We start from the raw sequence: 228,017 nt of genomic DNA, 5'->3' as shown, positions 1-228,017 counted from the left end.
AAAGGAAAGGAAAGGTATTCCGCCGGAGGCGGACGCGTCGTTGCGCGTCGGGCGCTGACGCTGGGGCGCCTCAAGACACAGGCAGCGATGGCGTTGACGTGCTGTAGACTGCGGGCGCAGGCTCCAGCCCAACGAACCTGGAGGAATGCCGATGGCCGGCGACGTCGAGTCCCTGACCCAAGAGAAAGCCACGCGCTCGCCCGTCGTCGAGACCGCATGCGGCAAGGTGCAGGGCCTGACGCGGCACGGCGTGCACGTCTTCAAGGGCATTCCCTACGGTGCCTCGACCGCGGGCACCAACCGCTTCCGCCCGGCGCGCAAGCCGGAGCCGTGGAGCGGCGTGCGCGAGGCGATCAACTATGCCGGCCGCTCGCCGCAGGCGGCCGCCGCGCCGCAACGGCCTGAGCTGGCCACGGTGTGGGGACCGGTCGACACGCTGCCAGTGGGCGAAGACTGCCTGACGCTGCATGTCTGGACGCCGGGCTGCGATGACGCCAGGCGGCCGGTCATGGTCTGGCTGCACGGCGGCGCGTTCTCCTACGGCTCGGCCAACTCGCCGCGCTACGACAGCGTCAACCTGGCGCGGCGCCAGGACGTGGTCGTGGTCGCGGTCAACCATCGCCTCAACATCTTCGGCCATCTCGACCTGTCGCAGATCGGCGGCGAGCGCTTCGCGCAATCCGGCAATCTCGGCGTGCTCGATCTCGTCGAGGCGCTGAAATGGGTGCGCGAGCACGCGGCACGTTTCGGTGGCGACCCGGGCAACGTCACCATCTTCGGCCAGTCCGGCGGCGGCGGCAAAGTCAGCGCGCTGCTGGCGATGCCCGACGCCAGGCGCCTGTTCCACAAGGCCATCGTGCAGAGCGGCAGCAGCGTGCGCTTCGCCGAGCGCGAGCGGACCAACCGCCTGGCCGAGGCGGTGCTGAAATCCTTCGCCCTGGGCAAGGACGGCATCGCCGCGCTGCAGTCGACGCCGATCGACAAGATGCTCGACGCGGTCGCCACGGCGCAGCGCAGCCTGCCCAGGCCGCGCTATCCGCTGCTCGACCGCTACAATTTCGGCCCGGTGATCGACGGCACGGTGCTGCCGCAGCACCCGTTCTTCCCCAACGCACCATCGATTTCCGACGACATCCCGCTGATGGTCGGTGACACCAAGGACGAATCGGCGATCTTCCTGGCGCCCGACAACGCGGTGTGGAACCGCGCCATCACCGAGGACGATCTGCGCGAGCGCATCTCGGCCGTCGCCGGCAGCCAGACCGACGCGGTACTGGCCTACTACAAGAAGCGCGATCCCGAGGCGAGCCCGAGCGATCGGCTGATCACGGCGCTGACGGCGTCGAATTTCGGCGTGCGCACCATCATGCAGGCCGAGGCCAAGGCGCTGCGCGGCAAGGCGCCGGTGTGGACCTATCGGCTCGACTGGCAGACGCCGGCCCATGGCGGCAAGCTCAAGGCGCCGCATTCGGTCGACGTGCCGTTCGTCTTCGACACGCTGCACGTCATCGGCGAGCAGCACCACAAGCCGGGCGCCCAGGCGCTGGCCGACAGGGTCTCGAAGACCTGGGCGACCTTCGCGCGCACCGGCAATCCGTCGAACGACTCGATCCCGGCGTGGCCGGCCTACGACACCGGGACGCGCGCGACGATGGTGTTCGACGGCGAATGCCGCGTGGTGAACGATCCCGACGCCGAGGCGCGACCGCTGTGGCGCAAGGCGGCGATCGGCTGACGGCGATGGCGCGGCAGATCCGCCTCAACGCCTTCTCGATGAACACGCCCGGCCATCTGGCGCCGGGCCTGTGGCGTCATCCCGACAACCGCACGGACCGCTACACCGATCTCGAATACTGGACCGGGCTGGCGAAGCTGCTGGAGCGCGGCAGGTTCGACGGCGTCTTCCTGGCCGACGTGCTGGGCGTCTACGACGTCTATGGCGGCACCACCGACCACGCCTTGCGCCATGCCGCGCAGGTGCCGTGCAACGATCCGCTGCTGATCATTCCGCCGATGGCGATGGTCACCGAGCATCTCAGCTTCGGCGTGACCTGCTCGACGGCGTTCGAGCATCCCTATCCCTTCGCGCGGCGCATGAGCACGCTCGATCATCTGACCAAGGGCCGCGCCGGCTGGAACGTGGTGACCTCCTATCTCGAGAGCGGCGCCAAGAACACCGGGCACGCGACGCAGAACGTGCACGACGATCGCTACGACATCGCCGACGAGTACATGGAGGTCTGCTACAAATTGTGGGAGGGCAGCTGGGAAGACGGCGCCAGTGTCCGTGACCGCCGCTCCGGCGTCTACGCCGACCCGGCGAAGGTTCATCCCATTGCCCACGCCGGCCGGCACTACAGCGTGCCCGGCTTCCACATCGCCGAACCCTCGCCGCAGCGCACGCCGGTGATCTACCAGGCCGGCGCCTCGTCGCGCGGCCGGCAGTTCGCGGCGCGGCACGCCGAATGCGTCTTCGTCGGCGCGGCGACGATTCCGATCCTGAAATCCTACACCACGCGCCTGCGCGAGCTGGTGGCGGCGGAAGGCCGCGATCCGCGTGACGTGCTGGTCTTCAACATGCAGACCGTGATCCTGGGCGAGACCGACGCGGAGGCCGAGCGCAAGGCGCAGTCCTACAAGGAGTTCTTCAGCTACGACGGCGCGCTGACCCTGCTGTCGGGCTGGACCGGCATCGACCTCGGCAAGTACCGGCCCGAGGAACCTCTGCGCTACGTCAAGACCAATGCCGGCCAGTCGGCGATCGAGGGCTTCAGCACGGCCGACCCGGCGCGCACCTGGACGATCCGCGAGCTGGCGGAGTGGTGCGCGGTGGGCGGACGCGGACCGGTGCTGGTGGGCTCGCCCGCGACCATCGCCGACCAATTGCAGGCATGGCTCGAGGATGGCGATTGCGACGGCTTCAACCTGTCCTACGCGATCGCGCCGGGCGATTTCGAAGACGTCGTCGAGCTCTTGATTCCCGAGCTGCAGAAGCGCGGCGTCTACAAGCGCGACTACTCAGCCGGAACGATGCGCGAGAAGTTGTTCGGCCAGGGCCCGCGACTGAAGGCGACGCACGTCGGCAGCACGTACCGCGACCTGTCGAAGTTGAACAAAGCGGCGGAATGACCAGGCTGTCATCCCGAGCGCAGCGGGGGATCTGGATGTCTCGCTGCGCTCGACATGACAGGGCAGTGGAGGAAACGTCATGGACTTCAAGGACAAGGTCGCGCTGATCACCGGTGGCGGCAACGGCATCGGCAAGGCCGCGGCGATGGCCTTCGCCGGGCGCGGTGCGAAGGTCGTGGTCGTCGATCGCGACGGTGCGGCGGCCGAGGCGGTGGCCGGCGCGATCCGCCAGCAGGGCGGCGACGCCAGGGCGGTGACCGCCGACGTCACCAGGTCGGCCGACGTGCAGGCCTATGTGAAGGCGACGCTCGACGCCCATGGCAGGATCGACTGCTTCTTCAACAACGCCGGCATCGAGGGCAAGGTCGCGCCGACCGCCGACTACGACGAGGCGATGTTCGACCAGATCATGGGCGTCAACGTGAAGGGCGTCTTCCTCGGCCTGCGCCACGTGCTGCCTGTCATGCTCAAGCAGAAGAGCGGCGCGGTCGTGAACACCGCGTCGGTCGCCGGCATCATCGGAACGCCGGGCATGTCGGCCTATGTCGCCTCCAAGCACGCGGTGATCGGCCTGACCAAGACGGCGTCGGGCGAGGTGGCGCGCGCGGGCGTGCGCATCAACGCGGTGTGCCCGGGCCCGGTCGAGACACGCATGATAGAATCGCTGGCGCAGCAGCTGCGGCCGCACGATCCCGGCAGTGTCGAGAAGACCTACCAGACGGTGATCCCCACGGGGCGCTACACCAGGCCGCAGGAGATCGCCGACGTCGTGCTGTTCCTGTGCTCCGACCTCGCCAGCAACATCACCGGCGCGCAATGGGTGGTTGACGGCGGCCGCACCGCGGTGGGCGGCGCGGTCACGCAGGCGATCTCGAACTGAGCTTCCACGATCATTACCTTCCCCCGGAGGGGGAAGGTGGCGCGGAGCGACGGATGGGGGATGTTGAAGACGGACTCCTGCGTTCGTCTTCAACATCCCCCTTCCGCCCTTCGGGCACCTTCCCCCTCCGGGGGAAGGGAAGTTTACTCCGCCGCCACCGGGCGGCGCGTGCTGGCCGGCTTGTCGGCGTTGAGGTGCTGGATGCGGGGGAAGACCTCGCGCGCGAACAGGCGGATGTTGTCGGCGGTGTCCCTGTGGTCGAGGAAGCCGCCCTGGCCGAAGAACAGCAGATGGCCGACGCCGCCCATGCGTCTGTTGAAGTCGGTGATCTGCTGCACGACGTCGTCGGGCGTGCCGGCGAAGACCGTGTCGGTTTCCATGAACTGCTGCACCGTGGCCTTGGTCGCATCGACCGGATTGCCGGCGCGGTCCTTGACGAAGCCGCCCTTGCCCGGGCCGGCCTTCAGCATGGCGACGTTGGCGCCCAGCGAATTGTAGCCCGGCGGGTTGGTGAACGGCTCGGCCACCACGGGCGCGGTGCGCACGTAGCCCGCGATCAGGTCGGCGCGGCGCAGGCCTTCCTCCCGGGTGTGGCCCACGCCGATGCAGACGGCATAGGCGAAGCGGTCCGGACCGGCGGTCCAGCCCAGCTCCTGCGCGCGCTGGCGATAGGCGTCGTACATCGGCTTGGCGACGCCGCCGCTGAGCAGCGTGCCGACGACATGGCCGCGCTCGGCGGCGAGGCGGCCGGTCTCGACGCTCAAGCCCGTCATCCATACCGGCGGCGTCGGAAGCTGGATCGGTCGCGGCCAGATGTTGACGTTGCGGTAGTGGAAGAACTCGCCCTCCCAGTTGAACGGGCCATCCGTCGTGCTGAGCGCCTTGAGGATCAGGTCGTGCGCTTCCCAGTAGCGCCGCATCAGCCGTGCCGGATTGCTGTTGGCCGGCGCGATCTCGTACGGCGCGCCCTTCACCAGCCCCATCTCAAGCCGGCCGCCCGAGAGCACATCGAGCCACGCCATCTCCTCGGCCACCCGCACCGGGTCGGGCCGGTTGGCGATCGGCGAGCCGAGCGACAGCAGGCGTGCCTTCTTCGTCTCGCGCGCGATCACCGCCAGCGCCATCGGCGCGGAGATGGTCATGCAGGTCGCCGTGCTGTGGTGCTCGTTGATCATGATGTCGAGGCCGACCTCGTCGCACAGCGCGAACTCGTCGAGGTAGCGGTTGAGCAGGCCGTGCGCGATCTGCGGATCGACGTTGCTGCTGGGCAGCACGACGCGCAGCGAGCCGCGCTTCAGGCCCTCGTCCCAGGCCGGATGATAGGCCATCTCCGAGAAGTACCAGACGCGCATGGTGTCCTCCTCTTGGTCAGGCGAAACTGGCGACGCGATCGGCGAAGGCCTGCGGCTGCTCCCAGTGCGGGAAGTGGCCGGCATCGGCGATCGTCTCGAGCTTTGCGCCGGGGACCGCATCGCGCCACCTGGCGCCGGTCTCCGGCTTCACGATGCGGTCCTGGTCGCCCCACAGGATCAACGTCGGGATATCGATGCGGTGCAGCCAGTGCTTGAGCTTGGGATTGTGCATGTAGGGTTTCCAGCCGAACAGCGCGAAGGCCTCGCGGCCGCGCACGATGCCGGCGATCTCGGTTTCCGGCAGCTTCGTGAAATCGACGGCACCACGCGCCGGAGCGGCCCAGGCCAGACCGTCGAGCTCGCTCTTCGCCATGCCGTGCATGTCGGCGATGTCGCGATCGTGCAGCCCGCCGAACTTCACGCCCAGCGGCGCGGCGAGCACCAGCCTGCCGAAGCGCCGCGAGTCGCGCACCGCCATCTCGGCCGCGATCCAGCCGCCGAAGCAATTGCCGACCAGCACCGCGTCCTTCAGGTCGAGCTGCCTGGCGAGATCGAGATAGAGATAGGCGAGATCGTCGACGCTCGACATCCAGTCCGGCAGCGCCGAGCGGCCCCATCCGGGATGCACCGGCGCAATGACGCGAAAGCGCTGCGCCAGCGCGTCGAGCCATGGCCGCTGCGGCCACAGCCCTTCGCCGGCATGCAGGAAGAGCAGCGGCCGTCCCCGGCCGCGCTCCACGATGTCGAGATCGACGCCTGATACGCTCTGCATGCTGGGTACCGACTATCGCGGAACCTCTGTCACCCCGAGCGCAGCGAGGGGTCTTTGAGGCCGCAGGAAGGATTCCCCGCTGCGCTCGGAATGACGGAGGGGCTAGTCGATCACCGCCTGGTAGCTGAGCACGCGCAGCTCGCGGCGGATCGGGTAGGCGGAGGACGGCATCGCCTGCGTCATCAGCAGCACGATCATCTCCTCCGCCGGATCGACCCAGAACGCTGTGCTGGCGGCGCCGCCCCAGGCGTATTCGCCCGGCGTGCCGAGGATCTGCGCCTTGGCCGGATCGAGCATGACCGAGAAGCCCAGGCCGAAGCCGACGCCCTCGTAGCTCGACTCGCTGAAGCGCGGCTGGCCCATGTCGGCCATGTCGCCGCGCAGGTGGTTGGCGGTCATCAGCTCGACCGTCTTGCGGCCCAGCAGGCGCACGCCCTCGAGCTCGCCCTTGTTGAGCATCATCTGGCAGAAGCGCATGTAGTCGGCGGCGGTCGAGCACAGCCCGCCGCCACCCGAGACGATGTCGCGCTTCACCGCGAAGCTGCTCTTCTGCGGATCGTCGATCAGCTTCAGCGAGCCGTCGGCCTCGACGTTGTAGTTCGCGGCCAGCCGGCCGAGCTTGTCCTGCGGTACCCAGAATGCCGTGTCCACCATCCCCAGCGGCTTGATGATGCGCTCGGCCAGGAAGTCGTCGAAGCGCTGGCCGGAGAGCACCTGCACCAGGTAGCCCAGCACGTCGGTGGCGTTGCTGTAATTCCACTCCGCGCCGGGCTGGGCGATCAGCGGAATCTCGGCCAGGCGCGCGCACATCTCCTCGAGGCTGACCTTGGCGGTCTGGAAGTCGATGCCGACCTTGCGATAGACGGCGTCGACCGTGTTGGCCTCCATGAAGCCGTAGGTGATGCCCGAGGTGTGGGTCAGCAGGTCGCGGAAGGTGATCTCGCGATTGGCCGGCACGGTGTCGATCTTGCCGCGCATGCCGCCGGCGGCGACGCGCGGGTTCCTGAACATCGGCGCGTACTTGCTGATCGGGTCGTCGAGCTGGAAGCGGCCTTCCTCGTACAGCATCATGATCGCCACCGAGGTCAGCGGCTTGGTCATCGAGTAGATGCGGAAGATGGTGTCCGCCGCCATCCTGGTGCCGCGCGCGATGTCGCTCAGCCCGGTGACGTGGTGATGGGCGATCTTGCCGCGCCGCGCCACGACCGTGGTCAGGCCGGCGAGCTTCTTGCTCGCCACCAGGGCGTCGGCCCAGCCCTCGATGAGCTTCAGCCGCTTGGCGGAAAGGCCGGTGTCCTCGGGGGCGATGCCGCTGGCGATGTTCATGATGTAGATCCTTTTCGTTCGATCTTTACCTTCCCCCGGAGGGGGAAGGTGGCGCGAAGCGCCGGATGGGGGATGCCTCAACGCACACGGTGTCCGTCTTCGACATCCCCCATCCGCCCTTCGGGCACCTTCCCCCTCCGGGGGAAGGTAGGAGCTGGTCGACCAGCCTAGCGTTCCACGCCCGCCGGCCGGCGTCGAGGCCGCCGGTTCGCAAGGCAGATTTGTGCCGGCCGTGTTTGTTCCGGCTGACGTCGGATGGTTCACTGCCGCCCACGCGCCGAGAGAGCGCACCGGAGGGTCGCCCGCATGCCCATCACCGTCCGCAGGATCCATCCGCTGTTCGGCGCCGAGATCTCCGGCGTCGATATCCGCGAGCCGGTCTCGGCGCGCGATTTCGGCGAGATCCGCGCCGCCTTCGAGGAGCACTCCGTGCTGGTGTTCCGCGACATGCCGATGGACGACGAGAAGCAGATCCGCTTCAGCGAGATGTTCGGCCCGCTGGAGATCGCCGGCAAGGCCAACCCCGGCGTCGGCACGCCTTTCGCGCGCCAGTCCAATCTCGACATCAAGAGCGGCGCGGTGATCCCGCCCGAGGATCGCCGCATGATCTACCAGCTCGCCAACTACTTCTGGCACTCCGACAGCTCCTTCAAGAGCGTTCCCTCGCTGTGCTCGCTGCTGACGGCGCGCATCGTGCCGCCGGAGGGCGGCGACACCGAGTTCTGCAGCATGCGCGCGGCCTACGATTCGCTCTCCGACGAGATGAAGGCGAAGATCGAGCCGCTGGTCGTCGAGCATTCCCTGATCCATTCGCGCGGCCTGGTCGACGACTCGGTGCTGACCGAGGAGATGCGCGCGGAGCTGCCGGGCGCGAAGCAGCGCATGTGGCGCATCAACCCGATCAACGGGCGCAAGGCGCTCTACATCGGCGCGCACGCTTCGCACGTCGTCGGCTGGCCGCTCGAGGAGGGCCGGGCGCTGCTCGACGAGCTGACGCGGACAGCGCTGAAGCCGGAGTTCTGTTTCGCCCACAAATGGCGCGAGGGCGACAGCGTGCTGTGGGACAACCGCGCGGTGGTGCATCGCGCCACGAAGTACGACACGGTGAAGCACAAGCGGCTGATGCAGCGCACGACCATCGGCGGCGATCAGCCGACCGTGCCGCAATAAGCAAGGGAGACAGGACATGGCGAGCCTCGACCGCGACGGCGTGAAGATCCACTACGAGATGCACGGCGCCGGGCCTGCCGTGCTGCTGAGCCACGGCTACAGCGCCACGTCGAGGATGTGGGACGGCCAGGTGGCGGCGCTGAAGGACCGCTACAAGGTCATCGTCTGGGACATGCGCGGGCACGGGCAGAGCGACTATCCCAGCGACGGCGCGAAGTACTCCGAGGCGCTGACGGTGGGCGACATGGCGGCGATCCTGGACGCGGTCGGCGAGAAGAGCGCGGTGATCGCCGGCCTGTCGCTGGGCGGCTACATGTCGCTCGCCTTCCACGCCACGCATCCCGGCATGACGCGCGCGCTGATGCTGTTCGACACCGGGCCCGGCTTCAAGAAGGACGAGGCGCGCGCGGCATGGAACGCCACGGCGCACAAGCGCGCCGCCGATCTCGAGGCGCGTGGCCTCGCGGCGCTGGGCAGCAGCGACGAGGTGCGCCTGAGCCAGCATCGCGACGCCTCGGGTCTGGCCGGCGCGGCGCGCGGCATGCTGGCGCAGCAGAACGACCGCGTGATCAAGTCGCTGGAGGGCGTGAAGGTGCCGACGCTGGTGCTCGTGGGCGCCGACGACAAGAACTTCCTCGCCGCCACCGACTACATGGCGGCCAAGATTCCCGGCGCGTCGAAGGTGGTCATCCCCGCCGCCGGCCATGCCGCCAACCTGCACCAGCCCGCCGCCTTCAACCGCGCCGTCGAATCCTTTCTGTCCTCCCTCTCCCTGCGATAGCGGGGAGAGGGTCGGGGTGAGGGGCCGGATCGAATAGACTGCGGCCGCGGTTTGCCGCACGAACCCCTCATCCCAACCCTCTCCCCGCAGGCGGGGAGAGGGAGCAAGACGAGCTGCAAGCGAACAAGAGGACCGTCATGAGTTTCGATTTCACCGGCCGCCGCGTCGTGGTGTGCGGCGGCAGCCGCGGCATCGGCCGTTCGATCGCGCTGGGCTTCGCCCAGGCGGGCGCCGACGTCTCGATCTGCGCGCGCGAGCCCAAGGCGCTGGAGGAGACGCGCACGGACATCGCCAGGTCGAACCACAAGGCGCATGCCGCCAGCTGCGACCTCGGCGACGCGGCCGCGATCAAGCGTTACATCGAGGACGCCGCCCAGGCGCTGGGCGGCATCGACGTGCTGGTCAACAACGCCTCGGGCTTTGGCTCGACCGACGACGAGGCGGGATGGGCCGCGGGCCTCAATGTCGACGTCATGGCGATGGTGCGCGCCTCGCAGGCGGCGATGCCGTATCTCGAGAAGGCCGGTGCGGCCAACGACGTCAATGGCGGCAAGGCCGGCGCCTCGATCATCAACATGTCGTCGATCTCGGCCATGCGGCCGGCGGCGCGCCAGCCGCCCTACGGCGCGGTGAAGGCGGCGATGATCCACTACACGCTGTCGCAGGCCGCGACTTTGGCGCGCAAGAACATCCGCGTGAACTGCATCGCGCCGGGCTCGATCGAGTTTCCCGGCGGCGTCTGGGATCGCCGCAAGACGGACGCGCCGCAGCTCTACAACGCGATCCACAAGAGCATCCCGTTCGGCCGCCTGGGCCATCCCGAGGAGATCGCGAGCGTAGCGCTGTTCCTCGCCTCGCCCCTGGCCAACTGGGTCACCGGCCAGACGATCTCGGTCGATGGTGGCCAGCTGCTGGGCGCCTGAACGCCATGCGCTTGCTCGTCTACAATCCCAACACGACCCAGGCGGTCACCGACCGCATGGTGGAGCAGGCGCACCGCCACGCGTCGCAAGGCACCGAGATCGTCGGGCTGAGCGCCCCCCGTGGCGTGCCTTATATCAGCCTGCCCGAACAGGCGGCGGCGGCTGAAGCGGTCACGCTGGAGATCGTCGCGCGCGAATGGCCGTCCCATGACGCGATCATCATCGCCGCCTTCGCCGATCCCGGCCTGATGGCGGCGCGTGCGCTGTCGAAGCGGCCGGTGCTGGGCATCGCCGAAAGCGCATTGCTGACGGCGGCGATGATGGGTGAGCGCTTCGCGATCGTGTCGCTCGCCTCGACCCTGCGGCCGGTGTTCGAGACGATGGCGCGTCGCCTTGGCCTGGCCGAGCGGCTGGCGGTCAACTTCTTCCTGGATGCGCCGGTCGCCGACGTGGCCTCGGTGCAGACCGACCACGGCGCGGCGCTGGAAGCGGCGTGCCGGGAGATTGCCGCGCGTGGCGATGTCGCCTCGATCGTGCTGGGAGGCGGACCGCTGGCCGGCCTGGCCGACAGCCTCCGCGCCCGCATCGCCCTGCCGCTGCTCGACGGCGTCGCCTGCGCCGTGCGCCACGCAGAGACGCTGGTGCGGCTGCGCTAGCGCAACGAACGAAATGCGGAATCACGCGTCTTTGGGAGCGCCGGCGTCCCGCCGGCGCTCCCAGGAAGACGGCTGAGTTCGTTTTGACGCTCGGTGCTCTAGGTCGAGCGGCGCAGGCGCAGCGCGTTGGCGATGACGCTGACCGAGCTCAGCGACATCGCCGCGGCGGCGATCACCGGCGACAGCAGCAGACCGAACACCGGATAGAGCACGCCCGCGGCCACCGGAACGCCGGCGGTGTTGTAGGCGAAGGCGAAGAACAGGTTCTGCCTGATGTTGCGCATGGTGGCGCGCGACAGGATGCGCGCGCGGGCGATGCCGCGCAGGTCGCCCTTCACCAGCGTGACGCCGGCGCTTTCGATGGCGATCTCGGTGCCGGTGCCCATGGCGATGCCGACATCGGCCGCCGCCAGAGCCGGCGCGTCGTTGACGCCGTCGCCGGCCATGGCGACGACGCGGCCCTCGGCGCGCAGGCGCTGCACGATCGCCGCCTTGTCCTGCGGCAGGACCTCGGCCTCGACCGCATCGATGCCGAGCTTCGCCGCCACCGCCTCGGCCGAGCGGCGCACGTCGCCGGTCAGCATGACGATGCGCAGGCCGGCGGCCTTCAGCGTCGCCAGCGCGTCGGGCGTCGTGTCCTTGACCTTGTCGCCGACGGCGATCAGCGCGGCGAGCCGGCCATCGTTCGCCAGCATGACGACGGTGGCGCCGTCGGCGCGCAGGGCGTCGGCGCGGCTCTCGCCGGGTGCCGTATCGATGCCGCGCTCCCTGAGGAAGGCGGCATTGCCCAGCACGAGCGCCTTGCCGTCGAGCGTGCCCGACACGCCCTTGCCGATCGGCGAGTCGAAATCCTGCGCGTCAGCCAGCGCCAGCTTGCGCTCGCGCGCGGCGCCCACGATGGCGGTGGCGATCGGATGCTCGCTGCCGCGTTCGAGGCTGGCGGCGAGCCGCAGCGCCTCGTTGTCGTCGCCGCCGTCGAGGGTCTCGACGGCCAGCAGGGTCGGCCGTCCTTCGGTCAGTGTGCCGGTCTTGTCGATCACCAGCGTGTCGACCTTCTCCATGCGCTCCAGCGCCTCGGCGTCGCGGATCAGCACGCCTTCGGTGGCGCCGCGGCCGATGCCGACCATGATCGACATCGGCGTGGCGAGGCCCAGCGCGCAGGGACAGGCGATGATCAGCACCGAGACGGCGGCGACGATGGCGAAGGGCAGGGCCGGCGCCGGTCCCCACAGGCTCCAGGCGGCGAAGCTCAGCACCGCCACCAGCAGCACCGCGGGCACGAACCAGCCCGAGACCTGGTCGGCGAGGCGCTGGATCGGCGCGCGGCTGCGCTGCGCCTGCGACACCATCTGCACGATGCGCGCCAGCATGGTGTCGGCGCCGACGCGCTCGGCGCGCATCACGAAGCTGCCGGTGGTATTGATCGTGCCGCCCGTGAGCTTGTCGCCCTTGCTCTTGCTGACGGGCATCGGCTCGCCGGTGATCATCGACTCGTCGATCGTGCCGCGGCCGATGGCCAGCGCGCCGTCGACCGGCACCTTCGCGCCGGGCTTGACGCGCAGCCGATCGCCGACGACCACGGTCTCCAGCGGCACTTCGCGCTCCTCGCCGTCCTCCCCGACGCGCAGCGCCGTGGCCGGCGCGAGCTTGAGCAGGGCGCGGATCGCGCCACCGGTGCGCTCGCGCGCGCGCAGCTCGAGCACCTGGCCGAGCAGCACCAGCACGACGATCACGGCGGCGGCCTCGAAGTACACCGCCACCGCGCCATGCGCGTCGCGCAGCGCCGCCGGGAAAGCGCCGGGCACGATGGTGGCGGCGATGCTGTAGAGCCAGGCCGCGCCGGTGCCGATGGCGATCAGGGTGAACATGTTGAGCGCGCGGTTGCGGACCGAGGCCACGCCGCGCGCGAAGAACGGCCAGCCGGCCCACAGCACGACGGGCGTGGCGAAGCCGAGCTGCAGCCAGGCCGAGAGGCGCTGATCCACCAGATGATGCAGGTCGAAGAGATGGCTGCCCATCTCCAGTGCCACGACCGGCAAGGTAAGCGCCAAACCGATCCAGAAGCGGCGGGTGAAGTCGACCAGCTCGTGGTTGGGCGGCGCCTCGGCGGTGATGGCCTCGGGCTCCAGCGCCATGCCGCAGATCGGGCAGCTGCCCGGCCCGACCTGGCGGATCTCGGGATGCATCGGGCAGGTGTAGATCGCCGCGGCCTCGGCCGGCGTGGGCGCCGCCGCCGGTCTCGGCTCGAGATAGCGCTGCGGCTCGGCCTGGAACCTGGTCAGGCACTTGGGATTGCAGAAGTAGTAGGTCTGGCCGTGATGCTCGTGGACGTGCCTGGCGCCCTCGATCTTCACCTTCATGCCGCAGACGGGATCGGTCGCCACCGCGTGGTCGTGATGCTGATGCTCGCTCATGGCTTGCCATATATACCCTACGGGGGTATAGTACAAGCATGGACGACAAGGTCAGGAAGTCCAGCCTTGCACGGCTGGCACGCATCGAGGGCCAGGTGCGCGGCGTGGCGCGCATGGTCGAGGCCGACCGCTACTGCATCGACGTGCTGACGCAGATCGGCGCGGTGCGCGCCGCGCTCGACAGGGTCGAGCAGGAGATCCTGCGCGACCATCTCGGGCACTGCGTGGCGCACGCGATGGGCAGCGGCTCGAAGGACGAGCGCCAGCGCACCATCGACGAGCTGATCGCGGTGCTCGACAGCCGCAAGCGGTGAGTCGGGATCTTCCCTTCCCCCGGAGGGGGAAGGTGCCCGAAGGGCGGATGAGGGATGTCGAAGACGGACGGAGGAGGCCGTCTTCGACATCCCCCATCCGTCAGCGCTACGCGCTGCCACCTTCCCCCTCCGGGGGAAGGTAGTTCTACGTGTCTCACCGCAGCGGCGCGTGCTCGCCGGTGAAGCGGTCGAAGTCGGTCCAGAAGCGGGCGCGGACCTTGTCGATCTCCATCATGATCTCGTGGCGCGCGCCCTCGTAGTCGATCACCTTCGCATTGGGCAGCCGCGTGGTCAGCGCCGCGTGGGTGCGGCTGTCGACCAGCAGATCCTGCTTGGCGCTGAGCATCATCAGCGGCAGCGTGATGCGCGCCAGATAGCTCGGCTCGACCAGCTGGCGAATCGACTTCACCGCCTGGCGCAGCCAGCCTATGGTCGGCCCGCCGATCGGCAGGCGCGGGTCGGTGACATACCAGGCCTCGGCGAAGCGGAAGCGGCGCAGATCGTGCGTCACCTTGTTGCCGATGAACTCGCGACCGACCAGGCGGAAGGGCGTGCCGCCGTAGAAATAGCGCTGGTCGATCTTGGCGGTCGGCGGCAGCAGGCTGAGCAGCGCGCGGATGGCCGCCTCGCTGCGCAGCCCCGTCATCGGCGCCGTCATGAACCCGGCCTTGATCGGCCCGTTGCCGTGCTCGGCCAGATAGCGCAGCAAATTGTGCGCGCCCATCGAATGGCTGAGCGTGACGATCGGCCGGGGCGTGTCGCTGGCGGCGACCTTGTCGACGAAGGCGGCGAGATCCGACACGTAGGTCTCGAAGCGGTCGATGTGACCCTTCTGCGAATCGGGCAGCGAGCGCGCCGACAGGCCCTGGCCGCGCCAGTCCATGGTCCAGATGGCGAAGCCGCGGGCGCGCAGCTCGGGGACGATCTCGATGGCGTATTTCTCGATGAACTCGCCGCGGCCGTTGAGCAGCAGGATGGTGCCGCGCGGCCGCTCGGCGCGGGCGCGCCAAAAGGCGTAGCGCAGCCTGGCGCCGTCGGGCGATGTCACGAAGTCGTAGCGGTCGGCGGCGACGTACATCTGCCGCACGAGCTCGGGCACCGCCCGGGGCGCGGCATCGGGATCCGGCTCGTCGGCAACGATGGGGGCGGGTTGGGTCACGGCATCCATGGCGTACAAAGTGAGCGGTAACAACAGTTGCCGCCCGGGACAACGTCCCTGTTGCCGCTCCAGCCGGCAGGTAACTGCGACTTGTTCGCGTTCGCCTTGACCCTAGCGCTGGAATCGGCCATCTACCACTGCGACTTACTCGCGTGTGCGACCCGCTGGGGCGTCGGCCGCGGTGGAGGAGGGTGCAGATGACCGCCAGAGCCTTGATTTTCGCCACTGCCCTGGCCGCCGGGATGGCAGCGGCGCCCACGATGGCGCAGCAGCTCAATCTCTATTCGGCGCGCCACTACCAGACCGACGAGAAGCTCTACGGCGATTTCACCAAGGCCACCGGCATCAAGATCAATCGCATCGATGCCAAGGAAGACGAGATCATCGAGCGCATCCGCCAGGAGGGCGCCAACAGCCCGGCCGACGTGATGCTCACCGTCGACATGGGCCGCATCTGGAAGGCCGAGCAGGCCGGCATCCTGCAGCCGGTGAAGTCGGCGGCGCTGGAAAAGGCGGTGCCGGCCTATCTGCGCGACAAGGACGGCAAGTGGTTCGGCTTCTCCGCCCGCGCCCGGGTGCTGGTGGTCAACAAGGACAAGGTCAAGCCGGGCGAGCTGAAGGACTACGAGGACCTCACCAAGCCCGAGTGGAAGGGCCGCATCTGCGCCCGTTCCGGCAGCCACATCTACAACCTCTCGCTCCTGTCCTCGATGATCGCCACGGTCGGCGAGGAGAAGGCCGAGGCCTGGGCCCGGGGCGTGAAGGAGAACCTCGCGCGTCCGCCGCAGGGCGGCGACACCGACCAGATCAAGGCGGTGGCCGCCGGCCAGTGCGACGTGGCGATCAGCAACAGCTACTACTACGTGCGCCTGCTGAACTCGGCCAAGGACGCCGACAAGGCGGTGGCGGCCAAGACCCAGGTCCTGTTCCCCAACCAGGGCAACCGCGGCACGCATGTCAACGTCTCGGGCGGCGGCATGGCCAAGAACTCGCCCAACCGGGACGCGGCGGTGAAGTTCCTCGAGTACCTCGCCAGCGACTCCGCGCAGCTCTACTTCGCCAACGGCAACAACGAGTGGCCGGTTACCGAAGTGCCGGTCGACAACAAGGGCCTCGCCTCGCTGGGCAACTTCAAGCGCGACCAGGTGAACGTCGCCGAGCTCGGCCGCAACCAGGCCAAGGCGCAGGCGATCATGGACAAGGTCGGCTGGAAGTAGGCCACCGGCCTCCCCGACGCTGCCGACGACGGGCGCCGCTGCGATCGCAGCGGCGCCCGTTTGCGTGTTGACAGCGTCGGTCATTGTGCTGAGCTGGACGCATGTCCGACGAACGCTATGTCGTCTTGCTCGGCGATCGCCGCTACGCGATCCACCGCAAGTGGGCGCGGTTGCCCGCAGGTGAAAGCTTCGGGTTCATCTCTGATCTTGTGGTCGATCGCGAGGGGCGCGTGCATGTCGCGCAGCGTGGAACCGATCGGCCGGTCCTCGTCTTCGAGCGCGACGGACGTCTCGTCGGATCGTGGGGTGAGGGCCAGCTCGCCGAGCCGCACTACATCAGCGCCGCCTCCGGCGGCACGATGCTGGTGGCCGATCGCGACGCGCACCAGGTGCTGCGCTTCGACGCCGACGGCAGGCTCGTGCAGGCGCTCGGCCGCCGCCATCACCCCGCGCTCGACGCGCCGTTCAACCATCCGACGGCGGCGGCCGAGGCGGCAGACGGCGAGATCTACGTCGCCGACGGCTACGGCAATTCCAGCGTCCATCGCTTCGCCGCCGACGGCACGCTGATCCGCAGCTGGGGCGGGCACGGCGATGCGCCGGGCGCCTTCACCACGCCGCACGCCATCTGGGTCGATCGTTTCGACCGGGTGCTGGTCGGCGATCGCGAGAACAACCGTGTGCAGGTCTTCGACCGCGCCGGCAACTTCATCGCCGCCTGGGGCGACTTCTATCATCCGATGCAGATCTGGGTGGACGATCGCGACCGTATCTTCGTCACCGATCAGATCCCGCGCATCAGCCTGCTCTCGCCCGAAGGCAGGCTGATCGGGCGCTGTCGCGGCGCGATCAACGGCGCCCACGGCATCGCGGGCGACGCCGACGGCAACCTCTACCTCGCCGAGCTGCCGCCGCAGGAAGTAACCAAGCTGGAGCGGCTGGACTAGCGATCGTCCAGCCGGAGCACATTCCGATCGCGTAGACTCTTCTGTCATCCCGAGCGCAGCGAGGGATCTAGTCGCAAGCCTGGATCCCTCGCTGCGCTCGGGATGACAGCAATATGTGCTACACGCCCCGACCGGCGTCGCTGCCGAAGCGCGCGCGGCGGCGGCGGATGACGACGAAGGCGGCCAGCGAGAGCGCGATCACCAGGAATGACACGCCCGTGGTCACCGTGCCCAGCGCGTAGAGCACCGGCGTGGTGACGTTGGTCGTCATGCCGTAGATCTCCAGCGGCAGCGTGTTGAAGGTGCCCGACGTGTAGAGGCTGCGCGCGAATTCGTCGTAGCTGAGCGTGAAGCCGAACAGGCCGACGCCGATCAGGCTGGGCAGCACGATCGGCAGCACGACATGGCGGATGGTCTGCCACGGCGACGCGCCGAGATCGCGCGCCGCCTCCTCGTAGCTCGGGCTGAACCGATTGAAGACCGCGAACATGATCAGCAGGCCGAAGGGCAGGGTCCACGACAGGTGCGCGCCGAAGGCCGAGCTGTACCAGGCCGGGTCCCATTCGAGCACGCGAAACAGCAGGCCGATGCCCAGGCTGATCAGGATCGAGGGCACGATCAGGCTGGCGATGGCGAGGTAGAAGACTAGGGTGGCGCCCCTGAAACGCTTGCGGAATGCCAGCCCGGCGGCGAAGGAGACGGCCACGGTCACCAGCATGGTGACAATGCCCAGCAGCATCGAGCGCTGCAGCGAGCCGGCGAAATCGCCGACCATCTGGCGCTCGAAGAGATTGCCGAACCAGTGGAGCGACACGCCGTTCATCGGAAAGGTCAGCCCGCCCGAGGGGCCCTGGAAGGACAGGAGCACGATGGTCGAGGTCGGCCCGTAGAGGAACAGCACGAACAGGCCGAAGAAGCCGGCCAGCAGGTAGAAGGAGAGGGGACGCCGGCGGCCGTCGCGCATCGCCTAGAGCTCCCTGCGGATGTCGACGACGCGGATCATCAGCGCCACGGTCATCAGCACCAGGATCAGCAGCACGACGGCGTTGGCGGCCGCCGCCGGGTACTGCAGCAGCGACATGGCGTTGATCATCATCAGCCCGACCGAGGCGCTCTGGCCGCCGCTCATCAGACGCACGGTGACGAAGTCGCCCATGACGATGGTGACGACGAAGATCGAGCCGATGGCGATGCCGGGCTTGCACAGGGGAATGATCACGTTCCACAGGATCTGCCGGCCCGAGGCGCCGGCGTCGTGCGCCGCCTCGATCAGCGAGCGGTCGATGCGCATCATCGAGTTGAAGATCGGCACCACCATGAACAGCGTGTAGAGGTGGACATAGGCCAGCACGACGGCGAAGTCGGAGAACAGCAGGAACTCGAGCGGCCGGTCGATCACGCCGGCGCCCTGCAGCGCGGTGTTGAGCACGCCGTTGCGGCCGAGGAACGGGATCCACGAGATCATGCGGATGATGTTGGAGGTCCAGAACGGAATCGTGCAGACCAGGAACAGCACCGTCTGCCACGCCGTCGAGCGCACATGGAAGGCGAGGAAATAGGCGACGGTGAAGCCGATCAGCAGCGTGCAGATCCAGGTGATGAGGGCGAATTCCAGGGTCTGCCCGTAGGTGCGCCAGGTGATCGAGGAGCTCAGCAGCTCCTCGTAGTTGGTCAGCACGAAATCCGGCAGCAGCCGCGTGCTGTCGTAGTCGAAGAAGCTGACCACGACGATGGTCAGGATCGGCACGACAAGGAACACCAGGAACACCAGCGACAGCGGCGCTACCTGGAGATAGGGCACCCAGTTCGGGCTGCGGACGGACATCGGGAGAGATTACGCGAAGAACGCCGTCGTCCTGAGCGCCAGCGAAGGACCTCGCGGTAGTGCGAGCGGACACATGCCTTGATGTGACCGCACGACCGCAAGGTCCTTCGCTTCGCTCAGGACGACATCACGCGCCTACGCCGCGATGAAGGAGTTCCACTTCTGGACCATGTAGCGGTCCTCATCCATCACCGCGTTCCAGCACGAGACCGCGCCCATGCGGTCGTAGAACGAGCCGCCGTCGCGCACCGCACCGGGCTTTTCCATCACCACGCCCTTGGGGCTCTTGATCTCGCCCTTGGCCGGCTTGCCTTCCATCCAGTAGCCCCACTCGTCCTCGCTCATGTTGGCCTTGGCGGTCTCGAGCACGGCGGAGTAGTAGCCCTGCCGGTTGAGGAAGGCGCCGACCCAGCCCGACATGTACCAGTTGATGTAGTCATAGGCCGCCGCCAGCTTGTCGCCGCTGAGATGCTTGGCGAGGCCCAGGCCGCCGCCCCAGGCGCGATAGCCTTCCTTGAGCGGCTGGTAGATGCAGGGCACGCCCTTCGACCGCACCGCGGTGACCGCCGGCGACCACATCGACTGGATGATCACCTCGCCCGAGGCCATCAGGTTCACCGACTCGTCGAAGGTCTTCCAGAAGGCGCGGAACTGGCCCTCCTTCTTGGTCTTGATCAGGAAATCGATGGTCTTGTCGATCTCCGCCTTGGTCATGTTGCCCTTGTCGCCGTACTTCACGATGCCCGCCGACTCGCAGATCATCGCGGCGTCCATGATGCCGATCGAGGGAATGTTGAGGATCGAGGTCTTGCCCTTGAACTTCGGGTCGAGCATGTCCTTCCACGAATCGATCTTGCGGCCGACCAGATCCGGACGGATGCCCAGCGTGTCGGCGTTGTAGATCGTCGGGATCATCGTGAACCAGCCGGTCTGGCCCTTGGCGAACTTGGTCGAGCCGGCGCCCTCGACGAAGCCCACCGTGCTCGGCGCCGTACCCTGCGCGACCACGCTGTCGGGCTTGAGCTTGCCCGTGGTGAAGATCGGCACGATCTTGTCGAAGTACTTGATCTTCTTGACGTCCATCGCCTGCAGCACGTTGGCCGGGAAGACCTTCTTGACCATCCAGTACTCGATGTCGGCGATGTCGTAGCTGTTGGGCTGCGTCACCGCGCGCTGCACGACCGCGTCGGAGTCGAGCGCCGTCATCTGCAGCGTGATGCCGAGGTCGGCTTTGCACTTGTCGGCGATCTCGTTGATGTTCGAGACGCCGGTGCCGAACTGGCGCAACGTGATGTTCTTCGTCGTCTGGCCCCAGATGGTCGGGAAGCCGCCGATCGCGCCGCTGCCCAGCGCCGTGCCGGCGAGCGCGGCGGTGCCCTTCAGCATGGTGCGGCGTCCGGGTCCCGCGGTCTTCTTCTCGCTCATGATGCCTCTCCTTCTTCTTCAATGCCCGATGACGTGCATGTCCTCGGGTGCCCAGCCCACCGCCACCGCGTCACCCGGGGCGACCGGCGCGGCGTAGAACTTCGCTTCGGGGACCACGGCCGAGAACGGCTCGAGGCCGGCGATCTCGACGCCGATCTGCACTGATGTGCCGAGATACTCGACCGAGCGCGCCGTGCCGCTCAGCCGCAGGGCGCTGTCGCTCGGCGCGTCGGGCCGGCCGAGCTCGATGCGATCGGCGCGCACCGCGACATGGATATCGCCGCCGGCGTGGCCGTTGGCCGGCACCTTCACGCGCGTGCCGTTGGCGAGGGTCGCGGCGTCGGCGCCGTCGCGCGTCGCCGCCAGCACGTTGTGGCCGCCGATGAATCGCGCGACGAAGGCCGAGGCCGGCCGGTTGAAGATGTCGCGCGGCGGCGCGGCCTGGTCGATGCGGCCCTGGTTCATCACCACGACAAGGTCGGCCAGCGCCATGGCCTCTTCCTGGCCGTGCGTGACGTGGATGAAGGTGATGCCCAGCCGCGTCTGCAGCGCCTTGAGCTCCTCGCGCATCCTCACCCGCAGGAAGGGATCGAGCGCCGACAGCGGCTCGTCGAGCAGCAGCACCGAGGGATCGGTGATCAGCGCCCGGGCCAGGGCCACGCGCTGCTGCTGGCCGCCGGAGAGCTGCGAGGGAAAGCGCTTTGCATAGGGCTCCATCTGCACGCGCTGCAGCAGCTCCAGCGCGCGGCGGCGCCGCTCGGCCTTCTCGACGCCGCGCATCTTGAGGCTGAAGGCGACGTTGTCGACGCAGTCGAGATGGGGGAAGAGCGCGTAGCTCTGGAACATCATCGCCGTGCCGCGTTTGGCCGGCGGCAGGCCGGTGATGTTGTCGCGGCCGAGGATGACGTCGCCCTCGCTCGCCTCCTCGTGGCCGGCGATCATGCGCAGGGTGGAGGTCTTGCCGCAGCCGCTGGGGCCGAGCAGGCAGCAATATGTGCCCGCCGGTATCTTGAGGTTGATGCTGTCGACCGCGAGCGTCTGACCGTAGCGCTTGGTCAGTGCGATCAGTTCGATGTCGGGGGCTCCGACCATCCGCTCGTCTCTCCCGGACGCCTCGGCTTCTGTCCGGGTGCCCGATGCAAGAGCAGTGCCGCGCATCAGCGAGGTGAGCCGATGCCCAAAGGAGCGGCGATCGTCGCGACCGGTCACTGAACAATCCCCCGATGCTGTCTACGGAGTATCCGCCCACAGGCGCGTTTCGGCGATTCCGATTGTGGATTGGGCATATTGCTCGTCGAATGATCACCAATTGTCATCCTGAGCGAAGCGAAGGATCCGGCGGGGGCCCGATCGGGGCCACGATACCGCGAGGTCCTTCGCTGACGCTCAGGACGACGACGTGCGGCTGGCTCGCGTCTTGCGTCTCCGGGACCAGCGGGATCGAGGTGGCGGATGAAGCTGATCGGGGTCGATGTCGGTGGCACCTTCACCGACCTGGTGTTCGCCGACACGGAGGCCGGCAGCACCTTGATCCACAAGGTGCCGACCACCCCCGACGATCCCTCGCGCGGCGTCGTGTCGGGCCTTGTTGCACTGTGCGAGAAATACGGCGTCCCGCGCGAGGCGGTCGACGTGGTGTTCCACGGCACCACCATTGCCACCAACGCCATCCTCGAGCACGACGGCGCGGTCACCGGCATGATCACCTCGGGCGGCTACCGCGACATCCTGCATATCGGCCGCCACCAGCGGCCGCAGCATTACTCGATCATGCAGGACATCCCCTGGCAGGACCGGCCGCTGGTGCGCCGTCGTCATCGCAAGACCGTGCGCGAGCGGCTGATCCCGCCCCGCGGCGAGGTGCTCGACGCGCTCGACGAGGACGGCGTGCGCCTGGCGGTGCGCGAGCTGAAGGAAGCGGGCGTGCAGGCCATCGCCATCTGCTTCCTGTTCTCCTATCTCGATCCGGCGCACGAGGAGCGCGCCCGGCAGATCGTCGCCGAGGAGTACCCTGCCTGCTTCGCGACGACCTCGGCGTCGGTATCGCCGCAGTTCCGCGAGTTCGAGCGTTTCACCACGACGGCGATGAACGCCTTCGTCGGACCCAAGGTGCGCGACTACGTGTCGAAGCTCGAAGGCGACATCGTCGCCTCCGGCTTCGCCGCCGATCTGCGCATCATGGCCTCCAATGGCGGCGTGGCGACGCCGTCCATGGTGTCGGAGCGGCCGGTGCTGACATTGTTGTCGGGACCGGCGGCCGGCGTGATCGGCGGCGACTGGGCCGGTGCGCTGTCGCAACGGCGCAACCTCATCACCTTCGATGTCGGCGGTACCTCGGCCGATATCGGCATCGTCGCTTCGGGCACCTTCGGCGAGGCCACGGCGCGCGACACGTGGATCGCCGGCTTCCCGGTGCTGGTGCCGATGATCGACGTGCACACCATCGGTGCCGGCGGCGGCTCGATCGCCTTCGTCGACAGCGCCGGCGCCTTCAAGGTCGGTCCGCGCTCGGCCGGTGCCGTGCCCGGTCCGGCCGCCTATGGCCGCGGCGGTGCGAAGCCGACGGTGACCGACGCCAACGTCGTGCTCGGACGGCTCGACGCCAGGCATTTCCTCGGCGGCGGCATGGCGCTCGACGAGGTGGCGGCGCGGCGCGTGATCGGCGAGCTGGCGCGCGAGCTCGGCATGGGCGAGCGCGAGGCGGCCGAGGGCGTGATCACCGTGCTCAACGCCAACATGGCCAACGCCATCCGCTCGCGCACGGTGCAGAAGGGCATCGACCCGCGCGACTTCACCCTGGTGGCCTTCGGCGGCGCCGGCCCGCTGCACGGCGCCGAGGTCGCCGCCATGCTGGGCGTGGCAGAAGTGATCGTGCCGCCGCATCCCGGCATCACCTCGGCGGTCGGCCTGCTGATCAGCGATCTGCGCTACGACGCGATCCGCACCGCCTTCCAGGTCTCGACCGCGCCCGATCTGGCGCGGCTGAACGCCGGCTTCGAGTCGATGGCCCGCGAGCTCGAGGCGCGCTTCGCCGCCGACGACATCGACCTCGAGCGGGTAAGCTTCGTCAGGCGCGGCGACCTGCGCTATGTCGGCCAGGGTTACGAGCTGCGTGTCGCCTTCCCCGACGGAACGCTCGACGCGGCGGCGCTGGCCGAGGCCTTCGCGGCCTTCCACGAGGTGCATCGCCGCGAGTACGGCCACCATTTCGCCGACAGCGCGATCGAGATCGTCAACATCCGCCTGGTGGGCGCCGCGGGCGCGGCCGAGATCGCGCGGCCGGCGCCGCCATCAGGTGGCCCGCTGGAGGCCGCGCGCATCCGCACCGGGCTGTGCACCTTCCGCGTCGATGGCGAGCTCACGGACCACGAGACCGCGTTCCTGCTGCGCGACAAGCTGCCGGTCGGCACAGCGATCGACGGCCCGGCCATCGTGCTGCAGATGGACTCCACCACCGTCGTCCCGCCGCGTCACACCGTCACGGCCGACGCGGCCGGCAACCTGATCATCCGCCGTGCGTAGCCGCGCGGCCCACTACCTTCCCCCGGAGGGGGAAGGTGCCCGAAGGGCGGAAGGGGGATGTCGAAGACGAACGCAGGAGTTCGTCTTCGACATCCCCCATCCGGCGCTGCGCGCCACCTTCCCCCTCCGGGGGAAGGTACAGACACTGCCAGGAGCAACACCATGACCAGCGCGACCGCGCGGCAGATCGCCACCAAGCCCGATCGCATCGACCCGATCACCGTCTCTGTGATCCAGGGCGCGCTGGAGAACATCGCCATCGAGATGGGCTACAAGCTCATGCGCATGAGCTACTCCTCGATCATCCGCGAGTCGGAGGACTTCGGCGCGGCGCTGGTCGACGCCGAGGGCAGGGGGCTGGCGGAATCGGCGCAGTCGACGCCGCTGCAATCGGGACCGATCCCGGGCTACGTCAAGGGCGTGCAGCGCATCCTCGCCGAGCGCGGCGAAACGATCCGTCCCGGCGACGTGATCATGCACAACGATGCGTACTCGGGCGCCAGCCACGGACCCGACGTGGCGTTCCTGGTGCCGGTGTTCATCGGCGCGCGGCTGATCGGCTTTGCCGCCACCACGGCGCATCACCTCGACATCGGCGCGCTGTCGCCGGGCTCCTGTGGCATCGTCGAGGCGATCGACGCCTATGCCGAGGGCCTGCAATTCAAGGCGATCAAGGTCTACGACAGGGGCGTGCGCAACGACGCGGTGTGGCAGATCCTGCGCGACAACATCCGCGCCTCGAACCTCGTGGTCGGCGACATGGAGGCGCAGATCGCCGCCGCGCGCATCGGCGCCGAGCGCCTGGTCGAGCTGGTGAACCGCTATGGCCTGGAGCTCTACGAGCAGGCCTGCGAAGCGCTGATGGATCACGCCGAGCGGCTGATGCGGCAGGCGATCGCCCGGCTGCCCGACGGCGTCTATCGCGCCGAGACGGCGATCGACGGCTATCTCGACAGCGACGATCCGGCCAAGAAGGAGCTGCCGATCGTCGTCACCATCACCAAGACCGGCGACGAGATGGTGGTCGACCTCACCGGCACGGCGCCGCAGGTGCCCGACCGGCCGATCAACATGCCGCTGGAGGGCACCGCCGACATCGCCATCTGGCTCACCATCCGCTCGGTGCTGCTCGACACCGCGGTGCACGGCCACATCCCGGTCAATGCCGGCCTGATCCGCCCGATCAGGATCGTGGCGCCCAAGGGCTGCCTCGCCAACCCGAGCTTCCCGGCGCCGACCATCGCGCGCTTCTGCCCCGGCAACCAGCTCGCTGACACCGTGATGAAGGCGCTGGCGCAGGCGGCGCCCTCGAGCGTCTCGGCCGGCATCGGCAATCTCAAGGTGATCGCCTTCTCGGGCCTGAAGGACGACACGCACTGGGTGCACATGGAGATCTTCGAAGGCTCCTATGGCGGCCGCCACGGCAAGGACGGCATGGACGCCGTCGACACGCTCTATGCCAACACCCGCAACAACCCGATCGAGGACATCGAGACCCACCTGCCGCTGCGCGTGCTGCGCTACGAGCTGCGCGAGGACGTCGCCGGCGCCGGACAGTGGCGCGGCGGCCTGGGCTCGGTGCGCGAATTCGCCTTCCTGAGCGACGGCGGCGCCTCGGTCGAGGGCGAGGGCCATCGCTATCGCCCCTGGGGCTTCCAGGGCGGCGGCGAGGGCTTCCCGGCGAAACTCGACCTCGTGCCGCCCTCGGGCGCCGAGCGCGCGCTGCCGTCGAAGGTGCCGCACATGGGCATGAGCACCGGCGGGCGCTTCATCTGCTACGGCCCGGCCGGCGGTGGCTACGGCGACCCGCTCAAGCGCGATCCGCAGGCCGTGCTCGACGACGTGCTCGACGGCTTCATCTCGGTCGAGACGGCGAAGCGCGACTATGGCGTGGTGATCGGCGCCGACATGACGCTCGACGTGGCGGCGACGGCGTCGCGACGTAGCTGAGATCGGACTGACCTCAGCCTGTCACCCTCGCTGCGCTCGGGATGACAGGTGCGCGACCTACGATGCGGCCGGCAGCGTGACGCGGACCCGGGTTCCGCCCGATGCGGCGCTGTCGAAGGCGACGGCGAGGCCCAGCGCCGCCGCGACATCGTCGACAATGGCCAGGCCCAGCCCGCTGCCCGTCGACGCCGGCCCCTTGCGCGCCGGCTGTCGCATCTCGGCCAGCGTCTGCGGCGACATGCCCGGACCGGTGTCGCTCACTTCGACCATCACCGCTGCCGGCGCGATGTCGGCCGAGATCGTCACCGTTCCCGTGGCGGTGTGCTTCACCGCGTTCGACACCAGATTTGAGAACAGGCGCAGCAGCGGCAGGATCGGCTTGTCGAGCAGCGCGTCCACCGGCCGGCAGACGAAGACCAGCCCCTTGGCTTCCGCTTCCTCGCGGAACATCTGCTCCAGCGTGCCCGTCAGCAGCGCGACCGGATAGGGCTCGACCGGCCGATCGGCGACATCGTCCTGCGCGCCGGCTTCGCGGTCGGTCTCCGGATCCGGATCCGACTGGTGCCCCCGCACCAGGTTCTCGAGGTAGTCGAAGGCCTCGGCCAGGCGCTGGCGCGTGGCGGTGTCGTGTCCGGCGCCCTGTCCGGTCACGGCCAGGCGCAACGATGCGAGCGGCTGGCGGATGTCGTGCGAGACGGCGGCGAGCTCGCGCCGACGTGTCGCCGCCAGGTCGCGCGCCCGGGAATAGAGCTTCTCGGTCTCGAACAGCCGGCTGTTGAGCGCGGCGTCGCGCTGGGCGGCGTCGACCTCGCGCAGCAACGCCGCTTCGTGCGCCCGGCGCATCCGCAGCGAGACGCTGGGGACCGTGACGACGATGTCGGCGACGAGGACGATGAAGATCAGGCGGTGCGGGTGGTCCGACAGCCATCCGGGCAGCGCCTCGCCGAGGGCGACGGTGGCGATCGCCCAGACCGCGATCATGGCGGCCGCGACCGCGCCGCCGGCGAACAGCCAGCCCAGCCCCTCGCTCCGCCGGATCAGGCTGGCATGGACCACGGCGTGGGCGGCGATGCCCAGGAGCAGGCCGGCCTCGACCAGATGGATGAGCACGTCCGCCGGCACCACGGCGACAAGCGCGATCGCCGCGAGGAGAAGCCCGGCGAGCCCGTCGCAGGCACGCCGCCAGCGCGGCCAATCCTCGCGCATGCGGCCGGCGACCGGCAGCGCCGCGGCCGCAACCAGCAGCCCCAGCGACAGCGCCGCCAGCGCGTTCCATCCCGGCCAGTCGGGCCAGATGTGCTGGAAGGCGACGCCGTCGATCGCCGCCACCAGCAGCAGCGCCAGCGTGAATAGCCCGGCATAGGACAGCCCCAGCCGGCTGCGGACCGCGAGGCTGAACAACGCGAAGCCGGCAAGCGCGGCGATCGAGGCGCCGTAGAAGAGAGCGGTGCCGGCGGCATCCGATGCCGCGAGGGCGATCATGCGGTGGGCGGGCTCAAGACTCATCGGCAGAGCCCCCGGTCCGGCGGATCGGTGGCGGACGATCAGGCGGGCGCGCTCGCCCGGCGCCAGACGGAAGCCGCCGCTCACCAGAAACCGGGTGGCGACCGGCCGCGCCCCGAAGGTCGTGTCCGGCCCGGTCTCGATCAGCCTCTCGACGCCGCCGCCGGCGCGGGCGAGAAAGACGCTGACATCGGGACGGAAGGGAATGCGGGTCGCGAGATGCCAGGTGTCGGGCCGATCGCCGGTATTGACCAGCTCGATCGAGAGCCAGTGGCGCTCGAGCGGACGGGGCACGACCACGACGGGGCCCGTCAGCGCGACGCCGCCGCCGGCGGCGAAGGCGTCACTTGCCGCCGCGGGCGTCAGCGACGCGGCGGGGTCCGCCAGATCCCGGGTATCGGCGCCGGCGATCGTCCGCCCCTCGCCGGGCAGAAGCTCGATCGCCGGGGCGCGCCCGGACACGATCAGCACGGCCAGCACGGCGAGGAGCGTCGCACGGAGTCGCCATCGCTGCACGATCCGGCGACGCTCGCTCATGGCGGACTCCAACGCCGCGCAGGCGGGGGCAGGGTGATCGCAACCCTGGCCTTGCCTTCCTCCGGAGGGGGAAGGTGGCGCGCGCAGCACGACGGATGGGGGATGTCGCAGCGAGATCGGTGTTCGTCTTCGACATCCCCCATCCACCCTTCGGGCACCGTCCCCCTCCGGGGGAAGGCAAGCCCGGTGTGCGGTGGCCCTGCAGGCGAGGGGAGGCGGCTGTGACGGGCGGGCACGATCCGTTTGCTGTCCGTGTCGTGATCGCCGACGACCATGCGATCGTCCGCTCGGGCCTGCGCGCCGCGCTGGAGGCACCGCGCGCGCTCGCCGGCGTATCGGCGAAGGTCGTCGCCGAGGCCGGCGACGGGCTGGCGGCGATCGCCGCGGTCAAGCGATGGCAGCCCAACCTGCTGCTGCTCGATGTCGCCATGCCGCATGCCGGCGGCATCGAGGTGCTGCTCGAGGTGCGGCGCTGGAGCCCGGCGACGCGCGTCGTGGTCTTCACCGGCATCACCGCCACCGGCCTGGTCGCCGACCTGATCGAGGCCGGCGTCGACGGCCTGTTCTCCAAGGCGGCCGACACCGGCGAGCTGTTCGCGCGCCTGCCGCTGATCCTGCGCGGCGGGCGCTATGTCGCCGGCGCGTTCGTCGAGGCGCTCGAGGCGCCTTCGTCGCGCGGCAGGCTGACCGACCGCGAACGGCAGACGCTGAACATGATCATCGCCGGCCGCTCGAACCGGGAGATCGCCGAGGGCCTGGGCATCAGCATCAAGACGGTCGACAAGCACCGCACCAGCCTGATGCAGAAGCTCGAGGTCTCGTCCGTCGCCCAGCTCGTGGCGCGGGCGCTGAAGGACGGGCTGATCGATCCGGCGCGCGAGCTGTGAGGCGCAAGCCCGTGCCGCGCCAGGCGATGCCGGGCGGATCGTCGTCATGGCGCGCCTCCTGGACGCTCGACGCGGCGTCGGGCGGCTGGAGGCGGTCCGGCGACCGCCTCCAGCCGGCGTTGTCAGACGGTGCGCGCGCAGGTCACCCGGGTCACGTGGTGGCAGTTGTTGAGGATGTTGGTGCAGACCGACTGGTCGCCGATGCGCACCGTCTGGTGCCCGATGCCGGCGACCCGCGACTGGGAGTTCACGGCGCGCTGGAAGCCCTGCTGACGGCAGAAGGTGTCGATCGCCTGGCGCTCGCGGCAGCTGCCCTGGCCGAAGCAGACGTCGAGCCAGCGGCCGCCGACCTGCGGGTTGTTGAACGCCCGCTGCTGCGTCTGGGGCGGTCGCGTCGGACTGCCGCCGGACTGCTCGATGCAGGCCGAGAGCGCGGTGGCGCCGATCAGCGCGATGGCGATGGCGGCGGCGGCGCTCCTGACGCGACGGCTGTGGATGATTCCCGACATGAGCTTTCTCCTCTGTCCCTGACGCCGCACGACGCGGCGTTTCGTTGGCCCGACACTACGGAGGACCGTGTGCCGGTGGCATGGGGTCAACACCCCATTCCGGAGGCGCTCCGTCGGGCACGGGCGCGACGCACCGGTGGCCGGGGACGCGCGATGACTGGTCGATACTCGGGGTTCGTTCAGGCAGTAGTCGATCGGCCCCGGCCGCGCAAGCCGGGATCGCCGAAAGTCGCGGCCCGGGTTTCCGCCGCGCCGCGTTCAACAACGCAATAACGCAAGCCTGACACGCGATGTCGCGATGTGTGCTTCCCCCGGAGGGGGAAGGTGGCGCGCAGCGACGGAAGGGGGATGCCTCAACGCATCAGGTGTCCGTCTTCGACATCCCCCTTGCGCCCTTCGGGCACCTTCCCCCTCCGGGGGAAGGAACACGCTCACCCCAGCCGGTTGATGCCGTCGAAGGCCGCGGTCTTGTAGCACTCCGCCAAGGTTGGGTAGTTGAACACCGTGTTGACGAAGTAGTCGATCGTGCCCTTGTGCGCGAGCACGGCCTGGCCGATGTGGATCAGCTCGCTGGCGCCTTCGCCGATGATGTGTACGCCCAGAAGCTCGCGCGTCTCGAGGTGGAAGATCAGCTTCAGGAGGCCCGAGCTGTCGCCGATGATCTGGCCGCGGGCGATCTCGCGGTAGTTGGCCTTGCCGATCTCGTAGGGGATGCCCTCGTGCGTCAGCTCCTCCTCGGTGCGGCCCACGGTCGAGATCTCGGGGATGGTGTAGATGCCGTAGGGGAACAGCGAGGGCACGCTCTCGGCGACGACGTCGAAGGCATGGCAGGCGGCGCGGCGGCCCTGCTCCATCGAGGTCGAGGCCAGGCTGGGAAAGCCGATCACGTCGCCCACGGCGTAGATGTGCTTCTGGCTGGTCTGGTAGTGCTCGTTGACCTTCAGCCGGCCGCGCTCGTCGGCGTCGACGCCGGCGGCCTTGAGGTCGAGCGTCGCGGTGGCGCCGGTGCGGCCGATGGAATAGAGCGCCGCCTCGCTGACGATCTGCTTGCCCGACACCAGGGTGACACGCACCCGCTCGCCGCGCTCGTCGGCGAAGGGCTCGATGCCCCTGACCTCCTCGCCGAGTCTCAGCGTGACGCGGTGCTCGTGCATCTGGTAGGCCAGCGCGTCGGTGATCTCGCGATCGATGAAGGGCAGCAGCCGGTCGCGCTTGTCGACCAGGGTGACGCGCACGCCCAGCACCGAGAAGATGGTGGCGTACTCGATGCCGATGACGCCGGCGCCGATCACCGTCAGCGTGCGCGGCAGCTTCTTCAAGGTCATCACATCGTCGCTGATCATGATGCGCTGGCCGTCGAAGGGGATGGCGCCGTCGCGCGTCGCCTGCGTGCCCGAGGCGATCACGACGTGCGCGGCGGTGACGTTGCGGATGTTGCGGCCGGGCACGTCCTCGATGCGCACGGTGTGCGGATCGGCGAAGACGGCGTTGCCGATCGCCACCTCGATGCGGTTGCGCTGCAGCTGGTGGCGGGTGACGTCGATCTCGTGGCGGATGACGTGGGCGGTGCGGAAATGCAGGTCCTCGATGGTGATGTTCTGCTTCACCTGGTAGGAGGCGCCGTAGATGCCGCGCTCGCGATGGCCGCTCAGATGCAGCACCGCCTCGCGCAGCGTCTTGGACGGGATGGTGCCGGTGTTGATGCAGACGCCGCCGACCACGTCCTGGCGCTCGACCAGCATCACGCGCTTGCCGATCTTGGCCGCCTGGATCGCGGCGCGCTGGCCGGCCGGCCCCGAGCCGATCACCACCAGGTCGAAATCATGCGCCATCCGTGAACTCCCCCGAAGCCCGTCCACAGTCTATGGGCGCTGATTGTTAAAGCGCGATGCAAATCGTGCTATGCTCACACCCAGCGTCGGAAATGCCGGAGCGTGAGCGCCGATGCGGTAGTTGCCATCCCGCTGGCGATCCCCCTTCCATCCCCTGTCATCCTCTTCCATCCCCCTGCCATCCCCACCTGCCATCCCGGTGTCATCCCGGTGCCATCCCCCTTCCATCCCCCCAGCTCTCCCCACCCCCTAAAGGGGGTGGGGAGAGCTTCAAGGACAAGACGCTGCGCTTTCGCTCCGCGTCTTGCCTTCAGAGCGGCGGCTCGGCGCTGCCGGGCCGGGCGCCGAGGATGGTGCGGGTGAGCACGATCAGCGGCAGCAGGCCGACGGCGACGATGGTCAGCGCCGCGGTCGAGGCCTCGGCCAGGCGCTCGTCGCGGGTCAGGTTCCAGGCCTGCACGGCGAGCGTGTCGAAGTTGAAGGGCCGCAGCATCAGGGTGGCGGGCAGCTCCTTCATCGCGTCGACGAAGACGATCAGACCGGCGGTGGCCAGCGCGCCCCTGAGCATCGGCGCGTGCACGCGGCGCAGGGTCTCGCCCGGCGCGGCACCCAGCGTGCGGGCGGCGCCGTCGAGGTTGGGCGTGACCTTGGCCAGGCCGGCCTCGATCGGCTGCAGGGCGGCGGCGAGGAAGCGCACGACCAGGGCGTAGACCACGCCGGCGACGGTGCCGGTGATCAGCAAGCCGGTCGAGATGCCGAGATGGGCGCGCAGCCAGGCGTCGAGCGCGTTGTCGAAGGCGGCCACCGGCGCCAGCACGCCGACAGCGATGACGATGCCCGGCACGGCGTAGCCCAGACCGGCGAAGCGCGCGACCCAGATCGCGGGGCCGCGGCGCGTGATGCGGGCGGCATAGGCCAGGCCCAGCGCGATCAGCACGGTGAAGATCGCCGCCAGCGCCGCGACGGTGACGCTGTTGAGCGCCAGGCTGACGTAGCGCGCGCCCCATTGCGCATCGCCGGAGAACAGCGAGAAGCGCAGCAGGACCAGGGCCGGGATCACGAAGCCGATGGCCAGCGGCACGGCGCAGGCGAGCGTGGCGGCGATGGCGCGCCAGCCGGTCAGCCGATTCGCCGGCAGCGGGCGGTAGCGCGGCGTGGTGTGGTGGAAGCGGCGATCGGCGCGCGAGCGGCGCTCGATCGCCAGCAGGGCCAGCGCGAAGATCAGCAGCACGCTGGCGAGCTGGGCGGCGGCCACCTTGTCGTTGAAGGTGAACCAGGCGCGGTAGATGCCCGTGGTGAAGGTTCCGACCTCGAAATAGGCGACGGCGCCGAAATCGGCCAGGGTCTCCATCAGCGCCAGCGCCGTGCCGGCGGCGATGGCGGGGCGCGCCAGCGGCAGCGCGACATGCGCGAAGTTGCGCCACGGCCCGTTGCCCAGGATGCGGCCGGCGTCGAGCGCGCAGACCGATTGCTCGATGAAGGCGGTGCGGGCGAGCAGGTAGACATAGGGATAGAGCACGAAGACGAACATCGTCGCGGCACCGCCGACCGAGCGGATCTCGGGGAACCAGTAATCGCGCGCGCCCCAGCCGAAGGCCTCGCGCAGGACGCTCTGCACCGGGCCGGAGAATTGCAGCAGGTCGGTCCAGGTATAGGCCATGACATAGGCCGGCACGGCGAGCGGCAGGGCGAGCGCCCATTCGAACAGCCGCCGGCCGGGGAAGCGGCACATCACCACCAGCCAGGCCGTGGCAGTGCCGATGATCATCGTGCCGAAGGCGACGGCCAGCAGCAGCACCACGGTGTTGAGCAGGAATTCGGGCAGGACGATCCACGCCGTCTCGCGCCACTCGGTGCCGCTGGGCCGCAGCAGATGCACGAGGATGCCCAGCACCGGGATCGCCACCAGCACGCCGATGGCCAGGGCGGCCGCGGACAGCAGGCTCGGCCGGTGGCGGACCGGTACGGCGACGGATGCTTGGATGCTCATCGGCGTAATTTGTCACACATCCTTGACCAAACCTTCGCCGCATTGTCGCAGCGCGGCGCCGGGGTGCCGAAATGATTCCTTATTTCAAGACGTTATGGGCCTTGTCCACAGCCGCGAGGGGCGGTTATAGATTCGCCAGCCGCCCGATCGGCGCCGAAGAGGGTCGGCGTCGAGGAAACAGGCGCAGGGAAGAGCCTCGAAGAGGTCTGGCAGCACGTCGCTGGTGGCAGATCCGACCGGCATCGACGCAACCGCCCTGTCGCCGCCCGCTGCCCGAGCGGGTCCGGTCGCGGCGGGCGGGCAGGTCCCGGTCAGGCCATTGGTGTGAAGCTTGCAGGGCCTTGACCGTCCAGCATGCGACTTTCCGCACTTCTCACCATCGCCGTCACCGTCGCCGCCACCTTCGGCGCGTGGAGCCTGTTCACCCGCACCTATGACGCGCCGCCGATCGAGGGGCTGCTGCACGGCGTGACCTACGCGCCCTTCGCCAAGGACCAGGACGCCGCGCGCGGCGACAAGCCGCGCGTCGAGCAGATGGAGCGCGACATGCGCACGCTCGCCGGGCGCGTGCGCTACATCCGCACCTACACGGCGCTCGACGGCGTCGACCAGGTCGCGCGCATCGCCGACCAGTACGGCATCCGCGTCATCGCCGGCGGCTGGGTCGATCATCGCGTCGAGATCTCGCAGCGCGACGTCGCCGCCCTGATCCGCATGGCCAGCGCCAACGCCAACGTCGATCGCGTGCTGGTCGGCAACGAGACCATCCTGCGCTGGGACGGCAACCCGCTGAAGAACACCGACCTCAGCCCGGCCCAGCTGATCCGCTACATCAGGCACGTGAAGCGCAACGTGAAGGTGCCGGTGTCGACCGCCGAGCCCTGGCACATCTGGCTGAAATACCCCGAGCTGGCGCGCGAGGTCGACTACATCGCCATCCACTCGCTGCCCTACTGGGACGAGAAGTCGAACGAGGAGAACGTCGCCTACCTCAAGCGCCGCATCGAGGAGCTGCGCGCCGTCTACCCGACCAAGAACATCATCGTCACCGAGGTCGGCTGGCCCTCGAACGGCGCCTCGCGCATCAGCCGCGGCGACGGCATGGCCGTCCTGAAGTCGGCCTCGCCGGCGCTGCAGGCCAAGCACGTGCGCGAGGCCATCGACTTCCTGCGCCGCGAGAAGATCGACCATTTCGTCATCGAGGCCTTCGACCAGCCGTGGAAGAGCCACGACCTCGAGGGCATGGCGGGCGGCTACTGGGGCATGTGGGACGCCGAGCGCCAGCCGAAATTCGCCTGGAGCGGGCCCATCGTCGCCTTCCCGGAATGGTGGAAGCTGGCCGCGTGGTCGCTGGCGGTGGCGCTGCCGATCATCCTCGGCTTTCTCGCGCTGTGGCGCGGCATGAGGCCGATCGGCGAGCTCGTCTTCGCCGGGCTGACCGCCGCCGCCGCGTCGGGCATGGTCTACGCCGTCTACGCGGGCTTCGGCATCTACATGACCACCTGGCAGGTTCTCGGCTGGAGCGTGCTGCTCACCTTCCTGCTGGTCAGCCTGGTGATGGTGCTGACGCAGGCGCTGGAGCTGGTCGAGGCGATCTGGACGCGGCGCTGGAAGCGCGAGGTGCCCCTGCCGCCGGTGGCTGCGAACGCCGACCGTCGCTGGCCCAAGGTCTCGCTGCACGTGGCGATCTGCAACGAGCCGCCGGCCATGGTGATGCAGACGCTGGATTCTCTCGCGGCGCTCGACTATCCGAGTCTCGAGGTCATCGTCATCGACAACAACACCCGCGACCCGGCGATCTGGCGGCCGGTCGAGGAATACTGCAAGTCGCTGGGTGAGCGCTTTCGCTTCTTCCATTTCGACGAGATGAAGGGCTTCAAGGCCGGCGCATTGAACTACGTGCTGAGCCAGACCGCGCCCGACGCCGAGATCGTCGCGGTGATCGACAGCGACTACGTCGTGCGCAAGGACTGGCTGCGCTCGCTGGTGCCGCAGTTCGACGATCCGAAGATCGGCTTCGTGCAGGCGCCGCAGGACCACCGCGACTGGCGCGACGACCGCTTCAAGGAGATGCTGAACTGGGAGTACGCCGGCTTCTTCGACATCGGCATGTGCCTGCGCAACGAGTACGACGCCATCATCCAGCACGGCACGATGACGCTGATCCGCCGCAGGCTGATGGACGAGCTGGGCGGCTGGGCGACGTGGTGCATCTGCGAGGACACCGAGCTTGGCCTGCGCATGATGCAGCAGGGCTACGGCGCCACCTACAGCCGCGAGCGCTTCGGCCACGGGCTCACCCCCGACCATTTCGCCGGCTACAAGAAGCAGCGTTTCCGCTGGGCCTACGGCGCGATGCAGATCCTCAAGGGCCATGCGCGCTCGATCCTGTCGAACGGCACGCGGCTGACCTCCTGGCAGAAGTACCATTTCGTCGCCGGCTGGCTGCCGTGGTTCGCCGACGCGCTCAACGTGATCTTCACCGTCACCGGCATCTTCTGGGCGCTGGGCGTGCTGGTCGCGCCGGCCTGGGTGCCGCTGCCGCCCGACGTCTTCCTGATCCCGACGCTCGCGCTGTTCATCTTCAAGCTGGCGTACTCCTTTGCGCTCTACGCCAATCGCGTCGGCTGCACCTTCCGGCAGAGCGTCGGCGCCTCGCTCGCCGGCCTGTCGCTGACCTACACCGTGGGCCGCGCCGTGCTCTACGGCATCTTCACCAGCAAGCTGCCTTTCATGCGCACGCCGAAGATGGATTCGCGCGCCACCATCGGCAAGGCGCTGGCCATGGCGCGCGACGAGGCGGTGCTGGCCGGCCTGCTGTGGTTCGCCGCCGCCGGCATCTGGCTGTCGCTCGGCGGCATCGATCCCGACGCGCGGCTGTGGTCGGCGCTGCTGATGGTGCAGTCGCTGCCCTATGCGGCCGCGGTCTGGGTCTCGCTGGTCAACGCCATGGAGCAGGTGCGCCAGACGCGGCTGCTGCTGGCGCCGGAGCCCGAGGCGCCGGCCCCCGGCGAGCGCCCGCTCATCCAGCCAGCGCAGTAGCATCTCGCCGCGCTCCGAAGCACCTCGCTGTCATCCCGAGCGCAGCGAGGGATCCAGGCTGGCACCGGATCCCGCGCTGCGCTCGGGATGACAGATTGGATCAGAACTCTTCCAGCAGCCTGCCGAAGCCCGGCACCTTGTCGTCGATGCCGTTGGCGCGCAGCGCGTGCCAGTAGGTCGCGGTGTTGATGGCGATCACCGGCTTGCCGAGCCACAACTCGGCCGCCGCGGCGAGGCGCACCATCGAGAGGTTGGTGCCGACCTGCACCAGCGCGTCGACGTCGTCGCCGTCGAGCCTGCGCAGCGCGTCGCGGCATTGCGCCGGCGTCACCTCGGCGATGCCTGTCCACGAGTTGCACTGCAGGGCGACGTCGCGCACGACCTCGACGCCGATGTCGCGGAAGTAGCCTTTGACCTCGGCGTTCATCACCGGCCAGTAGGGCGTCAGCACGGCGATGCGCCTGATGCCGCCATAGGCTTTCAGCGCCGCCGCGGTGGCGTGGCTGCCCACCGTCATCTTCAGGCCGGTGAATTCCTCGATCTTCGTGACAAAGGCATCGGCGCCCTTCAGCCCGCCGAAGAACGACAGCGCGGAGATGCCCATCACCAGGTAGTCGGGCTCGAGCGTCATCGCGCTCCTGACCGCGTCCATGACGTTGTCGCCGATCACCTGGATGCCGGCGCGGAAGCTGTCGTTGGAGAGCGCCTTGTTGTTGGGCGTGAAGATGCGGCTGTAGTGGTTGGTGACGCCGCGCGGGCGCATGTCGTCGAAATCGGGCTGCACGATCGTGTTGGTCGACGGCGCCATGACGGCAAGCTTGCGCCGCCAGCCCAGAACGTCACGCATTGGATTTCTCCTTCCCCCGGAGGGGGAAGGTGGCGCGCGCAGCGCGACGGAAGGGGGATGTCGAAGACGAACTCCTGCGTTCGTCTTCGACATCCCCCTTCCGCCCTTCGGGCACCTTCCCCCTCCGGGGGAAGGTATATCAAACCAGGCGGGCCGCGGCGCGCTTCACCGCTTCGGCGCGTTGCGACTGGCGCGCGCTCGCCATCTCGGTGATGCGCCGGGTGAGCTCCGGTCCGGCACCCTGCGGCGAGCCGGCGTCGAACGGCGGGTGCGGGTCGTACTCGATGCCGAGCTGGATGGCGCGCGCGACGTCCTCGCCGGCGACCTCGGCCGCGACCTTGAGCCCGAAATCGATGCCCGCCGTGACGCCGCCGCCGGTGATGGTGTTGCCGTCGACCACGACGCGCTCGCGCACCGGCGTGGCGCCGAAGGCCGCGAGCATGTCCATCGACATCCAGTGCGTCGCCGCGCGCTTGCCCTTCAGCAGGCCCGCCGCGCCCAGCACCAGCGAGCCGGTGCAGACCGAGGTGACGTAGCGCGCGCCCTTGGCCTGGCGGCGCAGGAACGACAGCGTCTCCTCGTCCTCGAGCAGCGCGTTCATGCCGCTGCCGCCGGGCACGCAGACCAGATCGAGCTGCGGGCACTCGGCAAAAGTCATGTCGGGAACGAGCTTGAGGCCACCGCCGGCGACCACCGGCTCGCGGCTCTTCCAAACCAGGAAGGTCTGCGCATCGGGCAGCTTGCTCAGCACCTCCCACGGCCCGGTCATGTCGAGCTGGGTGATGTCGGGAAACACCAGGAAGCCGATGCGGAAGGGGGCGCCGGTCATGTCGATCTCCCTCGAAGAGCAATGAGGACAGGTTAGCGCGTGACGCCGGATGGCTGGAATGACAATATCCCGTGGATTCCTGCCAAGAGGCTTTCATGCCCGCCGTCGCCCCGCGCACCGTCGTCTTCACGCTCTTCGCCGACTTCCAGCTGCTCGACGTCGCCGGCCCGCTGGAGAGCTTCTCGCTCGCCGAGCGTCTTGGCGGCACGCCGGCCTACGATCTGCGGCTGCTGTCGGTCGACGGCGGCTTGGTGAGAAGTTCCTCCGGTGCGGCGTTGCTCACGGAGAAGCTCGCGACCTTCGCGCGCCGCCGCATCGACACGCTGATCGTGCCCGGCGGCCATGGCGTGCTCGATGCCGCCGACGATGCGCGCCTGGTGCGCTGGGTCGCCCGGCACGCGACGCGCGCGCGGCGCGCCGGCTCGGTATGCTCCGGCACCTTCGTCGTCGCCGAGGCCGGGCTGCTCAAGGGCAGGCGGGCGGCGACGCACTGGAGCCGCTGCGATCAGCTGGCGCGGCGCTTTCCCGATCTCACCGTCGAGCGCGACGCGATCTTCGTGCGCGACGGCGCGATCTTCACCTCGGCCGGCGTGACCGCGGGCATCGATCTCGCCCTGGCGCTGATCGAGGAGGATCTCGGCCGCGACCTCGCCATGCAGGTGGCGCGCCACCTCGTGGTCTTCATGCGCCGGCCCGGCGGCCAGTCGCAGTTCAGCGCGCCCTTCGCCGCGCAGCTGCGCGACAGCGACGGCAGCTTCGACGAGCTGCATCGCTGGATCGCCGGCAACCTCGAGCGTGACCTCTCGGTCGAGGCGCTGGCGGCGCGCGCCGGCATGAGCCCGCGCCACTTCGCGCGCGTCTATCGCGAGCGCACCGGCCAGACGCCGGCCAAGGCCGTCGAGCGCTTCCGTCTCGAAGCCGCGCGCCGCGCGCTGGAGTCCAACGAGGCGCGTCTCGACATCGTGGCGCGCGACACGGGCCTCGGCGGCGCCGACCGCCTGCGCACCCTGTTCCGCCGCCGGCTCGGCGTCGCCCCACGCGCCTACCGCGCGAGCTTCGCGGCCACGGCGGCGTCGCCCTGAGCGCAGCGAAGGACCTCGCGGTGGTGCGAACGGACACCACGGATCCACCTGGCCGCGATACCGCGAGGTCCTTCGCTGCGCCCAGGACGACAGTCAGCGCTCGGCGCGCATGCCTGTCGGGCGTTCGTTGACCGAAAGCGACGGGCCGCTGCGCGCTTCCAGGCGGGCGGCGAGGTCGTCGGCGGGATTGGGCTCGGCCGGCATTGCCTCCTTGTCCGCGGCGCGGCGGCGGAAGGGCAGGCCGATCAGCCACCACAATCCCTTGCCGATCAGCCAGACGACGATGCTGATCTCGGCGAAGAGCAGCATCTTCTCGGCGGCGAAGGCGCGCAGCGCCGCCTCGACCCTGCCGCTGCCGTCGAGCGCGTCGCCCACCGACCTGATCAGCCACAGATTGGCGTCGAAGCCGCTGTTCATGACGCGCGCGTCGAACCACCACAGCGCCAGCAGCGCGGCCAGGGTCAGCAGGTAGCGCGAGGCGCCGATCAGCGGCACCAGCCCGGCGTTGAGGATCGGGTTCTGGATCTTCACGTCAGGCAGTGTAGCCGAGCGAACGGCCATGCTGCCAGAACCGGGAGCGCCGGCAGTTCCGGGCTACTCGAACGCCAGGTCGGCGGGCGAGATCAGCACGCCGAACTGGGCGCACCAGATCACCACGCTGGGAAAGGCCTTGAGGTCGACGCCGTCGGGGATGGCGTATCTCTGGCTGCCCTTGAACGAGCGCAGCCTGCCGAGGTCGACGAACATGGTGTCGCGCACGTCGGCGGTCTGCCGGACCTTCTCCCGGGGCACGAGATAGACATGGAAGGCCGGGCCGGGGCCGACCTCGAAATTGGCGTTCAGGTGCACCACGCGGCGATACACCGTGACATCGCCCCTGCCGTAGTGGACCGGATCGGCGGGATTGGCGTGGATGAAGCGGCCGCGCGCCGTCAGCCCGACGCGGTCCTCGTCGCTGAGCGTGTCCATCGCCGTCGGCGGTGGAAAAACATAGGGATAGGCGAAAAAGCCGACGGCCACGCCGAAGGCCGTGCCCAGCATGCCGCCGATCAGGAAAATCGCGATACCGCGCCACATGGCCGTCGCTCCGAACCGCCCTCGCCGCGCACAGCCTAGCATCCGGGTCGCGGGCCTTGGCATCACGCGTGCTTGTGTTTTCGCCGGCCGGGACTTGTCCGGCGCCCGGCTGATGATACTGTTCCGTTGTCGTGGCCCCCGTACCGGAGTGTTGGGGCCGCTTACCAGGGAGTTGGGGATGGTGAAACATTGGAAGGCGTTGGCCGCCGCCGTGGCGATGGCCGGCGCGATGTCGCTGGCAACTCCGCCGGCGGCACAGGCCCAGCAGACGCTGCGCGTGGTCATGCACTCGGATCTGAAGATCCTCGATCCGATCTGGACCACCGCCTACATCGTGCGCAATCACGGCTATCTCGTCTGGGACACGCTGTTCGCGATGGACGAGAAGTTCGAGGTCAAGCCGCAGATGGTCGACACGTGGAAGGTCAGCGACGACAAGCTGACCTACACCTTCACCCTGCGCGACGGGCTGGAGTGGCATGACGGCAAGCCGGTCACGGCCGAGGACTGCGTCGCCTCGATCAAGCGCTGGGGCGCCAAGGATTCGATGGGCCAGAAGCTCCTGAGCGCCACCAAGGAGCTCAAGGTCGTCGACGCCAAGACCTTCACGCTGACGCTGAAGGAACCCTACGGCCTGGTGCTGCAGTCGCTCGGCAAGCCGTCGTCGAACGTGCCGTTCATGATGCCGGCCAGCGTGGCCGCGACCGATCCCAACAAGCAGATCGAGGCCAGCCAGGTGATCGGCTCGGGCCCGTTCATCTTCCGCGGCAACGAGTGGAAGCCGGGCGAGAAGGTGGTCTACGTCAAGAACCCGAAATACAAGCCGCGCAACGAGCCGCCTTCGGGCCTCGCCGGCGGCAAGGTGGTCAAGATCGACCGCGTCGAATGGATCGTGATGGCCGACGTGCAGACGGCGACCAACGCCTTGATCGCCGGCGAGATCGACATGATCGAATCGCCCGGCCACGACCTGCTGCCGATCCTGGCCAAGGAGAAGAGCATCAAGCTGTTCAGCGCCAACCCGACCGGCAACCAGTACACGTTCCGCTTCAACGTGCTGCACAAGCCGTTCGACAACCCGAAGATCCGCCACGCCGCGCTGGTGGCGATGAGCCAGGAGCCGTTCCTGCAGGCGGTGATCGGCGACGCCAAATGGTACAAGACCTGCAAGGCGATGTTCATCTGCGGCACGCCGCTTGAAAGCATGGCCGGCATGGATGGCGTGCTGAACGGCGACTCGGCCAAGGCCGCCCAGCTGCTGAAGGACGCCGGCTATGACGGAACGCCGGTCGTGCTGATGCAGTCGACCGACCTGCAGGTGCTGACCAACCTGGCGCCGGTCGCCAAGGCGCAGCTCGAGAGGGCCGGCTTCAAGGTCGACATGCAGTCGATGGACTGGCAGACCCTGGTGGCGCGGCGCACCAAGAAGGATCCGCCGAATGCCGGCGGCTGGAACGCCTTCCTGACCTCGTGGGTGGCGGCCGACATCCTCAACCCCGTCATGGCCGGGTTCTTCAACGCCTCCTGCGACAAGGCGATGTTCGGCTGGCCCTGCGACGAGCAGATCGAGAAGCTGCGCGATCAGTTCGCCAAGGAGACCGATCCGGCCAAGCACAAGGCGATCGTCGAGGCGATCCAGAAGCGCTGGACCGAGTACCCGACCCACGTCCACCTCGGTCAGTGGAATCAGCCCTTCGCGCTCAGCACCAAGCTCGAGGGCAACATGGTGGCGCCCGTGACCGTGTTCTGGAACGTTTCGAAGAAGTAGCCGGCGCCTCGCGCGCCAATCGGACGGCGGCCTTCGGGCCGCCGTTCACATTTGGGGCAGGGGCAATCGCGACTGCCTAATCCTTCGGCATTCGCCCTTGTGCTGGATGGCTGCGATGGTAGGTTCTGATCAACCAGGAAGCCGAGGCATCGGCCGGCGGGTGGGCCCGCATGGCGGAGCATCGTAGGCACGATGTTTGCTCTCCAGGCTCCTGGACACGCGATGCGGTCGGATGGGGGCGCCCCCGGGCGCCGGGGACCTGACGCCGCGCACAGGGAGGGGCAGTTCATGATCACGAAATCGACCCGTAGGGCCGTCGTCCTCGGCGCCGCGCTGGTGGCCGGCACCCTGGCGTTCGGCGCCGTGGCCCAGGCCCAGAGCACGCTGCGCGTCGTGCAGCACGGCAACCTCACCATCCTCGATCCGGTGTGGACGACCGCCTACGTCACGCGCAACCACGGCTACCTGATCTACGACACGCTGTTCGCCGCCGACGAGAAATTCGCCATCAAGCCGCAGATGGTCGACAAGCACGAGGTCAGCGCCGACAAGCTCACCTGGACCTTCACCCTGCGCGATGGGCTGGAATGGCACGACGGCCAGCCGGTCAAGGCCGAGGACTGCACCGCCTCGCTCAATCGCTGGTCCAAGCGCGACCCGATGGGCCAGAAGCTGTTCGACTTCGTCAAGGAGCTGAAGGTCATCAACGACAAGACTTTCCAGATCGTGCTGAAGGAGCCGTACGGCCTGGTGCTCGATTCGCTCGGCAAGCCGTCGTCGAACACGCCCTTCATGATGCCCAAGCGCATCGCCGAGACCGACGCCTTCCAGCAGATCAAGGAGTATGTCGGCTCCGGCCCGTTCATCTACCAGACGGCGCAGTCCAAGCCGGGCGAGCGGCATGTCTACCTGAAGAACCCGAAGTACAAGCCGCGCTCGGAGCCCGCCTCGGGCCTGGCCGGCGGCAAGGTGGTCAAGGTCGACCGCGTCGAGCTGATCGAGATGCCCGACACGCAGACCCAGGCCAACGCGCTGCTCGCCGGCGAGATCGACATCGTCGAGGCGCCGCCGCATGACCTGCTGCCCGTGCTGACCAAGGACAAGAGCATCGTGCTCGACGACTGGAACCCGCTGGGCCACGTCTTCGTCATCCGCTTCAACCACGTGGTCAAGCCGTTCGACAATCCCAAGGTCCGCCTGGCGGCGCTCCACGCCATCAACCAGGAAGACTATCTCAAGGCCACGATCGGCGACGCCAAGTACTACAAGGTGTGCGGCGCCGCCTTCATCTGCGGCACGCCCAACGGCACCGAAAAGGGCGGCGAGATCCTGATCAAGTCCAACTTCGAGAAGTCCAGGGAGCTGCTCAAGGAGGCCGGCTACGACGGCACGCCGATCGTGCTGATGCAGTCGACGACACTGCCGGTGCTTACCAACACCGCGCCGGTGACCAAGGCACTGCTCGAGCAGGGCGGCTTCAAGGTCGACATGCAGTCGATGGACTGGCAGACCGTGGTGACGCGGCGTACCAAGAAGGATCCGGCCGACAAGGGTGGCTGGAACGTCTTCCACACCTATTCGGTGTCGGCCGACGCGTTGAATCCGATCTCCAACTCCTACTTCGTCGCCGCCGACGGCAAGCAATGGTTCGGCTGGCCGGTCGATGCCGAGATGGAGAAGCTGCGCGACGCCTATGCGCGCGAGACAGATCCGGTGAAGCAGAAGGATCTCGCCGAGAAGGTCCAGCTGCGCGCGCTGGAAACCGGCCAGTTCGGCTGGATCGGCCAGTGGTACGGCCCGGGCGCGCGCCGCAGCAACGTCACCGGCTGGCTCAAGGCGCCGATTCCCGTATTCTGGAACATCGAGAAGACCGGCAAGTAGCCGGTCTTCGCTTCCATCGGTCCGACATATGTTCGCGTTCATCGCAAGGCGCCTGGTCGCCACGCTTCCCGTTCTGCTCTTCGTGGCGATCTTCGTCTTCATGCTCTTGCGGCTGACGCCGGGTGATCCGGCGGCGGTCATCGCCGGCGACAACGCCACCTCCGACCAGGTTGACGCGATCCGCGCCAAGCTCGGCCTCGAGGAGCCGCTGCACACCCAGTTCTTCATCTGGTCGGGCAAGGTGCTGGCTGGTGATTTCGGCGAGTCGTTCTTCTTCAAGAAGACGGTGGCCGAGCTCATCATCCAGCGCATCGAGCCCACGGCGATGCTGGCGCTGTGCACGCTCCTGCTGGCGGTGTCGATCGCCGTGCCGCTGGGCGTACTGGCGGCGGCGAAGCAGGGCGGCTGGGTCGACCGGCTCGTCATGGGCTTTTCCGTGATGGGCTTCTCGGTGCCGGTGTTCGTCGTCGGCTACCTGCTGATCTATGTCTTCGCCATCCTGCCCTGGGAGATCCCGATCCCGTGGACCGGCACGGTGCTCGATCTCGGCGGCCAGTGGCTGCCGGTGCAGGGCTACAGGCGCATCTCCGAGGGCTTCGGCGACTTCATCATCCGCCTGATCCTGCCCAGCATCACGCTGGCGGTGATCTACATCGCGCTGGTCTCGCGCATCACGCGCGCCAGCGTCATCGAGACGCTGGGGGAGGACTACATCCGCACCGCGCGCGCCAAGGGCCTGCCGGCGCGAACCGTGCTGCTGCGCCACGCGCTGCGCAATGCGGCGGTGCCGATCATCACCGTCATCGGCATCGGCATCGCGCTGCTGATCGGCGGCGTGGTCGTGACCGAAAGCGTCTACAACATTCCCGGGATCGGCCGATTGACGGTCGACGCGGTGCTGGCGCGCGATTTCCCGGTGATCCAGGTCGTGATCCTGATGTTCAGCTTCGTCTATGTGCTGATCAACCTGCTGATCGACATCGCATACAGCTTCTTCGATCCGAGGATCCGCTATTGACCATCGCGCTCGAAAACGAAGTCGACGCAGCAGCAGCACGCGCCGCCGCAGTCGCCCGTCCCAGCGTCTGGGTCCGCCTCCTGCGCAACGTCAGCGTGCGCATCGGCGGCGTGATGGTGCTGATCATGATCGTCATCGGCCTGGCGGCGCCGCTGCTCGGCACCGTCGATCCGGTGCGCATCGATCCGACCTCGCGCAACCGCAAGCCGGGCATGGAGGTCACGACCCGGCTCGACGACGGCACCCAGGTCAAGCGCACCGCCCACATGGGCACCGACAGCCTGGGTCGCGACATCTACAGCCGCGTGATGTACGGCGCACGCGTCTCGCTGATCGTCGGCATCACGGTGGCGGCGCTGAGCATCGCCGTCGGCGTCTTCATCGGCCTGGTGTCCGGCTATATCCGCTGGCTCGACGGCATCGTCATGCGCATCATGGACGGGCTGATGGCGATCCCCGGCATCCTGCTGGCGATCGGCCTGGTGTCGCTGTTCCGCGCCGGCCTGGGCACCGTGATCTTCGCCATCGTCGTGCCCGAGATCCCGCGCGTCGTGCGCCTGGTGCGCTCGGTCGTGCTGTCGGTGCGCGAGGAGCCCTATGTCGAGGCGGCGATCTCGGTGGGCACGCCGCTGCCCAAGATCCTGTGGCGGCACATCCTGCCCAACACCATCGCGCCGGTGATCGTGCAGGGCACCTTCATCTGCGGCGCGGCGATCCTCGCCGAGGCGACGTTGAGCTTCCTCGGGCTGGGCATCCCCACCGACACCCCGACCTGGGGCAACATCATGGCCGAAGGACGCCAGTTCTTCCGCGTCCATCCGCACAACATCCTGTACCCGGCGATCTTCCTCGCCATCACGGTGCTGGCGGTCAACATGCTGGGCGACGGTCTGCGCGACACGCTCGATCCCAAGATGAGCAAGCGGGTCTGAGCGATGAATGCCAGTAGCGTGGGTGAGGGGCGCCCGGTTCTCGACGTGCGCGATCTGTCGATCGCGCTGCCCAAGGGCGGCGACCGCCCCTTCGCCGCCGAGAAGGTGAGCTTCACCGTCAAGACCGGCGAGATCGTCTGCCTGGTGGGTGAGTCGGGTTCGGGCAAATCGGTGATCGCCCAGGGCGTGATGGGCCTGCTGCCCAAGGCGCTGCCGGTGGCCGCCGGGCAGATGCTGCTCGACGGCGAGGACGTGGCGCAGGCGAGCGAGGCGCGGCTGCGCGAGCTGCGCTGCGTGCGCATGGCGATGATCTTCCAGGAGCCGATGACCGCGCTCAACCCGGTCATGACCTGCGGCGACCAGATCGACGAGGTGCTGCGCGAGCACACCCAGATGCCGGCCGAGGAGCGCAAGCGCAAGATCATCCAGATCTTCGAGCAGGTGCGCATGCCCGAGCCGCCGCGCATCTACGCCTCCTATCCGCATCAGCTCTCGGGCGGCCAGCGCCAGCGCGTGATGATCGCCATGGCCCTGGTGCTCGAGCCGGCGCTCTTGATCGCCGACGAGCCGACCACGGCGCTCGACGTCACGACGCAGGCGCAGATCCTGCAGCTGATCAAGGACATCCAGCGCGAGAAGGGCATGGGCGTGCTCTTCATCACGCATGATTTCGGCGTCGTGCGCGAGATCGCCCATCGCGTCGCCGTGCTGCGCCTGGGCGAGCTGGTCGAGATGGGGCCGACCGAGGACATCCTGCTGCGGCCCAAGCACGCCTATTCGCGCATGCTGATCTCCTCGGTGCCCAGCATGCATCCGGCCGACCGGCCGCGCGCCACCGCCGCCAAGCTGGTGCTGCGCACCGAGAACCTGACCAAGATCTACGGCGGCGGCAGCCTGTTCGGCAAAGGCCACTCGGTGAAGGCCGCCGACAAGGTCAACATCGAGATCCGCCAGGGCGAATCGGTCGGCATCGTCGGCGAGTCGGGTTCGGGCAAGTCGACCGTGGCGCGCTGCATCGCCCGCCTGATCGATCCCACCGAGGGTCGCGTGCGGCTGGGCGAGGACGACGTCGCCCTGATGCCGCAGCGCCTGCTGCGCCGCCACCGCCGGCGCATCCAGATCGTCTTCCAGGACCCCTACCGCTCGCTCAACCCCAGGCGCACCGTCGGCGACTCGATCATCGAGGGGCCGATGAATTTCGGCATGGGGCGCCCCGAGGCCTGGGCGCGGGCGCGCAAGCTGATGGAGACGGTGCGGCTCGATCCCGACTCGCTCGACCGCTACCCGCACCAGTTCTCCGGCGGCCAGCGCCAGCGCATCTGCATCGCGCGCGCGCTCGCCATGGAGCCGGAGCTGCTGATCGCCGACGAGGCGGTCTCGGCTCTCGACGTCTCGGTGCAGGCACAGGTGCTCGACCTGCTCGACGAGATCCGCCAGCGGCTCAATCTGGCGATGCTGTTCATCACCCACGATCTGCGCGTCGCGGCGCAGGTCTGCCACGAGGTGGCGGTGATGGAGAAGGGCATCGTCGTCGAGTACGGTCCGGTCGCCGATGTCTTCCTGCGGCCGCAGCACGCCTATACCAAGGCCCTGCTGGCCGCCGCGCCCGGCCGCGACTGGGAGTTCGGCAAGTTCGAGGCGGCGTAGCCGTCCCGCTGTCATCCCGAGCGCAGCGAGGGATCCAGGCAGCTGCCTAGATCCCTCGCTGCGCCACAGGGACCGCGGACGGTCCCGGGGATGACGGGCGAGAGAACGGGTCATGACGCGCAAGATCTTTACTGCCACGCTGGGCACCGAGACCAACACCTTCTCCTCGCTGCCCACCGGGCTGCGCCTGTTCGAGGAGACCTGCCTCTTCCGCAAGGCGAGCTACGGCGAGAAGGTGCCGATGTTCGGCCTGCCGCTCGCGGTCTGGCGCCGGCGTGCCGAGGCGCGCGGCTGGACCATCGTCGAGAGCCTCTGCGCCTTCGCCCAGCCGGCGGGCAAGACGGTGCAGAAGGTCTATGAAGCCTTCCGCGACGAGATCGTCGCCGACCTGAAGGCGGCGCTGCCGGTCGACGCGGTGCTGCTCTCGCTGCACGGCGCGATGGTGGCGGAGGGCTACGACGATGCCGAGGGCGACCTGCTGGCGCATGTGCGCCGCGCCGTCGGCCCCGACGTGCCGATCGGCGTCGAGCTCGACCTGCACGCCAATGTCGGCGCGCTCAAGCTCGACAACGCGAGCTGGATCGTGCTGTTCAAGGAGTATCCGCATATCGACGTCAAGGAGCGCGCCGAGGAGGTCTTCACCATCCTCGAGGCGGTGCTCGACCGCGGCGCGAAGCCCGTCATGGGCTGGTACGACTGCCGCACCGTCGGCGTATTCCACACCACGCGCCAGCCGATGCGGGGCTTCGTCGACCGATGCGCCGCGCTCGAGGGCAAGGACGGCGTGCTGTCGATCTCCGTGATCCACGGCTTCCCCTGGGCCGACGTGCCCGACATGGGCAGCAAGATGCTGGTCGTGACCGATGGCGACAGGGCCAAGGCCCAGCGGCTGGCGGCCGAGCTGGGCCGCGAGTTCCATGCCATGCGCGCCGAGACCCAACCCGCCTACGCCACGCTCGACCAGGCGATGGCGCGCGCCGCCTCGCACAACCTGCCCAAGCCGCTGGTGATCGCCGACGTCTCCGACAATGCCGGCGGCGGCGCCGCAAGCGACTCTACCTTCATCCTGCAGGCGATGCGCGAACGCGGCATCCGGGACGGCGCCATCGCCATGTTCTGGGATCCGATGGCGGTGCGCGTCGCCTTCGAGGTCGGCGAGGGCGCCGAGGTCGACGTGCGGCTGGGCGGCAAGCTGGGGCCCATGTCGGGCCCGGCGCTCGACCTGCGCGCCCGGGTGATCGGGCTGAAGCGCGACGCGACGACACACGGCTTCGGCAATTCGCGCGTGCCGGTGGGCGACATGGCGGCTTTCGAGGTCGATGGCATCGCCATCGTCTGCGGCACGCTGCGCGCGCAATGCAAGAGCGTCGACGCCTTCACCAATGTCGGCGTTGATCCTTCAAGCCGCAAGGTCGTCGTCGTCAAATCGATGCAGCACTTCCACGCGGAGTACGCGCCGGTGGCATCGGAGATCTTGTACGTCGCGGTGCCCGGCGCCGTCGCGCCGGACTTCCGCACCATGCCCTACGCGAAGGCGCCACGCGACCAGTGGCCCTTCGTGCAGGATCCTTTCGCGGGAACCTAGGCGACCGCCGCCTGGCCCAGCGGATCGGGGCCGAACTTGTTCGGGCCCTTGGTGCCTTCGAGGAAGCCGCACTCGATCAGGTACCACAGGCCGCCGATGATCGGCACCAGGGCGATCAGCACCCACCAGCCCGACTTGTCGCGGTCGTGGAAGCGCTTCACGCCGATCGCCAGGGACGGCCAGATCATCGCGATGTAGACGATCAGGATGACGATACCCATGATGCCCATGCCGCCGCTGGCGGCCTGCGGGTTGTTGGGGTCGATCGACATCATCATGCCGCCGCCGCCGATGACCATGAGGATGACGTAGACGACGAACAGCGCCACGGTGCCGAGCCAGAACTTCGCGCGGTTGATCCGCCCGTTGAAGCTGAAGAACAGGTCCATCATTGGATCTTCTCCCCCAAGAGGGTACGCATCGGCCCCACTGCGAGGCCGATCACACCACATATTGTACCAAAAATTGAGCGACAAATCACATATTGATTTGTCCACCGGGGGCGATTGTCGATGAGTCGTAGGCGCTTACTTGATTTCGCTGCAGCGGTAGGTGCCGAAATCGGGTGCGTAGCGCGGCGCAATCGCACCTTCACGGGGCATCGGCGCGCGGCAGACGCGGGCCGAACTGTCCTTCTGGATGAAGATCAGCGGATTGGCCTCGACGGTCTGGACGGCGGTGCGGATCTGGTAGCCGGCGCGAAGGCTGGCGCCGAGCGTCGGGGCATTGGGATCGTCGTGACGCGGCAGGTCGAGCGGCCGGCCGGTTTGGGGCTGGGTTGGCGTCGGTGTGGTCTGGGCGAAGGATGCCGCCGGCTGCAGCAGGGTCGGCAGGGCCACGGCGACGCACATCAGAGGGATCGATCGCATCAGGACGCCTCCTTCTTCAGTTCCTGCAGGCGCAGGACCCGGCCGCCGCCACCCAGGGCCGGATGCCCGCCCTGCCACGCCACCACGCCGTTGCACAAGGTCAGCACGATGCCCTCGGCCGGCTTGATCGGCTCGTCGAACGTGGCGGTGTCGATCACCGTCGCCGGGTCGAAGACGCAGATATCCGCGTAGTGGCCCTCGCGCACCAGCCCACGCTTCGACAGGCCGAAGGTCCTGGCCGACAGCGAGGTCATGCGGCGCACCGCTTCCTCCAGCGGAAACAGGCCCAATTCGCGGCTGTAGTGGCCCAGCACGCGCGGGAAGGTGCCCCAAAGGCGCGGATGCGGGTGCTTGTCGAGCGGCAGGCCGTCGCTGCCGATCATCGCCTGGGGGTGCGACAGCGCCTTGCGCACGTCGTCCTCGCTCATCTGCCAGTAGATCGCGCCGGCTGGCTGCAGGCGGTCGGCCGCTTCGTAGATCGAGCAGCCGAGCTCGGCGGCGACATCCTTCAGGTCGCGCCCGCCGGCCGAGGGCATGGCCTCCGACCATGTCACCATCACCTTGTCGGCGCGGTCCAGCATCTCCTTGCGCAGGATGGTGGAGCCAGCGACGTAGGGATAGACGTCGAAGGCAATCGGCCAGTCCTTCATCGCCTGGTCGAACTTGGGAAGTGTCTCGCGCATGCGGCCGAAATTCTGCCGGCTGGCGCACTTGTGGTGTGAGACCACGACCTGGGCCTTGGCGCGCCGGCCGATCTCGAAGGTCTCGTCCATCGCCTCCAGGATGTCGTTGCCCTCGTCGCGCATATGGGCGGTGTAGACCCCGCCATGCCGGCCCAGCGGCTCGGCGACGCCGGCGACCTCGTCGGTCGTGGCGGCGGCGGCCGGCGGGTAGAACAGCCCGCTCGACATGCCGATGGCGCCGTCGCCCAGCGCGTTGTCCAGCATGTCGCGCATGCGGGTCGTCTCGGCGTCGCTCGCCGGCCGGCCCAGATCATCGCCCAGCACGCTGTAACGCAGGGTCGCATGGCCGATCAGGAAGGCGCCGTTGATCGCCGGCCGCGCGCCTTCGACCAGCTCGGCGAAGGCGGCGAAGCTCTGTGTCAGGTACTTCTCCTGCTTGACGATCAGCGAGAGATTGTGCGGCACCGGCTTCAGCCCGCTGTAGGGCGCGGCGCTGAAGCCGCAATTGCCGCAGACCACGGTCGTCACGCCCTGGCTGGCCTTCATCGCCATGCCGGGATTCTCGATCAGCGCCGTGTCGTCGTGGGTGTGCACGTCGATGAAGCCCGGCGCCACGACCTTGCCGGCGACATCGATCTCGTTGTCGCCCTTCAGGGTGCGCGCGGCACCGATGGCGACGATGCGATCGCCCTTGATGGCGATGTCGGCGGCGCGGCGCGGCTCGCCGCTGCCGTCGATCAGCGTGCCGTTGCGAAGGATGAGGTCATGGGCGGCCATGAAGATGCTCCTGAACGCTCGGTCTCAATCGATTCGCCTCAGGTTTACCGACCGGGGCCGGCGACAGGACTCGTCACGATTGGTCGTCAACTGCATAAGACCGTGCCGCTGAAATCCTGTCCACTGCAGCCGCAGCCTTCGCGCCCAGATCGAGGGGCGACGACTCATCTCCAGCTGGATGAAATCGTGTGTCCGTCGGCCGCGGACACTCCATGTGACCCTGCTGCCCGTCGCCTCGGATTCCGCGGAACCTTCGATCGCGACGCCGTCGACGTTGAGGGTGAACGCGACCATCGGGCAGGGGCCGGTACCGAAATGGTCGGCCGACGATATCCCGGCCCACCGTTCGCCGGCGGCGGCGCCTTCGATCGTCATCAGGAGCAGCAGCGCCGCACCGGGCAATCGCCAGTCCTTCCTCATCACGCCTCGTTGCGGCCAAGCTGGAGATCGGGCTCGAATGGATACATCGGCTTGCGCCGGTTGACATAGGTGAACAGCGACAGGTCGGAACTGGTGCAGCCATCGCCGTCGCACATCACGATGTGCCTGGCGATCGGCTCGAAGCCGGCGCGGAAATGCTGGCGCGACTTGATGATGACGTACCTCTTGCGCCGCGGATCGATGCCGCAATGGGTGAAGACGCCCAGGTCGTAGGGTTCGCTGCGCTTTTCGGAGACGACGATCTGCATCCTCCCCGTGTCGAGGACGGCGGTGCGACCCATGCGCACCTTGGTGCCGGTGGCCATCGGCCCGGTGACGACGAACTCGCCGTCGGTGATGCACTTGACGGTGCCGCTGACCTTCAGCGGCTTGCCCTTGAGGTGCAGCTGCGGCATGTCGACATTGCCGCCGAGATCCAGGCTCACCGTGGCGCCTATGCCGGCCTCGATCATCCTGGCCACCGCGCCGGGATCCCAGATCGGCCCGGCGCAGACATCCTCGAGGCCCTGCTTCTGTGCCTCCTCGACCACGCTCATCACGTCCTGCGTGCCGCCGGAGGCCGTGTTGTCGCCGTGATCGGCCAGGATGATCGGCCCGCCCTCGAGCTTCTTGGCGCCGGCGACCTGCTCGGCGAGCGGCGCGCCCCTGTAGAGAAAGGCCTCGCGCCGGTCCCATGCCATGTCGAGCAGGCGGTTGAGCAGGATCTCGCCCTCCGCCGTGCGCTTGTCGCAGACGATCACGGCAGAACAGGAGAGGTGCGGAATGTCGGCCTGCGGGAAGCCGCCGAACACCGAGGCGTTGAGCACCTGGCCGGAATCCTCGGCCGCATTGGCCATGTCCATGATGTCCTTCATGGGCTGGCGCGAGGGCGTGTGCACCAGCGAGCTGGTCAGCATCGGCCGTACGCCCCACACCATCCGCGGCTCGACCTCGCCGTCGAGCATGCGCACCAGCGTGTTGCCGGCGCGTTCGCCGGTATGGCCCATGTCGATATGCGGGTAGGTACGGTAGCCGGCGATGACGTCGCAATTCTCGACCATCGCGGCCGTGAGCTGGGTGTGGAAATCCAGCCCGACGGCGATCGGCAGGCGGGGCGCCAGGGCGCGGATGCGCCGCAGCAGCTCGCCTTCGCCGTCGTCGAGATGCTCGGCCACCATGGCGCCGTGCAGGGCGAGGAACACCGCGTCGCAGCCCTTGCCGATACCCTCGAGGATGGCCGCGACCATCTGCTCGTAGGCGCCCTCGTCGACGAAGCCCGAGGGATGGGCGCTGGCCGCCAGCGGCACGGCGATCTCCGCGCCGATCCGCCGCGCCACCTTGATGAAGCCGCCGATCGTCGTGTTGGTGCCCTCCGCCTCGGCGATCGCCGCGACACCGGCCAGGGGCCCTGCCGGCCCGAACGAGGCCAGCGGCGTGGGCACCGGCGAGAAGGTGTTGGTCTCGTGCATCATCATGGCGATGACGATTCTGCGGGGCATCCGCGAACTCCTTGATCGGTCGGTGAAATCAACACCGATCGTGCCCGGCGGGGCGGCGCGCGAACAGCCTCATGCCGGCATGGGTCGGATGAGAACCTGCAAGGCTCGCATGTGAAAATCTGCTGCGTTGCAAAATCGACTCGCACCGCCGATTTGGTGAACAAGCGTTTATCTCTTGAAATTAAAGAGCTAATTTTCTCTTGCTACGTCTTCGCAGATGCACCATATTCGGCCTGCGGCAAACGTCGTTTCGACGACCTCTTTGTTTGTCGCAATGCCCGTCTTGGGCGTTTCCTCCCTAAAACTCGGGCGGTGTCTTTGACACCGCCTTTTTTTCGTTCCGAGCGCTGGAAGGCGGGTTGGCTATTCGGCGGCGAAGGCGGCGTGGCCCAACGTGGCGTGGCCGACATCCTCGATGAACTCCGCGAGGTGGCGCGACAGCGGCGCGAAGCCGGCATGCGGGCGCATCGCCGCCTCGTCCATGTAGAGCGCCCGGTTGATCTCGACCTGCAGGACATGGACGCCCTGGATCGGCGCGCCGTAATGCTGGGTGGTGAAGCCGCCGGCATAGGGCTGGTTGCGCACCGCCCGGTAGCCGCGCACCCGCAGCCAGCCCTCGGCCAGCCCGATCAGTGCCGGCGCACAGGCCGCGCCATGGTTGTCGCCGAGCACGAAATCGACCCGGCCGCCCTTGCCGCCCAGGCCGACGGGGGAGTTCGAGGGCATCGAATGGCAATCGACCAGGATGCAGTGGCCGAAACGCTCCAGCGTCTCGTCGAGCAGCTTGCGCAGGGCGGCGTGGTAGGGCCGGTAGTACCAGGCCAGGCGGCGCTCCAGCTCCGCCACCGGCAAGCGGCGGCGGTAGAGCGGCTGGCCGTCGAAGGCGACGCGCGGCAGGCAGCCAAGACCGGCGGCGACCCGCGGCGAGCGGGTATTGGCGCTCCCGGGCAGGGCACCCTCGAACATCGCCGGATCGACCTCGTAGGGCTCGCGGTTGGCATCGACGAAGGAGCGCGGGTAGAGCGCCTTGAGCATCGGCACGCCCGACCTGGCTGCCAGCCCGAACAGGTCGTCGACATAGGCGTCCTCGGCGCGCCGCAGCACGGCCATGTCGAGATGGGTCTGGCGCAGGAAGTCGGCAGGATAGGCGCGTCCGCTGTGCGGCGAAGCCAGGACCACCGGCAGGGTCTGGGCCACCGGGCGGTCGATCTCGATCGGCGGCGATGGCTGCGCGGCGGGACTCGATTCCATGCGTCATGATTAGACCGATTCGGCCCTGCCGTCATCCGCCAGTCGCGCCGGGCGGCTGCGACTTGCCAACAAGGAACCGATGCGTTACAGCACCGCCCGCTTCGGTCCGGCGGGGTGGAGCGGGCCCTTGAGGGCGCGTAGCTCAGCGGGAGAGCACTACCTTGACATGGTAGGGGTCACAGGTTCAATCCCTGTCGCGCCCACCATCGCTCCGCTGCCGGGCCGAAGCACTCCAGCAACTTTATCTATTCATGGACGCGGCATTTTCTTGCGCTGCGCGGCGATGCCGATTCGCGCTTGGCGCGAGACAGCGTGCGCGGGGAGGGCCTAGGATGATGCCCGCGTCTCGTTGGGGCCGGGACGATCCAGCACACAGTGTTGACTTCCTTTCACACGGCTGTCGATGGAGTCATCCCATGTCCGAAGCGACGAAATCCGCGAACAACGGTGTCAACGTCCAGCATCTCCTCGGCGCGAAAGAGGCGCTGACCGCCACGCCCGCGGCGGCCCAGTTCCAGTGGCGCGCGACCTGCGAATGGAAGAACGGCACGCACAGCCATTCGACCGTCGAGAATTTCTTCGGCCTGGGTGCCGAGCAGGCGCGCAAAAAGACCTTCCGCTTCGACGCCGATCATCCCGAAGTGTTCGCCGCCGAGGATCTCGGCGCCACCCCGGTCGAGTACGTGCTGGTGGGCCTGGCGAGCTGCCTCACCGCCGGCATCGCCTCGGTCGCGCAGTACCGCAACATCCAGCTGCGCTCGGTCAAGGCGACGATCGAGGGCGACATGGACCTGCAGGGCATCCTCGGCATCGACGACGAGGTGCGCAACGGCTTCAAGGGCATCAAGGTGACCTACGACATCGATGCCGACGCCAAGCGCGAGGACATCGAGGCGCTGGTCGCCCAGTCGCAGAAGCGCTCGGCGGTTTACGACATCGTCACCAATCCGACCAACGTCACGGTTGCGGTGAAATAGGAGCGGCGACCGTTCGCAAGCCCACGACAGTCATCGTCGGCGCCGGCCACGCCGGCCTGGCGATGAGCCGGTGCCTCGCCGAGCGCGGCATCGACCACGTCCTGCTCGAGCGCGGCACGGTCGCCAATTCCTGGCGCACCGAGCGCTGGGACTCGCTTCGGCTGCTGACGCCCAACTGGCAAAGCCGCCTGCCCGGCTATGGCTACGAAGGCGACGACCCCGACGGCTATCGCACGATGCCCGAGGTGATCGCCTTCCTCGAGCGCTACGCCCAGGTCATCGCCGCACCGGTGCGCACGCACACCGCAGTGACCTCGGTGCGCGAGTCCGATGGCGAATACGTCGTCGAGACGGACAAGGGCCCGTGGCGCGCCCGCACGGTCGTGCTCGCCTCCGGCGCCTGCAACGTCGCGCAGGTGCCCGAAGCGGCTTGCGGCGTGCCGTCTTCGATCACGACCATCACCGCGATGGCCTACCGCAATCCCGACCAGCTACCGCGGGGCGGGGTGCTGGTCGTGGGCGCCTCGGCCACCGGCACGCAGCTCGCCGACGAGATCCACCGGTCCGGCCGTCCCGTGACCATCGCCGTCGGCGAGCACATCCGCGCGCCGCGCGTCTATCGTGGCAAGGACATCCAGTGGTGGATGGACGCCGCGGGCGTGCAGGACATGCGGTACGACGAGGTCGACGACATCACGCGCGCCCGACGCGTGCCGTCGCTGCAACTCGCCGGCTCGATCCCGCGCGCCACGCTCGACCTCAACGCCCTCACCGCGATCGGCGTGGCGCTGGTCGGCCGCCTGCAGGCGATGCGCGACGGCAAGGCGCTGTTCTCCGGCGCGCTGCGCAATCAGTGCGCGCTCTCCGACCTCAAGATGAACCGGCTGCTGAACACGATCGACGAGTGGGCGACCGCCAACGGCCTCGACGATGCGGTGGGGCCGCCGGAGCGGCTGCCGCCTACCGAGGTTCCCGAGGAGCCGCCCCTGATGCTCGACCTTGCCAAGGCGAACATCCACAGCATCGTCTGGGCCACGGGTTACCTGCCCGATCACTCCTGGCTGCACGTGCCGGTTGTCGACCGCAAGGGACGGATCCGCCATGACGGCGGCGTCGTCGAGGCGCCGGGCCTGTACCTGATGGGCATGCAGTTCCTGCGCCGGCGCAAATCGGTGCTGATCGACGGCGCGGGCGACGATGCGCGCGACCTCGCGGATCATCTGGTGCAGTATCTCGCGCGATGACCAGACCCAAGCTCCTTATCGACTGCGACCCCGGCCACGACGATGCCGTGGCGCTGCTCTTCGGCGCGCGGCATTTCGATCTCGTGGGCGTGACCACGACGCACGGCAACAGCTCGCTGGCCAACAGCACGCGCAACGCGCTGGCGGTGCTCGAGCTGGGCGGCATCGACGTTCCCCTCGCCGAAGGCTTCGCCCAGCCGCTGGTCGGCTCGACCGTCGACGCGGCGCATGTCCACGGCAAGAGCGGGCTCGACGGCCACGACCTGCCGACGCCCACGCGCAAGCCGGTCGACACGCATGCCGTCGACTTCATCATCGAGAGCGCGCGGCGGCACCAGGGCGAGCTGATCCTCGCGGTGATCGGACCGCAGACCAATGTCGCGGTCGCGCTCAGGCGCGAACCGAAGCTGCGCACGTGGCTGCGTGAGATCACGATCATGGGCGGCTCGGCCGCCGGCGGCAACGTCACGCCGGCGGCGGAGTTCAACATCTTCTGCGACCCGGAGGCGGCCGCCGTGGTGTTCGGCTGGGGCGCGCCGATCCGCATGGTCGGCCTCGACGTCACGCGCCGCACCGGGTTCGACGACGCCGATATCGCACGGCTGCGCGGCAGCGGGCGGAAGGTCGCCGGCGTGATCGCCGACCTGGTGTCGTTCTACCTGGCGCGCCAGCGCGCGGTCTTCGCCCGCGCCGTGGCCTCGATGCACGACGTCTGCGCCCTGGTGCCCTATGTCGACGAAGCGTTGCTCGAGACCGAAGGCGCCATCGTCCATGTCGAATGCGCCGGCATCCATACCCGCGGGGCAACGGTGTGCGACCTGCGCGGCGCGCGCCGTTTGGCGGTGGCGCCTGTGCGGCTGGCGACCCGATCGCATGCCCGCGCCCTGATCGACCGGGTCATCGACACGCTGCTGACCTATCCCTGAGGCCACAGGCCGTGCGAATTGTCCGGGATTCTGGTACGATACGAAACTGTCACATCGCCGGAGGATCCATGCGCCGTCGCCTTGCGCTCGTCGTACCCCTGCTCGTCGCGATGGCGCCGGAGGCGTTCGCGCAAGGCAGCGCCAAGCCGGCGCCGCCGTCGCCGAGCTCGTCCGACATCGTCGACAGGCTGACGCCGCCGCCGCCCGGCGGGGCGCCGCGTTCCCTGACGCGCGGTCGCGTCACCATCCAGGGACCGCCGACCATCGACATGCGCATCCCGTTCGAGATCGACTCGGCCAGGCTCGATGCGACGGGCATCACCCTGGTCGACAAGCTGGGCGCGGCGCTGGCCGATCCCAGGCTCGCCGGCTATCGCTTCGAGATCGGCGGGCATTCCGACGCCAGCGGCGAGAGCGACTACAATCTGCGTCTGTCGACACAACGCGCCAACACCGTGCGCGACTTCCTGATCGCCAAGTACCGGATCGCGCCCGAGCGGCTGACCGCCACGGGCTACGGCAGCAGCAAGCCGCTCGACCTCGCCAATCCCGCCGACGCCGCCAATCGCCGGGTGCAGATCACCAATCTCGGTCGCTGAGCCGGCAGCGCCGTCCCGTCACTGCTGGCGCACCCAGCGGACCGGGCCGCTGACATCCTGGGTGATGAAGTGGTTGGTGCTGACCCATTGCAGGCGCAGCGAATAGGTCTGACCCATCGGCTCGCTCGGCGGGATGTTTCTGGGCGCATAGTCCTGCGCCTGTGAATGCAGTATCGCGTTCTGCGCGTCGTACTGCCAGACGCCGAAGACGTCGGTCTGGCCGCCGCGCACGATCATGCGCTTCTGGTAGCGACCGTCCGGTGCGAACTGGATGAATATCGAGGCGATGGCCTGGCCTCGCGTGTCATGCAAGGTCGTGCTCCAGACGCCGACCAGCGAGACGTGTACCTGTTGCGGATAGGGCTGCTGGAGATAGGGCTGCCGCGGGTAGGGTTGCTGGGGATGGGGTTGCTGCGGGTAGGGGTGCTGTTGCGGCGAGGGGCCGAACGGCCCCGTGTTGCGGCTGCTGCCCGGCTGCGAGGGGCCGAACTGCGCCAGCGCCACGCTGGCCGCCGTCAGCAGCAGCATCGACGCGATCCAGAACACGGTTGGACGGGCCACGTGGACCTCCCCGATCTCGCCGTCGAGGATGACGCGGCGGGCTTCCCTCGACAAGCGTCGCGGTATCTCCACAATTCATCGTGGTAGCCTGTATCCCGCAAACAAGGGAGAACGGCATGGCCGGCGGCGCGATCTACCCCGACCTCGAAGGGCGCACGGTGCTGGTCACCGGCGGCGGCAGCGGCATCGGTGCGGCGATCGTGCGCGCCTTCGCGCGGCAGAAATCGAAGGTCGGCTTCATCGACATCGCCGACGCACCGGCGCGCGCCCTGGCCGACGAGCTGTCGGGCGGCGATGCGGCGGTGCGCTACGTGCGCGCCGATGTCACCGATACCGACGCGCTGCGCGGCGCCATCGCCGACATCCGCGCCGCCTTCGGGCCGATCACCGTGCTGGTCAACAATGCCGCGCACGACGATCGCCACGCCACCGAGACGGTGACGCCGGAGTATTTCGACCAGCGAATCGCGGTGAACCTCAAGCACCAGTTCTTCGCCGCCCAGGCCGTGCTGCCCGACATGAAGGCGGCGGGCGGCGGCGCGATCGTCAACTACTCCTCGATCTCCTGGATGACCGGGCAGGGCGGCATGGCGATCTACACCGCGGCGAAATCCGCCGTCATCGGGTTGACGCGCTCGCTGGCGCGCGACTACGGCAAGGACAACATCCGCGCCAACGCGATCTCGCCGGGCTGGGTGCGCACGGAGCGCCAGGAGAAGCTGTGGATCACGCCCGAGGCCGGCTCGCGCCAGATGGACCTGCAGTGCCTCAAGCGCTGGCTCGTGCCCGACGACCTGGCGAAGTTCACCGTCTTCCTCGCCAGCGAGGAGGCGGCGGCCTGCACCAGCCAGCTCTATGTCGTGGACGGCGGCAGGGTGTGATGATCCGCAACGAGCCATGGCAGGTCGTGTTCGAGCGCGAGCTTGCGGCGGCGCGCGCGACCGATGACGTCGAGGCCGGGCAGCGCCTGGTGATGATGCAATGGTGGCGCATCGTCGGTGAGCTCGACCGCATCGACAGAGCCTGGTCGAAGGTGATGGCCGGCCCGGACGGCCGCTTCATGTCGGGCACGCCGCGCATCCAGCAGCGGGCGGCGACGCTCGATGAGATGCGCGGCATCCTCCGGCGCATTGCCCAGTGGCCCGAGGCCGCCGTCGGCCTGCTCGATCACCGCGACCTGAAGCAGTGGCGCCCGCTGCTGATCGGCTGCCTGGCCGCCCACCCCGCGCTTCGCCGGGCGATGGTCGAGCGGGCGTTCAAGGTCCGCAGGGTCCGCCGCGGCCGGTTCGAGATCGCCCAGGAGTTCATTGCCGTGGCGTGCGCCGACCGCGATGCCGATCTGTTGCGGGCGACCGAGGCGTTGCTGGCGGATCTGCCGGACGGGATCGAGCCGGTCATCGCCTCGCTGATCGCCGCCTATGCCGTGCTCGGCGATACCGAGCGGATGATGGCGCTGGTGCTGCAGGCGATCCGGGCAGGAAATGCCTGGCCATTCTTCGAGCTGTTGCGTGCCGGCCACGTGCCGTCGATACCGCCGGGCATCGTCGATGCCCTCGCCGGCTCCAAGGCGGACATCGAGCATGTGGCGATGATCGCCGCGCTGCGTCAGGCGGGCCACGGGGCTGCCGCCGCCATCCTGGCCGAGCGCCTCACCGAGCCGATCGACAGGCTGCGCAGCGAGCTCGACCGCGCCCGGCGGCTGGTGCACACGGATACATCCGCGGCGCTCGACATCGCCGATGCCGCCGTGCATCGCGTGCTCGACAGTGGTCGCCTGCCGCCGCGTTGCGACCACGAGCTGGCCGGTTTTCTGCGCCTCGTGCCGTTGACGCCCGCGACGAGCGATCGGGTGCTCGATCTCGCCGGCCTGATCCTCGCGCGTCCGGTGCGCGAGGAGATCGCCGCCAACGTCGCCTGCAACCTGGTGCTCGCCGGGAATTCCGACCGGGCCCGGCGTCTGGTGGCCTCGATGGTCAATGAGACCCAGCGGCGGCGCGTATTGACGCTGCTGGGCGACATCTGAAAGCGGCGTGGCCTATACTGCGCCGCAAGGCGAAACATGGAGGGATGCCATGCCCGACACCTTGACCAAGAGCGACGACGGATTGCGCGCGCGGCTGAAGGATGCGGACCTGTTCCGCGAGCAGGCCTATGTCGCGGGCAAATGGATCGACGCCGATGACGGGCGCACGCACGCCGTGCGCAACCCCGCGACCGGCGCGGCTTTGGGCACCGTGCCGCGCATGGGCGCGGCCGAGACGCGCCGCGCCATCGCCGCCGCCGAAGCGGCGATGAAGGGCTGGGCGGCGATGACCGGCAAGGAGCGCGCCAACATCCTGCGGCGCTGGAACGACCTGATGATGGCCAATGTCGAGGATCTCGGCGTGATCATGACCAGCGAGCAGGGCAAGCCACTGGCCGAGGCCAAGGGCGAGGTCGCCTACGCCGCCTCGTTCATCGAGTGGTTCGCCGAGCAGGCCAAGCGCGTCGACGGCGACGTGCTGCAAAGCCCGGCGCGCGATCGTCGGCTCGTCGTGCTGAAGCAGCCGGTGGGCGTTTGCGCCGCGATCACGCCGTGGAACTTCCCGGCGGCGATGATCACCCGCAAGGCCGGCCCGGCGCTGGCGGCAGGCTGCGGCATGGTGGTGAAGCCGGCCAAGCTGACGCCGTTCTCGGCGCTGGCGATGGCGGTGCTGGCCGAGCGCGCCGGCGTGCCCGCGGGCCTGCTGTCGGTGGTCACCGGCGATGCCGGCGAGATCGGCAACGAGATGACGTCCAATCCAACCGTGCGCAAGCTGACCTTCACCGGCTCGACCGAGATCGGCAAGCAGCTGATGGCGGCCTGCGCCGGCACGGTGAAGAAGATCTCGCTCGAGCTGGGCGGCAACGCGCCGTTCATCGTCTTCGACGACGCCGATCTCGACGCTGCGGTCGAAGGCGCGATCCTCTCGAAGTACCGCAATACCGGCCAGACCTGCGTCTGCGCCAACCGCTTCTTCGTGCAGGCCGGCGTCTACGACGCCTTCGCCGAGAAGCTCGCCGCCGCCGTGCGCAAGCTGAAGGTCGGCGACGGGCTGGAGGCCGGCGTCAACCAGGGCCCGCTGATCGACGATGCCGCCGTCGCCAAGGTCGAGCAGCATGTCGCCGACGCGCTGGGCAAGGGCGCCAAGGTCGTGGTCGGCGGCCATCGCCACGGCAGTGGCGGCACGTTCTTCGAGCCGACCCTGATGACCAACGTCACCGAGGCGATGCTGGTGATGCGCGAGGAGACCTTCGGCCCGGTGGCGCCGCTGGTGAAGTTCGAGACCGAGGCCGACGCCGTGCGGCTGGCCAACGCCACCGAGTTCGGGCTGGCGGCGTATTTCTACAGCCGCGACATCGGCCGCGTCTGGCGCGTCGCCGAGGCGATCGAGAGCGGCATGGTCGGCATCAACACCGGCATCATCTCCAACGAGGTCGGTCCGTTCGGCGGCGTCAAGGAGTCCGGCCTGGGCCGCGAGGGCTCCAAGTACGGCATCGACGAGTACCTCGAGTCGAAGTACCTGTGCATCGGCGGCATGTGATGGAGTTGTCTGTCATCCCGAGCATAGCGAGGGATCTAGATGTCTCGCTGCGCTCGACATGACAGTGAGGATGGATCGAATGCCTGACACCAAACCCGCCTGGCCGTTCACCCCGTGGCCGATGGCGCTGGAGATCGTCGGCGCCGAGGGATGTCATCTGATCACGTCCGACGGTCGGCGCATTCTCGACGCCGGCGGCGGCGCGATGCTGGTCAATATCGGCCATGGCCGTCCCGAACCGGGCGCGGCGATGGCCCGGGCGTCGTCGGCGCTGGCCTATGCGATTCCGCCCTTCGTGACGCCGGAGCGCGCCAAGCTGGTCGAGCGGCTCAAGCGCGACTGGCTGCCCAGGAACCTGACGCGGATCTTCCTCGCCAGCGGCGGCTCGGAAGCGGTCGAGGCCGCGGTCAAGCTGGCCCGGCAGTACCACGTCGCCAAGGGCAACGCCTCGCGCTGGAAGGTGATCGGCCGCAGCTTCTCCTATCACGGCGCGACTGTCGCCACGCTGGAGATCGGCGGCCACACCGCGCGGCGCGCGGCGATCAAGGGCATGGCGCGCGAGACGCCCAAGGCTCCGGCGCATTACTGCCTGCGCTGCCCGCTGGGCAAGACGTATCCGTCCTGCGAGGTCGCCTGCGTCGAGGAGATCGAGGCGATCATCCGGCGCGAGGGCGCCGACACGATCGCCGGCATCATCGCCGAGCCGGTGGTCGGCAGCAGCGGCGGCGCGCTGGTGCCGCCTGGTGGCTACTGGAAGCGGCTGCGCGCGATCTGCGATCGCCACGACATCGTGCTGATCGCCGACGAGGTGATCTCGGGCTTCGGTCGCACCGGGCCGCGCTTCGCGCACGAGGCCGAGGGCATCGAAGTCGACGTCATGGTCTCGGCCAAGGGCATGAGCGGCGGCTATGCGCCGATCGGCGGCCTGTTCGCCTCCGACCGCATCGCCGAGCCGCTGGCGCGCATCGGCGACGCGCCGATGTTCTACACCTACAGCGCCCACCCGGCGGCCTGCGCCGCCGCCGACGAGGTGCTGCGCATCGTGAGCGACGAGGACATGCTGGCCAAAGCCAGGGTCGCCGGCGCCAAGCTCGAGCGTCGCCTGCAGCGACTGAAGCAGCATCCCAATGTCGCGGAAGTGCGTGGTCGCGGCATGCTGTGGGGTATCGAGGTGGTCAAGGATCGCGAGACGCTGGAACCCTTCGCGACGCCCGGCACCGTGACCAACAAGGCGATGAAGCACGCGCTCGACAACAACGTGTGGATCTATCCCGGCGGCATCGGCGTCACCGACCTGCTGATGCTGGGTCCGCCGTTCATATCCGACGACGACGAGATCGAGACGATGTGCGCCGTGCTTGAACGGGCCATCGACCAGGCTGTGGCGTAAGGAGAGAGCAATGCCGCTGGAGATCAAGCGCAGCGTGAAAGAGATGTTCGACGAATCGATGAAGGAGATCGAGACCTTGAACGTCGAGCAGGCCAGGGCGATGCACGGGCAGAAGGGCACCACCTTCATCGACCTGCGCGATCCGCGCGAGATCTGGCGCGACGGCGGCGTGCCGGGCGCGATCAACGTCACGCGCGGCATGCTCGAGTTCTGGATCGATCCCGGCAGCCCGTACCACAAGCCGTTCTTCGCCAATGGCGACAAGTTCGTGTTCTTCTGCGCCGGCGGCGTGCGTTCGGCCCTGGCCGCCAAGACGGCGCAGGACATGGGGCTCACGCCGGTGGCGCATATCGAGGGTGGCTTCGGCGCCTGGAAGAAGGCCGGGGCGCCGGTCGAGACCGTCGAGCCCAAGCTCGCCGGCGGATCGAAGAGCTAGGCGCCTCCGTCATCCCGAGCGCAGCGAGGGATCTATCATCGACGCCAAGATCCCTCGCTGCGCTCGGGATGACAGCGTCAATCAGAGAACCAACGATGTCCGAACCGACGCTCAGCAGCGCCCACCTCTTCACCATCCGCCTCGACGTCGGCGCCGTCGACGACATGGGCGTCACGCCCTATGGCCATCGCCGCGTCGCCACGGTCGCCGGCGGCACCTTCGAGGGCGACGAACTCAAGGGCACCGTGCAGCCGACACCGGCGGGCGACTGGATCACCGTGCGCGCCGACGGCGTGTGGGAGCTCGACGTACGGCTGACGCTGAAGACGCACGACGGGCACCTGATCTACATGAGCTATCGCGGCCTGCGTCACGGCCCGCAATGGGTACTCGACCGCCTGGCCAAAGGCGAGAAGGTCGATCCCTCGGAGTACTATTTCCGCACCGCGCCGCGCTTCGAGACGGCGTCGGAGAAGTACTCGTTCCTCAACCGCATCATCTCGGTCGGCGTCGGCCGCCGCGAGGCGAGCGGGCCGATCTACGAGGTCTTCCAGATTCTGTAGGCTCCGAGCACACCGCCTGTCATCCCGAGCGCAGCGAGGGATCTCGAAAGATTCCTTGCTGCGCTCGGAAAGACGACGTGCGTGCGTCGGGCTAGAGCATCGAGCGGTCAATCGGACCCACCTGTCATCCCGAGCGCAGCAAGGGATCCAGGCAGCTTCCCTGGATCCCTCGCTGCGCTCGGGATGACAGGGCGGCGCCGATTCGGGCTCGTCGCTCTAGATCGCCTCAGAGGCGTGCATCACGCCTTCCTTGCGCGGCTTGGCGACCACCGGTTCATCCCAGAAGTTCATCTCGATCATCACGCCGTCGGGATCGCGGATGAAAACCTGCTGCAGCGGGCGCGCCGGCACCTGGCGCAGCTCGTGCGCCACGCCGTCCTTCTTCAGCAGCTCGAGCGTGTCCTTCAGGCCGTGGCAGCGGAAGGCGATGTGGTCGATGGCGCCGCTGCCGTGATCCTTGCGGCCGCTCTCGGAAACGATGTGCACCACCGCCTGCTCGCCGGCGTAGAGCCAGGCGCCGGGGAAGTTGAAGGGCGGGCGGTCGCCGTCGCGCAGGCCGACGTACTTTTCGTAGAATTTGACCGTCGCGCTGAGGTCCTTGCAGAAGATGTTGTAGTGCTCGAGCAGACTGGCGGCCATGGGTTCCTCCATCGGAGAGCAGCCGTGCGGCAGGGAGCCTAGGCGCCCCGCCGGCCGCTTGTCAAAAGCCCCTCAGGCCCGCCGGGCACGCACCGCCTCGGCGATCCGGCGCACCGCGATCTGGGCCGACAGCACGGCGCCTTCCTGCCAGCCGTTGATATGGCTCATGTGCTCGCCGGCGAACTGCACTGGGCCATCGCCCGCGACCAGCACCGGATAGTGGTCGCGCCGCGCCGTGCGGTCCTCGTCCCACTCCGCCCAGCCGCCCATCGAGAAGGGCACTTTGGCCCAGGCGACGGTCAGGCCCTTGCCGACCATCCTCGAAAAGCCGGGATGCACGGCTTCGGCGTCGGCTGCCGCTGCCGCGACGCGCTGCGCCGGTGTCATCGCCGAGTACTTCGTGCCCGCCTTGTGGTCCCAGATATAGGCGCCGACGATCGCGCCGGTGCGGGCGTGGAAGGCGTTCGACGGATACCAGATCTGCGTGATCTCGCGGCTGGTCCAACTGATGCCGCCATAGATCTGATGGTCGAGCTCCCACCAGCGGCGGCTGGCTTCGTAGGCGACCTTCACCGCCGGGATGTAGACGCCGCTGCCGGCGGCGATGGCGCGGCGCACCGGATCGCTGAAGTCGCTGTCGATGCCCTTCAGCACGGTGAGGGGGATGGTGCAGATCACGTGGTCGGCCTCGATGGTGCTGATCGTGCCGCTGCGGCGGTTGCGCACCACGACCTGCGCCCGGGCACCGCCGCGCGCGATGCGGACCACCTCGCTGTCATAGCTGACCATGCGGCCGACCGAGCGCACGAAGCCGTCGACGATGCGGTCCATGCCGCCGACCGGCTGCATCATGGTCGGCGCCTGTTCCCAGCCGTCGGGAAAATGCATGCCGGTCTCGGTGTTGTCGTCGGCCAGCAGGCGGGCGATCTCCTCGATCGGCAGCGGCTTGAGCTGGATCGCCGATTGATCGCCGGCACCGGGCGCGCGTTCGAAGCCGGCGCGCGGCGAGCCGACATAGCGCATCGCCGAATCGAGATCGCCGAAGCCGCGCAGCAGGCGGCGCAGCGCCGTGGCGTTCGCCGGCAGGCTGCGGGCGGCGAGCGCGGCGATGGCGCCGCGCATGTCGGCCTGGATCCGGCGGCGCGACTGCGGGCGGCCACCGAGGGCGCGGTCGTTGTGGATCAGCCCGCCCCGGTTGTCGTTGATGAAGGGCTCCAGCGCGACGCCGAACTCACGGCAATAGCCGAGGATGCCCTGGTGGTGATGCGGCAACCGCGCAGCGCCGGCGTTGAAGTAGGTGTCGCGATCGGCCTGCCACTCGACGCGCTGGCTCGAGCCGACCTCGTCGAGGCGGTCGCCGCCGCGAAGGGTCCAGACCCGGCCGCCGGCACGCGCGCGCGCCTCGACGATGCGGCAGTCATAGCCGGCCTTGCTGAGCTCGTGCGCTGCAGTCATGCCGGCGATGCCGGCGCCCAGGATGACGACGCGCACGCCGCTGCCCGAGCCCTGGGCCAGCCGCACCTCGGAGCAGGCGACGGCGGGCGCCAGCAGGCCCATCGCGCCGAGGGTATTGCGCACGGCGACGGCGCCGCCAGCGCGGCCGACCAGCCGCACGAGGCCCCGTCGAGAGAGTTCGCCTGTCATGTTTCACCCCCCGATGATCGGCCATGCTAGGGGCCGAGACCGGCGAGCGACAAGCCTACGCCGCCGCGGCCTCCTTCATCGTGCCGGCAAGGACGCCGTAGGCGCTGTTCCACGCCGACTTGACCTCGGGCGTGAAGGCGGCGCCAAGGCCTTGTTCGAGAGTCCACAGCAGTGCGCTGCCGACGGTGTCGTAGTGCTCGGTCTTCACGCCGTAGCCGACGTGCCGCCGCCCCAGCGCCTGCACGGCGGGCACGATGCTGTCGAGCCGGTCGAGCCCGCCCACGGCGGTGCCGATCATGGCCATCAGCTTCAGGCCCTGTTCCTTCATGTCGCCCTTGAAGAGCGGCTTCAGCGACGGGTCGAGCTCGAACAGCCTGCTGTAGAACAGGTCGGCCGCCGTTTCCTTGATCGGCACGACGCTGGCGAAACTCGACCGCACCAAGGCGATCTGCTCCGGTGTCATGAGGCCCCCAATTGGTTCTCGATACCCCCTGCAACATTGGGGCCAAGCCTATAGAGTGTGGCGACGAGCAAGGAAAGAGAATGCGCATGGCGTTGCCGTTGATCCCGACGACTCTGGTCGGCAGCTATCCGCAGCCGGACTGGCTGGTCGACAAGGCCGAGCTGCTCTCGCATGGCCCGCCGCGCACGCGCATGGAGAGCGTCTGGCGTCAGCCACCTGACCTGCGGGAGCAGGCGCAGGACGACGCGGTGCTGCTGGCGATCCGCGACCAGGAGCGCGCCGGCCTCGACATCGTCACCGATGGCGAGGTGCGGCGCGAAAGCTACTTCAACCACTTCGCCAATGCGCTCGACGGCATCGACCTCGATAGGCCTGGCGTCGTGCCGGGCCGCACCGGCAAGCCCACCGAGGTGCCGCGCGTCATCGGCCCGATCCGCCGTCGCGAGCCGGTCGAGCTCGCGGCGGCGCGCTTCCTGCGCGCCAACACCGGGCGCGCCACCAAGATCACGGTGCCCGGCCCGTTCACCATGACCATGCTGGCCAAGGACGAGCATTACGGCGACGATCGCAAGCTCGCCCTGGCCTACGCCGACGCGGTCAACGCCGAGCTCAAGGATCTCAAGGCCGCCGGCATCGACGTGCTGCAGATCGACGAGCCCTACCTGTCGCCCAACGCCGAGAAGGCGCGCGGTTTCGCGCTAGAGGCCATCGAGCGCGCCCTGCACGGCGTCGAGGGCCCGACCGCGATCCATCTGTGCATGGGCTACGCCTATGTCGTGAAGACCAAGGCCCGGCAATACGCCTTCCTGCGCGAGCTCAACGGAACCAGCGCGGCGCAGGTCTCGATCGAGGCGGCCGAGCCCGACCTAGATCTCGCAGTGCTGAAGGATCTGCCGGGCAAGAGCGTGATGGTGGGCGTGCTGAACCTCGGCGACCCCAATGTCGAGACCCCAGAGATGATCGAGAAGCGGCTGACCGCGGCGCTCGAGCACATCGCGCCCGAGCGTCTGATCGCCGCGCCCGATTGTGGGCTCAAGTACCTGCCGCGTGCCACCGCCTACGGCAAGATGGCGGCAATGGTCGAGGGCGCGCGGCGCGTACGGGCGAAGCTGTGAGCCAGAACCAGCTCTTCGCCCTGATCAGCGCGCTGCTGGTGCTGGCCGCCGTGCTGGCGATGTGGCTGCGCGGCAGCCGGCCGCAGGGGTGGCAGACGGTCGCCGGCGGCGTCGTCGTCGCCGCGGTCCTGGTGGTGATCGCGCTGGTGTTCGAGAAGGCGTAGGGCGCGCCTCAGGCGCTGCCCCAGACCTCGTGCGCGACCTCGACGATGTGCGCGAGCTTGCGCTTCTGCTCATCGACGGTGAGGTTGTTGCCGTGATGCGTGCTGGAGAAGCCGCATTGCGGGCTGAGGCAGAGCTGTTCCAGCGGGGCGTACTTCGCCGCCGCCTCGATGCGCCGCTTCAGCGCGTCCTTGCTTTCCAGCTCGGGACGCTTCGACGTCACGATCCCGAGGACCGCCATCTTGCCCTTGGGCAGGAAGCGCAGCGGCGCGAAGTCGCCGGAGCGCTCGTCGTCGTACTCCATGAAGAAGCCGTCGACCGCGACCTGCGACAGGAGCTTCTCGGCGATCGCCTCGTAGCCGCCCTTGGCGACGAACTCGCTGCGGAAGTTGCCGCGGCACATATGCGTCGTCACCACCATGTCGGCCGGCCGGCCGGCGACGGCGGCGTTGAGCGCGCCGATGTAGCGGTCGAGCACGCGGTCGGGATCATCGCCCTGCTGCCTGATGCGCGCGCGCATGTCGGTATCGCACAGCACGCAGGAATTGACGTCGTCGAGCTGGATGTAGCGGCTGCCCATCGCGGCGAAGTCGAGGATGGCCTCGTTGTACGCCTTGCCGAGATCGGCCCAGAACGCGTCGGCGTCGGCATAGACCTGCTCGTTGATCACCTTGGTGCCGGAGCGGTGGCGGAACATGGTCGGCGCCGGCATGGTGAACTTCGCCGTGCGCGTCGTCACCGACTTCAGGAAGCGGAAGTGCTCGCGCATGATGCCGCTGGCGGGATAGCGCACCTTGCCGGTGGCGCGCGCCGCCGGCGCGATGAAGTCCTGGCCGCCCGAGAACGGCACGACGAACTCCTCCTCGCTGGGCTCGACGCCGTCGAAGCCCCACATGAAGTCGAGGTGCCAGTAGTCGCGGCGGAACTCGCCGTCGGTGACGCTCTGCAGCCCGACGCTCTCCTGCAATGCCACCACCTCGCGCACTGCCTCGTCCTCGACGGCGCGCAGCGCCTCGCCGGTGATCTCGCCGCGCTTCCATTTCTGGCGCGCCTCGGCTAGGTGCGCGGGACGCAGCAGGGAGCCGACATGGTCGGCGCGGAACGGCGGGCGGGTCATGAGCGCGTGAACTCCTTCTTGGTGACGCGAAAGCAGCGGGTGGTCGAGCGGACCTTGTCGGCGAACTGGGCCCAGCCGCGCATCGCCTGGAACTGCGGCGTCTCCAGCACGTGCGGGCCGTCGATCTCGTAGATCGTGACGTAGGCCCGGCCATTGTCGCCGGCGCGCGCGTCCATGCCGCGTACCCGCGCCGGTCGCTCGTCCATCAGCCGCAGGCAATTGCGCACGCCGGGGCAGTCCAGCGCGTCCGGCGCGTGCACCGTGTCGTACCAGGCATTCCAATCGGCCTCGATGTCGGCGTCGACATCGGCGGTGACGACCAGGATCCAGTCCGATCCGATCATCGCGTCCTCCCTTTTGCCCTGGTGTAGCGCGTCGGGGGGGCGCGGCGCCAGCCGGCCGTGTACTGGGTGCGCAGGAGCGCCAGCAGCCTGACGGCGGCGGCGCTGAGATAGCCGCCCTTTCGGGTGACGATGAAGACCGGCGTGCCGACGTCCAGACCGCGCACGCCGATCGTGGCGAGCGTGCCGGCGGCCAGCTCCTCCTCGGCGCTGCTGGCGGGGATCAGCGCCACGCCGAAGCCGGCCTCGACCAGGCGCTTCTGCGCCGTGAGGCTGTCGATCGCCATCCAGTCGAGCTCGCCCAGCCCGCGGGCGGCGAAGACGCTGACGATGTGCGAGCCGGGCAGCGCCGGTGGCTGCGAGGCGCGGGGAAAGCCTATCCAGCGCTCGTCGCGCAGGGCGGCGAGCGAGCCGATCATGCGGCCCGCCAGGCGATGCGCGGCGGCGCAGACGACGAGCAGCTTCTCGCTGCCCAGGCTCTCCGCCTCCAGATCGCCCGAGCGGTCGCGGTCGTAGCGCAGGCCGATGGTGACCTCTCCGCGGCGCACCAGGTCGCTGACCTCGCCGCTGCGCGCCGTCTGCAGGACAAGCTCGACGGCGGGATGGTCGCGCGCGAAGCGGCGCAGCACGCCGGTGAGGTCGGTGCCGGCCAGCGTGCCGACGATCGCCATGGTCAGCGGCCCGGCGTTCCCCGTCGCCAGCGCGCGGATCGCGTCCTCGGCGTCGCGCAGGCTGGCGAGCGCCCGCTCGGCGTGGGGCAGCAGCGTTCGGCCGGCCTGGCTGAGCGCGATTGCGCCCGCGGCGCGTTCGAACAGCTTCACGCCCAGCTCCTGTTCCAGCAGCGCGATGCGGCGCGAGATCGCCGGCTGCGTGCGATGCAGGAAGCGGGCGGCGTTCGAGAAGCCCCTCTGGCGATGGACCGCGAGAAACGTGGCCAGAGCCTCGGCATCCATGTCCGTGTCCATAAAAGATCCTGATGAAGTTCAGAAATACTACAAATTGGACGCATGAGCACGATCCAACTAGACAAGCACCATCGCAACGTTTGAGCGGAGAACGGGTCCATGCCCAGCCAGCAGCAGAAGGCGGCCGCCTTCAAAGCCATGCATCGCGCGCCGCGCGGCTTCGTCATGCCCAACGCCTGGGACGCCGGCAGCGCCATCATCCTCGCCGAGGCTGGCGTGGCGGCGATCGCCACGACCAGCGCCGGCATCGCCTTCTCCATGGGCCGGCCCGACTACAACGTGCGCGATGCGCGACTGGCGGTGCCGCGCGCCGCGATGTTCGAGCGCATGCGCGAGATCGTCGAGGCGGTGCCTCTGCCGGTGAACGGCGACCTCGAGGAGGGCTACGGCGATCGTCCCGAGGACGTGGCCGAGACCGTGCGGCTGGCGATCGAAGCCGGCCTCGCCGGCGGCAATATCGAGGATCGCTCGCCGCGGATCGAGGGCTTGTTCGACGAGCAACTCGCGGCCGACCGCATCCGCGCCGCGCGCGCGGCGATCGACGCTGCAGGCAGCGACTTCGTGCTCTGCGGACGCACCGACGCCTTCCAGGTGCCCGGCGAGGACGCGCTGAAGAGCGGCATCCGGCGCGCCAGGCTGTTCCGCGAGGCCGGCGCCGACTGTGTCTATCCGCCCGGCATCGCCGATCTGCTCGCCATCCGCACCTTCGTGAAGGAATGCGGCGCGCCGGTGAACATCGTCACCGGGTTGCGAACGGCGCTGCCGGTCGCCGACCTGCTGGATGCCGGCGTGGCGCGCGTCAGCCTGGGCGGCGCCATCGCCCGCGCCGCGCTGGGCTTCGTGCAGCGCAGCGTGCGCGAGCTCGCCGAGCTGGGCACGCTGGGCTTCGCCGCCGGTCAGCTGCCGGGGCGCGAGCTCAACGCGCTGTTCAGCCGCGCGCGCCAGACCTGACGCTACTCACGAGCGGCTCGCCTTCGCGGTTGAAGGAATGCGCCGAGGGCCACTGGCATCGTCGAGGAGATGGAGGCATTGTGCCGTCGCGCATCAAGGGAGGGTGCCGATGGCATCGGGATCGACCAGTGGCGGCACGGCACGCGTCGCGCCGTTGCCCGCCGACGCGATGGGCGAGGCGCAGGATATCGCGGACCGGGTCGCGGCCGCGGGCGGCTATGTTCCCACCAGCTACCGCATCATGGCGCGCAAGCCCGCGTTGCTGCGTGCCTTCGCCACGCTTGCCAGCGAAGTGCTGCGCGGCCAGGGCGAAGTGCCGCCCACCACGCGCTGGCATGTCGCCCACGCGGTGAGCCTGGCGGCCGGCTGCCGCTACTGCCAGGCGCACACCGCCGCCAATGGTTACAAGAGTGGCGTGGCGGCCGACAAGGTCGATCGCTTCATGACCTACGACAGCGACCCTGCCTTCACGCCGGCCGAACGCGCCGCGATCACGCTCGGCTTCGCCGCCGGGCGAACGCCGAACGAGACGACGGAGGCGCATTTCGTCGAGTTGCGCCGGCATTTCTCGGAAACTGCGATCGTCGAGGTCGTCGCTGTGATCTCGCTGTTCGGCTGGCTCAACCGCTGGAACGACACCATGGCCAGCGACCTGGAGCCGGCGCCGCTCGCCTTCGCGGCCGAGCACCTGGTTGCGCGCGGCTGGTCGGCCGGCAAGCACGCACCGTAGCGGGCGCGTGGCGATCCCGCCCTGACGGATCGTGTCCGCGCCCTAGAGTCGATCGGCGCGGAACTTGCGGCGCAGATTGAGCGTGCGGCCGGCGATCATGAACTCGCCGTCGCCGCGGTAGTGCATGGTTCGCGGCCGCTTCGGAGAGGTCGCGACATGCGCCTTCACGACCTCCCAGACGAACAGCGAGTAGCGCGGGATGAGGCGTGAGTCGGCGAGGCGGCACTCGAAACTGGCGTAGCACTCGCGGATCAGCGGCGCCTCGACCTGCTCAGCCTTCTCCGCCGTCAGGCCGAACCTCTCGAACTTGTCGACCGAGGCGCCGCTGGTGTTGCCGATGCCCACGACCTGGTCGGCGAGGTCGACGGTGGGCACGTTGATCACGCATTGCCGCGAGCGGCGGATCATCTCGAAGCTGTGGTTCCGCTCCCAGATGTAGCAGCCGAACAGCGCCGGCGAGAATTCCATCATCATGTGCCAGCCCATGGTCATGATGTTGGTGCGGCCCTTCCACGCCGAGCTCACCAGCACGATCGGCCCGGTCTCGAGGTGACGCCTGATGTCGACCAGTGGGTAGTCCTTTTTTGCGCGGTGCCTGTTCATGCGACCTCCATCGCGTCGGGTTGCGTTGGTCGGCAGCGATCAACCGGAGATTTACTTGTCCGTGAACACATCGTACCCTGCGGGGGCCATCAGCATGACCAATCGAAACAAGAGGGGAACCTGCCATGGCACGAGCGAGCACCAGGTCCAGAGGTTCCAGCCCTCGACGGGCTGCGTCGCGCGAGGAACCCAAAGTTCACGTCATCCGAAAGGGCGTCCGCTGCGATACCGAGAGCGCCGGCCACAGCGCCCCCAGGGCGCTGTCGCCGCTCGAGATCGTGGTCCACGCGTCGGAGGGCTTCATCCCGCTGTGGGAGAAGGGAACCATCCTTCGCTGGAAGTTCCGCGACGGCTCCTTTGAGTCTCTCGCGGATCCCGACGCCATGAAAGCGAGCGTCACCCGGCTGCTGGGCGAAGCAATGCTCGCCTGGGGGGATGCCGCGCCGGTGAAGTTCGCGCAGCAGGACGATGTGTGGGACTTCGAGATCGTGATGAGGTCGGCCGACGACTGCAACATCAGCGGCTGTGTCCTGGCGAGCGCGTTCTTTCCCGATGCCGGCCGCCACCAGCTGGTGGTCTACCCGAAGATGTTCGAGCAGACCGCCGAGGAGCAGGTCGAGACGCTCATCCACGAGATCGGCCACATCTTCGGATTGCGGCACTTCTTCGCAAAGGTCTCCGAGACCGCATGGCCGTCGGAGATCTTCGGGACGCATCACAAGTTCAGCATCATGAACTACGGAAAGGACAGCAAGCTGACCAAAGCCGACAGAGCCGACCTGAAGAAGTTGTATCGCTCGGCATGGTCAGGTCAGCTGTCCGACATCAACGGCACGCCGATTCAGTTTGTCCGGCCCTATCATGCCGCCGGCGGTCCGACCGCGATGGTCGTGCCGGTCGCCGCCGTCAAGCCTGCGTTCTGACGCGCCCGGAGCTGCTGCCGGGCCGCCCGGCCGCCTTGCCGCGCGGCCAACGGGCGCCGTAGCCTGTCGCTCCATTCAGATGTGGAGAGACAGTGTGGCGGGACTACTCGAAGGGCATATCGCGGCGGTGACCGGCGGCGGATCGGGCATCGGCCAGGGCATCTGCCAGGCCTATGCGCGCGAGGGCGCGCGGGTGATCGTGCTCGACAGCAATCCCGAGGGCGCCAGGCAGACCGTCGATCTCGTCGCGGCGGCAGGCGGCAAGGCCTCGGCGATGACGCTCGACGTGACCGACCGCGATGCCTGCCGGGCGGCGGCCGACGAGATCGCCAGGAGCGGCAGGATCTCGATCCTGGTCAACAACGCCGGCATCAACCGGCGCAATCCGATCACCGGCGACGCGGCCGCGGTGCGCAAGGACTGGGACGACATCCTGTCGATCAATCTCGACGGCGTGTTCAACGTCACGCACGCCTTCCTCGACCAGCTGCGCGCGACCAAGGGGCGGATCGTCAACATCGGCTCGATCCAGTCCTTCGTGCATGTGAGCTGGCCGAACTCGGCGGCCTACACCACCTCCAAGCACGGCGTGCTGGGCTTCACCCGCGCGCTGGCGGCCGAGCTCGGCAAGGACGGCGTGCGCGTCAATGCCATCGGTCCCGGCCTGATCGAGACGAGGATCAACGCCGAGGCGCGCGCGAAGAACCCCGACATGGTGGCCATGGTGATGCGGCATACGCCGCTGAACCGGGCCGGCAAGCCCGAGGACATTGCCGGACCGGCTGTGTTCCTCGCTTCGGACATGTCAGCCTACGTCACGGGCTGCATCATCATGGCCGACGGCGGCTTCCGCACGGTGTGACGCGAATCGAGACACGATGTCATCCCGAGCGCAGCGAGGGATCCAGGGACGCTGCCTGGATCCCTCGCTGCGCTCGGGATGACAGACGGGGCAGGTCGTGCGCAGTCCGCTCCAGGTCTCCTAAGCGGCGCGCACGAGGCTCGGCACGGCGCCTTTGCCCCGCACCTCAGCCTCCTCGAACTCGGCCGCGGCGATGGCGCGGTCGAGCGCGGCGCGCAGCTCCTTGGCCGATTCAAGCGTGAGCTCGACAGCGGCGCGCGCGCCGGCGTCGAGCGTGGTGTTGAAGAAGTCGAGCGTGATGACGTCGCCCAGGGGCGCGTGGCGCGCGTGGTCGTAGGCGACCACGCTTCGCGTCAGCGGGAACCATTCATCGCCGCGCTTGGCCATGCCCTCGGCGCGCGCGATCTCGATGATCGAGGTGCACATGGCGACGCCTCCTACTTCGCGAGATGCTTGCCGAAGAAGGCGAAGACCTTGCTCCAGCCATCCATCGCCTGATCCGGCCGGTAGAGCGGGCGATGCCAGTAGAAGAAGCCGTGGCCGGCGCCGTCGTAGCGGTGGAACTCGTAGTTCTTGCCGTGCTTCTTGAGCTCGGCCTCGTGCTGGTTGACCTCTTCCGGGCTGGGCGCGCGGTCGTCGTTGCCGAACAGGCCGAGCAGCGGGCAGGAGAGCTCCCCGGTCATGTCGATCGGCGCGGTCGGCGTCTTGGTGTTGAGCGATTCCTTGGGCATCACGACGCGGCCGCCCCACAGGTCGATGCAGGCGTCGACGTCCTTCTTCTGGCAGGCGTAGATGTAGGCGTGCCGGCCGCCGGAGCAGGAGCCGAAGACGCCGACCTTGCCGTTGTGATCGGCCTGCGCGCGCATCCACTGCACCGCGGCCGCGGTGTCGCCGACCATCTGCGCGTCGGCGATGCCGCCATCGGCCCGCACCTTGGCGGCGACGTCGTCGGGGTTGCCGTCGCTGCCGCCGCCCTCGCGCTGGTAGAGGTTGGCGCAGATCGCGAGGTAGCCGTGATGCGCGAAGCGGCGCGTGGTCTCGATGTAGAGCTCGCTCCAGCCCGGCAGGTGATGGACCAGCACGACGCCGGGGAAGGGTCCCTTGCCCTCCGGCCTGGCCGTGTACGCGGTGATCGGCGTTCCCTGGTGACCGTTGATGGTCACGTTCTCGCAGCTCAGGCCTCGGTAGAATGACATCGCTCTTCCTCCCACGGTGTCGGCGACAGCGCCGGGAGTATTCGACGATCACATGCGCCGTGCAACAGGCGCCGTCCCGCGGGCCCTCATGTCATCCATGCGCGAAGGACGACGTGCGGCTTCTCAGCCGCGCCGCGCCGCCTCGATCGCAGCGACGTCGATCTTCTTCATGTCCATCATCGCGTCGAACGCGCGCCGGGCTTCGTCGCCGCCGGCTGCCAGCGCCTCGGTCAGCACGCGCGGCGTGATCTGCCACGAGACGCCCCACTTGTCCTTGCACCACCCGCAGGCGCTCTCCTGGCCGCCGTTGCCTACGATGGCGTTCCAGTAGCGATCCGTTTCTTCCTGATCGTCAGTGGCGATCTGGAACGAGAAAGCTTCGTTGTGCTTGAAGACGGGACCGCCGTTGAGGCCGATGCAGGATACGCCGGCGACCGTGAACTCGACCGTCAGCACATCGCCCTGCTTGCCGGACGGGTAGTCGCTGGGTGCGCGAAAGATGGCCCCCACGGCGCTGTCGGGGAAAGTTCGCGCGTAGAAGCGGGCAGCGGCCTCGGCGTCCTTGTCGTACCACAGGCAGATCGTGTTCTTGGCCATGGCCGGTCCTTTCGCTTGGGTTCGCCCTTGTCCGAGATAGGTAGCCCGGCAGCCTTTCTCCACTACGACGACAGACGCGACGGCTTCAGCGCCAGAGCCGCTCGCTGGCGATGGCCGCACCGTCGCGCATCGCCTCGAGCTTGGCCCAGACCACGTCCTCGGAAACCTGGGCGTCGCCGACGATGGTGCCGAAGCCGCAATCGGTTCCGGCCATGACACGCTCGCGTTCGCCGACGGCGCGCACGGCGCGCTCCAGGCGCTCGGCGATCACCATCGGGTGCTCGACGTAATTGTGCGTCGTTTCGACGACGCCGCAGACCAGGGTCATGTGATCGGGCAGTCTCAGTGTCCGGAACGCGTCGACCTCGTGGCTGTGACGCGGGTTGGCGAAGGGCAGGCAGAGCGCGCCGGCCCTGACCTGGAAGCACACCGGCAGCACGTCGGGTGCCGGCACGTCGTGCACATGGGGACTGTCGCGGTTGCCCCAGCAGGCGTGGAAGCGCACCCGCTCGGGCGGGATGTCGGCCAGCGCCTCGTTCAGCGCCGCGACGTGCATCTCCATCGCCTCGATGAACTTCGGCAGCGGCTGGTCCTGGAAATAGCCGGCGCGCTCGATGCCGAGGTCGGGCGAGTCGATCTGCAGGATGTGACCCTGCGCCACGATGAACTGGTATTCCTGCCGAAGCTCGCGGGCGAGCGCGAAGACATAGGCCTCGTGGCTGTCGTAGTGCTGGTTCTCCATCGAGCAGGCGGCGAAGCCGGGCGAGACGGCGGTCACGAAGGTCTCGGCGAAGCCCCGCGTCTGGCGCGCCAGCGCGCGGGCGAAGGCATCGAGCTCGGCCTTCGCGCCGTCCAGGCTCTCGTAGCGCACCGGCCCGATCGCCGCGGGAAAGCCGTAGACGTTGAGCCGGCGCACGCCGCGCGCCTGGAAGTTCTGCCACCACTTGGGAAAGCGCTGCATGTCGAGAACCGGACGGCGATTCGAGCGGCCGCCGAAGCCCGACATGCGCTCGATGATGTAGCCGAAGAAGGTGGATCGCGGCATCTCGCCGTCGTTGCCGACATCGATGCCGCACTCGAGCTGGCGGCGCACGATGTAATCCATTGCCTCGTCGGTCAGGCCGGGGATCCGTGCGGCATCGACCGGCTTGCCTTCGGCCTGGGCTACCAGCAGGTCGGCCAGCATGTCGGGCCGTGGCAGGCTGCCCATGTGCGTGGTCAGGATGCGATCCGTGCTGCGTTTCATGCTCTCGACCTTGAGGCTTGCCGGTCGACCCGGTAGAGGCGCCACCGCTTCGGCACGCCTTTGAGCTGGTGGGCACCGCGATCCTCGAACAGGAACCCGGACTGCGCCATCAGGTCCTTGACCGGGCCCGAGACCAGGACTTCGCCGGCGCGCGCCTTCGCGGCGACCCGCGCGCCGATGTGGAAGGCGAGGCCGACCACGTCGGGCCCGCTCACCTTGTACTCGCCGACGTGCAGCCCCACCCTGATCTCCAGCCCCAGGGTGCGCACCGCCTCGCGCATCGCGGTGGCGCACTGGATCGCCGCCGCCGGCGCGGCGAATGTCGCGAGCAATCCGTCGCCCGTCGTCACGACTTCCTTGCCGCGCGATGTCTTCAGCTCCCTGCGGACGGTGGCGTAGTAGAGGTTCATTACCTGCGTCCAGCGCGAATCGCCCAGCCGTGCGGCCTTCTCCGTGGATCGGACAATGTCGACGACCAGGATGGTGGCACGCACCTGCTCGGATTCGCCGCCGCGATCGGCGGATCGACGCCTGGTGGCGATGCTTCCGGTCAGCGGCTCATAGCGATGGTTGCGCCGCCGCGCGATCGCGCTTCTCACATAGTCCTTGGCGGGCTCCACCGTGCGGTAGCGAATCGTCTTCTCGCGCGGTGGAACTGTCCAGTAGACCTTTCGTCCATCGCCCGCGCCCTCGACCTCGACCGCACCCCACTTCAGGAAAACCGTGGAGCCGACCCGGCGAATCCACCATGCCTTTGACGTGTACCCGGACACGTTCGACTGGTGGACCCCGATGCGAAGGAACTTGGGCATATGCGTGCGACGCGGCTGCTGCGTATGGCCCACCAAGGTGGCCGCGCCGCTCTGCGTTGGCAACAGCCTTCAACCGCAGGTTTCTGGCTACTGCAGCCCCAGGCTCCTGAAGCCGGCATCGGCTTTAAGCCCGATCACGCCTGAGACGCCTTGGCGAATGGCAGGAACATCTGGCGGTACTGGCCCGGCGTCAGCCCGGTGAAGCGTCTGAACAGCAGCCGGAAGAAGGCCGGGTTCTCGTACCCCAGCGTCGCGGATATCTCCTCGAACGGATCCTGTGTCGTCTCGAGCTGCTTCTTGGCTTCCTCGATACGCAGATTCTGCACGTAGGCGATGATGGTCGAGCCGGTGGCTGCCTTGAACCGCCGCTTGAGAGTGCGTTCCGGAACTCCGATGGCCGCCACGACACCCTCCACGGGATTGGGCGCGGGCAGGTTCCGGGACAGCCAGCCTTCCGCCTGACGAACGATCGAGTCTGCGTGGGGCAGTCGACGGACCAGGCTCGTGTAGGGAAGCTGCCCCTCGCTGTGCCACTTCAGAAGGTAAAGCTTGGCGATACGCAGCGCCTCACCCGGGCTGCAATGGCGCGAGATGATGTGGATCGCAAGATCGTGCCAGGAAGTCGTGCCCCCGGCGGTGACGATCCTGCCCGAAGGGTCGGCAAACACCAGGTTGGGCTCCGGCCTGAAGTTCACCTCGGGGAAGCGCATGCGGAACAGATCCTGATAGCCCCAGTGCGACGTGGCCTCCCGGCCATTCAGCAATCCCGACGCGGCCAGCAGCACGGACCCGGAGCAGGCGGAATAGATCGTGGCGCCCGACGCATGGCGGTCGCGAAGCCACGCGATCAGTTCCGGGTAGCGTCCCTTCATGTCGTCGTCGGGCGCCAGCCACAACTCCGGAACGATCACGATGTCGGCCCTGGCCACTTCGTCGATGGCAAGATCGGGGATGACCGGGATGTTGTTGCCGCAACGAAAGGCGTCGCGCGACAGGCTCACGATGCGGGGCTTCAACAGGCTCTGGCCGGTCTCGTAGTCGACGAGCTGCCGCCACAGGGTGCCGGTCGCCGCCAGCACATCGATCATTCCGTACAGCGCCGACCCCGATGTTTCGGGGAGGGCGACCACGTGTACCTCGAGCAGGCGCGATTCGGATTCTGGCACGAACAGACCCATTGCGGCTGAAGCCGATCTGATCGGCGCCCGGGTGTCACTCTACTCTGCACCCATCGCCCGTGGAGACGTCGCCGCACGAGTGTCGTCTTGCAGGCGGACGAGAAGGAGAACGACCATGATACATCAGCACGCCGCCGTCCAGGAACCGACCTTCCTCAACGGGCTCAACGTCCAGGCCGCCCTGGAAACCATCGACGCCGTCAAGGCCGATCCTGTCCTGGCCCGGTTCCAGTTCCGGGCTCGCAATCGCTGGATCACCGGCGGAGAGAACCGCTCGACCATCCGCGATTTCTACGGTGCCCGCCAGGAGGACGCCTCGAGGGCGGACGCTTTCGAGTTCGTCAACGGCGAGCCGCCGATCCTGCTGGGCAACAACGAGGGCGCCAATCCGGTCGAGTTCCTGCTGCACGCGCTGGCGGGCTGCGTGACGACGACGCTGGTGCTCCACGCCATGGCGCGCGGCGTCCGCATCCGCGAGCTGTCGACGATGCTGGAGGGCGACCTGGACATCAGGGGGCTGCTCGCCCTGGACGAGTCGGTGTCGCCGGGATACGAGCAGATCCGCATCCAGCTGGACGTCAAGGCGGACTGCAGCGAGGCCGAGCTCGACGAGCTGATCGCCCATGCCCAGCGGCACTCGCCCGTTTGCAGCACGGTGTGCCGGCCCGTTGAAGTCGTCATCGAGCGCAGGCGCATTCGAGGCGACGGCGGAACGGCGCCGTGAACCGGACAACCGTCCTGGCGCGCGTCGGCGGCTTCGCCCGCGTGCGCCTCGTGGTCGAGGAGTTCTACGACCGGGTCCTCGACTGTCCGTCACTGCAACGGCACTTCGCCGATGTCGACATGGCGCGGCTTGTCGATCACCAGACGAAGCTGATCGCCGGCCTCATGGCCGGCGGCGAAGTCATCGACGACGGCCATCTGCAGCGGGCGCACCAGCGGCTGCGGATCACCGGACCGGAGTTCGACACTCTGCACCAGCTGCTGCGCGATGTCCTGGAGGCGTTCGACTATGAAACGGGCGATGTCGAGTTCATCTGTGGCGAGTTCGCCCAACGACGCCGTCTTGTCGTCTCCGCCCCCTGAGCCGGCAACCCTGCTTGACGCGATCGCGAGCGGCGTCGCCGTGGTCGCGCCACGCTGCTGGTCGGTACTCGTTGCCAATGCGCGCTTCAATTCCTGGTTTCCCGCCGTCGCGGGCGAGGGTTCGCTGACGGCGCGCGTTCCGGAGCTCGATATCGCCCTGGCGACGCGGGAAATCTCCGCCCGGGATCGGCATTCCTTCGCCGTCGAGCGGCGGCTGGCGGGTCGCGCGATCGGGTTCGAGGTTGCGCTGTCGATGATGTCGGGAGGCAACCTGCTGGTCGAGGTCCGCGACGACAGCAGGCGTCGCCGCACCGAGCTCATGCTCGATTCATACTCGAGGCTGGCGGAAAAGAGCCTGCGCGAGCTTCAACAGGAGAAGGCGCGTGCCGAACGGCTCCTTCTGAACCTGATGCCGCGGGCGGTCCTGCAGGAGATGCGCGAGTTTGGCACGGTTTCGCCGCAGCGATTCGACGGAGCTACGGCCCTCATGCTCGATTTCGTCGACTTCTCGGAGATGGCGGTCGCCCGCGATCCGGCGGCCCTGGTGGCCGAGCTGAATGACATCTTTTCCGCCTTGGACCGCATTTCCGAGATGTTCGGCTGCGAACGCATCAAGACGAACGGCGATTCCTATATGGCGGTTTGCGGGCTTCCGGAGCGCAACAGTGACCATGCCGCCAGTGTCGCGCATGCGGCGTTGCGAATGCGCGGCTACATAGACCGCCGCAACCGGGCAAACAGCAATCAATGGCGTTGTCGCATCGGCATCGCGAGCGGTCCGGTCGTCGGCTCGATCGTCGGCGTCAACAAGTATGTCTACGACGTCTTCGGCCCGGCCGTGAATCTTGCCGCCAGGCTCGAGAGGATCGCCGCGCCCATGCAGATCATGCTGGCGAAGGAGACGGCGGCTCTGCTGGGCGGCGCGTTCACCTGCCTGCCGCGCGCCGTTTGCCACCTGAAGGGCTTCGGCGCGCATCAGGTCTACGAATTGCTCGGTGGCGGCGGTGTCGAAGGCCGGCAAGGCTCGGGGTTGGCGCTCTTGCCCGATCCTACAGCAGCCCCAGGCTCCTGAAGCTGGCATTGGCCTTGCGGCCGATCACCAGGTGATCGTGCAGCTCGATGCCGACGGCCTTCAGCGCGGTCTTTACCTCTTTCGTCATCTCGATGTCGGCGCGCGAGGGCGTGGGATCGCCCGAGGGATGGTTGTGCACCATGATGATCGCCGAGGCGTCGAGCTGCAGGGCGCGCTTGGCGACTTCGCGCGGATAGACCGGCGTGTGGTCGACCGTGCCCCTCTGCTGGGTCTCGTCGGCGATCAGCACGTTCTTGCGGTCGAGGAAGAGGATGTTGAAGCGCTCGGTCTTCTCGTGCGCCAGCGCGGCGTGGCAGTAGTCGAGCAGCTTGTCCCAGGACGTGATCACCGGCCGCTCGACCACCTCGCGCCGCGCCAGCCGCGCGCCGGTCTCGCGCAGCGCGCGCAGCAGCACCAGGGTGCGCTGGTCGATGTCGAACTCCTTCAGGAGCTCGGCGTCTGCGGCGAAGACGTCGCCCAGCGTGCCGAAGCGCGCCAGCAGCTTCTTGGCCACCGGCTTGGTGTCGATGCGCTCTATGCCGTAGAACAGCAGCAATTCGAGCAGCTCGTAGTCCTGGAAGCCGTCGAGACCCGAGCCCAGCGCGCGGTCGCGAACGCGCTGGCGATGGCCGTGGTAATGCGGCTTCTCGCCGGCCTCCCTGGAATTGTGGCCGACGGTCGCCGGCCTGGCAGCCAGCGCCAGCGCCACCGTCGCGGTCGGATCCTCGCCGGCGAACTCCCAGACCTGCTCGAGGCGGTTCCACGTGCCGCCGGCCTCGCGCAGCGCGTCGCGGTGCGTCAGCGTGTTGCCGCCGATGCGCCAGATCTCGGAGCCATCCCGCATCCTGGCCTGCCGCAGATGCAGGCCGGCGGCGATCAGGGATAAGAGTGCGGAATCGTCGGATGCGGCCGGCGGTGCCGCGTCATCCCCCAGGCCGTTCTTGCGCCGCGCCATGCCTTTCCCCCCGATCCGCCCGCGCAGGTTGCGTCGGGCAGTGTAAGGGACACTGCGGCAGCAAAAGGGCAGGGGCGGGAAAAAGCCGGCGGAGGCTCAGTAGGGCGGCTTGTGCAGCCCCTGGGGCGAGAGGGTGAAGATCTCGACGCCGGTCTCGGTGACGCCGACCGAGTGCTCGAACTGCGCCGAGAGCGAGCGGTCCTTGGTCACCGCCGTCCAGCCGTCGCCCAGGATCTTCACCTCGTAACGGCCGGCGTTGATCATCGGCTCGATGGTGAAGAACATGCCCGGCTTGAGGACAGGGCCGGTGCCGGCGACGCCGTAATGCAGGATGTTGGGCGCGTCGTGGAAGATGCGGCCCAGGCCATGGCCGCAGAAATCGCGGACCACCGAGAAACGGTTGCTCTCGGCCAGTGTCTGGATGGCGTGGCCGATATCGCCCAGCCGCGCGCCGGGCTTCACGGCGGCGATGCCGCGCATCATGGCCTCGTGCGTGGTGTCGCTCAGGCGGCGCGCCAGCAGCTTGGGCTCGCCGACATAGAACATGCGGCTGGTGTCGCCGTACCAGCCGTCGAGGATCACGGTGATGTCGATGTTCAGCACGTCGCCGTCGACCAGCACCCGATCGCCCGGGATGCCGTGGCAGACCACGTGGTTGATCGAGGTGCAGATCGACTTCGGGTAGCCGCGATAGCCCAGCGGGGCGGGCACGGCGCCGTGGTCGACGATGAAGTCGTGGCAGATCTTGTCGAGCTGCTCCGTGGTGACGCCCGGCTTGACCCGCGGCACCAGCATGTCGAGGACCTCGGCGGCCAGCCGGCCGGCCTTGCGCATGCCCTCGAAATCCTCGGGCGCATGGATCTTGATCTGGCGCTCGTCCTGCCGCCAGTAATCCTCCATCGCCGTCTTCTCCGCCCGGAACATCATGCCGCCCTATTTGGCACCGCCACCCCCGGCAGGCAAGGGGTAGGGGATGCCTTGCCGGCCTGCCTTGGCTATGGTGCCGGCACCCGACGCAATGGCCGCCCGAGTTCCCGCCGATGTCCGAGAAGATCGTCACCGCCTGCATCCTGGTCATCGGCAACGAGATCCTGTCGGGCCGCACCAAGGACGCCAATATCCCGTTCCTCGCCACCGAGCTGGGCAAGCTCGGCGTGCGGGTGATGGAATGCCGGGTGGTGCCCGACATCGAGGCACGCATCGTCGAGACGGTCAACGAGGTGCGCCGCAGGTTCGACTATGTCTTCACCACGGGCGGCATCGGCCCGACGCACGACGACATCACCGCCGACTGCATCGCCAAGGCCTTCGGTGTCGGCATCTCCGAGCATCCCGAGGCGATCGACCGCATGACCCGCTACTACGGCGACGTGGCGCTGTTCACCCCGGCGCGGCGGCGCATGGCGCGCGTGCCGCATGGCGGCGTGCTGGTCGACAACCCGATCTCGGTGGCGCCCGGCTTCCAGATGGGGAACGTGTTCACCTTCGCCGGCATCCCGCGCATCGTCGAGGGCATGTTCGACGCTGTGAAGCACCGCTTGGTCGGCGGTAAGCCGATGCTCAGCCGTACCGTACGCACCAACCAGCCCGAGGGCCTGATCGCCGAGAAGCTCGGCGCCCTGCAGCAGCGCTACGAGGACATCGACATCGGCTCCTACCCCGGCTTCCGCAACGGTCGGCCCAGCGTGCAGCTGGTGCTGCGCGGCACCGACGACCAGCGGCTGGCCAGCGCCTCGATTGAGCTGCAGGCCTTCCTGCGCGAGATGGGCGGCGAGGCCGACGAGTTCGTGCAATAGGGCGGCGGTCGGTAAGGCAGGGCGATCGCATCTTCCCTTCTCCCCGCGAAGGCGGGGAGAAGGTGCCGAGCGCAAGCGAGGCGGATGAGCGGCGCAACTGGCACCGCGTTCGACCATAGCATCGTGAAGCCCCTCATCCGCCCTTCGGGCACCTTCTCCCCGCCTGCGCGGGGAGAAGGGAAGAAAGCCCCATGCGCTCGCCCTGGCCGGTGGGGCGCAATCGCGATCAAGCGGGCCGCCGACGGCGCCGCTAGTCTCGCGGCATGAACCGACCCATCCCGTTCCTCGACGGCTACTGGTACTGCTACGCCAACTCCGCGGCGATGCTGCTGGGCGCCAGCGGCTTCGCCACCAGGCCGGCCGATATCGAAGTCCTCTCCGGCGTGGGCCTCGGCGCCTGCATTCCGGGCGAGCTGCCGTTCTTCAGCGGCGCCGCCGGCCTGCCGGATCGCGGCATCACGCGCGCCCTGGAGATCCTGGGCTTCGACTTCGAGGAGCACGCCCAGGAGGACGGAACCGCGCCGCCCTTCGACTGGCTGGAGTCGCGCCTGGCCTCGGGACCGGTGGTCGTCGGCCCGCTCGACATGAGCCTGCTGCACTACAACCCGGCACGCCCGCCAGGTGGCGGGGTCGATCACTACGTGCTGGTCAGCGCGATCGATGCCGGCCATGTGCGGATCTACGATCCGGCGGGCTATGCGGCGGTCATGCTGTCGCGCGAGCTGCTGGCCGAGTCATGGCGGGCGTCGAGCATCGCCTATCGGCGTGGTGCGTTTCGCGCGTGGTGCGCGCCGCGGCGAGCGCGCACGCCCTCGGACGCCGCCATCCGCCAGGAGGCGGTCGCCTGGTTCAAGAGCCTGTACCGGCAAAGCGAGGTCATCGCCGCCGAGCGCGGCTGGCCCGAGGGCGAGCCGGCGATCCGCAGCCTCGCGAGACTGGCGCGCGATCGTGCCCTCAGCCCGGCGCAAGTGGGTCATCTGCGGTTCTTCGCGCTACCGCTGGGCGCCAAGCGCGCGCTGCATTTCGCGGCGTTCTTCGCCGGCATCGATCCCGCCATCGCGGCGCTGAAGCAGCAGCAGGCCGGGCTGTTCGGCGATTGCCACAGCCGCTTCATGCAGGATGACCGGGCCGGCACCGCCGAGACCTTGGAGGCGCTCGCGAGCTGCGAGGCGCGCTTGCGCGAGGCCATCACAGCGCTCTGAACATCATCGCCGGTCACACAAAGAACTTGCAGCGCGCGGCGGGCAATATGCCTTAACTTCGCCGCAGTTGGGCGACCCTTTGCGCCCAACGTGTCTCGCCATGGCGGCGCGACGGACACCGATAACGAAGGGGGCCGCATGGCAGCCGATCGCCCATTGGGCATCCTGATGCTCGACACGCGCTTCCCGCGCATCGTCGGCGACATCGGCAATGCCGAGACGTTTCCGTTTCCGGTGATCTACCAGACGCTCGAGGGCCTCGGCCCGCATGACGCCGTCGCCGCGGCGCACGATCGGCCGCGCATCCGCGCCGTGCTGGCGGCCAACGCCAAGACGCTGGCCGAGAAGGGGGCTATCGGCATCTCGACGAGCTGCGGGTTCCTGGCGCTGTTCCAGCAGGCGCTGGCGATGGTCTCGCCGGTGCCGGTGGCGACCTCGGCGCTGATGCTGGTGCCGATGATGGCGCGCACCTTGCCAGGCGGCCGCCGTGTCGGCGTGATCACCGCCAGCCGCGAGAACCTCACAGCCGCACACCTCGCCGCCGTCGACGCCTCGCGCGATACGCCGATCGAGGGCATGCCGCCCAACGGCGCCTTCGCCCGCACGTTCCTCGCCAACGGCACCGAGCTCGACCGCGACGAGGTCGAGCGCGAGGCCTTGCTGGCCGGCCGCCGCCTGGTGGCCCGCCACCCCGATGTCGGCGCGGTAGTGCTGGAGTGCACGAACCTTCCGCCCTATGCCGCCGCGCTCCGGCGCGATCTGGGCCTGCCGGTGTACGACATCACCGACCTGCTGCGGCTGTTCCATGCCGGCCTGAAGCGGACCTGACCGCGTCATCGCGCCGTCATTCGTGCGCCTTCAAAGTTTATCCACAGGGTGCTAGACTTCACCGCTTTCCCGGCCCGAGCCGGTACGGAAAGCCAAGAATGTCGTTGTCCGATACGCCTCCCAAAGGCCCCCGCCGTCACATCCGCCTGACCTCGCATCCCCCGGCCGGTGCCGCCCAGCCAGTGCCGCTGAAATGGGGTGCGCCCACCGCCGCCGAGCGCGGGCCGGTGATCGCCACGCTCAGCCAGCCCGGCCGCCGCAACGCCATCGGCGTGCATGCCGGCGCCTACGGCATCTACCGCGCGCTCGCCATCGCCGCGCACACGCTTGACCCCAACCATCGCGCCGACCTCACCAACACCGCCCCGGCGGTGCCGATCGGCCCGTTCCCGCAATGGGGCGATCAGACGAAGATCGTGTCGTTCGACCCGTGGGGCCATCTCGTCGCCGAGGTCTTCGCCGACCGCCTGGCCGAGGGCCTCGACATCCGCCCGACCATCGCCGTGACCAAGGCGCATGTCGGCATGCCCGAGATCAAGGACGCCATCGAGGCCGGCCGGCTGAAGCCTGACGGCGAGGTGCTGCTGGCCTCGGGCGACGTGCGCGTCACCAAGGCGGCGATCGAGCCGGTGTGGTGGCTGCCCGGCGTCGCCCAGCGCTTCGGCATCGCCGAGACCGACCTGCGCCGCGCCCTCTTCGAGCAGACCGGCGGCATGTACCCGGAACTGGTGACGCGCTCCGACATCAAGGTCTTCCTGCCGCCGATCGGCGGCATGACGCTGTATTTCTTCGGCGACGTGACGAAGCTCGGCAAGAAGGAGACGAAGATCGCCTGCCGCGTGCATGACGAGTGCAACGGCTCCGACGTCTTCGGCTCGGACATCTGCACCTGCCGGCCCTATCTCGCGCACGGCATGGAGCTGTGCGTCGAGCAGGCGCAGCGGGGCGGCGTCGGCCTCGTGGTCTACAATCGCAAGGAAGGCCGCGCGCTGGGCGAGGTTACCAAGTTCCTGGTCTACAACGCGCGCAAGCGGCAGGTCGGCGGCGACAGCGCGGCGCAGTATTTCGCGCGCACCGAATGCGTCGCCGGCGTGCAGGACATGCGCTTCCAGCAGCTGATGCCCGACGTCTTCCACTGGCTGGGCATCACGCGCATCGACCGCTTCGCTTCGATGAGCAACATGAAGTCGGGCGCGCTGCGCGAGATGGGCATCGAGATCGGCGAGCAGGTCGAGATCCCGCCCGAGCTGATTCCGCCCGACGCCCAGGTCGAGATGGATGCCAAGAAGGCCGCCGGCTACTTCAGCGTCGCCAAGCCGGACGAGACCGAGCTCGCCAAGCCCAAGGGCAGGGGGCTGACGGAGTGAGTTCCGACATCTCGCCGCTGGCGGGCTCGGCGATCGCCCGCCTGCGCGACCCGGCGACGATCCGCGAGCGCGCCGAGATGGTGCTGCGCCATGTCGAGGATGGCCAGTCGCCGCATTTCGCGCTCGACGCCAACGGGCTGGAAAACGCGGTGCGGCTCACCCTCGCGGTGATCCACGAGCGCTTCCCCGATCCGCGCAAGGTGCCGTTCCACGCGCGCTGGCGGCACTTCGAGGTCGGCGGCCGCGACCGGTGGGCGGCGCTGGCGGGCACGCTGCGCGGCGCCGGCAAGGCCGAGCGCGCGCGCATCCGGGTCGAGCTGGCGATCACCTCGGTGCTGCTCGACGCCGGCGCCGGAGCCGACTGGGGCTATCGCGAGCCCGACGGCGGCGCGCGCTACGCAAGGTCGGAAGGGCTCGCGGTCGCCAGCTTCGATCTCTATCGCCGCGGCGGCTTCTCGAACGATCCGGCCAGCCCGCTGCGCGCCGACGCCGAGGCGCTCAGGCGCTTCGGCGCGCCTGATCTGGCGATGGCCTTCCAGGTCTTTCCGCACAACCCGCTGGTCGGTCTCGCCGGCCGCGCCGAGCTGATCGCGTCGGTCGGCGGGGTCGTCGCCGCGCGGCCCGACCTGTTCGGCGCCGGCGCGCGGCTCGGCAACCTCTTCGACCATCTCGCCAGCCAGGCAAAGGACGGGGCACTGCCGGCGGCCCTGATTTTTGCGACTTTGCTCGATGCCTTCTCGCCGATCTGGCCGTCGCGGCTCGACATCGAGGGCGTGGCGCTGGGCGATGTCTGGAAGCACCCGGCCGCGCGCGCCCGGGACCGCACGGACGGGCTGGTGCCGTTCCACAAGCTCTCGCAGTGGCTGACCTACTCGCTGGTCGAGCCGCTGGAGGAGGCGGGCATCAGGATCGTCGACCTCGACGCGCTGACCGGCCTGCCGGAGTACCGCAACGGCGGATTGCTGATCGACAGCGGCGCGCTGCGCGTGAAGCGGCGCGAGACCCTCGAGCGCGCCTGGGCGCCGGGCGACGAGGTCATTGTCGAATGGCGCGCGTTGACCGTGGCGCTGCTCGATCGCATCGGCGCGCATGTCCGCCTGCATCTCGGGCTCGACGCCCAGACCCTGCCGCTGGTCAAGGTGCTGGAGGGCGGCACGTGGCTCGCGGGCCGCAGGATCGCCGCCGAGCGGCGGCCGGGCGGCGCGCCGCCCATCGCCATCGACAGCGACGGCACGGTATTCTGAGCCCACGTGCTTTCGGGGAGCATCATGGCCAACAACAGCAGCGTCACCGTCGTCGACCATCCGCTGGTGCAGCACAAGCTCAGCATCATGCGCAACAGGGAGACGTCGACGACCAATTTCCGCCGCCTGCTGCGCGAGATCGCGCTGCTGCTGGGCTACGAGGTGACGCGCGACCTGCCGCTCGCGACGCAGCGCATCGACACGCCGCTGGAAGCGATGGACGCGCCGTTCATCGACGGCAAGAAGCTGGTGGTGGTGCCCGTCCTGCGCGCCGGGCTGGGCCTCGCCGACGGCCTGCTCGACCTCGTGCCCGGCGCGCGCGTCGGCCATATCGGCCTGTATCGCGATCCCGAGACCAAGGCCGCCGTCGAGTACTACTTCAAGATGCCCGAGGCGCTGGGCGAGCGCCTGGTGCTGGTCTGCGATCCGATGCTGGCGACCGCCAATTCCGCCATCGCCGCCGTCGACCTGCTCAAGGGCGCCGGCGCGCGCTGGATCAAGCTGCTTTGCGTGCTGGCCGCGCCCGAGGGCGTCAAGGCCTTCACCGAGGCGCATCCCGACGTGCCGCTGACCGTCGCCGCGATCGACCGCGAGCTCAACGACCACGCCTACATCATGCCGGGCCTGGGCGACGCCGGCGACCGGCTGTTCGGGACCAAGTAGCCATGCCGACCATCGCCAAGCTCAACTTCATCGGTCTCGAGCACGTGCTGCCGCCGGACAAGGCCTTCGGCATGGCGCGCGGCATCGGCCATCGACGGCCCGGCGGCATCGTCGAGATCGAGACCAGCGCGGGCGTCACCGGCGTCGGCGAGGTGTTCGGCAATCCCCTGGTCAGCCGCGAATACTTCCGCATGGTCGAGCCGTTCTTCGCCGGCAAAAGCGTCTACGACTTCGACCACATCGAGGCCGAGATCCGCAACCGCATCTATCACCTCGGCGTGCAGAACCAGCTCACCGCCTGCCTGGCCGGCATCAACGTGGCGCTGTTCGACGCCATCGGCCGCGCGACCGGCACGCGGGTCTGCGACCTGATCGGCGGCTGCCGCTCGACGCGCCTGCCGGTCTACGCCTCGACCGGCTTCTTCTCGAAGGACGTCGACCGCCAGCTCGAGCACATGCTGGCCGAGGTCAAGGCGCATCCCTACATCGGCATCAAGATCAAGATCGGCCGCGGCGCCAGGGACGACGTGGCGCGCGTCAAGCAGACCCGCGCGGCGCTGGGCGACGACATCCTGCTGATCGTCGACATCAACGGCAACTACACCGTCGACCTCGCGCTCGAATCGATGCGCGCCATCGAGCCCTTCAACATCCACTGGGTCGAGGAGCCGCTGCCGCCCTCGGACCTGCGCGGCTATGCCGAGCTGCGCGCGCGGGCGCCGCTGCCGATCGCCGCCGGCGAGGCGCATTACGCGGTGCGCGATTTCAAGCAGCTGATCGACGGCCGCTGCATCGACATCGTGCAGCCGGCGATCCCCACTGTGGGCGGCCTGACCGAGGCCAAACGCATCGCCTTCCTGGCGCAGTCCAGCAACCTCAGGATCTCGCCGCATGTCTGGGGCGGCGCGCTGGGCCTGACCGCGGCCTGCCACTTCGTGGCCTCGCTGCCGACCTCGCCGCACACCGACAACATCCCGTACCCGACCCTGATCGAGTACGACATGAGCGCCAACGCGCTGCGCACCGACCTGCTGGCGACGCCGATCAGGCTCGACGCCGGCCACCTGATCCTGCCCGACGGCCCTGGCCTGGGCGTCACGCTCGATCGCGGGCAAGTCGAGCGCTATCGCGTATGCTGACGTGATTGTAGCGCGGAGGGGGGAGATGAAGCGTCGGGCGCTGCTCTTCGGATCGTTGCTGGTCGCGACGCCGAACGCGGTCGATGCGCAACAGGCAAGCCGGCGGCGAATCGGTTTCCTCTACCCGCAATCCGATCTCGGTGTGCGCCATCCGGTCGAGGGAGAGCTTGCGAAGCTTGGCTACGTCGATGGCCAAACCGCAGATTTCGTCAAGCGCTTCGCCGAAGGGAAGTTCAGTCGGTTCTCGGCCTTGGCGGCCGAGCTGCTACGGGCTGATGTCGAGATCATTGTCGCGTCGACCACGTCGGCGGCGGTGGCCGCGAAGAAGGTGACCTCCACGGTGCCGATCGTCGTGCTCTCGAGCGGTGATGCCGTCGGCACCGGTCTGGCGCAAAGCCTGGCGCGGCCGGGCGGCAACGTGACGGGCAATTCATTCTTGGGCACCGAGTTCGCGGCCAAGCAAGTCCAACTTGTGACCGAGCTGGCACCCAAGGCGCGTCGCATCGGATTCATGGCCAACAGTCGCCAGCCGCCCGAGCCCATCTTCTTCGGGCAGATGCAGGTTGCCGCGAAGAGCCTGGAGGTGGAGATCCTCTTCATTGACACGCACAGCCCGGGGGATTTCGACAATTCATTGGCTGAGGCCATAGCGCGGAAGATCGATGCGCTGATCTGTGCACCCGGCGGCTATAGCGATTGGCGCGGCGATCGAGCTGCGCTGCTTGCCGCTCTGGAACGGCGGCCATTCCTCGCGCTGCATTTCCGTCGCGAATTTCCGGAGGAGGGCGGCCTGATTTCACACGGGCCGAGCTGGGCCGCCATGAATCGACAGGCCGCGGCCTACGTCGACCGCATTCTCAAGGGCGCGCGGGCTGGCGATCTGCCGATCGTCCAGCCCACGCACTTCGAGCTCGTGGTCAACATGAAGACGGCGCGGCGCCGGGGAATCGCCATCCCATCGCTGATCCTCGCCCGCGCCGATACTGTGATCGATTAATTCCCCGGTCCGCGCTCCATCGAGTAGGGCTGCCAGCGGATCAGGTCGGTTTTCTCCAGCACCGAGGGATTGACGCAGCTGCGCGGCCAGCGGCCGCCCAGCACGGCGGCGAGCTCGTGGCCGACGCGGCGGCGGCGCGCCGGGTCGAAGCGCGAGGAGGCCGAGGCGACGTGCGCCGTGACGATCACGTTGTCCATCTTGAGGATCGGATTGTCGGGCTTGGGCGGCTCGACCTCGAGCACGTCGAGACCGGCGCCGGCGATCCAGCCCTCCTGCAGGGCGCGGATCATCGCCGCCTCGTCGACCGTGGCGCCGCGGCCGGTGTTGATGAACAGCGCCGTCTTCTTCATGGCGCGGAACTGCTTCTCGCCGAACATCCGGCGGGCGTCGACCGTCGAGGGCGCGTGCATCGAGACGATGTCGGACTGCGCCAGCACCTCGTCGTAGCTGCACGGCTCGACGCCGTACTGGCTCATCACCAGCTCCTCGACATAGGGGTCGTAGGCCAGCATGCGGAAGCCGAAGGCGCGCGCGCGTGTTGCCACGGCGCGCGCGACATGACCGAAGGCGATGAAGCCCAGGGTCTGGCCCATCAGGCGCGGGAACTGGTAGAGCATCGGCCGGCCCTTGGACCAGTTGCCGTCGCGCGCCATGCGGTCCTGCACCACCAGCCGCCGCCAGGTCGCCAGCATCAGGGTCATCGCGTGGTCGGCGACCTCCTCGATGAAGGTGTCGGGCACGTTGGTCACCGGGATGCCCTTCGTCGTCGCCGCCGCGACGTCGACCGAGTCGACGCCGACGCTGCCCAGCGAGATCACCTTGCAGCGCTCCAGCGAATCGATCACCCGCTTCGACAGCGGCCGGCCCTTGGCGTAGATCGCATCGGCGTCGTGCGCGCCGGCGATGAAGGCGTTCTCGCTGTCGGCGGCGACCTCGACGATCTCCGCGCCCATCGACGCCAGCGCCTCCATCTCGAAGGAATGGTCCACCGGCGCAGCCAGCTGCTGCGTCACGATCTTGAACTTCGCCATGTCGTTTCCCCTGTTGTGACTGCCTGATTCGGGTGGCCTCGGTGCGGCGATCATGCCGCCGCTTCACTCCAGCCGGAAGGGTGGAGGCTGGCGGCCGTCGGTGTCGGTGAAGGCGTAGTCGCGCGCCAGCTCGCCCACGGTGAACAGGCGGCCGCTGCGCTCCATGACGTCGGGATCGGCGGCCAGCGCCACCACGGCCCGGCCGGCATAGTCCGGTGATTCCAGCTTCGCCAGCGTCTCGGGATCGTCGGCCAGCGCCCGCGCCACGCGCTCGGTGCGCACGAAGCCCGGCGCCAGCGCCACGCAGGCGACCTCAGCGCCGCCGAGCTCGCGCGCCAGGCCATAGACCATGCGGATCGCGGCGGCCTTGGCGACGTCGTAGTAGAGGTTGCCGAGATACTCGTCGAAGGCCCAGGCCACGGTGTTGACGATCAGGCGCGGCCGGTCGGCGGTCTTCGGCCCGGTCATCAGCGGCAGCGCGTGGCGCGTCGTCAGGAACGTCGCCTTCAGCCCGCCGTCGAACATGCGCGTCCAGTTCTCCGAGGGCTGGCGCAGGAAGGGGGCGGCAAAGGCGGGGCCGGGATGCCGCTCGTAGCCGCCCCAGGCGTTGTTGACGAGGATGTCGATGCGCCCGTGCTCGCGCGCGATGGAAGCCATCAGCGCCTCGACCTGCTTCTCGTCGCGATGATCGCATGGTTTGCCATGGCCGCTGCCGCCGCCGGCCGCCGCGCCCGATGCGCTCACCGCCGCCGCCGCCGCCTCGACCGTGCCCGGCAGGTTCTCGGTCGTCGCCCCCGACGTGCTGCGGCCGGTGACATGCACGACGCAGCCCGCCTCGCCCAGCGCCCGGGCGATACCCAGCCCCAGGCCCCGCGTGGCGCCACTGACCAGCGCCACCGGACGCTCCTGCCCATCGCTCATGCCGACGATCCCCGACTGACGATCCCGATGCCCGGCAAGGCTATAGCACCTGCATGGCCGATGGCTATTTCCGCTCCCGTCATGCTTCGAGACGGAAGATGCGCGGCGTCCATCGAGCGAGGCTGGAGCGTGTCGAGATCAGTGGTGATGGCCCAGCCCGAGGGACGAGGAGGACTGCTATGGTTTGCGATGTCTTCCACCCGGGAGGCGGGCAGCGGATTGCTATGGTTTGCAATGATCTCAGCCGCTGGTGCGGAGCGGGTAAGCCCTTGAGTCGTCTTGCTGTTGCAAGGAAGGCGCCGTTTGGCGCGCCTGCCCACGCGCTGCAGCCGATCCCGGTCGACGGGTACGATCTCGTGAGTGCGGGACATGAGGCGGACTCCAATCGAAAGACTGGAACCGGTGTAACCCGCAACCGGCAAACCGCCTACTTCCACCCCTACGCGTGTCGAAGTTCGCCATAGAGCACTGACAGACAAGGAACTTCCCGCCTGTATCCGCTGCGATCCCTCATGCCTCCTCCCCCTTGTGGGTCGGGAAGACGGAGCAGAGGGTCTACTCCGCGGCGTGGCGCACCGGCGGTTCGGCGGCGGCCGTCGCCAGCCTGGCGCGGCGGCTGCGGAACCAGGCGCCGATATCCTCGAACGCCAGATAGACCGTGGGCGTGATGAACAGCGTCAGCAGCTGCGAGACGGCCAGGCCGCCGACCACTGCGATGCCCAGCGGCTGGCGCAGCTCGGCGCCGGCGCCCAGCGCCATGGCGATGGGCGTGGCACCGAGGATGGCGCACATCGTGGTCATCATGATCGGCCGGAAGCGCAGCACGGCGGCCTGGATCATCGCCTCCCTCGGCTCGATGCCCTGCGCCCGCCGCTCGATGGCGAAGTCGACCATCATGATGGCGTTCTTCTTGACGATGCCGATCAGCATCACCACGCCGATCATGGCGATCACCGACAGGTCCATGCCGGCAAGCTGGAGCATGACCAGCGCGCCGATGCCGGCCGAGGGCAGGCCCGACAGGATGGTCAGCGGGTGGATGAAGCTCTCGTAGAGCACGCCCAGCACGATGTAGATCACCAGCACGGCGGCGAAGAGCAGCAGGCCCTGGTTGGCGACCGCCTGCTGGAAGACCTGGGCGCTGCCCTGGAAGGTGGTGCTGATCGTCGCCGGCATGCCGATCTCGCGCGCCGCCGCCTGCACGGCCGCGACGGCCTGGCCCAGCGAGGTGCCGGGCAGGAGGTTGAACGACACGGTGACCGAGGGCAGCTGCGCCAGATGCGTCACGGTGAGCGCCGTCGGCTTCTCCGACAGGCGCGCCACCGTATCGAGCGGCACGACGCCGCCCGACGGCGTGCGCACCGTCAGTCGCCGCAGCATCTCCGAGGTGTCGGCGTATTTCGGGTCGGCCTCGAGGATCACCTGGTAAGTGTCCTGCGGCGCGTAGATGGTCGAGATCTGTCGCGTGCCGAAGGCCGAGTAGACGACGTTGCGGATCTGGTCGACGGTGAGGTTGAGCCGCGCCGCGGCGTCGCGGTCGATGTCGATGACGGCGGCGCGCGCGCGCATCTGCAGGTCGGAGTTCACGTCGACGATGCCCGGGACCGAGCGCATGCGGCCTTCGATCCTGGGTGCCCAGGTCTGCAGCGCCACGAGGTCGGGCGACTGCATGGTGAACTGGTACTGGGCGCGCGACTGGGTCGTGCCGAGAATGATCGACTGGACCGGCTGGTAGAAGATCGAGATGCCGGGAACCTGCGAGGTGGCGCGGCGCAGCCGGGCGATGACCTCGCCGGCGCCGGCCTTGCGCGCGGGCTTGTCGCGCAGGGCGATGAACAGGCGTCCGGAGTTCTGCGTGTTGGCGGCGTTGCCGCCGCCCACCGTCGACATCACCGACACCACGTCGGGATCGGCGCGCACGATCTCGGCAAGGCGCGTCTGGCGCTCGACCATGGCGGCGAACGAGGCGTCGTCGGGCCCGACCGTCGACGCCGTCAGCAGGCCGATATCCTCCTGCGGGAAGAATCCCTTGGGGATGGTCTGGAAGAGCACGACCGTCAGGACGAAAGTGCCCAGCGTCGTCGCCAGCATCAGCCTGGAATGCGCAACGGTCCAGCGCACCGCGTGGCCGTAGAGGCGCGTGAGCCAGGTGAAGCCGATGTCGAACAGGCGCACCGGCAGGGGCAGGCGGGCGTGATGATCGGGCCGCTTCAGCATGCGCGCGCACAGCATCGGCGTGAGCGTCAGCGAGACGACGCCGGAGATCAGGATCGCCATCGAGATCACCATGCCGAACTCGGCGAACATGCGGCCGACGACGCCGCCCATGAACAGCACCGGGATGAACACCGCGACCAGCGACAGCGTCATCGAGACGATGGTGAAGGCGACTTCCTTGGAGCCGACGAAGGCGGCCTCCCGGGGGTCCATGCCCTGCTCGACATGGCGCATGATGTTCTCGAGCATGACGATGGCGTCGTCGACGACGAAGCCCACCGCCAGGGTGAGCGCCAGCAGCGAGATATTGTTGATCGAGTAGCCCAGCAGGTGCATGCCGGCGAAGGTGCCGATCAGCGAGATCGGCAGCGCCAGGGCCGGGATGATCGTGGCGCGGACGCTGCGCAGGAAGAGGTAGATGACGATGATCACGAGGACGACGGCGATCGCCAGCGTCTCCTGGACGTCGTGAATCGAGTCGCGGATCGAGCGTGAGCGGTCGTTCAGCACCCTGATCTCGATGTCGCGCGGCAACTCGGCCTGGATCTGCGGCAGCATGGCGCGAACGCGATCGACGACCTCGACCGTGTTGGCGCCGGGCTGACGGTAGACGCCCAGCACGATGGCGCGCTCGCCGTCGAGCCAGCTGGCGACGCGGGTGTTCTCGACGCTGTCGATGGCTGTGGCGACATCGGCGATGCGCACCGGCGCGCCGTTCTGCCAGGCCACGACGAGCGGCATGTACTGCGCGGCGCGCGACACCGGGCCGGTGGCGTCGAGGATGGCGTTGCGGCCGCCCTGCGGCACGGTGCCCAGCGGCCGGTTGGAGTTGGCGGTCGCCAGCGCCGCCTGCACGTCGGACAGGCTCAGGCCGCGGGCGGCGAGCTGGTCGAGGTCGGCGCGCACGCGCACGGCGTATTTCTGGCCGCCGAACACCAGTACCTGGGCGACGCCGGGCAGTGTGGAGATGCGCGGCAGGATGCTCGATTGGGCGAAGGCGTCGATGTCGGACAGCCGCGTGTTGGGCGAGCGCAGCGCCAGGAGGATGATGGCGAAGTCGCCCGGGTTGACCTTGCGGAAGCTGGGCGGCGTCGTCATGTCGGCGGGCAGTCGCCGCAGCGCCGTGCCGATCGCCGTCTGCACGTCGAGCGCGGCGCCGTCGATGTCGCGGTTGAGGTCGAACTGCAGGGTGATGGAGGTGTTGTCCAGCGTCGACACCGAGGTCATCGTCGAGACGCCGGAGATGGTCGAGAGCTGGCGCTCGAGGATGCCGGCGACCGAGGAAGCCATGGTCTCGGGGCTGGCGCCGGGCAGGGTGGCCTGCACCTGGATGGTCGGGAAATCGACGCGCGGGATGGCGGCGACCGGCAGCTGGCCGTAGCCGAACATGCCGGCGGCGAGGAACGAGACCATCATCAGGATGGTCATCACCGGCCGCCGGATGCAGACATGCGAAATCATGTCGTCGTCTCCGTGATCATCCTTCCCCCCGCCTTGGCGGCAGGGCGATCGCATGTTGCGCTTTGCTCCCTCTCCCCGCTTGCGGGGAGAGGGTTGGGGTGAGGGGCTGCATCGAGCGGCGCACCACCATCGTGCGCAACCTCAATCGACCCCTCACCCCGACCCTCTCCCCGCAAGCGGGGAGAGGGAGTGACGTCCCTCGCTGAAACGCCCTATGCGACCAAGGATCAATTCCTCGCCTCCGCCGGCTGCTTGCCGGACGCCGGCTTGCCGCTGCCCGGCGGGCGCGGCGTGATGATGCTGACAGCGACGCCGTCGGCCAGGCGCAGCTGGCCGCTGGTGACGACCTGCTCGCCGCCGTTGAGGCCGGAGGCCACCACGACTTCCTCGCCGATGGTGCGCGCCACCTTGATCGGCACGACCACCGCGCGATTGCCGCGCACGACGAAGACGAATGGGCCGGCCTGGCCGATCTGCAGGGCCGAGGCCGGCATGGTCACGGCATTGGCGTCGACGCCCAGCACGATGCGGGCCGGCACGAAGGCGCCCGGCCACAGCCGCTCGGCGGTGTTGGTCATGCTCGCCTTGGCGGTCACCGTGCCGGTGGCGAGATCCATGGCGTTCTCGATGAAGGCGATCTCGCCCACCGACATCGACTCGCCCGTGCCGGCTTCGACGCGCACAGGGCCGCGCTCCAGCACGGCGCGCACCTCGGCCAGCGCCGGGGCGGGCACCGAGAAGGCGATGTAGATCGGGTCCATCTGGTTGACGACGGCGAGGCTTTGCGTGTCGGCCATGCGCACCACAGCGCCGGGCTTGGCGGCGATCGAGCCGATGCGACCGGTCACCGGGGAGCGGATCTCGGTGTAGGTGAGCTGCGCGGCGACGTTGGCCAGCGCCGCCCGGTCGAAGGCGAGCTGCGCCTCGAGCGCCTTCAGCGCCGTGGCCGCGGTGTCGCGCTGCACCGCGCTGGTGACACCCTTGCCGGCGAGATCCTCGGCCCGCGCCAGATCGCGCCTTGCCTGCTCGATCTGCGCCATGTCCTTGGCGATCTGCGCCGTGATCTGCTCGCTCTGGGCGCGCAGCTGGCGCGAGTCCAAGGTGAACAGCAGGTCGCCTTCCTTCACGCGCGCGCCCTCGGCGACGTGGACCCGCATCACCTGGCTGTCGAGCCGCGCCTTGATGGCGATCGAGGCGATCGGCTGCACCGTGCCCACCGCGTCGATCAGCTGCGGCATCGGCTTGCGCGCGACGGTGCCGATCTCGACCGGCACGGCCTGGCCGCCGCGCGGCTGGGCAGCGCCCGGAGCGTTCGCCGCGGCCTTGCCCTGGGAGGCTTTACCCGGCGCCATGCCGATCCAGCCCGGCTTGTAGAGCCAGACCCCGGTGCCGGTGGCGAGCAGCGCCCCGACGACGGCGATGACCACAGCGCGCTTCATCTGGCGCCTCCTCGTGCGCCTGCGGCGTCATTGATGGCGTGCTTGCGGAACATCGGCCGGATTCGCGCCCCGGTCTCGTCGGCCTCGACGAACAGCGTGGTGACGGCGCGCGCCACCGCTTCATCGTCATAGTCGGCGCTGGTCGTGCCGCTCCACACCATGCCGATGATCAGCTTCGCCGCCAGCTTCGGGTCGTCGAGACGCAACGTGCCGGCGGCGCGGGCGCGTCCAAGCACGCCGGCGATGCGCGCCTCGATGCGGCCGCGGCGCTGCCTGAGGATGCGCCGGCGCAGGCGGTCGGCGCCGCTCGCGGCGTCGCTCAGCGCCCTGAGCGAGACGACGTGCTCGCGGAACATGGCGGCGAGGGGACGCAACATTCCGAGCAGCGTCTCGGCGTGGCCGTGGGTGGCCGCCTCGGCGACATCGAGGCGGGCCTCCAGCGTGTCGAGCGCGTCGACGAAGACCGCCTCGAACAAGGCGTCCTTGCCGGCGAAGTAGCGGTACAGGGTGGGCTTTCCGGCACCGGCCTCGCGGGCGATGTCGTCCATCGAGGTCGCCTCGAAGCCACGCGCGGCGAACTGCCTGGCGGCGGCGTCTATCAGCCGACGCCGGCGCAGGCTGCGCCATCGTTCCTCGGATCCAGTCGTCATCACCCCGCCAGCAAACTGGAACTCCCCGGTTCTATTTGGTACGGGCCGGTTTCATTTGGCAAGGGCGGCAGGACGGCATTGCGTAACGCCATGTTACATGGGAGCCATGACCATGCTGACACGACCCATTCCCGCCACCGGCGAGCCCCTGCCGGCGATCGGTTGCGGCACCTGGCGCGGCTTCGACGTCGGTTCGGACCCGGCGGCGCGCGCTTCGCTGGCCGGCGTGCTGCAGGCGCTGTTCGAGGCCGGCGGCTCGGTGGTCGATTCCTCGCCGATGTACGGCCGCGCCGAGGCGGTGAGCGGCGATCTGCTGGCGGCGCAGGGCTGGCGGCCCAGAGCGTTCCTCGCCACCAAGGTCTGGACACGCGGCCGTGAGGCCGGGGTCTGCGAGATGCAGCGCTCGATGGCGCTGATGAAGAGCGGCCCGACCATCGACCTGATCCAGGTGCACAATCTCGTCGACTGGCGCGTGCACCTGGAGACGCTGCGGACATGGAAGGCCGAGGGCCGCGTGCGCTATCTCGGCATCACCCATTACACGCCCTCGGCGCATGACGAGCTCGAGTCGGTGATGCGCGCGGCAGTGCCCGATTTCGTCCAGCTCGACTACGCGCTGGACGACCGCGCCGCCGAGCGCCGGCTGCTGCCGCTGGCGGCGGAACTGGGCATCGCGGTGCTGGTCAACCGGCCGCTGGGCGGCGGCGGGCTGGCGCGCCGCCTGCAGGGCCGCGCCCTGCCCGATTGGGCGGCCGCGATCGGCTGCACGAGCTGGCCGCAGATCCTGCTCAAGTTCGTGCTCGCCCATCCCGCGGTGACCTGCGCCATCCCCGGGACTGCCAATCCCGCGCACATGCGGGACAATGCCCAGGCCGGCACGGGCGCGCTGCCCGACGCGGCGCTGATCCGGCGGATGGTCGAGGCGATCGCATGACGATCCTCGAGCGGCCGCAGGGCGACCTCTACTACGACGTCTGCGACATCGTTCCGCCCTGGGTGACGGCGAAGGAGACGATCCTCTTCCTCAATGGCCTGGCGATCGACTCGGACATCTGGGTGACGTGGCTGCCCGAGCTGGCCGGCCGCTATCGTGTCGTGCGCGTCGATCTGCGCGGCTTCGGTCGTTCCTTCGTGCCGAAGAAGGCCGCGCCGTGGTCGATCGAGCTGATCGTCGGCGATGTCCTCGACGTGATGAAGGCGGTGGACGCCGAACGCGTGCATTTCGTCGGCGAGTCGACCGGCGGCACGGTTGGCATACATATGGCGGCACATCACCCCGAGGCCCTGGCCAGCGTCACCACGGTTTCCGCGGCGCATCGCGGTGGCGCGATCCAGCGTTCCAAGGCTTTGCGTGACGACGTCGAGCGTCTGGGCATGGAAAAGTGGTCCGAGACCCTGATGCCGCTGCGCTTCCGTCCTGGCGGCGTGTCCGAGCCGATGGCGCGCTGGTTTCACGATGTGCAGCGCAAGTCAGCGCCGCACGCCTGCGCCGACCTCGTCGACATGCTGGTCGGCGCCGATCTCACGGCGGCGCTGCCGACCATTCGGGTGCCGATGCTGATCCTGGCGCCCGACGACAGCCCGTTCGTCGCCGTCGAGCAGCAGGTCGAGCGCCTGCGCGCGGTATCGGGCAGCGAGCTTCAGGTGATCGCCGGTGCGCGTCACGGGTTGGCATCGTCGCACGGACCCCAGTGTGCTCGCATATTGCGCGATTTCCTGAGCCGGCGTGTCACGCCGTAGGCGCAGAAATCCGTCGGCCGGCGAGGCCGCGAAATGCGCACGACCATGACAGCGCGCAGGGCACGCAGTGCCCTAGCCTGACCGCCGCATTCGCGGAGGTCGTGTGGCTCGCGCCAGATCAGCTCCTCGCCGCCTCGATATTGGCGCTGCGCAGCGGCACGCCGAACTCGCGCTGGCAGATCTCGGCCAGCTTGGCGACGCCGGCACGGATCGTGTCGTGGTCGGGGTTGGCAAAGCACAGGCGCAGGCGGCATTTCGCGCGTGCCTTGTCGGTCGACCATTCCGGGCCGGGGTTCAGCGCCACGCCCTCGGCCAGCGCCACCTGGCCCAGCTTCACCGTATCGACGGAGTCGGGCAGCTTGATCCACAGGAAGATGCCGCCCGGCGGATCGTCGAACTCCGCCGCGGTGCCGAAACGCTCCGACAGCGATTCCATCAACGTCTCGAGCTTGCCGCGCAACGCCTTGGACAGCGTCGGCACGTGGTCATGGAAATGGTCCTGGCAGAACTCGGCCAGCACCATCTGGTCGAGCGCGCCCGAACCGCCGTCGGTCTTCAGCGCCTGCATGCGCGAGAGCAGGTCGGGACGCGCGACGATGTAGCCGATGCGGAAGGCCGGCGCGATCGACTTGGAGAAAGAGCCGATATGGATGACGTTGTCGGTCTTCGTCATGGCGTAGATCGCCGGCGGCCGCGCGCCGGCCCACACCAGGTCCGAGTAGCATTCATCCTCGAAGATCGGCACGCCATGCGCCTCGGCGATCTTCAGGATCGCCGCGCGCCGTGCCTCGCTCATGACCGCGCCGGTCGGATTCTGCACCGTGGGGATGGTGTAGATGTATTTCGGCTTCACGCCCTTCGCCGCGAGGTCGGCGAGCGCCTTGTCGAGCGCCTCGGGGATCAGGCCCTCCTTGTCGAGCGGCACGCCGACGATGTTGACCTTGAGCCGGTTCAGGCGCGTGAGCGCGCCGCCATAGGTGTCGCGCTCGATCAGCACCGTGTCGCCCGGCGTCAGCAGGATGCCGTTGACCAGGTCGAGGCCCTGCAGCGAGCCGTTGGTGATCAGGATGTCGTCGGGCGAGCAGGCGATGGCGGCGTGGCGCTTCATCTTGGCCGACAGGAACTCGCGCAGCGGCCGGTAGCCGAGCGGGCCGCTCTGCATGCCGTAGGTCGCCAGGGTGCGGCCTTCGCGCCGCAGCACGGCGTTGGCCGCCGCCGTCAATGCGTCGACGGGAATCTGCGCCGGATCGTTGTGGCCGCCGACGAAGTTGTAGCGCGGGAAACCGTTGAACTTCGCCGCCGGCGGCGGTAGGTCGGGGGCCAGCAGCGGCGTGAAATCGAAGGCGGGCATCGCGAGCGCTTCCTCATGTTTGCCGAATGGATTGAACCGATCATGACAGGAAAATCGACCGGTGCAGTCCTGCAATCGGCGGAAAGCTGACGATCACGCGTTGACCGCGACGCGCCGAACTGATGTGATCAGTGTTGGCATGCGTCTTGCCGGGAGACAGGGCGCTGACGGACAACAAATGGATGGACCAGGAGGGTTTCGGTCATGGAAGAGCGTGAACTGCGCGGTTTGATTGACCGCGTCAAGAAGGGCTCGCTGTCGCGACGTTCCTTCGTGCGCAGGATGGCCGCCGTCGGACTGACCGCGCCGCTGGCGACGCAGCTGCTCGCCGCGGGCGGCGTGGCGATGGCGCAGTCGCGGGCCGCCTACAAACCGACCAAGCGCGGCGGCGGCGGCACGCTGAAGGTGCTGTGGTGGCAGGGCCCGACCCTGCTGAACCCGCATTTCGCCGTCGGTACCAAGGACCAGGACGGCTCGCGCATCTTCTACGAGCCGCTCGCGGCATGGGATCCGGAAGGCAATCTCAAGCCCAAGCTGGCGGCGGAAATTCCCAGCCGCGAGAACGGCGGGCTGGCGGCCGACGGCAAGTCGGTGATCTGGAAGCTGAAGCAGGGCGTGAAGTGGCACGACGGCAAGCCGTTCACCGCCGACGACGTGGTGTTCAACTGGCAATACTCCAGCGACCCGGCGACCGCGGCGGTGACCAGCGGCACCTACAAGGACATCAAGGTCGAGAAGGTCGACGACTTCACGGTCAAGGTGATCTTCGACAAGCCGACGCCGTTCTGGGCCGACGCGTTCGTCGGCACGCGCGGCATGATCATCCCCAAGCACCTGTTCGCCGACTATATCGGCAGCAAGTCGCGCGAGGCGCCGACCAACCTCAAGCCGGTCGGCACCGGCCCGTACATGTTCAAGGACTTCAAGCCGGGCGACGCAGTCTCGGGCGTCATCAACCCGAACTACCACCAGCCCAACAAGCCGTACTTCGACGCCATCGAGCTGAAGGGCGGCGGTGACGCGGTCTCAGCGGCGCGCGCCGTGCTGCAGACCGGCGAGTACGACTTCGCCTGGAACCTGCAGGTCGAGGACGAGATCCTCCAGCGCCTGGAGAAGGGCGGCAAGGGCCGGGTCAACATCGCGCCCACCGGCAACATCGAGCACATCCAGGTCAACCAGACCGACCCGTGGACCGAGGTCGACGGCGAGCGCTCGAGCCTGAAGAGCAAGCATCCGACCCTGTCGGACAGGGCCGTCGCCCAGGCGCTCGCCCTGCTGGTCGATCGCGACTCGGTCGAGAAGCACATCTACGGGCGCACCGGCCCGGCGACGGCGAACTTCGTCAACAACCCGGAGCGCTTCCGCTCGAAGAACACGGTGAAGGAATTCAGCATCGAGAAGGCCAACGACATCCTCGAGAAGGCCGGCTGGAAGAAGGGTTCCGACGGCATCCGGGCGAAGGATGGCAAGAAGCTGAAATTCGTCTACCAGACCTCGATCAACCAGCCGCGCCAGAAGACGCAGGCGATCGTCAAGCAGGCCTGCCAGAAGGCCGGCATCGACATCGAGATCAAGGCGGTGACGGCTTCGGTGTACTTCTCGTCGGACGTCGCCAACCCCGACACCTACACCAAGTTCTTCACCGACCTGCAGATGTACACGACGACCATGTCGCAGCCCGACCCCGAGGTCTTCCTGCTGCAGTTCACGTCGTGGGAGGTCGCCACCAAGGAGAACAAGTGGCAGGGCCGCAACATCACGCGCTGGCGCAGCGAGGAGTACGACAAGATCTACAGGCAGGCCCAGGTCGAGCTCGACCCGGTCAAGCGGGCCGGGATGCTGATCGCCTGCCAGGATCTTGCCGTGAAGAACCAGGTCGTCATCCCCGTCGTCTACCGGCCGGGCGTGTCGGGCTCCAGCAACCAGCTGCGCAATGTCATCAGCGGCTGGGACAACAACACCTGGGATCTCTCCGACTGGTACAAGGAAGCCTGAGACCAGCAGCGTGATCCACGTGAGCGATGAGCGGAGGCGCCGGTGTCAAGGCAGTACCTGATCCGGCGCCTCCTGATCGCCATCCCGGCCCTGTTCGGCATCAGCGTGGTGCTGTTCGGGGTGCTGGCGATGGCGCCGGGCGATCCCTTCGAGGAACTGGCGATGAATCCGGCGATCCCGCCGGAGGTTCGCATGGCCTTGCGCGCCAAGTTCGGGCTCGATGACCCGGTCTGGCTGCGTTACATCCACTGGCTGGGGGCGATGCTCCAGGGCGACTGGGGGTTCTCCTTCACCAGCCGCATGGATGTCGATCAGCTGATCCTGCAGCGTCTGCCGACCACCCTGGTGGTGATCGGTTCCTCGCAGATCCTCGCCATCGTCGTCGCCATTCCGATCGGCGTGCTGGCCGCGACGCGGCCGTACTCGCTGTTCGACCAGGTGGCCAACACCTTCGCCTTCATCGGCTTCTCGCTGCCGACCTTCTTCACCGGCCTGCTGCTGATCCTGCTGTTCAGCATCCAGCTCGACTGGCTGCCCTTTGTCTACCGCGCCGACATCCCCGGATCGGGCCTGCCGTGGATCTGGGAGCACATCAAGCAGTCGATCATGCCGGTCGCGGTGCTGGGCCTGTTCCAGGGCGCCTCGCTGGTACGATATGTGCGTTCCGCCGTGCTCGACGTGATCAAGCTCGACTACGTCACCACCGCCCGGTCCAAGGGCATCGGCGAGCGCAAGGTGATCACCAAGCATGTCGTGCGCAACGCGCTGATCCCCGTGGTCACGCTGGTGGCGCTGCAGATGCCCATCGTCTTCGGCGGCGCCATCGTCACCGAGCAGATCTTCCGCGTGCCCGGCATCGGCTCGCTGCTGATCTCGGCCATGCTGTCGAACGACACCCCGGTGGTCATGGGTGTCACCTTCGTGTTCGCCTGCCTCGTCATCCTCTTCAACCTCATCGCAGACATCCTCTATGGCTGGCTCGACCCCCGCATCGCTTTCCGCTGAGGCGCCGGCGGCCGTCGCCGCCGCCCGGCCCGCGCCGCACTTCTCGCCGGCGGCCGACGCCTGGCGTCGCTTCCGCCGTCACCGGCTGGCCGTGGTCAGCCTCGGCGTCCTGCTGCTGATGGTGCTCGCCATCTTGCTCGGACCCCTGGTCTGGCGGCTGCCGATCAACGAGATCGACTTCGGTGCCAAGCTGGAGGGGCCCTCGCTTGCCCATCCGCTGGGCACCGACGATCTCGGCCAGGATTTGCTGGCGCGGCTGCTCTATGGCGGGCGCATCTCGCTCGCCGTCGGTCTGGCGGCGATGGTCGTCGCCGTCTCGGTCGGCATACTGATCGGCGCCATATCGGGCATGTCGAGCGGCCGCGTCGATGCCTTCCTGATGTGGCTGACCGATCTGTTCCTGTCGCTGCCGGCGCTGCCGCTGCTGCTGCTGGTGATCTATCTGTTCCGCGACAAGCTCAAGGCCGTGATGGGCCCCGAGGGCGGAACCTTCGTGCTGATCATCATCGTCATCGGCGGCCTGCGCTGGATGCCGGTGGCGCGGCTGGTGCGGGCCCAGTTCCTGTCCCTGCGCGAGAAGGAGTTCGTCGAGGCCGCGCGCGCGCTGGGTGCATCGAAGGCGCGCATGGTGGTCCGCCATATCCTGCCCAACGCGCTGGGTCCGGTGATCGTCGCCGGGACCATCGACGTGGCCGCCGCGATCATCGCCGAATCGACGCTCAGCTTCCTGGGTCTCGGCTTCCCGCCGGACATCCCGACCTGGGGCCGCGTGCTGTTCGACGCCAAGGACTATCTCGATATCGCGCCGCACTGGGCCCTGTTTCCCGGCACCGCGATCTTCCTGGCCGTGCTCGCCATCAATTTCATCGGCGACGGCCTGCGCGACGCCCTCGATCCGCGCCGGGTGATTGGATGAGCATGACGTTGGCAGATGACGCGGGCGCGGCCGAGACGGAAGCGCCCCTTCTCGACATTCGCGGGCTGAAGACCTGGTTCGCCACCGAGGACGGCATGGTGCGCGCGGTGGACGGCATCAGCCTGCACATCGCCAAGGGCGAGACACTTGCGGTGGTAGGCGAGTCGGGCTGCGGCAAGACGGTGACGGCGCGCACCGTGCTGAAGCTGATCGACATGCCGCCGGGCCGCATCGTCGAGGGCCAGGTGTTGTGGCGCGGCCGCAATCTTGTGCCCCTGGACGCGACCGAGATGGACAAGATCCGCGCCCGCGAGATCGGCATGATCTTCCAGGAGCCGATGACCTCGCTGAACCCGGTCTACACCGTGGGCGACCAGATCGCCGAGTCGCTGCGCCTGCACGAGAAGCTGTCGCGCAAGGCGGCGATGGACGGCGCCGTCGAGATGCTGCGCCTGGTGCAGATCCCCAACGCGGCGCGGCGGGTCAACGACTACCCGCACCAGTTCTCCGGCGGCATGCGCCAGCGCGTGATGATCGCCATGGCGCTGGCCTGCAAGCCGCAGCTGCTGATCGCCGACGAGCCGACCACGGCGCTCGACGTCACCATCCAGGCGCAGATCCTCGAGCTGCTGGCCGACATGAAGGAACGCTTCGGCATGTCGATCATGCTGATCACCCACGCCATGGGCGTGGTCGCCGAGACGGCGCAGCGCGTGGTCGTGATGTACGCCGGCAAGGTGGCCGAGGAAGCGCCGGTCGAGGCACTGTTCGAGAACCCGCGCCACCCCTACACCCAGGGCCTGATCCGCTCGATCCCCCGTGTCGATTCGAGCCAGCGCGGGCACGAGCGGCTGGAGCAGATCCCGGGCACCGTGCCCAGCCTGCTCAATCCGCCGACAGGCTGCCGCTTCGCCGCGCGCTGCAAGTTCGCCCGCGCCCAATGTCTCGAAGGCCAGCCGCCGCTGATCGAGGTCGCGCCCGGCCACCGGGTGGCGTGCATTCTCTACGAAGGCCAGGGGATCGGGAGTATCGCGGCATGAGCGCCGAGCCCTTGCTGAAGGTCAAGGACCTCAAGAAGCACTTCGCCGTGCGTGGCGGCGTGCTCTCGCGCATCGTCGATCATGTGCATGCCGTCGACGGCGTCAGCCTGGAGGTTGCCCAGGGCGAGACGCTGGGCGTCGTCGGCGAGTCCGGCTGCGGCAAGTCGACGACCGGCCGTTGCATCCTGAGGCTGATCGAGCCGACCTCGGGCGAGATCTGGTTCCAGGGCCAGGACGTGCGCCAGATGGGCGGCGAGAAGCTGCGCGCCTTGCGCCGCGACATGCAGATCATCTTCCAGGACCCATATGCCTCGCTCAACCCGCGACTGACGGTGGGCGGCATCATCGGCGAGGCACTGCAGATCCATAACCTCGCGAAGAACAACAAGGAGATCGAGGAGCGCGTCGTCGGGCTGCTGGAGACCGTGGGCCTGCGCCCGGAATACATGCACCGCTACCCGCACGAGTTCTCCGGCGGCCAGCGCCAGCGCATAGGCATCGCGCGTGCGCTCGCCGTCGAGCCCAAGCTGATCGTCTGCGACGAGCCGGTTTCCGCCCTCGACGTGTCGGTGCAGGCGCAGGTCATCAACCTGCTCGAGGATCTGCAGGAGAAGTTCGGCCTCACCTACCTGTTCATCGCCCACGATCTGAGCGTGGTCGAGCACATCAGCGACCGCGTCGCGGTGATGTATCTGGGCCGGGTGGTCGAGGTCGCGACGGCCAAGGATCTCTACGCCAATCCCAAGCACCCCTACACGGAGGCGCTGCTCTCGGCCGTGCCGATCCCCGATCCCAAGGCCAAGCGCAAGCGCATCGTGCTGCAGGGCGACGTGCCCAACCCGATCCGGCCACCCTCAGGGTGCCACTTTCACACGCGCTGTCCGATCGCCGTCGAGCGCTGCTCCAAGGACGTGCCGCACCTCAAGCAGACCGCGCAGGGTCATTGGGTATCCTGTCACCTCAGAAGCTGACGCTCCCACTCCAACTGTCATCCCGAGCGAAAAGCGAGGGATCCAGGACCCGCCCTGGATCCCTCGCTTTTCGCTCGGGATGACGGCGACTGACGGATGACACGTTCAGGAGATCGCCGCGATCCAGACGGCCGCGATCAGCATCAGCAGGCTGCCGATGGCCAGGCCCGCGATGATCAGGTTGCCGATGAGGATGCCGCTCGCCATACGCTGAGCCGGCAAATCACTGTGCATGGGACCTCCTCGCGCAGATGATGTCTCCGCAGATCGGCCCTTCAACGCGGGCCCGAAGGGATTGTTCCGGCCGCCCCGACTCCGCCACATCGTCGCCCCGTCAGTGGCGGCAACCGGCGCTGACGGTGCCACGTTATTCGGGCACGCGTCGATGCGTCCCGGCTTGCCGGGGCGTGAAACGCCTAGCAAGGAGATCTCGCATGATTCGCACGTTGCTGATCGGGTCGGCCGCCGCCGCTCTGCTGGGCGCCTGCGGGCCGGTCGAAACGCGCACCACCTACTATCACGCGCCGGCGCCGGCCTATACGACGACCTACACGGTCACGCCGGTCGTGACGGTGCGCGAGCCGCGCTACTACAACTACTACTCGCCGGGCTATTACGATTCCTACGGAGTCTGGCGCACGGAGCGCACGACGTATTAGCTCGGGCTAGGCTTGGCCGGCTTCAACGCGGGACGGGCGTCGCGGGTGCGGCGCCCGTCGCGCGTCAGGCGGCCTTGCGCTGTCGTTTCGGCGACCGGCGCTTCTTCGGGCGTGGTGCTCTGCGCACACTCTCGCTTCGCCGCGCCGGTCTGGCGCCGATGCTGCGACGCAACGCCTCCATGAGGTCGACGACGTTGCTCTCCTCCGCGTGCGACGGCTTCTCGGCGTGTACCGGCTTCTGGCCCTTGCGCTTGCGCTCGATCAGGGCGCGCACCGCGTCCTCGTAGCGATCGACGAACTGCGCCGGCGCGAAATCGCCCTGCTGCTGCTCGATGATCTTGTCGGCGATGTCGAGCATTGCCCGCCCCGTCCTGGGCACCTTGGGCAGCGCCACGAGTTCGTCGGGGTCGCGCACCTCGTCATGGGCGCGCAGCGTGGTCAGCAGGATCAGATCATCGCGCGGCTCGAGCGCGACGGTGCGTTCGCGCTGACTGAGCACGACACGGCCCAGGCCGACACGCTCCTTCTCACGCATGGCGTCGCGGATCACGGCGAAGGCCTCGATTCCGGTCTTGCCGTCGGGCACGAGGTAGTAGGGCTCGTCCCAGTAGATGCGGTCGATCGCCTGAAGCTCGACGAAGCGCTCGATGTCGATGATCTTGGTCGACTCGACCTTCAATGCATCGATCTCCTCGGGGTCGATCAGCACGTACTCGTCCTTGGCGATGGCGAAACCCTTCACCAGCTCCTTGCGGTCGATCGGCTCGCCGGTCGAGGCGTCGGTCAGCACCTGCTTGACCCTGCTCTTGGTGCGCGGGTTGATCAGGTTGAAGCTGACCCCGGTCCGCGCCTCGGTCGCCTTGTAGAGGGCCACCGGACAGGTCACCAGCGACAGCCGAAGATGTCCCTGCCACGTCGGTCTCGCCGCCATCGCCGCCTCCTGTGGAACGAGCGAGTCAACTCGCGAAAAAGCGAGTCGTTGCAATGGCTTGGCGGCCGCCAGTCGTTGGAGAACGCGCCGTGAACCCAACACAAGATATGGCCGGCGCGCCAGGGCGGCGCACCGGGGGTTGACGGAGTCGGTAGACGCAACGGTGGTGCGGGCGGCCGGACTCGAACCGGCACAACCTTTCGGTCTCGAGATTTTAAGTCTCGTGCGGCTACCAGTTTCGCCACGCCCGCCAGGAGTGCAGATGGCTGGTGATCTAGTAGGACTACGGCTGCATCCGCAAGCGGGTACCTACCACTTGCGCTGAAGGGGATTGCGCCCGCACCGCCGAGATTTGCTCCGAGATGTGCCCTTTGCCGCAACCGCGGAGCGGGGGAAGCTAAGGTGCGGAGAACTCAGTACCCGAACCGGGCGGCCACGGCGGCGGTGAGGCGGCGGATCGTCTGGCGCTCGGCCGCGTCAAGGGAGATGCTGTAGTAGTCGGGCGCGCGCAGGCGCGCGGCGTGCTCGCTGACCCACGCGTCGCTCGCCGGCAGGCCGGCATGGGCCAGCACGTGGTTCAGGGTGGTGGTCGGCTCCGCACAAAGGTCCTCGAACCGGACGACGGCAACCGACCCACGCAGGGCAGAATCGCGGGCCAGTCGATCGGCGATGAAGGCGTGCACGCCGGACCAGTACAGGCTCCAGCCCTCGACCTCCCGGCCCTGGCGCCACAGGCGCTGGATCTCGGCCACCATCGCGCCGTCGCCCAGGTTGAGCGGCCGCCGGTCGAGCCCGAACTCGAAGTGGCCGATCCGCTGCATGTAGCGCAACGCCGCCGGATGGCGTGCCTCGGCGACGCAGAAGCGCGCGTGCTGGCGCACCAGCGAGGCGATGTGGGCGACCGGCTCGCGGACCGGGACGAAGAAGCGCGCATCCGGGAACAGATCGATCAGGGCCTCCAGCCGTGCCGTGTTGTAGTTGCCCTTCGACAGGTAGCGCGATCCGCGGCGCAGCCACAGCAGCTTGCGGATATGATCGCGATAGCGCGCCGCGAAATCCGGCGCCACGCTGCCGCGCCCCAACGAGTTGTCGTGTGCCGGATCGTGGCTGCGCGGATGGAAGGCCATCCACAGCATTTCCTCGATCGCCTCGGGACTGTCGGGTGTCACCGCGATTCCGTCGCCGTGGGCGCGCTCGCGCGCCTCGGTCCGGCCGGCATAGAGCCGCGAAGCGACGTGGTCCCAGAACACCGGTGCCAGAACGCCGGGATAGTCGCGGTAGCGGTGAGTCACCGTATCCGGGTGGGCGGCCAGGGTTTCCAGCAGGATGGTGGTGCCCGACCGTGCCAGGCCGCAGATAAAGATCGGCGCACGGATCGCCACGCCGTCCAGCTCGGGCGCCAACCGGCGCGTTTCGAAGTCGCCGATCCGACGCATCAGGCCGGACCGCCTCGACATCCAGCCGCCGAGCCAGTCGAGCCAGCGATCGACGTGGAAGCCGGCATACGGATCCGTGCCGCCTCTGGCGTGCATTGTCATCGGATGCGGAACGCGAACTTGAGACCGAGCGACACCACCAGCAGGCTCGCCAGGAAAGGCGCCTCCCAGCCGCGCACCCAGTCCGGCCCAACCTCCAGGTAGCGCTTCGGCGGCAGGCCGATCTCGATGCGCTCCGCCGGGCTGTCGTCGTCGAGATAGCCCAGCGGGTTGCCGATCAGGCCGCTCCACCAGAGGCGCTTGTGCACCACCGGCATCGGCACGACCAGCGACACCGACTGCAGTATCTGGTCGATGCCGTCGGTCACTTCGACGCGTGGCGGCGCGGCGCGATCGGCGACCCATCGGACGTGCGCGCCCTCCGGCCGTACGCGGACGACCGGCACCTCATCCGGCGGCGGCAGATCGTAGGCGTGGTGGATCTGCAGCCATACCATCAGGCAGAGCACAGGTATGGCGCCTGCCACGGTCGGCCCGGATGCCAGTCCGATGCGGGCCAGGGCGAGCGACAGTAGCCGGCGCGCCGCGCTCACACCCTCCCGCATCGCCGTATCCTCGCGCCGCAGCGTCGCCTGCAGGCGGTGCGCCTCGTCCGACATGCGGACCAGGCGCGCCTGAGGCGACAGCAGCCGGTACACTCCCATCGAGATGGCGCCGGCGACCACCCCCCAGGCTATGACGCGCATGACCGGCGGCGCGTCGATCGCCGCATCGGCCCACGACAGCACCTCCAGGGGCAGATCGAGCAGGCTCAAGAGCCACCGGACGTCAGGACGAGCCGTCCGGATTCACACGGCCCTGCTCCGTCGCCCGCTCGATGTCGCCGGCGCGGGTGCGCGCCCTGCGGGCACGGCGCATGCGCAAGGGCCACAGCACCAGAAACGCGACCGCGGCCACGATGGCGGACAGCAGTGCAACGAACGCACCCAGCAGGGAGAGGCCGGCGCCGGGCCCGACATAGGCCCAGGCGGGCGTCGCGACCACCAACACAAGCAGCGTCACGGCGGGAAGGCGGATGGTGGCCATCGTTTGATCCTCCTCTACGCATACTGATGCACAATGCGAACGCATGCCGCGGCTTCCGGCCCTTCAGAAGTCATCGCCTCGGCAAAAGGTTGCGCCGTCACTCCAGGGCGAGGCTGTCCCGGAACGCGGGCGCAAGATCGCGCTGCGGATCCAGGCGCTGGACCCAGAAGATGATCGGAATCCGCTCGTTGCCGGCACCGCGGCGCACCGGATTCACGAACTCCCACACGATGTCGCCCGTCCGCGTCACCTCGATCAGGCGGCCGGCCCGGGATTCGACGATCAGCGTGTTGCCGTTGTCCAGCCGGCTCTGGCTCGATCGTGTGGCGCTGTCGAGCGCCTCGCCCGGCCGGTCGCCGTAGCTCCAGTTGACCTTGTGGCTCCCGGGATCGAATTCCAGCACGCGCGACGGGCCAGGCCCGCCGACTGCCCCTTCGTTGTCGAACAACAGGATGCGTCCACCGGGCAGAACCTGCGCGTCGTGCTGCCGCAGCCACGGGCCTGCTGCGGCCCACACGGCTTTCTCGGCGGTCATGTCGATCAGGGCGATGGTGCTGATGTCGCGCATCGATACCAGTGCCTGGCCGGACCCGCTGCCGGCGATGCCCGGCACCGCGTCTTCCAGGATCTGGATGGAGTTGGTGTGCAGGTAGTCGCCGTTCATGACATGCGCCCACCACGAGCTGTAGTGCAGGCGATGGCCGAAGCGGGACTGAGCGAAGACGCCGGTAAGCCACAATTTCTGCAGGACGCGCCCGTCGGGCGCCAGCTTGACGATGAAGTCGTCTATGCGCGGCTTGTTCAGATGCCCGAACCCCGGCAGATCCCTTTTGGTGACCTCGTGCGTCAGCACGAAGATGTTACCGGCCGTATCCAGCGCGAAGTCGTGATGGGCATTGCCGAGATACTTCCAGATGACGCGGCCGTTGCGGTCGACCTTGGCCAGGCCGTAGCCCCAAGGCGTGTCGCCGACCGCGGTGTACATCACCAGCAGATCGCCGCCGGGCAGCAAGTGCGCTTTCTCGATGTGGACGAAGGGGTCGGCCCTTGGATGCGAGACCTTGCCGCCTCTCTCCCACACCCGGCTGTAGGGCACGAACCACTCGTGCACCACGCGCCCGGACATGTCGATCAAGAAGACGCGATGATCGTGACTCGACGAATAGAGCGTCAGCCCCTGGTGGGCGCGCTCCGGGTCATGCCGTAGGACGCCGCGCCCGTCGGTTCGTGCTGGCTGCCAGAAATCTGTCATCAATGGATCGCTGTTCACGACCACGCGGTCGTACAGCGCCAGGCCGCCCTGGAATGAGCGGCGCATCGCCTCGGCCGGGAACAGACTCAGATACATCGTCAAGCTGCCGACGACGAAGGCGACGAAGCCGACGCACAGAGGTGCCAGCACCGCATACCAGCCTCGCGCGCCGGCGCCCGCCGGAGCGTCGGTCTCGGAGGACGGAGGCGCAGGTGCCGGGCTCATCGCATGTCTCCACGCCGATTGCACACGCGTCGTCGTCGACGGGGACCCGCATACACCCGTTCACTGGCGCGCTTCGGTGACCGGGTCAGCACGGTACCCCCGCGTGCACCGCGCGCGATTGTGGCGCAAGTGGCCCTCGCAGGACTGCAACGCCTCATGTGCCCGCCGCGTTGCGTGCGTGACAGTTCATGCACGCGGTCGCCCCGCGCCATGCGCCGGCGCAGTCCCAAAATGGCCAAGAGCTGATGCTCGATTCGGCCGTCGACGAAGCAGTCGCGACGTGGCCGGCACGAACCTTACGCAACGCAAGAGGAGAACCCGTGCCATGCACGAGATTGCCCGCAAGATTCTGGTGATGGGCCTGCCCGGTGCCGGCAAGACGACCTTGGCCCGCGTGCTGGCGCGGCGGCTCAACGCCGTCCTGTTCGACGCCGACGAGGTTCGCGCGAACGTGAACAAGGATCTCGGCTTCTCGCTGCCCGACCGCATCGAGCAGGCCCGCCGCATGGGCTGGCTGTGCGACCAGGTGCTGAAGACCGGCGGCTTCGCGATCGCTGATTTCATCTGTCCGACGCCCGAGACGCGCGCCGCGTTCGGCGACGCGTTCGTCGTCTGGCTCGACCGCATCGAGCGCAGCCGGTTCGAGGACACCAACGCCATGTTCGTGCCGCCCGAGCGCCCCGACGTGCGCGTCACGCAGCGAGGCTCGCCCGAGCACTGGGCGGAGACCATCGCCCAGCGCCTGCATCCGGTGTTCGACCCGCAGCGTCCGACGGCGCTGTTCATCGGTCGCTGGCAGCCATTCCATGACGGCCACAGGGCGCTGATCGAGGAGGGGCTGCATCGCGTCGGCCAGGCCTGCATCGGGGTGCGCGATACGCACGGCATGGACGGCAGCAACCCCTATGCCTTCGAGGCGGTGAAGGACCGCATCGAGCGCGGGCTGTCCCACCACCGCGGCCGGTATATCGTCGTGCCGCTGCCCAACATCACCAACGTCTTCTACGGCCGCCAGGTCGGCTACGCGATCGAGCGTATCGAACTGCCCAACGGTCTGGAGGCGATCTCGGCGACCGACATGCGTGCCCGGATCGCGGCCCGGGCGTGACGCTGCCGGCGCCAGCGTCAGAGCGTCCGGCAGGGCCGGATCCGGATGCGATCGACATCCGGCCGCAGCGCTGCCGCGTATAATCCACTGGTCCTGCGCGCGACCATCACGCTGACGTGTCGCCGTCTCGCCAAGCTGTTACTTCCCGATGATCGCGTCTGTGGATCATGGTGTTCGCGTGCCGGGGCACCGGTACGCCAATCAGAACCCAAGGGAGCTCCATCAATGACCATCAGGACCGCCACCGTGATCGCCGCCGCGGCCGCCGCCATGTTCGCCGCCGGCACGATCGCGAGCGTCTCGCACGCCCAGGCGGGCGTGAAGTGCACCGGCATCAACTCGTGCAAGGGCACCAGCGCCTGCAAGACGGCGTCGTCGAGCTGCAAGGGCATGAACGCCTGCAAGGGCCAGGGCTGGGTCTCGGCCAAGGACGCCGCGGAGTGCACCAGCAAGGGCGGCAAGGTCGCCAGCTGATCGCGCGCGCCGCGCCTGTAGCGGGAGGGGCGCCCCGGGAGACCGGCGGCGCCCGTTCCGTCTTGGCGTGACCGCTTTCCCGCTTACACTGGGCCCATGACGAGGGTCGCCGACATGCAGTTCGGTCTCGGGCTGCGCCACCAGCACTACCAGGAGATCGCCGAGCAGCCCGGCCGGGTCGACTGGTTCGAGGCGCTGTCGGAAAACTATATGGTCGCCGGCGGCCGGCCGCTGGTCTGGCTCGAACGCATCCGCCGCGACTATCCGATGGCGCTGCACGGCGTGTCGCTGTCGATCGGCGCCAGCGATCCGCTCGACCTCGACTATCTCGCCGGGCTGAAGGCCCTGGCCGCGCGGATCGAGCCGCGCGTGGTCTCCGACCATCTGTGCTTCACCGGCCACGCCGGCATCAACCTGCATGATCTGCTGCCGCTGCCCTACACCGAGGAGGCGCTGGCGCATGTCGCGACGCGCGTCGAGCGGGTGCAGGACATGCTCGGCCGCCGCATCCTGCTGGAGAACGTCTCGAGCTACGTGCGTTATGCCGAATCGCAGCTCAGCGAATGGGAGTTCCTTGCCGCCCTGGCCGAGCGCGCCGATTGCGACATCCTGCTCGACGTCAACAACATCTATGTCTCGGCCTTCAACCACGAGTTCGATCCGCGCGCTTATCTCGCGGCGATCCCGCGCGCGCGCGTCAAGCAGATCCATCTCGCCGGCCACAGCCACATGGGCACGCACATCATCGACACCCACGATCATCCAGTGATCGACGACGTCTGGACCCTCTACGCCGAGGCGCTGCGCCGCTTCGGGCCGGTGCCGACCATGATCGAGCGCGACGACGACATCCCGCCCTATGCCGATCTCGTGGCCGAGCTCGATCGCGCGCGCTCCATCGCCCGGTCCACGCTCGCACGGGCCACGCTGGCGACGCCGGAGAAGGCGGCGTGAGCGCGCTCGCCGCGCTGCAGGCCGAGTTCGCCGCCTGGATGCGCGGCACGCCGGCGCCCGCCGACGCGCTGCGCGCGCGCGTGCTCGATACCGCGAAGGCCGACCGCGATACGCTGCTGGCGGTCTATCGCGACGCCTACGCGCTTCGGCTGATCGAAGCGCTGACAACCGACTATCCCGGCCTGCTGGCGATGGCGGGGCCTGCCGAGTTCGACATGATGGCGCGGGCCTATATCGCGGCGCATCCTTCGACGCAGCCCTCGGTGCGCTGGTTCGGCCGCGACCTCGCCGACTTCCTCGCCGCCACGTCGCCCTTCAGCGCGACGCCGGCCGCCGCCGACATGGCGCGCTTCGAATGGGCCCTGGGCGAGGCCTACGACGCGGCCGACGCCGAGCCGCTGAGCTTCGAGCAGCTCGCCGCCGCGCCACCGCAGGCATGGGAATCGCTGCGCCTGTCGTTCGTGCCCTCGCTGCGGCGTCTGTCTCTGACGCATCAGGCGCCGCAGGCCTTCCAGCATCGTGACGCCGTCGCGCCGGGCGAGCTCGATGTGCCCGCGGAGGAGGGCGCGGTCGACTGGCTGATCTGGCGCCCGTCGGCCGGTGCCGACGCCCAGTTCCGCTCGATGAGCCCCGACGAGGCCCGCGCGCTCGATACGATGCGCGGCGGCACCACGTTTCCCATGATGTGCGCCGCGCTCGCCAGGGAGGCGGGGGCCGAGGAGGCGGCGGCCGAGCGCGCCGCGGGTCTGCTGCGTGCGTGGCTGGATGGCGGTCTGATCGACGACGCAGCGTGGGACTGAGGCTACCGCGCAACTTCGCCGGCCACGGTCCGTTTCCCGCGCAGGAGAGGGCACGCCGAGGAGAGCGACATGGCCCAACGACGCTACCCGCGGGACTGGCAGCCTCGCGACCCGGATCGGCGCGACGAACGGAGGGCGGACGACGAGATCGATCAGGGGTCGCAGGAGATCGCCGGCGCTCATGGGCGATACAGCGGCTCGGATCAGGGTGAATGGCGGCGGCGATTGGAGGGCGTGTCGGGCGCGCGCTATCGCCGCGGTGCGGGCAGCCAGGGCGGTGGTATGCAGCGCCAGGGCGGACATGGCGAGCGCATCGGCTATCTCGGGCCCGAAGACTGGCCCGGCCCGGCGATGCGGGGAAGCCCCTACCCCATGGGCTACGGCGCGGCCGATCCGGCGCGCGGGATTGAGGGCAATTTCCGTGGTGTCGGGCCGAAAGGCTACAGGCGATCGGATGAGCGCATCCGCGACGAGGTGTGCGATCGATTGACCGAGGAGCCCTCGCTCGATGCCAGTGGAATCGAGGTCTCGGTGAGGGATGGCGAGGTGACGCTGGACGGCGTGGCGGAGAGCCGTCATGACAAGCGCCTGGCCGAGGATCTCACCGAAGGCATCCTGGGCACGATGCACGTGCAGAACAATCTCAGGATCAGGGACCGCTCGCCGGACGCATCCGGCCAGTCGACGCTCGGCCGCCTGGGCGACGACGGATCGCCGCGGCGCTAGGCGCCTACACCCAGGTGCTGAGCACCGTCTCGGCGGTCGTCACCTCGATCTGCGAGGTAAAGCGCTTGTCGTAGAGTTCCCGCAGGCAGTCGTGGAACCGGTCGTTGCTGCTGTAAATCGCATCGGCGGGAATGAAGACGAAGAAGCCGAGATCGATCGCGGCCATCACGGTGGCCAGGATGCATACGTCGGTCTCGCCGCCGGAGATGACCAGTGAATCGTAGTGACCCTCGGCCAGGATCCGCCGGAGATAGGTCTGCCGGAACGCCGAGTAGAAGCGCTTGTTGACGATGCGGGCCGGCGGCACGAAGCGCTGCAGCGGCTCGACCAGGCCCAGCAGGCTGCGGTCGATGCGGTCGAGCGTCATTTCTTCCCAGCGCTCGTAGTAGGCGCGCCAGGCGCCCGGCACATCGCCGGACGTGGGGGGCGGAATGAAGCGCGTGAAGATCGTGCGATCGGGATGGCGCTGCGTCAGCTCCACCGCGTGCGGCACGGCCTGCTCCATCCACGGCATGCGCCACGGCGACTCCTCGCCGAACATGCGCTGCATGTCGACGCAGAGATGCGCGGTCCGGGGGCCGGGGATGCGATTCACTGACTTCCTCGCATTGTGGCGACAGTTGGCTAACGGCCGGCGCTGCGCGGAGTTGCCAGAGGGAACGACCCTCTCGCAGGGGACGTTAGGCCGGTGCGGCGGACGCGCGTCCCTTTCTGTCCGCCGGAGGAGGGAAATGATGGCCAACCCGAACAACCCGAACCAGAACCTGCAGGACCGCAATCGCGCTCAGGAGCAGCAGGAAAGCCAGCGCCAGCGTGAACAGCAGCAGCATCAGCGGCGCAACCCGGACAAGAACAAGCCGGGGCAGCAGCAGGATCCCGGTCAGGACAAGAACCGTCGCGACAGGAACCAGGACATGATGGAGGAGTGAGTTGCTTCCATGATTCCGGTGCCTGCGACTGAGGCAGCCGGAGGCGACCGGCGGACGACGTGCTGAGACTTCGGGCGTCGCCCCCGCCGGGCGTCGATCGAGGTCCAACTGGTCAACCGGACGCGCTCGCTCCACGCCGCGGCGCATCGCCTGACCTCGAACCGCATCGTCGCGTTCGACCTGCCGGTGGTCGACTCCATGCGTGCGCCCAATGCCCTGGATTCCAAGGGCCTCGGCGTGGTCGGCAACTGCGGTGCCGGCGCGGCGGCGGCCGACGCCGTCCACAACGCCTGCGGCGTGCGCGTATGCGACTACCCGACCAGCGTCGACAAGGTGCTGCCGTGCTGCAGCGGGAGACCTGCGCTGTCATTCCGAACGCAGCGAGGGTGTGGGGGCCGACCCTGGAACCCTTGTTCGCTGCGCTCTGGATGACAGAGTGCCTTATTTCTTCACCGGGTCGAGGTGGTCCTTGACGAAGTCGAGGTCGAGCATCTTGCCCATGTCGGCGTCGCGGCCGACCATGCCCTGGGCCTGGTACCAGGCAACCTGGTCGTAGAGGTTCTTCACCAGCAGCCGGCCCTTGGGATCGATGTAGGAGGCGCTGGCCCTGACCTGGTCGGCTGTCGGCCTGGGCTCGACGTACTTCTGGATGATCGGGATCAGCGCGTCGGCCTTCTCGCCGAAGCTGCGCTTGCCCTGCGCGTCGCGCTGCAGGAAGGCCTCGGCGTAGTCGTTGCAGGCCCTGACATAGGCGGCGACGAACTTCTCGACCGCGGCGCGGCGCTTCTCGATGACCGGCGTGCCGGCGAACAGCGCGCCCAGCTGCCAGGGCGTCTCCTGATGCACCCAGCCGACGATCCGGGCGAATCCTTCCTTCTCGGCATTGTAGGCGTTGTTGGCCGGCAGCAGCGCGCCGTCGACCTGCTCGCCCTTGAGCGCCGCGGTGATGTTGGGGATCGACTGCAGCGGGCGCAGCGTCACGTCGGTCAGCTTGAAGCCGCGCTTCTCCGCCAGCATGCCCAGCATGTAGTGGAAGGTCGAGCCGGTCGTGGTGATGGCGATCGACTTGCCGGGGAACTTGCCGGCATCGGTGAAGCCGGCGGCATGCGCCTTGGGGGTGGCCAGATAGGCGACGAAATCGTAGCCCGGCTCCTCGCGCGACTGCGCGGCGATGATCTTCATCGCGCCCTTGGCGGCGAGATTGAAGAAGCCGCCGGTCAGCCCGGTGATGCCCAGATCGGCGTCGCCGCCGGCCACAGCGACGGCGATCGGCTGCGCGGCCTGGAAGAACTTGAACTCGACCTCGAGCCCGGCTTCCTTGAAATAGCCCTTCTCCTGGGCGATGAAGATCGGCGCCGACGAGACGAAGCGCAGCGCCGCGATCGAGAGCTTTTCCTGCGCCGAGGCCGCCGCCGACATCGCGAGCACCGCGAGCGTGGCGAGAAGTGTCTTGATCATCGCGTTTCCCCAATGAATGACCGTTGCCCGCAGGGTATCACCGCGGACAGCCGCGTACACCGGCCCTGATCGCCTGCGGGGACTGCACGAAGTCGCGCACGCAGGCGCCGTAGTCGCGCGCCATGGTGAGCGTGGTGCCGGCCGAATGGCCCTTCAGCGCGCGCGGCCGGTCGATCAGCAGCAGGGGCAACCCGGGACTCCTGGCCGCCGTGCGCAGCAAGCGGCCGCGGATTTGCGGATCCGGGTCGTAGTCGTCGGCGGCGAAGAGCGCCACCACGACACGGGTTGCCGGATCGCGGCGGGCCTTGAGCAGGTCCTCGAACTCGCGCAGCGCCAGCTCGCGCCGAGTCGTGCGGACCGTGCGGTTGCCGTGCGAGGCCGGCGCGAGAGCGATGACGCCGTGCAGGCCGTCGATCCTGCCCATGGCGGTGAGCGCCAGCCAGCCGCCGGCGGACTGCCCGGCGAGCACGATGCGCTTGTAGCCCATGGCGCGCAGCCGCTCGATGCCTTCGAGGGTGAGCGCCAGGCCGTCGGCGTTGTTGTCCCTGTCCGGCGCACGCTCGGCACGGAACAGGTCCCAGCCGGCGAAGGCCAGCGCGCGCATCAGCGGCGCGGTGGGGGCCGCGCGGCGGTCCTCGCGCACGCCATTGACCAGGGCGGCGCGGCCGTGACCCCAGATGATCGCGCCTGCGGCCTCCCCGGGTCCGCGGAAGGGAAAGGTGGGGTCGCGCACCAGCGGCGCGGCCTCCGCCGGCGTCGCCGCGCGCTTGTCCGGCGCGATGTCGTTTGTGGCGACGACAGTGCAGGCAAATGGCACGGACTGCGAGCAGAAGGCCTTGGCGCGGTCCTGCGCCTCCTTCAGCGTGCGTGCGCCTGTGGCGTAGCCGCAACCGCCGCGCGGGCCGATGGCGAAGGCGCGGTTGTAGCTGCCCAGGAGATAGGTCTGGTACAGCGTCAGGCAACGTGGCGCGAGCCGGCCGCCGCTGCGCATCTCATCGAGGGTCGGCTCGGCCGCCCGTGCGCCCGATGCGAATGAAAGCAGCGCGGCGACGACGATGACAGGACGCCACGCCTGCGCCATTCAGCCGCCCGCGGCAGGCGACAGGGTCACCAGGATGGCGCGGCCCGAGACCTGCTCGCCCTCGCGTACCGACACCGTGGCGACGGTGCCGGCCGAAGCGGCGCGGATCTGGTGCTGCATCTTCATGGCTTCGAGAATGACCAGCGTCTGCCCCTTTTCGACGGCGTCTCCGGCGCCGACTCGAATGGACACGATGCGGCCATCCATCGGTGCGCGCAACACGCCATCCGCCGCACTGTCACGCGCCTGGACAGGTTCGTGCGTGACGTCGGCAAAAGTCAGCGACAGGCCATCGAGGTCGAGCAGCAGCCGGTCGTCCGCCCATAGCGCCTGGACACGGCGCTGCACGCCATCGACCGCGACGCGCAGCCAGGCATCGCTCTCGGCGCCGATCCCGATGACCATTACGCGCTCGCCGATTCGCACCGTGAACCGCCTGCCGTCGCCCTCGACCAGGGTCTCCTGCCGCGCCTCGCCGGTCGACAGCCTCATCGTCGTGGCCACGGGATTGGAGTTGCGCCAGCCCGCCAGCAGCGGGGTCACGCCCGAAGCGCTTCGGCGGAAGACCAGGGCGGCGGCCAGCGCCCAGTGTACGTCGCTGGGCCGGGGTGGCGTCAGCGCGGCGGCATCGAAGTGCCGGCCGATGAAGTCGGTTGTCGCTTCGCCGGCGGCGAAGACGGGATGGCGCAGAAGACGCAGCAGGAAGTGCCGGTTGGTGGTCGGGCCGAGCACAACGGTCTGCTCCAGCGCGCGCGCGACCTTGCGCACCGCCTCGGCGCGGCTGGCGCCATGGGCGATCACCTTGGCGATCATCGGATCGTAGAAGGCGGAGATCGCCTGGCCGTCGCGCATGCCGTGATCGGTGCGCAGACCCGGCCCCTCGGCCGGCCGCCACGCCGCCACCGTGCCGGTCTGCGGCAGGAAGCCGGCATAGGGGTCCTCGGCGTAAAGCCGCACCTCGATGGCGTGGCCGTCGAGCTTCAGGTCTTCCTGCGCCAGCGGCAGCTTCTCGCCGGCAGCCACGCGCAGTTGCCAGGCGACGAGGTCCTGCCCGGTGATCATCTCGGTCACCGGATGCTCGACCTGCAAGCGGGTGTTCATCTCCAGGAAGTAGAACGCACCGTCGGCGCCGAGCAGGAACTCCACCGTGCCGACGCCGCGATAGGAGATGGCGCGCGCCGCGGCGACAGCGGCCGCGCCCATGCGCTGGCGCAGCGCGCCGTAGACGGCTGGCGAGGGCGCCTCTTCGACTACTTTCTGGTGACGACGCTGCACCGAGCAGTCACGCTCGCCGAGATGGATGACGTTGCCATGCGAGTCGGCGAAGACCTGGATCTCGACATGGCGCGCGTCGATCACGGCCTTCTCAAGGATCAGCTCGCCGGAACCGAAGGCGTTCTCGGCCTCGTTGCGCGCACCGGCGATCGCTTCGGCCAGCTCGGCGGTATCGCCGACCAGCCGCATGCCGCGCCCGCCGCCGCCTGCCGCGGCCTTGACCATGACCGGCAGGCCGATGCGGTGCGCCTCGGCGATCAGCGTCGCGTCGCTCTGGTCGGCACCCTGGTAGCCCGGCACGCAGGGCACGCCGGCGTCGATCATACGCCGCTTGGCGGCGGCCTTGTTGCCCATCGCCTCGATCGCCGCGGGCGGCGGGCCGACGAACACCAGTCCGGCATCGGCGCAGGCCTGCGCGAAGCCGGCGTTCTCCGACAGGAAACCGTAGCCGGGGTGCACCGCGTCGGCGTCCGAAGCACGCGCGGCGGCCAGCAGCTTCTCGACATTGAGATAGCTGTCGCCCACCAGGGTACCGCCCAGCGCCACCGCCTCGTCGCAGGCCAACACGTGCGGCGCGCCGGCGTCGGCGTCGGAGTACACGGCGACGGTGCGATAGCCCAGCCCGTGCGCGGTGCGCGCGATCCGGCACGCGATCTCGCCGCGATTGGCGATCAGGATCTTGCTGAAGCTCATCGGTAGGGGCTGCCGTCCCGGTGGTAGTAGCCTTCAGGCACGCCGACCTCGCGGTACATCATGTCGATGTCGGCGTAGTGCGCCGTCTCGGCGTTGCTGCGCGTGCCGACCTCGAGCAGGCGCGCGACGCGGTCCGAGCGATTGACCAGATGATGGCCGTTGGGCTCGCCGGCTCGGAAGCCGGCGACCATGCCGGCGGAGAGCGTCGTCGAGCCGGAATCGGTGACGAGATCGACCTCGCCCTCCAGCACATAGACGAACTCGTCCTCGCGCTCGTGCCAGTGGCGCTGCGAGGACCAGGCGCCCGGCGGCAGCTCCATCAGATTGACGCCGAACTGGCTGAGCCCGAAGGCGTCGCCCAGCGCGCGGCGGCGACGCTGCAGGCAAGGCTGGTTGAACGGCGGCGGATAGTCGGTGCCGACCCGCTCCGGCAGGTCGGTGGCCCTGACGCAGGTCGGGAAGGGCGGCATGGCTATTGCGCCCATTTCGCCGGACGCTTCTCGGCGAAGGCGCGCAGGCCTTCGGCCGCCTCGGAGCTGCGCCGCGCCTGGGCGAAGCAGTCCGAGGCGAAGTCGAGCGTCTTCGACAGCGGCTCGGTGCCGACGCGCATCACGATCCGCTTGGTGAGCGCATTGGCCAGCGGCGCGCAGCGGTCGATCTGCTTGAGCACTTCCTCGAGCTTGAAGTCGAGCGCGGCGCTGTCCTTCACCAGGTAGTGGCCGATACCCAGCCGCACGGCTTCCGGCCCCTTGAACCGCGCCGCGGTCAGGGTGAGGTGGCGGGTTTGCGAGACGCCGATGCGGGCTGCGACGAACGGCGCGATCTGCGCCGGGACGATGCCGATCGCGGTCTCGCTCATGGCGAAGCCGGCGTCCTCGGTGACGATGGCGATGTCCGACGTGCACACGATGCCGAAGCCGCCGGCGATGGCGTAGCCCTCGACCGCGGCGACCACGGCCTGCGGCAGGTTGCCGAGCGCTTCGAGGAAGGTGCCGTACTGGCGGTTGCCGGTCGCGATGGGATCCTTCTCGCCGGCCTTGGGTGCTTCGCCCATGCTCGCTTCCATGTTCTTCAGGTCGGCGCCGGCGCAGAACGTGCCGCCGGCGCCACGCAGGATCACCGCCTTGATGTCGTCGCGGTCCTTCAGAATGTCGACGACCTCGCGCAGCTCGGCCAGCAAGGTCGGGTTGAGCGCATTCTTCACCTCCGGCCGGTTGAGCGTGACGTAGAGGCGCATGCGCTCGCGGCGCAGGATCAGCGTCTCATAGGATGCGCGGAAATCGGCCATCGGGGACTCCAGTCTCAATCTGTCGTGTCGAGCGAAGTGATGACAGACATCAGCGATTGCCCAGCCGGGGCAGGGTGCCCATCAGCTTGGCGATGATCTGCAGCATGACCTCATCGGCGCCGCCGCCGATCGAGGCCAGGCGAGTGTCGCGGAAGGCGCGTGCCGTCGGGCTTTCCCAGAGGTAGCCGGCGCCGCCCCAGTATTGCAGGCAGCCGTCGGCCACGAGGCGCACCATGCGGCCGGCCTTGAGCTTGGCCATCGAGGCCAGCATCACGACGTCCCTGCCGTCGATGTACTCCTCGCAGGCGCGGTAGCACAGCGAGCGCACCAGCTCGATCTCGGTCTGCAGCTCGGCGAGCTTGAAGTGGATCACCTGGTTGTCGAGCAGCGGCTTGCCGAAGACCTTGCGGTTGCGCGTGTACTCGATGGTCTGCTGGATCAGGCGTTCCATGCCGACCACGGCGCTGATCGCGCCCCACAGCCGCTCCTCCTGGAACTGCTGCATCTGGTAGGTGAAGCCCATGCCTTCGCTGCCGATCAGGTAGCGCGCCGGCACCTTGACGCTGTCGAAGAAGATCTGCGCCGTGTCGGAGCTGCGCATGCCCATCTTGTCGAGCTTCTTCACGACCTGCACGCCCGGCGTCTTCATCGGCACGCAGATCAGCGACTTGTTGCGATGGACCTGCTCGCCGCCGGTATTGGCCAGCAGGCAGATCCAGTCCGCCTGGGTGCCGTTGGTGGTCCACATCTTGCCGCCGTCTATGACATAGTCACCACCGACGCGCCTGGCTGTCGTCTTGATCGAAGCGACGTCCGATCCGGCGCCGACCTCCGAGACGCCGAGGCAGGCGACGTAGTCGCCGGCAATCGACGGCGCGAGGAACTCCTTGCGCAGCTCGTCGCTGCCGAAGCGCGCCAGCGCCGGGGTGGCCATGTCGGTCTGCACGCCGATCGCCATCGGCACCGAGCCGCAATTGATGTGACCCAACTCCTCCGCCATCACCATGGCGTAGGAATAGTCCAGCCCCATGCCGCCATACTCGACCGGCTTGTGGATGCCCAGCAGGCCGGCATCGCCCAGCTTCTTGAACACCTCGTGCGCCGGAAAGATGCCGTCCTCTTCCCATTTGTCGACGTGCGGATTGATGTCGCGATCGATGATCGTGCGCAGGGTGCGGCGGATCTGCTCGTGTTCGGCTGAGAACTGCATCGCCTACTCCTGGTTCTTCGCCGGGCGGGGCAGGGTACCCATGGACTTGGCGATGATCTGCAGCATCACCTCGTCGGCACCACCGCCGATCGACCCCAGGCGGCCGTCGCGGAACGAGCGACCGACGGGATTGTCCCAGAGATAGCCAGCGCCGCCCCAGTACTGGATGCAGGCATCCGACACCTCGCGCCGCAGACGGCCGGCCTTGAGCTTGGCCATCGAGGCCAGCAGGGTGACGTCCTCGCCCAGCAGATGCTGCTCGCAGGCGCGGTAGACCAGCGAGCGCAGCGCCTCGACCTCGGTCAGGAGCTCGCCCAGCCGAAAGTGGATCACCTGGTTATCGAGCAGCGGCCGGCCGAACACCTTGCGCTCGCGCGTGTACTCGATCGTGGCGTTGATGATGCGCTCGCAGCCCGCCAGCGTGCCGGCGCCCGCCCACAGGCGCTCCTCCTGGAACTGGCGCATCTGGTAGATGAAGCCCATGCCGGGCTGACCGATGGTGTTGCGCACCGGCACCCTGACCTCGTCGAAGAAGATCTGCGCGGTGTCGGAGGCGCGCATGCCGAGCTTGTCGAGCTTCTTCACGACCTGCACGCCCCTGGTCTTCATCGGCACGCAGATCAGCGACTTGTTCTGGTGCACCGCGCCGTCGCTGGTGTTGGCCAGCAGGCACATCCAGTCGGCCTGGGTGCCGTTGGTGGTCCACATCTTGCCGCCGTTGATCACCCAGTCGTCGCCCACGCGGCGCGCCGTGGTCTTGATCGAGGCGACGTCGGAGCCGGCGCCGGTCTCGGAGACGCCGAGGCAGGCGACATAGTCGCCGCTGATCGAAGGCGCGAGGAACTCGCGGCGCAGCTCGTCGCTGCCGAAGCGCGCCAGGGCCGGCGTCGCCATCGAGATCTGCACCCCCACCGCCATGGGCACCGAGCCGCCCTGCACCCAGCCCAGCGACTCGCTGCAGACCATGGCGTAGGAGAAGTCGAGGCCGGCGCCGCCGAACTCGACCGGCTTGTCGACGCCCAGGAGCCCGGCATCGCCGAGCTTCTTGAACAATGCGTGCGCCGGGAAGATGCCGGCCTCCTCCCATTCATCGACGTGCGGATTGATGTCGCGATCGATGATGGTGCGCCAGGTGCGGCGCAGCTCCTCGTGCTCGGCGGTGAACTTCATCTCGATGTCCTTACATCCGCGCCACGCCGAAGGTCGTCGGCCTGAGCCTGCGCACCATGGATTCGCGCGCGATGGAAAGCGTGTAGGCGAGCACCCGGCGCGTGTCGCGCGGATCGATCAGCCCGTCGTCCCAGAGATGCGCGGTGCTGAACAGCGCCGTCGATTCGCGGTCGAACTGATCGACGATGCCCCTGAACATCTTGTCGATCTGCGCTGTCGGAACCTCGGTGCCCTCGCGGATGTGCTTCTGCTCGGTGACGATCTTCATCACCGTCGCCGCCTGCTCGCCGCCCATCACGGCGGTCCTGGAGTTGGGCCAGCCGAAGATGAAGCGCGGATCGTAGGCGCGACCGCACATCCCGTAGTTGCCGGCGCCGAAGCTGCCGCCGATGACGATGGTGATCTGCGGCACCGAGGCGTTGGCGACCGCCTGGATCATCTTCGAGCCGTGCTTGACGATGCCGCCGCGCTCGGCATCGGTGCCGACCATGTAGCCGGTGGTGTTCTGCAGGTAGACGATCGGTGTGCCCGACTGGCAGCACAGCTGGATGAACTGCGCCGCCTTCGTCGCGCCCTTCACGGTGATCGGGCCGTTGTTGCCGATGAAGGCAACAGGCTCGCCTTCGATCTCGGCCCAGCCGCAGATCGTCTGCTGGTCGTACAGCGCCTTGAACTCGAGGAAGTCCGAGCCGTCGACGATGCGCGCGATCACCTCGCGCACGTCGTAGGGCTGGCGATAGTCAGGCGGCACGACACCGCACAGCTCCTCGATGTCGTAGAGCGGCTCGCGGAACGTGCGCGGACGCCCATCGGGGATGTTGTCGTTCCAGTGCCACTTGCGCACGACCTCGCGCGCCAGGCGGACGGCATCGGCATCGTTCTCGGCCATCCATTCCGACACGCCGGAGATCGTGCTGTGCATCTCGGCGCCACCGAGATCCTCGTCGGTGGCAACCTCGCCGGTCGCGGCCTTCAGGAGCGGCGGGCCGGCGAGGAACACCTTGGCCTGGTTGCGCACCATGATGACGTAGTCTGAGAGGCCGGGCAGGTAGGCGCCGCCGGCGGTCGAGCTGCCGTGCACCACGGTGACCTGCGGGATGCCCATCGCCGACATGCGCGCCTGGTTGGCGAAGCCGCGGCCGCCGGGCACGAAGATCTCGGACTGATAGAGCAGGTTGGCGCCGCCGGACTCGACCAGGTTGATCACCGGCAGCTTGTTTTCCATGATGATCTGCTGCGTGCGCTGGCCCTTGCGCTGGCCGGCCGGGGCAATGGTGCCGCCCTTCACTGCGCTGTTGGTGGCCGAGATCACGCAGCGCACGCCCTCGACATAGCCGATGCCGACAATGTTGCCGCCGCCGGCGCCGGCGCCGTCCCTGTCGTCGTGCATACGGTAGCCGGCGAGACTCATCAGCTCGAGATAGGGCGCGCCGCGATCGAGCAAGAGCGCCACGCGCTCGCGCGGCATCAGCTGCTTGCGCTGCCTGAATCGGCCGCGCGCCTTCTCGGCCACGGCCTGCACGGCGCGCTCGGCGGCGCGGAATTCATCGATGGCCGCGAGCATGCCCTCGCGGTTGCGCCTGAACTCGTCGGAACGGGGGTCGATCTGGGACTCGATGACGGGCATGGCTCAGTGACCGGTGCGTGGTGGGAGCGCCGGCGCCCCGCCGGCCTCTTCGGCTTGCGTTGCGGCAATGAGCCGGCGGGACGCCGGCGGTCCCAGGGATCTCATCCGCCCAGCACCTTCGGCACCACGGTGCGATGGAAGCCGTTGAAGGCCGTCGTGCCGCGGCCGTCGGGCAGGGGAATGTTGCGCGTGCCCAGGGGCACGCCGCCGTCGATACGCACGTTCAACCCGGTGATGAAGGCCGCGGCCTCGCTGAGCAGGAAGCACACGGCGGCGGAAACCTCGCTCTCGGTGCCGAGCCGGCGCACCGGCACGTGGTTCTTCAGCAGCGGGATGTTGCGCTTGAACTCGCCTTCGTAGGTGTCCATGCCGCTCGACGCGATCCAGCCCGGCGAAACGGTATTCACGCGCACGCCGGCATGGCCCCATTCGAAGGCGAGCGTCATCGCCAGGTTCTCGGTGCCCGAGCGCGCGGCGCCGGAATGCGCCATGGTCGGCATGCCGTTGCGCATGTCCGCCGCCATGAACACGATCGCGCCGCCGTGATCCTTCATCGACTGGTTGAAGGTCTCGCGCGCGACGAGAAAGCCGCCGGTGAGGTTGTTGCGCACCACGGCGTCGAAGCCTCGCTGGCTGATCGCCGCGGCATCGGCCGGGAACTGCCCGCCGGCATTGTTGAACAGGCCGTGGATGCGCCCGTTCTTCGCCACGATGGCGGCGATGGCGTCCTTGACCGGCTGCTCCTCGCGGATGTCGAAGGCCTGGGTCTCGCAGGAGCCGCCATCCTCCTCGATCTCGGCCTTCACAGCGGCGAGCTTCTCGGTTTTGCGCCCGGTGATCACTACGTGCGCGCCCAGCGCCGCGATCTCGTGCGCCGCGCAACGCCCCAGGCCACTGCCGCCCCCGGTCACGACAATGGTCTGGCCCTCGAACAATCCCGGGCGCAGCACGGACCGGTAGCGCATGGCGTCTCCTCGTTGTACGACCGACGTTACGGCGCGTGTGTTGGCGCGTAAATCGACGTTCACGCGCGGCTCCGTCTTGGTATTTGACGTTTACGTAAAGGTCAATCACTCTGCGCGCCGCCATTGCCGGCCCGCGAAACCTCGGGCACGGTCGAGACAGGGAACCGGGAGATCGCGAATGACCCTTCAGGAACTGACCGAGAAGATGAAGGCCGGTGCCGGCAGCAAGAGCGCCTTCGGCAATACGGTGAAGTTCGCCACGCCGGAGGGCGCGATCTTCATCGACGGCAAGAGCACGCCGGTGGCCGTCAGCAACGACGACAACGCCGCCGACTGCACCATCAAGATGTCGCTGTCCGACCTCGTCGACCTGGTCGGCGGCAAGCTCGACGGCATGACCGCGTTCATGACCGGCAAGCTGAAGATCGAAGGCGACATGGGCGTCGCCATGAAGCTGCAGAGCATCCTGCGCTAGATCCCGGCTCGAGCGGGATTGCGGCAAGGCCGGCGGCGACGCCGGCCTTTTTCGTTGCACGGCGCCGGGTTTGCGACGCGGCGCCGCCCCGTCAATCTTGAGGTAGTAGAATGCTACCTGGAGGGTCCGCATGGGGGGCACCCCGGTCAAGCTTTCCGGGATGCTGGTCCAGGCCGCGCGCGGCGGTGCGGCGACACCGGCGGCGGCCCGGTGGGAGACGCTGGGTTACCTGCTCGACGAGCTGGCACGATCGCGCGAGCGCGGCACCGTGCAGGCCCATCTGCGCGCGCTGGGCGGGCCGCGCTGCGGCAGCGATCCCCGGCATCCCCGCCTGCTGGTGCGGATCGAGCCCGACGGAAGACGTACCTTGGGCCGGCTCGAGGGCCGCGTCTTCGTGCCGATGAAGGAGGGCGCGGGCCGCCCGGCGTGATCGAGGACACCCTGCGCCGGCTCAGCCGGCCGAGGGCCGAGGACTGCCGCATCTAATCGCGCGCGAGCTCGATGCCGCCAACGCGGCTTCGCGGGCCGGCAGGCGGCTGACGTCGCCAACGCGGAGCGGCGGCTGCTGATGGCGCTGGGCGAGTCGTTCTGCCTGGAGACGGTGTTTCCCGATCCGGTCGGCGCTAAGCTCGGCCTGCAGCGCGTCGCGCAGGGCGGGCACGACGTGCCCGCCGACCGCAGGCGCGACGGATTCCGGGCTGGGCGGAGGGTATCGTGTGAAGGGCTGCGATAAACATCCGGGTTGGACCCAATCTCACTGGCCGTCGGCGCGTCCGCTCCCATAGTGGTCGCCGAATAAACGGGCAGGAATCCCCCATGTCGCAGCAGCAGCGAGTCATCCTGATCGTCGAGGACGAGGCCGAGATTCTCGAGGTTATCGCCGGCAGCCTCAAGCGCCGCCAGTACCAGGTCGCGACGGCGACCAATTTCGGCGACGCCCAGAAAGCGCTGGCCGAGGCCGGCGGCCCGGTCGACATCATCCTCACCGATGTGCGCCTGCCGGACGGCGACGGTCTGGACCTGGTGCGCCAGGTCTGCGGCCAGGAAGCGCCGCGACCACGCCTGATCGTCATGACCGGCCACCTCGATCGCCAGTCGGTCGATGGCGCGCTGTCGAGCGGCGCGGAGGCGGTGCTGCTCAAGCCCTTCAAGCTCAACACCCTGATCGATCGCATCAACAACCCGGCCGAGGGCGGCCAGCCGCCGACGCTCACTGTTCCCGGGACCTGAGGCCCTACCGGGTCGCGAAGATGCTGAGCACCCTGTCGGTCGACATCGACTCCGCGAGCGACGTGCCGGGGACTGTGCTGCGCGACGCGGCCCGCCTCGAGGCGATGCGCGCCTGCGACCTGCTGGACACCGGACCCGAGGCGGCCTTCGAGCGTATCGTCGATTTGGCGATTGCGATGTTCGGCGTGCCGATGGCCGCGGTGTCGGTGATCGATGCCGATCGCGAATGGTTCAAGGCCCGCCGCGGCTTCGACGCCGTCGAGGTGCCGGCGATCGGCTCGTTCGGTGCGCAGACGCTCGGCGACGACGGCACGCTGGTCGCTCTCGACGTGCGGCGCGACCACCGCTTCCGCCGCCATCCGCTGGTCGCCGGCGGACCTCTCGTCCGTTTCTGCGCCGCGGTCGGCGTGCGCGCGCCTGACGGCCGGCCGGTCGGCGCGGTCTGCATCATGGACGAGCGGCCCTGGGCGGCGCTGGCCGCCGACCGGCTCGCCGGCCTGCGGGCACTGGCGCGCCTGGTCGAGGCCGAGCTGACGGCCCGCCAGGCCGCCGAGCGCCACGACGAGCTCAAGCGCCGCTTCAGCGACCTTGCCAAGGTCTCCTCGGACCTCGTCTGGGACACCGATGTCGAGCATCGCTTCGTCAATTTCGACACCGAGATGCCCGGCATGGCGCCGCTGCGCCCCTTCGCGCTGGGCAAGCGGCGCTGGGACTTCAAGCAGTCGGAACCGATCCAGGGGAGCTGGGCCGATCATCTGGCGTTGCTCGAAGCGCGCCAGGAGTTTCGTGGCTTCGAGTACAAGCTGGTGACGTCACTCGGCGAGGCGCGCGAAATGCGCATCTCCGGTCGGCCGGTCTACGATCGGCGCGGGGTGTTCATCGGATATCGCGGAGCCAGCACCGACATTACTCAGCAGCGCGCGCACGAGCGCGAACTCGCGGCCAGCGAGGCGCGCTACCGCAATCTCGTCGACTCCGTCGTCGACGTCGTTTTCTCGACCGACACCGCTGGCCGCTTCACCTATGCCAGCGCCGCCGCGACGCAGGTGCTGGGCGTGAGGGCCGAAACGCTGATCGGCCGGACCTTCGCCTCGATCGTCGACCCCGCCGATCATGCCGTGCTGGGCGCCACTCTGCATGAGGCGCGGCGCGTGCCGGATCGCCTGAACGCCGTCACCGTGCGCGGCGGCGGCTCGCCCGACGCGCTGCGGCACGTCGAAGTGCGCTTCACGGCCAGCGGCGAGCCCGATGCCGCCGGCCACTACGGTTTCTCCGGCATCATCCGCGACGTCGAAGCGCAGATCGTCATGGAGGCGCGCCAGCGCGACGACACCATGAAGCTGCGCTCGATCGTCGAGTCGGCGGGCGCGCTGATCCTGCTGATCGACCGCGATCTCAGGGTGGTGCTGGCCAATCGCACCTTCCTTGCCGCCACCGGCGACCCGGGCCGCGACATCAGCGGCCGCCGGTTCGACGAGGTGGTGTCCTCCAGCTTCGACCGCGGCATCCTCGAGCGCTGGCTGGCGCATGAGGGATCGCAGGACCTGGCACCGGTCGAGTTCGACAGCGTGCTGCCGCGGCCGCAGGCCCGTCGACGCATCGTGCGGGTGACGGCCAGCCCGGTGCAGGACGACATTGGCCGCGTCAACTACATCCTGTTCCTCGGCGTCGACGAGACCGAGCGTCGCGAGGCCGAGCTGCAGCTGCTCGACGCCGCCAAGCTGGCCACCGTCGGCCAGATGGCAACCGGCATGGCGCACGAGATCAACCAGCCGCTCACCGTGCTGCAGTTCGCCGTCGAGGGACTGACCGGCGAGATCGAGGACAATGTCCACCGCGACGAACCGGAAGGCTTCGCCGCCGACACGCTGGGCCGGCTCAGGCGCATGGAGGACCAGATCCGTCGCGCCTCGGGCATCATCCGCTCGCTGCAGGGCTTCGCCCATCGCTCCGACAAGCCGGCCGCCTTCGACGTCGGGCAGGCGATTGTCGGCGCCGTCGGCCTGGTCGACGAGCAGATTCGGCTGGCCGGCATCGATCTGCTGTTTGAGCCGACCGGCGCGCTACCGGCGATCGCCGGGCACGCCAACCGGCTGCAGCAGGTGCTGATCAACCTGATGATCAACGCGCGCGACGCGCTCAACGAGGCGGGCGAGGCCGAGCGCAAGGCGCGCGGCCGCGGCCGCGTCACGCTTCGCGCACGCCACGACGCGGCGCAGGCCCAGGTGATCGTCGAGGTCGCCGACAACGGCAGCGGCATCCCCGAGGCGGTGCTGCCGCGCCTGTTCGAGCCGTTCTTCACCACCAAGCCCAGCGGCAAGGGCACCGGTCTGGGACTGTCGATCAGCTCGGAGATCGTGCGCAAGATGGACGGCACGATCACCGTCGAGAACCAGCCGGGCAGCGGCGCGCTGTTCCGCCTGACCTTTCCCGTCGCAGCCTAGCCTTCGCTCTTCTTCTTCTTCGCGTAGTGGCGATGCGCCTTGGCGCGGTTGCCGCAGCTGCTCATCGTGCACCAGCGGCGCGTGCCGCCGCGGCTGTCGTCGAGGAACAGCCACTGGCACTTGTCGTTGGCGCAGCGGCGCACGCGATCGAGCTTGCCGCTCATCATCAGATCGCCCGCCGACCACAGCACCGAGGCCAGCAGCGCCGGCACGCTGCTCTGCATTCGCGGCAGGGTCCACGCCAGGCCATGCTCGCTGGGTTGCAGCGCGGTGCGGCCGGGCGCCTGCGCCAGCGCCTGGTTGAGCGGCGCCAGAGCCGCGGCGCCGGGCTGACGGCCGGCGGCGACCTCGGCGAAGGCGCCGTGGATGGCCTCGCGGATTGCCACCGACTGGCGCAACGCCTGCGCCGCCTCCTCGGGATGGGCTCGCCAATGCTTGGCCACCGTGGCGACGGTCTCGGGCAGATGCGCGCGGTTCGCCGCGCACCAGGCCAGCAGGTCCTCGGGCGCGTTCAGGGTCTCGGTTGAGGGCTCGCTGCCGCGCCAGAACCGGGTGTTCACGAACTCCAGGCAGAGATCGGGCTTGGCGGCCGGGACGAGGGCTTCGCTCATGTCATCCACATACTAACCATATAGATGGTTGACAAGGTGGGCCCGTCGAAATAGAGAACTAACCTTCAAGAAGGTTAGGAGAGGACAAATGCTGGACCATGTGTCGATCGGCGTGAAGGACATCGCCCGGACCAAGAGGTTCTACGATTCGGTGATGAAGCCGCTGGGGTACAAGTGCCTGAGCGCCGGCGAGGGCTCGCTGGGCTACGGCAAGGAAGGCGTGGTGTTCTGGATCAGCGCCAGCGAGGCGCCGGTGCCGGCAGACATGCGCTCGGGCCTGCATTTCTGCTTCACGGCGCCGGACCGCAAGGCGGTCGACGCTTTCCACGCCGCCGGGCTGAAGAACGGTGGCAAGGACAACGGCAAGCCCGGCCTGCGCGCCGACTACAGCCCGACCTACTACGCGAGCTTCGTCATCGATCCCGACGGCTACCGGGTCGAGGCGTATTACGGTTCGGCGGTTTAAGCGCTGCCATCCCGAGCATCAGCGTGGGATCCAGGCCGGCCGTAGATCCCTCGCTTCGCTCGGGATGACAGAGAATCAGAACCCGACGGCGGCGCCGTCGCGGCGGCTCTCCGAGGCGCCGAGATAGGGGCCGCCATCGGGGAAGCGCCAGATGATCTGGCTCGAGCCGAAATCGTTGCTCGGCCACTGGGTGCGCGTGAGCTTGTGGCCGCGTGCCTCGAGCCCCTGCAGGGTCGCATCGGGCATATGCTCCTCGGTCCAGACGTTGCCGTCCTCGTGGATACGCCAGCGCGGCCCGTCGATCGCCGCCTGCGGGTTCTGGCCGAAATCGACGATGCGCGAGAAGACCTGCATGTGGCCCTGGGGCTGCATGCCGCCGCCCATCAGGCCGAAGGTCGCCACCGGCCTGCCATCCTTGGTGATGAAGGCGGGAATGATGGTGTGGAAGGGCCGCTTGCCCGGGCCGACCATATTCGGGTGCCTGGGATCGAGCACGAAGCCCGAGGCGCGGTTCTGCAGCGCGATGCCGGTACCGGGCACGACCACGCCCGAGCCGAAGCCCGAGTAGTTGGACTGGATCAGCGAGACCATCATGCCGCTTTCGTCGGCGGCGTTGAGGTAGATCGTGCCGCTGAGCTTGGGCACGCCCGGCCCGAATTGCTGCGCCTTCTTCGGGTCGATCAGCCTGGCGCGCGACTTCAGGTAGCCCTTGTCGAGCAGCTGCGCCGAGCTCACCGTCATGTGCGTCGGATCGGCGACGTAGCGATGGATGTCGGCGAAGGCCAGCTTCATCGCCTCGATGCGCAGATGCGCGACCTCCGGCCCGTCGCAATCATGGCCGGCGAGATCGAAATTCTCGAGGATGCCCAGCGCCATGCAGGCGGCGATGCCCTGGCCGTTGGGCGGGATCTCGTGCAGCGACGTGCCGTGATAGGAGATGCCGATGGGATCGACCCAATCGGCCTTGTGCGCCGCGAGATCGGAGACGCGCAGGGTGCCGCCGCACTCGATGGCGAACTTCTCAATCTTCTCGGCGAGCTCGCCCTTGTAATAGGCCTCGCCCTTGCTCTCGGCGATAAGCTTCAGCGTCCTTGCCTGGTCGGGGAACTTCCACAGCTCGCCCGGCCTGGGCGCGCGCCCGTTGGGAATGAACGCTGCAGCCCAGCCCGGCTGGTCCTTCAGGCGGGCGATCTGCCGGTCCCACTGGCGCGCCACCATGTAGGACACGCGATAGCCGTCATGGGCGTAGCGGATCGCCGGCTCGAACAGATCGGCGAAGGGCAGCTTGCCGTACTTCGCGTGCAGGCCGACCCACAGCGAGACGCAGCCCGGCACGCTCACCGAATCCCAGCCGACATCGGGCATCCTGTCCTTGCCGGTGAAACGCTCGGGCGTCATCAGAGCGGGCGCGCGGCCCGAGGCGTTCATGCCCACCAGCTTCTGGCCGTCCCACAGGATGCAGAAGGCGTCGGAGCCGATGCCGTTCATCGTCGGCTCGGTGATGGTGAGCGTGATCGCCGTGGCGATCGCCGCGTCGACCGCGCTGCCGCCCTTGGCCAGCATGCGCAGGCCCGCGGTGGCCGCGAGATGCTGCGAGGTCGCTACGACGTTGCTGGCGAAGACCGGGAGCTTCTTGGACGCGTACGGGAAATCGTAGGAGAAAGACGGCACGGAACGACCTCTGGCGGGCATCGGGCGGCCGCACCCTAACGCCCGTATCCACACGGTGAAAGGGCCGCGCTCGCATCGCTGCCCGTCTATACTGTCGGCGCTCCGGAGGCGGGAGGCATGGATGCCGGCTGAAACCTGGTGGATCGTGGGCTGCGTCGTCGTCGGCGCCATCGGCCTGTGGCTGGTGCTGCGCAGCCGTCGCGCCGAGGTGGTCGGCGGCGACCAGAAGCCCGTGGCGCCGCGTCCGGTGAAGGCACCACAGGCACCGTCCCGGCCGGCGGCGACGACGCTCGCGCCGCTCGATCACCATGTGCGCAAGCTCGCCGCCGAGGGCAACAAGATCGAGGCGATCAAGGCGGTGCGCGAGCACACCGGGCTCGGTCTGAAGGAAGCCAAGGACTATGTCGAGGCGATCCCAAATGTTGTGCCGCTGGCGAATTTCGGCCAGGCCGCGCCGCGCGACGATGGCCCGATGGACGAGGCCATGGTGCGGCGCGCCGCCGGGGACCTGATCGCCAGGGGCAACAAGATCGAGGCGATCAAGCTGATCCGCGAGAACACCGGCTGGGATCTCAAGCGCTCGAAGGAATACGCCGATGCGCTCGAGCAGACTCCGGCGCCCAGCGCGGCGCAGGCGCTGTTCGTCGACGCCAATGTCAGCGAGATCATCGCCGAGTCGCCGATGGTGCGCCGCGCCATCGAGCGCGCCTACGAGAAGGGCATGTCGGAGGCCGACATCACGGCGATGATCGTCCAGCTCACCGGCAAGGACCAGGCGGAGATCGGCGCTCTGGTCGCGCGCATGAGGCCCTCGCAGTCGCCGATCGTGTGAGGTGGGGAGGCGCGCATGGCGGACTGGCTTGATCTGAAGGACAAGGTGGTGGTGATCACGGGCGCCGGCGGCGGCCTGGGCGCTGAGATGGCGCGCGCCTTCGCCGCCGAGGCAGCCTCGACGGTGTTGCTCGAGCGCGACCTGCCGCGCGCCGAGGCGGTGGCCGGCGAGTTGCGGGCAAAGGGTGCGAGATCGCTCGCCATCGGCTGCGACACGTCGGATGCCGCGAGCATCGAGCAGGCGGCGGCCCAGGCGACGAAGGCCCTCGGCCCGGCCAATGCGCTGATCAACACCGCGGCGATCCTGCGGCCGGGCAACCTCGACACGCTGTCGCTGGCCGACTGGAATGCGCAGCTCGCGGTCAACCTCACCGGCTACCTGCTTTGCGCCCAGGTCTTCGGCCGCGCCATGCTGGCGCGCGGCAGCGGTGCGCTGGTGCACGTGACCTCGATCGCCGCCAGCGAACCGCAGCCTTTCAGCGGCGCATACAGCGTCACCAAGGCGGGAGTCGCCATGCTCTCGCGCCAGCTCGCCTATGAGTGGGGTCCGAAAGGCGTGCGCAGCAACGCGCTGGCACCGGGGCTGGTGCGCACGCCGATGTCGGAGGCTTTCTACCGCGCACAAGGCGTCGCCGAACGGCGTGCCGAAATGGTGCCGCTGCGCCGCGTCGCGGCGCCCAGGGACATGGCCGACGTCGCGCTGTTCCTGTGCAGCGAGCGCAGCTCGTACGTCACCGGCCAGGAGTTCGTCGTCGACGGCGGCCTCGCACAGACCCTCATGGGCCTGGTGCCGCGGCCGGGGTTTGGCGGGTAGCGCGGGCAGAATCATCTGTCATCCCGAGCGTAGCGAGGGATCCAGGCTGGCCCTGGATCCCTCGCTACGCTCGGGATGACAGCGTGATGTGATGTCGCGGACTGCTTCAGCGATGGATTACTCCGCGGCCATCGCCGGTGGTGCCGCGGGGCTGCGGAAGAGGGCGAGGAGGTTGGCCTCACGCTCCTTCGCCTTGTGCAGGTTCTTCTCTTTCACGTGGCCGAAGCCGCGGATGGTCTCCGGCAGGCCGGCGATCTGCAGCGCCAGCGCATGGTTGGTCTGGTCGAGCTTGCCCACGATCTCCGACATGGTCTCCATATACTCGCCGATCAGGCGCCGCTCGGTGCGCCGCTCCTCGGTGTAGCCGAAGATGTCGAAGGTAGTGCCGCGCAGGCCCTTCAGCCTGGCCAGCACGCGGAACATGGTGAACACCCACGGCCCGTACTCGCCCTTCTTCAGCTCGCCGGTCACCGGATCGCGGTCGGCCAGCAGCGGCGGCGCGAGATTGAACTTCAGCCTGAAGTCGCCCTCGAACTGCGCGCGCAGCTTCTTCTCGAAATCGCCGTCGGTGTACAGGCGCGCGACTTCGTACTCGTCCTTGTAGGCCATCAGCTTGTAGAGCGCGCGCGCCACCGCCTCGGCGAGACCGGAACGGCCCCTGGCGCGCGCCGTCTCGGCCGATGCCACCTTCTCGACGAAGGCGCGATAGCGCTCGGCGTAGGCGGCGTTCTGGTAGGCGGTCAGCAGTGACACGCGCTTCTTCACTAGCTCGTCGAGCGATTGCGGCGGAAGCTTCTCCTCGCGGATCTGCGGCCGTGCCACGGCCTCGACGGCGGCCGGATCGTGCGCCGCCAGCCTTCCCCAGTCGAAGGTGCGCAGGCTGGTGTCGACGGCGACGCCGTTGAGCTCGATGGCGCGACGCAGCGCCTGCAGGGAAAGCGGAATCAGGCCCTTCTGCCAAGCATACCCCACCATGAACAGGTTGGTGGCGATCGAGTCGCCGAGGATCGCGGTGGCGATGCCCGTGGCATCGACGAACTCCGCGTTCGACGAGCCCGTCGCCTCGCGGATCGAGCGCATCATCGCCTGCTGCTCGAAGTTGATGTCGTTGTCGATGACGAACGAGGCGGTCGGCGCGACATAGCCGTTGATCACCGCGCGCGTCACGCCCTGCTCGATGCGCGACAGCGCCGCCGGCGCGGCGGCCACGACCATGTCGCAGCCCAGCACCAGGTTGGCGCCGCCGGCGGCGATGCGCACGGCGTGCAGGTCGCCGGGCGTTGGCGCCAGGCGCACATGGCTCATCACGGCGCCGTTCTTCTGCGCCAGGCCGGTGAAATCGAGCGAGGTGCAGCCGCGGCCCTCGAGGTGTGCCGCCATGGCGATCAGCTGGCCGACGGTGATCACACCGGTGCCGCCGATGCCGGTGACCAGGATGCCATAGGCCTCGTTGAGCGGCCGCACGGCGGGCATCGGCAGATCGGCGAACGGATCGGCCTGCACCGCATCGGCCGCGGCCTTGCGGTTGCGCCGCAGGCGGCCGCCATGGACGGTGACGAAGCTCGGGCAGAAGCCGTTGACGCAGGAGAAGTCCTTGTTGCAGTTGCTCTGGTCGATCTGGCGCTTGCGGCCCAGCTCGGTCTCCAGCGGCTTCACCGACACGCAGTTGCTCTTCTCCGAGCAGTCGCCGCAGCCCTCGCACACCGAATCGTTGATGAAGGCGCGCTTCTGCGGATCCGGGAAGGTGCCGCGCTTGCGCCGGCGGCGCTTCTCGGCGGCGCAGGTCTGGTCGTAGACCAGCACCGTCAGGCCGGGCGTCTCGCGCAGCTCCTTCTGGATCGCATCGAGCTCGTCGCGGTGGTGGATGGTGACGCCGGGCGCGAAGTCGCTGCCCATCGGATACTTGTCCGGCTCGTCGGTGACGACGACGACGCGCTGCGCGCCCTCGGCCGCGACCTGCCGCGTGATCTGCGGCACGGTGAGCGGCCCGTCATGCGGCTGGCCGCCGGTCATGGCGACGGCGTCGTTGAACAGGATCTTGTAGGTGATGTTGACACCCGCGGCGCCGGCGGCGCGGATCGCCATCAGGCCGGAGTGGTGATAGGTACCGTCGCCCAAATTCTGGAAGATGTGCTTCTCGCTGGTGAACGGCGCTGAGCCGATCCACGGCACGCCTTCGCCGCCCATATGCGTGATCAGCGACGTACGCCGGTGCGGCATCAGCATCGCCATGCCGTGGCAGCCGATGCCGGCCATGGCGCGGCTGCCGTCGGGCACGCGGGTCGAGGTGTTGTGCGGGCAGCCCGAGCAGAAGAACGGCGTGCGCACCGTCTTCGGCGGCGGCGCCTGCAAGAGCTTCTCCTTGGCCTCGACGCGGGCCAGCCGCTGGATGATCTCCGGCCCGCCCTCGCCGCGCACCTTCAGCCGCTCGGCGATCACGCGCGCGACACCCGTCGGTGACAGCTCGCCTTCGGTCGGCTGGATGCGCCGGCCGGTCTCGTCGTACTTGCCGATGATCTTGGGCCGGCGCTCGGCCGGCGTGTTGTAGAGCAGCTTGGTCAGCTGGTCCTCGAGGATCTCTCGCTTCTCCTCGACGACGATCACCTCTTCAAGGCCCTCGGCGAATTCACGCGCACGCACCGGCTCGAGCGGCCAGGTCATGCCGACCTTGTAGAGACGGATGCCGAGCTGCAGCGCCTTGTCCTCGGCGATGCCGAGATCCTCCAGCGCCTGGCGCGTGTCGAGATAGGCCTTGCCGGTGGTCATGATGCCGATGCGCGGCCTGGGCGGATCGAGCACCAGCTTGTCGATGTTGTTGGCGCGCGCGAAGGCCTTCACCGCCTCGAGCTTGAAGAGGTGCAGGCGCTTTTCCTGCTCCATCGGCGGATCGGGGTTGCGGATGTTCAAGCCACCCGGTGGGATCTCGAAGTCTGTCGGAATGACGACCTTCAGGTTGTCGGGATCGATGTCGACCGAGGCACCGCTCTCGACCGTCTCGGAGATCGCCTTGAAGCCGATCCAGCAGCCGGAGTAGCGCGACATCGCGAAGCCGAGCAGGCCGAAATCGATGTACTCCTGCACCGTCGCCGGGTTCAGCACCGGCACCAGCGCGGCCTGGAAGACCTGCTCGGACTGATGCGGCAGGGTCGAGGACTGGCAGCCATGGTCGTCGCCGGCCAGCACCAGCACGCCGCCGTTGGGCGAGCTGCCGGCCGCGTTGCCATGCTTGATCGGGTCCATCGAGCGGTCGACGCCGGGGCCCTTGCCGTACCAGATGGCGAAGACGCCATCGACCGTGGCGCCCTGGAACAGGTTGACCTGCTGCGTGCCCCAGACGGCGGTGGCGGCGAGGTCCTCGTTCAGCCCTGGCTTGAAGTGGATGTTGTTGCTGGCGAGGAACTTCTTCGCGCTCCACAGCGCGTTGTCGTACATGCCCAGCGGCGAGCCGCGGTAGCCCGAGATGAAGCCGCCGGTGTTCAGCCCGGCCGCCTGGTCGCGCTGGCGCTGCATCATCGGCAGGCGCACCAGCGCCTGGATGCCGGTGAGGTACACGCGGCCGCGCTCGCGGATATAGCGATCTTCCAGCGTGTAATTGTCGAGCGTCAGGTCGGCGATCTTCGCTGGCGCGTTCATGCTGGCGTTTCCTTACGCATGTTCGGTTTGCTGAACGGCAGTTTATAGGAACTGAGGGGGGCCGCCAGAGCGGTATCGCAGACCTCATTCCTTCCCCCGGAGGGGGAAAGATGCCCGCAGGGCGGATGGGGGATGTCGAATACGGACTCCTGCGTTCGTCTTCGACGTGCCGTCCGGGCATGCCTAGGTGGCCAATAGCTCCTTTGTCCACCGCGCGAAGGCCTCGAAGATCTCTTCCAATGCGTCCGAATTGGTGCGTCCCGAGCGGACCAGCACGCCGAAGGAATGATCCGCTCCGGCAATCCTGTGCACCGTGGCGTGTGCGCCAAGCCGCCGGGTCACCGAGCGAAGCAGGCGCATGTCCGCCAAGGCGTCCCGATCTCCCTGAATGAACAGCAACGGAAGCTGCACCTCGGCCAGATGCGCGGCGCGCTCCTTGGACGGCTTGTTCGGGAGGTGAAGCGGAAAGCCAAGGAAAGCGAGGCCGCGAACCTTCGGCAGGGCTTCGCGTGCCTGTGCCTGCGACGTCATGCGACCGCCGAAGGACTTCCCACCCGCAATCAGTGGCAGGCGAGGAGCCAGCGTGGCAGCTCGGCGTACGGCGGCCGCGACCGTTGCCTGGGCGAGAGCCGGTCCATCGGGCCGGCGCGAACCGCTCTCCATGTAGGGAAACTGGTAGCGCAGCGTGGCGATCTTGCGGGCGGCCAATCCCTGGGAAACGGCTTCCATGAATGGATGCGACATGCCCGCACCGGCGCCGTGCGCGAAGACGTAGCAAGCGATCGCGCCGCGTGGCGCGAGGTAGATCGCCGAGACGGTGTGGCCGGCATCGACAGCAATCTTCAGTCGGCGCCTGATGCGGGTCACGCCGCCGCCTGCGCCGCCGTCGGGCCGTCGCCGGCCAGCGTGGTTCGGCGCATGTCGCGCGGCTCGTGCGCCGGGAAGGGCCGGGCACGATGCATGGTCTGGCGATTGTCCCACATCACCAGGTCACCGACCCGCCAAGTGTGCGTGTAGACGAACTCACGCTGCGTGGCGTGCTCGACCAGGTCGCGCAGGAAGGCGCGTGCCTCGGGTATCGGCCATCCGACGATGCCGCCGGCATGGCTCGACAGATAGAGCGACTTTCGGCCTGTGACCGGGTGGATGCGAACCATGCACTGCCGGACAGGCCGGAAACGCTGGCGCTCTTCATCGGTGAAATCGAAGAAGCCGATCTGCTGGCGTGAGAACATCTGACTGTGCTCGCAGACCATGCCCTCGACCTGGACCTTGGTCTCCTCGTCCAGCGCATCGTAAGCGGCTCGCATATCGGCGAACTGTGTGTTGCCGCCCTTTGACGGGACGCTGATGGCGTGCAGAAGCGAATACTTCGCCGGCACGACCTTGAACGAACTGTCGGAATGCCACAGCCGGTTGCCGATGCCGAACAGGCGGCGGCGGTCATCGCGCGCGAACGGCGCGTTGTCCTTGTCGAGGTTGGAGACGTCGGCGAAGGTCGTCGGCAGCCGGTAGTCGCCGGCCGCCCGCAGGCTTGTGCCGATGGCGTGCTCGATTTCGCCAAGGCTGCGGGTGAAGGCGAGTTGCTGGGCGTCATCGATCTTCTGATCGTGAAACACCAGCACGGCGAACTTGTCCATGCCGGCGTGGATCGCCGCGACGTCGTCGTTTGACAACGGGTTCCGCATGTCGAGGCCTTGAACTTCACCTGCGAAGCAGGGGCCGATCTCGCGGATGGTGATGGTCATCGCGGCCCTACCTCCCTCACACCGGCTTGTCGCCGCAGATCTGGATACGGCGCATCAGGCGGTGGAACGGTCCGGTATCGCCCAGCGCGATGTGCTTGGTGCTGCGGTTGTCCCAGAAGGCGATGGAGCCCTTCTGCCAGCGATAGCGGAAGGTGAATTCCGGCCGGTTGCCGTGCTCCATCAGGAAATCGAGCAGAGGCTTGCTCTCGGCCTCGGTCATGCCGTCGAAGCCCACGGTGTAGGACTTGTTGACGAACAGCATCTTGCGGCCGGTCTCGGGATGGGTGCGCACCACCGGGTGGATGCTGCGAGTCTCGCGCCAGTCCGCGCCGTCGCGATGCTTGGTCGAGCGGCCCTTGTTCTTGCCGGCCTGCGGGCCCGCCACCATGATGTCGCTGTGCACGGCGCGCAGCCCGGTGAGCATCCCCTTCATGCCGTCCGACAGGGTCTCGTAGGCGAGGTACTGGTTGGCGAACATCGTGTCGCCGCCGTAGTCGGGAATGTCGATGCCGTAGAGGATGGCACCCATCGGCGGCTCGGCGCACATGGTCGTGTCGGCATGCCAATCCTCGCCGACATAGCCCGTGTCGCCCGGCTGGCGGCGAACCATGACGATCTCGGGATCGTCGCCCATGCCGACATAGTTGGGATGGATGAAGATCTCGCCGAAGCGGCGGGCGAAGGCCTTGTGCCGGGCGACGTCGAGCTCCTGGTCGCGGAAGAACACCACGCAGTGCTCGTTCAACGCGTCGCGGATCTCGCCGATGGTCTCGTCGTCGAGATCCCGCGCGACGTCGACGCCGGAGATTTCCGCGCCGCCGGCGCCGGAAAGCAGACGAACCTCGAGACGCCTGTTGCGCATGGCATCGCTCCGTCGCGTTTCCGCGACGTTACGGCCAATCTCGCTGCAATTCCATCCGTTCGTCTTCAACAGCTGCGGGCGATCGAGCGGCCTGTTCCGGCGACCATCCGCCGCGCCACCGGAGCAGCGCGCCCCAGTCAGGACGACCGCCGTAGGATCGCAGATTTGTCCTCTGCCAGCGGCAACGAACGGCCGTAGACGACACGCGTAGGGGTGGAAATAGGGGCAGGCACGGGTCGCGCGTAGAATGGGTCCAACCGAAACCCGGAGACCGACCATGTCAGACAAGCCCCTCGCGAACCGCCATGACTACTCCGTCCAGGCGTTCCTCGCGGGCGGAGGAGGGTGGTCAGGTGGATCGCGCCGGGATCGTCGGGCCGAAGGCTCGAGACCATAGAAAGAAAGAGCAATGCTGGCCCAAGCGGGAACGATGCGGCGCGTGCGGCGCGTGCGGCGCGGGCCGAAGCGCCGCACCCCATGGCAAACCATGGCAATCGGCGACAGCGCGGCGATGTCAGCGGAATGCCTTCACCAGGCCGGCGAGCAGGTCCTCGATCACGGCATCGATGACGCGCTCGCCCTTGTAGGCGGTCGCGCGGCTGGCGTCGCCGGTGGCGCCGCTGGGCGCGAACTCATCGGCACTGCAACCCATAGCATCCGGCGACAGGCGTACCGGGCGTGCGAAGCCGGCGGGCAGGGCGACGCCGGCCATGCCGCGCTCGGCGTTGGCCGCGGCGTCGGGCAGCCTGTCCATGCGCACGCTGCGGCCGTCGATCGCCAGCATCACCGAGGTCTCGCGCTCGTCGGCGTGGCCACCCTCGCGCACCTCGATCCACTTGTCGGCGTCGCGGCCGAGGAAGCGCAGATGAGCCGCGACCACGCGCACGCCGGCGGCGCCGTGGATCTCGCCCAGCAAGGCGTTGATCGGCGCCTCGGTCGAAACGCCGGTGTTGAGCAGCAGCAGGCGATGTGCGCCCTGGGCGATGAAACCCTCGATCAGCTCGCGCAGCAGGGCGCTGAAGGTCGCGGCCGAGAGGTGCTGGCTGCCGGCGTAGCGGGTGAAGGCCGGGTAGTAGCCGAAAGGCACCAGTGGGGCGATCAGGGTCGGCAGGCCGGCCTGGCGCGCGCGGCGCGCCAGGCGCTCGGCATAGGCCCGGGCGGTGGTGGCGTCGGTCCGCAGGGGCAAATGCGGGCCGTGCTCCTTGGCGGCGGCGCCGATCGGCAGGATCAGCACATCGCCGGCCTCGAACCGGGTCTTCGCCTCGAGCCAGGTGAGATCTTCGAGCCACAGGGGAAGGTCCATGCGGCGAACCTAGCACGCGGGCTGTTGCGCCATCGACCGTGCCTAGGCCCGGCCCATCACCAGGATCCGGCGGATCCAGGCCAGCGGCGCGCTGTCGTCGACCGTGACGCCGTCGGCGGTCAGCGCGACGCCGAGATCGCGCCACAGCGCGGGCAGGTCGACCTCGACGGACTTGCCGAGATGACGCTCCAGCATCGTCGCCATGACCGGCGTGCCCAGCGCCGCATCGCAGCGTTGCGCGAAGGTCGCGAGCGGCCAGCGCTCGGCCGGCGCCATGTCGCCGCCGGCGCGCAGCGCGCCGCGCAGGCAGTGCTCGAGTCCCTTGGCGCCCGACGTGGTGCGGCGGATCTCGATGTCGCTCAGCAGCATGAACAGCCCGCCGCCCCAGTAGGGCGAGCCGCCCGACAGGCCGCTGCGCAGGGCGCCGAGGCCGCGCGGCATCTGCTCGATCCATTCGCGCCAGACCTCGGCCTCGGGCTTGAAGCCGGCCCGGGCGCGGATCACCGGCTCGACGTAAGTCGCCGCGCCTTCCATGAACCAGTTGGCGCGGCCGGTGATCATCGGCATGCCGGTGTGCACGAACTCATGCGGCAGGATCCAGTCGTCCCACAGATCCGCAAGCGTGGCGCGCGCGCCGACCTGCAGCATCACCGACACGCCGCCGCCGGGCACGACGCGGCCGAACACCACGCGCGGACGGCCCGGCACCGGCACCACGGCGAGCAGCACGCGGCCTGTGGTGAAGCCCTGCCAGTATTCGACGTGCGCCATGGCGATCTTGCGGATCCAGTCGAGCAACTCGGGCCGGCTCACCGCCAGCGCGCCGTCGAGCCGGGCGATGTCGAGCGTGGCGGCGCCGTCGCCCGCCGCCGGCAGCGTCATGCGCTCGCGGTCGAAGCGGCCGATCACGCCGTAGCCGGCGAAGCGCACGGTGGTGCCCTGCAGCCGCCAGCCGCCATCGACCGGCGGCAGCGCCAGCGCGGCCTGCAGGCCGGGCGGCGCGGCGATGCGGATATCGATCACCGGCACCGCCCCCGAGGGCAGCCGCGGCTCGAGCAGCCAGGTCGAGAGGATGGCCAGCGCCGCGCCGCCGCGCTCCACGGCCGCGGTGATCCGATCGACGTCGCGCGCGTAGGCGCCGAGGTCGAAGGCATAGCGCAGCGTCGCGCTGCCGCCGCGCGCCGGCACGCTCCACGCGCCGCCGCTGCCGTCGATCGCCGCGTCGCTGCCGTCGCGCGCCTCGCGCAGGTGCGCGCCCGTCGTCGCGCTGCCGGCGACGAAGTGGACCGTGCCGTCGGCGCGGCAGGCGATGGCGACGGCCAGCGACGGGGCGCGCTCAGGGCCGCGATCCTCGAGGCGCACATCGGCGACGCAGTCGGGAGCGGACGCGGCGACGGCCGGCACGAGCCCCAGCATCAGCCCAAAGCACCATCGCCACATCGAACGCATGGCGCGACGCTAGCGGTGCCGCGCGCCGCGAGCCAGCGCCGGCCCTGCGACTCACGCCGTTGTGAGCCGCCGCGAGCCTGCTATCGTCGCGCCCGTGCTTCGTCCGCTCGTCCGTCTGCTGACCCTGCTCGCCGAGCGGGCCACGCTCTTCCTGCCGATGGCGCTGCTGCTGGGCCTGTTCCTGCAGGACCTCGCCGCGACGCTCAAGCCGCTGGTGATGCCGCTGGCCGTGGTGCTGCTGGGCATCGCCATGGCGCGCACCGACTGGCCGGCCTTCGCCGCCGTGCTGCGCCGGCCCTGGCTCGGGCTGGCGACGCTCTTCGCCGCGATGTTCGTCGTGCCGCTGCTCGCTGCGCCGCTGCTGCATCTCATGCCGATCCCGGAGGGGCTGGCCCTGGCGTTGGCGCTGATGGCCTGCCTGCCGCCGCTGACCTCGATGGCGGCGATGGCCGGCTTCCTCGGGCTGGATCGCGCGCAGGCGCTGTTCGCGGTGCTGGTCGGCACGGCGCTGGCGCCGCTCACCATCCCGCCGCTGGCGCTGGCCCTGTTCGGGCTCGATCTCAAGATCGGCTTCCTCGCCTTCACGGCGCGGCTGGCCGGCGTGGTCGCCTCGGGCTTCGTCCTGGCCCTGGTGCTGCGCCGGCTGAGTCGCGGCCGCGAGGCGCAGGCGGCGCCGCTGATCGACGGCTCCCTGGTCGTCACCCTGCTGGTCTTCGCCATCCCGATCATGGACGGTGTCACCGCGCGCATCCTCGCCGAGCCGTGGCGCACCGGCGGCTTCGTGCTGTGGTCGTTCATCGCCACCTTTGCCTATATCGCGATGGTCACGCTGGCGTTCTGGCCGCTGGTCGGCCGGCAACTCGCCTGCACGGCGGGCTACGCGGCGGGCAGCCGCAACAACGCGCTCCTTCTGGCGGCGCTGCCCGCGTCGGTCGATCCCGACTACTTCCTGTTCATCGCCGCGGTGCAGTTTCCGATCTACCTGATCCCGACCCTGACCCAGCCGATCTACCGCCGGCTGCTGCACGCGCAGCCGGGCTGAGCCTTGCGAGCGCCCCGCACGGCGTGCCACGATCCATCAGGCTTTCTCATGGGAGACGGACAATGAGAGTCGGGTTGAAACTGGCGCTGGCCGGCGCCTTCGCCGCGATGGCGTCGACGGCCGCGGCGCAGACGAAATGGGACCTGCCGGCGGCCTATCCGGCGACCAACTTCCACACCGTGAACATGCAGAAATTCGCCGACGCGGTGAAAGAGCGCACCGGCGGCAAGCTCCTGATCACGATCCATCCCGGCGGCGCGCTGTTCAAGGCGCCCGACATCAAGCGCGCCGTGCAGACCGGCCAGGCGCAGATCGGCGAGATCCTGATCTCGAACTTCGAGAACGAGGATCCGGTCTTCGGTCTCGACGTCGTGCCCTTCCTCGCCACCAGCTTCGCCGACGCCAGGAAGCTGTGGGCGGCGCAGAAGCCGGTGCTCGAGAAGAAGCTGGCCTCGCAGGGCATGATCGCGCTGTTCTCGGTGCCGTGGCCGCCGCAGGGCCTCTACGCCAAGAAGGAGATCAGCCAGCTATCCGACATGAAGGGCCTGAAGTTCCGCGCCTACAACCGCGGCACCTCGCGCATCGCCGAGCTGACCGGGGCGCAGCCGATCACCATCCAGGCCGCCGAGCTCAGCCAGGCGCTGGCAACCGGCAAGGCCGACTCCTTCATCTCCTCGGGCGCGACTGGCGTCGATGCCAAGGTGTGGGAGCAGCTGACGCATTTCTACGACACGCAGGCCTGGCTGCCGAAGGATCTGGTGCTGGTCAACAAGGCGGCCTTCGACAAGCTCGATGAGGCGACGCGCAAGATCGTGCTGGAGGAGGCCGCCAAGGCCGAGGCCATGGGCTGGGCCGAGAGCGAGCGGCTGGCCAAAGGCTTCCTCGAGACCCTGGCCAAGAACGGCATGAAGGTGGCACCACCCTCGGCCAAGCTGGCCGCCGAGTACAAGGAGCTCGGCCAGAAGCTGACCGAGGAATGGCTGGCCAAGGCCGGCGCCGACGGCAAGGCACTGGTCGACGCCTATCGCAAGATGTGACGTGACGCCGCGCTGGCGGCATTTCGCGGGGCCGGCCCACGTGGCCGGCCCTTTGCATTCTGGACAGGGCGAAGCCGGCGCGCGACACAGGGCGCAACGAACCGGGCACAACGAAGAAGGGGAAGGCGATGCGCGACATCCTGCGCAGGCTCTACGACATCACCGGCATCCTCGGCGGGCTCTTCATGATCCTGCTGCTGGTCTTCGTGCTGTATTCGGTGTGGCCCGGCGTCGGCCTGTGGATGCAGCAGAGCCTGGGCCTGCCCAACCCGTTCAACTATGTCGCGCGCTCGGCCGACGAGCTGGCCGGCTACGCGATGTGCGCCTCGGCCTTTCTCGCCTTCGCCGCCACCTTCGGCCGCGGCGAACATATCCGCGTCACCCTGATCCTGCAGCGCTTCGAGGGCCGCGCGCGGCGCGTCCTCGAGCTCTGGTGCCTGGGTGTCGGCTCGCTGCTGGCGGGCTATCTTGCCTGGTATTCGATCAAGCTCTGCTACGTCAGCTGGCAGATCAACGACCTGTCGACCGGGCTGATCGCCATCCCGCTGTGGATCCCGCAGCTCGGCATGGCGCTGGGCGCCGTGGTCTTCGCCATCGCCATCGTCGAGCAGCTCGTCGTCGTCGCCATGGGCGGCCCGCTGATGCGGGAGGTCTCCGCCGAAGACGCCCGGATCGAGCGCTGAGGCCGAGATGAGCGGATTGGACGCCCAGATCGCGCTGCTCGCCGTCGCCGCGCTGTTCTTCCTCTTCGGGACCGGAATCTGGATCGGCCTGTCGATGATCGGCGTGTCGATCGCCGTGATGTGGATCTTCGCGCCCAATCGCCTGGCCGGCGACGCGATGGCGACGACGATCTTCTCCGACAGCTCGTCGTGGACGCTGACTGCGCTGCCGCTGTTCATCTGGATGGGCGAGATCCTGTTCCGCACCGCCATCTCCGAGGACATGTTCCGCGGCCTGGCACCGTGGATGCAGCGGCTTCCCGGCCGGCTTGTGCACACCAACATCCTCGGCTGCTCGATCTTCGCCGCCGTCAGCGGCTCCTCGGCGGCGACCTGCGCCACCATCGGCAAGATGACCGTGCCGGAGCTGCGTCGGCGCGGCTACCCCGACGACATCGCCATCGGCTCGCTGGCGGGCGCCGGCACGCTCGGCCTGCTGATCCCGCCGTCGCTGATCATGATCGTCTACGGCGTGCAGGCCGAGGTCTCGGTCGCCAAGCTGTTCGCCGCCGGCATCGTGCCCGGTGCCATGCTGGGCGTCCTGTTCATGGGCTACGTCGCGCTATGGGCGCTGATCAATCGCGACCGAGTGCCGCCGCGCGATCCCTCGACCTCCCTGGGCGAGAAGCTGCGCGCCTCGGGCGCGCTGATCCCGGTCGTGGCGCTGATCCTGCTGGTGCTGGGCTCGATCTATGCCGGCATCGCCACCGCCACCGAGTCGGCGGCCTTCGGCGTGCTTGGCTCCTTCGCCATCGCCGCGGCGCAACGGCGCCTGAACCGTGAGACGTTCTGGCAGAGCGTGATGGGCGCCACGCGACTCACCGCGATGATCCTGCTGATCCTCGCCGGCGCCTCGTTCCTCAAGCTGGCGATGGGCTTCACCGGCCTGCCGCGCCATCTGGCGGAATCGATCGCCGCCATGCAGCTCACGCCGGCGATGCTGATCCTGGTGCTGGCGATCCTCTACATCGGCTTGGGCTGCTTTCTCGACGGCATCTCGATGGTGGTGCTGACCATCGCCATCGTCATGCCGATGATCGAACAGGCCGGGATCGACAAGATCTGGTTCGGCATCTTCGTCACGCTCGTCGTGGAGATGGCGCAGATCACGCCACCGATCGGTTTCAACCTCTTCGTGCTGCAGGGCATGACCGGCAAGTCGATCTTCTGGGTCGGCAAGGTCTCGTTCCCGTTCTTCGCGCTGATGTGCGTCGCCGTGGTCATCACCTATGTCTTCCCCGACGTGGTGATGTGGCTGCCCAACCAGATGACGCAGGCGGCGCGCTAGGTCAGCGGGCGATGAACTTGTCCCGCGCGCTGATCGCGGCCTGCAGGATCGGCAGGTAGCCCGTGCAACGGCAGATGATGCCGTCGATGGTTTCGCGGATCGCCTCGTCAGTCGCGTCGGGCTGCCTGCGGAACAAGGCGGCCAGCGCGATCAGGAAGCCCGGCGTGCAGTAGCCGCACTGCAGCGCGTGCTGTTCCTGGAATGCCTTGTGCAGGGCAGCAAGTACGGGATCGTGGGCGAGGCCTTCGACGGTCACGACGCGCGTGCCGTCGGCCTGCATCGCCAGCGTCAGGCAGGACAGTCGCGGCGTGCCGTCGACAAGCACGGTGCAGACACCGCAGACGCCATGCTCGCAGGGTAGATGCGTACCCGTGAGGCCGAGGTCCTCGCGCAGGAAGTCGCCCAGGCGACGGCGCGCCTCGACCTCACGGTGGTGGACGATCTCATTGACGCAGATTTGCACCGTGCCCGTTGTTGCCATCGGCTCATCCTCTCGCACGATCGGCGGGCTGCGTCAGACGGGCGATGCAGCGCCGGATCAGGACGGCGGCGACCCTGCGGCGATCCTGCGCCGAGGCGTGGATGTCGTCGCTCGGCTCGATGTCCGGATGGTTCAGCGCTTGATCGATGCGCTCCTCGAGCGATGGCCCCGAAGCCAACGGCCCGAGCACGAGTCGCGCGGGCTTCAGCCCGCAGCCGCCAACGACGCCCAGGAGGGCGCCCGCGTTGGCGGCCGACGGAAGCAATGCAACCGCCGACAGGACGATCGCGAATGCACCCGACTGGCGTACGAACTCGTCGAAGGCGAAACGTGTGCCCGGGCCGGGCCGTGGAATCTCTATGTCCGTCAGGATCTCGTCGGGCGCGAGCGCCGTCGTGTAGAAGGACCGGAAGAAGTCGCGCACGTCGATCCAGCGCGCGCCGCCCACGCGCTCGGCGCGCACGCGGCCGCCAAGCAGGCTCAGCACCGTCGGCCATTCCGAGGCGGGGTCGGCGAGCGCGAGGCTGCCACCGAACGTGCCGTGGGACCGGATCGCGGCGTGGGCGATGTATGGCCCCGCCATCGCAAACAGCGGAATAGCCGCCCTGAGCTCGGGCGAGTCGATCAACTGCTGATGCGTAACGCGCGCGCCGATGCGCACGGTGTCGGCTTCGATCCTGATCTCATCGAGACCGGGAACGCGGCGCAGGTCGATGAGGCAGCTGGGCCGCGCCAGGCGCAGATTCATCGCTGGCAACAGGCTCTGTCCGCCTGCCAGGATACGGCCGGCGCCCTCGCTCTGCGCGAGCAGCGCGGCGGCCTCCGCAAGACTTGCCGGCGCGAAATACTCAAACGGGGCGGGCCGCATTGGCCTTCTCCTCGCGCTTGGCGCGCAGCGCCGCCAGGATGTTGCGCGGCGATAGCGGAGTCGCATGGATGCGCACACCGAACGGGGCCAACGCATCCTCGACGGCGGCGGCGAGCGCGGCCGGTGGCCCGAGCGTGCCAGCCTCGCCGGCGCCCTTCACGCCCAGCGGATTAAGCGGTGACGGCGTTTCCATGTTGAGGATTTCGATCTCCGGCACGTCGTCCAATCTCGGCAGGATGTATTCCTGCAGGGTCGTCGCCTGCGGATTGCCGTGTGGGTCGTAACCCAGCTCCTCCAGCAGGCTGCCGCCGATACCCTGGACCAGCGCACCCAGTACTTGGCCGCGCACGATCAGCGGATTGATCATGCGGCCGCAGTCATGCAGCACGACGTAGCGCAGGACGCGCACGCGGCCGGTCTCGACATCGACCTCGACGAACGCCGCATGCACGGCATTGCCCCACGAGGTGGTCGGCATCTCGAACACCGCCGTCTCGTCGAGACCCGGTGCGCCGCCGACCGGCAGCGCCAGCTCGGGCGTTGCCAGTCGCGCGCAGTCGGCGAATGTCAGGCGCCGGTCGGTGCCCGGCTCGAAGACCGCCCCGCCTTCGACGACAAGGGTGTCGGGCCTGATCTGGAAGTGCCTCGCCGCGATCTCGACGAGGCGGGCGCGCAGAGCCGATGCCGCCTTGTGCACGGCGCCTCCGCCGGCGACTGCGCCGCGACTGTGATACGTGCCGCGACCGTAGGTCAGCGCGTCGGTGTCGGTGGCGAGCACGACCACGTCGGCCGGGTCGACGCCGAGCTGGTCGGCGCAGACCTGGGCGAAGACGGTCTTATGGCCCTGGCCACTGTCGACCAGCCCGGTGTGAACCACCAATTTGCCCGACGGATCGACGCGCACCCGCGCGTACTCATAGGGTCCGAGCCCGCCGGCCTCGATATTGCACTCGATGCCGAGGCCCAGATGGCGGCCTTCGGCGCGCGCCGCCGCCTGCTCGCGGCGAAACGAGTCGCGGTCGATTGCCTGCAAGGCGCGCTCGAGCGCGCCGGGATAGTCGCCGCTCTCGAACAGCAGCGGATTGCCGTCGCGATAAAGGATGCCCGGCGAATAGGGCATGTCGGCGGGCTGGATGAAGTTGCGACGCCGGAGCTCGATCGGATCGATGCCGATCTGCTGTGCGGCGCGGTCCATGATCCGATTGAGCGCAAAGGCGGCCTCGGGGCGGCCGGCGCCGCGAGACGGCGCGGAGTGCGTCTTGTTGGTCAGCACCGACTGGACATGCGCGGCGAAGGCCGGCAGCCGGTAGGGCCCCAGCATGTGGCACATGCCGAGATACGACAGCACCACCGGGAAGGTGAGGTAGCCTCCGGCATCGATGCGGGCGCGGTAGCGCAGGCCAAGGACCCTGGCGTCGGCATCGAGCGCCAGCTCCATATCGAATTCCTGCTGGCGCGAATGGCTCGAGCCGACCAGCTGCTCGGCCTTGTCTTCCAGCCACTTGACCGGGCGGCCCAGCCGATGGGCGGCCCAGGGCACCAGCACGTCCTCGGAATACATGCCGGCCTTCTGGCCGAACCCGCCGCCGATGTCGGGCTGCAGCACGCGCACTGCATAGTGGGGCAGGGCAAGCGATTCGCAAATGAGCCCCCGCAAAAAATGCGGCAGCTGATGGCTGGCCCAGACGGTCAGGCCATCCTGGGCGGGCACGGCGAGCAGACCGCGGCCCTCGAGCGCCATGCCGGAATAGCGCTGGATGGCGAAGCGATCGCGCACGACATGCGCAGCGCTTGCGAACGCAGCCTCGATATCGCCGATCGTCGTCCTGAACTCGAGCGCGACGTTGCCGGGCTGGTCCTCGAACAGCCGTGGGGCATCGGCGGCGAGCGACTGTTCGATCGTCGTCGTCACAGGCAGTGGCTGATAGTCGACCTCGATCAGCTCGAGCGCGTCCTCGGCAATCTCACGGCTCTCGGCCACAACCAGCGCCACCGGCTGGCCGACATAGCGCACCTTGTCCTGCGCCAGCGTCGGATGCGGGCAGGTGCGGATGGTGGGTTGCCAGCGGTCGATCAGGCTTTTTGGGAACTGGCCGAAGGACGGGAGCGCGCGCTGGGCGGCGCCGAGGTCGGCTGCCGTCGCCACCAGGGCGACGCCGGGCAGTGCCGTCGCCTTCGTCGTGTCGATGGCGCCCACGCGCGCATGGGGCAATGGGCTGCGGAGCACCGCCGCGACCAGCATGCCCGGCGCGGCAAGATCGGCAGCGTAGTAGCCGCGGCCGCTCAGCAGCCGCGGATCCTCGATACGCCTGAGTGCGGCGCCGACGTGCCGGACAGAGGTGACCATCGATCGCCCCGCGGACGCCTAGGCAGCCTCTTTCCGGCGGGCGCCGAGGAAGTCGAGAACCACCTCCGCAACCTCTTTGTGCTTCTCGACGAAGGGGATGTGGCCGCCATCCGGCATGACGTGCAGGCGTGCCCCCGAAATGGCGGCGGCGATCTTCTCGCTCAGCGCCAGCGGGATCAGCTGGTCATTGCCCGAACCGATCACCAGGGTGCGCGCTTTGACCTTGGGCAGCTCGGCGGTGAACTTGGGCTCGTGCTCCTGTCCCGGCAGGGCGCGGCCCCAGGCCAGCACCGAGCGCACGAAGGCGAGATAGAGCTCGGCCGAGTTGCGCCGGATGATCTCCTGGTTGAGCTTCATCTGGCGGAAGCCCTCGTCGGAGTTGATGAATCCGCGCGTGAGAGTCCACAACGCCATGTAGTCGGCGACCTCCTCGCTCATGCCCAGGCGCTCGATCAGCCGCGCCCGCAGGTCGAAGTTGAGCACCGCGGCCCGATCGAGCTCGCTGAACGCGCCGACGACGATGAGGTCGCGCACGCAATGCGGGGAGCGCACCGCCAACGCCAGGGCCATGGCGCCGCCGAGAGAGGTGCCCAGGACATGCATCGGCCCCTGTCCCAGGGTCTCGATCAGGCGTGCGAAGTCGTCGGCCCACGACTCGACGGAATAGGGCGGCGGCGACTTGCTCGACCCGCCGATGCCGCGCGGGTCGACGGCATAAACCTTCGTCGCGCCGGCGAAGCGCGGCAGAACGAGGCGATAGTACTGATGATCGAGGCCGAGCCCTGGCAGCAGCAGAAGCGGCTCACCCTCACCCTGCACGACGTAATGCAGCTCGGCGTCGCCGATGCGCACGTGCGCCATGGTTTCCTCCCTTGCTCCTCCATTATGGTTACCATGGTTCCTATTATTGGGCAAGCCGGTCCAGTGCCGATATCAATGTCGCCTTGGCCTTGCCGTCGAGCGGCCGCATGGCGCGGTTGAGGATGCGGTAATAGCCGGGCATCGCCTTGGTGAGCAGGGCGGAGCCGGCGGCGGTGATCGAGACCAGCGAGGCGCGGCCGTCGGTCTGATGCGAGGTGCGGTGCACCAGGCGGGCCTCCTCCATGAAGGCGAGCACGCGAGCTGTGTTCTTCTTGGAGATGCCGAGCTGGCGCGCCAGCTCGGCCGGCATCAACCGCTTGTCGGCGGTGCGCTCGAGCACGATCAGCACCAGGAAGCGGGCCTGCGACAGACCGTGCTGCGAGAAGTGGCCCTCGAGGTCGCGGATCAGGTGGCTGGCGACCCACAACAGCTTGAGGCACGCGGTCGTCGAATCCACTTCCATCTCGGGAAAGCGTTTCGCGAACTCTTTCAGGACCTGCTCGCTCGGGAGCTCTTCGAGAAAGAACATCAGCACCAACTGCGGAATAGGGGGCCGGCAAACGCTCGCTCGTCACTCATACCGCGAGGTGTGCTCCGCGACTACGGCGCCGGCTAGCTCTTCTGGCGGCTCAGCACAGGCGCAGGGGACTCAATGCCGCTTCGCTGACGCCCAGCGCCGCGATGTCCCCGGGCATCGCCTCGCCCAGCGCCAGCGCTGCCGACAGCCGGCCCATCGCCGGCGCGCTCTGGATGCCGTAGCCGCCCTGTCCGGCGAGCCAGAAGAAGCCCTCGGCGTCGCCGTCGAAACCGACGACGAACTCCTTGTCGGCCACGAAGCTGCGCAGGCCTGCCCACTTGTTGCGGATACGTGGAACGGTGAGCGTGGTGTGCGTCTCGATGCGGTCGACGGCGATGGCGATGTCGAGCTCCTCGGGCTGCGCATCGCAGGGCTCGCTTGGCGTCTCGTCGGCCGGGGAGCCGAGGAACTGGCCGACCTCGGGCTTGAAGTAAAAAGTCTCGGCCAGATCGACGACGATCGGCAGGCGGGCGATGTCCGTGCCCTGCGGCGCGTCGAAGGTGAAGGCGGTGCGGCGCTTCGGAACAAGACCGATCGGCCTGGCGCCGGCCATCGCGCCCAGCACATCCGCCCAGGCGCCCGAGGCGTTGACGACGACTCGGGCGAGGATCGTCTCGCCGTTCGCCAGCCGGACGTGCCACTGGCCGTTCCTGCGATCCAGCGCCGCGACCTCGGCCTTCAGGTGCAGCGCCGCGCCCGCGGCCCGCGCGCCCCTCAGGAATCCGGCGTGGATCGCCGCCACATCCATGTCCTCGGCGTCCGGCTCCCACACCGCGCCTTCGACCAGCTCGGGCCGCAGCAGGGGATGCCGCCTCAGCGTCTCGGCGCGATCGGCGCGCTCGACCGTATCGACCAGCGCGTGGAAGTCCCGGTAGGCGGCGTCGATCCTGTCGGCCTCTCCGGGACGCCCGAAGAGCAGGGCGCCGCGGGGCGACAGCAGCGGCACATCGGCGAAGCCGGCAGGCGGCTGGCGATAGAACTCGCCGCTGCGGACCGTGATCGCGCGCACCGCGGCGCTGCCGTAGGTCTCGGTGTAGAGCGCCGCCGAGCGGCCCGTCGTGTGGTAGGCCGGGACGTGCTCGCGCTCGAGGATCGCGACCCTGGCGCGCGGTGCAAGGTAGTAGGCACAGGATACGCCGGCGATGCCGGCGCCGATGATGGCGAAGTCGACTTCCATGACGGTGGACTATCGCAACTCGCGCGCCGCTGCGATAGTCGCGAGCGGGAGGACGGCATGAATATCGCGTCTCTGCTCGTGAAGTCGGCACAGGCCTTTCCCGACATGATCGCGCTGGCCAAGGGCGAGGCGCCGCACGCGACCTGGCGCGCCATGCTGCGCAAGGTCTCGGTGATGGCCACGCACCTGCGCCACCGCATGGGGCTGCGGCCGGGCGAGCGAGTGGCGCTGGCGATGACCAACGGCGTGGAGTCGCTGGAGGCGATGTACGCCATCTGGCACGCGGGACTTTGCGCCGTTCCGATGAACGCCAAGCTGCACCCCCGGGAGTTCGCCTTCATCCTCGAGAATTCCGGCGCACGGGCCTGCTTCGTCACGCCGGATCTCGCCGAGGCCATCGCCTCGGTGAAGGACGATTGTCCCCAGCTCGCGCGCATCATCGACTGCTCGACGCGCGACTACACCTCGATGGGCATCGGCGATCCGATCGCGCTGCATCGATCCCTGCCGACCGACGCGGCGTGGTTCTTCTACACATCAGGGACCACCGGCCGGCCCAAGGGTGCGGTGCTGACCAACCGCAACCTGCTGGCCATGAGCCAGAACTACTACGCCGATGTGGACCGGCCCGAGCCGGGCGGCTCGATCATCCATGTCGCGCCGATCAGCCACGGCTCGGGCCTGTGGAACTTCCCGATGCTGGCGCGCGGCGTCACCCAGGTGTTCCCCGAGAGCGGCCGCTACGAGGTGCCCGAGATGGTGCAGCTGTTGCACCGCTGGCCCGACGCCACCATCTTCCTCGCGCCGACCATGGTGAAGCGGCTGATCGATCATCCGATCGTCGGCGAGATGCGGCCGGGCGAGATCCGCACGATCAGCTACGGCGGCGCGCCGATGTATGTCAGCGACCTGAAGAAGGCGCTCGACGTGCTGGGCAACGTGATGGTGCAGCTCTACGGCCAGGGCGAGAGCCCGATGACCATCAGCCATCTCAGCCGCGCCGTACATGCCGACAGGGACCATCCGCGCTGGGAGCAGCGCCTGGCCTCGGCCGGCCTGCCCGACACCTGCGTCGAGGTGCAGGTGGTCGACGAGCAGGGCCAGTCGATGCCCACCGGCGAGGTCGGCGAGATCATCGTGCGCGGTGACACCGTCATGGAGGGCTACTGGCAGAACCCGGAGGCGACGGCGAAGTCGCTGCGCGAGGGCTGGCTGTGGACCGGCGATGTCGGCTGCTTCGACGAGGAGGGCTTCCTGACCTTGAAAGACCGCTCGAAGGACATGATCATATCGGGCGGCAGCAACATCTATCCGCGCGAGATCGAGGATGTGCTGAACATGCATCCCGCGGTGCTCGAATGCTCGGTGGTCGGCCGCCCGCATCCCGAATGGGGCGAGGAGGCGGTGGCCTTCGTCGTGCCGCGCGAGGGCCGCACCGTGACGCCGGCCGAGCTCGACCAGCTCTGCCTCGACAACATCGCGCGCTACAAGCGGCCCAAGGAGTACCGCTTCATCGACGCCCTGCCGAAGAACAACTACGGCAAAATCCTCAAGACGGACCTCAGAACGAAGCTGTGATGCGCCTCGTAGCCGCCCTGCTCCTGTCGATCCCGCTGGCGACGCCGGCGCCGGCGCAGGACGGGCATCACGGACTCGGCCATGCCGAGATGCATGACTGGTACCGCACGTTGAGGCACCCGTTCACCGGCCGGCTGTGCTGCGACAACCGCGACTGCCGGCCGACGCGCGCCTATGTCGACGACGAGGGCTATTGGCGCGCCATGCTCGACGGCCACTGGGTACTCGTACCGGACGACGTGGTGCTGAAGAACGCCTCGCCCGACGGCCGCAGCCACATCTGCGCCAACGAGCGCGGCGTCATCTTCTGCTTCGTCGGCGGCGTGCCGAAGGGGTGATTGGGATCGCCGGCGCTCCCAAAAACTACGTGGCGGCCTCGCCGATGTCGGGATGGGTGGTCGGCGGCGGCATGCCCAGCGCCGGCCGCGTGTCGTACTTCCAGCGTGCGAAGGGACCATCCTGGCGCACGTAGAAGAACATCGCCTGCAGGCGCCAGTCGCCCCGCAGCGGCTCTCGCCAGTGCGGTCGCTCGCGTCCGGCATAGACGAGGATGTCGCCCGGTACGAGGTCGATCGACTCGACCGTGCCGTCCGACGCTTCGATCAGGATCGGCCAGGGTGTGGCGTCGCTGCCGTCGACGGCGGCGGTGATCGCCACCTCGCAGGAATCGCGATCGGTGTGCGGCGTGAGCCTGGTGCCGCGCGGGTATAGGCGCAGGTAGGAGAATGTCGGCCACAAGGCCGCGCCGCCGGTCGCGTGCGCGATCATGGGGGCGAGGAACTCCATGACCGTGTCGACCGGCTTGTGGCCGTACCAGCCGGTGGCGCCTTCCGACTCGCCGTCGGCTTCGCGCCAGCCGCCGGCGCGGGCACGATCGAGGAGCGGCGCGGCGACCTGCCTGAGGCTCTCGCGCAGCGGTGCGATCAGCCCGCCGCGCAGCACGCGAAAGCCTCGTTGCTGGTAGTCGCCGGCCAAGTCGGCCTCAGCGCCCCTTGAAAACCGGCGTGCGCTTCTCGCGGAAGGCGCGGCCGCCTTCCTGGCCGTCCTCGCTCAGCCGCACGCGCTCGAGATCGACCATGGCGTGGCCCATCAGCTCCGACGGCCCCTTGGGCAGCACGCTCTGGGTGATGAAGCGCTTGATGGTGCTGAGCACCAGTGGCGCGTAGGTCGCCAGCTCCTGGCCCCAGGCGACGGCTTCCTCGACCTGCTTGCCGACCGGCACCAGCTTGTTGACCAGGCCGACCTCGTAGGCGCGCTGGGCCTCCATCGGCTTGCACATCATGATGATTTCCATGGCGATCTTGTGCGGGATCCGCCCGGCGAGGCCGGAGATGATGCCACCGGTGAAGCCCAGCTTGGCCTCGGGATAGTAGAACTTCGTGCTCTCGCTCGAGATGCAGAGATCGGCCATCATGGTCATCACCATGGCGCCGCCGACCACCCAGCCCGAGGTCGCCGCGATGACCGGCTTCTCGGTCTGGATGCCGACGGTGGGGATGCAGCGCCACAGCTCGGGCAGGTCGGTGACATCGGCGCCGGCCGAGAAGTTGCGATCGCCGGCGCCGGTGATCACCGCGACGCGTTGCGCGTCGTCGACGTCGAACTCGACGAAGGCGGCCTGCATGTCGGCCGCCACCGCGCGGCTGATGGCGTTGCCCTTGTCGGGCCGATTGATGGTGAAGACGGTGACCGCGCCGTGCCGGTCGACCTTGACGACGTCACTCATGAGACTCCTTGCACCTAGATCTTGATGTTGGCCTTGCGGATGATCTCGCCGAAGCGCTTGCTCTCCGATGCGATGGCCGCGCGCAGCTGGTCGGAATCGAGATAGGTCGGCCGCAGCTGGCCCTTGTCCATCTTCTCGATGACGGCGGGATCCTTCATCGCCTCGTCGATCGCCCTCGACAGCCTGTCGACGATCGGCCTGGGCGTACCCCTGGGCGCCATGATGCCGTACCAGCTGTCGGCCATGTCCTTGCCGTAGCCGCTCTCGCGCATGGTCGGCACGTTGGGCAGATCGGGCTTGCGCGCCTCGCCCAGCATGGCGATGCCCTTGAGCTTGCCCGACTTGATGTGCGGCAGGGTGAGCTGGTCGAACTGCAGCTGGACCTCGCCGGACATCACCGCCTGCAGCGCCTGGGCGCTTCCCTTGTAGGGCACGTGCACAAGGTCGATGCCGGCCTCGAACTTCAGGTTCTCGCCGAACAGCTGGGTGATGGTCGCCATGCCCGAGGAGCCCCAGTGCAGCTTTCCCGGATTGGCCTTGGCGTAGGCGATCAGCTCGGCCAGCGTGTTGACTGGCACCGAGGGATGCGCCGCCAGCGCGCCCCACGACGTGCCCATGCGCGCCACCGGCTCGAAGTCGTTGACCGGGTGATAGGGGATCGGCTGCAGGTGCGGCGTGATGCAGACCATCGCCACCGTCATGCCGAGGAAGGTGTAGCCGTCATTGGGCGCGTTCTTGACGATCTCCGCGCCGATCGCGCCCGACGCGCCGCCGCGATTGTCGAAGATGAACGGCTGGCCGAGGCTCGACTGCACCTTGTCGAGAACGATGCGGGTACAGACATCGGTCGGGCCGCCCGGCGGATAGGCGATCACCACACGTACCGGCTTGCTCGGCCACGCGCGCTGCTGCGCGATCGCCGGCGCCGCAAGGACGGCGGCCGCACCGCCAAGGACCACGCGGCGGCCCAGCCTGGACGCCCTGTCTGCCATCGCTTCCTCCCGAACGCTGACCTTGAGTAGAACGGCTGGTCGTCAGGGCGGGCCGAAGCGCGCCTTTGCCGCCACCACCATGCATCCCTTGCCCATCTCCAGTACCGCGACGCGCTCGGCCTCGAGCGTGGCCACGAACGGCGCTTCATGCGCGAACCAGCTCAGATAGCTTACGGCGTGGGCCAGCGCCTCGACATCGAGGCCTTCGAGCTGCGGCCGGCAGCGCAGGCCGGCGAGCAGCGAGCGACCGCGCGCCACGTCGAAGGGCACCCAGTCGCCGGCCTTGTCGCTGGCGTCGTCGATGGCGCCGACGATGACCGCGGCCTGGCCGCCGGGCAGGCGATGGATCGCCATGCGGATGGAGGGCGCGTCGCCCACCGCCGCTGGCTCGCCGGCGGGAATGCCGAAGACGCCGACCACCTGCTTGATGTCGGCATCGGCGATCTCGCCGACGAAGCTCGAGCCCAGCTGCATCGGCGGCAGGAAGCCGGGGCGCTCCGGCAGCGACGTCGTCGCGCGAGTCGCCAGTCCGGCGACCAGGTCTCGATCATCCACGCTGAAACGTCCTTCCGTTCTCCCGGGGCGGCGAAGCTTCACACAGGACGCGGCGGGGCGCTAGGCTCTGTGACCGTACCGGAGGGAGCAGTTTCGCATGGGCACGCGGCTGAAGGACAAGGTGGCGATGGTCGTCGGCGCCGGCTCGAGCGGGCCGGGCTGGGGCAATGGCAAGGCCACGGCCGTGACCTTCGCGCGTGAGGGCGCACGCGTCTTCTGCATCGATCGCAACCTCGAAGCCGCCGAGGAGACTGTGGGCATCATCAGGGGCGAGGGCGGCGAGGCGGTGGCTTTCGCCGGCGACGCCAGCAGCTCGGCGGACGTCAAGGGCATGGTGCAGGCCTGCCTCGGCAGGTGGGGCCGCATCGACGTGCTCGACAACAATGTCGGCATCAGCCGCGACGGCGGACCTGTCGAACTCGAGGAGAAGGACTGGGACCTGGTCTTCGACGTCAACGTCAAGAGCTTCTTCCTGACATGCAAGCACGTGCTGCCGGTGATGGAGGCGCAGCGCAAGGGCGCGATCATCAACGTCTCGTCCATCGCCTCGCTGCGTGCGCCGCGCGGCATCCGCTATATCGCCTACAACGCCAGCAAGGGCGCGGTGAACAGCTTCACCCAGGCGGTGGCGCTGATGTACGCGGAGAAGGGAATCCGCTGCAACGCCATCCTGCCCGGCCTGATGCACACGCCGATGATCGACATCCTGAAGAACCAGTACGCCGCCGGCGACTACGACAAGATGATCGCCATCCGCGATCGCGCCTCGCCCACAGGCAAGATGGGCACCGCCTGGGACACCGCCAACGCCGCGCTGTTCCTGGCTTCCGACGAAGCGGCCTACGTCAACGGCCACCTGCTGATCGTCGACGGCGGCATCACCATCAGGGCGTGATTGCGACGCCCGGGCTGCCTGACCTTCCTGTCATCCCGAGCACAGCGAGGGATCCAGGGCCGGCGCCTGGATCCCTCGCTGCGCTCGGGATGACAGCGGTGATTCAGTACGTCGCTAGCGATGTGATGCCGGCGGCGCGCGCAGCCTCGGCTCCACGAACCGCCGGTAGAACCAGGTGCCGACGAAGACGATGGCGAAGATGCGGAACAGGTGGTGCGTCGCCACCATGGCGATGTCGGCGTGCAGCGCAAGGCCGACCAGGCTCATCTCGGCGAAACCGCCGGGCGCGTAAGAGAGCGCGATGTCGTCGGTCGGCAGGCCGGTCAGGAAATGGCCGAGCTGGGCGAAGGCGACGGCGACCAGGATCAGCAGGATGGCGGCGAGGAAGCCGTAGAGCAGGTCGCGCGCCACCTCGCGGAAGACGGCGCCGACGAAGCGGCAGCCAATCGCCGAGCCGATGATCACCTGGGCGAAGGCGACAAGCTCGCCCGGCGGCTTCGACGCCGTCCAGCCCAGCAGATGCACGACGCCGCTGGCCAGCATCGGCCCGAACATCATGCCGGCCGGCATCTTGATGCGCGTGGCGATCAGCGCGCCGACCACGCCGCAGGCTATCAGGATCGCCACGTCGCGCACGCTCAGCGGCGGCGCCGCGGCGGCCTGGAAGACCGACGACACCGTGCCGTACATCAGGCGATAGAAGAACGGGATGGCCGTGACCACGGTCAGGATGCGCACGGCGTGCATCAGCGCCACGGTGCGCTCGTTGGCGCCGTAGACCGAGCCCAGCATCACCATCTCGTTCAGCCCGCCTGGCATGGCGGCGAAGTACGACGTGCGCGCGTCGTAGCCGCCGCGACGGCGCAGCAGCCACCACACGCTGGCGGCGCTGGCGGCGCTCATCGCCACCAGCAGGGCCATGGTCATCAGCCATTTCGGTACGTGGTCGATCATGTCGGGCGAGAAGCCGCTGCCCAGCAGCACGCCCAGCACCACCATCATGATCTGGCGCAGCCGGTTGTTGACGCCCACCGGCGCGCCGGCCATTGCCGCCACGGTGCAGAACACGGCGGCGCCCATCATCCAGGCCAGCGGCATGCGCAGCAGGTGGAAGCAGAAGCCGCCGACGCCGCCGATCACCATGGCGAGGGCGAAGTAGCGCCAGCCGGTGTGGCCGACGAAACCCTTGAGCCGCTTCGCGCGCTCCTCAGCGACGCGTTGCTTGTCGTCGTCCTGCGCCATTACCTTCCCCCGGAGGGGGAAGGTGGCGCGCAGCGCCGGAAGGGGGATGTCGAAGACGAACGGAGAAGTCCGTCTTCGACATCCCCCCTCCGGGAGAAGGCAAGACACAACAACTCACTCACGACAGGAACTGTTCCTTCAGGATGCGCTCCTCGAGGTGGTGTTCGGGATCGAACAGAAGGGTAAGCGCGCGCGTCGTGTCCTCGGTCACCGTCACCGACGTGACATTGCGCACCTCGGTCGAATCGGCCACCGCGCTCACCGGCCGCTTGCCGGGCTCGAGGATGTCGAGCGTCACCCGCGCGGTGCGCGGCAGCACCGCGCCGCGCCAGCGCCGCGGGCGGAACGGGCTGATCGGGGTGAGCGCCAGCAAGCCGGCGCCGAGCGGCAGGATCGGGCCGTGGACCGAGAGGTTGTAGGCGGTCGAGCCGGCCGGCGTCGCCACCATCACGCCGTCGCAGGCCAGCTCGTCGAGGCGCTTCTGGCCGTCGATGGAGATCGCGATCTTGGCGGTCTGTCGCGTCTGGCGCAGCAGCGAGACCTCGTTGATGGCGTGCGCCTGGACGATGTCGCCGCGGACGGTGCGCGCCTCCATCAGCAACGGGTTGAGCACGACGCGCTGCGCGCGCTCGAGACGTGAATGAAGGCCGTTCTCGCGCCAGGCGTTCATCAGGAAGCCGACCGTGCCGCGATTCATGCCGTAGATCGGCACGTCGCGGCCCATGAAACGGTGCAGGGTCTGCAGCATGAAGCCGTCGCCGCCCAGCGCGACGACCACGTCGGCCTTGGCCGGCGACACCTCGTCGTAGCGCTGGCGCAGGCGCTGGACCGCCTCGCGCGCGTCGGCGTTGCGCGCGGCGACGAAAGCGATCTTGTGATTCATGCGGGGGCGGGTGGAAGAGACGGCATGTTGCGCCGCAGTATAGCGGGGGATGCCCGTCGCACCAGCGCCTCAGGCCCGTCCGGGACGGCGCAGGCGGAAGCCGCCGATCACCGCCAGCGCGACCAGCACCAGCGCCAGCGCGATGTAGTTCAGCACCGCCCAGCCCTCCAGCTCAAGCACCACGCTGGCCATGATGCTGGCGAGCGTCGTCGTGCCGAACACCGCGAAGTCGTTGAAGGCCTGCGCCTTGCCGCGCTCGGCCGGGCGGTAGGTCGTGGTCAGGAGCGTGGTGGCACCGACGAACAGGAAGTTCCAGCCCACGCCGTTCAGGCCGAGCGCGCCGCGGAAATGCCACTCGCTGATGCCCAGCAGCGCCACGGCGACGCCGCCGACCAGCAGCACGCTGCCGGCGATCATGATGTTGAAGATGCCGAAGCGGTTGATCAGCTGGCCGGTGAAGAACGAGGGCAGGAACATGCCCATGACATGGACGAAGATCGTCACCGGCGCTTCGGTGCGATCCAGCCCGCATTGCACGATGGCCAGCGGCGAGGCGGCCATGACGAAGGACATCACGCCGAAGGCGATCATGCCGCCGGAAGCGGCAACCATGTAGGCCGGCTGGCTGATGATCTCGAGCAGCGGACGCTGCGGCCCTTCGCTCTCGACCGACTTTACCTCGGGATAGTCGATGAAGCCGTGGATGACGAAGACGATCGCGTGCAGCGCGATGACGAAGACGAAGCTCGCCTGGAAAGTCGGCAGCCAGATGTCGGGCGTGAAGCGCGCCAGCGCCGGGCCGATGATGCCGGCCAGCACGCCGCCGGCGGTGACGTAGGAGATCGCCTGGGCGCGGAAGATCGGCGGTGCCAGCTCGACGGCGGCGAAGCGGTAGAGCTGCATGTTGGCGATGGCATTGCCGAGGAACAGGCCGCCCACGCACATCAGCAGGAAACTGCCGGTGCCCAGGCCGATCACCGCCAGCAGCGCACCGGTCATGCCCATGGCCGAGCCGACGCGGAACCCGAAGCGGCGGCCGCGACGCATCATCAGCAGCGAGGCCGGGAACACAGAGAGCATGACGCCGAGGTGCTGCATCGTGACCGGCAGATTGGCCCACATGCGCGTATCGGGCGAGACGATGGTCAGCACCGCCAGCGCCGAGGAGGCGAACATCAGCGTGTTGCTGCTCTGGGTCAGCGCCTGGCACATCGCCAGCAGGGCGATGTTGCGCATCGAGCGCCGCGGCAGGGTGGGGGGAACGGACGCCGCGGGGCGTTCCGCAGTCGTGTCGGAGCCATCCATTGGGCGCGGACCATAGTCGCCCGCCCCGGTCGCCCCAAGCGGTTAAAGCGTGCCCGGCCCGGCGATTGCGCGGCGCCTGTTCTGCGCGTGGCGGATGACTGACGGCCCTAGAACTCGCGCAGCAGCTCGCTCACGGCATTGCCGCTGGGCGGCTTGACCTCCGACCATTCGAGCCCGCCCAGCGGCCGCGCCCAGGACCGACCCGACACGACGTTGCTGATGATCTCAAATTGGTCGGTCGAACGGCAGGCGACGCCTTCCGCCCGCCCGCCGCCGAGATGGGCCGACCACATCCTGTCCAGTTCATGCTGTGTCATGTGTGCCCCCGCGGAGGAGACAACCCATTTCGATCCCCGATTGTGGCCGATTGAGGACTTCGGCGGCGGCCGAAGCACGGGCCGGACGACGCGTGCGAGGACGCGGCTCCCGACCACCCCGGAGGCCGCGATGACCGTCACCGTCTTCATCCGCTACCAGATCGACCCCTTCAAGCGCGCCCAGTTCGAGGCCTATGCAAGGCGCTGGCTGACCATCATCCCGGCCTGCGGCGGCACCGTCGTCGGCTACTGGATGCCGCACGAGGGCACCAACAACATCGCCTGGGGCCTGGTCTCCTTCGACAGCCTCGCCGCCTACGAGGCCTACCGCGCGCGCCTGCGCGCCGATGCCGAGGGCGCCGCAAATTTCGCGACGGCCGAGAGCGAGCGGTTCATCCTCGCCGAGGAGCGCACATTCCTGCGGCAGGTCGAGGCCGCCTAGACTATCGGCGCGCGAGCCTGGCGCCCTCGACCAGCGCCATCATCTTGCGTCGCGCCAGGCCACGCGGCAGGGCGGAGAAGCCGCAATCGGCGGTGATCCGCAGGCGTTCCGCCGGCGCGTGCTTGAGGCATTGCACGATGCGCTCGGCGATCTTCTGCGGCGTCTCGATGTGGAAGTTCTTCACGTCGAGCACGCCGACGCCGACATCAAAGCGCCGGGCAAGCGCGCCGACGGTCTCGAGCTGCGCCATCTCGCGGTTGGCGAACTCCAGCGAGACCTCCTCGGCGTCGAGCGTCAGCAGCGCCGGCACCAGGCGGCCGATGTCGCGGTCGGCCATCGGCCGGCCGGCGTTATTGCCGAAGCAGACATGGACGGCGCGACGCACGCTGAGGCCCGACGTGGCGCGGTTGATCACGGCGACGCTGTCCTCCAGCGACAGGCCGAAGGGTCGCTCCGGCAGGCCGGGCTCGTCGAGCTGGATATAGTCGGCGCCGGCGGCCGCCAGGCCGGCAAGCTCGGCGCGCACGATGCCCACCAGCGCCTCGATGATCGCGCCGCTGTCGCGGTCGCCGGCATCCATGAAGCCGGCGAAGGTCAGCGGGCCGGGCAGCGCGACCTTGAGGTGGCGGCCGGGCACCAGGCGCCTGAGCGCCTTGAACTCCTCGACCACGCCCAGCCCGTCGGGCGCGCTGACTGCGCCGTCGGGCGCGAAATGCGGCGCCATATCGTAGCCGGGCACGCCCAGCTTGCGCGGCGGCGGCACGCGCTTGAGCCCGCGCAGCTTGCCGAACACCTCGAAGACGAAGCGCTGCCGGCGCAGTTCGCCGTCGCTGATGATGTCGAGACCGGCCTCGATCTGGTCGGCGATGGCGATGCGGGTCGCGTCCTCGTAGAGCTCGTCGAGATCGCCCGGCCCAAAATCACCCTCGCGCGCGCGGCGCTGGCCGGAGATGAACCAGCCCGGCGAGGCGTAGCTGCCGACGCCCATGGTCGGCAGGATCGGCAGCGCGTTCATCGATCTCCTTCCGTGCTTTCGCCTCGCGATGATGCCATGGATGCTACAGTGGCGGGCAAGGGCGAGGAGACGTGGGATATGCGGGTGGTGATCGTCGGCGCCGGTGCGATCGGCGGCTGGCTGGGCGGCGGGCTGGCGCGCGCGGGCCATGACGTGGCCTTTCTGGCGCGCGGCCGCAACCTGGCGGCACTCGATCGCAATGGGCTGGTCGTGCGCGAGGGCGAGAAGACCCACGAGTATGCGGTCGAGGCGTCGGACGATCCGGCGAAGCTCGGCACCTGCGACTACGTCGTGCTGGCGCTGAAGGGCCAGGACGTCGCCGGCGTGGCGTCGTCGTTACGGCCGCTGCTGGGAGCCGACACCGCCGTCGTCAGCACCATGAACGGCCTGCCGTGGTGGTTTCTCGACGGCTTCGGCGGCGAGCTGGCGGGGCAGGTCTTGACCTCGGTCGATCCCCAGGGTGCGACCCTGGCCTCGATCGAGGGGCGCCGCGTGATCGGCGGCGTGGTGCATGGCTCGACGCGGCTCGAGGCGCCCGGCGTGGTGCGCATCGTGAAGATCGACCGGCTGCTGCTGGGCGAGCCCGATGGCCAGGGCAGCTCGCGGCTGGCGGCCCTGGCCGAAGCCTTCGCCAGGGGCAGCGTGCCGGCCGTGCAGACCGGCAGTATCCGCATGGAGATCTGGGCCAAGCTCTGGGGCAACATGAATCTCAATCCGCTGAGTGCGCTCTCACGCGGCACCATGGCGCGCATGCTGGGCGACCCGCTGCTGTTCGGTCTCGCCGCTGGCATGATGCGCGAGATGGACGAGGTCGGATCGCGCATCGGGTTGAAGATGACCATGACGCCGGAGGACCGGCTGGCGGTGACGGCGCGACTGGGCGACTTCAAGACCTCGATGCTGCAGGACCTCGAGGCCGATCGGCCGCTGGAGGTCGAGCCGTTGCTCGGCGTCGTGGTCGAGATGGCGGATGCGTTGGGATTGGAGCTGCCGCTGTGTCGCGGCGTATTGGGCACGGTCCGGCAGCTCGAGGTGAGCCGGACCATGGCGAGGCAGGGAGGCGCGTCGTGAGCAAGGGCATGCGCAAGGGATTGGCGACCTACGGCGATCCCGGGTTCTCGCTCTTCCTGCGCAAGGCCTTCATCAAGGCCATGGGCTTCAGCGACGACGCGCTCGAGCGGCCGATCGTCGGCATCACCAACACGTTCAGCGACTTCAATCCCTGCCACGGCAACGTGCCGAGGCTGATCGAGGCGGTGAAGCGCGGCGTGATGCTGGCCGGCGGCCTGCCGATGGAGTTTCCCACCGTCTCGATCGCCGAGTCGTTCTCCAACCCCACCAGCATGTTCCTGCGCAACCTGATGTCGATGGACACGGAGGAGATGATCCGCGCCCAGCCGATGGACGCGGTGGTGCTGATCGGCGGCTGCGACAAGACCGTGCCGGCGCAGCTGATGGCCGCGGCCAGCGCCAATGTGCCGGCGATCATGCTGGTCACCGGCCCGATGCTGGTCGGCCACTACAAGGGCGAGGTGTTGGGCGCCTGCACCGATTGCCGCCGTCTGTGGGCGCAGCACCGCGCCGGCGAGTTCTCCGAGGCCGAGATCGAGGAGGTCAGCGGCCGACTGGCGCCGACCCAAGGCACCTGCATGGTGATGGGCACGGCCAGCACCATGGCCTGCGTCACCGAGGCGCTGGGCATGTCGCTGCCCGGCACCGGCTCGATCCCGGCGACGCACGCCGATCGCTTCCGCGCCGCCGAGGCCACCGGCGCGCGCGCGACGGCGATGGCCAAAGCCGGCAGACCGACGCCGCGGGAGATCATGACCAGGCCCGCCTTCCGCAACGCCCTGGTGACCTTGCAGGCGCTGGGCGGCTCGACCAACGGGCTGGTGCATCTCACCGCCGTGGCCGGCCGCTGCGGCATCAGGATCGATCTCGACGAGGTCGACGATCTCGGCCAGAAGGTACCCGTGCTGGCCGACCTCAAGCCCTCGGGCGCGCACTATCTCGAGCACTTCCACTGGGCCGGCGGCACCATGCGCATGCTGCGCGAGCTGAAGGAGCTGCTGGTACTCGATGCGCCGACCGTCGATGGCGGCACGCTCGGCCAAGCGATCGACGCGGCGGCGGAGATTCCCGGCCAGACCATCATCCGCAACCGCGAGACGGCGCTTTCCGCCACCGGCGCGATGGCCGTGCTGCGCGGCAACCTCGCGCCCGGCGGCGCCATCATCAAGCAGTCGGCGGCCTCGCCCAAGCTGATGAGCCACGAGGGCCGCGCCGTGGTCTTCGAATCGGTCGAGGATCTCACCAACCGTGTCGACGATCCCAATCTCGACGTGCGCGCCGAGGACGTGCTGGTGATGCGCAATGGCGGGCCGCGCGGCGCGCCGGGCATGCCCGAGGCGGGCTACCTGCCGATCCCGCGCAAGCTGGCGCGGCAGGGCGTGAAGGACATGGTGCGCATCTCCGATGCGCGCATGTCGGGCACCGCCTTCGGTACCATCGTGCTGCACATCACGCCGGAATCGGCGATCGGCGGGCCGCTCGGCCTGGTGCGCAGCGGCGATCGCATCAGGCTCGACGTGCCCAATCGACGCATCGACATGCTGGTCGACGATGCCACCCTGGCGCAGCGGCGCAAGGAATGGCAGCCGCCGCGGGAGATCGACGACACGGTACGTGGCTATGCCGGGCTGTTCCAGCGCAGCGTGCTGCAGGCCGACGAAGGCTGCGACTTCGACTTCCTTGTCGATGGCCCGCGCAGTGCCCATGTGAAGCCGCGATGAGCGCACTCCCTTCGATCTTCGTATCGCACGGCTCGCCGATGATGGCGGTGACCGAATCACCGGCCCGTGCCTTCCTGGTCGCGCTGGGCAAGAGCCTGCCGCGACCGAAGGCGATCGTCGTCGCCTCCGCCCACTGGGAGGAGCGCGGTGCCGTGGTCGGCGGTGCGGCGCAGCCCGGCACGATCCACGATTTCTACGGCTTTCCCGAGCCGCTCTACCGCATCCGCTATCCCGCGCCCGGCGACACCGCTTTGTCGCGCCGCGTCGCCGACATGCTGGAGACCACCGTGGATGCGACGCGCGGCTTCGATCACGGCGTGTGGAGTCCGCTGATCCTGATGTATCCCGAGGCCGATATCCCTGTGATCCCGGTGGCGCTCGACGAGGCGGGCGACGCCGCGCGCCATCTGGAAATCGGTCGCAGGCTGGCGCCGCTGCGTGAGGAGGGCGTGCTGGTGCTGGGCAGCGGCTCCTTCACGCACAATCTCGGCGCGCTGCGCTCGACGCCGCCCGGTCGGCCGACGCCGGCGTGGACCACGGATTTCATCGACTGGACCGTGAAGCGGCTCGAAGCCGGCGACACCGAGTCACTGGAAGACTGGGAGGACAAGGCGCCGCACGCGCTGCAGAACCACCCAACGCCGGAGCATTTCATGCCGCTCTTCGTCGCCGCCGGCGCCGGCGGCAAGACCGAGCTGCTGCACGACAGCGTGCAGCACGGCATCCTCGCCATGCACGCCTTCGCGTTTCACTAGGGACTTACTGTCATCCCGAGCGCAGCGAGGGATCCAGGCCGACCCTGGATCCCTCGCGGCGCTGCAGGGGCCACGGACGGCCCCGAGGATGACAAAGTGATTCTGCCTTCGCGCGCCGGCGCTGCCAGTCAAACCTCGACGATGAAATCGAAGCGCGCGGTGGCGGCAGTCGACGCCTTGCCCGTGAGCATCTGCAGCGACGGCTTGTAGAGCACGTCGCGTGCGTTGCCGGGGTCGCCGGGGAAGTAGAGCTGCGTCGTCAGGGTTCGGCCGCCCGGCGGCGTCACCTTCACGTGATAGTGCCGGGTGCGGCCCGGATAGCGCCCCGGCACGACGGTCTCGAAGCGCCAGTGACCGCGCTCGTCGGTGATCTGATGTCCGCGGAACTCGTAGCCGCGGTTGTCGTAGTCACCGGCGGCATCGGCGTGCCAGAGGTCGACGATCGCGCCGCGCACAGGCTGGCAGGTGCGCGTCATCACGATGCCGTCGAGGCTGATGCGCTCGCCGCGGTGCTGGGCGGCGAGGTTCGCCTGCAGCGGCGAGCCGCCGCGGAAGAACGGGCCCTCGGTCTGGCGTTCGGTGGCGGCGATGCCGGGCGTGCAGGCGACCGGCTGCGCCAGGGCGGGACCCGCGGCGGCGATCAGGCCGCCGGTGCCGAGGAGCAGGAGATGCCGCCGCGACGGCATATCAGCCGCCGGTCACGCTCATGTGGCGCGCCACGGCGGGCGTGCGGCGGCGGCGGTCGATGACGAAGTCGTGGCCCTTGGGCTTGCGCGCGATCGCCTTGTGGATCGCCTCGACCAGCTGCTCGTCGCTCTCGCTGGCGCGCAGCGGCGCGCGCAGGTCGGCGGCATCCTCCTGGCCCAGGCACATGTAGAGCGTGCCGGTGCAGGTCAGCCGCACGCGATTGCAGGCTTCACAAAAATTGTGAGTCAAGGGCGTGATGAAGCCCAGCCGGCCGCCGGTCTCGGCGACCCTGACGTAGCGCGCCGGCCCGCCCGTCGTGAAATCGAGGTCGGTCATGGTGAAGCGCCGCGCCAGATCGGCGCGCACCATCGACAGCGGCAGGTACTGATCGACGCGCTGCTCGCCGATCTCGCCCATCGGCATGACCTCGATGAACACCAGGTCCATGCCGCGGCCATGGCTCCAGCGGATCAGCTGGTCGAACTCCATGTCGTTGACGCCCTTCAGCGCCACGGCGTTGATCTTGATGTGCAGTCCGGCCTGCTGGGCGGCGTCGATGCCGCGCATCACCTGGTCGAGGTCGCCCCAGCGGGTCAGCGTGCGGAACTTGTCGCGGTCCAGCGAATCGAGCGAGACGTTGAGCCGCTTCACGCCGCAATCCGCCAGCTCCCGGGCGTGCTTCGCCAGCTGGCTGCCGTTGGTGGTCAGCGTCAGCTCCTCGAGCCCGTTGCCGATACGCTTCGACAGGCCGCGCACCAGCGACATCACGTTCTTGCGTACCAGCGGCTCACCACCGGTCAGGCGCAGCTTCTTCACGCCAAGCCCGATGAAGGCACCGCACAACCGCTCCAGCTCCTCCAGCGACAGCAGGTCGGCCTTGGGCAGGAAGGTCATGTCCTCGGCCATGCAGTAGACGCAGCGGAAATCGCAGCGATCCGTCACCGAGACGCGCAGGTAGGAAATGTGCCGGCCGAAGGGGTCGATCATGGTGAGCGCAATATAGTGGCAGCATGCCCGTCCTACGACCCTCAAAACCGTGATGAATGTCACTGCCCTTGATTTGGCCGAAGTCGCGTCTTACCTTTGTCTTACATGGAGGATTCTGATGCGCACGCGACTGTCGGCAAAGGGCCAGATCGTGGTGCCCAGTGACATAAGGCGAGCCAATCGCTGGTCACCGGGGACCGAATTCGACGTCGAGGCGCGGGACGGTGTCCTTGTCCTGACTCCGGTCATGTCGGCGCGCCCGACCACCATGGACGAGGTGTTTGGCTGCCTGAAGTATGATGGGCCGGCGCTCACCGTCGAGGAGATGCACGAGGCGGTCGCGCGATCATTCCGCCGGCGTCAGCCGTGACGGCCGTCATCGATACCAATGTCATCGTCCGCGTGCTCGTCCAGGACGATCCGACCCAGGCCGCCACAAGCCGGGCACTGATCGAGAGCGAAGCCGTCCGGGTCTTGAGCACCGTCCTGCTGGAGACGGTGTGGACCCTGGAGCGGGCTTACGGGCTACAGCGGCCGGCAATCGTCGCCGCTCTCACCGGCTTCATGGGCCTGCCGACCGTGCGCGTGGACGACCCGGCCGCGGTTTGGCGTGCGCTCGAGCTGTATGCCGGCGGTCTCGACTTCGCCGACGCGCTGCATTTGTGCCTCGCCATGGACGCCGATCGTCTTGTGACGTTCGATCGTGCCTTCGCGCGGGACGCCGCGAAGTTGCGGCGTTCCGAGCCCGTCGTCGATCTACTATGACATCGCGGGCAACAGTCGCGTCAACGCGTCCAGCCTGTCGGCCTCGGCGAATGGCTTGTCCCAGCGGATGCGGTGCACCCGTGGGAACCGCATGGCGATGCCCGATTTGTGCCGGCTCGAACGCTGGACGGCGTCGAAGGCGATCTCCAGCACCAGACCGGGCTCGACCTCGCGCACCGGGCCGAAGCGGTTGGTGGTGTGGTCGCGCACCCACTTGTCGAGCCGCAGCAGCTCCTCGTCGGTGAAGCCGGAATAGGCCTTGCCCACGGGCACCAGCTCCTCGTCGCGCCAGCAGCCAAACGTATAGTCGGAGTAGTACGACGAACGCTTGCCGTGGCCGCGCTGGGCGTACATCAGCACGCAATCGGCGGTCAGCGCCGCGCGCTTCCACTTGAACCACGGACCCTTGGGTCGGCCCGCGACATAGGCGCTGTCGGCGCGCTTGAGCATCAGGCCCTCGATCTCGGCGGCGCGCGCGCCGGCGCGCAGCTCGACGAGCTCGTCCCAGGTGGTGAAACGGATCAGCGGAGAGAGGTCGAAAGGTCCGCGCGGCTTGTCGTCGAACCACGCCTCCAGCCGCGCGCGGCGCTCGTCGAAGGAGCGCGCTCGCAGGTCCTCGCCGCCGAGGAACAGCGCGTCGTACAGGCGGATGTGTGCGGGATGGTCGCGCAGCATCTTGGGCGTGATGGTCTTGCGGTTGAGCCGCTGCTGCAGATCGTTGAACGGCGCGATGGTCGGGCCGGCATCGCCGATGCCGGGATGGGCCACCAGGAGCTCGCCGTCGAGCACCGCGTCGAAATCCATCGCTTCCAGAATGTCCGGGAAGGCCGAGGTCGCATCGTCGCCGCCGCGCGTGAAGATGCGCCGCCGCTCGCCGCCGGCCGCCAGCTGCACGCGGATGCCGTCCCATTTCCACTCGGCGCGATAGGCCAGCGGATCGAGACTGGCCAGCTCGCTCTCCTCGAGCGGATTGGCCAGCATCAGCGGCCGGAAGACCGCCGTCGTCGCCGCCACCGCCGGGCGCGGCGCGCCTTTCGTCAGCCAGTCGAACAGCGATGTATAGGGCGGCTTCAGCGCGTGCCAGACCTCCTCGACGTCGTCGACGCTCACACCGCCGAGATCGGCGGCCGCCTGCTTGGCCAGCCGCGCCGAGACGCCGACTCTCAGCGCACCGGTCACCAGCTTGATCAGCGCCCAGCGGCCGGTGGCGTCCAGCTCGTCGAGCCAGGACTCGATCAGCGGCGGTGTCTCGCGCTTCGATGTCAGACGCAATCTGTCGACGATCTCGCCCAGCGACGGTGGCGGGCGGTTGTGGCCAGTCTGCGGCCCGCTCGCCTCGGCGTCCGGTTTGACGTTGGCGTCCCAGACCAGCGACAGCGTCTCGGCGAGGTCGCCGACATAGTCGTAGGACAGCGTGAACAGCGTCTCGCCCAGGCGCTGCACGCCGAACTCGCGCAGCAGCGCCGGCTTGGCGTTGGGCAGGTCGAGCGTGCCGGTCAGCGCCGCCAGCGCATAGCCGCGGTCCGGATCGGGTGTCGCGGCGAGATAGGTCGTGATCAGCCGCAGCTTGGCGTTGCGCGCCGGCTGGAAGGCCAGCGAATCAAGCAGCTCGGCGAAGCGCTGCATGTGGCCTACGCGCCTTCCTCTTCGCGGCCTGCGACGTGCAGTGCGTCGGCTTCAATGCCCATGCTGCGCGCCTGGTGCACCAGCGCGTCCTCGCGGCCATGCGTCACCCAGAGCCTGGGCGCCTGCACGTCGCGAATGGTGCGGCAGAGTTCGTCCCAGTCGGCATGGTCGGAGATCACCAGCGGCAGCTCCGCGCCGTGCTGCCGTGCCCGGGCGCGCACGCGCATCCAGCCTGACGCGGCGACCGGCAGGGGATCAGGAAAGCGCCTGGACCACCGATCGCTGAGTGCGCCGGGCGGGCAGAGCACGATGGCACCCTTGAACGCATCGCGGCCGAACAGATCGTCCCTGGGGTTGCGGCCCATCTCGCCGACCGCCGCGATGTCGCCGAGACCCACGCCCTCGCGCGTGTAGAGGTCACACAACGAGACCAGCGCGCCATGCAGCCAGACCCGCTTGTCGTAGCCGGCCTCGCGCAGCAGCCGGATCACACGCTGGCATTTGCCGAGCGCGTAGACACCGACGAGATGGCACCGCTCAGGAAAGGTCTTGATCGACTGCAGCAACCGGCCGATCTCGTGGCTGTCGGGCGGATGCCGGAACACCGGCAGTGCGAAGGTCGCCTCGGTGATGAACACGTCGCACGTCACCGGCTCGAAGGCGGAGCAGGTGGGATCGCGCCGCCGCTTGAAGTCCCCTGACACGACGATGCGCGAGCCCTGCCACTCGAGCACGATCTGCGCGCTGCCGAGAATGTGCCCGGCCGGCACCAGCCGCACGTCGACGTCGCCAATCCGCGCCGTCTCGCCGTAGCGCAGGCTCTGGGTGACGCCCAGCTCCTCGCCGAAGCGCACCTTCATGATCTCGATCGTCTCGCGTGTCGCCAGCGTCGCGCCGTGGCCCGACCGCGCATGATCGCCATGACCATGCGTCACCACCGCGCGCTTCACCGCCCGGGCCGGATCGATGTGAAAGTCACCGGGCGCGCAATAGAGCCCCTGCGGCGTCGTGAACAACCACGAGCGCGGATCGGAAGGTGTGGGATCGACGGGCATGGAGCTTATATAGTCTTCGGGCCGCGCCGCTCCAGCGGCGCATCTCTCAAAGGGCACAGTGGATGAAGGAGCCCAAGGGCTGGCATTCACGGGGCTATCTGCCACATTTGGACTCGCCGCAACTCGTCCAGACCGTGACCTTCAGGCTGGCGGATAGCTTGCCTCGTGCGGTCGCGCTGGAGCTGCGGGATCGCGGGGAGGATGACGCGCGGTGGGACGCGGTTCTCGATGCCGGCCACGGTGCCTGTTGGCTGAACGATCCTCTGGTCGCCGGTCTGGTCGAGGAGGCGTTGCTGCACTTCGACGGCGATCGCTATCGCCTGATTGCGTGGTGCGTCATGCCGAACCATGTCCATGTCATGGCTGAGATTGGCGAACGATACCGGCTCGGAGACATCGTGGCGTCCTGGAAACAATACTCGGCCCGAATGGCCAATCGGCATCTTGGACGTACGGAGCCATTCTGGCAGGTGGACTATTTCGACCGCTACGTTCGAGACGATGCGCACTTCATAGTGGCGATGCAGTACATCGAGAGCAATCCTGTTCAGGCCGGCTTGGTGACGACGGCCGACGCGTGGCGATGGAGCAGCGCGTGGCGTCGTCGCGAGTCGTGAAAAGAGCGCCGCTGGAGCGGCGCGGCCCGAAGACAGATGACCTGCCGTTGTTCGAGGCGGCGGGGCGGGCGGTGCTGCCGGCGACCTTTGCCGGCTGGTTCGCCAGGCGCGGATGGCAGGCGCGGCCGTACCAGATGGAGATGGTGCGGCTGGCGCAGGCCGGGAAATCGGCGCTGCTGATCGCGCCCACCGGTGCCGGTAAAACGCTGGCAGGCTTCCTGCCCAGCCTGATCGAGCTGACGGCGCGCAAGGTCGCGACCGGCAGGCTGCACACGCTCTACATCTCGCCGCTCAAGGCGCTGGCCACCGACGTCACGCGCAACCTGCAGAATCCGATCGAGGAGATGGACCTGGCGGTGCGCGCCGAGACGCGTACCGGCGACACGCCGCAGAATCGGCGCCAGCGCCAGCGGCTTAATCCGCCGGACATCCTGCTGACCACGCCGGAGTCGCTGGCGCTGCTGCTGTCCTATCCCGACGCGGCCGAATATTTCAGCGCGCTGTCGACCGTGATCGTCGACGAACTTCACGCGCTGGCGACGACCAAGCGCGGCCATCTGCTGGCGCTGGGCCTGTCGCGCCTGGCGACCATGTCGCCGCAGACGCGCTTCGTCGGCCTGTCGGCCACGGTGCACGATCCGGCGGCGCTGGCCGACTGGCTGGCGCTGGGCGGCCGACCGGTCGAGACGGTGCGTGTGGCCGGCGGCGCGCAGCCGGCGCTGTCGATTCTCTCGCCCGAGGCGCGCGTGCCGTGGGGCGGGCACATGGCGCGCCACACGCTGCCCGACGTCTACCAGGCGATCCGGCAACACCGCATGACCATCGTGTTCGTCAATACGCGGGCCACGGCGGAAATCGTGTTCGACGATCTGTGGCGCATGAACGACGAGAACCTGCCGATCGGCCTGCATCACGGCAGCCTCGAGGTCGAGCAGCGCCGCAAGATCGAGGCGGCGATGGCGGCCGGCAGATTGCGCGCGGTGGTCGCGACCTCGTCGCTCGATCTCGGCATCGACTGGGGCGACATCGACCTGGTGGTGCAGGTCGGCGCGCCCAAGGGCGTCAGCCGCCTGCTGCAGCGCGTCGGCCGCGCCAATCACCGCATGGACGAGCCGAGCAAGGCGATCCTCGCACCGGGCAATCGCTTCGAGGTGCTGGAATGCATCGCGGCGCTCGAGGCGGTCAACGCGCACGAGCTCGACGGCGATCCACCGCGACCGCCCAGCCTCGACGCGCTGGCGCAGCACATCCTCGGCTCGGCCTGCTCGCAGCCGATCGATCGCGACCAGATGTTCGAGGAAGCGCGACGCACCGGCCCGTACCGCGAGCTTACGCGCAGGGATTTCGACGACACCTTCGACTTCATCGCCACCGGCGGCTATGCGCTGGGCGCCTACGAGAAGTGGCGCCGGCTGTTCCATCGCTCAGACGGGCGCTGGCAGGTGGCGCGGCCCGACGCGATCCGCCAGTACCGGCTCAATGTCGGCACCATCGTCGAGCTGCCGCTCCTGAAGGTGAAGCTCAGGGGTGGGCCGGTGCTGGGCGAGGTCGAGGAGGCCTTCATCCAGGGCCTGGTCAGCGGCGATACCTTCATCTTCGCCGGCCGCCTGCTGCGCTACGAAGGCATCCGCCAGCTGCACGCCGAGGTGACGCCGGCCAAGAGTGGCGAGGATCCCAAGGTGCCGGCCTATGGCGGCGGGCGCCTGCCGCTCAGCACCTACCTGGCGCAACGCGTGCGCGGCATCATCGCCGACCCCGAGCGGCATCATCTGCTGCCGTCCGACGTGCAGGAGTGGCTGCATATCCAGAAGCTGCGTTCGCGACTGCCGCATCCGGAGCGGCTGCTGATCGAGGGCTTCCCGCGCGGCTCCAGGCAGTTCCTCGTCGCCTATTGCTTCGAGGGCCGCAACGCGCACCAGACGCTCGGCATGCTGCTGACGCGGCGCATGGAGCGCATGGGCTTGAGGCCGCTGGGCTTCGTCGCCACCGACTACGTGCTGGGCATCTGGGGCCTGCGGCCGGCGACGCCGAAGCAGATCGAGGCGCTGTTCGACGAGGACATGCTGGGCGACGACCTCGAGGCGTGGATGGACGAAAGCTCGATGCTGCGCCGTTCCTTCCGCAACGTCGCGGTGATCGCCGGGCTGATCGAGCGCCGCCATCCCGGCCAGGAGAAGACGCGCCGGCAGGTCACCTTCAGCGCCGACCTGATCTACGACGCGCTGCGCAAGCACGAGCCCGACCACATCCTGCTGCGCGCCACGCGCCAGGACGCCGCCTGGCAGCTCGCCGACATCCGCCGCCTGGGCGAGCTGCTGCGCCGGGCCAAGGGCAGGATCGACTATCACCGCCTCGACCGCGTCTCGCCGCTCGCCGTGCCGGTGCTGCTGGAGATCGGCCGCGAGCGCGTGATGGGCGACGACACGGTCGACGAGCTGCTCGACGAGGCGGCGCAGGACCTGATCGCGGAGGCGACACGGCGGTGAAGGCGCCGGCCCGCTACCACCCCCGCTACGGAGGCTGATCCCGGGGGGCAGAGCGGGCGCATTAGAGATTCTTCCCTTCTCCCCGCGAAGGCGGGGAGAAGGTGCCGAGCGCCAGCGAGGCGGATGAGGGGCTTCCTCGAGCAACGACAAGAAGCGTTGTTGTCGAGATTTCGCGAAGCCCCTCATCCGCCCTTCGGGCACCTTCTCCCCGCCTTCGCGGGGAGAAGGAAGACTCGTCGGAGTCTTATGCGATTGCCCTGCCGGGGGGGGTGAAGGATTGTGAAGGTTTCTCCCTTATCGACCGTCCGCGCGCGTGACGGTGATAACCCGGCAATGGTTCACCATCCCTCACCCCCGGCTGGTCGGTGCCCGGGAGTTCACGCCCGGCAGGCGGTTCCCGGGCCTCTGCGTCAATGGAAGTCGCGCGAGCGCGCGCCGATGCGGCGTACCGCGCCGTGGGGCCGGGCGGCCTCGGCCTCGCGGGCACGTTCGACGTCGCGCGGCTCGGGCTCGCCGTGCCTGACGGCGTCGGCGCGGGTCCAGACCACCAGGTCGCGCGGGTGATGGAAACGGTTGCGCGGCGGTGATGGCGCGCGCTGGCTGCGCTTGTCGCGCGGCGTCGCATCGATCGTCTCGTCGATATCGGCCAGGCCATCGAGCCAGCCCGACAGGTCCTCCAGCCGATCAGCGACGAGATGGATCACCTCCTTCTCGCGCTGCAGCCTGCCTTTGACCAGCAGCAGCCGCGACGTCATCACGACGCGGCGGTGCTTCTCGAACACCTTGGGCCAGATGACGATATTGGCGATGCCGGTCTCGTCCTCCAGCGTGGCGAACACCACGCCGCTGGCCGTGCCCGGCCGCTGGCGCACCAGCACCAGGCCGCAGACGCCGAGGGTCCTGTCGAGCGGCGCCGTCGCGAGCTGGGACGCCAGTGTTACGCGGTCGGCGTCCAGGCGCGGCCGCAGCAGCGCCAGCGGATGCTTGCGCAGCGACATGCGCAGGCTGACATAGTCGTCGACGACCTGCTCGCCCAGCGCCGCCGTGGGCAACGCGACCTTCGGCTCGCGGTCGGCTGTCGCGACGCCGTCGAGCAGGGGCAGGCGATCGTCGCGCAGGCTCTTGGCCGCCCACAGCACGTCACGCCGCGACATCGCGAGCGAGCCGAACGCATCGGCACGCGCCAGCACCTCGATCTGCGCGCGCGAGACCTCGCCGCGCCGCCAGAGGTCGGCCACGTCGCGATAGCCCGCGCCACGGCGCTCGACGAGGCTCTTCATCTCCTTCTCGCTGGCGCCTTCGATCTGCCGGAACCCCAGCCGCAGCGCGTATAGCGCCGGCAACGGCGTGCCCGTGCCCAGGCGGCGTTCGTCCTTCCTCAATGCGTCGGTGAGCAGCACCGGTTCCAGCGTGTTGTCCCAGTCGCTGACGTTGATGTCGGGCGGCAGCACGGTGATGCCGTGCTCGCGCGCGTCGCGCACGATCTGTCCCGGCGCGTAGAAGCCCATCGGCTGGCTGTTGAGCAGGGCGCAGGCGAAGACGTCGGGGAAGTAGCATTTGATCCACGACGAGGCGTAGACCAGCAGCGCGAAGCTGGCGGCGTGGCTCTCGGGGAAGCCGTACTCGCCGAAGCCTTCGATCTGCGAGAAGCACCGCTCGGCGAACGCCCGCTCGTAGCCGTTGCCCACCATGCCCCCGATGAAGCGCTCGCGGTAATTTCCGATCGTGCCGTTGTGCCGGAAGGTCGCCATCGCCTTGCGCAGGCCATCGGCCTCGGCCTCGCTGAAGCCGGCGGCGACGATGGCGATGTCCATCGCCTGTTCCTGGAACAGCGGCACGCCCAGCGTGCGCTCGAGGGCTTTCTTCAGCTCGGGCGAGGGGTACTCGATCTTCTCGATGCCGTCGCGGCGGCGCAGATAGGGATGCACCATGTCGCCCTGGATCGGGCCGGGCCGCACGATCGCCACCTCGATCACGAGATCATAGAACTTCTTCGGGCGCAGGCGCGGCAGCATCGACATCTGCGCCCGGCTCTCGACCTGGAAGACGCCCAGCGAATCGGCGCGTCCCAGCATCTCGTAGACCGCCGGTTCCTCCGGCGGGATGCTCGCGAGATCGTGGCTGATGCCGTAGCGCTCGCGCAGCAGGTCGAGTCCCTTGCGGATGCAGGTCAGCATGCCCAGCGCCAGCACATCGACCTTCAGGATGCGCAGCGAGTCGAGGTCGTCCTTGTTCCATTCGACGACGGTGCGCTTCTCCATCGTCGCGTTCTGGATCGGCACCAGATCGTCGAGACGGTCGGCGGTGAAGACGAAGCCGCCGACGTGCTGCGACAGGTGGCGGGGGAAATCGATGAGCGTCGAGGACAGGCGCAGCGCCAGCGCCAGGCGACGATCTTCAAGGTCGAGGCCCGCCTCGCGCACATGCTTCTCGTCGATGCCGCCGACGCCCATGCCCCAGACCGTGTCGGCGAGGATGCCCAGCGTGTCGGAGGAAAGCCCCAGCGCCTTGCCGACGTCACGAATCGCGCTGCGGCTGCGATAGGCGATGACCGTGGCGGCCAGGCCGGCGCGCGCGCGGCCGTACTTCTCGTAGATCCACTGGATCACTTCCTCGCGCCGCTCATGCTCGAAATCGACGTCGATGTCGGGCGGCTCGTTGCGGTTGCTCGACAGGAAGCGCGCGAACAGGAGCTTGATCTTGTCGGGAGCAACCGAGGTGATGCCGAGGCAGTAGCACACCGAGGAGTTGGCCGCCGACCCGCGCCCCTGGCAGAGGATCCCGTTTGCCCGCGCGTACTGGACGATGTCGTACACCGTCAGGAAGTACGAGGCGTATTCGCGCTGCCGGATCAGATCGAATTCCTTGTGGAGCTGGTCGCGAACCGGATCGGGCACGCCGTCGGGGTAGCGCCAGTCCGCGCCTTGCCATGTCAGCCGCTCCAGCTTCTCCTGCGGCGTCTCGCCATCGTCGCATTCGGCGGGATAGACGTATTTCGGCTGGTCGAGGTCGAAGGTGCAGGCATCGGCGATCTCGACCGTGTGGGCGAGGGCGGCGGGATACTTGCGGAACAGGCGGGCCATCTCGTCGGGCGATTTCAGGTGCCGCTCGGCGTTGGCGAAACGGTGGAAGCCGAGACTGTCGACCGTGCGGCCCAGCCGGATGGCGGTGACCACGTCCTGCAGCGCGCGGCGGTCGGGCGCGTGATAATGCACGTCGTTGGTCGCGACCATGGGCGTGCGGTGCTGGCGCGCCAGCATCTCGATCGCCGCCAGCCGTTGCGCATCGTCGCCGCGCGCCGAGACCGAGGCTGCGAGATAGCAGCGGCGATAGGTATCCGAGAGGAAACGCAGCCTGTGCGGAAAGCCCGGGTCATCGACGTCGCGCGGCGGCAGCGCGATGGCGATCAGCCCCTCGGCGTACTGAGCCAGATCGTCGCGCAACAGATGACACTGCCCCTTGGGCGCGCGGCTGTTGCCCAGGGTCAGCAGGCGCGTGAGCCGGCTGTAGGCGGGCAGGTCCGTGGGATAGAGCAGCAGCGACAGGCCATCGCGCGTATCGATGCGACTGCCGATCAGCAGCTTGATGCTGCCGCCCAGATTGTTGACCTTGCGTGCCGCGACATGCGCCTGCACCACGCCGGCCAGCGTGCAGCGATCGGTGATGCCGATCGCCGCCAGGCCGAGATCCGCCGCCTGGCCGACCAGCTCATGCGGATGCGAGCCGCCGCGCAGGAAGCTGTAGTTGGACGTGACCTGCAGCTCGGCATAGCGGAACGGCCCGAGCATGGTGACTCCTAGAGTCCAAGGGCGCGGACGGCGTCGTGCAGAGCGATTGCCGAGACGCTGGGTGACAGCGAGTGGGCAAAGACAACGAGACGAGCGTCAGCCGTTACAAGTGGCGCTCTTCGTTGACGGGCGCAGGCCAGATAGAAGCAATCGTAGATGGGGTGCTTCAGTGCGATGGCGATGTCGAGAGCGCTCGAGATCACGGAAGCCGACGGAACGATCTCGTGGAAATAGGCGCCGATCCTGTTGCCGATGAGCTGACCCTGTTGGAGATCGATCTCTCCGCGAACCTGCTTTTTCCAAGCGATGTTCCCGATCTCGGGAATCAGGATGTCCGGAGCGGTCAGCTCGAATTCCATCCTGACGAGCGCGAGCGCCTCCTGCCGCAAATCCTCCGGCACGAGCCATTTGATGGCGACACTGGCATCGATGACCAGCTCGGTCATCGATCACGATCCTCACGCAGCAGGATGACGCTGTCGGTCTGCTTCACGCCCTTGGGTGTCATGGCCGCGATGCGATCTGCTTCGGCCAGCAGTTCCGCCGTCGAAGGTCGCAGAGCGGACTGGGTCAGGGTGTCGCGAAGCTCCGCTTCGAACGAGCGATTGTTCGTCTTGGCGCGCGCCTTCAGCCGTTGGACGACTTTGGCGTCCAGGTTACGGATGGTGACGTTGGTCATGATGGGCTCCGTGAGATCAGCAACAATGCCATCATTATGATAGCATTTTGCTGTCATGCACAAAAGCCATGGACGTACCAGCGCGAGGCCGGCGGGACGGCGGGCGCGTTGATCGGGCCGTCGCGGTAGAGCCAGAAGCGCTGGCCGTCCTCGTCCTCGACCCGGTAGTAGTCGCGGCCCGACGGCGCTGCCTCGACCTGATCCGCCGGCACCGATTCCTGCCACCACTCATCGACCAGGCGCTCCGGCCCCTCGACGCGCTTCAGGCGATGCAGCGTGCCGCGCCAGTTGAACTGGCGCGGCGGATCGTCGGGCAATTGCGCCGTGGTCTGGATCGCCTCGGGCCGCGCCAGCAGGCGAGTCGGACGCGGGCCCTTGTAGGCCGCGACCTTGGCCCACAGCCCGGCGCGCACCGCAGGTCTGGAAACCGGCAGCGCGATCACGGCGCGTTCGGGCAGGTGGCTGGCGCGCGGCGCGAGGCGCACGACGTTGGCGGTGCCCAGGCGCTGGGTCAGACGGTCGACGAGCTGCACCACCTCGGTCTTGTCGCCGCGCGCAGGCGCGGTGGGCGCGTCGCTGCCCTGTGCCAGCAGCACCTCGCCGCCCACCGCATGGGCCAGCGCCACCTGCTGGGTGTCGAACGGCTCGACCGCGGCGGCCGACAGCATCATCAGCTCGACGCCGAAGCCGGCATCGAGATGCGCCAGCGGCTCCTGGAAGAGCTTCATCAGATGGACGTTGTCGCGGCTGGGCCTTCCGGTGCCGATGGCGGTGCGCTCGATCGAGCCGTCGACGCGGAACAGCGACAGCTCCAGCCGGCGCGCGCCGACGCCGGCCTTCTCGAACTGGCCGCAGAGCGCGGCGAGCAGGCGGCTGGTGGCGGCGGCGATGTCCTCGGCGCGGCCGATCGGCTCGGCGAAGGCCAGGCGCGTGCGGAAGGCCGGCGCCGGCAGGCGCGGCTGGATGGTCTCGGCGGCGCTGCCCAGCGCCTGGTCGAGGCGGCGCACCAGCAGATCGCCGAAGCGCTGCGCCAGCGGCGCGCGCGGCATGGGCAGCAGGTCGCCGATCTTGCGCAGGCCCAGCCGACGCAGGGTCTCGGCGGTGGTCGCGTCGAGCCGCAGCGCCTCGACCGGCAGCGCGGCGAGCAGCGCACGATGGCCGGCGGCCGGCGCCAGCAGGTCTTTTTGCCTCTCGGCAAAACGTGCCAGCGCCCAGGCGGCGCCGGCGGTGTCGGCCATCGCCGCGCGCACGCTGAAGCCGTGGCGCGCGAGTCGGGCGGTGAGATCGGCGAGCAGGGCGCGCTCGCCCTCGATGCCGGGACCGAAGAGGTGGCCGCAGCCGGTGACGTCGAGCATCAAGCCGCCATCGCCGCCGAAGCTCGCGGTGGCCATGCGATCGACGATCTGCGCCGCCTCGTCCATCGCGAAGCCGGAATCGACCAGCGCGCCACCCAGCGGGTCGATCGCCACCCAGGGCGTGTAGCGCTCGCACCAGCCGGCGAGCGTCTCGAGCAGCTTCAGGTCGGCAGCGGGCTCGGCATGCGCGGTGGTGAGGTCGGGCACCAAGGTGCGCGCATCGGCCAGGCGCTGGCCGGCGCGGATGCCGGCCGAGCGCGCGTGCTCGTTGACCGCGACGATGCGCGGGCCGCCCTGATGGAAGCCGATCAGGGCGGCGGTCTTAGCCAGCCAGTCTTTGTGCCGGCGCGCCATGCGGTCGGCCGACAGTTTCGGGAACCACAGCGAGATGACCCTTTTCATTGGTCCACTCCACCAGCCACGAGGGGATTTCGGTGCGCGCCGGATCGCCGAAGCGATTGCGCAACAGATCGAGGCGCCAGCGCAGGCCGCCGATATCGTCGAGCGGCTGGCCATCGGCATCGAGGCGCGAGCGCGACGGCGCCGAGGCGACGCGCCAGCGTGTCACGGCGGCCGAGATCGCGCCGGCCTTCCTGTCGGCGACGCGCAGCAAGAGCGCCGGCACGCCGCTCTTCTCGGCGGCAAGCTGCAGGCGGCGCGTCGCGGCCAGCTCGACCTTGTCGATCTCGCCGACGACGGCGGCGAGCGCGCCGCAGCGCAGGCCTTCCTCCATGGCCCACAGCGCGTCCTCGACGCGCCGCGGGGAGGCCAGGATCACGCTGGCCGGATCGACGAAGGCGGCGAGGGCGGGGGCGTAAGGCGGTGCGGTCAGCCCGCCGGCATTGCGATGGATCCACAGGATCTGGCCGTGTCGCGCCTGGGCGAAACGGCCCAAGGCGGCGGCGGTGAAGCCCAGCGCGGCGCCGTCATGCGCGGCATCGCCGGGCACGATCTCGTGCAGCGCGCCGCAGGCCAGCCCGCCATCGGGCAGCACGGCGTCGATCTCCGGCACGTCGAGCGGCACCGAGAGCGCCGAGGAGGCGCCGCTGCCGCGCTCCAGCCGGCGCACCGTCTCGCGCAGCCGGCGCAGCTCGTCCTCGCGACCGGGCTCGGCGCGGTCCAGCACCAGCACCGGCGCGTCCGTCCGGCTGACACTGGTGGGAGCGAAGGCGCTGGGGAAAATGACCGTCACGATCCCCTCGAAAGGCTATGCTGGCGGAGCGATTGTTCTCTGTTTGTTCTAGTCTCTCCGACCCTCAGAGTCAATCCACAGCCCCTTGTGGGTACGGCGGAAGAAATCCTCTACAGCTAGGATTTAGTTGGGTTATTTACCGGGCCGCCCTGTCGAAAACCGAAGCGTTCTCCCCAAGATGCCCATTGTCACTATCACCGTTCGCAAGCCGAAGACGGCCGCCTTCAAGGCCATGGTTCTCGATGCCGTTCACTCGGCCCTGGTCGGCTCTGGCGCCAACCCGCGGGACCGTTTCCACCGCGTGCTCGAGCTCGACGCGGACGACTTCCGATTCGACCCGACCTTCCCCGATTTGGCTTCGCCACGGGGCGAGGATTTCGTGCTGGTCGAGATCCTGCTGGGCGTCGGCCGCAGCGTGAAGGTGAAGAAGAAGATCGTCGCCGACGCCATCGCCGGCCTCGCCAGCGGCGGCCTCGATCCCGAGCATGTGATGATCGTGTTCCAGGATGTCGCCTGGGAGAACTGGTCGCCGGGCGGGGGCCGTATGCCGCACGCCTGACCCGGTGGTGCTATCCTTGCATCGCCCACCGGTCGCCGATGCCAGGAGAGGCGCCATGCCCAAGACCAGCTTTTCCCGTTCGTTGCTCGCGCTCGCGGGACTCGCGTTCGCTGCCCTGGGCGCACTGCCCGCCGAGGCACGCTGCAACAAGAACCTGGTCGAACGGATGCCCGGCGTATATCGGGCGAACTTCAACGTGGCGCAGGAGAAGGTGGTCAGCGCCATGCGCGTGACCTTCGTCGGCCATTCCAGCTTCCTGATCGAGACGCCGCAGGGCGTGCGCGCCATCACCGACTACAACGGCTACAACGGATTCGGAAAGCGCCCCGACATCGTGACGATGAACAATGCGCATTCCACGCACTTCACCGACGAGGTCGAATCCGGCGTCACCCATGTGCTGCGCGGTTGGGCCCAGGGCCAGGTCGAGGCGCGCCACAACGTGACGATGAAGGATCTGCAGGTCTTCAACGTGCCGACCAACGTGCGTGAATGGGGCGACGGCGGCACGCGCTTAAGCGGCAACTCGATCTTCGTCTTCCGCGTCGGCGATCTGTGCGTGGGCCATCTCGGCCATCTGCACCATCGCCTGACGCCCGAGCATCTCGAGGACCTCGGCCGCATCGACGTGCTGATGGTGCCGATCGACGGTGGCTACACCATGGGCCAGCCCTACATGGCCGACGTCGTCAAGCAGATCCAGCCGCGCATCGTGCTGCCCATGCACTACTGGGGGCCGAGCGCGCTTGACCGCTTCCTCGGTTATCTCGGCCAGGGCAGCTACGAACTCGTGCGACCGACCAGCCGCACGCTCGACCTCGTGAAGGCGAACCTGCCCGAATCCCTCACCGTGATCGTCATCGCCGGCCACGGCGGCGACTAGATCCGGAACGCCTCCAGCGTCTCCGGCGTGAACAGCTCCTCGGGCCGCATGCGGCGGGACGACAATCCCTGCTCATGGTGATAGCGCAGGAAGGTGTCGAGCGCGGCGCGGTTGGGCGCAAAGCCGTAGGGCCACCAGTCTTCGCCCATCTCGCGCCGCGTCTCCTCGGCCCAGGCCGCCTGGAAGGGCAGCATGGTCTTGAGCGCGGCGATCTCCTGGAGATCCTCGTAGACCAGGCGCTGCGCCTCGACGAAGGCCTTGTGCAGCGAGGTCGCCATCCAGCGATTGGCCTCGTAGAGCTCGCGGCGGATCACCACCGTGTGCATGATCGGAAACAGCTTCGTCTTGCGCCAGTAGGCGCGCTCCGCCGTGATGTAGTCGGGGAACAGCCGCTGCACGTCGTCGGGCCGCGTGCGCAGGGTCGAAGGTGCGCGCGGCGCGTACATCGCGTCGATCTCGCCGTCGGCCAGCATCTGCGAGAGCGTCTGGGTCGGGCCGATCGGCTGGATGCGGATGTCGGGCGGCAGGTCGAGCTTGAGCTTCTCCTCGCGCCCCGGAGTCTCGGCGCCGCCGGTGAAGTAGCGCACGCTGCGATGGTCGACGCCGTATTCGTCGGCCAGCAGGCCGCGGATCCAGACCTGCGCCGTGAGCTGGTATTCCGGGTTGCCGACCCGCTTGCCGATCAGGTCCCTGGGCTCGCGAATACCTGTTTTGGTGGAGATATAGATGCCGGAGTGGCGGAACATGCGCGAGGGGAAGACCGGGATGGCGATGAACGGCGGCTCCTCGCCCATCAGCGACACGGCATAGGACGACAGCGACATCTCGCAGGCGTCGAATTCGCGGTGCCGCAGCATGCGGAAGAACGTCTCCTCCACCGGCAGGCTGAGGTAGTTCAGTTCGATGCCGTCGGGCCGCACGCGGCCGTCGGCCAGCGCGCGCGTGCGATCGTAGTTCCAGCAGGCGAGCGTGACCGGCAGCGCCATCAGGCGGCCAGGCGATCGCGCATGAACTGGGCGATGGCGGCGTTGGCGCGCTCGCCCTCGTCGAGCATCGGGAAATACCAGTGCCAGACATGGATCATCTGTGGCCAGACCTCGAGCACGGTGTCGATGCCGGCGGCGCGCGCCTTGTCGGCGAGCAGGCGCGAATCGTCGAGCAGGATCTCGTCGCCGCCGACCTGGATCAGCAACGGCGGCAGGCCCTTGAGGTCGGCATGCGCCGGCGAGGCGAGCGGGGCGCGGCGATCGCCGTCGCCGATGTAGCACTGCCGCCAGCGCACCAGACCGTCCATCGTGACCAGCGGATCGACCGCGGCGCGCTCGGCGTAGCTCGCGCTGCTCGCCGTCATGTCGGTCCACGGCGAGATGCAGATCGCCGCCGCCGGCATCGGCAGGCCGGCGTCGCGCGCCGCCAGCAGCATCGCGATGGTCAGCCCGCCGCCGGCGGAGTCGCCGGCGATGGCGATGCGCGGCGCCGCGAACTGCGTGAGGGTCTCGCGATAGACCGCGAGCGCATCGTCGACGGCGGCCGGGAAGGGGTTCTCCGGCGCCAGCCGGTACTCGGGCACCAGGGCCACGACGCCGGCGCGCCGGGCGATGTCGCCCGCGAGATGGCGGTGCGAGCGCGGCGAGCCGGTGCCGTAACCGCCGCCATGCAGGTAGATCAACGCCTGGTCCTTGCGCGCCGGTTGCGGCGTCAGGCGCTCGGCGGGCACGCCGCCCAGGCTGACATCCTCGCGCGCGATATCGGACGGCAGCGGGAAGGCGCGCGTGGCCTTGTCGTAGATCGTGCGCACCTCCTCGATGGTCTGCTCGCTCGAGCGCGGCAGCTTGGCGAGCTTCTCCCGCACGGCGGCGATTCCGCGGTTGCTCATGGCGTGTCTCCCTCGTCGATCTTGATGGCGTTGGCCGTGGCGAGCGCGGCGATCTCGTCGTCACTGTAGCCGACGTCGCGCATCAGCTCGCGCGTATGCTCGCCCAGCCGCGGTCCCAGGCGATGGATCGCCACCGGCGCGTCCGACAGGCGCAGCGGATTGTTGGCGGCCATCACCGTGCCGATGCCCGGGTACTGCATGCTCAGCACGCTGCCGCGTGCCTGCGCATGCGGGTCGCGCACCATCTCGCTGACCGTTTTCACCGCCGCGCAGGGCACGCCGGCATCGACGAGCTTCTCGAGCAATGTCTCGCGGGTCTGCGCGGCGAAGACCTTTTCCAGCAGCGGTTCGAGCACGGCGCGGTTGGCGACGCGCAGCGAGTTGCTGGCGAAACGCGGATCGGCGCCGATATCGGCGATATCCAACGCCGACACGAGTCGCTTCCAGAACGAGTCGTTGGTGCAGGCGATATAGATCGGGCCGGACTGCGTGCCGAAGTTGCGCAGCGGGACGATCAGCGTGTGCGAGGCGCCCATGCGCCGCGGATCCTCGCCGGTATGGCCGAGATTGGTCAGCCAGTGGCTCATGATCTGCACGCCGACATCGTAGAGCGCCAGGTCGATGTGCTGGCCGCGACCGGTACGGTGGCGCTGCAGCAGGGCCATGGCGACGCCGAGCGCGCCGTAGGAACCGGTCATCTGGTCGACCGGCGCGGCGCCGACGCGCGCCGGCGGGCCGTCGAATTCGCCGGTCGCCTCCATCAGCCCGACCTCGGCCTGGATGCAGGGATCGTAGCCCGGCCGTTCGCTGTAGGGTCCGGTCTGGCCGTAGCCGGAGATCGACAGATAGACGAGGCGCGGGTTGAGCGCGTGCACGACATCGTAGCCGAAGCCGAGCGAGGCGATCACGCCGGGCACGAAGGCTTCCATGAAGACATCGGCCTTCTTCACCAGCCGGCGCAGCACGTCCTTGCCGCCCGCGGATTTCAGGTCGATGGCGAGGCCGCGCTTGTTGCGGTTCATGCCCGGTACCCAGGCGCCGCCGAGCTGCGGACGAAAGTGATCGCCGCTCAGCGGCTCGACGTTGATGACGTCGGCGCCCATGTCGCCGAGGATCTGCCCGGCGGTGGGCCCGGCGATGACCTGTGTCAAATCGAGAGCCAGAATCCCCTGAAGCGGCAGCATCCACCGTCCTTCGTCGTTGCTTGCGGCGGCTAAACTGACGGCTTGGGGCGCCGGATCGCAAGCGGTCATGCGGCGCGACCGATATGCGCCGTGCAGGGGGCTTGTCGGTCACCGCCGGTTACGGTTTGCCCCGAGAAGACCTCCGTCCCGCCACGCAACGGCCTGTGCGACCTGACGTTTGTGTAATGGCTTTTTGCGGAGGAAACGCATGGGCAAGTTCCTGCGTGGCCTGGGCGTGGTGGTTGCTGCCGCCCTCGTCACCGTCTCGTCGGCTTGGGCGCAATCGGCGGATCCGCCGGGGCTCGTCGGCCGCGTCGCCTATGTCAACGGCACGGTCTCGTTCCATGATCGCAACGAGACCAACTGGCAACCTGCAGCGATCAATTACCCCATGACGTCCGGCGACGCGCTGTGGACCGAGCCGAACGGCCGGGCCGAAGTGTTCGTCGGAGCCACGCGCCTGCGCATGCAGGGCAGCACGCAACTCGAGACGCTGGCGCTCACCGACGAGGAGTTCCGGCTGCGCATCTCGCAGGGCCGCATCGACGTGAAGACCGCGGCCCTGCAGCAAGGCCAGCAGGTCGAGGTGCTCACGCCGCGCGCCACGGTGGCGCTGATCGGCGACGGCGACTACATGATCGAGGCCGGCACCGTCGACGATGCCACGCGCGTCGGCGTGCGCGCCGGCTCCGCGCGCGTGATCGCGACCAATGGCACCGAGCTGATCGTACGCGCCGGCGAGATCGGCGTGCTGAGCGGCACGGACCGGCCGGTATTCGAGACGGTGCGCATGGCGCCGCCGCCGATGCCGCCGGAATGGGCGCCGCGTGATCGCCAAATCGTCATGACCCAGTCCGTGCAGTACGTGCCGGCGGGCATGTCCGGCGTCGAGGAGCTCGACTATTACGGTTCGTGGAGCACGGTGGGCGATTACGGCCGCGTCTGGTCTCCGCGCACAGTGCCGGTGGGCTGGGCGCCGTATCGCCATGGCCGCTGGCGCTGGGTCGATCCGTGGGGCTGGACGTGGATCGATGACCAGCCCTGGGGCTTCGCGCCCTCGCACTACGGTCGCTGGGTCAACCACCGGGGTCGCTGGTACTGGGTGCCGCCGCGTCGCGAGGCGCGTCCGGTCTATGCCCCGGCCGTGGTCGGCTTCGTCGACGTGGCCGCCGCCGGCGTGGCGTTGGCGATCGGCGCCCGGGTCGCACCGGTGGGCTGGTTCCCGCTGGGGCCGCGCGAGGTCTACGTGCCGCCCTACACGGCGAACCGCACGTACATCCGCAACGTCAACGTCACCAACGTCTACAACGTCGAGGTCATCGACCGGCGCATCGAATATGTCGAGCGCCGCCGCGACCCGCGCTTCCGCGACGACCCGCGGTTCCGTGACGAACCACGTCCGACCTTCGCCAACCAGCGCTTCTCGACGGTGGTGCCGCAGCGGGCGTTCCTGCGCGGCGATCGCGTCGATCGCGCCGCCATCCGCGTCGAGCCTGATCGCCTGGCTCGCCTGCAGGTCGCGCCCGTCGCGGCGCCGACCGTCGCGACGACAGCGACGGTGACGCCGCCGACCGCACCGGGCCAGGCACCGGCGCCCGCAGCCAGGCCTGGGCAGCCGCCGGCGGCGGCCGCGCCGCCTCAGGGCGCCGACGTGCAGCGTGCACCGCTGGCTGACATCCCGGTGCTGGGCCGACCGACCCGCCAGGATCGCCCGACCGCCACAGCGCCGGGTCCGCGGATCTCGCGAACCCAGCCTGCGGCACCGGACGCTACGGCGGCACCGGCCGAGCGTCAGCTGCCGAGCCTGCGTACGCGCGACGGCCGCGAGGTTGAACGCAGCGCGCCGCAAGCCGCGCCTGCCGCACCTCAGCCAGGTGCTCCTGCCAAGCCGGCCGAGCCGCCTGTTGCGACTCCGCCGGCCAAGCCGGGCGAACCGCCGAAGCCGGCCGAGCCGCCTGTTGCAGCGCCGCCGACCAAGCCAGGTGAGCCTGCGAAGCCGGGTACGCCACCTGTCGCCGCTCCGCCGGGCAAGCCGGCCGATCGTCCGGTCGCGACGCCGCCAGCCAAGCCGGGCGAACCCGGAAAGCCGACAGCGCCGCCTGTAGCCACTCCGCCAGGCAAGCCGTCTGACCGTCCGGTGGCAACGCCGCCGGCCAGGCCGGGCGAACCCGGAAAGCCGGCAGCGCCGCCTGTAGCCACTCCGCCGGGCAAGCCGTCTGACCGTCCGGTGGCGACGCCGCCGGCCAGGCCGGGCGAACCCGGAAAGCCGGCAGCACCGCCGGTCGCGACTCCACCGGGCAAGCCGGCCGATCGACCGGTGGCGACGCCTCCGGTCAAGCCGGCCGATCGCCCGGTGGCGACGCCTCCGGCCAAGCCAGCCGTCCCGAAGGCTGCCGAGCCGCCCAAGCCGCCGGTGACGCCGCCGAGGGCTGCGGAACCGCCGAAGGCCCCGGTCGCACCGCCGAAGGCCGCCGAGCCACCGCGTCAGACGCCGCCACCGCCGCGGCAGGCCAAACCGCCTGAGCCACCGCGTCCGGCGCCACAGGCCGCGCCGCCGCGTCCGGCAGCGCCGCCGCAGCCTCAGGCCAGGCCGCCAGCACCGCCGGCACCGCAGCAGGCTCGGCCACCGGCTCCACCGCCGCCGCAGGCCAAGCCCCCGGCAGCGCCGCCGCAGCCCAGGGCCAAGCCGCCCGAGCAGGCCAAGCAGCCGCCGGGGCGCGATCGCGACGACAAGGGTGGCGACGAGCGCCGCCGCTGAGAGCGCACAAGCGAACGGCCCGCCGATCCGGCGGGCCGTTTCGATTCGCCCACGACGCGGGTCTACTTCACCGACACGATCTTGAACGGCCGCATGACACCGTCATGCTCGGTGATCGACACGTACTCGCCCTCGCGCAGCAGATGCGCGCCGAGCTTGAAGATCGGCTCGTCATCGGCCTCGTCGTCGTCGACGTAGGAGAATACCCAGCGACCGCCGCGCGTATGGACGAGACGGCCATGCTCGTCGTCGGCGTTGCGCCAGAAGCGGCGCACGACGCACTTCTGCTGGTTGGCACGCCAGACATCGGCGTCGAAATGGCCCTTGGGGTCGACCGGCGCCACAAACTCGTAGCCACACTGCGGGTCGCCGTCGGGTGCTTCCGGCGTGCGTGCGAGTTCGAGGCGGAATTTCCTCAGCATACCGGGCTCCTTTCCATTACCGTCCACGGGCGAGGGAGAATGCGAATGAGCGTGACGGACAGCGGCAATCTCAGGATCAACGGCGACAGGCTGTGGGACAGCCTGATGGAAATGGCGAAGATCGGCGGCACCGACAAGGGTGGCGTCTGCCGCATCGCGCTGACCGATCTGGATCGCCAGGGCCGCGACCTGTTCGTGCGGTGGTGCCGCGAGGCCGGCTGCGAGATCCGCGTCGACCAGGTCGGCAACATCTTCGCGCGCCGGCCGGGCCGCGACATGAACCGGCCGCCGATCATGACCGGCAGCCATCTCGACACCCAACCAACGGGCGGCAAGTTCGATGGTTGCTACGGCGTGCTCGCCGGGCTGGAAGTCGTGCGCGCGCTCAACGACGCGGCCTACGAAACCGAGGCGCCGGTCGAGGTCGCGGTGTGGACCAACGAGGAGGGCTGCCGCTTCGCGCCGGCAATGGTGGCGTCCGGCGTGTTCGGCGGCGTCTTCAGCGTCGACTACGCGCTGTCGCGCACCGACCCCGACGGCGTCACCTTCGGCGAAGCGCTGGGGAAGATCGGCTACGATGGCAAGGAGGCGGTGGGCGGCCGGCCGGTCGGTGCGTTCTTCGAGGCGCATATCGAACAGGGCCCGATCCTCGAGCGCGAGAACCGTACCATCGGCGTGGTCACCGCCGCGCAGGGCCAGCGCTGGTACGAGATCAACTGGACCGGCATGGAGAGCCACGCCGGCACGACGCCGATGGAGGGGCGCCGCGACGCGCTGCTCGGGGCCGCGCTGCTGATCGCCGAGGCGCGGCGCATCGGTGCGCGGCCCGACGGCCGCGCCACGGTGGGCGTGATCGAGAGCAAGCCGCAATCGCGCAACACGATTCCCGGTCGTGTGTTCATGACGCTGGATTTCCGTCATCCGGACGATGGCCAGCTCGCCGACATGGACGCGGCGATGCGCGCGGCGGCGGCTCGCATCGCCGCCGAGCACCGCCTCGAGGTGGGCATCGAGCAGATCTGGTACTTCCCGCCCACGCCCTTCGACGCCCGTTGCGTCGAGGCGGTGCGCTCGGCGGCGCAGCGCGCCGGCATGGCACACATGGACATCGTCAGCGGCGCCGGACACGACGCCTGCTACGTCGCCAAGGTCGCGCCCACCGGCATGATCTTCGTGCCGTGCAAGGACGGCATCAGCCACAACGAGATCGAGGACGCGCGCAAGGAGGACATCGCCGCCGGTTGCCAGATCCTGCTGCAGGCGATGGTCGAGCGCGCGAGTTCGTGATGGAAGGGATCGCCCGCCGGCGTGTTCGTGTGGCGCTTGTCGCCTGCAGGGGAGGGTAGCCATGAAGGTCTTGGGTGTGGCGCTCGCGATCGCGACGCTCGTTGGGGCATTGTCTTCGGTCCAGGCGCAGACGGCAGGGCAGGCGCTGCCGTCCGCCGCCAACCCGGTGCGGGAGATCAGCAAGATCACCGGCGAGGTTTATCGCTTCCGCAACAATTTTCACTACTCGATCTTCATCGTCACGCCCGAGGGCATCATTGTCACCGATCCGATCAACAAGGCCGCGGCGGAGTGGCTGAGGGGCGAGCTCAGGACGCGCTTTCCGAACCGGCCGGTGAAGTATCTGGTCTACAGCCACGATCACGCCGACCACATCGCCGGCGGCGAGGTCTTCGCCGATACGGCCGTGGTCGTGGCGCACGCCAATGCGCGCAGCGTGATCGTCGGCGAGAAGCGCCCCACCGCGGTGCCGACCGTGACCTTCACCGACCGGCTCGACATCGACCTCGGCGGCACCAAGCTCGAGTTGCACTATGTCGGGCGCAACCACTCCAACAACTCGATCGTCATGCGCCTGCCGGTCGAGAAGCTGCTCTTCGCCGTCGACTTCATCCCGGTGAACGCCGTGGGCTTCCGCGACTGGCCCGACGCCTATCTCGAGGAGTGGATCGAGTCGCTCAAGCGCGTCGAGGCGCTGGAGTTCGACATCCTGGCACCGGGTCATGGCGCGCTGGGCGACAAGAAGCACGTCACCGCCTTCCGCGGCTACATGGAGGATCTGCGCAACCAGGTCCTGGCCGCGGTGCGCGCTGGCAAGACGCTGGAGGAGACCAAGGCGCTGGTCGACATCTCCAAGTACAAGGATTGGGGCAACTTCCAGCAGATGGGAATGCTCAACGTCGAGGGCATGTACCGCCTGGTGTCCGCCAACCGGCGCCCGAACTGACATGGCGGTGCCGGCGTGGCGGCCGATGCGCGCCGGCGATCTGCCCGATGTCGAGCGCATCAGCGCCATCGTCCATCCGCGCTTTCCCGAGCGCGAGGAGGTGCCGGTCGAACGGCTGCATCTCTTTCCTGACGGTTGCCTGGTCGCGATCGGCGACGGCGCGCCGGTCGGCTACGCCATCGCCCATCCCGGCGTCGTGGGACACCCGCCGGCGCTCGACACGTTGCTGGGCGCGCTGCCCGGCGACGCCGACTGTCTCTATGTCCACGACGTCGCGTTGCTGCCCGAGGCGCGCGGCCTGCGCTACGGCGAGGCCGCCGCCGAGATCCTGGCTGGTGTCGCGCGACGCCATGGCTTCTCGCGCCTGGCCTTGACGGCGGTGAACAACTCCACGGCATTCTGGTCGCGCCAGGGCTTCGCGATCACGTCCATCGCGAAGGGCCTCGCCAGCTACGGCGACGACGCGACCTACATGGTGCGGATGCTCTGACGCCGCGAACGCGGCCTGCTCGGGCAAGATATCCTCCTGTCATCCCGAGCGCAGCGAGGGATCCAGACTGCTTCCCTGGATCGCTCGCTGCGCTCGGGATGACAGGGTGAACGGCACCGAGGATGACCGGAGTCCGACCTGCTCTATATCTCGCGCGCGTCGCGGTGGCGGTAGAGCAGGATCATGAAGCGGCCGGCGAGCCTGGCGAGCGGATGTGCCGGCAGCCTCTCGACTGCGGTCGCCGGCAGGGCGAGTTCCTCGATGCGCGCCGCGCCGGTCGCCCAGCGCGCCAGCTCGGCGCCCATGATGGTGCCCAGCGCCACGCCGCGACCGTTGCAGCCGATCCAGGTGGCGAGACCGGGTGCGAGCTCGTGCAGGCGCGGGAAGTAGTCGCGCGTCATGGCGAGATAGCCGCACCAGACGTAGTCGAACGACACCGAACCAATCTGCGGGAACAGCCGCTCGATGCGTGCGCCGACATGGGCGCGAATGCGCCGATCGAGATCGCCGCGCCAGAACATCGCGCCGCCGGTCACCAGGCGATGGTCGCTGGTGTATCGGCAGAAACGCAGGTCGCCATGGGTGTCGCTGAGCGCCTGGCGGCCGGGAATCACGCTGCGGCGCACATTGTCGGAGAGCGGCCGTGTCGCCATCTGGAAGCTGAACACCGGCACGATCTCGCGCCTGAGCCCCGGCCACAGATCGTCGGTATAGGCATTGGTCGCCAGCACAACGCGCTCTGCGCGCAGCGAGCCCTTCGGCGTATGCAGGCGCCAGCCGCCGTCGGCCAGGCGCTCGATCGACGTCGCCGGCGAGTCGGTGAAGATCTGCGCTCCCTTGCCGATCGCCGCCTTTGCCAGGCCGCGCGCCAGGCCGAGCGGATTTATGTGGCCGCCTGTGGGATTGAGCCAACCGCCATGCCAGGCGTCGCTGCCGGTCAGCTCGGCGATGCGTTCCCTGTCGAGCAACTCCACCGGCGCGCCCAGTTCGCCCCATTCGCGAAACCGCTTGCGGCTGATCTTCTCGAAGCGGCCGGGCGAATGAGCGGGCTGCATCCAGCCGCTCTGCTCGGCGTCGCATTCGATGCCGTGGCGCCGGATCAGGTCGAAGGTGAATTGCGCGGAGTCGCGCACCAGGCCGGCAAACCGGCGGCCGCGCTCGGCGCCATACTTCTGCAACATTGTCGCGGGATCCGGCCGCGACAGGGTCGGAATCACCTGGCCGTTGTTGCGGCCGGAGGCGCCGCTGCCGATCTCGCCGGCCTCGACGATGGCACAAGTTCGGCCAGATTCAACGACATGCAGGGCCGTCGACAGCCCGCTGAAGCCGCCGCCGACCACCGCGACATCGACCCCTAGGTCACCCTCCAGGCGGCCCGTGGCAGGCGCAGGCGCCGCCGAGGCAGACCAGAAACTTGCGGACAGTTGCGTCGAAATCATAGGTTCGTCAGGTTCCTGTCGGGGAGTGGCGGTAGCAAGGCGATGAACCTGACAACAGCCATCACGGGCGCGAAGCAGGGCATGCCACGGGGCGGACCCCTGAGCCGCGCTACGATGCGCCAGACGGAGCATCCCATGCGCCTCCTTATCGTGGAAGACCAGGCGGAACTGGCCGATCTCGTACGCTCCAACCTGGCGCGCGAAGGCTTCGCCGTCGATGTCGCCGGCACGGTCGACGAGGCGCGTGCCGCCGTCGCCGCCGTGCGCTACGACGTGGTACTGCTCGACCTGGCGCTGCCTGACGGCGACGGGATGGACCTGCTGCGCGACTGGCGCCGTGCCAACGATTCGACGCCGGTGATCGTCACCACCGCGCGCGACGCGCTCGACGAGCGGGTCGCCGGACTCAACGTCGGCGCCGACGACTACATCGGCAAGCCGTACGCCATGGCCGAGCTGCTGGCCCGGCTGCGCGCCATCATGCGGCGGCCCAACGGCGCCTTGGGCATGCGCCTGCGCGCCGGCAACCTCGAGTTCGACGCTACGACCAGCGCCGTCGCCGTCGAAGGCTCGGCGGTCACCCTGCCGCGTCGCGAGCTCACCCTGCTCGAGCTGCTGATGCGCCGCGTCGGCCAGGTCGTCACCCGCCGTTCGATCGAGAACGGGCTGTACGGTTTCGACGACGAGGTCGATTCCAACGCCATGGAGGCCAGCGTCTCGCGCCTGCGCAAGCGCCTGGTCGGCGCCGGCGCCAGCGTCGCCATCCATACGATCCGCGGCGTGGGCTACATGCTCACGGCCGAGAAGCCGGTCGAGACGGTGTGACGGCACCATCCGCTCAGGAGAAGGCTTGAACGCGACGCGGACGATCTCGATCAGCAAGCGACTGCTCAGGAACTTCCTGTTGCTCGCGGGACTGTCGGTCGTCGGCCTCACGGTGCTCTATGTCTATTGGCTGTGGGACGCGCGCGACGTCTTCGCGGACGACGAGCTGGGCGACATCGCCACCATCGCCGTGCGCGATGCGCGTCGGTTGGCCGATGGCACCGTCGAGCTCAAGCACAGCGATCGCACGATACGCGAACTCGACGACGTGGACGGATTGCGGATCTTCGTGATGGATCCGCGGACCGGCCGCACGGTGAAGGACTCGCCGGTCGGCACGGGCGCTTTGCTGCCGATTGCCCCCTCGACCGCCTGGCGCCTGCCCTACATGGTCGTCGACGCGCCGCCAGGCGCGGCGATCGGCAGGCGCTACCAGCTCGCGCTGGTAACGCGCGACGTGCGGGGCGTCGGCCCGCTGCGGGTGGCGGTGATGCGCCCCGAGCCCCGACACGACGATATCGGCCACTGGATTCTCACCTCGGTGTTCCCCGAGGTGCTGCCGGTGATCGCACCGATCTTCGTGATCATCATGGCGATTGCGCTGTGGACCGTGCGCAGCGCGCTGCGGCCGGTGACGCGCGCCGCCGACCAGGCCAACCTGATCGACGCCTCAAGGCCCGAGACGCGGCTGGAGACCGCCGTGCCGGCCGAGATCCGCCCGCTGGTCGATGCCGTCAACAAGGCCTTCGATCGCCTGGCACTGGGTTTCGCCGAGCAGCGCCGCTTCACCGCCAACGCCGCCCATGAGCTGCGCACGCCGCTGGCGGTGCTGCGGGCGCGGCTTGACGCCCTGGAAGACCGCGGCATGGCCGACGCCATCCGCGCCGATGTCGAGCGCATGAGCCGAATCATCGACCAGCTGCTGGCGGTGTCACGGCTCGATTCGCGCCTGCCGATCACCAAGGACCCGGTCGATCTCGCGGAGGTCGCCAGCGACGTGGTGGCGCGTCTGGCGCCCCTGGCCGTTGCCGCGGGCAAGCAGCTTTCGCTGCAGGCGCCCGACAGGCCGGTGCGCGTGGTCGGCAACGCCGAGATGCTGGCCGCCGCGGCGCGCAACCTGGTCGAGAACGCGCTGCGCTACACGCCGCGCGGCCAGTCGGTGAACGTCGTCATCGAAGGCGAGGCCGACAACGTGCGGCTGGAGGTGCACGACGCCGGGCCGGGCGTGACCGCCGACACCCAGCAGCACATCTTCGAGCGCTTCTGGCGCGGCCATGATCGCGGCGGCGGCGCCGGCCTGGGGCTGGCGATCGTGCACGAGGTCGCGGTCCAGCACGGCGGCAGGGTCGAGGTCGCGCGCAGCGCCATGGGCGGCGCGCTCTTCCGTCTCACCCTGCCGCCGATGGACGTGCAGGCGGCAGCGTAGGACCTACGCCAGGCTCAGCGCCGCCAGCGGCACCTTCTCGCGCTTGCCCGACGCGTCGGCCGGCGTCAGCCGCTCGCTGCGCAATCCGGCGGGCAATGTGAGTCGATCGAGCAGCGCCTGCGAGACCACGACATCGCGGCCGGCGTCGCGGGCCGCGTCGAGCAGACGGGAGGCGGTGTTGAGCGTGTCGCCGACATAGGCGATCTCACGCCGCTGCTGGCCGATCTCGCCGGCGGCGACGGTGCCGACATGCAGCGCGGCGCGGAATGTGGGCACAAGGCCGAAGCGGCTGCGATACCACGCGCCGCGTTGCTCGATGGCTCGTGCGACGGCGAAGACGCAGAGCGCCGCGCGGCTGTCTTTCAGGCCCAGCGAGACCGGCCACGACAGGATGGCCTCGTCGCCGACGTATTTATGGATCTCCGCGTCGTAGTCGTACGCGGCATTGCCGATATCGGCGAAGAAGGCGTTGAGCAGCGCGTGGAAGTCGAGATCGCCCAGGCGCTCGGCGACGCTGGTCGAGCTGGTCATGTCGATGACGGCGAAGACCAGCTCCTCGCGGCGCGGCTGGAAATAGCGTCCGGCGAGCAGGCGTCCCAGCGTGCCGAAGCCGACGAGCATGCCGACCTCGATCACGAGGTTGCTGCCCAGCGCCATCAGCGTGGCGAAGAACAGGATCTCGCGAAAGTTCTCGTCGAAGCCGGCCGATTGCGGCACCAGCCCGGCGAACAGCTTTCGGGCGACGAAGATCGAGACGACGATGACGATGAGATAGACGGCGACCTTCAGCGCGAAGAACCAGCCGAAGGGCAGGCGCCGCAGCCGCGACAGCGCGCCGAAGCGTCGTCCCTTTATCTCGAAGGCGATCAGAGGCACGGACGCCAGCAGCGCGTTGACGATGCCCTGGAGGCCGGAGAACACGGCCGGGTGGCCCTCCGCGGCGCGCACATAGCCGAAGATGAAGCTGGCCGCCGCCACGCTGGCGCAGATCGCGGCGATCATGCGCGTCTCGGCGACGCGCCGGCCGGCACCGCCCTTGGCGAGGATCTCGCGCGCGTTCACGCCGCGCGCCTGAGCGCCGTCGCCAGTGCCTCGCGGAAGGTCTCGGCGTCGACGTTGCCGCCCGAGCACACGACGCAGACCGCGCGGCCGCGCACCGGCAGGCGGCCCGTCAGCACCGCGGCCAAGCCGACGGCGCCGCCCGGCTCGACCACCAGCTTGAACTCGCGGAAAGCCAGCTCCATCGCCTCGCACACCTCCTCGTCGCTGGCCACAAGGCTGCCCGACAGCAGGCGCCGGGCGATCGCAAAGGTGATCCGGCCCGGCTCCGGCGCCAGCAGCGCGTCGCAGAACGAGCCCACGAGCCTGTCGTTGCGCCTGATCTGGCCGGCGGCGAGCGAGCGGGCGAGATCGTCGAAGCCGGCCGGCTCGCCGGCATAGCATTCGCTCGTCGGGCTGAGATGCTTCACCGCGGTGGCGACGCCGCTCGACAGGCCGCCGCCGCTGCATGGCGCGATGATGGCGTCGAGCGTCACGCCGAGCTCACGCGCCTGCTCGACCGCCTCGATGCCGGCGGTCCCTTGGCCGGCGATGATCCAGGGATGGTCGTAGGGCGGGATCGGCGTGCGGCCCTCGCGCGTCGCGAGATCGCGCGCGATTGCCTCGCGGTCGTCCCTGATGCGGTCGTAGCTGACGATCGTGGCGCCGCTCGCCCTGGTGTTGGCGACCTTGATCGCCGGCGCGTCGCTCGGCATCACGATGGTCGCCGGCGTGCCCAGGATGCGTGCCGCCTCGGCGACGCCCTGGGCGTGATTGCCCGACGACCAGGCGACGACGCCGGCCTGGCGCTGCTGCTGCGACAGCTGGGCGATGAAATTGTAGGCGCCGCGGAACTTGAACGAGCCGGTGCGCTGAAGCGGCTCGGCCTTGATCAGCAGTCGGCCGCCCAGCCGGTCGTTGACGCGGGGGTTCTCCAGCAGCGGCGTGCGGATCGCGGCGCCGGCGAGGCGGCGCGCGGCGGCTTCGACATCGGCATAGACGGGCGAGGGATGATCCATGGTCGAACTCGAAGAGCAGGGGAGCGACCACCATAGCAGCGCGGCGCTTGACCGTGCCACGCCGGGCCGGTGTGATCGTCGGCAATGGGCATGGAGGGATCATGATGCGGAGCTTGCTGGAGGCCGGACTCGACGAGACGCGTGTGCGGGCCTGGATGGCGGCGCGGCCCGGGGCGGCGGCCGGCTATGCCGAGGACGTTGCGCATTTCGGCCAGTTCTGGCGGCTGGAGCGCGAGCTGCGCGCCATGCTGCCGCTCAAGCCGCAACGCACGCCGGCGCAGCAGCAGGCCGCTGCCGCCTTGCTCGAGGCCGCGCGCGAGAGCCGGCGGCTGTTCACCGCGGCGCACGTCCTGGAAGTCTACAACCGGCTCACCGACCACATGCGCAAGTTCGTGCGTGTCGAGCGGCTGATCTACGAGGCGGCGGTGCTGGTGCCGGGCCTGTGTCCGACCGAGACGGAGGTCGACGCCGAGCGCGCCGGCAAGCAGGGCGACAAGGACGGCATCGAGATCGACCAGGGCATCCTGTGCAATGCCGTGCTGGCGCGCGTCGACACCGGCACGCATCTGTGCCACGCCATGCTGCTGCCGCTCGCGGACTCTCTGGAGCGATTCGCCGCCTACGATCGCGACGGCAGGGCCGATCTCGACTTCGCCACCGTCGAGCGGCGCGGCCAGGCCTCGTACGTGACCTTGCGCAACCCGCGCTACCTCAACGCCGAGGACGCCGCGACCATGGCGCCGATGGAGATCGCCGTTGATCTGGCGCTGCTCGATCCGCAGACGCAGGTCTGCGTGCTGCGCGGCGACTATGTCGAGCATCCCAAGTACGCGGGCCGCCGCATCTTCAATGCCGGCATCAACCTCACCCATCTCTACTACGGCAAGATCGACTACATCTGGTACCTGTGGCGCGATCTCGGCTGGGTCAACAAGGCGATGCGCGGCCTGGCGCGCGCCGACGTCAATCCCGACGAGGCCAGCGGTGACACGAAGGAGAAGGTCTGGATCAGCCAGGTCGACACCTTCGCGATCGGCGGCGGCTGCCAGGTGCTGCTGGTCTGCGACTACAACATCGCCGGCGCCGACTCCTACATGACCTTGCCGGCGCGCAAGGAAGGCATCATTCCCGGCATGGCCAATCTGCGCCTGCCGCGCTTCGTCGGCGATCGCATCGCGCGCCAGGCGATCATGTACGAGAAGCGGCTGGACTGCGACAGCCCGGAAGGCCGGATGATCATCGACAGGCTGGCGCCGTCGCAGGACATCGAGGTGGCGGTCGAGGAGGCGGTGCAGGGGCTCACCAGCTCCGGCATGGTGAGCGCGCGCAGCAACCGCGTTGCCTTCCGCGTCGGCCTCGAGCCGCTCGACACCTTCCGGCGCTACGCCGCCGTCTATGCCCGCGAGCAGGCGCTCTGCCATTTCAGCCCGGCGCTGATCGCCAACCTCGAGCGCCACTGGAACGCGCAGAACCGCAGGGTCTAGGGCAGGACCAGCGTCGGCAGCTCGGCCAGCGAGCGCAATTCGCCGGCCGGAGTGCCGGGCAGGCCTTCCGGCGCGGCGCCGGCGCGGTTCACCCACAGGGTGCGGAAGCCGAAGCTCGCCGCGCCGTGAGCGTCCCAGCCGTTCGACGACAGGAAGCACACGTCCGCGGCGGCGACGGCGAAATGCTCCGTGACCAGGCGATAGACCCGCGGATCGGGCTTGAACACCTTCACGGCATCGACGCTCAGCAGCGCGTTGAAGCAGTCGGCGAGACCCGTGTTGCGCACCACGGCTTCGAGCATCTCCGGGTTGCCGTTGGAGAGGATCGCGAGCGGCATCTCGGCGGCGCGCAGCGCATCGAGCGTCGAGCGTATCTCGGGGAAGGGATCGAGGACGAGATAGGCCTGCAGCAGCTTCTCGTGCAGGGCGCCCTCGCGCGGCAGGTCGCAGGCCTGCAGGCAGTGGGACAGCGCCTCGCCGGTGACCTGCCAGAACGGCGCGTACTTTCCCATCAGGCTGCGTACCCAGGTGTAGCCGATCTGCTTCTCGCGCCACATCTGCGCCAGGCGATCGGCCTGCGGGCCGATCTCGCCGCGATGACGCGCCACCGCCGAGTTGAAATCGAACAGCGTGCCGTAGGCGTCGAAGACGCAGACCTTGATGTTCTTCATCGCCTTGGCGCCGCCACCGCCCGGAAGGGACCGTTGAGCCGATCGCGATAGACCACCACCGCCTCCATCACGCGCTGCACATAGTTGCGCGTCTCGCGGAACGGGATCAGCTCGATCCAGTCGACCATGTCGATGGCGCCGTTGCGTGGATCGCCGATGCTCTCGAGCCAGCGCGCCGTGCGATTGGGTCCGGCGTTGTAGGCCGACAGCGCCAGCTCGTAGGAGCCGCCGAATCTCTCCAGCATGTCGGCGAGATACTGCGCGCCGAGCGACACGTTGTAGGCGGGATCGCTGGTCAGGCGGGCGACATCGAAGGGCTGCCTGGTCTTGGCTGCCATGGCGCGCGCCGTGCCAGGCATCAGCTGCATCAGTCCCAGCGCCCCGGCCGAGGACGACACGCCGGTCTGGAAGCCGCTCTCCTGCCGCGTCAGGCCCAGCACCAGCGCGCGTTCGATCGAGCCGGCATTGCCCAGATCGACCACCGGATAGGCTGCCTCGTATAGCGCCACGCCGCTTTCGACCGCGCGGCGCGAGATCGACACGGCGACGTCGGGCCGGCCCGCTTCGATGGCGAAGGCCGCGCTCAGCGCCAGCTCGCCGGCGCTCTGGGCGATGCGCCCGACGCGCAGCAGGAAGGGACGCGCGCGCTCGTCCTCGCCGACCTGCGCCAGCCAGCGCGCGAGCGTGACGATCTCGCGCTTCTCGATGCCGTCGCGCTCGGCCGGCGTGGCCTCGGGATCGCTCGGCATCAGGGGGGCGCGATTGGGCAGCCGCTTGGCCGCCAGCTGGCCGTAATAGGTCTGGCCATGCTGCGCCGCGCGCTCGTAGGCGCCGGCGGCCTCGAGCGGGCGCTTCTTCGCCTCGTGCGCGCGACCCAGCCAGTAAGCGGCCCGGCTCTTGGAGATCGGCGTCGAGACGCCGTCGTCGAGCGTCTTGAAGTGCCTGAGCGCGTCGTCGGGCCGCTTCAGCCAGCGCAGCGCGATCCAGCCGGCGAGGAACTCGGCCTCGGCGAAGCCCGCGCCGCGCTTGAGGCCATGGCCGACGGCGAGCTTGTAGGCCTCCGCGGCGCGGCCGGCCTGCAGCGACTCGCGCACATGATATTGGCGCTCGACCCACCAATCCTCGTCCTGCTGCACCGAGGGATTGAGGGTCAGCAGCAATTGCCGCGCGCCGGCCTGATCGTTGGTCCGGCGCAGCCAGCGCAGGCGCTCGAACATCAGACGGTGGTCGACCTGGCGGTCGGCGGGCACGACGCGCAGCATGGCCGTCACCTCGGGCGCACGCGTGGCCATCGCCAGGCGGGCCTCGGCGACCGCCATGTCGGGCGGCGACAGGCGCGGCAGCAGCTCGCGCGCCACCTTGTCGCGGCCCTCGCGCATCAGCCGGTCGAAGCGCGCGAAATGGTCCGATGGCCGCAGATGCGCGCCATAGTGGGCCAGGAATGCGGCCTCGTCCTGCTGGCGGAAGGTGGCGTTGTGCCAGCTCTCGCGCGCCACGTTGGCGATTTCCTTCGGCGCCGCGGCCTCGATGGCTTCGATGCGCCGCATGTGGCCAGCGCTGGTCAGCGGCGGGAAATCCTTGAAGAACGCCACGATCTCGGCCGGCGGCGTGTCGCCGTCGAGCCGGTCCTCGGCCTGGCGGCGGATCGGCGCATCGTCGGGCCAGTCCGGGTTGGCGCGCAGGAAGGCGGCGGCCGCGGCGAAGCCGTCGGTGCTGCGCGGATGGCGCAGGATCGCCCATTCGACGTACTTCACGATCAGCGCGTTGCCCATCGCGCGCGCGTGCTCGCGCGCGTCGGTCAGCCGCGTCTCGTCGAGCGCTTTGAGGATCGCGGCGAAGCCGGCGGCGGTCTCCGCCGGCAACGGCCGCGCCTGACCCACCAGCTGCGCCACGGCGTCGGCGTTGCGCGGCGCCATCGTCGTCGTGGGTCCGGCAGGCTTTAGCGGACCGCCGGGAATCGCTCCGCCCTGCGGCGGCTCGCCCGCAGCAGGCTGGGTGGTGATGACGCGGGGTCCGCCAGGCGGCACCGCGCCGGGTGCCTGCGGGCTTGCGCCGCCGTCGCGCTGGGGGGCGCCACGGTAGACCGTGACGCCGCCATCGTTCTGCGCGTGCGCCGGCAAAGCCAGCAGGCTGGCCGCAATCAGCACACGCGCGTTCAGTCGTGCATTCATCGAATGGCCCGAGCCGGAGGGGAAGGTCGGGATACCCGCAGAACCTAGCGGTCGACGGCCCCCTCGGCAATCTTGGGGATCATATCGCTTCGCTGCCGGCCTTGCCTTGCCGCGATGTGGCACGGGGGTTAAGGTCGGCAAAAGCCCGGAGGGAAGCCCATGTTCAGCGGTTCGCTTGTCGCGCTCATCACCCCGTTCAAGGGCGGCAAGGTCGATGAGAAAGGCTTCGAGAACTTCGTCAAATGGCAGATCGAGGAGGGCACGGACGGCCTGGTGCCGTGCGGCACCACCGGCGAGTCGCCGACGCTCGACTACGACGAGCACAAGCGGGTGATCGACATCTGCGTGCAGACGGCCAAGGGCACCGGCGTGCCGGTCATCGCCGGCACCGGCTCGAACTCCACGGCCGAGGCGATCGAGCTCACCCGACATGCCAAGAAGGTCGGCGCCGAGGCCGCCATGCTGGTCGTGCCGTACTACAACAAGCCGACCCAGGAGGGGCTGTACCAGCACTTCAAGACGGTGGCCGAGGCGGTCGACATCCCGATCGTCCTCTACAACGTGCCACCGCGCACCGGCGGCGACATGCAGGTCGACACGGTGATCCGCCTGTCCAAGGTCAAGGGCATCGTCGGCATCAAGGACGCCAGCTACGACATGGCGCGCCCGACGCTCACCCGCATCAAGACCGGCAAGGAATTCTGCCAGCTCTCGGGCGAGGACGCGAGCGCGCTGGGCTTCCTGGTGCAGAGCGGCGACGGCTGTATCTCGGTGACCGCCAACGTGGCGCCGCGCCTGCTCGGGCAGATGCACGACGCCTGGAAGGCGCGCGAGATCGAGAAGGCGATCGAGATCAACGAGCGGCTGATGCCGCTGCACAAGGCGCTGTTCGTCGAGACCAGCCCGGCGCCGGTGAAGTACGGCGCCGAGCTGCTGGGCAAGTGCTCGGCCGAGCTGCGCCTGCCGCTGGTGGAATGCGGCGAGAACACCAAGAAACAGGTGCGTGACGCCATGGTGTTCGCCGGCCTGCTGAACTAGATATCACCCTTACCTTCCCCCGGAGGGGGAAGGTGCCCGAAGGGCGGATGGGGGATGCCGAAGACGGACTCCTGCGTTCGTGTTCGGCATCCCCCATCCGTCAGCGCTTCGCGCTGCCACCTTCCCCCTCCGGGGGAAGGTAGAGATATGTGAAGTCATGGCACGCCCCGCCCGTCCCGAAGACCGCATGGCCGCGCAGAACCGCAAGGCCCTGCACAACTACTTCATCGAGGAGCGCCTCGAGGCCGGCATCCAGCTCACCGGCACCGAGGTCAAGTCGCTGCGCGGCGGTCGCAGCCAGATCGTTGAGTCCTATGCGGCTGTGCAGAAGGGCGACCTCTACCTGGTCAACGCCTACATCCCCGAGTACTTGCAAGGCAATCGCAACAACCACGAGCCGCGCCGGCCACGCCGCCTGCTGCTGCATCGCCGGCAGATCAGCCGGCTGATCGGTGCCATCCAGCGCGAGGGTTACACGGTGGTGCCGCTGTCGGTGTACTTCAACGCGCGCGGCCTGGCGAAGGTCGAGCTCGGCCTGGCCAAGGGCAAGAAGGAGCACGACAAGCGCGCCACCGCGGCCAAGCGCGACTGGCAGCGTCAGAAGCAGCGGCTCCTGAGGGCGCGATGATTCTTACCGAGACCCAGAGCCTGATCCGCGACACGGCGCGGCAATTCGCGCAGGAGCGCATCGCACCCTTCGCGCGGCAATGGGAGGCCGAGGGCGCCATTCCGCGCGACGTGCTGAGCGAGATGGGCCGCCTGGGCTTCATGGGCATGACCGTGCCGGAGCGCTGGGGCGGCGCCGGTGCCGACACCGTGTCCTACGTGCTGGCGCTGGAGGAGATCGCCGCCGCCGACGGCGCCGTCTCGACGGTCATGAGCGTCAACAACTCGCCGGACTGCGCGGCGCTGATGGGCTACGCCAGCGACGCGCAGAAGGAACGCTGGCTGAAGCCGCTGGCGAAGGGCGAGATGCTGGGCGCCTTCTGCCTCACCGAGCCGCAGGCGGGCTCCGACGCTTCGAACCTGCGGACAAAGGCGATACGGCGCGGCGACCATTACGTGCTCGACGGCGTGAAGCAGTTCATCACCTCGGGCCGCACTGCCGACATGGCGCTGGTTTTTGCCGTCACCGATGCCGCGGCCAACAAGCGCGGCATCTCCTGCTTCATCGTGCCGACCAAGACCAAGGGCTACCGCGTCGCGTCGGTGGAGAAGAAGCTGGGGCAGCGCGCGTCGGATACCTGCCAGATCGCCTTCGAAGGCTGCGAGGTCCCGGCCGGGAACCTGCTGGGCGACGAGGGCGAGGGCTATCGCATCGCGCTGGCCAATCTGGAAGCCGGCCGCCTGGGCATCGCCGCGCAATCCGTCGGCATGGCGCGCGCCGCCTTCGAGGCGGCACGCGCCTATGCCGGCGAGCGACGCGCCTTCGGCACTGCCATCGTCAACCACCAGGCGGTGCAGTTTCGGCTCGCCGACATGGCGACGCAGATCGCCGCGGCGCGCCAGCTGCTGCACCACGCCGCCGCCCTGCGCGACGCCGGCGTGCCCTGCCTTACCGAAGCCGCAATGGCCAAGCTCTTCGCCTCGGAAATGGCGGAGACGGTGTGCTCGGCGGCGATCCAGGTCCATGGCGGCTACGGCTACGTCCAGGACTACATCGTCGAGAAGATCTGGCGCGACGTGCGTGTGGCGCAGATCTACGAAGGTACCAGCGACGTCCAGCGGCTGCTGATCGGTCGCGCGCTGCCTTCCATCTGAGTGTCTCCTGGAGCGCCGGCGTTCCGCCGACGCTCCAGGGCTGCGACTTGGCGGTCCTTGTGACGCGCCGCCGCGTGCTATAGTCACGCCTCATCCCATGCGGCTTGTCTCGCTCCTCATTCTTGCTTCGCTCTCGCTGTCGGCGCAGCCCGCCTCGGCGCAGCAATCGTCGGGCGAGCCGCAGCGGTTGCGCATGCGGATGCAGACCGCCTTCGACCCGGGGCTCTCGGTGCTGGGCGAGGGCGCGCGGCACTTCGTCGACTCGGTCAAGGCGTCGTCCAACGGCGCGCTGAGCTTCAAGATCGTCGAGGCCGGCGGTCGCGTGCCCAGCGCCAAGCTCCTCGAGGCGGTGGTCGACGGCGAGCTCGACGCGGCATTCACCTGGACCGGCCATGCCGCGGCCAAGGTCCCGGCGCTCAATCTCTTCGCTTCGGTGCCCTTCGGACCCAGTGCGGAGGAGTATATCGGCTGGATGTTCGACGGCGGCGGCGAGGCGCTGCACCGCGAGCTCTACGGGCGGCTTGGCGTGCACGCCATGATGTGTGGTGTCATGGGGCCGGAGGCGGGCGGCTGGTTCCGCAACGAGATCACCGCCGTTGCCGACCTCAAGGGGTTGCGCCTGCGCTTCACCGGCCTCGCCGCCGAGGTGCTGGAGCGCTTCGGCGCTGATATCGTCGGCGTGCCGACGGGCGAGGTCTATCACAAGCTGCAGTCGGGCAAGCTCGACGGTGCGGAATTCTCGATGCCCTCGGTCGACCGCGCGCTGGGCCTCGAGAAGCTCGGCATGCTCTACTACTTCCCCGGCTGGCATCAGCCGGCCTCGCTGATCGACTTCTACATGCGCAAGGACAGATGGGGCGCGCTGGGTCGCGAACAGCGCGCGCAGATCGAGCTGGCCTGCCGGTCGACGGTGCTGTTCACCATGGCGCGCGCGCCGGCCGAGCAGGCCAAGGCACTGGCCTATTTCCGCAAGCAGGGCATCTCGCTGCGCTTCTGGGCGCCCTCGACCCTGGAATCGTTCCGCGAAACCTCAGCCGACGTCATGCGCGAGCACGCCGAGAGGGACACCGATTTCCGCCGCGTCTGGGAGCACATGCGCCAGTACCTCGACGGCCCGCGCGCCTGGCAGCGCCTGTCGCGGCCATAGGCTGCGGGACTGCATTCCACCGGTACCGATTTCATCGTCTTCGCCGCCGCCACTGTGCGGGTCGGACCGATGGGGCCCGGGTCTGCGGGGCAGGTCCAGCCGACGCGGGAACAGCTCGCCGCCGACGGTCTGGGCCATGGTTCGAAGGAGCGTCTCCATCGCGGAATCGAGGATCGCACGCGGTCTGGAGCCGCTCATCGCGTTCACTGATCAGGCGGTCGCGCACCATGCTGAGTCGCACGCCTGACAGCTTGCGCAGGCCGGCCAAACGGCCGACTATCGCCCCCTGTACGCCACGTCCGCCGCGTCTGGATGCGCGGGCGCAGGCTCTTGGCCATCGGGGGTCGCGACGCGTCCCGGGTCATTGCCGAGACGGTACGCGCCAACCCTGAACTCGGGTGAAGGGAGGAACGCGATGTTCGTGTCCGACATCCTCGCACACAAGGGGGACCGCGTGATCTCGGTCGCGCCCGACGACAGCCTTGCGGCCGCCGTCGCCACGCTGGCGGCGCGCCGCATCGGCGCCGTGCTTGTGCTCGACGCCGGTGAAGCGATCGTCGGCATCCTGTCAGAGCGCGACGTGCTGCACGCCATGGCGCGCGATGGCGCGATGGCGCTCAGCCGCAAGGTTTCCGAGGTAATGACCGGAACGGTCGTCACATGCGACCCCGACGCCTCGATCGAGCTCGTCATGGAGATCATGACCGAGCGGCGGTTCCGCCACCTGCCGGTGCTTCGTCAGGGCCGGTTGTGCGGCATGATCTCGATCGGCGACGTCGTGCGGCTGCGGCTCGAGGAGCAGCGTCGCGAGGCCGACGCGCTGCGCGAATACATTACTGCCGCCTGAGGCGAGCGGGCGGGCTCGGACGCGGGGCGTGCCATCGCTGGACGGCGCGTCTGCGCGGGTGCGTTGTGGCGCTTGCGTGCTGTGAACAATACATATTTCGCTCAGTCGTTTGTGCAATTCGGCTCCCCAATGTCATCGTGTGAAGGCTGATTCCGGTGAGAATCGAGGCAGAATCCCAGTGGACATTGACGATGATTCGTTGATATTTTTCAGTCCGTTACAGATAAAATGTCACTGCATGTGATAATTTCTCGTTAGTTCGTTATATTGATGTTAATTCTTCGCAAGGCGTGATAATATATTAACTAGGCTGGATAGAAGGGGTGGGCTGGCGTCTGTCCCTCAGTGTGTTCGGGGATGCTGAAGATCAACCTTCTTGGCGGCTGCCGCCTCCTCGCGTCAGACGGTACCGATGTGACGCCTCGTGCGCGCAAGACGCGCGGCATGGTGGCGTTCCTGGCGCTTGCGCCGGGCGGCTCGGCGACGCGCGAAAAGCTCGCGGGATTGCTGTGGAGCGATCGCCAGGAGGAGCAGGCGCGCGGCAGCCTGCGCCAGAGCGTGACCGAGCTGCGGGCCGCCTTCCGTGGCCGTGACGAGGAGGCGCTGCAGGTCGACCGCGACGCCCTGCATATCCGTCTCGACAAGGTCTGGATCGACGCGCGCGAGCTCGAGCGTCTGGCCGTCGGCACGCCCGAGGATCGCCGCCAGGTGATTGCGCTCTATGGCGGCGACCTGCTGGCCGATATCGGTTCGATCGGCGGGCCATTCGACGACTGGTTGTATTCGGAACGTGCCTTCCGGCGCGATACGGCGCTCAACGCCATGGCCTCGCTGCTGCGCGAGCGGCTTGGCGCCGGCGACGTGTCGGACGCCGAGTCGGTCGCCCGGGCGGTGCTGACCATTGATCCCGCGCATGAGGAAGCGCATCGCGCGGTGATGGAATCGTATGCGCGCCGCGGCGACAAGTCCTCGGCGCTGCGCCAGTTCCAGATCGCCACCGAAACGCTCAAGCGCGTGCTCGACGCCAAGCCGGGGCCGGCGACGGTCACGCTCTATGAGCGCATCAAGGGCGACCGGCTGACCGGCGAAAGCGGTGGACCGGCGGCGTCCGGCGCGGATGATCTGCTGCAGGACGACGCGCACGCCGTGCAATTGTCGGTTGCCGTGCTGCCGTTCCGCAACATCGGCGGCGATCCGACCCAGGACTACCTTGGCGACGGCCTCGCCGACGAGATCGTCGATGGTCTGTCGCGCTTCCGCTGGCTGTCGGTGATCGCCTCGGGCTCGACCGGGATGTACCGCGGCATCGACGCCGACCCGCGCGATGTCGGCCGGCGCCTGAACGTGCGCTACGCCGTCGAGGGCGCGGTGCGGCGCAGCGCCGAGCGCGTGCGCATCGCGGTGCGCCTGGTCGATTGCGACGACGGCCGTACGGTCTGGTCGGACATGCGCGTGGCGTCCTTCGCCGAGGTCTTCGAGCTCGAGAACGAGATCGTGCGGGAAATCGTCGGTCAGCTCGACCCCAAGTTGCTGCAGGCCGAGATCGATCGCGCGCGCCGTCGGCCACCGGAGAATCGCAACGCCTACGACAACGTGCTGCGCGCCGTGCCGCTGCTGTACCAGGCGAACGGCGAATCGTTCCGCATGGCCGGCGAGTTCCTGCGCCGCGCCCTGGTGCTCGATCCGGAGTATGCCCGCGCGCATGCCTGGATGGCCTTCATGCACGTCTTCGAGATCGGCGAGGGCTGGGCCAAGGACAAGCAGGCGGCGATCGAAGGGGCCGAGCGTCACGCCCGTCTCGCGGTCGAGTGCGACCCCGATGATGCGATGGCGTTGTCTTTCGCCGGGCATGTCGAGGTCTTCGTCCACCGCAACTATGAGGCGGCCGAGCGGCTGCACAACCGCTCCCTGGCGATCAACCCGAATTTCGGCTGGGGCTGGGCCTTCGCCGCCTTGCTCTGCAGCTATCGCGGGCGCCCGGAGGAGGCCTTCGAGCGCCTGGAGCGCTATCGCCGCCTCTGCCCGTTCGACCCCTTTGTGTATTTCTGGGAGACGGTCAACGTCATCTCCCTGGCGGTTGCCCGGCGCTACGAGGACGTCGTCACCGCGGCGCAACCGATCCTGGTGGATCGGCCGAATTTCGCCGCCGTTCTGCAGCCGCTGATTGTTGCCTTGGGCCATTTGGGCCGTCCGGAGGAGGCCAAACCCTATGTCGAGCGGCTGCGGGCGCAGCAGCACCAGTTGACCATTGCCGCCTATCGCAAGAACTACCCGCTCGAGCGTGAGGAAGACCTGATTCACTACCTCGAAGGGCTGCGAAGGGCCGGGATACCCGAAGAATGACGCATTGACGATGCTTTGACGCAACTAGCGCCCTGATTTGACGATGAAAACACAACGTTGAACGAGGATGGGTCTGGGCGAAGAGGTCCCATGCGCCGGGGGGTGTGTGGACGAGCCTTCTTCAGGCACCAGCACTGATGAGGAGAGTCCGATGATCGCTGTGATGATGGGCGGCATGTCGCCGCTGTTTATCGAGGAAGTGGAAGTCGAGCTGGGTGGCATGTCGCCCCTGTTCGGCGAGGCCGTCGAGGTCGAGATGGGTGGCATGTCGCCGCTCTTCGTCCAGATGGGTGGCATGTCGCCGCTCTTCGTGGAGACCGTCGAGGTCGAGATGGGCGGCATGTCGCCGCTTTTCATCTGATACATCTGGTAGTGTGAAGCGCAGCTGAAGTACCGCTACTGGTAGGAGCGGTGCGGCGCTGGAAGCTCCACACGACCGAATGGTAGGGTTAGGGCGAGGGCAGCCTTCGGGCTGACTCGCCTTTTCTCTTTTTGGGGCGCTGCATAGAGGTGGGGTGATGGCGACCGACAAGCCGGCGATTCCCGAGAAGCTGATGACCTTCTATCGCTTCATTCCCACGGCCCGGAAGCCGATCCGCGCCGACGCCTCCGCCGGGGGAACCATTCCGACGCGCTCCTTCCGTTACTGCGAACCGATCCGCACGGCGTCATCCTTCGGCTGGTACTTCTTCCCGCCAATGGATTTCGGCCTGCTCTGGGACGGCGCAGACGTGCTCTGGAGCCATGCCGGCCAGCCCGAGTGGAAGCCTCTGTCGCGCCAGCATTTCCCCAATTTTGCCAAGCACTTCGATGAGAAGGCGCCGGCCGACTGCAAGGGCTACGCGGTGCCCTTCCTGGGCGCGATGCCCGAACCCGGCATCGTCAACATCTGGAGCGGCTGGGTGGGCCGCTCGGCACCGGGCTGGAACACGCTGATTCGCCCCGTGGCCAACCTGCCGCAGCCTGGTGGCTGGGAGAACTACGAGGGCGTGGTCGAGACAGACCGTTGGTTTGGCCCGCTTTTCGTCAACATCCGGCTGCGCCGCACCGGCGTGCCGATCCTCGTGAAGCGCGAATTGCCGCTATTCCAGGCCCAGCCGCTGCCACGCTGGCTGTTCTCCGACAAGCTGCTGAGCGCCTTCGACACCGTCGGCAGCCTCGACGATCTGACCGACGCCGACTGGCAGGACTACCGCGACACGGTGGTGATTCCGCAGAGCAAGGTGAACCGCAAGCTCGGCGAGTATGCCAAGCGCACCCGAAAACGCGGAAAAAGCGACGGAGAATCAGGCACCGGTCAGCCTGAGGAGTGAACGACTCGGGTTCTCCACAGGTCTCTCGAGGATATCCACACACGCGGGGATTTTGGAAAGGTTCATTCTGAACCGAATTTTTTTGTGAGTCGTTAGAACGCCGCAAAAGCCCCCGCAAACGATGCTTTGACGAATACTGCGTGTCCAGTGATGAATCCCCGGACTCGCGAAAGTAGAACGACCCAGAGGCTGCTTGGTCGCCGCGCACCGCCGGGCTAGTTTCCGCCCCGGTTTTTCATTCGCCGGGTCCTTCCGATGTCCGTCCTGCGCTCGCAAATCGACGTCCGTTCAGCGTCGTACAAGGCCAATCGCGAGGCCATGCTGGCCCAGGTCGCAGACCTCCGGGCCAAGGTCGATGCCGCGCGGATGGGCGGTGGGGCCGAATCCCGCGACCGTCACGTGAAGCGCGGCAAGCTCCTGCCACGTGAGCGAGTCCGCACCCTGCTGGATCCCGGGGCGCCGTTCCTGGAACTGTCCCAGCTGGCCGCCCACGGCATGTACGACGATCGGGCGCCTTCGGCCGGGGTGATCACCGGCATTGGCCGGGTGTCGGGCATTGAATGCGTCGTGGTCTGCAACGACGCCACGGTGCAGGGCGGCACCTACTACCCGATGACCGTCACCAAGCACCTCAGGGCCCAGGAAATCGCCCTGGAGAACCGTCTGCCCTGCATCTACCTGGTCGATTCCGGCGGGGCGAACCTGCCCAACCAGTCCGGGGTGTTCCCCGACAAGACGCATTTCGGCCGGATCTTCTACAACCAGGCCAATATGAGCGCGCTCGGCATCCCCCAGATCGCCGTGGTCATGGGCTCCTGCACCGCCGGCGGCGCCTACGTGCCGGCGATGAGCGACGAGACGGTGATCGTGCGCAAGCAGGGCACGATCTTCCTCGGCGGCCCGCCGCTGGTGAAGGCCGCGATCGGCGAGGTGGTCAGCGCCGAGGAGCTGGGCGGCGCCGACGTCCATGCCCGCCAGTCCGGCGTCGCCGACCACTATGCGCTCAACGACAGCCATGCCCTGGGCATCGCCCGGCGCATCGTCGCCAACCTCAACTGGCGCAAGAGCCCGCCGGCGCTGCTCCAGGAGCCGCGCGACCCACTCTATCCGGCCGACGAGCTCTACGGCGTGATCCCGACCGACACCCGCATCCCTTACGACGTGCGGGAGGTGATTGCGCGCCTGGTCGACGGCAGCGAGCTCGACGAGTTCAAGGCGCTCTACGGCACCACCATCGTCACCGGCTTCGCGCGCATCATGGGCTATCCGGTCGGCATCCTTGGCAACAACGGCATCCTGTTCAACGAATCGGCGCTGAAGGCGGCGCACTTCATCGAGCTGTGCGGCCAGCGCGGCATCCCGCTGCTCTTCCTGCAGAACATCGTCGGCTTCATGGTCGGCAAGAAGTATGAGGCCGGCGGCATCGCCAAGGACGGCGCCAAGCTGGTGACCGCGGTGGCCACGGCGCGTGTGCCGAAATTCACTCTGATCGTCGGCGGTAGCTATGGCGCCGGCAATTACGGCATGTGCGGCCGCGCCTACGGCCCGCGCTTCCTGTGGATGTGGCCCTCGGGCCGCATCTCGGTGATGGGCGGCGAGCAGGCGGCCTCGGTGCTGGCCACCGTGCGGCGCGATAACATCGAGGCCAGGGGCGGCGCCTGGAGCGCCGAGGAGGAGGCCGCCTTCAAGGCGCCGATCCGCCAGCAGCTCGAGGACGAATCGCACCCGTACTTCGCCTCGGCAAGGCTGTGGGACGACGGCATCCTCGATCCCGTCGACACGCGCATGGCGCTGGGGCTTGGCCTGTCGGCGTCGATGAATGCGCCGATCGCGGAACCCAAGTGGGGCGTGTTCCGGATGTGATGGAGGGCGCCATGTCGAACGCCGTTCTCCTCTCCGTCGCCGACCAGGTCGCCACCGTCACGCTCAACCGCGTGCGCGCACACAATTCCTTCGACCTCCCGACCTGCGACACCTTTCTTTCGACGCTCGACGGCGTGGCGCGCGACGCGAACGTGCGCGTCGTGGTGATCGCCGCCAACGGCCCGTCCTTCTCGGCTGGCGGCGATTTCAACTGGGTGCTGACATGGCCCGGCCAGACGCCGGAGCAGAACAAGCAGGGCGCGCTGGCGATGACCCGCGTCGTGCAGGCGGTCTACGACCTGCCCAAGCCCTCGATCGCCGCCGTGCAGGGCGCCGCGGTCGGCGGCGGCATCGGCGTCATGCTGGCCTGCGACTACGTCGTCGCCTCCGACCGCGCGCGCTTCGGCCTGACCTCGGCCCGCAACGGCCTGCTCGCGGGTATCGCGATCCCCGTGCTGATCCAGGCGGTCGGTCCGCGCCGCGCTCGCCAGCTCTTGATGCATGGCGGCATGTTCGACGTCGCCGAAGCCCAGCGCATCGGCATGGTCGATCGCATCGCCACGCCCGAGACTCTCGAAGCCGAGACGTTGAAGCTCGCGGGCGAGCTGAAGCTCGGCGCGCCCACGGTACAGTCGCTGATCAAGCGCCTGATCACCGTGATCGATGCGGCGCCCAACGACACCGACATGGTCGAGATGATCGCCAGCAACGTCGCCGAGCAATGCCTGACGCCCGACGCGGACGAGGGCATGTCGGCCTTCCTCGCCAAGCGCAAGCCGGGCTGGGTCCGGACATGATGCGTCCAAGCTTGCTCCTTTCCGCGGCCCTCGCTGTTCTTGCCAACTGTGGAACACAGGCTTGGGCGCAGCCGACTCTTGAAGAAGTTTGGAAACGCATCTCAATCGACATGTCATACGGCATGTCGTTCACGGGAATCCGCTCCGAATGGGCGAGACTATGCGGCAGACCAGATCACTTCATAAAGGTTCGCGAAGCCGCTGCGGCAGCCATGGACCTGTGCTCGAAGGCGGATCCACTCTACGCGAAGTTGCGGCACCAGCCGGCACGCTTCTTTGATCAGGGCGTCGAAGAGGTTCGGCTGGAAGCAACTGCGGTGGGGCGGGATGATTGTTGTAGTGGGCGGAGCTATGCATGCAGTTTCGGCATGAAGACGATCGGCGAAACTGTGTACTTCGATCTTGAGCTCAGCACGACTTCGATACCGGCGCTCTCGACACGAATTGCCCGAAGCTATTGTCCGGAACACAAGGATCTCAAGTGATGTTCTCCAAGATCCTCATCGCCAATCGTGGCGAGATCGCCTGCCGGGTGATCAAGACTGCACGCGCCATGGGCGTGAAGACGGTCGCCGTGTACTCCGACGCCGATCGCGGCGCGCGGCACGTCGCGCTGGCCGACGAGGCGGTGCATATCGGCGCGGCGCCGGCGCGCGAGAGCTATCTCGTGATCGACAAGCTGATCGAGGCGGCCAAGCGCACGGGAGCGGAGGGCATCCATCCCGGCTATGGCTTCCTCAGCGAGAACGCGGCCTTCGCCGATGCCTGCGCCGCCGCCGGCATCGTCTTCATCGGCCCGCCCGCTTCGGCGATCCGCGCCATGGGCTCGAAGAGCGAAGCCAAGAAGCTGATGGAAACCGCAAAGGTGCCGCTGGTGCCGGGCTATCACGGCGACGACCAGTCGCCCGAGCTGCTGGCCGGCGAAGCCGAGCGCATCGGCTTCCCGGTGCTGATCAAGGCGGCGGCCGGTGGCGGCGGCAAGGGCATGCGTCCGGTGCTGAAGGCCGAGCAGTTCGCCGAGGCGCTGGCCGGCGCCAAGCGCGAGGCCAAGGCGGCCTTCGCCGACGACCACGTGCTGCTCGAGAGATACCTCGAGCGGCCGCGCCATATCGAGATCCAGGTCTTCGCCGACGATCGCGGCAACTGCGTCTATCTCTTCGAGCGCGACTGCTCGATCCAGCGGCGCCATCAGAAGGTGATCGAGGAGGCGCCGGCGCCGGGCATGGACCCGTCGCATCGCCGCGCCATGGGCGAAGCTGCCGTCGCCGCCGCGCGGGCCATCGGCTATGTCGGCGCCGGCACGGTCGAGTTCATCGTCGACCAGTCCGGCGAGTTCTACTTCATGGAGATGAACACCCGCCTGCAGGTCGAGCATCCCGTGACCGAGATGATCACCGGGCAGGATCTCGTCGAATGGCAGCTGCGGGTCGCCACGGGCGCCAGGCTGCCGCTGACGCAGGAGCAGCTCGCGATCCACGGCCACAGCTTCGAGGTCCGCCTCTACGCCGAGGATCCCGCGCGCGGCTTCCTGCCTTCGGTCGGCAGGCTCAGGCATCTCGCGCTGCCGCGGGAGCGCGAGGGCTTCCGCGTCGACACCGGCGTGCGGCCGGGCGACGAGGTGACGATGAACTACGATCCGATGATCGCCAAGATCATCGTGCACGGCGAGACGCGCGACGCCGCCCTGCGCCGCCTGCGCGTGGCGCTGAGCGAGACCGAGGTTGTCGGCGTGCGCACCAACGCCGCGCTGCTGGCGCGTATCGCCCAGCACCACGCGTTCGCCGCCGGCGAGGTCGATACCGGCTTCATCGAGCGTTATCGCGCGGCGCTGCTGCCCAAGTCCGCGTCGCTTTCTGATCGCGCGCTGGCCCTGGCGGCGCTGGCGCGGCTGGAGGAGATCGCGCGCGACGCGGCCGGCATGGCGCAGGCCTCCAACGATCGCCATTCGCCCTGGTTCGGCGTGCGCGGCTGGCGGCCCAACGGCGAGGGCCATGACGATCTGCGCTGGCGTGAGGGCGAGACCGACATCGTCGTGACCGCGCGCTATCCGCGCGAGGGCGGCTACGTGCTGGCGCTGCCGGGCGGCGAGCTGCGCGCGACGGCGAGCCGAGACGGCGAGGGACGCCTGCACGCCGAGATCGGCGGCGACACGCTGATCGGCCGCGTCGTGACCGCGACCGCCAACGACGGCGGCGTCGACGACGTCGTCTTCGTCGATGGCGACATGCGCACCCTGCGCCGCGTCGAGCCGCGCGACGTGTCGCTGGCCGATTCCGACGCCGCCGGCGACGGCTCGGTGAAGTCGCCGCTGCCGGGCAAGATCATCGACGTGAAGGTGAAGGAGGGCGCCTCGGTGTCGCGCGGCGACGCGCTCATGGTGCTCGAGGCGATGAAGATGGAGCACACGCTGACCGCGCCGGCCGACGGCAAGGTCAAGCGCGTGATCTACAATGTCGGCGATCAGGTCGCCGAAGGCGTCGACCTGATCGAGTTCGAGGCGTCGTAGGGCATGCAGGCGATCCAGACGAGCGATCTAAGCTCGATCGACAGCTACCGGCCCGTCGATCTGCCCATGCCTGTTCCAGCACTCGGCGAGGTGCGGATCAAAGTGGCGGCGTGTGGCGTGGGCTACGTCGACGCGCTGGTGGCTTTGGGTCGCTACCAGGTGAAGCCGACGCTGCCGCATGTGCCTGGCGGCGAGGTGGCCGGCTGGGTCGATGCCGTCGGTGACGGTGTCGATGGCCTCGCAGTGGGCAGCCGCGTGCTGGCGCAGGCAAGCGGCGGGTTTGCCCAGTTTGCGCTGGCGCCGGCCGCTTCCATCCGCGGTCTGCCCGACCGGATGGACATGGCGCAGGCCGCCGGCTTTCGGGTCAACTATGTCACCGCGTTGCACGCGTTGCGCGACCGCGCGCAGCTGAAGCAAGGCGAAACCCTGCTGGTGATCGGCGCGGCCGGCGGCACCGGACTGGCGGCGGTGCAGGTCGGCAAGGTGCTGGGCGCACGCGTGATCGGCGTCGCATCCACCGATGTCAAGCGCGCGGCGGTTCAGCGTCATGGCGCCGACGCCACGCTCGATCGCGAGCCCGACGGATGGCGCGAGCGGCTGAAGGCGATCGCGCCTGACGGGATCGACGTTGTCTTCGACCCGGTGAGCGGGCCGCTGCTGCAACCGGCCTTCCGCTCGTTACGCTGGGGTGGTCGGCACCTGGTGATCGGCTTTGCCTCGGGCAGCATCCCGGCATTGCCGGTGAACCTGCCGCTGCTCAAGGGGGCGGCGCTGATCGGCGTCGACTACCGCCAGTTCGCGGCAGTTTACGAAGCGGCGCATGCCGGGCGCGAGCTCGGCGAGCTGCTCGACTGGGTCGGTGACGGCAGGCTCGATCCTCCGGTCGGGCGTGTTTTCGGCTTCCACCAGCATCGCGACGCGCTCGCCTTCGCGCTCAGCGGCGAGGGCATCGGCAAGACGATCTTCGAGGTGGCCGCGTCCTGAGAGGCAGGAACCCCTGCATTCCCGTGTCGTTGCCGGGATGACCCCCGCGCTTCCCGAAGGGATCGATCATGGTCCTGCGCATTGCCACCGCCGTCGCGCTCGTGCTGACGGCACTGGCGCTCGCCCCGGCCGCTGCGCATCTGTTTTCACTGGCCAACAAGATCGACATGCCGCGCGATGAGTACTTTGTCGCCCAGGGCGTCTATCGGGGCTGGGCATGGCTGGGCGCGGTGCTGTTCGCCGCCGTCGGCGCCGACGTTGCGGCCGGCCTGATTGCAAGCGATCGGCGTCAGGATGGCCGCTTCGCGTTCGCCGCCGCTATTCTGCTCGCCCTCAGCGTCGCGATCTTCTTCGTCTGGACCTGGCCGACCAATCGCGCCACCGCGAACTGGACGATGATCCCCGACAACTGGAGAGCGCTGCGCGCTCAGTGGGAGTATTCGCACGCCGCCAGCGCGGCGGTGAACGCCGCCGCGCTGTGCGGCATCACGATCTTCGCCGTCACACGGCGGCCGACCGCCACGGCCTGACCAGCAGGGCTCCGGCGATCGCGCCGCCATAGGCCGCGGTGGCCAGCGCGATCGCGACGAAGATGCCCTCGAGTCCGAAGCTCAGCTTCTCGACTGCGAGCCAGCTGCCGACGGTCACGATCAGCACGCGCATGATGCCGGCGATGAACGGCACCGTCATGCGTCCCGCGCCCTGGCTGGCGAAGTTCAGTGCCAGGCCGAGCCCGAACAAGCCATAGAACGGTGCCACCCAGGTGATGTACGCGACGCTGGCCGCGATCACCGGCACATCGGCCGTGAACAGGCGCGACCACGCCTGTGGCAGCAGCGCAGCGCTCCATCCGATCGCGCCGGCCACGCCGAACGCGACCAGCCCGCCGAACCACGCCACGCGCACCGCGCGTGACCACGCCTTGGCACCGGCGGCGACGCCCACCATCGTCGTGAGGCCGGTGCCGATGCCGTAGGCCAGCGGCCCCACCATGTACTGCAGCCGCGCGCCGATTCCGTAGCCCGCCAATGCGGCCGGGCCAAAGCGGCCGACCAGTCCGGTCACCAGAATGACAGCGAGACTGTCCGTCAGGGTCGTCGCCGAGCCCGGCAGCCCGACGCGTAGAATCTCCCGGAACCGGCGAGCCTGCGGCGGCCCAGACAGATCCGGCGTGAAGCCCAACCGCCCACGCCAGAGCGCACGCGCCATCGGGACTGTGGTCAGTACGGCCGTGAGCAACGACGCGATTGCGAGCCCCGCGATGCCGAGACCGGACCAGTCACCGACGCCCAGCGACAGCGCCCCGGAGAAGGGGATGTAGATCAGCGAGCCCAGCAACCCGTAACGGGCGGGCGTCACCGCATCGCCGCCACCCCGCAGCATCGCCGACAGGAAGGCACCGATCCACACGACGACCGCGCCGCTGAACCAGACCTGGCTGAAGGCCAGCGCATGGTCGAGCGCCGGACCACTGCCGCCCATCAGCTGGTACACGGCCGGCGCGATCGTCCAGGCGAAGATGGCGAAGATCAGTGCGCAGACGAGAGCGAGAATCAATGCGTGCAGGGCCAGCGCCCGCGCATCGTCGAGGCGTCCGCCACCCAGCGCGCGTGCCATGGCTGCGGCGATGCCGCCGCCCATGCCACCGTTCGCCAGGTTGTGCGTCATCGCCATGAACGGGAAAACCAGCGCGAAGCCGGCCAGCGCCTCGGTACCCAGGCGGCTGACGAACCAGGTCTCGGCGATGCCGACAAGGATCTGCACCGCCATGATGCCGGTGGTCGGGCCGGCCAGACGCAGCAGGCTCGGCGCGATGGGCGCCGCCAGCAGGGGATGGGACAAGAGAGACTCCGGGGAAACAGCGCAGGACGCACCTGTCTTGGGCAGGCGGCGTAGACGGGTCGGGGTTTAGCGCTGATCCACGGACGTGTTCCTCGAAAGCGCCGGCACTATGGCGGCGCCCGCGGCAATTGGCAATCAGCCGGGCGTGAAGATGTTGCGCTTGCCGTCGCTGGAAAGCGTGCCCGGTCGGCCAAGCTGATCCCTGGTGATCATGTCCTGCAGCAGGGCCTGATCGTCGGGCGTATTGGCGACGAAGCGCGCGCCGTTCTCAAGGCGGCCGAAGACGATGCCGCGCTGCGGCGTCTCGCGATCGAATGTCACGGTGTAGGTCTCGATCTTCGCCGTGCCCGTGGGCGTGGTCTCGACGTGGACTCGGGGCAATGCATCGAGCTCGGCCTGGAACGTCCTGGGATCCTCGCGTGACCAGGTGCCCTCGGTCGGCGTCCTCGAGTAGATGCCGGCTGAGTGCTTGGTGACGTAGTTGCCGTTGGCGGTGACCATACCGAAGGCGCCCGGCCTGGCGCGCAGGCGCGTCGTCATCTCGGCGATGGAGTGGGTGACGTAGTTGTTGCCGGGGCCGCCGAAGAACGGCAGGCCACCGGTCACCGTCAGCCCGCGCGGATCGTCCTCGGCGAGCCCGATCTCACGGCAGCCGATCTCGACCGCCGAGGGGAAGCAACTGTAGAGGTCGAACAGGTCGATCTGCCCGATCGTGCGGCCGGCCATGTCGAGCGAGCGCGTGGCACAACCGCGGATCGCCGCCGAGCGATGCAGCGCGGTGCGCTCGCTGGTCACCCAGGTGTCGGTGCCGTCGGCGCAGCCATGCAGGAAGACCCAGCGATCGCCCGGTATGCCCAGCGCCCGGGCGTGGCCGACCGAGGTCATGACGATCGCCGCCGCCTGGTCGACCAGCGCGTTGGAGTTCATCAGGCGCGGATAGGGGAAGGCGATGAAGCGGTTCTCGGCATCGACGGTGGCGATCCGCTCGGCGCTGTAGCCCTCGCGCCGCGTCGCCAGCGGATTGGCTTTTGCCACCCGGGCGAAGCCCTCGAACAGCCGGCCCATCGACTTCATGTGGTCGGGCAGCGAGCGGCCGGCGGCGGCACGGATCGCATTCTCGATCAGCGGGTAGAAGTAGATGGCGGCGTTCAGCCCGTGGCGCTCTTCCTCCGGGCTGTAGCCCAGGCGGTCGTCGCCGATGCGCCTGGGCTCGCCGCCGGGTGACTCGTTCCAGTCCAGTGTCAGCTTCTCCCTGCGCCCGATGGCGTTGGTGCGCATCAGCTCGGCGCCAGCGACCAGCGCCGCGCGGATCTCGCCGCGGGTGATCTGCTCGGCGAACTTATTGACCATGTACTGGGGCATGTTGCCGCCGACATGGGCGTAATAGAGATCGCGCGCATTGGTGGCGCCGATGCGATTGGCGATGCTGCGCGGTGGGTTGTCCGAGCGGCCGAAGGGCGAGGAGAAGCGCGGGCTGTAGTCGGTGAAGAGCGGCAGCGCGACGATGGCATCGAGCATCGTGGCCAGCACCGCCGCGCCCTTGGCCGCGCGTGCATCGTCGAGGGCCAGCTGGGCGGCTTCAGCCATGAAGGCTGAGGGTGAGCGGGCGCTGGTCGGCCGCGAGGTCGTGTCGGTGATCTGGCCGCTGCCGACCAGGATCGGCGTGCTGTCCTCGACCCTGGCGAGATCGTCGCTGCTCATGGGCGTGTCCTCATGGGCGTGTCCTCCGTACCCTTTCTATAGCATCGCTGAGGCGCGCCCGGCCGCGCTTGACCCCGGTCCGTATCGCTCTACGATCCCGCCACCTTCCTTGCAGCCGCCGGAGCGCTCCATGCCCGTCATCAACCGCATCGCCGATTTCCACGACGAGATGACGGAATGGCGCCACGACATCCACAGCCACCCCGAGACCGCCTTCGAGGAGGTCCGCACCGCCGATGTCGTGGCCAGAAAGCTCGAATCCTGGGGCATCGAGGTGCATCGCGGCCTCGCCAAGACCGGCGTGATCGGCACCCTGCGCTCGGGCACCTCCGGCCGCTCGATCGGCCTGCGCGCCGACATGGACGCGCTCGACGTTCACGAGACCAACAAGTTCGGCCACGCCTCGACCATCCCCGGCAAGATGCACGCCTGCGGCCATGACGGGCATACCTGCATGCTGCTGGGCGCCGCCAAGTACCTCGCCGAGACGCGCAATTTCGACGGCACGGTGCACTTCATCTTCCAGCCGGCCGAGGAGAACGAGGGCGGTGGCCGCGTCATGGTCGAGGAGGGGCTGTTCGACAAGTTCCGCTGCGACGACGTCTACGGCATGCACAACATCCCCGGTATCCCGACCGGCCGCTTCGCCATCCGCCCCGGCCCGATGATGGCCGCCTACGACATCTTCGAGATCGTGGTGAAGGGCGTGGGCGCGCACGGCGCCATGCCGCATCACGGCATCGACCCAGTCGTCGTCGGCTCGCATATCGTGACGGCGCTGCAGTCGATCGTGGCGCGCAACGTCGATCCGATGGCGACGGCCGTGGTGTCGACGACGCAGATCCACGCCGGCGACACCTGGAACGTGATCCCGCAGGAATGCGTGCTGCGCGGCACGGTGCGCACCTTCCGCAAGGAGGTGCAGGACATGATCGAGCAGCGAATCGAGAGGATCGCGCGCAACGTCGCGCTGGGCCTGGGTGCCGAGGTCACCGGGTGGCGCTACGAGCGGCGCTATCCGGCCACGGTCAACAGCGAGGTCGAGACCGAGAAGGCGGCGCGCGCCGCCGCCGCGCTGGTCGGCGAGGCCAACGTCAACCGCAACCCGACGCCGGCGATGGGCTCGGAGGATTTCGCCTGGATGCTGCTGGCCCGGCCCGGCGCCTATATCTGGATCGGCAACGGCGACGGAGAAGGCAGCTGCATGGTCCACAACCCCGGCTACGACTTCAACGATGAGATCCTGCCGCTGGGTGCGTCGTA

210 protein-coding genes, 2 tRNA genes and 1 pseudogene (1 of these 213 running past the window's edge) are annotated in these 228,017 nt (G+C 68.6%); 109 read left to right on the top strand and 104 right to left on the bottom strand.

Features of this window, described 5'->3' with window-relative positions; genetic code table 11:
• Nucleotides 1-151 precede the first annotated feature (151 nt).
• From KF889_14220 to KF889_14210, 3 genes are all read left to right on the top strand, one after another.
• Entirely contained in the window at nt 152-1,735 is a 1,584-nt protein-coding gene (locus KF889_14220) for a carboxylesterase/lipase family protein (protein ID MBX3500600.1), read from the top strand.
• A 5-nt stretch (nt 1,736-1,740) separates the two neighbouring features.
• Nucleotides 1,741-3,129 (top strand): LLM class flavin-dependent oxidoreductase, encoded by a 1,389-nt coding sequence (locus KF889_14215; GenBank protein MBX3500599.1) that lies wholly within the window; start codon nt 1,741-1,743, stop codon nt 3,127-3,129.
• Nucleotides 3,130-3,208: 79 nt separating this feature from the next.
• Nucleotides 3,209-4,009, top strand: a complete 801-nt coding sequence (locus KF889_14210; GenBank protein MBX3500598.1) for a glucose 1-dehydrogenase — start codon at nt 3,209-3,211, stop codon at nt 4,007-4,009.
• A gap of 143 nt (nt 4,010-4,152) precedes the next feature.
• On the opposite strand, the gene KF889_14205 is transcribed toward KF889_14210, so the two are convergent.
• The 3 genes from KF889_14205 to KF889_14195 all read right to left on the bottom strand — a co-directional run bounded on the left by KF889_14205 (nt 4,153) and on the right by KF889_14195 (nt 7,459).
• Entirely contained in the window at nt 4,153-5,361 is a 1,209-nt protein-coding gene (locus KF889_14205; GenBank protein MBX3500597.1) for an LLM class flavin-dependent oxidoreductase, read from the bottom strand.
• A 16-nt stretch (nt 5,362-5,377) separates the two neighbouring features.
• Nucleotides 5,378-6,133, bottom strand: a complete 756-nt coding sequence (locus KF889_14200; protein MBX3500596.1) for an alpha/beta hydrolase — start codon at nt 6,131-6,133, stop codon at nt 5,378-5,380.
• A 102-nt stretch (nt 6,134-6,235) separates the two neighbouring features.
• Nucleotides 6,236-7,459, bottom strand: coding sequence for a beta-lactamase family protein (locus KF889_14195; GenBank protein MBX3500595.1), 1,224 nt, complete (start codon nt 7,457-7,459; stop codon nt 6,236-6,238).
• A gap of 306 nt (nt 7,460-7,765) precedes the next feature.
• On the opposite strand from KF889_14195, the gene KF889_14190 reads away from it, so the two are divergent.
• The 4 genes from KF889_14190 (at nt 7,766) to KF889_14175 (ending at nt 10,989) form a co-directional block, all read left to right on the top strand.
• Entirely contained in the window at nt 7,766-8,629 is an 864-nt protein-coding gene (locus KF889_14190) for a TauD/TfdA family dioxygenase (protein ID MBX3500594.1), read from the top strand.
• 16 nt (nt 8,630-8,645) lie between these two features.
• Complete coding sequence (locus KF889_14185; protein ID MBX3500593.1) at nt 8,646-9,410, top strand: alpha/beta fold hydrolase; 765 nt, start codon at nt 8,646-8,648, stop codon at nt 9,408-9,410.
• A 137-nt stretch (nt 9,411-9,547) separates the two neighbouring features.
• A complete protein-coding gene (locus KF889_14180) occupies nt 9,548-10,333 on the top strand; it encodes an SDR family oxidoreductase (GenBank protein ID MBX3500592.1) in 786 nt (261 codons plus the stop codon).
• Between the two features lie 5 nt (nt 10,334-10,338).
• Nucleotides 10,339-10,989 carry an Asp/Glu/hydantoin racemase gene (locus KF889_14175; protein MBX3500591.1) on the top strand — a complete coding sequence of 217 codons (651 nt, stop codon included), beginning with the start codon at nt 10,339-10,341 and terminating at the stop codon, nt 10,987-10,989.
• Between the two features lie 98 nt (nt 10,990-11,087).
• Here KF889_14175 and KF889_14170 read toward each other — a convergent pair whose 3' ends face one another.
• A complete protein-coding gene (locus KF889_14170) occupies nt 11,088-13,403 on the bottom strand; it encodes a heavy metal translocating P-type ATPase (protein ID MBX3500590.1) in 2,316 nt (771 codons plus the stop codon).
• A 38-nt stretch (nt 13,404-13,441) separates the two neighbouring features.
• Between KF889_14170 and KF889_14165 the strand changes: the two genes are divergently transcribed.
• Nucleotides 13,442-13,717: a metal-sensitive transcriptional regulator gene (locus KF889_14165; protein ID MBX3500589.1), complete on the top strand. Its 276-nt coding sequence runs from the start codon at nt 13,442-13,444 to the stop codon at nt 13,715-13,717.
• Nucleotides 13,718-13,871: 154 nt separating this feature from the next.
• Here KF889_14165 and KF889_14160 read toward each other — a convergent pair whose 3' ends face one another.
• Nucleotides 13,872-14,876 carry an alpha/beta hydrolase gene (locus KF889_14160; protein MBX3500588.1) on the bottom strand — a complete coding sequence of 335 codons (1,005 nt, stop codon included), beginning with the start codon at nt 14,874-14,876 and terminating at the stop codon, nt 13,872-13,874.
• A gap of 197 nt (nt 14,877-15,073) precedes the next feature.
• Here KF889_14160 and KF889_14155 point away from each other — a divergent pair, with 197 nt between their 5' ends.
• Both KF889_14155 and KF889_14150 read left to right on the top strand, forming a co-directional pair.
• On the top strand, nt 15,074-16,093 hold the full coding sequence (locus KF889_14155) for a Fe(3+) ABC transporter substrate-binding protein (protein MBX3500587.1): 1,020 nt from the start codon (nt 15,074-15,076) through the stop codon (nt 16,091-16,093).
• A gap of 359 nt (nt 16,094-16,452) precedes the next feature.
• Nucleotides 16,453-17,040, top strand: a complete 588-nt coding sequence (locus KF889_14150; protein MBX3500586.1) for a hypothetical protein — start codon at nt 16,453-16,455, stop codon at nt 17,038-17,040.
• A gap of 118 nt (nt 17,041-17,158) precedes the next feature.
• Here KF889_14150 and KF889_14145 read toward each other — a convergent pair whose 3' ends face one another.
• The 4 genes from KF889_14145 to KF889_14130 all read right to left on the bottom strand — a co-directional run bounded on the left by KF889_14145 (nt 17,159) and on the right by KF889_14130 (nt 21,382).
• The gene (locus KF889_14145) at nt 17,159-18,004 is read right to left on the bottom strand and encodes an ABC transporter permease (GenBank protein MBX3500585.1); all 846 of its coding nucleotides are present in this window, start codon (nt 18,002-18,004) and stop codon (nt 17,159-17,161) included.
• 3 nt (nt 18,005-18,007) lie between these two features.
• A complete protein-coding gene (locus tag KF889_14140; protein MBX3500584.1) occupies nt 18,008-18,865 on the bottom strand; it encodes an ABC transporter permease in 858 nt (285 codons plus the stop codon).
• Between the two features lie 135 nt (nt 18,866-19,000).
• Entirely contained in the window at nt 19,001-20,290 is a 1,290-nt protein-coding gene (locus KF889_14135) for an extracellular solute-binding protein (GenBank protein ID MBX3500583.1), read from the bottom strand.
• Nucleotides 20,291-20,308: 18 nt separating this feature from the next.
• Nucleotides 20,309-21,382 (bottom strand): ABC transporter ATP-binding protein, encoded by a 1,074-nt coding sequence (locus tag KF889_14130; GenBank protein MBX3500582.1) that lies wholly within the window; start codon nt 21,380-21,382, stop codon nt 20,309-20,311.
• Between the two features lie 360 nt (nt 21,383-21,742).
• On the opposite strand from KF889_14130, the gene KF889_14125 reads away from it, so the two are divergent.
• Nucleotides 21,743-23,812, top strand: a complete 2,070-nt coding sequence (locus KF889_14125) for a hydantoinase/oxoprolinase family protein (protein ID MBX3500581.1) — start codon at nt 21,743-21,745, stop codon at nt 23,810-23,812.
• A gap of 162 nt (nt 23,813-23,974) precedes the next feature.
• The gene (locus KF889_14120; protein MBX3500580.1) at nt 23,975-25,762 is read left to right on the top strand and encodes a hydantoinase B/oxoprolinase family protein; all 1,788 of its coding nucleotides are present in this window, start codon (nt 23,975-23,977) and stop codon (nt 25,760-25,762) included.
• 57 nt (nt 25,763-25,819) lie between these two features.
• Here KF889_14120 and KF889_14115 read toward each other — a convergent pair whose 3' ends face one another.
• Nucleotides 25,820-27,802, bottom strand: coding sequence for a hypothetical protein (locus KF889_14115; GenBank protein ID MBX3500579.1), 1,983 nt, complete (start codon nt 27,800-27,802; stop codon nt 25,820-25,822).
• A 95-nt stretch (nt 27,803-27,897) separates the two neighbouring features.
• On the opposite strand from KF889_14115, the gene KF889_14110 reads away from it, so the two are divergent.
• Nucleotides 27,898-28,689, top strand: a complete 792-nt coding sequence (locus tag KF889_14110; GenBank protein MBX3500578.1) for a response regulator transcription factor — start codon at nt 27,898-27,900, stop codon at nt 28,687-28,689.
• A gap of 122 nt (nt 28,690-28,811) precedes the next feature.
• Here KF889_14110 and KF889_14105 read toward each other — a convergent pair whose 3' ends face one another.
• From KF889_14105 to KF889_14095, 3 genes are all read right to left on the bottom strand, one after another.
• A complete protein-coding gene (locus tag KF889_14105; GenBank protein ID MBX3500577.1) occupies nt 28,812-29,198 on the bottom strand; it encodes a hypothetical protein in 387 nt (128 codons plus the stop codon).
• Between the two features lie 431 nt (nt 29,199-29,629).
• On the bottom strand, nt 29,630-31,030 hold the full coding sequence (sthA, locus tag KF889_14100) for a Si-specific NAD(P)(+) transhydrogenase (protein MBX3500576.1): 1,401 nt from the start codon (nt 31,028-31,030) through the stop codon (nt 29,630-29,632).
• A 310-nt stretch (nt 31,031-31,340) separates the two neighbouring features.
• Nucleotides 31,341-33,020, bottom strand: a complete 1,680-nt coding sequence (locus KF889_14095; protein MBX3500575.1) for an iron ABC transporter permease — start codon at nt 33,018-33,020, stop codon at nt 31,341-31,343.
• A gap of 354 nt (nt 33,021-33,374) precedes the next feature.
• Between KF889_14095 and KF889_14090 the strand changes: the two genes are divergently transcribed.
• A complete protein-coding gene (locus KF889_14090; protein MBX3500574.1) occupies nt 33,375-36,062 on the top strand; it encodes a glycosyltransferase in 2,688 nt (895 codons plus the stop codon).
• A 100-nt stretch (nt 36,063-36,162) separates the two neighbouring features.
• Here KF889_14090 and KF889_14085 read toward each other — a convergent pair whose 3' ends face one another.
• A complete protein-coding gene (locus tag KF889_14085) occupies nt 36,163-36,909 on the bottom strand; it encodes an arylmalonate decarboxylase (protein MBX3500573.1) in 747 nt (248 codons plus the stop codon).
• A gap of 139 nt (nt 36,910-37,048) precedes the next feature.
• Complete coding sequence (locus KF889_14080; GenBank protein ID MBX3500572.1) at nt 37,049-37,738, bottom strand: DJ-1/PfpI family protein; 690 nt, start codon at nt 37,736-37,738, stop codon at nt 37,049-37,051.
• A gap of 95 nt (nt 37,739-37,833) precedes the next feature.
• On the opposite strand from KF889_14080, the gene KF889_14075 reads away from it, so the two are divergent.
• Entirely contained in the window at nt 37,834-38,820 is a 987-nt protein-coding gene (locus KF889_14075) for a DJ-1/PfpI family protein (protein ID MBX3500571.1), read from the top strand.
• Between the two features lie 93 nt (nt 38,821-38,913).
• On the opposite strand, the gene KF889_14070 is transcribed toward KF889_14075, so the two are convergent.
• The gene (locus tag KF889_14070) at nt 38,914-39,381 is read right to left on the bottom strand and encodes a hypothetical protein (protein ID MBX3500570.1); all 468 of its coding nucleotides are present in this window, start codon (nt 39,379-39,381) and stop codon (nt 38,914-38,916) included.
• Nucleotides 39,382-39,414: 33 nt separating this feature from the next.
• Nucleotides 39,415-39,897 carry a DM13 domain-containing protein gene (locus KF889_14065; GenBank protein MBX3500569.1) on the bottom strand — a complete coding sequence of 161 codons (483 nt, stop codon included), beginning with the start codon at nt 39,895-39,897 and terminating at the stop codon, nt 39,415-39,417.
• A gap of 178 nt (nt 39,898-40,075) precedes the next feature.
• Here KF889_14065 and KF889_14060 point away from each other — a divergent pair, with 178 nt between their 5' ends.
• The 6 genes from KF889_14060 to KF889_14035 all read left to right on the top strand — a co-directional run bounded on the left by KF889_14060 (nt 40,076) and on the right by KF889_14035 (nt 48,728).
• Complete coding sequence (locus KF889_14060; GenBank protein MBX3500568.1) at nt 40,076-41,665, top strand: ABC transporter substrate-binding protein; 1,590 nt, start codon at nt 40,076-40,078, stop codon at nt 41,663-41,665.
• Nucleotides 41,666-41,953: 288 nt separating this feature from the next.
• A complete protein-coding gene (locus tag KF889_14055) occupies nt 41,954-43,546 on the top strand; it encodes an ABC transporter substrate-binding protein (protein ID MBX3500567.1) in 1,593 nt (530 codons plus the stop codon).
• Between the two features lie 28 nt (nt 43,547-43,574).
• Nucleotides 43,575-44,564, top strand: coding sequence for an ABC transporter permease (locus tag KF889_14050; GenBank protein ID MBX3500566.1), 990 nt, complete (start codon nt 43,575-43,577; stop codon nt 44,562-44,564).
• 113 nt (nt 44,565-44,677) lie between these two features.
• Entirely contained in the window at nt 44,678-45,496 is an 819-nt protein-coding gene (locus tag KF889_14045; protein ID MBX3500565.1) for an ABC transporter permease, read from the top strand.
• A gap of 3 nt (nt 45,497-45,499) precedes the next feature.
• Nucleotides 45,500-47,143: an ABC transporter ATP-binding protein gene (locus KF889_14040; GenBank protein MBX3500564.1), complete on the top strand. Its 1,644-nt coding sequence runs from the start codon at nt 45,500-45,502 to the stop codon at nt 47,141-47,143.
• A 112-nt stretch (nt 47,144-47,255) separates the two neighbouring features.
• Nucleotides 47,256-48,728, top strand: coding sequence for a M81 family metallopeptidase (locus tag KF889_14035; GenBank protein ID MBX3500563.1), 1,473 nt, complete (start codon nt 47,256-47,258; stop codon nt 48,726-48,728).
• Here the strand turns inward: KF889_14035 and KF889_14030 are convergent.
• From KF889_14030 to KF889_14005, 6 genes are all read right to left on the bottom strand, one after another.
• Entirely contained in the window at nt 48,725-49,117 is a 393-nt protein-coding gene (locus tag KF889_14030; protein MBX3500562.1) for a DUF805 domain-containing protein, read from the bottom strand. The genes KF889_14035 and KF889_14030 overlap by 4 nt on opposite strands.
• Nucleotides 49,118-49,255: 138 nt before the next feature.
• Entirely contained in the window at nt 49,256-49,597 is a 342-nt protein-coding gene (locus tag KF889_14025; GenBank protein MBX3500561.1) for a hypothetical protein, read from the bottom strand.
• Nucleotides 49,597-51,057: a D-aminoacylase gene (locus tag KF889_14020; protein ID MBX3500560.1), complete on the bottom strand. Its 1,461-nt coding sequence runs from the start codon at nt 51,055-51,057 to the stop codon at nt 49,597-49,599. Before KF889_14020 ends, KF889_14025 begins: the two co-directional genes overlap by 1 nt.
• Nucleotides 51,058-51,081: 24 nt before the next feature.
• On the bottom strand, nt 51,082-51,477 hold the full coding sequence (locus tag KF889_14015) for a hypothetical protein (protein ID MBX3500559.1): 396 nt from the start codon (nt 51,475-51,477) through the stop codon (nt 51,082-51,084).
• On the bottom strand, nt 51,477-52,976 hold the full coding sequence (locus tag KF889_14010; protein MBX3500558.1) for a M81 family metallopeptidase: 1,500 nt from the start codon (nt 52,974-52,976) through the stop codon (nt 51,477-51,479). Before KF889_14010 ends, KF889_14015 begins: the two co-directional genes overlap by 1 nt.
• A gap of 363 nt (nt 52,977-53,339) precedes the next feature.
• Nucleotides 53,340-54,227 (bottom strand): N-formylglutamate amidohydrolase, encoded by an 888-nt coding sequence (locus KF889_14005; GenBank protein MBX3500557.1) that lies wholly within the window; start codon nt 54,225-54,227, stop codon nt 53,340-53,342.
• Between the two features lie 131 nt (nt 54,228-54,358).
• On the opposite strand from KF889_14005, the gene KF889_14000 reads away from it, so the two are divergent.
• From KF889_14000 to KF889_13980, 5 genes are all read left to right on the top strand, one after another.
• Nucleotides 54,359-54,433 (top strand) — tRNA-Val (locus KF889_14000).
• Nucleotides 54,434-54,643: 210 nt separating this feature from the next.
• Nucleotides 54,644-55,204 (top strand): OsmC family protein, encoded by a 561-nt coding sequence (locus KF889_13995; GenBank protein ID MBX3500556.1) that lies wholly within the window; start codon nt 54,644-54,646, stop codon nt 55,202-55,204.
• Between the two features lie 62 nt (nt 55,205-55,266).
• Nucleotides 55,267-56,448: an NAD(P)-binding domain-containing protein gene (locus tag KF889_13990; GenBank protein ID MBX3500555.1), complete on the top strand. Its 1,182-nt coding sequence runs from the start codon at nt 55,267-55,269 to the stop codon at nt 56,446-56,448.
• Nucleotides 56,445-57,374 carry a nucleoside hydrolase gene (locus tag KF889_13985; protein MBX3500554.1) on the top strand — a complete coding sequence of 310 codons (930 nt, stop codon included), beginning with the start codon at nt 56,445-56,447 and terminating at the stop codon, nt 57,372-57,374. Before KF889_13990 ends, KF889_13985 begins: the two co-directional genes overlap by 4 nt.
• A gap of 68 nt (nt 57,375-57,442) precedes the next feature.
• Entirely contained in the window at nt 57,443-57,973 is a 531-nt protein-coding gene (locus KF889_13980) for an OmpA family protein (protein ID MBX3500553.1), read from the top strand.
• Between the two features lie 18 nt (nt 57,974-57,991).
• On the opposite strand, the gene KF889_13975 is transcribed toward KF889_13980, so the two are convergent.
• Nucleotides 57,992-58,534 (bottom strand): hypothetical protein, encoded by a 543-nt coding sequence (locus KF889_13975; protein MBX3500552.1) that lies wholly within the window; start codon nt 58,532-58,534, stop codon nt 57,992-57,994.
• Between the two features lie 116 nt (nt 58,535-58,650).
• Between KF889_13975 and KF889_13970 the strand changes: the two genes are divergently transcribed.
• The 6 genes from KF889_13970 (at nt 58,651) to KF889_13945 (ending at nt 64,486) form a co-directional block, all read left to right on the top strand.
• Nucleotides 58,651-59,415, top strand: coding sequence for an SDR family oxidoreductase (locus KF889_13970; protein MBX3500551.1), 765 nt, complete (start codon nt 58,651-58,653; stop codon nt 59,413-59,415).
• Nucleotides 59,415-60,557 (top strand): hypothetical protein, encoded by a 1,143-nt coding sequence (locus KF889_13965; GenBank protein MBX3500550.1) that lies wholly within the window; start codon nt 59,415-59,417, stop codon nt 60,555-60,557. Before KF889_13970 ends, KF889_13965 begins: the two co-directional genes overlap by 1 nt.
• A 49-nt stretch (nt 60,558-60,606) precedes the next feature.
• Entirely contained in the window at nt 60,607-62,097 is a 1,491-nt protein-coding gene (locus tag KF889_13960; protein ID MBX3500549.1) for an NAD-dependent succinate-semialdehyde dehydrogenase, read from the top strand.
• A 79-nt stretch (nt 62,098-62,176) separates the two neighbouring features.
• Nucleotides 62,177-63,487, top strand: coding sequence for an aspartate aminotransferase family protein (locus tag KF889_13955; protein MBX3500548.1), 1,311 nt, complete (start codon nt 62,177-62,179; stop codon nt 63,485-63,487).
• Between the two features lie 10 nt (nt 63,488-63,497).
• Complete coding sequence (locus tag KF889_13950; GenBank protein ID MBX3500547.1) at nt 63,498-63,923, top strand: rhodanese-like domain-containing protein; 426 nt, start codon at nt 63,498-63,500, stop codon at nt 63,921-63,923.
• Between the two features lie 95 nt (nt 63,924-64,018).
• Complete coding sequence (locus KF889_13945; protein ID MBX3500546.1) at nt 64,019-64,486, top strand: DUF3237 domain-containing protein; 468 nt, start codon at nt 64,019-64,021, stop codon at nt 64,484-64,486.
• A gap of 216 nt (nt 64,487-64,702) precedes the next feature.
• Here the strand turns inward: KF889_13945 and KF889_13940 are convergent, their stop codons facing one another.
• The 3 genes from KF889_13940 to KF889_13930 all read right to left on the bottom strand — a co-directional run bounded on the left by KF889_13940 (nt 64,703) and on the right by KF889_13930 (nt 67,232).
• Nucleotides 64,703-65,125, bottom strand: a complete 423-nt coding sequence (locus tag KF889_13940; GenBank protein ID MBX3500545.1) for a VOC family protein — start codon at nt 65,123-65,125, stop codon at nt 64,703-64,705.
• Nucleotides 65,126-65,197: 72 nt separating this feature from the next.
• Entirely contained in the window at nt 65,198-66,769 is a 1,572-nt protein-coding gene (locus tag KF889_13935) for an FAD-dependent oxidoreductase (GenBank protein MBX3500544.1), read from the bottom strand.
• A 55-nt stretch (nt 66,770-66,824) separates the two neighbouring features.
• Nucleotides 66,825-67,232, bottom strand: a complete 408-nt coding sequence (locus tag KF889_13930) for a hemin receptor (GenBank protein MBX3500543.1) — start codon at nt 67,230-67,232, stop codon at nt 66,825-66,827.
• Nucleotides 67,233-67,318: 86 nt separating this feature from the next.
• On the opposite strand from KF889_13930, the gene KF889_13925 reads away from it, so the two are divergent.
• The gene (locus KF889_13925; protein MBX3500542.1) at nt 67,319-68,347 is read left to right on the top strand and encodes a 5-methyltetrahydropteroyltriglutamate--homocysteine methyltransferase; all 1,029 of its coding nucleotides are present in this window, start codon (nt 67,319-67,321) and stop codon (nt 68,345-68,347) included.
• On the top strand, nt 68,344-68,511 hold the full coding sequence (locus KF889_13920; GenBank protein MBX3500541.1) for a hypothetical protein: 168 nt from the start codon (nt 68,344-68,346) through the stop codon (nt 68,509-68,511). Before KF889_13925 ends, KF889_13920 begins: the two co-directional genes overlap by 4 nt.
• An 8-nt stretch (nt 68,512-68,519) precedes the next feature.
• On the opposite strand, the gene KF889_13915 is transcribed toward KF889_13920, so the two are convergent.
• Genes KF889_13915 through KF889_13905 form a run of 3 tightly spaced genes read right to left on the bottom strand, consistent with a single transcriptional unit; the run spans nt 68,520 to nt 70,920 of the window.
• Entirely contained in the window at nt 68,520-69,626 is a 1,107-nt protein-coding gene (locus tag KF889_13915; protein ID MBX3500540.1) for a 5-methyltetrahydropteroyltriglutamate--homocysteine S-methyltransferase, read from the bottom strand.
• Nucleotides 69,623-69,970, bottom strand: a complete 348-nt coding sequence (locus KF889_13910) for a hypothetical protein (GenBank protein MBX3500539.1) — start codon at nt 69,968-69,970, stop codon at nt 69,623-69,625. The genes KF889_13915 and KF889_13910 overlap by 4 nt, the downstream gene beginning before the upstream one ends.
• Entirely contained in the window at nt 69,967-70,920 is a 954-nt protein-coding gene (locus KF889_13905) for a LysR family transcriptional regulator (protein ID MBX3500538.1), read from the bottom strand. The genes KF889_13910 and KF889_13905 overlap by 4 nt, the downstream gene beginning before the upstream one ends.
• 111 nt (nt 70,921-71,031) lie before the next feature.
• Here KF889_13905 and KF889_13900 point away from each other — a divergent pair, with 111 nt between their 5' ends.
• Together KF889_13900 and KF889_13895 are read left to right on the top strand one after the other, a co-directional pair.
• Nucleotides 71,032-71,883, top strand: a complete 852-nt coding sequence (locus KF889_13900) for an isocitrate lyase/phosphoenolpyruvate mutase family protein (GenBank protein MBX3500537.1) — start codon at nt 71,032-71,034, stop codon at nt 71,881-71,883.
• Nucleotides 71,884-71,992: 109 nt separating this feature from the next.
• Nucleotides 71,993-72,613, top strand: coding sequence for a carboxymuconolactone decarboxylase family protein (locus KF889_13895; GenBank protein MBX3500536.1), 621 nt, complete (start codon nt 71,993-71,995; stop codon nt 72,611-72,613).
• Nucleotides 72,614-72,655: 42 nt separating this feature from the next.
• Here the strand turns inward: KF889_13895 and KF889_13890 are convergent, their stop codons facing one another.
• Entirely contained in the window at nt 72,656-73,216 is a 561-nt protein-coding gene (locus tag KF889_13890) for a flavin reductase family protein (GenBank protein MBX3500535.1), read from the bottom strand.
• Between the two features lie 125 nt (nt 73,217-73,341).
• Here KF889_13890 and KF889_13885 point away from each other — a divergent pair, with 125 nt between their 5' ends.
• Nucleotides 73,342-74,139 (top strand): matrix metalloproteinase-11, encoded by a 798-nt coding sequence (locus KF889_13885; GenBank protein MBX3500534.1) that lies wholly within the window; start codon nt 73,342-73,344, stop codon nt 74,137-74,139.
• Between the two features lie 79 nt (nt 74,140-74,218).
• Nucleotides 74,219-75,001 carry an SDR family oxidoreductase gene (locus tag KF889_13880; GenBank protein MBX3500533.1) on the top strand — a complete coding sequence of 261 codons (783 nt, stop codon included), beginning with the start codon at nt 74,219-74,221 and terminating at the stop codon, nt 74,999-75,001.
• A gap of 120 nt (nt 75,002-75,121) precedes the next feature.
• Here KF889_13880 and KF889_13875 read toward each other — a convergent pair whose 3' ends face one another.
• The 6 genes from KF889_13875 to KF889_13850 form a co-directional block, all read right to left on the bottom strand.
• On the bottom strand, nt 75,122-75,427 hold the full coding sequence (locus KF889_13875; GenBank protein ID MBX3500532.1) for a hypothetical protein: 306 nt from the start codon (nt 75,425-75,427) through the stop codon (nt 75,122-75,124).
• Between the two features lie 11 nt (nt 75,428-75,438).
• Entirely contained in the window at nt 75,439-76,197 is a 759-nt protein-coding gene (locus KF889_13870; protein MBX3500531.1) for a dienelactone hydrolase family protein, read from the bottom strand.
• Nucleotides 76,198-76,320: 123 nt separating this feature from the next.
• Nucleotides 76,321-76,794 carry a VOC family protein gene (locus KF889_13865; protein ID MBX3500530.1) on the bottom strand — a complete coding sequence of 158 codons (474 nt, stop codon included), beginning with the start codon at nt 76,792-76,794 and terminating at the stop codon, nt 76,321-76,323.
• A gap of 85 nt (nt 76,795-76,879) precedes the next feature.
• Nucleotides 76,880-78,040, bottom strand: a complete 1,161-nt coding sequence (locus KF889_13860; GenBank protein ID MBX3500529.1) for a methionine synthase — start codon at nt 78,038-78,040, stop codon at nt 76,880-76,882.
• Complete coding sequence (locus tag KF889_13855) at nt 78,037-78,852, bottom strand: adenylate/guanylate cyclase domain-containing protein (protein MBX3500528.1); 816 nt, start codon at nt 78,850-78,852, stop codon at nt 78,037-78,039. The genes KF889_13860 and KF889_13855 overlap by 4 nt, the downstream gene beginning before the upstream one ends.
• Before the next feature lie 134 nt (nt 78,853-78,986).
• Nucleotides 78,987-80,030: a helix-turn-helix domain-containing protein gene (locus tag KF889_13850; protein ID MBX3500527.1), complete on the bottom strand. Its 1,044-nt coding sequence runs from the start codon at nt 80,028-80,030 to the stop codon at nt 78,987-78,989.
• 115 nt (nt 80,031-80,145) lie between these two features.
• Here KF889_13850 and KF889_13845 point away from each other — a divergent pair, with 115 nt between their 5' ends.
• From KF889_13845 to KF889_13835, 3 genes are read left to right on the top strand one after another with little or no spacing between them, the layout of a single operon-like run.
• The gene (locus KF889_13845) at nt 80,146-80,754 is read left to right on the top strand and encodes an OsmC family protein (protein ID MBX3500526.1); all 609 of its coding nucleotides are present in this window, start codon (nt 80,146-80,148) and stop codon (nt 80,752-80,754) included.
• The gene (locus KF889_13840) at nt 80,751-81,116 is read left to right on the top strand and encodes a group 1 truncated hemoglobin (GenBank protein ID MBX3500525.1); all 366 of its coding nucleotides are present in this window, start codon (nt 80,751-80,753) and stop codon (nt 81,114-81,116) included. Before KF889_13845 ends, KF889_13840 begins: the two co-directional genes overlap by 4 nt.
• A complete protein-coding gene (locus tag KF889_13835; GenBank protein MBX3500524.1) occupies nt 81,043-82,188 on the top strand; it encodes an adenylate/guanylate cyclase domain-containing protein in 1,146 nt (381 codons plus the stop codon). Before KF889_13840 ends, KF889_13835 begins: the two co-directional genes overlap by 74 nt.
• On the opposite strand, the gene radC is transcribed toward KF889_13835, so the two are convergent.
• A complete protein-coding gene (gene radC / locus KF889_13830) occupies nt 82,166-83,032 on the bottom strand; it encodes a DNA repair protein RadC (GenBank protein MBX3500523.1) in 867 nt (288 codons plus the stop codon). The genes KF889_13835 and radC overlap by 23 nt on opposite strands.
• Before the next feature lie 207 nt (nt 83,033-83,239).
• Complete coding sequence (gene map, locus KF889_13825; protein MBX3500522.1) at nt 83,240-84,043, bottom strand: type I methionyl aminopeptidase; 804 nt, start codon at nt 84,041-84,043, stop codon at nt 83,240-83,242.
• A 140-nt stretch (nt 84,044-84,183) separates the two neighbouring features.
• Here map and KF889_13820 point away from each other — a divergent pair, with 140 nt between their 5' ends.
• From KF889_13820 to KF889_13785, 8 genes are all read left to right on the top strand, one after another.
• Nucleotides 84,184-84,939, top strand: a complete 756-nt coding sequence (locus tag KF889_13820) for a competence/damage-inducible protein A (GenBank protein MBX3500521.1) — start codon at nt 84,184-84,186, stop codon at nt 84,937-84,939.
• 263 nt (nt 84,940-85,202) lie between these two features.
• Complete coding sequence (locus KF889_13815; GenBank protein ID MBX3500520.1) at nt 85,203-86,141, top strand: hypothetical protein; 939 nt, start codon at nt 85,203-85,205, stop codon at nt 86,139-86,141.
• A gap of 138 nt (nt 86,142-86,279) precedes the next feature.
• A complete protein-coding gene (locus KF889_13810; GenBank protein MBX3500519.1) occupies nt 86,280-86,969 on the top strand; it encodes an aspartate/glutamate racemase family protein in 690 nt (229 codons plus the stop codon).
• Between the two features lie 98 nt (nt 86,970-87,067).
• Complete coding sequence (locus KF889_13805) at nt 87,068-88,336, top strand: GTP cyclohydrolase II (protein MBX3500518.1); 1,269 nt, start codon at nt 87,068-87,070, stop codon at nt 88,334-88,336.
• Nucleotides 88,333-89,580, top strand: coding sequence for a URC4/urg3 family protein (locus KF889_13800; GenBank protein MBX3500517.1), 1,248 nt, complete (start codon nt 88,333-88,335; stop codon nt 89,578-89,580). The genes KF889_13805 and KF889_13800 overlap by 4 nt, the downstream gene beginning before the upstream one ends.
• 24 nt (nt 89,581-89,604) lie before the next feature.
• Entirely contained in the window at nt 89,605-90,243 is a 639-nt protein-coding gene (upp, locus tag KF889_13795) for a uracil phosphoribosyltransferase (protein ID MBX3500516.1), read from the top strand.
• A 2-nt stretch (nt 90,244-90,245) separates the two neighbouring features.
• Complete coding sequence (locus KF889_13790; GenBank protein MBX3500515.1) at nt 90,246-91,382, top strand: mandelate racemase/muconate lactonizing enzyme family protein; 1,137 nt, start codon at nt 90,246-90,248, stop codon at nt 91,380-91,382.
• Between the two features lie 25 nt (nt 91,383-91,407).
• Nucleotides 91,408-92,379 carry an ABC transporter substrate-binding protein gene (locus KF889_13785; GenBank protein ID MBX3500514.1) on the top strand — a complete coding sequence of 324 codons (972 nt, stop codon included), beginning with the start codon at nt 91,408-91,410 and terminating at the stop codon, nt 92,377-92,379.
• Here the strand turns inward: KF889_13785 and KF889_13780 are convergent.
• From KF889_13780 to KF889_13760, 5 genes are all read right to left on the bottom strand, one after another.
• Nucleotides 92,376-93,410: a C-terminal binding protein gene (locus tag KF889_13780; GenBank protein ID MBX3500513.1), complete on the bottom strand. Its 1,035-nt coding sequence runs from the start codon at nt 93,408-93,410 to the stop codon at nt 92,376-92,378. The two genes, KF889_13785 and KF889_13780, sit on opposite strands and share 4 nt — an antisense overlap.
• A gap of 63 nt (nt 93,411-93,473) precedes the next feature.
• On the bottom strand, nt 93,474-94,331 hold the full coding sequence (locus KF889_13775; protein MBX3500512.1) for an SDR family NAD(P)-dependent oxidoreductase: 858 nt from the start codon (nt 94,329-94,331) through the stop codon (nt 93,474-93,476).
• Between the two features lie 555 nt (nt 94,332-94,886).
• Nucleotides 94,887-98,009 (bottom strand): efflux RND transporter permease subunit, encoded by a 3,123-nt coding sequence (locus tag KF889_13770; GenBank protein MBX3500511.1) that lies wholly within the window; start codon nt 98,007-98,009, stop codon nt 94,887-94,889.
• A gap of 227 nt (nt 98,010-98,236) precedes the next feature.
• Nucleotides 98,237-99,448 (bottom strand): efflux RND transporter periplasmic adaptor subunit, encoded by a 1,212-nt coding sequence (locus KF889_13765; protein MBX3500510.1) that lies wholly within the window; start codon nt 99,446-99,448, stop codon nt 98,237-98,239.
• Nucleotides 99,445-100,098: a helix-turn-helix transcriptional regulator gene (locus KF889_13760; protein ID MBX3500509.1), complete on the bottom strand. Its 654-nt coding sequence runs from the start codon at nt 100,096-100,098 to the stop codon at nt 99,445-99,447. The genes KF889_13765 and KF889_13760 overlap by 4 nt, the downstream gene beginning before the upstream one ends.
• Before the next feature lie 112 nt (nt 100,099-100,210).
• On the opposite strand from KF889_13760, the gene KF889_13755 reads away from it, so the two are divergent.
• Together KF889_13755 and KF889_13750 are read left to right on the top strand one after the other, a co-directional pair.
• Nucleotides 100,211-101,032 carry an aldo/keto reductase gene (locus KF889_13755; GenBank protein MBX3500508.1) on the top strand — a complete coding sequence of 274 codons (822 nt, stop codon included), beginning with the start codon at nt 100,211-100,213 and terminating at the stop codon, nt 101,030-101,032.
• Nucleotides 101,029-101,838, top strand: a complete 810-nt coding sequence (locus KF889_13750; protein ID MBX3500507.1) for an alpha/beta fold hydrolase — start codon at nt 101,029-101,031, stop codon at nt 101,836-101,838. Before KF889_13755 ends, KF889_13750 begins: the two co-directional genes overlap by 4 nt.
• Nucleotides 101,839-101,956: 118 nt before the next feature.
• Here KF889_13750 and KF889_13745 read toward each other — a convergent pair whose 3' ends face one another.
• Nucleotides 101,957-103,189, bottom strand: coding sequence for a PLP-dependent aminotransferase family protein (locus tag KF889_13745; protein ID MBX3500506.1), 1,233 nt, complete (start codon nt 103,187-103,189; stop codon nt 101,957-101,959).
• A gap of 204 nt (nt 103,190-103,393) precedes the next feature.
• Here KF889_13745 and KF889_13740 point away from each other — a divergent pair, with 204 nt between their 5' ends.
• The 6 genes from KF889_13740 to KF889_13715 all read left to right on the top strand — a co-directional run bounded on the left by KF889_13740 (nt 103,394) and on the right by KF889_13715 (nt 109,775).
• The gene (locus KF889_13740; protein ID MBX3500505.1) at nt 103,394-105,184 is read left to right on the top strand and encodes a peptide ABC transporter substrate-binding protein; all 1,791 of its coding nucleotides are present in this window, start codon (nt 103,394-103,396) and stop codon (nt 105,182-105,184) included.
• Between the two features lie 129 nt (nt 105,185-105,313).
• Complete coding sequence (locus KF889_13735; GenBank protein MBX3500504.1) at nt 105,314-106,189, top strand: ABC transporter permease; 876 nt, start codon at nt 105,314-105,316, stop codon at nt 106,187-106,189.
• Nucleotides 106,155-107,105 carry an ABC transporter permease gene (locus KF889_13730; protein ID MBX3500503.1) on the top strand — a complete coding sequence of 317 codons (951 nt, stop codon included), beginning with the start codon at nt 106,155-106,157 and terminating at the stop codon, nt 107,103-107,105. Before KF889_13735 ends, KF889_13730 begins: the two co-directional genes overlap by 35 nt.
• 2 nt (nt 107,106-107,107) lie before the next feature.
• Nucleotides 107,108-108,145 (top strand): ABC transporter ATP-binding protein, encoded by a 1,038-nt coding sequence (locus KF889_13725; protein MBX3500502.1) that lies wholly within the window; start codon nt 107,108-107,110, stop codon nt 108,143-108,145.
• Nucleotides 108,142-109,116 (top strand): dipeptide ABC transporter ATP-binding protein, encoded by a 975-nt coding sequence (locus KF889_13720; protein ID MBX3500501.1) that lies wholly within the window; start codon nt 108,142-108,144, stop codon nt 109,114-109,116. The genes KF889_13725 and KF889_13720 overlap by 4 nt, the downstream gene beginning before the upstream one ends.
• Nucleotides 109,117-109,550: 434 nt before the next feature.
• Complete coding sequence (locus KF889_13715) at nt 109,551-109,775, top strand: hypothetical protein (protein MBX3500500.1); 225 nt, start codon at nt 109,551-109,553, stop codon at nt 109,773-109,775.
• 64 nt (nt 109,776-109,839) lie between these two features.
• Here the strand turns inward: KF889_13715 and KF889_13710 are convergent, their stop codons facing one another.
• The 6 genes from KF889_13710 to KF889_13685 form a co-directional block, all read right to left on the bottom strand.
• Nucleotides 109,840-110,706: a Ku protein gene (locus KF889_13710; GenBank protein MBX3500499.1), complete on the bottom strand. Its 867-nt coding sequence runs from the start codon at nt 110,704-110,706 to the stop codon at nt 109,840-109,842.
• 164 nt (nt 110,707-110,870) lie between these two features.
• Nucleotides 110,871-110,957: transfer RNA gene (locus tag KF889_13705), tRNA-Leu, on the bottom strand.
• Nucleotides 110,958-111,119: 162 nt separating this feature from the next.
• On the bottom strand, nt 111,120-112,163 hold the full coding sequence (locus tag KF889_13700; protein ID MBX3500498.1) for a sulfotransferase: 1,044 nt from the start codon (nt 112,161-112,163) through the stop codon (nt 111,120-111,122).
• A gap of 77 nt (nt 112,164-112,240) precedes the next feature.
• Nucleotides 112,241-112,957: a hypothetical protein gene (locus KF889_13695; GenBank protein ID MBX3500497.1), complete on the bottom strand. Its 717-nt coding sequence runs from the start codon at nt 112,955-112,957 to the stop codon at nt 112,241-112,243.
• Between the two features lie 13 nt (nt 112,958-112,970).
• A complete protein-coding gene (locus tag KF889_13690; GenBank protein MBX3500496.1) occupies nt 112,971-113,228 on the bottom strand; it encodes a hypothetical protein in 258 nt (85 codons plus the stop codon).
• Between the two features lie 97 nt (nt 113,229-113,325).
• Nucleotides 113,326-114,705 (bottom strand): aryl-sulfate sulfotransferase, encoded by a 1,380-nt coding sequence (locus KF889_13685; GenBank protein ID MBX3500495.1) that lies wholly within the window; start codon nt 114,703-114,705, stop codon nt 113,326-113,328.
• A gap of 355 nt (nt 114,706-115,060) precedes the next feature.
• Between KF889_13685 and KF889_13680 the strand changes: the two genes are divergently transcribed.
• The 5 genes from KF889_13680 (at nt 115,061) to KF889_13660 (ending at nt 118,767) form a co-directional block, all read left to right on the top strand.
• Nucleotides 115,061-115,813 (top strand): adenylyl-sulfate kinase, encoded by a 753-nt coding sequence (locus KF889_13680; protein MBX3500494.1) that lies wholly within the window; start codon nt 115,061-115,063, stop codon nt 115,811-115,813.
• Nucleotides 115,814-116,038: 225 nt separating this feature from the next.
• Nucleotides 116,039-116,287 carry a hypothetical protein gene (locus KF889_13675; GenBank protein MBX3500493.1) on the top strand — a complete coding sequence of 83 codons (249 nt, stop codon included), beginning with the start codon at nt 116,039-116,041 and terminating at the stop codon, nt 116,285-116,287.
• Nucleotides 116,288-116,383: 96 nt separating this feature from the next.
• Nucleotides 116,384-117,241 (top strand): DUF692 domain-containing protein, encoded by an 858-nt coding sequence (locus tag KF889_13670; protein ID MBX3500492.1) that lies wholly within the window; start codon nt 116,384-116,386, stop codon nt 117,239-117,241.
• Nucleotides 117,238-118,041, top strand: coding sequence for a putative DNA-binding domain-containing protein (locus KF889_13665; protein ID MBX3500491.1), 804 nt, complete (start codon nt 117,238-117,240; stop codon nt 118,039-118,041). Before KF889_13670 ends, KF889_13665 begins: the two co-directional genes overlap by 4 nt.
• A gap of 282 nt (nt 118,042-118,323) precedes the next feature.
• On the top strand, nt 118,324-118,767 hold the full coding sequence (locus KF889_13660) for a BON domain-containing protein (GenBank protein ID MBX3500490.1): 444 nt from the start codon (nt 118,324-118,326) through the stop codon (nt 118,765-118,767).
• 4 nt (nt 118,768-118,771) lie between these two features.
• Here the strand turns inward: KF889_13660 and KF889_13655 are convergent, their stop codons facing one another.
• On the bottom strand, nt 118,772-119,317 hold the full coding sequence (locus KF889_13655) for a cysteine hydrolase (protein MBX3500489.1): 546 nt from the start codon (nt 119,315-119,317) through the stop codon (nt 118,772-118,774).
• A 184-nt stretch (nt 119,318-119,501) separates the two neighbouring features.
• Here KF889_13655 and KF889_13650 point away from each other — a divergent pair, with 184 nt between their 5' ends.
• Nucleotides 119,502-119,696 carry a hypothetical protein gene (locus tag KF889_13650; protein MBX3500488.1) on the top strand — a complete coding sequence of 65 codons (195 nt, stop codon included), beginning with the start codon at nt 119,502-119,504 and terminating at the stop codon, nt 119,694-119,696.
• A 441-nt stretch (nt 119,697-120,137) separates the two neighbouring features.
• On the opposite strand, the gene KF889_13645 is transcribed toward KF889_13650, so the two are convergent.
• The 9 genes from KF889_13645 to KF889_13605 all read right to left on the bottom strand — a co-directional run bounded on the left by KF889_13645 (nt 120,138) and on the right by KF889_13605 (nt 130,463).
• Nucleotides 120,138-121,154: an ABC transporter substrate-binding protein gene (locus tag KF889_13645; protein MBX3500487.1), complete on the bottom strand. Its 1,017-nt coding sequence runs from the start codon at nt 121,152-121,154 to the stop codon at nt 120,138-120,140.
• 37 nt (nt 121,155-121,191) lie between these two features.
• Nucleotides 121,192-122,235 (bottom strand): alpha/beta hydrolase, encoded by a 1,044-nt coding sequence (locus KF889_13640; GenBank protein MBX3500486.1) that lies wholly within the window; start codon nt 122,233-122,235, stop codon nt 121,192-121,194.
• Entirely contained in the window at nt 122,236-124,203 is a 1,968-nt protein-coding gene (locus tag KF889_13635; GenBank protein MBX3500485.1) for a biotin/lipoyl-binding protein, read from the bottom strand. It abuts the gene before it with no gap.
• Nucleotides 124,200-124,673 (bottom strand): cupin domain-containing protein, encoded by a 474-nt coding sequence (locus KF889_13630; GenBank protein MBX3500484.1) that lies wholly within the window; start codon nt 124,671-124,673, stop codon nt 124,200-124,202. Before KF889_13630 ends, KF889_13635 begins: the two co-directional genes overlap by 4 nt.
• Nucleotides 124,674-124,675: 2 nt before the next feature.
• Nucleotides 124,676-125,491, bottom strand: coding sequence for an enoyl-CoA hydratase/isomerase family protein (locus KF889_13625; GenBank protein MBX3500483.1), 816 nt, complete (start codon nt 125,489-125,491; stop codon nt 124,676-124,678).
• 49 nt (nt 125,492-125,540) lie between these two features.
• On the bottom strand, nt 125,541-126,701 hold the full coding sequence (locus tag KF889_13620; GenBank protein ID MBX3500482.1) for an acyl-CoA dehydrogenase family protein: 1,161 nt from the start codon (nt 126,699-126,701) through the stop codon (nt 125,541-125,543).
• A 3-nt stretch (nt 126,702-126,704) separates the two neighbouring features.
• Entirely contained in the window at nt 126,705-127,871 is a 1,167-nt protein-coding gene (locus tag KF889_13615; protein ID MBX3500481.1) for an acyl-CoA dehydrogenase family protein, read from the bottom strand.
• 10 nt (nt 127,872-127,881) lie between these two features.
• Nucleotides 127,882-129,498: an acyl-CoA carboxylase subunit beta gene (locus KF889_13610; protein ID MBX3500480.1), complete on the bottom strand. Its 1,617-nt coding sequence runs from the start codon at nt 129,496-129,498 to the stop codon at nt 127,882-127,884.
• Between the two features lie 101 nt (nt 129,499-129,599).
• The gene (locus KF889_13605; GenBank protein ID MBX3500479.1) at nt 129,600-130,463 is read right to left on the bottom strand and encodes an SDR family oxidoreductase; all 864 of its coding nucleotides are present in this window, start codon (nt 130,461-130,463) and stop codon (nt 129,600-129,602) included.
• Nucleotides 130,464-130,641: 178 nt separating this feature from the next.
• On the opposite strand from KF889_13605, the gene KF889_13600 reads away from it, so the two are divergent.
• From KF889_13600 to KF889_13585, 4 genes are all read left to right on the top strand, one after another.
• Nucleotides 130,642-130,938, top strand: coding sequence for an SCP2 sterol-binding domain-containing protein (locus tag KF889_13600; GenBank protein ID MBX3500478.1), 297 nt, complete (start codon nt 130,642-130,644; stop codon nt 130,936-130,938).
• 130 nt (nt 130,939-131,068) lie between these two features.
• The gene (locus KF889_13595) at nt 131,069-131,368 is read left to right on the top strand and encodes a hypothetical protein (GenBank protein ID MBX3500477.1); all 300 of its coding nucleotides are present in this window, start codon (nt 131,069-131,071) and stop codon (nt 131,366-131,368) included.
• Nucleotides 131,369-131,754: 386 nt separating this feature from the next.
• Nucleotides 131,755-132,168, top strand: a complete 414-nt coding sequence (locus KF889_13590; GenBank protein MBX3500476.1) for a response regulator transcription factor — start codon at nt 131,755-131,757, stop codon at nt 132,166-132,168.
• A 20-nt stretch (nt 132,169-132,188) separates the two neighbouring features.
• Nucleotides 132,189-134,612, top strand: a complete 2,424-nt coding sequence (locus KF889_13585) for a PAS domain S-box protein (GenBank protein MBX3500475.1) — start codon at nt 132,189-132,191, stop codon at nt 134,610-134,612.
• On the opposite strand, the gene KF889_13580 is transcribed toward KF889_13585, so the two are convergent.
• Nucleotides 134,609-135,223, bottom strand: coding sequence for an ABATE domain-containing protein (locus KF889_13580; protein MBX3500474.1), 615 nt, complete (start codon nt 135,221-135,223; stop codon nt 134,609-134,611). The two genes, KF889_13585 and KF889_13580, sit on opposite strands and share 4 nt — an antisense overlap.
• Nucleotides 135,224-135,311: 88 nt before the next feature.
• On the opposite strand from KF889_13580, the gene KF889_13575 reads away from it, so the two are divergent.
• On the top strand, nt 135,312-135,689 hold the full coding sequence (locus tag KF889_13575; protein ID MBX3500473.1) for a VOC family protein: 378 nt from the start codon (nt 135,312-135,314) through the stop codon (nt 135,687-135,689).
• A 75-nt stretch (nt 135,690-135,764) separates the two neighbouring features.
• Here KF889_13575 and KF889_13570 read toward each other — a convergent pair whose 3' ends face one another.
• On the bottom strand, nt 135,765-137,381 hold the full coding sequence (locus tag KF889_13570) for a gamma-glutamyltransferase family protein (protein ID MBX3500472.1): 1,617 nt from the start codon (nt 137,379-137,381) through the stop codon (nt 135,765-135,767).
• Nucleotides 137,382-137,481: 100 nt separating this feature from the next.
• On the opposite strand from KF889_13570, the pseudogene KF889_13565 reads away from it, so the two are divergent.
• Nucleotides 137,482-137,778: pseudogene (locus KF889_13565) on the top strand (ribosomal protein L7/L12).
• Nucleotides 137,779-138,207: 429 nt separating this feature from the next.
• On the top strand, nt 138,208-139,005 hold the full coding sequence (locus KF889_13560) for an SDR family oxidoreductase (GenBank protein MBX3500471.1): 798 nt from the start codon (nt 138,208-138,210) through the stop codon (nt 139,003-139,005).
• 117 nt (nt 139,006-139,122) lie between these two features.
• Here KF889_13560 and KF889_13555 read toward each other — a convergent pair whose 3' ends face one another.
• The 6 genes from KF889_13555 to KF889_13530 form a co-directional block, all read right to left on the bottom strand.
• A complete protein-coding gene (locus KF889_13555) occupies nt 139,123-142,638 on the bottom strand; it encodes an indolepyruvate ferredoxin oxidoreductase family protein (GenBank protein MBX3500470.1) in 3,516 nt (1,171 codons plus the stop codon).
• A gap of 183 nt (nt 142,639-142,821) precedes the next feature.
• Nucleotides 142,822-143,382: a dienelactone hydrolase family protein gene (locus KF889_13550; GenBank protein ID MBX3500469.1), complete on the bottom strand. Its 561-nt coding sequence runs from the start codon at nt 143,380-143,382 to the stop codon at nt 142,822-142,824.
• Between the two features lie 119 nt (nt 143,383-143,501).
• On the bottom strand, nt 143,502-144,386 hold the full coding sequence (locus KF889_13545; protein ID MBX3500468.1) for a TauD/TfdA family dioxygenase: 885 nt from the start codon (nt 144,384-144,386) through the stop codon (nt 143,502-143,504).
• A 16-nt stretch (nt 144,387-144,402) separates the two neighbouring features.
• A complete protein-coding gene (locus tag KF889_13540; protein ID MBX3500467.1) occupies nt 144,403-145,248 on the bottom strand; it encodes a TauD/TfdA family dioxygenase in 846 nt (281 codons plus the stop codon).
• A 514-nt stretch (nt 145,249-145,762) separates the two neighbouring features.
• Complete coding sequence (locus tag KF889_13535; protein ID MBX3500466.1) at nt 145,763-146,551, bottom strand: creatininase family protein; 789 nt, start codon at nt 146,549-146,551, stop codon at nt 145,763-145,765.
• Between the two features lie 42 nt (nt 146,552-146,593).
• The gene (locus KF889_13530) at nt 146,594-148,000 is read right to left on the bottom strand and encodes a hypothetical protein (protein ID MBX3500465.1); all 1,407 of its coding nucleotides are present in this window, start codon (nt 147,998-148,000) and stop codon (nt 146,594-146,596) included.
• Nucleotides 148,001-148,094: 94 nt separating this feature from the next.
• Between KF889_13530 and KF889_13525 the strand changes: the two genes are divergently transcribed.
• The 4 genes from KF889_13525 to KF889_13510 all read left to right on the top strand — a co-directional run bounded on the left by KF889_13525 (nt 148,095) and on the right by KF889_13510 (nt 152,089).
• Nucleotides 148,095-149,042 carry a hypothetical protein gene (locus tag KF889_13525; GenBank protein ID MBX3500464.1) on the top strand — a complete coding sequence of 316 codons (948 nt, stop codon included), beginning with the start codon at nt 148,095-148,097 and terminating at the stop codon, nt 149,040-149,042.
• A gap of 62 nt (nt 149,043-149,104) precedes the next feature.
• Nucleotides 149,105-150,079 (top strand): TRAP transporter substrate-binding protein, encoded by a 975-nt coding sequence (locus KF889_13520; protein MBX3500463.1) that lies wholly within the window; start codon nt 149,105-149,107, stop codon nt 150,077-150,079.
• Between the two features lie 128 nt (nt 150,080-150,207).
• Entirely contained in the window at nt 150,208-150,762 is a 555-nt protein-coding gene (locus KF889_13515) for a TRAP transporter small permease (protein MBX3500462.1), read from the top strand.
• 7 nt (nt 150,763-150,769) lie between these two features.
• Nucleotides 150,770-152,089 (top strand): TRAP transporter large permease subunit, encoded by a 1,320-nt coding sequence (locus tag KF889_13510; protein ID MBX3500461.1) that lies wholly within the window; start codon nt 150,770-150,772, stop codon nt 152,087-152,089.
• Nucleotide 152,090: 1 nt separating this feature from the next.
• Here the strand turns inward: KF889_13510 and KF889_13505 are convergent, their stop codons facing one another.
• From KF889_13505 to KF889_13480, 6 genes are all read right to left on the bottom strand, one after another.
• On the bottom strand, nt 152,091-152,570 hold the full coding sequence (locus KF889_13505; protein MBX3500460.1) for a (2Fe-2S)-binding protein: 480 nt from the start codon (nt 152,568-152,570) through the stop codon (nt 152,091-152,093).
• Between the two features lie 4 nt (nt 152,571-152,574).
• On the bottom strand, nt 152,575-153,438 hold the full coding sequence (locus KF889_13500) for an FAD binding domain-containing protein (GenBank protein MBX3500459.1): 864 nt from the start codon (nt 153,436-153,438) through the stop codon (nt 152,575-152,577).
• Nucleotides 153,419-155,785 (bottom strand): xanthine dehydrogenase family protein, encoded by a 2,367-nt coding sequence (locus tag KF889_13495; protein ID MBX3500458.1) that lies wholly within the window; start codon nt 155,783-155,785, stop codon nt 153,419-153,421. Before KF889_13495 ends, KF889_13500 begins: the two co-directional genes overlap by 20 nt.
• Nucleotides 155,786-155,803: 18 nt before the next feature.
• Complete coding sequence (locus KF889_13490; GenBank protein MBX3500457.1) at nt 155,804-156,646, bottom strand: alpha/beta fold hydrolase; 843 nt, start codon at nt 156,644-156,646, stop codon at nt 155,804-155,806.
• A 43-nt stretch (nt 156,647-156,689) separates the two neighbouring features.
• Complete coding sequence (locus KF889_13485) at nt 156,690-157,103, bottom strand: MarR family transcriptional regulator (GenBank protein MBX3500456.1); 414 nt, start codon at nt 157,101-157,103, stop codon at nt 156,690-156,692.
• 172 nt (nt 157,104-157,275) lie between these two features.
• Entirely contained in the window at nt 157,276-158,400 is a 1,125-nt protein-coding gene (locus KF889_13480; GenBank protein MBX3500455.1) for an FAD-binding oxidoreductase, read from the bottom strand.
• Between the two features lie 57 nt (nt 158,401-158,457).
• On the opposite strand from KF889_13480, the gene KF889_13475 reads away from it, so the two are divergent.
• Both KF889_13475 and KF889_13470 read left to right on the top strand, forming a co-directional pair.
• Nucleotides 158,458-159,978, top strand: a complete 1,521-nt coding sequence (locus tag KF889_13475) for an AMP-binding protein (protein ID MBX3500454.1) — start codon at nt 158,458-158,460, stop codon at nt 159,976-159,978.
• Complete coding sequence (locus KF889_13470) at nt 159,978-160,316, top strand: hypothetical protein (GenBank protein MBX3500453.1); 339 nt, start codon at nt 159,978-159,980, stop codon at nt 160,314-160,316. Before KF889_13475 ends, KF889_13470 begins: the two co-directional genes overlap by 1 nt.
• 25 nt (nt 160,317-160,341) lie before the next feature.
• Here KF889_13470 and KF889_13465 read toward each other — a convergent pair whose 3' ends face one another.
• From KF889_13465 to KF889_13450, 4 genes are read right to left on the bottom strand one after another with little or no spacing between them, the layout of a single operon-like run.
• Entirely contained in the window at nt 160,342-160,953 is a 612-nt protein-coding gene (locus tag KF889_13465) for a hypothetical protein (GenBank protein ID MBX3500452.1), read from the bottom strand.
• Nucleotides 160,954-160,960: 7 nt separating this feature from the next.
• Nucleotides 160,961-161,704 (bottom strand): enoyl-CoA hydratase/isomerase family protein, encoded by a 744-nt coding sequence (locus KF889_13460; GenBank protein ID MBX3500451.1) that lies wholly within the window; start codon nt 161,702-161,704, stop codon nt 160,961-160,963.
• Between the two features lie 14 nt (nt 161,705-161,718).
• Nucleotides 161,719-162,696, bottom strand: coding sequence for a tripartite tricarboxylate transporter substrate binding protein (locus tag KF889_13455; protein MBX3500450.1), 978 nt, complete (start codon nt 162,694-162,696; stop codon nt 161,719-161,721).
• A gap of 42 nt (nt 162,697-162,738) precedes the next feature.
• A complete protein-coding gene (locus tag KF889_13450) occupies nt 162,739-163,251 on the bottom strand; it encodes a hypothetical protein (protein MBX3500449.1) in 513 nt (170 codons plus the stop codon).
• 97 nt (nt 163,252-163,348) lie between these two features.
• Here KF889_13450 and KF889_13445 point away from each other — a divergent pair, with 97 nt between their 5' ends.
• Nucleotides 163,349-164,146, top strand: coding sequence for an SDR family oxidoreductase (locus KF889_13445; protein MBX3500448.1), 798 nt, complete (start codon nt 163,349-163,351; stop codon nt 164,144-164,146).
• Nucleotides 164,147-164,260: 114 nt separating this feature from the next.
• Here the strand turns inward: KF889_13445 and KF889_13440 are convergent, their stop codons facing one another.
• The 4 genes from KF889_13440 to KF889_13425 all read right to left on the bottom strand — a co-directional run bounded on the left by KF889_13440 (nt 164,261) and on the right by KF889_13425 (nt 167,893).
• A complete protein-coding gene (locus KF889_13440; GenBank protein MBX3500447.1) occupies nt 164,261-165,388 on the bottom strand; it encodes an AbrB family transcriptional regulator in 1,128 nt (375 codons plus the stop codon).
• A 118-nt stretch (nt 165,389-165,506) separates the two neighbouring features.
• Nucleotides 165,507-166,271: an NAD kinase gene (locus KF889_13435; protein MBX3500446.1), complete on the bottom strand. Its 765-nt coding sequence runs from the start codon at nt 166,269-166,271 to the stop codon at nt 165,507-165,509.
• Nucleotides 166,272-166,340: 69 nt separating this feature from the next.
• Nucleotides 166,341-167,507: an MFS transporter gene (locus KF889_13430; protein ID MBX3500445.1), complete on the bottom strand. Its 1,167-nt coding sequence runs from the start codon at nt 167,505-167,507 to the stop codon at nt 166,341-166,343.
• A 176-nt stretch (nt 167,508-167,683) separates the two neighbouring features.
• Nucleotides 167,684-167,893 (bottom strand): hypothetical protein, encoded by a 210-nt coding sequence (locus KF889_13425; protein MBX3500444.1) that lies wholly within the window; start codon nt 167,891-167,893, stop codon nt 167,684-167,686.
• A 130-nt stretch (nt 167,894-168,023) separates the two neighbouring features.
• Here KF889_13425 and KF889_13420 point away from each other — a divergent pair, with 130 nt between their 5' ends.
• Nucleotides 168,024-168,335 carry an NIPSNAP family protein gene (locus KF889_13420; GenBank protein MBX3500443.1) on the top strand — a complete coding sequence of 104 codons (312 nt, stop codon included), beginning with the start codon at nt 168,024-168,026 and terminating at the stop codon, nt 168,333-168,335.
• 1 nt (nt 168,336) lies between these two features.
• On the opposite strand, the gene KF889_13415 is transcribed toward KF889_13420, so the two are convergent.
• Nucleotides 168,337-169,350: a cobalamin-independent methionine synthase II family protein gene (locus tag KF889_13415; GenBank protein ID MBX3500442.1), complete on the bottom strand. Its 1,014-nt coding sequence runs from the start codon at nt 169,348-169,350 to the stop codon at nt 168,337-168,339.
• A 78-nt stretch (nt 169,351-169,428) separates the two neighbouring features.
• Here KF889_13415 and KF889_13410 point away from each other — a divergent pair, with 78 nt between their 5' ends.
• The 3 genes from KF889_13410 to KF889_13400 are packed head-to-tail and all read left to right on the top strand — an operon-like array spanning nt 169,429 to nt 172,897.
• Nucleotides 169,429-170,421 (top strand): 2-dehydropantoate 2-reductase, encoded by a 993-nt coding sequence (locus KF889_13410; protein MBX3500441.1) that lies wholly within the window; start codon nt 169,429-169,431, stop codon nt 170,419-170,421.
• 8 nt (nt 170,422-170,429) lie between these two features.
• The gene (locus KF889_13405; protein ID MBX3500440.1) at nt 170,430-172,142 is read left to right on the top strand and encodes a dihydroxy-acid dehydratase; all 1,713 of its coding nucleotides are present in this window, start codon (nt 170,430-170,432) and stop codon (nt 172,140-172,142) included.
• Nucleotides 172,139-172,897 carry a dioxygenase gene (locus tag KF889_13400; GenBank protein ID MBX3500439.1) on the top strand — a complete coding sequence of 253 codons (759 nt, stop codon included), beginning with the start codon at nt 172,139-172,141 and terminating at the stop codon, nt 172,895-172,897. Before KF889_13405 ends, KF889_13400 begins: the two co-directional genes overlap by 4 nt.
• Nucleotides 172,898-173,025: 128 nt before the next feature.
• Here KF889_13400 and KF889_13395 read toward each other — a convergent pair whose 3' ends face one another.
• Together KF889_13395 and moaA are read right to left on the bottom strand one after the other, a co-directional pair.
• Complete coding sequence (locus tag KF889_13395; protein MBX3500438.1) at nt 173,026-173,583, bottom strand: intradiol ring-cleavage dioxygenase; 558 nt, start codon at nt 173,581-173,583, stop codon at nt 173,026-173,028.
• Nucleotide 173,584: 1 nt separating this feature from the next.
• Nucleotides 173,585-174,571, bottom strand: a complete 987-nt coding sequence (moaA, locus tag KF889_13390; protein ID MBX3500437.1) for a GTP 3',8-cyclase MoaA — start codon at nt 174,569-174,571, stop codon at nt 173,585-173,587.
• Between the two features lie 118 nt (nt 174,572-174,689).
• Between moaA and KF889_13385 the strand changes: the two genes are divergently transcribed.
• Both KF889_13385 and KF889_13380 read left to right on the top strand, forming a co-directional pair.
• Nucleotides 174,690-174,941: an AbrB/MazE/SpoVT family DNA-binding domain-containing protein gene (locus KF889_13385; protein MBX3500436.1), complete on the top strand. Its 252-nt coding sequence runs from the start codon at nt 174,690-174,692 to the stop codon at nt 174,939-174,941.
• The gene (locus KF889_13380; GenBank protein MBX3500435.1) at nt 174,938-175,336 is read left to right on the top strand and encodes a type II toxin-antitoxin system VapC family toxin; all 399 of its coding nucleotides are present in this window, start codon (nt 174,938-174,940) and stop codon (nt 175,334-175,336) included. Before KF889_13385 ends, KF889_13380 begins: the two co-directional genes overlap by 4 nt.
• Here KF889_13380 and KF889_13375 read toward each other — a convergent pair.
• Together KF889_13375 and KF889_13370 are read right to left on the bottom strand one after the other, a co-directional pair.
• Nucleotides 175,331-176,962 (bottom strand): cisplatin damage response ATP-dependent DNA ligase, encoded by a 1,632-nt coding sequence (locus KF889_13375; GenBank protein MBX3500434.1) that lies wholly within the window; start codon nt 176,960-176,962, stop codon nt 175,331-175,333. The genes KF889_13380 and KF889_13375 overlap by 6 nt on opposite strands.
• A 5-nt stretch (nt 176,963-176,967) precedes the next feature.
• A complete protein-coding gene (locus KF889_13370) occupies nt 176,968-178,017 on the bottom strand; it encodes a ligase-associated DNA damage response exonuclease (GenBank protein MBX3500433.1) in 1,050 nt (349 codons plus the stop codon).
• A 62-nt stretch (nt 178,018-178,079) separates the two neighbouring features.
• Here KF889_13370 and KF889_13365 point away from each other — a divergent pair, with 62 nt between their 5' ends.
• Both KF889_13365 and KF889_13360 read left to right on the top strand, forming a co-directional pair.
• A complete protein-coding gene (locus tag KF889_13365) occupies nt 178,080-178,634 on the top strand; it encodes a transposase (protein ID MBX3500432.1) in 555 nt (184 codons plus the stop codon).
• A gap of 41 nt (nt 178,635-178,675) precedes the next feature.
• Nucleotides 178,676-181,120, top strand: coding sequence for a ligase-associated DNA damage response DEXH box helicase (locus KF889_13360; GenBank protein MBX3500431.1), 2,445 nt, complete (start codon nt 178,676-178,678; stop codon nt 181,118-181,120).
• A gap of 410 nt (nt 181,121-181,530) precedes the next feature.
• Here KF889_13360 and KF889_13355 read toward each other — a convergent pair whose 3' ends face one another.
• Genes KF889_13355 through KF889_13335 form a run of 5 tightly spaced genes read right to left on the bottom strand, consistent with a single transcriptional unit; the run spans nt 181,531 to nt 188,134 of the window.
• Nucleotides 181,531-184,908 carry an error-prone DNA polymerase gene (locus KF889_13355; protein MBX3500430.1) on the bottom strand — a complete coding sequence of 1,126 codons (3,378 nt, stop codon included), beginning with the start codon at nt 184,906-184,908 and terminating at the stop codon, nt 181,531-181,533.
• An 8-nt stretch (nt 184,909-184,916) separates the two neighbouring features.
• The gene (locus tag KF889_13350) at nt 184,917-185,354 is read right to left on the bottom strand and encodes a type II toxin-antitoxin system VapC family toxin (GenBank protein MBX3500429.1); all 438 of its coding nucleotides are present in this window, start codon (nt 185,352-185,354) and stop codon (nt 184,917-184,919) included.
• The gene (locus KF889_13345; protein MBX3500428.1) at nt 185,351-185,587 is read right to left on the bottom strand and encodes a hypothetical protein; all 237 of its coding nucleotides are present in this window, start codon (nt 185,585-185,587) and stop codon (nt 185,351-185,353) included. Before KF889_13345 ends, KF889_13350 begins: the two co-directional genes overlap by 4 nt.
• Before the next feature lie 53 nt (nt 185,588-185,640).
• A complete protein-coding gene (locus KF889_13340; GenBank protein MBX3500427.1) occupies nt 185,641-187,344 on the bottom strand; it encodes a DNA polymerase Y family protein in 1,704 nt (567 codons plus the stop codon).
• On the bottom strand, nt 187,265-188,134 hold the full coding sequence (locus KF889_13335) for a damage-inducible mutagenesis protein (protein ID MBX3500426.1): 870 nt from the start codon (nt 188,132-188,134) through the stop codon (nt 187,265-187,267). The genes KF889_13340 and KF889_13335 overlap by 80 nt, the downstream gene beginning before the upstream one ends.
• A 178-nt stretch (nt 188,135-188,312) precedes the next feature.
• Here KF889_13335 and KF889_13330 point away from each other — a divergent pair, with 178 nt between their 5' ends.
• Entirely contained in the window at nt 188,313-188,693 is a 381-nt protein-coding gene (locus tag KF889_13330) for a tautomerase family protein (GenBank protein ID MBX3500425.1), read from the top strand.
• Between the two features lie 55 nt (nt 188,694-188,748).
• Nucleotides 188,749-189,576 (top strand): MBL fold metallo-hydrolase, encoded by an 828-nt coding sequence (locus KF889_13325; protein ID MBX3500424.1) that lies wholly within the window; start codon nt 188,749-188,751, stop codon nt 189,574-189,576.
• On the opposite strand, the gene KF889_13320 is transcribed toward KF889_13325, so the two are convergent.
• Genes KF889_13320 through KF889_13310 form a run of 3 tightly spaced genes read right to left on the bottom strand, consistent with a single transcriptional unit; the run spans nt 189,573 to nt 192,636 of the window.
• Nucleotides 189,573-190,562 (bottom strand): ABC transporter substrate-binding protein, encoded by a 990-nt coding sequence (locus tag KF889_13320; protein ID MBX3500423.1) that lies wholly within the window; start codon nt 190,560-190,562, stop codon nt 189,573-189,575. The genes KF889_13325 and KF889_13320 overlap by 4 nt on opposite strands.
• Nucleotides 190,562-191,452, bottom strand: a complete 891-nt coding sequence (locus KF889_13315) for an alpha/beta hydrolase (GenBank protein MBX3500422.1) — start codon at nt 191,450-191,452, stop codon at nt 190,562-190,564. Before KF889_13315 ends, KF889_13320 begins: the two co-directional genes overlap by 1 nt.
• Complete coding sequence (locus tag KF889_13310; GenBank protein MBX3500421.1) at nt 191,449-192,636, bottom strand: CoA transferase; 1,188 nt, start codon at nt 192,634-192,636, stop codon at nt 191,449-191,451. The genes KF889_13315 and KF889_13310 overlap by 4 nt, the downstream gene beginning before the upstream one ends.
• A gap of 208 nt (nt 192,637-192,844) precedes the next feature.
• Between KF889_13310 and KF889_13305 the strand changes: the two genes are divergently transcribed.
• Nucleotides 192,845-195,394 carry a hypothetical protein gene (locus tag KF889_13305; GenBank protein MBX3500420.1) on the top strand — a complete coding sequence of 850 codons (2,550 nt, stop codon included), beginning with the start codon at nt 192,845-192,847 and terminating at the stop codon, nt 195,392-195,394.
• A 62-nt stretch (nt 195,395-195,456) separates the two neighbouring features.
• On the opposite strand, the gene KF889_13300 is transcribed toward KF889_13305, so the two are convergent.
• The gene (locus KF889_13300) at nt 195,457-195,816 is read right to left on the bottom strand and encodes a hypothetical protein (GenBank protein ID MBX3500419.1); all 360 of its coding nucleotides are present in this window, start codon (nt 195,814-195,816) and stop codon (nt 195,457-195,459) included.
• A 45-nt stretch (nt 195,817-195,861) separates the two neighbouring features.
• Between KF889_13300 and KF889_13295 the strand changes: the two genes are divergently transcribed.
• From KF889_13295 to KF889_13285, 3 genes are all read left to right on the top strand, one after another.
• A complete protein-coding gene (locus tag KF889_13295; GenBank protein MBX3500418.1) occupies nt 195,862-197,103 on the top strand; it encodes a Zn-dependent hydrolase in 1,242 nt (413 codons plus the stop codon).
• A gap of 61 nt (nt 197,104-197,164) precedes the next feature.
• A complete protein-coding gene (locus KF889_13290; GenBank protein MBX3500417.1) occupies nt 197,165-198,049 on the top strand; it encodes an MBL fold metallo-hydrolase in 885 nt (294 codons plus the stop codon).
• 1 nt (nt 198,050) lies between these two features.
• Complete coding sequence (locus KF889_13285; GenBank protein ID MBX3500416.1) at nt 198,051-198,539, top strand: GNAT family N-acetyltransferase; 489 nt, start codon at nt 198,051-198,053, stop codon at nt 198,537-198,539.
• Nucleotides 198,540-198,682: 143 nt separating this feature from the next.
• Here the strand turns inward: KF889_13285 and KF889_13280 are convergent, their stop codons facing one another.
• A complete protein-coding gene (locus KF889_13280; GenBank protein MBX3500415.1) occupies nt 198,683-199,978 on the bottom strand; it encodes an FAD-binding oxidoreductase in 1,296 nt (431 codons plus the stop codon).
• 135 nt (nt 199,979-200,113) lie between these two features.
• Between KF889_13280 and KF889_13275 the strand changes: the two genes are divergently transcribed.
• Together KF889_13275 and KF889_13270 are read left to right on the top strand one after the other, a co-directional pair.
• The gene (locus tag KF889_13275) at nt 200,114-200,803 is read left to right on the top strand and encodes a response regulator (GenBank protein ID MBX3500414.1); all 690 of its coding nucleotides are present in this window, start codon (nt 200,114-200,116) and stop codon (nt 200,801-200,803) included.
• Nucleotides 200,804-200,828: 25 nt separating this feature from the next.
• On the top strand, nt 200,829-202,229 hold the full coding sequence (locus KF889_13270) for a HAMP domain-containing histidine kinase (GenBank protein MBX3500413.1): 1,401 nt from the start codon (nt 200,829-200,831) through the stop codon (nt 202,227-202,229).
• A 3-nt stretch (nt 202,230-202,232) separates the two neighbouring features.
• On the opposite strand, the gene KF889_13265 is transcribed toward KF889_13270, so the two are convergent.
• On the bottom strand, nt 202,233-203,291 hold the full coding sequence (locus KF889_13265; GenBank protein ID MBX3500412.1) for a hypothetical protein: 1,059 nt from the start codon (nt 203,289-203,291) through the stop codon (nt 202,233-202,235).
• Nucleotides 203,288-204,286 (bottom strand): threonine/serine dehydratase, encoded by a 999-nt coding sequence (locus KF889_13260; GenBank protein MBX3500411.1) that lies wholly within the window; start codon nt 204,284-204,286, stop codon nt 203,288-203,290. Before KF889_13260 ends, KF889_13265 begins: the two co-directional genes overlap by 4 nt.
• A gap of 104 nt (nt 204,287-204,390) precedes the next feature.
• Between KF889_13260 and KF889_13255 the strand changes: the two genes are divergently transcribed.
• The gene (locus KF889_13255) at nt 204,391-205,770 is read left to right on the top strand and encodes an enoyl-CoA hydratase/isomerase family protein (GenBank protein MBX3500410.1); all 1,380 of its coding nucleotides are present in this window, start codon (nt 204,391-204,393) and stop codon (nt 205,768-205,770) included.
• Here the strand turns inward: KF889_13255 and KF889_13250 are convergent.
• Together KF889_13250 and KF889_13245 are read right to left on the bottom strand one after the other, a co-directional pair.
• Nucleotides 205,767-206,441 (bottom strand): haloacid dehalogenase type II, encoded by a 675-nt coding sequence (locus KF889_13250; GenBank protein ID MBX3500409.1) that lies wholly within the window; start codon nt 206,439-206,441, stop codon nt 205,767-205,769. The two genes, KF889_13255 and KF889_13250, sit on opposite strands and share 4 nt — an antisense overlap.
• Nucleotides 206,438-208,612 carry a transglycosylase SLT domain-containing protein gene (locus KF889_13245; GenBank protein ID MBX3500408.1) on the bottom strand — a complete coding sequence of 725 codons (2,175 nt, stop codon included), beginning with the start codon at nt 208,610-208,612 and terminating at the stop codon, nt 206,438-206,440. The genes KF889_13250 and KF889_13245 overlap by 4 nt, the downstream gene beginning before the upstream one ends.
• A 159-nt stretch (nt 208,613-208,771) precedes the next feature.
• Between KF889_13245 and dapA the strand changes: the two genes are divergently transcribed.
• The 14 genes from dapA to KF889_13175 all read left to right on the top strand — a co-directional run bounded on the left by dapA (nt 208,772) and on the right by KF889_13175 (nt 223,741).
• Nucleotides 208,772-209,650 (top strand): 4-hydroxy-tetrahydrodipicolinate synthase, encoded by an 879-nt coding sequence (dapA, locus tag KF889_13240; protein MBX3500407.1) that lies wholly within the window; start codon nt 208,772-208,774, stop codon nt 209,648-209,650.
• 157 nt (nt 209,651-209,807) lie between these two features.
• Nucleotides 209,808-210,278 (top strand): SsrA-binding protein SmpB, encoded by a 471-nt coding sequence (gene smpB / locus KF889_13235; protein ID MBX3500406.1) that lies wholly within the window; start codon nt 209,808-209,810, stop codon nt 210,276-210,278.
• Nucleotides 210,275-211,411 carry an acyl-CoA dehydrogenase family protein gene (locus tag KF889_13230; GenBank protein ID MBX3500405.1) on the top strand — a complete coding sequence of 379 codons (1,137 nt, stop codon included), beginning with the start codon at nt 210,275-210,277 and terminating at the stop codon, nt 211,409-211,411. The genes smpB and KF889_13230 overlap by 4 nt, the downstream gene beginning before the upstream one ends.
• Nucleotides 211,412-211,604: 193 nt before the next feature.
• Nucleotides 211,605-212,558 carry a TRAP transporter substrate-binding protein gene (locus tag KF889_13225; GenBank protein ID MBX3500404.1) on the top strand — a complete coding sequence of 318 codons (954 nt, stop codon included), beginning with the start codon at nt 211,605-211,607 and terminating at the stop codon, nt 212,556-212,558.
• A gap of 415 nt (nt 212,559-212,973) precedes the next feature.
• Entirely contained in the window at nt 212,974-213,405 is a 432-nt protein-coding gene (locus KF889_13220) for a CBS domain-containing protein (GenBank protein ID MBX3500403.1), read from the top strand.
• A 444-nt stretch (nt 213,406-213,849) separates the two neighbouring features.
• Entirely contained in the window at nt 213,850-215,748 is a 1,899-nt protein-coding gene (locus tag KF889_13215) for a hypothetical protein (protein ID MBX3500402.1), read from the top strand.
• A gap of 151 nt (nt 215,749-215,899) precedes the next feature.
• Entirely contained in the window at nt 215,900-216,109 is a 210-nt protein-coding gene (locus KF889_13210) for a hypothetical protein (GenBank protein ID MBX3500401.1), read from the top strand.
• Between the two features lie 157 nt (nt 216,110-216,266).
• Complete coding sequence (locus KF889_13205) at nt 216,267-217,061, top strand: hypothetical protein (protein ID MBX3500400.1); 795 nt, start codon at nt 216,267-216,269, stop codon at nt 217,059-217,061.
• 255 nt (nt 217,062-217,316) lie between these two features.
• The gene (locus KF889_13200) at nt 217,317-218,924 is read left to right on the top strand and encodes a methylcrotonoyl-CoA carboxylase (GenBank protein MBX3500399.1); all 1,608 of its coding nucleotides are present in this window, start codon (nt 217,317-217,319) and stop codon (nt 218,922-218,924) included.
• 11 nt (nt 218,925-218,935) lie between these two features.
• The gene (locus tag KF889_13195; GenBank protein MBX3500398.1) at nt 218,936-219,721 is read left to right on the top strand and encodes an enoyl-CoA hydratase/isomerase family protein; all 786 of its coding nucleotides are present in this window, start codon (nt 218,936-218,938) and stop codon (nt 219,719-219,721) included.
• Nucleotides 219,718-220,206, top strand: a complete 489-nt coding sequence (locus KF889_13190) for a hypothetical protein (protein ID MBX3500397.1) — start codon at nt 219,718-219,720, stop codon at nt 220,204-220,206. Before KF889_13195 ends, KF889_13190 begins: the two co-directional genes overlap by 4 nt.
• Nucleotides 220,206-222,227: an acetyl/propionyl/methylcrotonyl-CoA carboxylase subunit alpha gene (locus KF889_13185; protein ID MBX3500396.1), complete on the top strand. Its 2,022-nt coding sequence runs from the start codon at nt 220,206-220,208 to the stop codon at nt 222,225-222,227. Before KF889_13190 ends, KF889_13185 begins: the two co-directional genes overlap by 1 nt.
• A gap of 3 nt (nt 222,228-222,230) precedes the next feature.
• Nucleotides 222,231-223,211, top strand: coding sequence for an NADPH:quinone oxidoreductase family protein (locus KF889_13180; protein MBX3500395.1), 981 nt, complete (start codon nt 222,231-222,233; stop codon nt 223,209-223,211).
• Nucleotides 223,212-223,279: 68 nt separating this feature from the next.
• Nucleotides 223,280-223,741, top strand: a complete 462-nt coding sequence (locus tag KF889_13175; protein MBX3500394.1) for a DUF1772 domain-containing protein — start codon at nt 223,280-223,282, stop codon at nt 223,739-223,741.
• Here the strand turns inward: KF889_13175 and KF889_13170 are convergent.
• Together KF889_13170 and KF889_13165 are read right to left on the bottom strand one after the other, a co-directional pair.
• Nucleotides 223,713-225,053, bottom strand: a complete 1,341-nt coding sequence (locus KF889_13170) for an MATE family efflux transporter (GenBank protein ID MBX3500393.1) — start codon at nt 225,051-225,053, stop codon at nt 223,713-223,715. The genes KF889_13175 and KF889_13170 overlap by 29 nt on opposite strands.
• A 135-nt stretch (nt 225,054-225,188) precedes the next feature.
• Nucleotides 225,189-226,754, bottom strand: a complete 1,566-nt coding sequence (locus KF889_13165; protein MBX3500392.1) for an acetyl-CoA acetyltransferase — start codon at nt 226,752-226,754, stop codon at nt 225,189-225,191.
• Nucleotides 226,755-226,884: 130 nt separating this feature from the next.
• Here KF889_13165 and KF889_13160 point away from each other — a divergent pair, with 130 nt between their 5' ends.
• A protein-coding gene (locus tag KF889_13160; GenBank protein ID MBX3500391.1) for an amidohydrolase crosses the window boundary here: on the top strand, nt 226,885-228,017 show its 5' portion. The gene runs 61 nt beyond the window's last position; 1,133 of the gene's 1,194 nt are visible here — the first part of the coding sequence; the start codon lies at nt 226,885-226,887; the stop codon falls past the right edge of the window.

The sequence above is a fragment of the Alphaproteobacteria bacterium genome (assembly GCA_019635875.1).
GTDB lineage: Bacteria > Pseudomonadota > Alphaproteobacteria > Reyranellales > Reyranellaceae > JAFAZJ01.
This window is presented reverse-complemented; position numbering and strand designations above follow the sequence as displayed.

Coding starts and splice junctions, on each gene's coding strand:
- smpB (MBX3500406.1), top strand. CDS start 209,808: ATGGCACGCCCCGCCCGTCCCGAAGACCGCATGGCCGCGCAGAACCGC.
- KF889_13895 (MBX3500536.1), top strand. CDS start 71,993: ATGGCATCGGGATCGACCAGTGGCGGCACGGCACGCGTCGCGCCGTTG.
- KF889_14070 (MBX3500570.1), bottom strand. CDS start 39,381: ATGGCCGTTCGCTCGGCTACACTGCCTGACGTGAAGATCCAGAACCCG.
- KF889_13455 (MBX3500450.1), bottom strand. CDS start 162,696: ATGGCAGACAGGGCGTCCAGGCTGGGCCGCCGCGTGGTCCTTGGCGGT.
- sthA (MBX3500576.1), bottom strand. CDS start 31,030: ATGGCGCATGATTTCGACCTGGTGGTGATCGGCTCGGGGCCGGCCGGC.
- KF889_13175 (MBX3500394.1), top strand. CDS start 223,280: ATGGTCCTGCGCATTGCCACCGCCGTCGCGCTCGTGCTGACGGCACTG.
- KF889_13200 (MBX3500399.1), top strand. CDS start 217,317: ATGTCCGTCCTGCGCTCGCAAATCGACGTCCGTTCAGCGTCGTACAAG.
- KF889_13300 (MBX3500419.1), bottom strand. CDS start 195,816: ATGCTGAGGAAATTCCGCCTCGAACTCGCACGCACGCCGGAAGCACCC.
- KF889_13750 (MBX3500507.1), top strand. CDS start 101,029: ATGACGATCCTCGAGCGGCCGCAGGGCGACCTCTACTACGACGTCTGC.
- KF889_13855 (MBX3500528.1), bottom strand. CDS start 78,852: ATGCCCAAGTTCCTTCGCATCGGGGTCCACCAGTCGAACGTGTCCGGG.
- KF889_13325 (MBX3500424.1), top strand. CDS start 188,749: ATGCCCAAGACCAGCTTTTCCCGTTCGTTGCTCGCGCTCGCGGGACTC.
- map (MBX3500522.1), bottom strand. CDS start 84,043: ATGGAGGATTACTGGCGGCAGGACGAGCGCCAGATCAAGATCCATGCG.
- KF889_13765 (MBX3500510.1), bottom strand. CDS start 99,448: ATGAAGCGCGCTGTGGTCATCGCCGTCGTCGGGGCGCTGCTCGCCACC.
- KF889_14155 (MBX3500587.1), top strand. CDS start 15,074: ATGACCGCCAGAGCCTTGATTTTCGCCACTGCCCTGGCCGCCGGGATG.
- KF889_13820 (MBX3500521.1), top strand. CDS start 84,184: ATGTCCGAGAAGATCGTCACCGCCTGCATCCTGGTCATCGGCAACGAG.
- KF889_14085 (MBX3500573.1), bottom strand. CDS start 36,909: ATGCGTGACGTTCTGGGCTGGCGGCGCAAGCTTGCCGTCATGGCGCCG.
- KF889_14010 (MBX3500558.1), bottom strand. CDS start 52,976: ATGCCCCGCAGAATCGTCATCGCCATGATGATGCACGAGACCAACACC.
- KF889_13715 (MBX3500500.1), top strand. CDS start 109,551: ATGATTCGCACGTTGCTGATCGGGTCGGCCGCCGCCGCTCTGCTGGGC.
- KF889_13860 (MBX3500529.1), bottom strand. CDS start 78,040: ATGAAACGCAGCACGGATCGCATCCTGACCACGCACATGGGCAGCCTG.
- KF889_13395 (MBX3500438.1), bottom strand. CDS start 173,583: ATGCCGTCGCGGCGGCATCTCCTGCTCCTCGGCACCGGCGGCCTGATC.
- KF889_13770 (MBX3500511.1), bottom strand. CDS start 98,009: ATGATTTCGCATGTCTGCATCCGGCGGCCGGTGATGACCATCCTGATG.
- KF889_13755 (MBX3500508.1), top strand. CDS start 100,211: ATGCTGACACGACCCATTCCCGCCACCGGCGAGCCCCTGCCGGCGATC.
- KF889_14200 (MBX3500596.1), bottom strand. CDS start 6,133: ATGCAGAGCGTATCAGGCGTCGATCTCGACATCGTGGAGCGCGGCCGG.
- KF889_14170 (MBX3500590.1), bottom strand. CDS start 13,403: ATGAGCGAGCATCAGCATCACGACCACGCGGTGGCGACCGATCCCGTC.
- KF889_13650 (MBX3500488.1), top strand. CDS start 119,502: ATGGCCAACCCGAACAACCCGAACCAGAACCTGCAGGACCGCAATCGC.
- KF889_13995 (MBX3500556.1), top strand. CDS start 54,644: ATGTCCGAAGCGACGAAATCCGCGAACAACGGTGTCAACGTCCAGCAT.
- KF889_13500 (MBX3500459.1), bottom strand. CDS start 153,438: ATGCGGCCCGCCCCGTTTGAGTATTTCGCGCCGGCAAGTCTTGCGGAG.
- KF889_14095 (MBX3500575.1), bottom strand. CDS start 33,020: ATGAGCATCCAAGCATCCGTCGCCGTACCGGTCCGCCACCGGCCGAGC.
- KF889_13590 (MBX3500476.1), top strand. CDS start 131,755: ATGTCGCAGCAGCAGCGAGTCATCCTGATCGTCGAGGACGAGGCCGAG.
- KF889_14025 (MBX3500561.1), bottom strand. CDS start 49,597: ATGCGATCGATCCCTCTGATGTGCGTCGCCGTGGCCCTGCCGACCCTG.
- KF889_14015 (MBX3500559.1), bottom strand. CDS start 51,477: ATGAGGAAGGACTGGCGATTGCCCGGTGCGGCGCTGCTGCTCCTGATG.
- KF889_13645 (MBX3500487.1), bottom strand. CDS start 121,154: ATGATCAAGACACTTCTCGCCACGCTCGCGGTGCTCGCGATGTCGGCG.
- KF889_13345 (MBX3500428.1), bottom strand. CDS start 185,587: ATGACCAACGTCACCATCCGTAACCTGGACGCCAAAGTCGTCCAACGG.
- KF889_14075 (MBX3500571.1), top strand. CDS start 37,834: ATGCCCGCCGTCGCCCCGCGCACCGTCGTCTTCACGCTCTTCGCCGAC.
- KF889_14080 (MBX3500572.1), bottom strand. CDS start 37,738: ATGACCGGCGCCCCCTTCCGCATCGGCTTCCTGGTGTTTCCCGACATC.
- KF889_13230 (MBX3500405.1), top strand. CDS start 210,275: ATGATTCTTACCGAGACCCAGAGCCTGATCCGCGACACGGCGCGGCAA.
- KF889_13250 (MBX3500409.1), bottom strand. CDS start 206,441: ATGAAGAACATCAAGGTCTGCGTCTTCGACGCCTACGGCACGCTGTTC.
- KF889_14175 (MBX3500591.1), top strand. CDS start 10,339: ATGCGCTTGCTCGTCTACAATCCCAACACGACCCAGGCGGTCACCGAC.
- KF889_13605 (MBX3500479.1), bottom strand. CDS start 130,463: ATGCGCTACCGGTCCGTGCTGCGCCCGGGATTGTTCGAGGGCCAGACC.
- KF889_13930 (MBX3500543.1), bottom strand. CDS start 67,232: ATGACACCGGAGCAGATCGCCTTGGTGCGGTCGAGTTTCGCCAGCGTC.
- KF889_13400 (MBX3500439.1), top strand. CDS start 172,139: ATGAGCGCACTCCCTTCGATCTTCGTATCGCACGGCTCGCCGATGATG.
- KF889_14145 (MBX3500585.1), bottom strand. CDS start 18,004: ATGCGCGACGGCCGCCGGCGTCCCCTCTCCTTCTACCTGCTGGCCGGC.
- KF889_14120 (MBX3500580.1), top strand. CDS start 23,975: ATGACCAGCGCGACCGCGCGGCAGATCGCCACCAAGCCCGATCGCATC.
- KF889_13515 (MBX3500462.1), top strand. CDS start 150,208: ATGCGCGACATCCTGCGCAGGCTCTACGACATCACCGGCATCCTCGGC.
- KF889_13910 (MBX3500539.1), bottom strand. CDS start 69,970: ATGATCGGATCGGACTGGATCCTGGTCGTCACCGCCGATGTCGACGCC.
- KF889_13415 (MBX3500442.1), bottom strand. CDS start 169,350: ATGAACGCGCTGCCGATCCTGCCGACCATGGGCGTCGGCAGCTACGCC.
- KF889_14130 (MBX3500582.1), bottom strand. CDS start 21,382: ATGGTCGGAGCCCCCGACATCGAACTGATCGCACTGACCAAGCGCTAC.
- KF889_13965 (MBX3500550.1), top strand. CDS start 59,415: ATGATCCGCAACGAGCCATGGCAGGTCGTGTTCGAGCGCGAGCTTGCG.
- KF889_13885 (MBX3500534.1), top strand. CDS start 73,342: ATGGCACGAGCGAGCACCAGGTCCAGAGGTTCCAGCCCTCGACGGGCT.
- KF889_13730 (MBX3500503.1), top strand. CDS start 106,155: ATGGCTGGCTCGACCCCCGCATCGCTTTCCGCTGAGGCGCCGGCGGCC.
- KF889_13505 (MBX3500460.1), bottom strand. CDS start 152,570: ATGGCAACAACGGGCACGGTGCAAATCTGCGTCAATGAGATCGTCCAC.
- KF889_13320 (MBX3500423.1), bottom strand. CDS start 190,562: ATGGCGCTGCCGGTCACGCTCGCCTGCTGGAACTACGATCGCACGCGC.
- KF889_13310 (MBX3500421.1), bottom strand. CDS start 192,636: ATGCTGCCGCTTCAGGGGATTCTGGCTCTCGATTTGACACAGGTCATC.
- KF889_13640 (MBX3500486.1), bottom strand. CDS start 122,235: ATGGCGCAGGCGTGGCGTCCTGTCATCGTCGTCGCCGCGCTGCTTTCA.
- KF889_13330 (MBX3500425.1), top strand. CDS start 188,313: ATGCCCATTGTCACTATCACCGTTCGCAAGCCGAAGACGGCCGCCTTC.
- KF889_13955 (MBX3500548.1), top strand. CDS start 62,177: ATGCCTGACACCAAACCCGCCTGGCCGTTCACCCCGTGGCCGATGGCG.
- KF889_13905 (MBX3500538.1), bottom strand. CDS start 70,920: ATGGATGCCGAGGCTCTGGCCACGTTTCTCGCGGTCCATCGCCAGAGG.
- KF889_13850 (MBX3500527.1), bottom strand. CDS start 80,030: ATGGGTCTGTTCGTGCCAGAATCCGAATCGCGCCTGCTCGAGGTACAC.
- KF889_13775 (MBX3500512.1), bottom strand. CDS start 94,331: ATGAGCGATGGGCAGGAGCGTCCGGTGGCGCTGGTCAGTGGCGCCACG.
- KF889_13785 (MBX3500514.1), top strand. CDS start 91,408: ATGAAGCGTCGGGCGCTGCTCTTCGGATCGTTGCTGGTCGCGACGCCG.
- KF889_13625 (MBX3500483.1), bottom strand. CDS start 125,491: ATGGCCGATTTCCGCGCATCCTATGAGACGCTGATCCTGCGCCGCGAG.
- KF889_13700 (MBX3500498.1), bottom strand. CDS start 112,163: ATGTCGAGGCGGTCCGGCCTGATGCGTCGGATCGGCGACTTCGAAACG.
- KF889_13940 (MBX3500545.1), bottom strand. CDS start 65,125: ATGGCCGCCAGTCTGCTCGAGCACTACAACATCTTCTGCAAGGACCTC.
- KF889_14215 (MBX3500599.1), top strand. CDS start 1,741: ATGGCGCGGCAGATCCGCCTCAACGCCTTCTCGATGAACACGCCCGGC.
- KF889_13365 (MBX3500432.1), top strand. CDS start 178,080: ATGAAGGAGCCCAAGGGCTGGCATTCACGGGGCTATCTGCCACATTTG.
- KF889_13540 (MBX3500467.1), bottom strand. CDS start 145,248: ATGCGCAACAGGCGTCTCGAGGTTCGTCTGCTTTCCGGCGCCGGCGGC.
- KF889_14105 (MBX3500577.1), bottom strand. CDS start 29,198: ATGTCGGGAATCATCCACAGCCGTCGCGTCAGGAGCGCCGCCGCCGCC.
- KF889_13600 (MBX3500478.1), top strand. CDS start 130,642: ATGACCCTTCAGGAACTGACCGAGAAGATGAAGGCCGGTGCCGGCAGC.
- KF889_13290 (MBX3500417.1), top strand. CDS start 197,165: ATGAAGGTCTTGGGTGTGGCGCTCGCGATCGCGACGCTCGTTGGGGCA.
- KF889_13780 (MBX3500513.1), bottom strand. CDS start 93,410: ATGGCGAAGTTCAAGATCGTGACGCAGCAGCTGGCTGCGCCGGTGGAC.
- KF889_13620 (MBX3500482.1), bottom strand. CDS start 126,701: ATGCAGTTCTCAGCCGAACACGAGCAGATCCGCCGCACCCTGCGCACG.
- moaA (MBX3500437.1), bottom strand. CDS start 174,571: ATGATCGACCCCTTCGGCCGGCACATTTCCTACCTGCGCGTCTCGGTG.
- KF889_13890 (MBX3500535.1), bottom strand. CDS start 73,216: ATGAACAGGCACCGCGCAAAAAAGGACTACCCACTGGTCGACATCAGG.
- KF889_13245 (MBX3500408.1), bottom strand. CDS start 208,612: ATGAATGCACGACTGAACGCGCGTGTGCTGATTGCGGCCAGCCTGCTG.
- KF889_13805 (MBX3500518.1), top strand. CDS start 87,068: ATGTCGTTGTCCGATACGCCTCCCAAAGGCCCCCGCCGTCACATCCGC.
- KF889_14110 (MBX3500578.1), top strand. CDS start 27,898: ATGGGGGATGTCGCAGCGAGATCGGTGTTCGTCTTCGACATCCCCCAT.
- KF889_13585 (MBX3500475.1), top strand. CDS start 132,189: ATGCTGAGCACCCTGTCGGTCGACATCGACTCCGCGAGCGACGTGCCG.
- KF889_14185 (MBX3500593.1), top strand. CDS start 8,646: ATGGCGAGCCTCGACCGCGACGGCGTGAAGATCCACTACGAGATGCAC.
- KF889_14190 (MBX3500594.1), top strand. CDS start 7,766: ATGCCCATCACCGTCCGCAGGATCCATCCGCTGTTCGGCGCCGAGATC.
- KF889_14205 (MBX3500597.1), bottom strand. CDS start 5,361: ATGCGCGTCTGGTACTTCTCGGAGATGGCCTATCATCCGGCCTGGGAC.
- KF889_14040 (MBX3500564.1), top strand. CDS start 45,500: ATGAATGCCAGTAGCGTGGGTGAGGGGCGCCCGGTTCTCGACGTGCGC.
- KF889_13575 (MBX3500473.1), top strand. CDS start 135,312: ATGCTGGACCATGTGTCGATCGGCGTGAAGGACATCGCCCGGACCAAG.
- KF889_13760 (MBX3500509.1), bottom strand. CDS start 100,098: ATGACGACTGGATCCGAGGAACGATGGCGCAGCCTGCGCCGGCGTCGG.
- KF889_13865 (MBX3500530.1), bottom strand. CDS start 76,794: ATGGCCAAGAACACGATCTGCCTGTGGTACGACAAGGACGCCGAGGCC.
- KF889_13935 (MBX3500544.1), bottom strand. CDS start 66,769: ATGACAGGCGAACTCTCTCGACGGGGCCTCGTGCGGCTGGTCGGCCGC.
- KF889_13610 (MBX3500480.1), bottom strand. CDS start 129,498: ATGCCCGTCATCGAGTCCCAGATCGACCCCCGTTCCGACGAGTTCAGG.
- KF889_13690 (MBX3500496.1), bottom strand. CDS start 113,228: ATGGCCACCATCCGCCTTCCCGCCGTGACGCTGCTTGTGTTGGTGGTC.
- KF889_13340 (MBX3500427.1), bottom strand. CDS start 187,344: ATGAAAAGGGTCATCTCGCTGTGGTTCCCGAAACTGTCGGCCGACCGC.
- KF889_13815 (MBX3500520.1), top strand. CDS start 85,203: ATGAACCGACCCATCCCGTTCCTCGACGGCTACTGGTACTGCTACGCC.
- KF889_13990 (MBX3500555.1), top strand. CDS start 55,267: ATGAGCCGGTGCCTCGCCGAGCGCGGCATCGACCACGTCCTGCTCGAG.
- KF889_13185 (MBX3500396.1), top strand. CDS start 220,206: ATGTTCTCCAAGATCCTCATCGCCAATCGTGGCGAGATCGCCTGCCGG.
- KF889_13960 (MBX3500549.1), top strand. CDS start 60,607: ATGCCCGACACCTTGACCAAGAGCGACGACGGATTGCGCGCGCGGCTG.
- KF889_13280 (MBX3500415.1), bottom strand. CDS start 199,978: ATGATTTCGACGCAACTGTCCGCAAGTTTCTGGTCTGCCTCGGCGGCG.
- KF889_13660 (MBX3500490.1), top strand. CDS start 118,324: ATGCAGCGCCAGGGCGGACATGGCGAGCGCATCGGCTATCTCGGGCCC.
- KF889_13880 (MBX3500533.1), top strand. CDS start 74,219: ATGTGGAGAGACAGTGTGGCGGGACTACTCGAAGGGCATATCGCGGCG.
- KF889_13215 (MBX3500402.1), top strand. CDS start 213,850: ATGGTGGCGTTCCTGGCGCTTGCGCCGGGCGGCTCGGCGACGCGCGAA.
- KF889_13945 (MBX3500546.1), top strand. CDS start 64,019: ATGTCCGAACCGACGCTCAGCAGCGCCCACCTCTTCACCATCCGCCTC.
- KF889_14065 (MBX3500569.1), bottom strand. CDS start 39,897: ATGTGGCGCGGTATCGCGATTTTCCTGATCGGCGGCATGCTGGGCACG.
- KF889_13635 (MBX3500485.1), bottom strand. CDS start 124,203: ATGAGCTTCAGCAAGATCCTGATCGCCAATCGCGGCGAGATCGCGTGC.
- KF889_13205 (MBX3500400.1), top strand. CDS start 216,267: ATGGCGACCGACAAGCCGGCGATTCCCGAGAAGCTGATGACCTTCTAT.
- KF889_13425 (MBX3500444.1), bottom strand. CDS start 167,893: ATGACACAGCATGAACTGGACAGGATGTGGTCGGCCCATCTCGGCGGC.
- KF889_14055 (MBX3500567.1), top strand. CDS start 41,954: ATGATCACGAAATCGACCCGTAGGGCCGTCGTCCTCGGCGCCGCGCTG.
- KF889_13195 (MBX3500398.1), top strand. CDS start 218,936: ATGTCGAACGCCGTTCTCCTCTCCGTCGCCGACCAGGTCGCCACCGTC.
- KF889_13490 (MBX3500457.1), bottom strand. CDS start 156,646: ATGGCGCACGTGCGCATCGGCGACGCCGAGCTGCATTACGTCGTGCAG.
- KF889_14020 (MBX3500560.1), bottom strand. CDS start 51,057: ATGGCCGCCCATGACCTCATCCTTCGCAACGGCACGCTGATCGACGGC.
- KF889_13685 (MBX3500495.1), bottom strand. CDS start 114,705: ATGAGCCCGGCACCTGCGCCTCCGTCCTCCGAGACCGACGCTCCGGCG.
- KF889_13835 (MBX3500524.1), top strand. CDS start 81,043: ATGAAACGGGCGATGTCGAGTTCATCTGTGGCGAGTTCGCCCAACGAC.
- KF889_13545 (MBX3500468.1), bottom strand. CDS start 144,386: ATGACCATCACCATCCGCGAGATCGGCCCCTGCTTCGCAGGTGAAGTT.
- KF889_13740 (MBX3500505.1), top strand. CDS start 103,394: ATGGAAGAGCGTGAACTGCGCGGTTTGATTGACCGCGTCAAGAAGGGC.
- KF889_13845 (MBX3500526.1), top strand. CDS start 80,146: ATGATACATCAGCACGCCGCCGTCCAGGAACCGACCTTCCTCAACGGG.
- KF889_13630 (MBX3500484.1), bottom strand. CDS start 124,673: ATGCCGCCCTTCCCGACCTGCGTCAGGGCCACCGACCTGCCGGAGCGG.
- KF889_13305 (MBX3500420.1), top strand. CDS start 192,845: ATGGGCAAGTTCCTGCGTGGCCTGGGCGTGGTGGTTGCTGCCGCCCTC.
- KF889_13570 (MBX3500472.1), bottom strand. CDS start 137,381: ATGCCCGCCAGAGGTCGTTCCGTGCCGTCTTTCTCCTACGATTTCCCG.
- KF889_13555 (MBX3500470.1), bottom strand. CDS start 142,638: ATGAACGCGCCAGCGAAGATCGCCGACCTGACGCTCGACAATTACACG.
- KF889_14035 (MBX3500563.1), top strand. CDS start 47,256: ATGACGCGCAAGATCTTTACTGCCACGCTGGGCACCGAGACCAACACC.
- KF889_13350 (MBX3500429.1), bottom strand. CDS start 185,354: ATGACCGAGCTGGTCATCGATGCCAGTGTCGCCATCAAATGGCTCGTG.
- KF889_13285 (MBX3500416.1), top strand. CDS start 198,051: ATGGCGGTGCCGGCGTGGCGGCCGATGCGCGCCGGCGATCTGCCCGAT.
- KF889_13680 (MBX3500494.1), top strand. CDS start 115,061: ATGGGCCTGCCCGGTGCCGGCAAGACGACCTTGGCCCGCGTGCTGGCG.
- radC (MBX3500523.1), bottom strand. CDS start 83,032: ATGCGGGATGGCTCCGAGATCTGGCGCATCGGCGGCAACACGCTGACG.
- KF889_13225 (MBX3500404.1), top strand. CDS start 211,605: ATGCGGATGCAGACCGCCTTCGACCCGGGGCTCTCGGTGCTGGGCGAG.
- KF889_13405 (MBX3500440.1), top strand. CDS start 170,430: ATGCGCAAGGGATTGGCGACCTACGGCGATCCCGGGTTCTCGCTCTTC.
- KF889_13275 (MBX3500414.1), top strand. CDS start 200,114: ATGCGCCTCCTTATCGTGGAAGACCAGGCGGAACTGGCCGATCTCGTA.
- KF889_13520 (MBX3500463.1), top strand. CDS start 149,105: ATGAGAGTCGGGTTGAAACTGGCGCTGGCCGGCGCCTTCGCCGCGATG.
- KF889_14135 (MBX3500583.1), bottom strand. CDS start 20,290: ATGAGCGAGAAGAAGACCGCGGGACCCGGACGCCGCACCATGCTGAAG.
- KF889_13725 (MBX3500502.1), top strand. CDS start 107,108: ATGACGTTGGCAGATGACGCGGGCGCGGCCGAGACGGAAGCGCCCCTT.
- KF889_13260 (MBX3500411.1), bottom strand. CDS start 204,286: ATGGATCATCCCTCGCCCGTCTATGCCGATGTCGAAGCCGCCGCGCGC.
- KF889_13925 (MBX3500542.1), top strand. CDS start 67,319: ATGGCGTTGCCGTTGATCCCGACGACTCTGGTCGGCAGCTATCCGCAG.
- KF889_13410 (MBX3500441.1), top strand. CDS start 169,429: ATGCGGGTGGTGATCGTCGGCGCCGGTGCGATCGGCGGCTGGCTGGGC.
- KF889_13595 (MBX3500477.1), top strand. CDS start 131,069: ATGGGGGGCACCCCGGTCAAGCTTTCCGGGATGCTGGTCCAGGCCGCG.
- KF889_14125 (MBX3500581.1), top strand. CDS start 21,743: ATGAAGCTGATCGGGGTCGATGTCGGTGGCACCTTCACCGACCTGGTG.
- KF889_13735 (MBX3500504.1), top strand. CDS start 105,314: ATGGCGCCGGGCGATCCCTTCGAGGAACTGGCGATGAATCCGGCGATC.
- KF889_13675 (MBX3500493.1), top strand. CDS start 116,039: ATGACCATCAGGACCGCCACCGTGATCGCCGCCGCGGCCGCCGCCATG.
- KF889_13745 (MBX3500506.1), bottom strand. CDS start 103,189: ATGCCCGCCTTCGATTTCACGCCGCTGCTGGCCCCCGACCTACCGCCG.
- KF889_13180 (MBX3500395.1), top strand. CDS start 222,231: ATGCAGGCGATCCAGACGAGCGATCTAAGCTCGATCGACAGCTACCGG.
- KF889_13190 (MBX3500397.1), top strand. CDS start 219,718: ATGATGCGTCCAAGCTTGCTCCTTTCCGCGGCCCTCGCTGTTCTTGCC.
- KF889_13615 (MBX3500481.1), bottom strand. CDS start 127,871: ATGAAGTTCACCGCCGAGCACGAGGAGCTGCGCCGCACCTGGCGCACC.
- KF889_13580 (MBX3500474.1), bottom strand. CDS start 135,223: ATGAGCGAAGCCCTCGTCCCGGCCGCCAAGCCCGATCTCTGCCTGGAG.
- KF889_14210 (MBX3500598.1), top strand. CDS start 3,209: ATGGACTTCAAGGACAAGGTCGCGCTGATCACCGGTGGCGGCAACGGC.
- KF889_13375 (MBX3500434.1), bottom strand. CDS start 176,962: ATGCAGCGCTTCGCCGAGCTGCTTGATTCGCTGGCCTTCCAGCCGGCG.
- KF889_13295 (MBX3500418.1), top strand. CDS start 195,862: ATGAGCGTGACGGACAGCGGCAATCTCAGGATCAACGGCGACAGGCTG.
- KF889_13900 (MBX3500537.1), top strand. CDS start 71,032: ATGCCCAGCCAGCAGCAGAAGGCGGCCGCCTTCAAAGCCATGCATCGC.
- KF889_13495 (MBX3500458.1), bottom strand. CDS start 155,785: ATGGTCACCTCTGTCCGGCACGTCGGCGCCGCACTCAGGCGTATCGAG.
- KF889_13980 (MBX3500553.1), top strand. CDS start 57,443: ATGCGCCGTCGCCTTGCGCTCGTCGTACCCCTGCTCGTCGCGATGGCG.
- KF889_13530 (MBX3500465.1), bottom strand. CDS start 148,000: ATGCGTTCGATGTGGCGATGGTGCTTTGGGCTGATGCTGGGGCTCGTG.
- KF889_13510 (MBX3500461.1), top strand. CDS start 150,770: ATGAGCGGATTGGACGCCCAGATCGCGCTGCTCGCCGTCGCCGCGCTG.
- KF889_13810 (MBX3500519.1), top strand. CDS start 86,280: ATGGCAGCCGATCGCCCATTGGGCATCCTGATGCTCGACACGCGCTTC.
- KF889_14005 (MBX3500557.1), bottom strand. CDS start 54,227: ATGGAATCGAGTCCCGCCGCGCAGCCATCGCCGCCGATCGAGATCGAC.
- KF889_14150 (MBX3500586.1), top strand. CDS start 16,453: ATGCTGGTGGCCGATCGCGACGCGCACCAGGTGCTGCGCTTCGACGCC.
- KF889_13970 (MBX3500551.1), top strand. CDS start 58,651: ATGGCCGGCGGCGCGATCTACCCCGACCTCGAAGGGCGCACGGTGCTG.
- KF889_13440 (MBX3500447.1), bottom strand. CDS start 165,388: ATGGCGCAGGACGACGACAAGCAACGCGTCGCTGAGGAGCGCGCGAAG.
- KF889_13315 (MBX3500422.1), bottom strand. CDS start 191,452: ATGAGCAACCGCGGAATCGCCGCCGTGCGGGAGAAGCTCGCCAAGCTG.
- KF889_13385 (MBX3500436.1), top strand. CDS start 174,690: ATGCGCACGCGACTGTCGGCAAAGGGCCAGATCGTGGTGCCCAGTGAC.
- KF889_13655 (MBX3500489.1), bottom strand. CDS start 119,317: ATGCAGCGCATGTTCGGCGAGGAGTCGCCGTGGCGCATGCCGTGGATG.
- KF889_14045 (MBX3500565.1), top strand. CDS start 44,678: ATGGTGCTGATCATGATCGTCATCGGCCTGGCGGCGCCGCTGCTCGGC.
- KF889_14220 (MBX3500600.1), top strand. CDS start 152: ATGGCCGGCGACGTCGAGTCCCTGACCCAAGAGAAAGCCACGCGCTCG.
- KF889_13560 (MBX3500471.1), top strand. CDS start 138,208: ATGGCGGACTGGCTTGATCTGAAGGACAAGGTGGTGGTGATCACGGGC.
- KF889_14140 (MBX3500584.1), bottom strand. CDS start 18,865: ATGTCCGTCCGCAGCCCGAACTGGGTGCCCTATCTCCAGGTAGCGCCG.
- KF889_13985 (MBX3500554.1), top strand. CDS start 56,445: ATGACCAGACCCAAGCTCCTTATCGACTGCGACCCCGGCCACGACGAT.
- KF889_13460 (MBX3500451.1), bottom strand. CDS start 161,704: ATGAGTGACGTCGTCAAGGTCGACCGGCACGGCGCGGTCACCGTCTTC.
- KF889_13435 (MBX3500446.1), bottom strand. CDS start 166,271: ATGAATCACAAGATCGCTTTCGTCGCCGCGCGCAACGCCGACGCGCGC.
- KF889_13255 (MBX3500410.1), top strand. CDS start 204,391: ATGCGGAGCTTGCTGGAGGCCGGACTCGACGAGACGCGTGTGCGGGCC.
- dapA (MBX3500407.1), top strand. CDS start 208,772: ATGTTCAGCGGTTCGCTTGTCGCGCTCATCACCCCGTTCAAGGGCGGC.
- KF889_13550 (MBX3500469.1), bottom strand. CDS start 143,382: ATGTCGCATCCATTCATGGAAGCCGTTTCCCAGGGATTGGCCGCCCGC.
- KF889_14030 (MBX3500562.1), bottom strand. CDS start 49,117: ATGGACCTGTTCTTCAGCTTCAACGGGCGGATCAACCGCGCGAAGTTC.
- KF889_13420 (MBX3500443.1), top strand. CDS start 168,024: ATGACCGTCACCGTCTTCATCCGCTACCAGATCGACCCCTTCAAGCGC.
- KF889_13480 (MBX3500455.1), bottom strand. CDS start 158,400: ATGGAAGTCGACTTCGCCATCATCGGCGCCGGCATCGCCGGCGTATCC.
- KF889_13210 (MBX3500401.1), top strand. CDS start 215,900: ATGATCGCTGTGATGATGGGCGGCATGTCGCCGCTGTTTATCGAGGAA.
- upp (MBX3500516.1), top strand. CDS start 89,605: ATGGCCAACAACAGCAGCGTCACCGTCGTCGACCATCCGCTGGTGCAG.
- KF889_13915 (MBX3500540.1), bottom strand. CDS start 69,626: ATGACCCGCCCGCCGTTCCGCGCCGACCATGTCGGCTCCCTGCTGCGT.
- KF889_14165 (MBX3500589.1), top strand. CDS start 13,442: ATGGACGACAAGGTCAGGAAGTCCAGCCTTGCACGGCTGGCACGCATC.
- KF889_13445 (MBX3500448.1), top strand. CDS start 163,349: ATGGGCACGCGGCTGAAGGACAAGGTGGCGATGGTCGTCGGCGCCGGC.
- KF889_14115 (MBX3500579.1), bottom strand. CDS start 27,802: ATGAGCGAGCGTCGCCGGATCGTGCAGCGATGGCGACTCCGTGCGACG.
- KF889_14195 (MBX3500595.1), bottom strand. CDS start 7,459: ATGAACATCGCCAGCGGCATCGCCCCCGAGGACACCGGCCTTTCCGCC.
- KF889_14050 (MBX3500566.1), top strand. CDS start 43,575: ATGTTCGCGTTCATCGCAAGGCGCCTGGTCGCCACGCTTCCCGTTCTG.
- KF889_13355 (MBX3500430.1), bottom strand. CDS start 184,908: ATGCTCGGGCCGTTCCGCTATGCCGAGCTGCAGGTCACGTCCAACTAC.
- KF889_13790 (MBX3500515.1), top strand. CDS start 90,246: ATGCCGACCATCGCCAAGCTCAACTTCATCGGTCTCGAGCACGTGCTG.
- KF889_13710 (MBX3500499.1), bottom strand. CDS start 110,706: ATGGCGGCGAGACCGACGTGGCAGGGACATCTTCGGCTGTCGCTGGTG.
- KF889_13370 (MBX3500433.1), bottom strand. CDS start 178,017: ATGCCCGTCGATCCCACACCTTCCGATCCGCGCTCGTGGTTGTTCACG.
- KF889_13720 (MBX3500501.1), top strand. CDS start 108,142: ATGAGCGCCGAGCCCTTGCTGAAGGTCAAGGACCTCAAGAAGCACTTC.
- KF889_13165 (MBX3500392.1), bottom strand. CDS start 226,754: ATGAGCAGCGACGATCTCGCCAGGGTCGAGGACAGCACGCCGATCCTG.
- KF889_13470 (MBX3500453.1), top strand. CDS start 159,978: ATGCGCCTCGTAGCCGCCCTGCTCCTGTCGATCCCGCTGGCGACGCCG.
- KF889_13535 (MBX3500466.1), bottom strand. CDS start 146,551: ATGGACCTTCCCCTGTGGCTCGAAGATCTCACCTGGCTCGAGGCGAAG.
- KF889_13670 (MBX3500492.1), top strand. CDS start 116,384: ATGACGAGGGTCGCCGACATGCAGTTCGGTCTCGGGCTGCGCCACCAG.
- KF889_13475 (MBX3500454.1), top strand. CDS start 158,458: ATGAATATCGCGTCTCTGCTCGTGAAGTCGGCACAGGCCTTTCCCGAC.
- KF889_14090 (MBX3500574.1), top strand. CDS start 33,375: ATGCGACTTTCCGCACTTCTCACCATCGCCGTCACCGTCGCCGCCACC.
- KF889_13870 (MBX3500531.1), bottom strand. CDS start 76,197: ATGTCATTCTACCGAGGCCTGAGCTGCGAGAACGTGACCATCAACGGT.
- KF889_13220 (MBX3500403.1), top strand. CDS start 212,974: ATGTTCGTGTCCGACATCCTCGCACACAAGGGGGACCGCGTGATCTCG.
- KF889_13950 (MBX3500547.1), top strand. CDS start 63,498: ATGCCGCTGGAGATCAAGCGCAGCGTGAAAGAGATGTTCGACGAATCG.
- KF889_14060 (MBX3500568.1), top strand. CDS start 40,076: ATGGTGAAACATTGGAAGGCGTTGGCCGCCGCCGTGGCGATGGCCGGC.
- KF889_13430 (MBX3500445.1), bottom strand. CDS start 167,507: ATGCGCAACATCGCCCTGCTGGCGATGTGCCAGGCGCTGACCCAGAGC.
- KF889_13875 (MBX3500532.1), bottom strand. CDS start 75,427: ATGTGCACCTCGATCATCGAGATCGCGCGCGCCGAGGGCATGGCCAAG.
- KF889_14180 (MBX3500592.1), top strand. CDS start 9,548: ATGAGTTTCGATTTCACCGGCCGCCGCGTCGTGGTGTGCGGCGGCAGC.